The organism is Streptomyces sp. NPDC088810 (assembly GCF_044750305.1).
GTDB lineage: Bacteria > Actinomycetota > Actinomycetes > Streptomycetales > Streptomycetaceae > Streptomyces.
This window is the reverse complement of the sequence record NZ_JBIVJQ010000003.1, coordinates 55,091-248,666: the sequence shown is the minus strand read 5'-3', so window position 1 is coordinate 248,666 and position 193,576 is coordinate 55,091. Positions and strand designations below refer to the sequence as shown.

The window sequence follows — 193,576 nt, the reverse complement described above, 5'->3', positions numbered from 1 at the left end:
GACCCGTCGACCCGGGCCACCGGGAGTGTGCAGCCCGCCGGGGTGCCACGCCCCCAGGTACCGTCCCCGCTGCCGCCGGCCGGAAATCGGGGCGCGAGGGGGTCGGCCCTTCCCGGTGCCGCGGCGGTGGGTCGCGCACCGGCCCGGTGCCGGGCGTCCGCCCCACCGGGACCCGTGCCGTTGCGCGGTGGCGAGCAGGGGTGGAAGGCTGGAAAGCGGCACCAGCCCGGGGTACATCCGGGAACCAGGAGGTTCGCGGTGGGTGATCCCGCGCCCTGCGTGCCGACGGCCCGCCGTCCGCTGGGGCGGCACCCGGCCGTCCTCACCACCTGGAGGTAGTCGTGGACAGCGCCGACGGTTGGGGGGACGACGTCTACCAGCCCGATCCCGCGGAGATCCGGGAGGACTCGGGGGTGCTCGACGTCGAGGACACTCTGGATTTCGACGGCGTCGCCGACCCCCTCGACCGCGGCTGGTCCCCTCCCGAGCGACCGTGGGCGGTCGAACACACCGGTGTGACGGCGGCCGAACGCCAGGCGGGCGAGACCCTCGACCAGCGGCTCGCCGAGGAGCTGCCGGACCTCGCCGCACCCGACGGCGACGGCATCGGTGATTGCGCAGGAACCGACGGGGAACTCCTCGACAACGAGGTCGGCGACTCCCGCTCCGGCCGACTGGTGGCCCCCGACGAGGGCGCGCACGAGGACGAGGAGGCCGCCCTCGTCGCCACCGACGTCGGCATCGACGGCGCCGCCGCCTCCGCCGAGGAAGCAGCGATGCACATCGTCGACGAGGACACCCTCTCCGGCTGAGCCGGACCCTGCGGATCCGCCCGTCCCGACCGCCCCGTACAAGGAGCCGCCATGCAGCAGGACCAGCACCCCGACTACCACCCGGTCGTCTTCCGTGACCGCGCCGCCGGCTACGCCTTCCTGACCCGGTCCACCGCGCGGAGCGAGCAGACCATCGACTGGGACGACGGACAGACCTACCCGGTGATCGACGTGGAGATCTCCTCGGAGAGCCACCCCTTCTACACGGGCAAGGCCCGTACGGTCGACACCGAGGGCCGTATCGCCCGCTTCGAGCGCCGGTACGGCGCGGCGGACGCCGGCGAGGCGACCTGATCCAGGCGCCTTCCTCAGATCACGTTGAGAGCCGCGGCGCAGCCCACTCCCCCGAGCAGCATGAACATCGGCATGAGCACCTTCAGCTCGACCCAGCTGCCCGCCCGGAACCGCATCGCCTTCGGCGGCCCCAGCGGATACCAGCGCTTGCGGCCCACCGGGATCGGCCACAGGATCGGGCAACCGGACACGGTCAGCGCGTCCCCGATGTCGTGGACCAGCGCGCCCAGCACGATCGGCAGCCCAAGCCACAGGTACTCCTGCCCCGGCGCGGTGAACAGCCAGTCGGAGCCGTTGCCCGGCTTGTCCAGCACTCCCGCCAGGATCCACGCGCTGGTCGCCGCCAGCAGCCAGACCAGGACATCGCTGCTGGAACCGCGCGCCGCCCGCCACAGCAGACCCTCGATGGCGAGCACCATGTGCACGAACAGGATCGCCAGCACCGCCCACCGGCCCCCCGTGATCGCCGCCACGGAACAGCCGGCGCCGAGCAGGACCGCCCACAACCAGGTGTGCGTCAACGTACGGTGACCGCCGGAGCGGCGCGGATCGCCCTGCTTCCTGGTCGCCTTGTAGACGGCGTACGACAGCTTGTCCACGATCTCGCAGATCCAGCGGGAGACCGGCCCGAAGGCCCGGGAGATGGTGGCCGCCTTGTGATCGAGGTCCGGGGCGAGCGCGGCGCCGGCGCAGATCAGCGCGCCGGAGAGGAGGACCGGCCAGGGCATCGGATGCCCGGCCGCAGCGGCGGCGGCTCCGACGCCCAGCCAGGCCGCGGCCCCCGACAGTGAGTGTGCTGGTCCCATCATGGCCGCTTCCCGCCCCATTCCTCGTGTGCCGCTGTCCAGTTGACCCGGTGCGCTGACGCGGCGTCGGCGACACAGCGTAGCGGCCGTGATCTTCGCACCCGCAGCCGATTCCCCGCTCGGGCCGAAGGCCAGGCAAGATGGGGGCGTGACCCTCATCGATCAGCTGCCGCCGACCGCCGACCCCGACGCCCTGTACGAAGCCTTCGAGTCGTGGGCGCAGGAGCGCGGCCTCACCCTCTATCCCCACCAGGAGGAGGCGCTGATCGAGGTGGTTTCCGGGGCGAACGTGATCGTCTCGACGCCCACCGGCTCCGGCAAGAGCATGATCGCCGCGGGCGCGCACTTCGCCGCGCTGGCCCGGGACGAGGTCACCTTCTACACGGCACCGATCAAGGCCCTGGTGTCGGAGAAGTTCTTCGAGCTGTGCAAGCTCTTCGGCACCGAGAACGTCGGCATGCTCACCGGCGACGCCTCCGTGAACGCCGACGCGCCCGTGATCTGCTGCACCGCCGAGGTGCTGGCGTCGATCGCGCTGCGCGACGGCAAGCACGCGGACGTCGGCCAGGTCGTCATGGACGAGTTCCACTTCTACGCCGAGGGCGACCGCGGCTGGGCCTGGCAGATCCCGCTGCTGGAGCTCCCGCAGGCGCAGTTCATCTTGATGTCGGCCACTTTGGGCGATGTGTCCTTCTTCGAGAAGGACCTCACCCGCCGCACCGGCCGCCCCACTGCGGTGGTCCGCTCGGCGACCCGCCCGGTGCCCCTCTCCTACGAGTACGAGCTGACCCCGCTCACCGAGACGCTCACCGACCTGCTGGAGAGCAAGCAGGCTCCGGTCTACATCGTGCACTTCACGCAGGCGCAGGCCGTGGAACGGGCGCAGGCGCTGATGAGCATCAACATGTGCACGCGGGAGGAGAAGGACCAGATCGCCGAGTTGATCGGCAACTTCCGCTTCACCACCAAGTTCGGCCGGAACCTCTCCCGCTACGTGCGGCACGGCATCGGCGTGCACCACGCCGGCATGCTGCCCAAGTACCGGCGCCTGGTGGAGAAGCTCGCCCAGGCCGGTCTGCTGAAGGTCATCTGCGGCACGGACACGCTCGGGGTGGGCGTCAACGTGCCCATCCGCACGGTGCTGTTCACAGCGCTGACCAAGTACGACGGCAGCCGGGTGCGCACCCTGCGGGCCCGGGAGTTCCACCAGATCGCGGGCCGGGCCGGACGGGCCGGTTTCGACACCGCGGGTCTGGTGGTCGCGCAGGCGCCGGAGCACGTCATCGAGAACGAGAAGGCGCTGGCGAAGGCGGGCGACGACCCCAAGAAGCGGCGCAAGGTGGTGCGCAAGAAGGCGCCGGAGGGCTTTGTCGGCTGGACGGAGAACACCTTCCAGAAACTGATCGAGTCGGAGCCGGAGCCGCTGACCTCGCGATTCCGGGTGACGCACACGATGCTGCTGTCGGTGATCGCCCGCCCGGGCAACGCGTTCGAGGCGATGCGCCACCTCCTGGAGGACAACCACGAGCCGCGCAAGCAGCAGCTGCGGCACATCCGCCGGGCGATCGCGATCTACCGCTCCCTGCTGGACGGCGGGATCGTGGAGAAGCTCGACAAGCCGGACGCCGAGGGCCGCATCGTCCGGCTCACGGTCGACCTCCAGCAGGACTTCGCGCTGAACCAGCCGCTGTCCACGTTCGCCCTCGCCGCGTTCGAACTCCTCGATCCCGAGTCGCCGTCCTACGCCCTCGACATGGTCTCCGTCGTCGAGTCCACCCTGGACGACCCGCGGCAGATCCTCGTCGCCCAGCAGAACAAGGCCCGCGGCGAGGCCGTGGCCGCGATGAAGGCCGACGGCGTCGAGTACGAGGAGCGCATGGAGCGCCTCCAGGACATCACGTACCCGAAGCCGCTGGAAGAGCTCCTCTTCCACGCGTACAACACCTACCGCAAGAGCCACCCGTGGGTCGGCGACCACCCGCTGTCGCCGAAGTCGGTGATCCGGGACATGTACGAGCGGGCGATGTCCTTCACGGAGCTGGTGTCCTTCTACGAGCTGGCCCGCACCGAGGGGATCGTGCTGCGCTACCTCGCCAGCGCGTACAAGACCCTGGACCACACCATCCCGGACGACCTGAAGTCCGAGGACCTGCAGGACCTGATCGAGTGGCTGGGCGAGATGGTGCGCCAGGTGGACTCCAGCCTGCTGGACGAGTGGGAGCAGCTCGCCAACCCCGAGGAGATGACCGCCGAGGAGGCCCAGGAGAAGGCCGACGAGGTCAAGCCGGTCACCACCAACGCCCGCGCCTTCCGCGTCCTCGTCCGCAACGCCATGTTCCGCCGCGTGGAGCTGGCCGCCCTCGACCACGTCGAGGAACTCGGCGAGATGGACGCCGGATCCGGCTGGGACGCCGAGGCCTGGGGCGAGGCGATGGACAAGTACTGGGACGAGTACGAGGATCTCGGCACCGGCCCCGACGCCCGCGGCCCCAAGCTGCTGGTCATCAAGGAGGAGCCGGAGAACGGGCTCTGGCGCGTCCGCCAGATCTTCGACGACCCGAACGGCGACCACGACTGGGGCATCAGCGCGGAGATCGACCTCGCGGCCTCCGACGCCGAGGGCCGCGCCGTCGTCCGCGTCACCGATGTCGGCCAGCTGTGAGCAGCTCGGGGTCCGTGGCAAGCCGAGGAGAATGAGAATCCCACCGATGACGAATCCGGCCGAGAGACTGGTCGACCTGCTCGACCTGGAGCAGATCGAGGTCAACATCTTCCGTGGCCGCAGCCCGCAGGAGTCCCTGCAGCGGGTGTTCGGCGGCCAGGTGGCCGGCCAGGCGCTGGTCGCCGCCGGCCGCACCACGGACGGCGAACGCCCGGTGCACTCGCTGCACGCGTACTTCCTGCGCCCGGGCCGTCCGGGCGTGCCGATCGTGTACCAGGTGGAACGGGTCCGCGACGGGCGATCCTTCACGACGCGCCGGGTCACGGCCGTGCAGCAGGGCCGCACGATCTTCAATCTGACCGCCTCCTTTCACAAGCCTGAGGAAGGACCGTTCGAGCACCAGCTGCCGCCGGCCCGCGAGGTGCCGGATCCCGAGGCGCTGCCGACGGTCACCGAGGAGATCCGCAAACATCTGGGGGCGCTGCCGGAGCAGTTGGAGCGGATGGCGCGCCGCCAGCCGTTCGACATCCGGTACGTCGACCGCCTGCGCTGGAACGCAGAGGAGATCGAGGGTGCCGAGCCGCGCAGCGCCGTGTGGATGCGCGCGGTCGGACCGCTCGGTGACGATCCGCTGGTCCACACCTGCGCGCTGACCTACGCCAGCGACATGACCCTCCTGGACGCGGTACGCATCCCGGTGGAGCCCCTGTGGGGGCCGCGGAACTTCGACATGGCCTCGCTGGACCACGCCATGTGGTTCCACCGGCCGTTCCGCGCGGACGAGTGGTTCCTGTACGACCAGGAGTCACCGGTCGCGACCGGCGGACGTGGGCTGGCCCGCGGACGCATCTACGACCTGCAGGGACGACTGCTCGTCTCGGTCGTGCAGGAAGGCCTGTTCAGGGCCCTGTAACAGCCGGTGCCAGGTGCCGCCTCCGGCGCGGGTGTTCAGACCCGCGCCGGCCGTGCCGGGCGGGAGCTTCTCCGCCGCAACCAGGCCCGCAGACCACGGGACGACCGCGACGGAACGGCCTGCGCCGGCTCGTGGCCCCGGGGCGCGGGTTGCACCACCGGTCGTCCGGTGAATTCCGGGGGCCGCACGCACGACTCCGAAGTCCGCAGCGGCAACCGGGCGTCCCGCACGGTCGACTCCGCGGGCCGTGGCGCGGATTCCAGGGCCCTCGTCGTCCCTCCCGTCGGCCGGATGACCGTCCGCTCCTCCACGCGCCCGGTGACCGTCCGTGCCATCGGCGGGACAGGACGTGCGATGGTGCGGGGCGTCGGCGGTACGCGGCGGGCGGCCGGGCGCGGGGCGGGCGAGGCCTCGCGTGCCTCGTCGACCGAGCGCGCCAGTTCGCTGCGCAGCCAGCCGACCTCGTCCGCGTCCTGCGCCGTCGTGATCCGCTCGGCGAGGTGGGCGGAGGGGGATCCGGGGAGGCCGTGGCCCGGTGGGGCGGGCCGGAACCGGTTCAGGTAGGCGCGCTCGTACGGGTCCTTGACGACGTCGGCGACCTCGACGGGCGCGAGCAGGGCGGCCACGGCCCCGGCGCGGGCCCACGGGTCCTCGGCCTGTCGCAGCAGGAATCCGAGGTGACGTCCGCGCCAGTTGCGTGCCCGCAGATCCACTCCGGCCGCCAGCTGGCTGCGCAGCGTCTCGGGCGTACGCCCCTTGAGCAGGTGCGCGTTCTCCGGGCCCGCCGCGAACTGGCGCAGCTCTTCCGCCAAATAGAGCCAGACCACGGCTCGGTAGCGGTTGAGGTAGAACGTGACGGGCACGAGAAGTCCCAGGCGGGCGAGCCGGCTGAACCTGCCGGCTGGGATCTCCATGAGGGCGGCACCCTCCGCCGTACCCACGACCTGCACCCGCTGACGGAGGGATTCGGGGAAGTCGTCCTCGGCGCGGAGGCGATCGATCTCCGCGCGCTCCACGTGCCGGCCCCCTCCCCCGCCCTCGTCGGGCACGGTCCGGATGCGGCCGAGCTGCACGGCGAGGTCGAATTCGCTTCGCTTGAGCCCGAGTTCGCGAGCGGCGCGGCTCGGCGTGCAGGTGGTGGGGCGGGGTGGGCCGAAGGTGCGTGCCGACATGGTCGTACTCCCCCGTGGAGTCCGTGGCTCACGCCCGGTGCGTTCGCCGTGCACTCACCGTAGCCGGTCGGTCGCATCTCGTGGCGAGCCTGTGGATAACTCCACGGGGGCAGGAAAAGCCGCAGGTCAGGCGTCCGACGTGCGAGTCCGCTCGGGGTGCCTGGCATCGACGCCGAGGTGCTCGCCGACCCTGTTGACGAGCAGGGTCATCTCGTAGGCGATCTGGCCGATGTCGGCCTCCGCACCACTGAGCACGCACAGACAACTGCCGGTGCCGGCCGCGGTCACGAACAGCACGGCGTCGTCGTACTCGATCATCGTCTGGCGCACTCTGCCCGCGCCGAAGTGGCGTCCCGAGCCCTTGGCCAGGCTGTGCAGCCCGGAGGCCACGGCGGCCAGGTGCTCGGCGTCCTCGCGGCGTAGGCCGGTGCTCGCTGCGGTGACCAGTCCGTCGTTCGACAGGACCAGTGCGTGGCGTACATGGTCAACGCGCTCGGTCAGATCGTCCAGGAGCCAGTCGAGACCCTGGTTCTGCGCCATGTCCGTCTCCCCGTGTGACGTCTCCCCCTGGCTGGAGGAACTCCCCGCCAGCCTTCCCCACGACCGGCGTGCGGGCAAGCAGGATGGGCCCATGGCAGAGAAGATGACCGATGAGGAGTGGCGGGCGTTCGTCTCGGACGGCACCCGCACCGGCAAGCTGTCCACCGTCCGCGCCGACGGGAGCCCTCATGTGGCTCCGATCTGGTTCCTGCTGGACGGGGAGGAGCTGGTGTTCAACACCGGCAAGGACACCGTGAAGGGCCGAAATCTGGCCCGTGACGGCCGGGTCGCCCTGTGCGTGGACGACGACCGTCCGCCGTTCCACTTCGTGGTGCTGAACGGCCGCGCCCGGCTGTCGGAGGACTTGGCCGAGTTGCGTCACTGGGCCACCCGGATCGCCGCCCGGTACATGGGCGAGGACCGCGCCGAGGAGTACGGCGCCCGCAACGGCGTACCGGGTGAATTCCTCGTCCGCGTCAGGATCGACAACGTGGTGGCGGTGCGGGACCTGGCGGCCTGAGCGCCGGGCTCATCCGACCGAGTCCAGAAGCCGGGCGGTGTGCATCCGCCCGGCGTACTCGACCAGCCGGATCAGCACTTCCTTGCCTGAGTCGCGGTCCCGCGCGTCGCACAGCACCACCGGTGTGCCGTGGTCGAGGTCGAGCGCGCGGGAGACGTCGTGGGCGCCGTAACCGCGGGCTCCGGCGAAGCAGTTGACGGCCACCACGAACGGGATGCGCCGGTGCTCGAAGTAGTCGACGGCGGGGAAGCAGTCCTCCAGCCGCCGGGTGTCCGCGAGGACCACGGCGCCGAGCGCTCCCTGGGCCAGTTCGTCCCACAGGAACCAGAAGCGGTCCTGTCCCGGTGTGCCGAAGAGGTAGAGGGACAGGCCGGAGCGGATCGTGATGCGGCCGAAGTCCATGGCCACGGTGGTGGTGACCTTCTGGTCCACACCGTCGGTGTCGTCCACCAACTGTCCGGCTTCGCTCAGGAGTTCCTCGGTGCGCAGCGGCCGGATCTCGCTGACGGCTCCCACCAGGGTCGTCTTGCCGACCCCGAAGCCGCCGGCGACGAGTATCTTCAGCGCCAGGGCGGAGGTGTCGCCGGCGGTGTCGGAGTGCTCGGAGACCATGATCACTTCTCTCGGGAGGGCCGGCTGCGGCCGGCGTCCGCGTGCTCCGGTGGTGCAGGCAGCATGATGACAACGGGGGCAGGCGTCGGGGGGATTGGAGCGAAGTGCACCCGATGTGACCGGCTCGTGCCCGATCGGTGGCGCAACGTGCCCGCTTCGGACGGAGCGGGACACGGCCAGGCGTACAGATGCGGACGCAACGAGGGGTGCGGCGGTGTCCGAACGTGCATCTACAGCGCTCGCAATCCCGCGATGACCTCGCGCAGAATCCGTTCGTCGGGCAGGCTCGCCGGCGGCACGGGGCGGCTGATCGTCACGCAGCCCAGTTCCAGGAGGTCCCCGAGGAGCACCCTGACCACGCCGACCGGAAGGTCCGCGTCCGCGGCGAGTTCGGCGACGGACTGCGTCTCCGGGCGGCACAGGTCGATCAGGGTCCGGTGTTCGGGGCCGAGCGCGGTGCCGTCGTCGAGGGCCGGTGCGGTGGGGTCGAGGGTGACGAGCGCGATCAGATCGAAGCGCACGCCGCTGGGCCCCGGCTGGGTGCGGCCACCCGTCATGGCGTACGGGCGGACCAGCGGCCCGGCCTCGCCGTCGTACCACTGGCTGCCCGGCTCGCGGGGCCCGCCGGTCGGGTTCTCGGTCATCGGTGCGGCCTTCCGGTTCATCCGGCGGCGGGTGGCTGCGCCGCGAGGCGCGGCGGCGTGTAGAGGTGCTCACCGACGCGTTTGACCAGGCGGGCCATCTCGTAGGCGACCAGCCCGATGTCGGCCGTGACCGCGGTGAGCAGGGCGAGGCAGGAGCCGTCGCCGGCGGCGGCCACGAAGAGGAACGCGTCGTCCATCTCGACCATGGTCTGGCGCACCCCGCCCGCTCCGAAGTGCCGTCCCGCACCCTTGGCGAGGCTGTTGAAACCCGAGGCCACGGCGGCGAGATGTTCGGCGTCCTCCCGCGCGAGGTCGGTCGAGGCACCGACCGCCAGGCCGTCGTTGGACAGCACGACGGCGTGCCGTACCTCGCCCACGCGCATCACGAGATCGTCGAGCAGCCAGTCCAGTTCGCCGGACCGCTGGCCGGTGTGGGGGTCCTGGATCATGCAGGGTCTCCTTCGCTGTCACTGCCCGTTCCGGGTTGCGGGGTGGCGCCGCGGCCGGGCTGCCTGCCACCGCCGCGCGTCCAGCCGTCGCGGTATGCCGTCATGCGGTCCCGTACGAGTTCGGGGGTGCGCCGGTCGTCACGGGCGGGCTGCGGAGCCGGCTCTTCGCTGCGCTGGTGGCGCAGTTGGGGGACGAGGTTCGCCTGACGCACCCGGCGCGGGAGGTCGTCGGAGGACTCGGAGTCCTCCGGAGGGCGGTGCGGCCGCAGGGCGGTGACGCCGGGGGGCGGGGGTTCGTGCGCGGCGCCATGGAGGCCCGGGCCTTCCGGGCCGGGTACGGGCCGGGTGCTGTGGGCACCGGCCGCCGTGCTCGCGCTGTGGGGTCCGGATGGCTGGTCGGTGCTGTGGGGGCCGGGTGCGGTGGCCGCCAGGGCGGGCCGGTCCGGCTGTGCCACGACGGCTGCCTCCTGCGGAGGGATCGCCCCGGGCACGCGCGCGTAGACGCGTTCCTGGCCGGGGCGGGCCTGCCCGTCCTCGTGGGAGGTCCGTGCTCTCACGCCGCTGTGCAGCAGGGCGGTCGGCAGCAGGACCACGGCGGTGGTGCCGCCGTAGGGGGAGGTCCGCAGATGCACCTTGATGTCGTGCCGGGAGGCGAGCCTGCTGACCACGAAGAGTCCCAGACGGTCGCTGTCGAAGAGGTCGAGCGCCTCGGACTGCTCGATGCGCCGGTTGGCCTCGGCGAGGGTCTCGGCGCCCATGCCGAGTCCCCGGTCCTCGATCTCCAGTGCGTAGCCGTTGCCGACCGGTTCCCCGGTGACGCGCACGCGCGTGTGGGGTGGTGAGAACTGTGCGGCGTTCTCGACGAGTTCGGCGAGCAGATGGGTGAGGTCGGCGACCGCCGCACCGATGACGTGGGCCTCGGGGAACTGACGCACCTCCACGCGCGCGTAGTCCTCGACCTCCGAGACGGCGGCGCGTACGACGTTGGTCAGGGACACCGGCATGCGCCAGGCCCGGCCGGGCGCGGCACCGGAGAGGATGATCAGGCTCTCGGCATGGCGTCGCATCCGGGTGGTGAGGTGGTCCAGGCGGAACAGGTCGCTCAGTTCGTCGGGGTCGTCGGAGCGCCGTTCCATGCTGTCCAGGAGGCTGAGCTGGCGATGGACCAGGACCTGGCTGCGGCGGGCCAGGTTGACGAAGACTCCCGCGATTCCGCTGGCGAGTTCGGCGCGCTCCACGGCGGCGCGGAGCGCGGCGCGGTGCACGGTGGTCAGGGCTTCCGCGACCTGGCCCGTCTCGTCCTCGGCCGGTGGTCCGGCGGGCGCCTCGGCCTGAATGTCGATCTCTTCGCCCGCGCGCAGCTTCCGCATCGCCTCGGGGAGCTTGCGGCGGGCGATCTCCAGTGCGTCGTTGCGCAGGCTCACGAGTTCGACCACGAGTGCCCGCCCGATGCGGACGGAGATGACGAGGGAGGCGGCGACGGCGGCGAGTCCCAGGAGCACAGCGGCGCCCGCCGGGCTGAGCAGGCCGCGGGCGACCGGGTCGGCACGGCCGGCGACGGCACGACCCGTGGCCGTCGCGATGGTCCGCATGCCGTCCTGCACGCGCGCGTGGGCGGCGCTCCAGGCGGCCTGCGGTGCCGCGTCGTCCGGTTCGGCTCCCGGTCCGGCGGTGAGCAGCTTGTCCTCGGCGGCGCCGAGGGCGGTGTGCGCACGGCTGCGCGCCAAGTCCTGCCAGGCGGCGCGCTGGGCGGCGGGCAGATCGGAGACGGCGGTCTCGGTGAGCGCACGGCGGGTGGCGACGGCAGCGCCGAACAGCCGTAGCCGCTTCCCCTGCAGGGCGTTGGTGGTCCGCGCGCTGCCGAGCAGGGCATCCTCCTGGGCCAGTGCTTCGGCGGCCCGGGAGAATTCGAGCAGCACGCGCGCGTCGGAGGCGACATCGGCCTGTTGGACGCCGGTGAGGGCACCGTCCACGGCGAAGGCCGCGCCGATGGCCTTCGTGTACCGCGTGTACGTCTGGTCCCAGCCTGCCTTGTGGCCTCGTACGGCCGTCCGCAGCGTGCGCAGCTGCTCCGCGCCGGTGACGAAGGCGTCGAGGCGGCCGGAGACGCCGGCGGGCAGTTCCTGGCTGTCGGCGACGGTGCTGTGCCCGCCGAGCCGAAGCCTGGCCACGGCCCGGTCGGTGCGGGCCGCTAGATCTTCGAGGTCGCCGCCGTTCCCGGCGCGCGGGTCCGTGGCGTAGCGCACGGCCGCGGTGCGCTCGGCCTGCAGCGCGGTGACGGCGGCGGCCACCGGGGTGCGCAGGTCGGCGTCGACCCGCTGGGACTGGCGCAGCCGGGCGACGTCCTGGGCGGTGGTGACGGTGGCGTACGCCCAGAGGGCGAGGAGGGAGACGACGGGCACCATCAGAAGGCTGACCACCTTGGCGCGCACGGTCCGGGGACGCAGGTGCCGGCGGCCTCCCCGCGCGCGTGCCGTGGCGGGCGGAGTGCCGAGCGGGCGGTCGGCGCCCTCGTCGGCGGGCGGTCCGGCGTGCGCGCGGCGTCCGCGCGGGCGGTGTGCCGGGGCGGCGGCTTTCTCAGGGCTACGGGGTGGGCGCATGGCCTCCTCGCTCGGGACGTGGTCGGTGCGCTCGGGCCGGGTCCCGCTAGCGGGCGACGCTCTCGACGGCCCGCTGGGCGGAGGCGGAGGCCTCGCGCTCGTCGGCGGTGGGCGAGAGGGCGACGAAGGCCGAGGTGATGAACAGGTAGGACCCGAGGCCGACGGCGAGGGGGAAGATGAACTGCATCGCCGTGGCCCCGGGCAGGGCGTCGCCGGAGGGGTCCACACGCACGCTCACCGCGAACATCCCGGTGTAGTGCATGCTGCTGACGGCCGCTCCCATGACGAGGGAGGCGACGGTGACCGCGAGGGGTGACTTGATGTTGAGTCCGGCCCACAGGGCCGCGGTCGCCGCGACCACGGCGATCAGGACCGACAGTCCGACGAGGACGGGGTCGTACCTGACGTCGCCGTGCAGCCGGACCGCCGCCATGCCCAGGTAGTGCATGCTGGCGACGCCCAGCCCGGTGGTGAGTCCGCCGAGGAGGAGGGCGCGGTTGCGGTCGCGGCTGTAGCCGACGGCGAAGACGCCGGCGCAGACGACGACCATGGCGACGAGAAGGCTGAGGATGGTCAGCGGCACGTCGTAGCGGATGTCGCTGCCGCTGACGCGGAAGCCGAGCATGGCCACGAAGTGCATGGTCCAGATGCCCGTCCCGATGGCGGAGGCCGCGGTGACGAGCCAGTTGCGGCGCGAGCGGCCGGTGGTGGCGAGCGCGCGGACGGTGCAGCGCAGTCCGAGCGCGCCGCCTATACAGGCCATCACGTACGACAGCACGGGTGTCAGCCAGCCGAAGGCGGCGTGGTCCAGGTGTCCCATGGCCCCGGGACGCTAGCGGGGGCAGGGGCGCACAAAGGGGGCGCATTTCGAAAAGTGTCGGAATGTGGCGCACAGTTGCGACGGAACGATCGCCTCCCGCTCGAACATGCGCGCAGAGACATCCCTCCTGACGGTGAGGAATCATGCGGAACATGAGCGACGACCACACACATGTCCAGGAGTTCTTCACCGCCCGCGCCGCCGACTGGGACAGCCGGTTCCCGGACGACGGCCCCGCCTACGCGGCCGCCGTGGCCGACCTGCGCCTGCGGAAGGGGGATCGTGTGCTGGACGCCGGCTGTGGCACGGGACGCGCCCTGCCGCCCCTGCGAGCCGCCGTGGGCCCCTCGGGAGTGGTGCTGGGCGCCGACCTGACCCCGGCGATGCTCCGGGCCGCCGTGGGGGCGGGCAGAAACCGCCACGGGCGGCTGCTGCTCGCCGATGTCGCCGCGCTGCCGCTGCGTTCGGGTTGCCTGGACGCCGTGTTCGCGGCCGGCCTGATCGCCCACCTGCCGCATCCGGTGGACAACCTGCGGGAACTGGCCCGTGGCGTGCGGCCGGGCGGCACGCTCGCGCTCTTCCATCCCATCGGCCGCGCGGCACTGGCGGCGCGTCAGGGCCGCCGGATCACTCCCGACGACCTGCGGGCCGAGCCCAATCTCCGGCCGCTCCTGGCCCGCTCCGGCTGGCGCATGACGTCGTACGTCGACGAGGACGCCCGTTTCCTCGCGCTCGCGGTGCGCGAGGGCTGACGGCGCCAGGCGGGTCAGCCCGTGCCGGCGACGGCCGCCGCGAAGGCGTCGGGGTTGTCGAACATGACGTTGTGCCCGGCGCCGGGCACCGTCACCACGCGCACTCCGGCGGTTTCCAGGCGTTCCCGGCCCGCGAGTTCGCCGCTGTGCTCGCCCTGGAGGAAGACGCGGTCGACGGCCAGACCCTCCAGGAGCGTACGCATCACGGGGTCGGAACCCTTGCGCAGGCCGACGGCACTGCGGTGCAGGGCACGCGGGTCGGCCAGCCGCATGGTGGCCGCCCACAGCGGGCCGACCGCCTCGAGCACGCGCGCGTGCTCCCTTGCGACGAACTCGTCCTCCCCGTAGGCGGCGATGCCGCTGCTGGCGGCCGTCGACGGCGGAAAGGCGTCCAGGTTGGCCTCCGTCAGCACCAGCCGGGAGACGAGGTCGGGACGCCGGTGGGCGAGGACGATGGCGACGGCGCCGCCCATGCTGTGCGCGATCAGTTCCGCGCCGGTGGCGCCGGCCGCGTCCAGGGCGGCCCCGACCGCGTCGGCGTGGTCCTCCAGCGTGTACCCGAAGTCCGCGGGCCGGTCGCTCGTGCCGTGTCCGGGCAGGTCCACGAACAGGCTGCGTCGGCCCGTGAGTTCGGGCCGGGCCGCGATGTGCGCGTGGTACACGGCGGACATCGATCCCAGTCCGTGCAGGTACACCCGGGCGGGGCCCGCCCCGGGCACCTCGGTCCACCGGATGCGGCTACCCCTGCTGTCGAACGTGGCCTGCTGCACCGTGCCCCTCCCTGCGTTCAGCGACACCCCACGATACATCGACACCGATGTATGCCGCCAGAGCAGTATTGGCTGGGCGAGGTATCCCTGCGCCAGAATGCGTCCATGCTCGAACTCGCCATCCTCGGTTTCCTGTGCGAAGCCCCGCTGCACGGTTACGTCCTGCGCCGCCACATCGCGGCGCTCACCGGCCACGTGCGCCCCGTCGCCGAGAGCACGCTGTACCCGGCGATCAAGCGCATGGAGAAGGCCGGCCTGCTCGTGCGGGCCACCGAGCCCGGCGCCGTGGCCGCACCACGCCATGTGCTGCGGTTGACCGAGGAGGGCGGGCGCGAGCTGAGGCGCCGGCTCGCCGAGCCCGCCCAGCGCGAGATCACCGACGAGAACCACTGGTTCACGCTGCTCGCGTTCCTGCGGCACCTGGAGGACCCCGCCGCACAGGCGGCCGTACTGCGGCGCCGGCTGGCCTTCCTGGAGGAGCCGGCGAGCTTCTTCTACGACGGCGAGCGGCCGCTGCGCGCCGAGGAACTGGACGACCCGTTCCGGCGGGGTGTCCTCACCATCGCGCGCGCCACGAGCCGGGCCGAACTGGCCTGGCTGCGCGAGATGCTGGCGTCACTCGACGGGGTCGGCCGCTGAGGCGTCCCGGTGCCGTACCGGGCAGCCGCGCAGCCCGGGGACCAGGCGGGTGCCCAGGTCGGCCACGCGGTAGCCGTCCGGATAGCCCTTGACCTCCCAGTTCTGGCGCGCGAAGTGGGGGCTGCGGCGCGGCGGCAGCAGCCGGACCACCCGGCCGCGCGTCCGAACGGCGCGGCGCACCAGCGCGGAGGTGGCCGCACCCGGTCGCGGGTAGCGGAACGCGCGCAGCAGCGGCTCGTCGAGCAGGGCGAGCGTCGCCGTGCGCAGCAGGGGCGCCAGCGGGCGCGGATACCAGGACGCCATCAGGCCGAGGGTGGCGTCGGAGACCCGCCGGGCCTCCTCGTCCCAGCCGAAGTGGGCTTCTTCGTAGGCGTCGAGGAGGGCTTCGAACTCCTCGTAGGTGCGGGGGATGTCCGGAATGCCCATGTGTCGGCCGAGGGTGCGGTAGTACTCGGTGGTGGCGACGATCTCGTGCCGGGACAGCCGCCGCCAGCCGTAGGCGTCGATCCAGCGCCGGGGCATCACCACGAACGTGCTCAGCACGTACCGCATGTCGTCGTCGCTGATGTCGTAGCTGCGGTGCATCTGGTTGATGCGGCGGATCGCGGTGCGCCCCTCCTGCGCGGCGAAGCCGTGTTCCACGATGGTGTCGAGGAGCAGCACCGTGTCGTCGTACCGCTTCTGCGTCCGCTCGGTCAGCTCCGCCGTCCGCGCGAGCAGCCGGCCGATGCCGGGCACCGCGTAGGTGCGGTACAGGGCCAGTTCAAGGGCTCGTGTGTAGTCCCAGGGGAACTCGTACGCCACGCTGATCCGGTAGATCTCCGGCGCGTCCGCCACCGGGTCCAGCCGACGGATCTGCTCCAGCCGCTCAAACCGCTTCACCGCGTCGCCCCCCTTCTGCCGCCGAGTGTCCAACTCTACGTTGTGAGGCAGGAGATGGGCGATCATTCCGACGCCCGTCCGGGGAGAGGATGGTCCGCGTGTTCGACATGATCCGCAGGTACGCAGGCAGGTTCCGCACGTCCACGCCCGCGCGGCCGGAGAGCACCCGGGACAGGCGCGCGCACAACTTGTTCGAAGCGGCGGCCGTCTACGTGGCGGCCCGCGCGGAGGACGACCAGGACCGGATCGAGGAGGCGGCGGCCTGGGTGTCGCCGGAGGCGCTGTCCTTCGGGGTGAGCGAGCTGGCCTGCCGGGCGGTGGTCGCCCTGGCACGGGAGCGCGACACGTCCCCGGACGCCGTGGCCCGGGACCTCCTCGGGCTGCCCGCGGCCTGAGCGGAACAGCCCTCTCCAGTTGTGGCCCGTTTCGCCCCTGTCCAGGCGGAAACCTGCAGCTCCGCGTGGTGCGCGGAGTCGTGACAAGCAGCTTCCGCTCGCACTAGGGTGCGCGCCGATGGACGACCACTGGGGAGGCAGGGATGGCTGGGACGGACGATGAGGCCGTCGCCGCCGCGGACGATGCGCTGTACGTGCTGACGGCGGTGCTGCTGACGCCGGCGCAGTTTCCGAGCGTGCTGGGCGACGACTACCCGGAGGCGTGCGCGGCACTGGACCTCGCGCCGCGCGCCGACGGGTACGGCCTGGTGCTGGGCCAGGACGGGGAGGGCGCTCGCTGGACGGTCGTCATCGACGACGTCTCGCTGGTCGCCGTGGCGATCGCGTCCTGGGACTGCGGCATGGAGTACGAGCTGTCGCCGGACGAGCGCGCGGTCGTGACCGCCCTTCCGGGGTGGCCGCTGGCCGTCGCTGTCGCGGCACCCGGCGTGCCCGCTCCGCACGACCCTGCTCCCGAGGAGGCGGGCCGGCCGGCGCTCAGCCCGCCGGACACCGGCTCCTGGGGGCCCGCCCAGCGCCGTCTGGGTGCCGACGAGATCGCGCTGCAGTGGGCCGCCTGGCGCGAGCAGATCGACGACGCCGACTTCCCCGCGCCGGGTGAGCAGCCGAAGGCCGCGGAGTCCGCGCCGGAGGCCGAGGGTGGTTCGTCCGGCGGGCACGCCGGTGTCCGCCGGGTGCTCTCGGAGGCGCGTGCCTATGTCGACTCCCCGCCCCCGCTCGGCCGGGTGCGCTCGTCGTTCGCCCCGGGCGACGCCCGGACCCTGCGCGCCGACGGCCCCGGCTGGTCGATGGTCGCCCGCACCGACGACATCGCGTTCGTCCTGCTCGACGAGGAGCCTGGTGAGGTCCTGCCGGTGGGCCGCGGCCCGGAGCTGCCGGGACTGCTGGAGGCGCTCGACAAGATGGCCGTACGGCCCCTGTGAGCCGGGGCGGCCGGGCCAGGCCTCCCGGGCCGCTCCAGGAGTCGTGCCGCGGGTGGCGGCGCGGCCCCCGACGGCTGGGCCGGCCCGCGCGGGCGCCTCGGCGACCGGTCCCGCGCCGTGCGCCGGCGCGTCAGCGGCCGAGCTCCTTGCGGGTGACCCGGCGCAGCCTGCGCCGCTGCGAGGGGTCCAGGGCGAGGTACGCGGCCACCGGGACTCCCACGACGATCAGGAACGCCACCCACCAGGGCAGCCATATGAGCAGGATCAGCCCGACCGCCACGCCACCTGCGGCGATCTTCGCGTTCATCGACATGAGCGTCGCCTCCTTCGCGGCCACTGCCGCTCTCTGATCTGAGAACGGCCTCCCGCTCCCCGCGGTTCCACGCGCCGCCCCTGAGACATCCCTGAGACCCGCCCCTAGGAGCCTCTCCTCGGCCTGCCGGTCCGCGGCTCGACCCCAGCACTCGACAGCGGCAGCGGTCATCGTGCTGTACCCTCGGCGACTCCGATCGAGTAGTCAAATTTGAGGAGTGTGGCAGAGCTGTGCAGACGATCCCCTCGGCACCACCCTCCGACCTGTCCCAACTGGCCCAGTGCTGCGTGGTTTTCCTGCCGTCCGACCCCGCGCGGACGGGCCGGATCGGGTTCTGGCGACCGGACGGCGGGACTCCGCCCAGGCCCGCGGACGGCTCCCTGACCGATCTGGAGCTGGCGGTGCCCATGGCGGACGGCGGCGTCGAGCGCGTCCCGGTGCCCGTCCTCCTGCTGCCTGTCCGCAGTGCGCTCCCGGTGCTCACGCGCGCGCGTGCGCTGCCGCGAGAGCACCGGGCCGCGGCCTTCTGGCGGACCGCGTACCAACTCGCCCTGGGTTTCCTGGCCCGCGGTCTGCTCCTGCCGGGCCTGTCCCCCGGCGACCACGACACCTGGCGCGTGGGTCCGCTGTCGGCACGCGATGCGGAGCTGATCCGGGAACTCGCCGCCGCCATGCCTCCGGAGGCTCATGCCGTGCCGCTCCCGGGGGACGGGCCGCCGCGGCTGCCCGACCCGGAGCGGCTGCTGCGCGCCTTCCTCGACGCGGTCGCCGACGTGCTCCCGCGCTCCCCCGCCGCCCCGCTGGTGACCGGTGGCCCCGCGTACGCGGCCCCCGAGCCGCAGCATCTGCCCGCGCTGCGCGCGTGGGCCGACAACATCGCCGCCGGCCATGACGCGGGAGTGCGGCTGTCGCTGCGCGTTGAGGCGTCCGGGCTCGACGACGCCCTGTCCCAGGACGACGATCCGGTCCGCTTCCGAGCGGCACTCCAGGTGCACGGTGGCAGCGGATCGGACGACGTCATGGACGCCGCCGGTCTGTGGGCCGGTGCGGACACCGGGCGCGCGGCGTCCGCTCCCCGCGCGCGTGCGGACACCCTGCTGGCACTGCGCCGCGCCGCCCGGGCCTGGCCCCCGCTGGCCCCCCTGCTCTCCGCCGCGGTGCCCGACGCGGTGGACCTCGCCGACGAGGAGATCGCCGAGCTGCTGGGCGAGGGCGCGCGGGCGCTGGCCGCGGTGGGAGTCGAGGTGCACTGGCCGAAGCACCTGGCGCGCGGCCTCACCGCACACGCGGCCCTCGGCCCGCCGGACGACGGCACCGCCTCGCCCGGAGCGGCCTCAGCCCCGCCGTCGTTCCTCTCCGCGGACGCGGACGTCACGTTCCAATGGTGGTTCGACCTGGGCGGGCGGGAGTTGTCCCGGGAGGAGCTGGACCGGCTCGCGGAGGCCAAGCGTCCGCTGGTGCGGCTGCGCGACGGGTGGGTCCTGGTCGATCCGCGGGAGGCGGAGCGGGCCCGGACCGAGCCGGACCGTTCCCTCGCTCCCGTCGAAGCGTTGGCGGCGGCGCTGACGGGTACGGCGGAGGTCGACGGCCGGCGGGTCGACGTACGGCCCACGGGATGGCTGGCGGGACTGCGGGAGCGGCTCACGGCCACCGAGCCGGCCGCCGGCGTCGCACAGCCGCCGGGCCTGGCCGCGACTCTGCGGGACTACCAGCTGCGCGGCCTCGACTGGCTGGCCCGCACGACCTCCCTCGGCCTGGGCTGCTGCCTGGCCGACGACATGGGGCTCGGCAAGACGATCACGCTGATCGCGCTGCATCTGCACCGGCAGACGGACCCCCGGGCGGCCGGGCCCACGCTCGTCGTGTGCCCGGCCTCGCTGCTCGGCAACTGGCAGCGTGAGATCGAGCGGTTCGCCCCCGGCGTGCAGGTGCGCCGGTTCCACGGACCCGGGCGCGACCTGGGGGCTCCGGGGGACGGGGAGTTCGTCGTGACGACGTACGGGACGATGCGCCTGGACGCGGCGCGGCTCGCCGGGGTTCCCTGGGGAATGGTCGTGGCCGACGAGGCCCAGCACGTGAAGAACCCCTACTCCGCGACCGCGCGGGCCCTGCGCTCGATCGGCGCACGCGCGCGCGTGGCGCTCACGGGCACTCCGGTGGAGAACAACCTCACCGAACTGTGGGCGATCCTCGACTGGACGACACCCGGCCTGCTCGGCGGTCTCGGCAGCTTTCGCGCGCGGTACGCGCAGCCCGTCGAGGGTGGCGGCGACCCCGCCGCCGCACAGCGGCTCGCCCGGATCGCCGGACCGTTCCTGCTGCGGCGACGCAAGTCCGATCCGGGCATCGCCCCCGAGCTTCCGCCGAAGACCGAGACCGATCACCCGGTCGCGCTCACGTCTGAACAGGCGGGTTTGTACGAGGCATTGGTGCGCGAGACCCTGGCTCGTATCGCGACCGCCGACGACATGGCCCGCCGGGGCCTGATCGTGCGGCTGCTGACCGGCCTGAAGCAGATCTGCAACCACCCGGCGCAGTTCCTGAAGGAGGAGGATCCGCGGCTCGCGGGTCGCTCGGGGAAGCTGGAGCTGCTGGACGAACTGCTCGGCACCATCCTCGCGGAAGGCTCGGGCGTGCTGGTCTTCACCCAGTACGTGCGCATGGCCCGGCTGCTCGAACGGCACCTGGCGGCCCGCGGGGTGCCCTCGCTGCTGCTGCACGGCGGGACGCCGGTCGCCCTGCGGGAGGCTCTGGTCCGGCGCTTCCAGGCGGGCGAGGCGCCGGTGTTCCTGCTGTCGCTCAAGGCCGCCGGAACGGGACTGAACCTCACCCGGGCCGAGCATGTCGTGCACTACGACCGCTGGTGGAATCCGGCGGTGGAGGCACAGGCCACCGACCGCGCGTACCGCATCGGGCAGACCCGCCCGGTGCAGGTGCACCGGCTGATCGCCGAGGGGACACTGGAGGACCGTATCGCGGAGATGCTGGGCCGCAAGCGGGAGCTGGCCGAGGCCGTGCTCGGCACCGGTGAGGCGGCCCTGACGGAGCTGTCGGACGAGGAACTGGCCGCACTGGTGGAACTGCGCGGGGAGGCGCGATGAGCCGCTATGACGACGAGCACGGCCGTGACGTGGGGCGCACGTTCGCCGCGCTGCCGCCCGCGCGCGGGCATGGCTTCGCCCGGAGCTGGTGGGGGCGCGCCTGGCTGCAGGCCCTGGAGGACGCGGCGCTGGAAACGGCGGCGGTCAAGGCGGGACGCCGGCTCGCGCGCGCGGGCGGCGTGGGCGCGGTGACCGTGCGGCCGGGCCGGGTGACGGCCGTCGTACGCGACCCCGGAGGCGCGGCGCACCGGGCTGATGTCCTGCTGCCGGAGCTGTCCGCCGAGGAGTGGGCGCGGTTCCAGGATCTCGCCGTGGAGCAGGCCGGGCACATGGCCGCGCTGCTCGACCGGGAGCTTCCGCCCCATCTGATCGAGGACGCGGCGGTGGCGGGGATCGACCTCCTGCCGGGTCTCGGTGATCTGGAACCGGAATGCGACTGCGGCGCCTGGGACCATTGCGGGCACACGGCCGCGCTGTGCCACCAGGTGGCGCGGCTGCTGGACGAGGATCCGTTTCTGCTGCTGCTGGTGCGCGGGCGGGAGAAGGACGCCTTCCTGACCGAGCTGCACGTCCGCGGCACCGCGCAGCCGTCCGGGGCGTCACCGGCGACCGCGGGGGTGGACGCGGCCGAGGCATGGGCGGCTGCCGACGTCGTGCCGCCGCTGCCCGAACTGCCCGGACTCCCGCAGGGCATCGGCACACCGCCATCCCTCACCGCCGAGGCTGTCGCGGCGCCCGGGATCGACACCGCGGCACTGGAGCACCTGGCCGGCCGTACCGCGGCGGAGGCCTATCGGCTGCTGGTGGCCGCCCGAGGCGTCGGCCCTTGGGCCGGCACTGACCTGACGGCCGCCCAGGACGCCGTACGGCTGGCCTGCGGACCGGCACCCGCCGTCGTCACCGAGCGACTCGCCTCGGGGTCGGGGCGTGGCCGAGACGGGCTGGCGGCGGCCGCCGGTGCCTGGCGGCTGGGTGGTGCGGCGGCGCTGACCGTGCTCGACGAGGAGCGGGAGGTGGAGGGCGTGGCACTCACGCGCGCGCGTGCCGCCCTGGAAGGGGCCTGGGAGGCGGACGAGCGGCCGGAGTTCCACCGGAGCGGCAACCGGTGGACCGTGCAGGGTGAGGGCGTTCAGCTGCGGCTCGACCGCGAGGGCCACTGGTGGCCGTACCGCGACGAGGCAGGCCGCTGGATACCGGCGGGCGGGTCGGACCCCGACCCGGCGACGGCACTGGCCTCGGTACGGCCCGGGGCAGGTGAGCCGGGAGACTTCTGACATCCGGTCCTCACGAGGCCGGCACGATCCGATGAGCCGCGGTCGCCGGCCGTTCACCCCGGTGTGGGCGGGCGTTCCTCCGGGGGCCCGAGGGTGGCCGCAGCCAACGACCTTGTTCCCAGGAGGCCCGATGTCCCCGCATGCCGCCGGCCGGCGCCACGTCCACCGTTGTGTCGCCACCGGTCTGCCGCTGGCCCTGGCCGCCGTCCTCGTGGCCGCGGGGACGGCCACCGCGTCGACGTCGGGGGACGCCCGCGTCGTCCGCACGGCAACCCTCGGCGAGATCCCGCTCGGCGCGTTCAGCAACGCGCTGCTCCCCGGCAGTGTGGCCGACGACCACGGGGTGAAGCTGGGCGGCATCGGCAGCGACATCTACCCGGCGGGCCGCAAGGGCGAGTACTGGACGGTGACCGACCGCGGCCCCAACGGTCAGATCAAGGTCGACGGCAAGAAGCGGCGCACCTTCCCGGTGCCCGGATTCGACCCCGCGATCGTGAAGATCCGGGTCTCCGGCGACAGGGTCGCGGTCGTCGACGCGATCCCGCTGACCACCTCCTCCGGGAAGGCCGTCACCGGGTTGCCGGACCAGAAGGGCCGGGACGAGGCGCCGTACTCCTACGACGCGAGCACGCCGCTCTCCTGCGACCCGAACGGCCTGGACACCGAGGGCATCGTCCGGGCCGGGGACGGCAGCTTCTGGCTCGTGGACGAGTACGGGCCGTCTCTGGTGCACGTCTCCGCGCGCGGGAGGGTCCTCGCTCGCTATGTGCCCAAGGGGCTCGGTCCGACCGGCGCGGACTACCCGGTGGTGGAGGCGCTGCCGTCGATCCTGCTGCACCGGAAGACCAACCGGGGGTTCGAGGGGCTGGCGCAGCTTCCCGGTGGTGACCTGGTGATGGCTCTGCAGAGCCCGCTCTCGGTGCCGGACGGGGACGCGGGGGACGCCTCGCGCACCACGCGACTGCTGCGCTTCTCGCCGCGCGAGAGGGCCGTCACGGCCGAGTACGCCTACCGTTTCGACCCGGTCGGCGTGGTCGACCCGGGCGAGGACGACCCCTCCGAGCTGAAGATCTCGTCGGTGGTGGCGGTCGGCCGCGACCGGCTGCTCGTCGAGGAGCGCACGGACAAGGCGGCCCGGCTGCACCTGGTCAGGCTGCGGAAGACGTCCGACATCCTCGGCGGCCGGTGGGACGACGACGCGACGTCGCCCTCGCTGGAGCAGCTGGACGACCCGGCGACCGCGGGTGTGCCGGTGCTGTCCAAGCAGCTCGTGGTGGACCTGGGCAAGGTCGCCGGGGTGCCCGGGAAGATCGAGGGCATCGCGCGCGTGGATCGCGACACGCTCGCGCTCATCAACGACAACGACTTCGGGATGACCGACGGGGCGGGCGCGTTCGACGCCCAGGGCCGGCTGGTCGACAGCGGGGTCAGGACGACCGTGACGTACGTCCGGCTGCCCGGGAAGCGGTGACCCCGGCCTCGCGGCCGGGAGGGCCGGGCTGAGCCGCTGCCGCTCACCCCGGCCCTTCTCCGTTCACCCCGGCCCTTCTCCGGTCAGCCCCGTGCGCCCAGCAGGTGGTCCATCGCCAGCTGGTCGAGGCGTTCGAAGGCCATCCCGCGCGCGGCGGCCGCCTCCACGTCGAAGTCCTCGAAGGCCGCGCGGTCGGCGAGCAGGGCCTGCAGGCCGTCGGCCGCGGTCGGCCGGGCCAGCTCGTCCAGGCGCGACGCGCGCAGCGCCTCCTGTACCTCCGGGTCGGCGCGGAAGGCGGCCGCACGCTCCTTGAGGACGAGGTAGTTGCGCATGCAGCCCGCCGCCGACGCCCACACGCCGTCGAGGTCCTCCGTCCGCGGCGGCTTGAAGTCGAAGTGGCGCGGCCCGTCGTAGCCGGCGCTCTCCAGGAGGTCGACGAGCCAGAAGGCGGCCCGCAGGTCACCCGCGCCGAACCGCAGGTCCTGGTCGTACTTGATCCCGGACTGGCCGTTGAGGTCGATGTGGAAGAGCTTGCCCGCCCACAGGGCCTGCGCGATGCCGTGCGGGAAGTTCAGCCCGGCCATCTGCTCGTGGCCGACCTCCGGGTTGACGCCGTACAGCTCGGGCCGCTCCAGGCGCTCGATGAAGGCAAGCGCGTGACCGACGGTGGGCAGCAGGATGTCACCGCGGGGCTCGTTCGGCTTGGGCTCGATGGCGAACTTCAGCTCGTAGCCCTGGGAGGTGACGTACTCGCCGAGGAGGTCGAAGGCCTCCTTCATGCGGTCCAGGGCGGCGCGTACGTCCTTTGCGGCCCCGGACTCGGCGCCCTCGCGGCCGCCCCAGGCGACGTACGTCTTCGCGCCCAGTTCGGCCGCCAGGTCGATGTTGCGGATCGTCTTGCGCAGGGCGTAGCGGCGCACGTCGCGGTCGTTGGCGGTGAACGCGCCGTCCTTGAAGACGGGGTGCGTGAAGAGGTTCGTGGTGGCCATCGGCACGGTCATGCCGGTGGCGTCCAGGGCCTGCCGGAACCGCTTGATGTGCGACTCGCGCTCGGTGTCCGAGGAGCCGAAGGGGATCAGGTCGTCGTCGTGGAAGGTCACTCCGTAGGCGCCGAGCTCCGCCAGGCGCTGCACCGTCTCGACCGGGTCGAGGGCGCGGCGCGTGGCGTCACCGAACGGGTCCCTTCCCTGCCAGCCGACGGTCCACAGGCCGAAGGTGAACCTGTCCTCGGGGGTGGGCTGGTAGTTCATGCCGCGGCTCCTTGCTGCGTACGACTATTCGTCATGGCAGTTTACAAATTAGTATGCCAAGGCACCGCTGGGAAGAGACAAGATGTCTTCGACAGCAAGGTGTCTTCGACAGCCCACCGCACATTCCCGCGGAGCCGCGGAAGAGGGAGAGCCCGATGTCAGCAGTCGAGGGTCCGCTCGTCGTCGGGGTGGACACGTCCACCCAGTCCACGAAGGCACTGGTCGTCGACGCGGCCACCGGGCAGGTGGTGGCCGGCGGCCAGGCCCCGCACACCGTGACCTCCGGGGCGGGCCGGGAGAGCGATCCGCGTCAGTGGTGGGACGCGCTGTGCGCGGCGCTGCGCCAGTGCGGTGACGCGGCGCACGAGGCGGCGGCGGTGTCGATCGGCGGCCAGCAGCACGGCCTGGTCACCCTGGACGAGCACGGCGAGCCGGTACGCCCGGCACTGCTGTGGAACGACGTCCGCTCGGCACCGCAGGCCCGCCGCCTGGTGGAGGAGCTGGGCGGGCCGAAGGCCTGGGCGGAGCGCACCGGCAGCGTGCCCGGCGCGTCCTTCACGGCCACCAAGTGGGCGTGGCTCGCCGAGCACGAGCCGGAGGCGGTCCGCGCGACCCGGGCGGTACGCCTCCCCCACGACTACCTCACCGAGCGCCTGACCGGGCAGGGCACGACCGACCGCGGCGACGCCTCGGGAACCGGCTGGTGGGCGTCCGGGACGGAGGCGTACGACGAGGAGACACTGGCGCATATCGGTCTCCACCCGGCGTTGCTGCCCCGCGTCGTGCGCCCCGGCGAGGTGGCCGGCACCGTGCGGGACAGCCACGACCTGCCGTTCTCCAAGGGCACGCTGGTGGCCCCGGGCACCGGCGACAACGCGGCGGCGGCGCTGGGCCTCGGCCTCAGGCCCGGCACCCCGGTGCTGAGCCTCGGCACCTCCGGCACGGTCTACGCCGTCTCCCGGCGCCGCCCCACCGATCCCACCGGCACGGTGGCCGGCTTCGCCGACGCGCGCGGGGACTGGCTGCCGCTGGCCTGCACCCTGAACTGCACCCTCGCGGTGGACCGCGTCGCGGCCCTGCTGGGCCTGGACCGGGAAGCCGTGGAAGGCGGCGGCTCGGTGACGCTGCTGCCGTACCTGGACGGCGAGCGCACCCCGAATCTTCCGCACGCCTCCGGACTGCTGCACGGGCTGCGTCACGACACCACGGCGGGTCAGCTGCTCCAAGCCGCGTACGACGGCGCGGTGCACGCACTGCTCGGGGCGCTCGACCTGGTCCTCGACCAGGACGCGGACCGCAGCACCCCGCTGCTCCTGATCGGGGGCGGCGCCCGGGGTACGGCCTGGCAGCAGACCGTGCGCCGGCTCTCCGGGCGGCCCGTCCAGGTCCCGGAGGCCAGGGAACTGGTCGCCCTGGGCGCGGCGGCGCAGGCGGCCGGACTGCTGACCGGCGAGGATCCCGCGGCGGTGGCCCGCCGCTGGAACACGGCGGCGGGCCCGGTCCTGGAGGCCGTGGAACGGGACGGGTCGACGCTGGAACGGATCACCGGGGTACTCTCCGACGCGGCCCCGCTGCTGGCGCGGGAGACCCGCACCCAGTGACCGGGCCGCCCGCCCACCGCCGGGCGGCAGACACCGAGGATTGACGGAGGCATGACCGCACCGCTGCACGAGGCGCGCCCCCCGGGCGCCGGGCGCCCCCTGCCGGACACCCAGCAGGGCATGCGCCGGCGCAACCTCGCCCGGGTGATGCACGCCGTCAGCGCCGAGGGCTCGCTGTCCCGGGCGGCGGTCGCCTCCCGGATCGGGCTGACCCGGGCCGCGGTGTCGACGCTGGTGGACGAGCTGATCCGCTGGGGGCTGCTGGAGGAACTGGGCCCCGAGCGGCCGGGCCGGGTCGGCCGGCCCGGGTCCGCGCTGGCGGTGAGCGGCCGGGGCCCGGCCGGGATCGGGGCGGAGATCGGCGTCGACCATCTCGCGGTGTGCGCGGTCGACCTGCGCGGCCAGGTCCGCGCCCGGGCCGTACGGCACGGCGCCAACCGGGGCCGGGCCGCCGGGCCCGTGATCCAGGAGCTGACGGCGCTGATCCGCCGCGTCGTCACGGAGGCGGAACGGGCGGAACTCTGGCCCGCCGGGCTCGCGGTCGCCGTGCCCGGACTGGTGGCCCGGGACGCACGGACGGTCGTACGGGCCCCGAACCTCGACTGGCACGACACCGACCTCGGCCGTCTGCTCCCCGGCGACTGGCCGCTGACCGTCGACAACGAGGCCAACTTCGGCGCCTTGGCCGAGCTGTGGCTCGGGGCCGGCACCCCCGGTGACTTCCTGCACGTGTCGGCCGAGATCGGCATCGGTGCCGCGGTCGTCGTCGACGGCCGGCTGCTGCGCGGGACCCGGGGATTCGCCGGCGAGCTGGGCCATGTGCCCGTACGGCCGGACGGTCCTGCCTGCCCCTGTGGAAGCCGGGGCTGCCTGGAACAGTACGCGGGTGAGGAGGCGGTCCTGCGCGCGGCCGGGCTGGAGCCGCGCGAGGATCTGGTGGGCCTGCTCGCGGAGCGCGCGGAGGCGGGCGACGAGGCCGTGCAGGCGGCTCTGCGGGACGCCGGTACAGCGCTCGGCATCGCCCTGACCGGAGCGGTGAACCTGCTCGACCCGGAGACGGTGGTCCTGGGCGGCGCCCTGGCCGGCCTCTCCCCCTGGCTGCTGCCGTCCCTGGAGGCGGAGCTGACGGGCCGTACGGCGGGCCCGGCCTGCCCGGTGACCGTGTCCCCGCTGGGACCCCAGGGCCCGCTGCTGGGCGCCGCGCACTCGGTCGTCCGAGCGGTACTGGACGATCCGGCCGTGGTGGCGGAACGCGCCTGACGCGGCTCCCCGGCCCCGCGTGTCCCCAGCCTCGCCCGATCGGGTGATCGAGTTGTCCACAAGCCGCGACTTGTCCACGGAACCGTGGCACGGCCTTCTGCCCAACCGGCCCGAGCCGTACGGTGAATTCACGCGAGGCTCAGTCGACGGACCGTCATGAGTGGTCGGCAGCTCGCGAGATGAGGCAAACGCGCAGGCGGCAGGCGGCAGCGGACTGACACGTATCGGGGGACGCATGAACGGGGAGCCGGTCGGGCCACTGCGGCGCGACGCCATCGGATTGCGCGAGGTCCTGTTCCAGAGCATCACGGCGACGGCACCGGCCGCCGCGGTGGCCGTGTCGGTCCCGTCCGGCGCCGCCTTCGCGGGCGACTGCCTGCCGCCGGCGGTGCCGGCCCCGTCCCGGCCGGCGCGATGCACCAGCCCGACGACCGCTCCGCGGAAGGGAGCCGAGCCACGATGACCGAGCCCCGGATCCTCAGCGTGCGCCCGGAACCGGATCAGTACGCCTGGACGTTCGGCGGAGCAGCGCCGTTGGCCCGGATCGCGCCCGGTACGGTCCTCGACCTGTACACCGAGGACTGCTTCGCCGGCCGGGTCCGCTCCGAGAAGGACCTCGTGTCCGAGGTGTGCGAGTTCCCCTACCTCAATCCGCAGACGGGCCCCTTCCACATCGAGGGCGCCGAACCCGGAGACACCGTGGCCGTGCACTTCGTGTCGATCGAACCGGCCCGGGACTGGGCGGCGTCCACGACGGTCCCCCTGTTCGGCGCGCTCACCTCCACCCACACCACGGCCACGCTGCAGCCGCCGCTGCCGGAGCGGGTCTGGATCTGGCAACTGGACCGGGACCGTCGGACCGCGCTGTTCCAGGCGCGGGACAGTGACCTCCAGGTGGAGCTGCCCCTGGACCCGATGCACGGCACGGTGGGCGTGGCACCCGCCGGCCTGGAGGTGCGCTCGGCCCTGGTGCCGGACGCGCACGGCGGGAACATGGACACGCCCGAGATGCGGGCCGGCGTCACCTGCTACCTGGGGGTCAATGTCGAGGGCGCCCTGCTCAGCCTCGGCGACGGGCACGCCCGGCAGGGGGAGGGCGAGACCTGCGGGGTGGCCGTGGAGTGCGCGATGAACACGGTGGTGGTCGTGGACCTCCTCAAGGACGTCGCCACACCGTGGCCCCGGCTGGAGTCGGACACGCACATCATCTCGACCGGCTCGGCCCGCCCGTTGGAGGACGCGTTCCGGATATCCCAGCTCGACCTGGTGCAGTGGCTGGTGCGCGACTACGGGTTCGGTGAGCTGGACGCGTACCAATTCACAACGCAGGCGGTCGAATCGCCGTTGGCCAACGTGTGCGACACGAACTACACGTGCGTGGCCAAGCTCCGCAAGGAGTGGCTGCCCGCGCGGGAGACGTACCGCGGTGTGCACACGCGGCTGCGGGAAACCGCGCGGGCCCTGCGCGGCTGACGTCCTCGCCGTACCCCTGACCGACGAACGGCCCTCCGAAGGCACCCCGAAAGGCATCCCGCCATGGACATGGACCGAGCCGAACCGCGGCTCAGCCGGCGACGGCTGCTGAAGGGCGCGGCACTCGCCGCCGTCCCCTACGCGCTGCTCCCCGACCCGCGTGCCGGAGCACAGACCGGGTTCGTCGACTACCCGCCGGCCGAGTGGCAGCCGGCGAGCGGCGCCAACTACACGGTGGCCGACCGCCCCGGTGACTACGCGATCAACCGGGTGATCATCCACGTGACCCAGGAGACGTACACCGACACGCTGGCGATCTTCGGCAATCCGGAGAAACAGGTCTCCGCGCACTATGTGGTCCGCTCTGCGGACGGGCATGTCGCGCAGTGCGTGCACGAGGCCGACATCCCCTGGCACGCGGGCAACTGGACGTACAACACACGCAGCATCGGCATCGAGCACGAGGGCTGGGTGGACCAGCCCGGCTACTTCACCGACGCGCTGTACGAGGAGTCGGCGAAGCTCACGGCGGCGGTCTGCGCCACGTACGGCATCCCCCGCGACCGGGAGCACATCATCGGTCACTATCAGGTGCCCGGCACCGACCACGCCGACCCGGGACCGTACTGGGACTGGGTGCGCTACATCAGAATGGTCAACTTCGCCTAGCCGGGGCGGAGCCGCCGTCGCACCGGTTGTCCGGGCGAACACCCGGGGTGACGATGGTCCCAGCCGCCGAGGTACCGCCGTTCCACCGTCCGGGGAGGCCGAGTTGACCGATCCGTGGGTTGCCCTGGAGCCGGGGGCCGATCCCGCCGAGCGTGTCCGGGCGCTGCGCCGGGCGCACGAGACGTTCACCACGGCCGGGACGGTGCCGCGGCCGGTGCGGTCGGTGGTGGCGGAGTCGTGGCGGCGCAGTGCGCGGGCCGGTGTCGGGCCGGACGGCACCGCCAGGGTGGAGCTGACCGACGGCGACCTCGGCGCGTACCGCGCGGAGCATCCGCTGGCCCGGGTGATGCCCCTGTTCCGAGAGCTGATGGGCACGTTCGCGGCCGACGGCGAGCACCTGCTGGCGGTGTGCGACGCGCACGGCAGGCTGTTGTGGGTGGAGGGGCATGCGGCGACCCGGCGCCGCGCGGACCGGATGAACTTCGTGCCCGGGGCCCGCTGGTCGGAGAGCGCGGTCGGCACCAACGCGCCGGGTACCGCGGTCGCCGTGGGCCGGCCTGTGCAGGTGTTCGCCGCCGAGCACTTCATACGGCGGGTGCAGCCGTGGACATGTGCCGCCGCTCCGGTGCACGATCCACGCACCGGGCGGGTCCTGGGGGCCGTGGACATCACCGGCGGGGACGGGCTCGCCCATCCGCACAGCCTCGGCTTCGTGCAGGCGGTGGCGCGGGCCGCCGAGGCACAGCTCGCTCTGCTCGCCCCGCCGCCCGCCGCCGCGGAGGGGCCGCTGCTGAGCGCGCTGGGGCGGGACGAGGCCGAACTGGCCGTGGACCGGCGGCGGACGAGGCTCAGCCGCCGGCACAGCGAGATTCTCGTGCTGCTCTCCCGGCATCCCGAGGGCCTGAGCGGTGACGAGCTGCTGTGCGCGCTGTACGCGGACGAGTCGGTGACGCCGGTGACGTTGCGGGCCGAACTCGCCCGGATGCGCCGGGTGGTGGGTCCGGGGCTGCTCGCCTCGCGGCCGTACCGGCTGGCGGCCGCGGTCGAGTCGGACGCCACCGTGGTGGAGCGGTGGTTGGAGAAGGGTGCGCTCACCGCGGCGGTGGAGGCGTACACCGGACCGCTGCTGCCCGGCTCGCAGGCCCCGGCGATCGTCCGGCTGCGGGAGCGGCTCGCGGGCGTGCTGCGCACGGCGCTGATCGCGCACCGCGATCCCGATCTGCTGGCGGACTGGGCGCACGCGCCGTGGGGCGAGGACGATCTCGAGGTGTGGCGGGCGCTCGCGGCGGTGCGCCCGACGGCCCCGGTCCGCGCCCGGCTCGCCGCTCTGGAGGCGGAGCTTGCGGTACCGGTCGGCCGGGCACCGGCGCGGATCTGCGGTGCAACGTCCGTGCAACGTCCGCTTGCCTAGCCTCGCGCCGAGAGCTGCCCGACGGCGGGCAGCGCCGCACCAGGAGGCAGACCAGCATGACTCGTTACGCGGCGCCGGGCACCGAAGGGGCGATCGTCTCCTACCAGGCACGCTACGACCACTTCATCGGCGGCGCCTATGTGCCGCCGGCGCGCGGGCAGTACTTCGAGAATCCGTCGCCGGTCGACGGGCAGCCGTTCACGGAGGTCGCGCGTGGTACCGCGGAGGACGTCGAGCGGGCGCTGGACGCGGCGCACGAGGCGGCACCCGGGTGGGGCCGTACGCCGGTGGCGGAGCGCTCCGACATCCTGCTGAAGATCGCCGACCGGATGGAGGCGTACCTGGAGCCGCTGGCGGTGGCCGAGAGCTGGGAGAACGGCAAGCCGGTGCGGGAGACGCTGGCCGCCGACATCCCGCTCGCGATCGACCACTTCCGCTACTTCGCGGGGGCGATCCGGGCGCAGGAGGGTTCGCTGGGCGAGCTGGACGACGACACGGTGGCCTACCACTTCCACGAGCCGCTCGGGGTCGTCGCGCAGATCATCCCGTGGAACTTCCCGATCCTGATGGCCGCCTGGAAGCTGGCGCCGGCGCTGGCCGCGGGGAACGCGGTGGTCCTCAAGCCGGCCGAGCAGACCCCGGCCTCCATCCACTACTGGCTGAGCCTGATCGCGGATCTGCTGCCGCCGGGCGTGCTGAACATCGTCAACGGCTTCGGTGTGGAGGCGGGCAAGCCGCTGGCGTCGAGCCCGCGGGTGGCGAAGGTCGCGTTCACCGGCGAGACCACGACCGGGCGGCTGATCATGCAGTACGCCTCGGAGAACATCAAGCCGGTCACCCTGGAACTCGGCGGGAAGTCGCCGAACATCTTCTTCGACGACGTGTGGGCGCACGACGACGACTTCCGTGACAAGGCGCTCGAAGGCTTCACGATGTTCGCGCTCAACCAGGGCGAGGTCTGCACGTGTCCGTCCCGGGCGCTGATCCAGCGCGGCCGCTACGCGGAGTTCCTGGAGGCGGCCGTCGAACGCACCCGGCACATCACAGCGGGCCATCCGCTGGACACCGACACCATGATCGGCGCCCAGGCCTCCCACGACCAGCTGGAGAAGGTGCTCTCCTACCTGGACATCGGCCGCCAGGAGGGCGCGAGGATCCTCACCGGCGGTGAACGCGTCGAGTACGACGGCGAGTTGAAGGGCGGCTACTACGTCCAGCCGACCATCTTCGAGGGCGACAACCGCATGCGGATCTTCCAGGAGGAGATCTTCGGGCCGGTCGTCTCGGTGGCCTCCTTCGACGACTTCGACGACGCGATCAAGATCGCCAACGACACGCAGTACGGCCTGGGCGCGGGCGTGTGGACCCGGGACATCAACACCGCCTACCGGGCGGGCCGCGCGATCCAGGCGGGCCGGGTGTGGACCAACTGCTACCACGCCTACCCCGCGCACGCGGCGTTCGGCGGCTACAAGCAGTCCGGGATCGGCCGCGAGACCCACAAGATGATGCTGGAGCACTACCAGCAGACGAAGAACGTTCTAGTTTCATACAGTCCTCAGAAGCTCGGGTTCTTCTAGAACTCAAATCGGTTGCCTGGAGGCGCCATTGCTCTCCAGGCAACCTGCACGACAGTTACGGTGCATCACAGCGCCAGCACCTTGAGCAACTACACGACCGTCGAACGTACCTCCTCCGGACCATACACGGACCGCCGAGCAGCAGGGGCGAAGGATTCGAATGAGTACGCCGGGAAAGCCTGTGTCCGGGTTCAGGGTGTCGGGGTGGCCGGCAGGCGAGTGCGTTGATGAAACGACGTGTGAGGCTGGATTCACGGCCGGGCGGGACCGGGGCACGTTCGGCGGCAAGAGCTTTGACGAGGCGCCCCCGGCGCGATTCGGCGGATGTGGGGCGCAGGACCAGGTCGCGGTAGTCGGTCCAAGCGAGGTTGTTGCGTACTGCACCCCAGTGCTTTCGGTGCTGGCGCGGCCGGTAGATCAACCGGGAGAAGTCGCCCGGCCGGTAGCAGCACATGGCGGCGAACGACCAGCGGCGCCAGGACCAACCGCACACCCGCACCACGGGCGTGCGACGCGCCGGAACGGATCGGCGTGCGGGTCCGGCCAGCGGAAAGCGAATCGCCCGGTCGGCTGACTACATGTAGTGGGCGTAGCGAGTGGCGACAGCTTGGTCGGACGGGCAGAAGCGCAAAACGGATTTGACTTGGTTGGCCGTGCGCAGGGTGACGGGGAGCCGCCCATCCAGGCCGGTCTGGTTCCAGTTCATCTTGGTCACAGCAAGGAGTTCTGCAGCCAGTTCGCGCGGGTCCCGGGCAGGACCCACGGGCCTGATGCCAATCGGCCTCGGAATGTACATGCCTGGGTAGGTTCGATAAAACGGGGCAGGCCGCGCCCGGTACGGCACCAGGGCCCGGACCACGTGTCGCGGTCCGGGCCCTGCCCCGTGCGGTGCCGCCCTGCGGTGGCGGTGCGTCAGCTCTGTGCGGTGTTGTCGCCCGTCTGCCCGGCGCCCTCGGCAGTGCCTGCCTTCTCGCGCATCTTGCGCACCAGCTCCGCCTTCTGGTCGGCGGCACCCTGGCGGTCGAGGTTGCGGTGCGGACCGTTGTTCTGCCGTTCGGCGCGGGACAGCTTCTTGCGCTGGCCGCCGCCCATGCCCACGGGGTTGTTGATGTTCTTGCTCACGGGTTCTCCCGGAATGTTATGAAGTGATCTACGGATTCATCGGTGGGGGACGGACACAGCGACGTCGAAGGACGTCAGCAGGGGCCCATCACGCTCTCACTCGTAAATCGGCGCCTGGAAGAACATGAGCAAGACGTTACCTGGTCCCGTCGGCTCCGCATACCAAGTTTTCGCCGTCCCGGCGTCGGCCGGGCCTTCGGTGAGCGCCCAGGGGCAGCCGTTTCCTTCCAGAGCCAGCGGGGGCTCTGCAGCGCCATTCCTGTCACGCCCTTGCCACGCTGAAGCGGAGCGAAGAACGTGGCCCGGCTCGGGTTGCGGGCTCACGAATACGGCTGCTCGTCCTGTGCTTCCGCAGGCCCGTCGGCGACTTGCTCAATGAGCCGTCGCCGGTCCTTCGGCCCGGAGGCGTAGGCGTCCATGCCTGCGGCGGCCAAGGGATGAAGTGGATCTGTCTCGAGATCGCCGTGCAGGCGCAGCAGTACATGGTCGTCACCGACCAGGCAGTCGGTGTACGGAAGGGCGTGCGACAGAAGGCGGGCGAAATCATCGCAAGCCGCCCGGACGTCCACCTTGTCGAGGCCGAGCCAGACGTGCAGCGTGCCGTCCTGAACCGTCAGCTCGACGTCGATGCGGGTATCGGCCGCCTCGGCGGCTTCGCCGCCCCACTTCAGGGTCTCGTCAAGCGCGCCGAGGTGGATGGGGAGCGGGCGGAAGATCTCCTGACGCATGTCGTCGCGGACCGTGACGCCGGTGGCCGGGGCCTGATCGCGCCACCAGTCCTGCACGACGTCGCGAACGGAGGCGGCCTGCGGCCCGCTGCTCAGCGCTCGCCGTACGGCGTCCGCCGCGTTTCGCCGAACCACGCTCGCGACGTCTGATCCAGGTTCGGCAGCCATACGGCGTAGGAGCGATCCAGGCCCGAGTCGGGTGTCGTCGAGGACCTTCGGGTACAGCTCGAGCAGGGCGTCCGGTACGGCTGTGCCGTCCGGCCCGAGCAGCTGGCGGATGCGTTCTGCCCAGGCAAGAAACGCCTCGGTGTCGCCGGTGGTGAGGAGGTCGGTGCCGAGGTCACCGCGGGCGAGCATGCGGGCGCGCTGCCTTTCCGTCGGCTGGCCGAGGCCATCGAGTTGGGCGCGCAGGAGGAAGACGAGCAGGTCCCGTTCCGGGGCGGGGAGATCGTCGACGGCACCGTTGACGGGGGTGGCGAGGATGTCGAGGACGGCCTCGGCGGTCGCCCTCTTCGCCTCCGGTTTCCCGGGGGTTCCGGGCAGACGCTCGGTCCACCGGTGCACACGGCCTCGAGCGTCCCGCAGCCTGATCGTGGCGGTGAAGCTCTTCAGGTGGTCCGGCCCCGAGACGTCGTACGTGTAATCGTGGTCGATCCCGTATGTGGTGGCCATGGTGGCGAGGATGGTCACCGGGTCGTGCTGGTGTTCCAAGGCGGAGAGCCAGTCGTCGAGGACGGCGGGCCAGCGCCTGAGCAGCCGAGGCCCGTGGATGCGCCAGGCCGCGGCGACGACCGCCTGGGTGGCGTCCGACACCGCTGTGCGGCTCTGTCCGCTCTCACCGCGGCTCGTCAGCAGCCCTTCGGCGAGCTGGAGGGTCGCACCGAGCCGGGCGGTGTCGTCGTCAGAGGTGGTGAGGATGCGTGCCTCGTCCTCGTCGGGGGTGAGGCCGTGCGCGAGGGCCTGGCGGACGCGGACGTGGGCGGCGAGGTGGTTCACCACGTGCGAGCCGTGGTGGGCGAGGAGGTGGTTGTCGCGCTGGCGGGCGGCGGTCGCCGCCGCCTGGTTCTCGTGGACCCAGGAGGCATGGGTGAGGGCTTGGGCGAGGAGCCCGTCCGCGCGATGCCCAAGCTCGAACATCGCCGCCAGGTCGCTCACGGCATCCCGATGTCGGTTGCCCGGCTGCGCGTAGGGCAGCGGCGACGCGGTAGGCAGGTTCGCGGGTGTCGCCTTCCGCTCGGCGCCCGCCGCCGCAGCCACCTTTGGGTATGCGTCGAGCAGTGCTCGTGCCGCCGCCGCCCGCGCCGCCTTCTTGGACTGGCCGGTGCCTCCCGCCATGCGGCCGGTTCCGGTGCGGACAGTGGCACGGAAGACCTTGCGGTGGTCCGGGCCCTCCTCGTCGTAGTCGTAGGTCAGTCCTTCCTTATGGAAAGCCGTATGCGCCAGAGTGACGGGATCGGCTCCCGTCTCCGCGGACGGCCGGTCGAGGTCGGGCCACACGGAGGCGACCAGCCTCTGGGCGATGTCGTGCTCGCCATAAAGACTGAGCACGCCGAGGATCTGCCGGGCCACTCCTTCGAAGACGGACCTGGCGGGCTGCTGCGCCTCCCCCGCGCCCATGCGCACCAGCCCCTGTTGGGCAGCCCACGCGCCGAGCGCAAGGTCGGCGGCGGCACGACGCCGGGCGTGTTCGCTCGACTGTTCGCCCACCTTCCGAGGGGTCGCCCATCGCGCGTAGGCGTCGAGCAGAATCACGTCGAGCGCGGTGGCACCGAGCCGGTCGAGCAGACCGAGCACGTGCGGTGTGACCTGGTCGACGTGGTGACTCTCGTAGAGATGACTGCGGTGTTCGGCGGCCAGGCCGAGCCAGGCAGTGACTTCGAGGCCGGCGTCCCATCCGCGCACGGCCTTCCCCACGATCTCGCGTACCTCTTGCCCGTACGTGCCCACCAGCGACACGGGCGGCTCGCACAGCGCCGGGTACGTGACGTCGTGGACGTCAAGCCGCCGTTCGGCGCGGGAGTAGGGCCGGACCGGCTCGGGCGACGGACGCTGTCCGGCCGCGGGCGGGGCCGACCGCGCGGGCCGGGACGGGCGGGCAGCTTCGGGGGGTGTGGTCCGGCCCCGGCGAGTGGACACCGGGCGCTGGCGGGCAGGACGCGAGTCGGTGCGCCGAGGGCCCGCCTGCGCCCTCCGCCCGCCGGTCGGCGATGTGTCATACCTGCCGTCCAGGAGGTTCTGGAGTTCGTTGGTGAGCCAGGAGGGCAGTCCGGTCGGGGGGTGGCCGCCGTCGAAGAAGTCGCCAGCCAGGTCAACGCAGTACGCGTACCGCTCCCACTCGTGGTGGCGTGCGTGTTCCTGACCGAGCGTGCGCAGCGCCGACCGCATCCGCGCGTACGGCACCGTCTGGCCGGCCAACTGGTACGACGTCCGGTTCCGCGCGGCATCGATGGCGAGCGCGATGCGGTGCACGGGTGTCGGCGGCGCGGTCTCGCGCAGCGACACGATACCGACCCAGCGGTTCATGGCCCTCCCCCTGCCGGGTGACGCGGCCCTGCCCGGCCCCGGCACACGCTCCCGGGTAGCGTCGGTGCGCTGACCCGGTGCGTGCGTACGGGCGGCAGCCTGCCCCCGGTCCTGCTGTCCCCTCCTCCCGCCGCTCCTCACGACCCGGTGATCACGGCGGCACTGGCCGTCAGCGTAGGCCGCCGGCCGCGGGTTCGGGAAGGGCTACATCGCGGCAAGGGGTGAAGCCGGTGGCCCCACCACCTTCCGCTACTGGTGCCGTCCGCAGCTCCACCACCGGCGCCGCTGAGCGAATGGTGGTTGCGGCGGATTCACTGGCGTCGCGCCGGTTCAACGGTCGCCAAGGTCCGCAGCCAGGCGACAGTGACGCGCATGACCGAGCCAGCTGTCGCGGTACAGCCCCTCCTTTTCGATCACCTGAACGCCCCGGTATCTGCGGAATTTGACGTACCGCCCGAGACGCGGTGTTCTGCGTCCATGACCAGGAACACGAGTGGCAGCGGCGCTGCCTCCACCCCCGCCAGTGACTTCGAACTCGGCTGCGGTAAGGCTTACTTCCGGATGGGTAACGTCACGGAGCGAGTCCAACTGGTGCTTGCTACAACGCTCCTTGTTGCCGTCCTCGGGACACTGGCCATCAACGCATTGGTGGTGACACGAACCCCTCGCCTGTGACGGTTGCAAGGACATCCCCCACAAGGGTTTGGCGGTGGCAGCCCTCGCCACCGCCACAGGTAGCGGTCTTGCCATTTGGCTCACGTCCCGATGATGACCCTTCGGACAACCGGGCACCGAGCAGGGGAAGGGGGCTTGTGAAGCTTCCCCTTGATCGTGGACACCTGGAGACTGGGACATGAGCATCACGGGGAAACTTCGTGTCGGGGTTGGCCCGGGGATCCGTCCGGCCTGCCTCGTCCCTCATTCGCCACCCACCACCGTATCCCCGTCGAACCGCAGCGACGTGATCCGCGACTCGCCGACCCACTCCCGGAGGGTGTCCAGTGCAGCGGGCTCAAGTTTCGTGGTGAAGAGAATGGCCAGGTCCTCTCTGGCCCGTGAGCATGCCACGTAGAAGAGGTTGCGTGCCCTGATGAACGCCTCAAGTTCCTTGTCCATCAGTTCGTCGCGCCGGGAGAAGTTAGCCAGCATCTCGGGGATCTGGAAGCGGGAGTGTCCCTTGCTGACCACGGCGAGGACCCGGTTGAACTCCAGTCCCTTGACTCCATGTTGTGTGGCGAAGGGCGTGCCGCCGCCGAGGTGCTCGTTCAACGCCAGCAACTCCGCGTACGGCACCTGGCGCAGTTGTTGGTACTCCTTCAACCGCGCCGCCGCCCGGACTTCGGCCTTGTCGTCACTCACAGCCTGTGGGTCGGTGCCGGATGGTGAAACGGCCCTCCGGTGGCGCTCGCGCACCTTCCCCAGGCCGTCGAAGAGCTGCTGCTCAAGACAGAGGTCGAGGACGTCGCCGACCGTGCCCGTCTTGCGGGCCTCCCCCAGTTTCGTCAGGAACGCCATCCATTCCTGCTTGTCGGCCGACGAGTTGATGGGTGGGCGGCCACGGGGGTCGAGTGCGTCGAACATCGCGCCGTAGCGCTTGTTCCGGTGGTGGAGCAGGGCCGGTTCCAGCGTGTCCATGAAGAAGGCCATGGCGTGGTCCTCCTTCCTCACGTAGGAATCGTTGCGCCGAAAGGCCCCGTGGAGCTTCTGATATCCCAATTCGCCGGCGATCGTCTCGTGCGTGAGCATGAGGATCTTCGTGCTGGGCTCCTCCGCCCGCGCCTGGGCATCGTGACCGGATGCCCCGGTGTTCCATAACCGGTCGCGGACGTCGTCCAGTACCCATTTCCGGGCCGCGTGGGCCGCGTCCCAGCCGAGCTGACCCTTCCGGTGGTGGGTGAGCCTCGTCCCGGCCCATTCGTTGGTGTGGTAGACGGCGACGGTGCCCTCGCCAACTCCTGACGCCGTGGTCTGCGTCAGTTCGGGACGCATCGTGTTCAGGAGGTTCACGACGGCGCGCTGCGAGCGCCGATTCCGCCGTCTGAAGACCGGTGTCGGGCGGGCGTCCTCGAGTGCCCCGCACGCGTTGTCGTAGATCTGCTGCCAATGGTCCCCGAAGAAGCCGCAGAGGGGGCCGCGCGCGGTGGCCTCATCGCCCGGCGTGCCCAGCATGGCCTCCGCCAGACCGGCGGGGGTGTCCTGGTACTCGTCCACGAAGACGATCGGGAACCGGTCGGCAGCCAGGGCCCGGAACTTGGGAAGGGCGAAAAACGCCCTCGCGAGGACGGGCAGATCGTTGTGACCCAGCTGCACCCGACGGCTGTCATGGTCCACTTTCTGGAAGCCGGTGCTGTACTCGACGGTGTAGCCGTCCAGTGAGGTGTGGCCCTCCATCTTCGACAGCATGATGTCCAGCTCGACGATGTGGCGCAACAGGTGCTTGCGGAAAGGGGAGAGCAGCTGCCACAGGAAACCATGGATGGTTTCGGCGAACACGTACGGGCTGCGGTCGGTACGGCTGATGATCTCGTCGCGGGCCACATTGGTGTAGGTGACGCAGGCGATGCGCTGGTGGGGCCGCGGGAGGTAGCGGGGGCGGTCAGCTAGGATGCTCTGGAGCGCCTCGATCAGTGAGCTGGTCTTGCCCGCACCGGCACCGGCCTCCACCTTGAAGTGACGGCCCGCCTGGAGAGCCGTCAGGATCGTGTACGTGACGTCTTTCGCCTCGGTCGTCACTGGACGTCCACCTTCGTCGCCGTCCCGTCCTGTGCCATGAGCCACTCGAGGCCGCGCCTGATGTACTTCGGGACCTGCCAGTCGTGGTCTCCGAGGACGTGGTCTAGGGCGAAGTCGACCTTGCTGCGCCGCGTCTCCACGCTGCTACGGGCCTGTTGTTCCAGTTCCTCGGCGGGAGCGGCACCCGTGGGGATACCGAACAGGGCCCGGTTGGCCAGCGCGAAGGCGTCCTCGAAAGTGCGGCCGCACGGACCGCCGGGCTCCTCCGGCACCTGGTAGGCGAGGCACATGCTGCCGCCGGCGATCGGCGGGTCCGTCTCGGCCCGCTGCAGCAGCTCGGCCACCGTGATGTCGGCCATCTCGGGGGACCACGCCCTGATGGACTGGTTGGACGTGCGTCCGGATTCGGACACCAGGCATTTGCGGATCTTGGGCTCCCTGTCGTCGACGGGATCAAGGTCCGTGATGATCAGGGCTGGGATCCCGAGGACCTTCAACAGCGGATAGAACCTGTGGGCATGCGCCCCGCCGACCTCCATCAAGGTCACGTACTGGTGCTGGGACGTCTCTCCGGGCCGCCTCGCCGCCAGCTTCTCCTCCGCAGCCGGGACGAAGATACGCTCGCTGGCGCCCTCGACGAGGATGGCCTTGTCCGCGAAGTAGAGGTCGGCCCGGGTGAGGGTCAGGTACTTGCGGAGGAACCTCTCGTCGCCGGTCACCTGGGACAGGTCCTTGATGACGGTGCGGGCCGGCCCCGGCTCGCTTCCGCTCTCCACGGTGTCCTCCTCCTTCCGGAAGTATCGGATGTCGGAGAAGTGTGCCCGGTTGGCCACGTGTGCCGAGTGGGTGGTCACCACGAACTGAGCGTTCCACCGGGGGCTGCTGTCGATTGCGGTGCTGCTCTCCTCGACCGCTCCCCTTTGCCCGGGCATCGTCGCTCTCATCTGCGCGTCGATCCGGGGGAACAGATTGACGGAGTACGTGAGTCGCTGGATGAACGCCTCCTGCATCTGCGGATGCAGATGGGCCTCCGGTTCCTCCAGGAAGACGAGATGGATCCCCGACTCCGGAGAGGTCGCCGTGTGGTCGCGATAGCAGGTGAAGAGCCTGAGCAGAATCATCACCAAGTTCCGCGTACCGAGACCGTTGTACGACTCCGGGAACCGCACACCGGCCACTCCTGGATAGTGAATGCGCGCGAAGTTCCTGAGCAGCCTCTTGGAGTCCAGCCGGGCGGCCGTGACGAACTCCTGGTTGCCCAGACCCGGATAGCCGAATGCCTTCAACGTCGGCGCCACACGTTCGCGGACCTTCTGGAGGCTGCTGTCGAGACTGCCGGAGGTGTCCACGAGTGTCCTGTCGATGTTCGCGGCGAGCTCCTCCAGCCACGTCGCGTTCTGGCTCTTCTCCGCCGCGGTCAGCAGTTGCTCGAAGACCGCTCCGATTGGTGCGGCATGCCCGTCGCTCTCGTCGTCCAGCCCTCGCTGCGCCTCGACGAAGTCCACCCTCACCAGGGTGCGCACGTCCGCGAGGTCGACCGGTCGGACGTTCGCCTCATCGGTCGGGTCCACCGCCATCACCGACATCTCGAAGTGCTTCGGGATGCCTCTGCCCAGCTGCTCAAGCGTGGCCGTGGCATCCGGCCCCACCGGCACGCCGCCGAAGAACTCCTTCAGGGCACCGTCCCCCAACGCGAAGGCGAACCTGATCACCACCTCGGAGCAGTCGGGGTCGAGGTCCACCACGAAGGGGGCCAGGGGTCCGTACTGGCCGCAGTCCTTGTCGTAGGAGATGTGGAGGGTGAGGGTGACTGCCGGAACCGTGTCGCGCGCCTGCTCCGCCTCACCCGAGGCGAAGAGGCGATGGGCGGCGAGGAACTCCTCGTAGCAGTCGGCGGAGAAGTCCTCGATGCGCAGCGCGGCCTTCTTCCTCGCCACGAAGAATTCGAACAGTTTCGCCAGCGAGGTCTTTCCCGTGTTGTTGCGGCCGACGCACAGTGTCACCTTGTCCGTGAAGGAAAGCTCGGTTCTGCGGAGCAGCCGGAAGTTGCGGATGACCGCCTTGGTGAGCCGAGGCGGCACCGGGACTACGGTCCCGTGTGGTTCGGCGGAGCCGTCTCGCGGGCCTGGGATGACACGCGGATCACTGGTCTGGGTCATCGCGGCTCCTTGCTGCGCTCGTACACACCCTGGGACGTCCGGCGGGAACACACAGCAAAGGAAGTCGCAAGCCCCATGAGATGCCGTCACCCCTCAGGATCTGGGGCCGCATCTTGTCACCATAATTCTCTAAATGCACAGCGGTCGCATTTGATTCAGTTTCGGTCGCCTATCGATCTGAATTCACTCCCGAATGTTCGAGATACGGCACCCATGCGGCCACCACCTCATAGGCCGACGGACCGCGTGAGGGATGGCCATGTACGAGGCGCACAGCGTGACCGGTGCTCAGCGAAGGCGCTGCGCCAGGAGCGGTGAATGGGTCCGCATCAGGTCCGATGCCAGCCCATGTCCAGTCCCGTCGAGTCCTTGAGGACCTGGTTCAGCGCTTCGACCTGTCCGACGTCGTCGAAGAGGCTGCGGGGAAGGTGGTCGTGAGCGAGAGGGCCGACGCCGTGCAGGATGTCGTCGTACGCCGACGCCACGGCGGCACCTATCAGTAGGTCCGTCGCCTCATCGAGGCCCACGTGCTCCGCCGGCCACCGGTACTCACCCTGACTCACCTGGAACACCGGGAACAGCCACTGCATGTCCCGGTCGGGCTTGATGAACCTGGTCGCTCTCTCGCCCAGGAAATTGACGCCGTAGTGCGAGATCGAACAGACGTCTCTATCCCGCAGGGCAAGCAGACGTGAAGCGCACATGAGGGACACGGCAGGCGTACGCGCGGACAGGTGCATGGGGGCCGTGGCGGCTTCCCGGAGGGTCGAGAGGTCGGACAGACGGGAAGCCACGCTTCCCATCCGGAGCCCACTGCGCTTGGCCAGCATGTGCTGGAAGTGGACCGTCGCCTCGTGGCTCGGATACTGGAACTCCAGGTCCGTCTCCCAGCCCGTCATCGCCTTGGCTGCCGTCACGAACCGGTAGGGAGGATAGAGCTCTTTCCAGTCGACGGACGGGTCGTCGGAGTTCAAGCCCGGCACCACAGGGTTCAGTGCGAAGTCGATGAGGGCCAGGACGGTACTTCCGCCGAGGGTGCGCCCTGCGAGAGCACGTGCCAGGCGACACGGCATCCCATACTCGCCGTTCAGCACCTCGAGCAAGAACTCGCGCAGCGCCGGGTCAGCTTTCCGTATGAAGGCGCCCTCGAACTGGAAGAGTTCGTCGAGCACCGCCGCGCACTCGAAGAGGACTCGAGTGGTGAGCGGGCCCTCGGAGGTGTGCACGAGCTTCAGGGGCCCGTCGATGCCGACGCGTACGTCATCAGGACACTCGACCATCTCCATGCCCGCACCCTGGCGCCACATGTCTCCGAGGGAGTGCTCCATTGCCGCCCGCATGTCCCAGGTGGCGGTGTCGAACTCCGTCAGACCCTCCGGGTCCAAGAGGAGGTAGTAGGCGAAGTAGAGGTTGAGCCAATCCAATTCGCTGTATTTCAGTTCCCCTTGGGCGTGCTTGGGGTAGCGCTCAAAGGAGAAAAAGGGGAGTCCGCTGCTCCGGTCCTCGTGGAGATGCTCCACGTCTTGCCGGGGCAGGTGAGAGATCGTGTACGCGGCCAACTGGTCCCTCGTGCGCCGCAGCAGGCTCAGAAGAATGCCGACAGTGGATCCGTGATATCGCGCCCAGTGGCTGCTCTCGTGGACGTAGGTCTTGTGCCAGGAGCCGACCGCCGTCACAAGATCGCTGGTGCGCGTGCAGGTCTGATCCTGGAAGAGGATCTGGCTGCGCAGATTCAACTCGGCGCCGCTCGAGTTCCGTAGACGTGGAGAGTGGACGGTCACCGGTTCACCCCTTCCGAGCCGTCCGCACCTTGGTCGTCGTCTTCCGGTCGAGGAGGCGCGTCCTCCACGGGCCCCCGGTCACGCGCCCGCTCGACCAATGCCTTCAAGGCGTCATACAGGGTGTTCGTGGCCAGTCCGGCGGCGACGGAGATGGAGATCTCCGCCCAGTGGGTGTGGCGTAAGGAGTCGCGCCTGTTCTGCTGCAGGGGCGTGAGGGCGAGGGAGCACTTTCCGGCGAGGTGCTGATCCGCCTCTATTTCCCGTGCTAGCACCTTCAAGTTCGCGGCTTCGCCCCGGTATTCAAAGATCGGCATGGCGGGAGCCTACAACTGGCTTCCGGTTCACGGATCGAGACTCGGACACCGCCGTCTTCGCTGGAGGACCGCGGTAGCGCAACGTCGGGTGAGTTCGCCCCGGGTGGTCGTTTGAGGCCGGCGGCGACGTGGGGCCAGCGCCGGTATAGGCGCGGTCGGCGAGGACAGGGACGCCTTGTCGCTCACAGATCCGGATGATGTGGTGGCCCACGCCCACGCTCACTTTCAAGCAACATACGGGCTGTCGTGGGTCGCTTCGGTGACTGATGCCCGGCGCGGTCCGACGCGCCCGTCGCCATCAGGGCGGCACGCAGCCACAGGCCCCTGGCGTGGCCGGAGCCATGCGGCGACCCAGAGTTCCCGGGAGATCGTTTCCGTCTCCGCTGATGCCGGGGCGGACTGCGGACCAGGGTGATAGAGAGATGCCGGTACGACGATCCTCACGGTCTGTGTATGACGGCCCTGAACCCGGAAAGCGGCGACGATGTTCTTCAATGGCCCCGCGCACGTGCGCACCGATGCCACGCTCTTCCCGGCCAGTACCGGCGTCCCCGTCGAGCAGGATCTGCCGGTCCTGCCGCAAGACTTGGCGCGCGCGTTGTTCATCACGGGCAGGGCCCCGTACGACCAAACCAAGCACGGGAGGTCATCGGCGTACGAGTGGTGCCACAGGGTGGCGGTCTTGCCCGCCTATCTCAGCTGGAGCGATGATCCGGTCCGTCGCATCACACGTACCGACCTCGCCCGCGAACTCGACCCCTCCGAGAAGGGCATGCTGTCCTACACCCTGGGGCAGGCCATGTGCCAGATCTTCGCCGAGAGGCAGCTATCCGTCCGGTTCTTCATGCACGTCGCCCGCTACGCCTCCGCCTACAATCTCACCTTCGCCCCCGGCCGGAGCCGGGCGGACTTCTTCGGAGAGCGGACCGTCGGCGGTTATGTCGTCGCGGAAGCCAAGGGCCGCTCAGGCCCGCTGACGAAGGAGCTGCGCGAAGCCATGGAGGAACAGAAAAGGACAGTCAAGACCATCAAGGGCGAAATGCCGAAGATCGCATACGCGAGCGCGGTGCACTTCTCCTCCCCTCATAGCCCCATGCGTCTGACGGCGATCGACCCGGACACAGCCGACCCTCGCGCCGTAGACCTTCCCGTCGACCCGGACCTACATGTGCTGGCCTACTACACGCCGTTCCTGGACGCCTTCGCCCATCAGGAACCACTCATTCTGGGCGACTACGTCGTGGCTGGCTTCGCGACGCTCGGCGTGACGCTCGGGGTCTTGGCGCCGGTGCTGCAGCGTGTGGAACGAGCGGCTCGACGCAACGAAATCGCGGGCCTTCGCGACGACATCCTGGGCCTGCTTGCCCGCCACCGGCCTCGCCAGGAGCGCACGCTCTACGTCGACGGCACTCTTTTCGCGGCAGACTGGACGGTTCCTGAGGACCGGCGCCGCCCGGGCCGTAGGGACAGCGAGGTGCTCCCCGACTTCCTGCACGAGGCGTTCCGCAGCATGAACGAGGAGGACGACTGGCGAGTGGTGTCCGTGGAGGAGGGGGACCTCGACTGGCGGGATCTGTCCCCTGCCAGGGGCTACATGCCGGGAATCCTCCCCCAGGGTGATCTCCTCGAGGGCTGAGGCATGGACGGCCGCCAGGCACCCGTCGGCCGCTGCAGATTCACCTCCGCGGTGTGTGGATGTCGGGGCAGAAGTAAGCCGTCGCACTCGGAGGATCTGTGTAGCTGATGTCACGGTACAGACCCTCTGCCGGCACCACCGACAACCTCATCCCGAAACCGCCACAGGTGCCCACAGGGGCGGCGCGGCCCGCTCATGACGGCCATCGCCAACGGCCCCGACGGCATCCTGACCTCACCGGCGAGGTGCCGCCGGCGGATGAACGACGGCTCTGAAGGAGACTGCCCTTTCAGGGCTGGCCCGGCCTGTGCGAGCAGCGGTTCGGAGGCGGTGACGTCCACGGCGACCGGTCCCTGTCGCGGACGATCATCCCCAGTGCTCCTCCCGGTACCGCAGGAGACCCTCACCATGTAGCTGCTTGGTGGCGTTACCGACCCGAACCCAGAAGTCGGTGGCCGCGCTGCCGCCTTTGGCGGGCCTGGCGAAGACGGCCTTGCCGGCCGCGGCTACGCTGACCCGGCAGACGACACGGCCCGCAACCTCGGGAAAACTGATGCGCACGGTGGTCGCGGTCGGGGCCGACAGGTTGTCATCGAGAACCTGGCGTACGAACAGTTCGTAGCCATCGGGGTCGGCCTGCTTCGGCAGGGTGGACAGATCGTTCTCGATTCCTAGTACGGTCCCGTCGTCACCGACGCCGACGAACAGGTTGCCACCCTCCCCGTTGAGGAAGCCGCAGACCGTCTTGACGAGATTGTTCTGCAGGGACTTGTCGTACCCACCGGTGTGCACGTTCCAGCGGGCACTCGCCTTGAACTCGGTGCTCTGGGACTCACCGGCGGCGATCAGATCGGCCGCCGAGGTGGGCACGTACGCCGGACGGTCCGCGCTGAGCGCCTCGAACGCTTCCCGTACCACTTGGGCGATCAGCTGGCGGCGTCGTTCCAGGAAGGCCGAGTAGTCGAGCTGCTCCCAGCCGACCGGCAGCGCGTGCCACAGGGCCTGCCGCCTGACCACCTCCGGGTCCATCGCCTCGGTGATCCTCGGCCAGTAGACGTGAGGAGCGTCGGTGTTGCCCTTCTCGCTTACCGGCCACGACACATATGCCATGTTGGCGATGGCGTTGACTTGGCGTTTGTCTGTGATACCAAGACGCTCGAGGGTCTCGGAGCAGAACAGACGGTCCCGGGGAACCTTCCGGGCGGGCCTGGCCGCCGGATCCATCAGGTCGCGGATGTGCTGGTCGCCGCAGAGCAACTCGGCGTCCAGGATGTTCAACGCAGCCTGGTAGGCGAACACCACCGGGGAGTACGACGACGAGCTGTCAAGCCTGTTCGGCAGCGAGATGTCCCAGTAGTCACCGGTGAAGTGTGCGGAGATGATCCGGGCGAGTTCTGCGACGAACGCCTGGCCGTCACCCTGCGGCAGGCCACCGATCCGTCCCAGATCAAACTCCATCTGCGACTCGGGGGAGTTGGAATAACGACCGGTCGTGTGCACCATGAAGAACCAGCGCGCGATGACCGGACGGAGTTCTTCCGCCGACAGCCCGAAGTCGTGCAGTCCGATCAGCCACAGCGCGTAGCTGTACAGCAGGGCGGTGTCAGAGGTGATCATCTTGCGGCTACGGAAGCCGGCCGCGGTGATGCACTGGAAGAACTCGTGCCAGCTGGTCAGATCGAGGACCTGCGTGTGCGCCTGCGCCAGCCGTTCGAACTGTTCCTGACGCCGCTCGGCGGAGACCTTTCCGGTCTCAAAGTCCTTGCCTCGCAGCACGTTGTAGACGTGCTGGAGTCGGGCACGCCGGAAGGCCACGGCGACAGCGACGCGCAGGAGCTGGTCCGGGCTGGGGTCCAGGAACGGGTTGCGCGGGTTCGGTCCGGGAAGTCCCGCGACCACCGCGGCCCGGCAGAAGTCCTCCAGTTGACGTCGGCCCTTCTCCCAGTGCACCGACATCAAGGTGAGGATGAAGTCGGACTGGTTGAGCTTCACTCCCTGGAAGTTGATACGGACGAAGATCTCCGCGACCTGCTCCTCGTCGGCTGCGGCGTCCAACTCCACCACCTGGAAACGGAAGTCGTGCAGGCCCCGAACACGGTCAATCCGCTCTTCCAGCTCGTCCCTCGTCGTGGTCGGCAGGGGCTCGCCTGCGGCCTGTTCGAGCCGGTGGAAGAACTCCCGGACGGCGCCACGGTGGCCGCCCGGGGCCCAGAGCTTGGTGATGTCCGGGATGTAGGCGGTGTCTCGCTCGATTGCCGCGTCCGTGACCTCGAACGTCTGGTCCTGCGGGTGGAAGGCGATCCGCAGTGTGACCTCATCGAAGGACTTGTTGACGACCTTGCGCCCGGTGAGTACGGCGAACAATGCGGTGAGCCGCTGCTGCCCGTCCACGACCAGCCGTTGGGGCGCCCGGTCGCCCGTGCCCGTCCCGATCTGCCGGGTCCCCGCCTCGGCTCCGGTCTCCCAGAACATCAGGGTGCCGATCGGGTAGCCGCGGTACATCGAGTCGAAGAGATCGCGGGTCTTCGTCGCGGACCAGACGAACGGCCGCTGAATATCGGGAAGCCCGATCCTTCCACCCTCGATGTCCTCTATCAGGTGCCGAAGGGTATAACCCGTGTCGCGGTAGAGGGTGGGTGGCACGGTCCGGGCTCCTCACGTCAGCGGGTCAGTCAGGGCGGATGCTTCGGTTGCTTCAGCGACTGAGACAAACAGAGAAAGTGAACAACATCAGAGACTTACCACGTGAGTTGCCCTTGTTACAGCAAAGTTGAGGTGCCGATGGCCGACCGCAGTTCGTAGCGGCGGTGCAGGCGGCGGCAGCTGGCCAGCCAGGACACCGTCCGTTCGACGACCCAGCGGTGTCGGGCGAGCCGGGTGGAGAACTCGATGCCCTTGCGTGCGATGCGGTGACGGATGCGACGTTCGCGAAGCCATTTCCGCAGGTGGTCGTAGTCGTAACCCTTGTCGGCATGGAGCTTGGCAGGGCGCCGGCGGCGCGGCCCGCGGTGGGAGCGGACGGGTGGGACCCCGCGCACGAGTGGCTGCAGGCCGAGACTGTCATGCATGTTCGCGCCGGAGATGCCCAGCGACAGCGGCACGCCGTTCCGGTCGGTGGTGAGGTGGATTTTCGATCCGCTCTTGCCGCGGTCGGTCGGATTCGGTCGGGTTAAGGGCCCCCTTTTTTGCCGCCCGGACGCTGACCGAATCGATCGCGCACCGCGACCAGTCCAGCTCGCCCTGCGCACCGAGTGCGTCGAGGACGACCCGGTGGAGCCTGGCCCACACCCGGGCCTGGCTCCACCGGGCGAAGCGCCGGTAGACGGTGGGGCAGGGTGGCCCGAACACAGGCGGCAGCTGCCGCCAGGTGCAGCCCGGGGCGGCCACGAAGATGATCGCCGCCAGGTATTCGCCGTCACCAGCCCGACGCCGCCCTACGGACGTATGACCTCCGTCGGTGGGACCACCCGCCGGAACAACACCCACAACTCGCCCGGAACCAACCGCTCAACCAGATCCGCCATGCACTGCTCAATGAACGATCACGCCATCAGAAACGACGTCCTAAACGACATGAGTGAAGGCGCGGTACTCCCGAGCCACCAGCTCCACCTCTTGGGAATGCCTGTTGAGGTACTGCCCGATCGAGACGATCTCGCCATCAGCCGCAATGGTTGCGTACGCCTGTGCGTACCCGCGAGGATCCGTGTCCGAGGAGTAGACGCGAGCACCCTGATCTTGATGTATCCAGATGCGGTGCTCTTCGGCCACTGTCGCCTCGGACCCAACGGGTCCGATCTTCTCCAGGAGCACGTAGTGCAGCCCCAGGAGATCCAAGAGCTCTCGGTCACGCTCCCACACGGCTCCCGCGTACATGTTGCTCATCAGGAACAGCGGATCGCGGTACACGAGCCGTACCGCATCGGGCAACGACATGCCTCGGCCGTTCCAACACAGGGCGCCACGTACCGAGTGGCGTAGGCCGTGGCGGGGTACGGCTTCGCCCATGACCATGGGCAGGAGATTCTCCAGGCTGTCTGGCCACCCATGGGTGATTGTTTGCAGGAGGTCACAGGGGTTGTAGACGTGCAGTCCGACGTCTCCCTCATCAACCTTCGGGCCCACTTCGTCGAGCCAACCGGCCACCAGCGAATCCCACTCGTGGTTGCCGGCCAGGCTCTGCCGAGCCTCCTGCCGGAACGCCTTCCAACGGCTGGCTACCTGCGGGCTGGCGGTGCCCGTGTACAGGATCTGACTGTCTCCTCGTTCGTCCCCGGTAAGGAAGCGGAACAGGTCCTGCTCTTCGAAGGCGGCTGTGACGTCGTAGGCGCCAGTACCTCGGAAGCCTTGAATGGCCCAGTTGGGGTCGTCACGGAGGTTCTTCAACAGCCCTGGCCGTGCGGACTCCATGTTCATTCCGTGCAGCTTGCTGCGCGCAAGACGGTTGCAGATCTCGCAAAGGGCCAGGTACTCCGCCTGGTGCTCGTCAGCCAACGGCTCAGGCCCGTCGTAACCACCCAGGAGACCCACTGCGGCGAGTTCCTCGTTCACTCGGCCGATCGCCAGGTACAGGCCGAAAGGCGCAGGGATGTAGTGCTTCTCCGCTACGCGGTCCAGATCCGCCGCCAACAGGTCGAGCGCCCCCAGCTCGTCCGCGACCTTGCTGATGATCCTCCAGCCCTGCTCCCGCTGTTCCTCCGTGGCGAAGAAGAACAGGTTGTGGATGGGGGTGATGCGGGGTTCAAACGCCCGGGGCAGGAGCTCCACCCGCTCAGTCCCGATGAGGGTGCCGTTGTTGTTCAAGAGCAGTCGGTATCCGCGAAGATCATGACTCCAGTCACGCGCGGCATGACTGACGGCGATCAGGAGTTCCTCCCAGTCATCCGGCATGGCGACGATCACCGCACGAATGCGGTCCGGCGCGAGGTTCTTCTCCCGGCAGAGAAGCTCTGTGTACTTGTTGACCTCGTGCAGGGCTTGCCGCGCGCTGGACCGGGACCGCTTCAGCTCGATGACCACCCACATCTGATGGCGATCACGGGCCAGGATGTCGATGCTGCCCCTGGTGCCGTGTGCGTTGGGCAGCGGGTACTCCTCGAACTGAACCGGCCGGAGCCCCGGCTCGATCAGCTCTAGGTTCTGTACGAGCGCATTGCGGAGAACGTTTTCGAGAGGCGGTCGCATGGCCGAAGGCTAGACCGAAGCACTGACAAGGGCCCTGGGGTGGGGCACAGTTGGCAAGTTCCCTGCACCCTTCGGTCCCGTGCCGAGCACGACCGCATCTCGGGCTACTCGTTACTGGCATAGACGCCCCTGGACGGTCTCTACAGCCTGCGCCGTGTCGTACCGCAGGACTCGCACGCCAACACCACAGATCATGCACCAAGATCCGGACCAGGTGCGGACCAACTCGGCTCAGAAGCAGACGATTCCGCCCCTTGCCGCAGGTCAGAGGCGACGGCGAGCGTGTACTACCAGCGGACGAAGAACATTCTCTGCAGCTACTCCCCCAGGAAACTCGGCTTCTTCTAGGCCGGGCATCTCGGTCCGAACGAACGACAAGGCCGCCCGGGACGAGGACCAAGGACCGGGCGACCGCCGCGCAGAGGCGCCGGGGGTGTATGTCGAGGGGGCGATGCGCGCCCCGGCGGCGCCCACCCGTGGCCGCCGCCGGACGCGTCCTGACAGGTGCGGCGAACAGGTGCCGGGACGCACGTCAAAACGTTCATTCAAGCACGTGTGCGTCCAGGTCGCGCAACAATCCTCCGCCGTCGGCCACCAGAACGAGAGCGGGCGCACAACTCGGGAGATTCGGATTTTGCATATCATACGAGCTTTGTAGGGGCTCTTGCCTTCATCTCGCGCTCTGCAGCTAGCTATTGATGCGTCCGCTTCCCGGCCCGGGCTCCCGATGAGCCCGGTGCCGACCGACAGCTCATGGGCCAGTCCCCTGGGCCGTCGGTCAGGGAGACGGCGCGGAACCTGCACGTGAGGAGTGGTCATGAAGAAGGCATACGAGGCACCGACGCTCGTCCGGCTCGGCACCTTCCGGAAGGAGACGGGGCTCCTTCAGCGCTCCGGCAACGACCGGCTGATCCTGAGCAAGAACTGACGACCGACGGTCCTTGACCCGACGTCATGACTGAACTGCACGGCAGTGCGGGGACGGGCCCCGGCGACGCGCACTTCGCGGTCTTCACGGACCGTGCGGACGCGGCCGCCGCGGCCCGCTCCTTCGCCCACCCCGGAAGCCGGACCCTCACGCACGCGTCGGGCCGGCCCTGGCTGGTCGGCCACTGGCACGACGGCGAGGTCGTCACGGCGGGCGTCGGCGGAGCCTCCCTCGCCGTCATCGGCTGCTGCCCGATCGACGCCGACGAACTGCGGCGCCGGGCCGCACGGTTGCGTGATCTCGCGGAGCTCGACGGGCTGGCCCGCTCCCTTCCCGGCAGTTTCCACCTCGTCGGCGCCCTCGACGGACGGATCAGGGTGCAGGGCACCGCCTCCGGACTGCGGCTCGTCTTCCACGCGGAGATCGCCGGCGTGCGGGTGGCCGCGACCCGCGCCGACACGCTCGCCGCCGTCCTGGGTCTGGATCCCGACGTGGAGGAACTGGCCGTAAGGCTGCTGTGGCCCGCCCCGTACCCGCTGTTCGAGACGTCGATGTGGCGTGCGGTCACCGCCGTCCCTCCGCAGGACGCCGTGGTCGTCGCCGCGGACGGGCGGACCGTACGACACACCCGGTGGTGGACACCGCCGGAGCCGGACCGGCCGCTCGCCGCGGCGGCGCCCCTGATCCGAACGGCACTGGAGGAGGCCGTCGGCGCCCGCACCCGTCAGGGCGGCGTGGTGAGCTGTGACCTCTCCGGTGGTCTGGACTCCACCTCGGTCTGCTTCCTGGCCGACCGCTCTCCGGCCCGCGTGGTGGCCAGTACGTGGCCGGGGCGGGATCCGGCCGACACCGACCTGTCCTGGGCGCTGCGGGCGATGGCGTACTTGCCCGACGTCGAGCACGTGGTCTGGGACGCCGACGCCTCGCCTCTGGTCTACGAGGACCTGCTCGGAATCGACGATCTACTCGACGAACCGACCATCGGCGTCATGGACCGCTCCCGGGTCCTGCACCATCTGCCCGGTCTCGCCGCACGCGGCAGCCGGTTGCACCTGACCGGGATCGGCGGCGACCACGTGGCGTGGTGCTCCGAGGCGTACTACCACAGGCTGCTGCGCACCCGTCCGCTGTTCGCCCTGCGACAGCTGCGCGGATTCCGGGCGCTGTGGCAATGGCCGCTCGGCGGCACGCTCCGCGCTCTCGCCGACGTCCGGCCGTACGGGAAGTGGCTCGCCGACGCCGCCGGTGGCCTGCGTGGCCCGTTGCCCCCGTCCGTCGCGACGGGTCTCGGCTGGGGCATGGCCCCGCGTCTGTTCGACTGGGTGACCCCCGAGGCCGAGCGGATGGCCCGCCGGGCACTGCTGGATGCCGCGGCGACGGCCTCTCCGCTGCATCCGGACCGCGGGCTCCACACCGACCTGGAGCAGATCCGCTCGTGCAGCCGCGTCATCCGGCAGTGGGACCGGATGGCGGCCCGCGCCGGCCTGCCGATGGCCTCTCCCTTCCTCGACGACCGCGTCATCGAGGCGTGTCTCGCCGTAAGGCCGAGTGAGCGCGTCACGCCCTGGCGGTACAAGCCCGTCCTGGGTGCCGCGATGCGCGGGATCGTGCCCGAGCAGTGCCTGCGACGCAGCAACAAGGCCGCGGCCTCCATGGACGCCTCCAACGGACTGCGTGAACACCGCGCCGACCTGCTGACCCTGTGGGAGGACTCACGGCTGGCGGAACTGGGCCTGGTGGACGGCGCCGAGCTGCGCCGCCTCGCGCGGCGGCCGGCCTCCCCGGGGCTCTCCGACGCCATCCTCTACTCCACGATCGCCGCGGAGGTGTGGCTGCGCGGGCTTGCCCGCGGCCGCACCCGTGTCCCACAGCCCTGACCGGATCCCCTTTCGCATCACGTCAGAAAGGTGCTCACATGCCCCTGCGCTTCGGCGACAACGTCTCCGCGGCCGAGACCGACTACGGCACCGTGCTGCTGGACGAACAGGCTGGTGCGTACTGGGAGTTGAACCCAACGGCCACCTTGGTGGTACGGACGCTGCTGGACGGCGGCGAGGAGGCGGACGCGGCCGCCGCCCTGGTCCGGGAGTTCCACATCGACCAGGCCCAGGCCCTGCAGGACGTCGAGACGCTCGTGCGGGAGCTGCGCGACTCGGGGCTCGCCTCATGACGACACCCAGCGCGCTGGAGCGGCCCACCGGTGTGCCCCTGGCCCGACGCCTGACCGCCCGCCTCGTCCTGCTCCCGGCCATCGTCCTCGCCCTGCTGCCGCCCCGCCACATCCGCAGGGTGCTCGGCGTCCTGCGGCACGGTGCCGCGCCGGCGACCACCGCGCAGGCCCAGAGCGCGCGCGACGCCATGTGCGCCGCCAGCCTCCGCTGCGCCGGACCGAAGGGGTGCCTGCCGCGCTCCCTGGGAGCGGCACTGCTGTGCCGGCTCGGCGGAACCTGGCCGACCTGGTGCACCGGCGTACGGGTCACCCCGCCCTTCACCGCGCACGCCTGGATCGAGGCTGAAGGCGCTCCCGTCGGCGAGGGCGTCCCACAGGGCTACTTCGCCCGGCTGGTGGCCGTCGATCCGCTGCCAGGGCCTACCGACCGGTGACCGGCGCGACGGTCCCGCACGGCGGCCCGGCCGCGGTCGCCGGAGCCGACAGGTCCACCCTGGCGGCGGTGGCGACGATGTACCGGCTCACCGCCGGGCATCGGAGCGCCATCGCCGTCGCCAGCGTACTGACCCTCGTGGGGTCCGCCCTGGGACTGGCCCAGCCCCTCGTCGCCAAGCACGTCGTGGACGCGAGCGGCCGCGGACAGGTCGTCTGGCCGCTGCTGGTGCTCCTGGGTGCGCTGTTCGTCGTCGAGGCGGCGACGGGCGCAGCGGGGCGCTTCCTTCTGGAACGGATGGGCGAAGGCGTCGTACGGCAGCTCCGGCACGGGCTGGTGGGCCGGCTGCTCCGACTGGAGATGAGGGAATACGACCGCCACCGGGGCGGCGACCTCATCTCCCGGGTGACGGCCGACACCACCTTGCTGCGGGAGGTCGTCTCGCAGGCCCTGGTCGACCTCGTGACGGGAAGCCTGGTCGCCGCCGGGGCGATCGCCCTCATGGCGTGGCTGGACCTCCTGCTGCTGCTCCTGGTCGCCGTGACCGTGGCAGCGGCGGCCGTGGTGGTCGCCTCGCTGCTCACGGGCATCAGGAACGCGTCCGAGCACATGCAGGGCTCGGTCGGTGCGGTCGCCGCCGACATGGAACGCGCCCTGGGCGCCCTGCCGATGGTGCGTGTGCACCGCGCCGAGGAGCGCGAGGCGGCCGGCATCGGCGCGCGCGTGGACGCGGCCTACGGGGCGGGGGTGCGCACCGCGAAGCTCGCCTCCGTGATGAGTTCCGCCGTCGAACTCGCCGTCCAGGGCTCCTTCCTCATCGTCCTGGTCGTCGGCGGCCTGCGCGCAGGGGGTCGTGCCGGCTCCCTCGGTGATCTCGTCGCGTTCCTCCTGTACGCCTCGTACCTCGTCCTGCCGCTGTCCTCGGTCTTCCGCGCCGTCGGGCTCGTCCAACGCGGGATGGGCGCCTACCAGCGCATCGACGAGGCACTCCACCTTCCAGTGGAGCCCACTGCACCCCGGAACCCGAAGGACCTCCCGTCCACACCGCGGCCGGCCGGACCGTCCGGCACCCGCGGACAGCCCGTCCTCGCCCTCTGCGACGTCCACTTCGGCTACGACCCGGAGCGACCGGTCCTCCGCGGTGTCTCGTTCACTGTCCCGGAGCGCCGGCACGTGGCCCTGGTGGGCCGGTCCGGCGCCGGCAAGAGCACGGTGTTCGCCCTGATCGCGAGGTTCTACGAGCCGGACGCGGGCACCTTGCTCTTCGATGGGCGGCCCGCGACCGAACTCACTCGCGACGCCTGCCGCCGAGGCATCGCCGTGGTCGACCAGACCACCCATGTCGTCCACGGCACCCTGCGCGACAACATCACCTACGCCGTGCCCGACGCCACGGACGCGGAGATCCGGCGTGTCGTCGAACTGGCCCGGCTCGAAGAGGTCGTCGACCGGCTGCCCGGGGGCCTGGCCGCCGTCATCGGTGAACGCGGCAGCAACCTCTCCGGCGGCGAACGTCAACGCGTGGCCCTGGCCCGCGCCTTGCTGGCCCGCCCCTCGCTGCTCCTCCTGGACGAACCCACCTCCCACCTCGACGCGATCAACGAAGCGGCGCTCACCACCGTCATGAAGGACATCGCCCAGGAGTGCGCCCTGCTGGTCATCGCCCACCGGCTGTCCACTGTGCAGCACGCCGACCACGTCGTGGTGCTCCAGGACGGCCGCACGACCGCCGGCGGACGTCACGAGGAGTTGCTGGCCGGCAATGACCTCTACCGCGAGCTGGCCGCGAGCCAGATGCTCCGGACGGGCGGGGAGGCCAAGACCGGCAAGCGGGGGCGGGCGGACGGCTGAGGGATTTCCTGGCGTCGGTACCCGCCGACGAAGCCGGGCTCCTTCCCGGCAGCGATCACCGGCTACGACACCGCCACCGGTCGACGCCGAGGCGGGCCGCAGAAGAGGCAGCCGGGGTCAGAACACCGCGCGCACCTCTCCCACTTCCCGGCCCCCGCCCAGGACCGGGGCCCGGCCGACGCGCTCCACGACCGGGGCCGTCACGCCGAGGAGGCGCAGGGCGCGGGCGAGGACCGGGCCGAGGGCGCGGGCGCCGCCGTCGTCGACCTTGAGGGCGAGGGCACGGCCGTCGGGCAGTGCGACGGCCTGGACGGCTTCGGCGCCCACCTTCGACAGGAGGCCCGGCACCTCCCGCATGAGCCAGGTGTCGTGGCGGCGGGTACCCGCGACGTACGCGGGGTGGGCGCGCATGGCATCGGCGACGCGTCGTTCCGGGCTGCCGGGGGCGGCGCGTACGAAGCAGCGGAAGGCGCGGGCGAGTCCGGTGAGGCTGATCGCCATCAGCGGCGCCCCGCAGCCGTCCACCCCGACGGCGGCCACCGGCTCCCCGGCCGTCTCCTCGACCACCGTACGGATGACCTGCTGGAGCGGATGGTCCGGGTCCGGATAGGACTCCAGCGGCCAGTTCCGCAGGGCGGCGGCGGCGAGCATCGCCGCGTGTTTGCCGGAGCAGTTCATGGCCACGCGGTCACGCCGACCGCCCGCCGCCAGCCAGGCCTCCTGCTCCTGCTGGTCCAGCGGGAGGGAGGCCGGGCACCGCAGGTGCTCCGGGGTCAGCCCGTGCTCGTCGAGCATCTCCCGCACCAGGTCGCGGTGGAACGGCTCCCCGGAGTGGCTCCCGGCCGCCAGAGCGAGCCGCTCGCCGGCGAGGTCGAGCCCGGCCCGCAGGACGCCGGCCGCCTGCATCGGCTTGTTGGCGGAACGGGGGAACACCGGGGACGTCACCTCACCGATCGCCGACTCCACCGCCCCGTCCGCCCCCAGCATCACCAGGCTCCCCCGGTGCCGTCCTTCGACGAATCCGGAACGGACGACCTCGGCGAGAACGGGGTTGCCGGGAGCACCGGCGGCGGTTGCGGTGACGGACTGCGACATCGGCGGAGCACCTCCTGGGGATCGGCGCGGACCGCCACGCTACCGACGACGGGCCGGAACCCGCTCCCCTCGTAGTACCCAGAAACCGCCGTTGTTGAAGCGCATCGACGCTGCGACCTCCCTGATGCCGTGTCAATGCCGCAGGAAGTAGAAGGCTTCTTGATGTCAGGGCTCTTGTTCCACAGGAAACGCGCCGTTACCTTCCCCTGGTTAGTGAAGCGCTTCGACACTCATCCGAAAGGACAGAAGGGGTGTCCCTTCCGCACCGGACCGCTCGCGCGGCCAACCCCGTGATCCCGGGCTTCCACCCGGATCCCAGCATCTGCCGCGTGGGCGAGGACTATTACCTCGCGTGCTCCAGCTTCGAGTACTTCCCGGGCGTACCCCTCTTCCACAGCCGCGACCTGGTGCACTGGACGCAGATCGGCAACGCCCTGGACCGGCCGAGCCAGCTGAGCCTGCCCGCGGACACGCCGTCCTCCGCCGGGATCTACGCCCCTACCCTGCGCCACCACGACGGACGTTTCTGGCTGATCGTCACCGATGTGCACGAGGGCGGCGGCAACCTGGTCGTCACCGCCACCGACCCCGCCGGGCCGTGGTCGGATCCCGTCCGGCTGCCCGGCGTGCCCGGCATCGACCCCGACCTGGCCTGGGACGAGGACGGCACCTGCTGGTGCACGGTCGCCGGAGTGGCGCAGGTCCGCATCGACCCGTCCACCGGGGAGACGTACGGACCGCCGCACCAGGTCTGGTCCGGTACGCCCGGCGCCAAGGCCCCGGAGGCGCCGCACCTGTACCGGATCGGCGACTACTGGTACCTGCTCATCGCCGAGGGCGGCACCGAGCGCGGCCACGGCGTGTCGATCGCCCGCGGCCGCATGCCGAGCGGCCCGTTCGAGCCGTGTCCGGCCAACCCGGTCCTCACCCACCGCAGCACCGACCGTCCCGTGCAGAACACCGGTCACGCGGACCTGGTCCAGGCTCCCGACGGCTCCTGGTGGATGGTGCTGCTCGGGGTACGGCCGCGCGGCGGCACCCCAGGCTGGCACGTGCTCGGCCGGGAGACCTTCCTCGCCCCGGTGACCTGGGAGGACGGCTGGCCGGTCGTCGGCGAGCCGGCCCTGGACCTGCCCGCGCTCCCGTGGCCGCTCGTCCCCGGCCCGGCCGCGGAGCAGCGCGACGACTTCGACCTCGGCGAGCTGCGGCCGTACTGGATCTCGCTGCGGGACCGCCCCGCCGAGCACTGCACCACCAAGGAGCGCCCCGGGTGGCTGACGCTCCGGGCGCGGGGCGGTTCCCTGGACGAGCCCGACGTCATCTTCACCGGCCGGCGCCAGCAGCACCCGTCGTGCCGGGCGCGCACCCTGGTCGATCCCGCGGAGGGCCGCGGCGGTCTCGCCGTACGTCTCGACGAGCGGCACCACTACGCGATCGAGGCGTCGGGTACGGAGGTGCGGGTCATCGCGCGCGTCGGCGACCTGCGCACGGTCGTGGCCACGCGACCCGCGGCCGCCGGGCCGCTGGTCCTCGCCGTCACGGTCACGGATCCGCCGCTCCCGCACGAGCCGCGCACCGGACCCGACGTCGTCTCCCTCGGTGTCGAGGAGCCCGACGGCACGTTCACCGCGCTCGCCGAACTCGACGGCCGCTACCTGTCGACGGAGGTCGCCGGCGGCTTCACCGGCCGCGTCCTCGGCATGTACGCCGCGGCAGGCACCGTCCACTTCGACTGGTTCGACTACGCGCCCCTCCCCGACTGAGCCGGCCGGCACGGCCGGCAGAACCCGTCGCGGACTGCCGTGCCTCGTCGCTCCGCGGCCCCGGATCCGATCCTCCGCACGACCCACCGAAAGGGACGACACGTGAAGGACATAGCGCACCCGGCGCACCACCGCAGCCGCGGCCCCGGCCGTCTGCCGGCCCTTCTGCTGGCGCTGCTCGTCACGCTCGGGCTGTCCGCCGGCAGCGCGTTCGCCGCGCCCGACGGCCACGGGAAACCGTCGCGGTCGACGGTGAGGGTGCCGGCCGGCGCGACGGACGCCGTCGCGGCGATGCAGCCCAGCTGGAACCTGGGCAACACCCTGGACGCGATTCCCGACGAGACCTCCTGGGGCAACCCGCCGGTCACGAAGGCTCTGTTCGACACCATCCGCGCGCAGGGTTTCCGCAGCGTCCGCATCCCGGTGACGTGGACCGACCACCAGTCCGCCACCGCGCCGTACACCATCGACGCCACCTTCATGGCCCGCGTCAAGCAGGTGGTCGACTGGGCGCTCGCCGACGGCCTGTACGTCGTGCTCAACGTGCACCACGACTCCTGGCAGTGGATCGCGAACATGGCCGGCGACCACGACAAGGTGCTCGCCCGCTTCGACGCCATCTGGACCCAGGTCTCCGCCGCGTTCCGGGACGAGCCGCGCACGGTGCTCTTCGAGAGCGTCAACGAGCCGCAGTTCAACAACGCCACGGACGCCCAGAAGAGCCAGTTCCTCAACGAGCTGAACACGTCGTTCCACACGATCGTCCGCTCCTCGGGCGGCGGGAACGCCAACCGGCTGCTGGTGCTGCCCACGCTGGGCTGCACGCCCTCCCAGGACCTGATGGACAAGCTGTCCAGCACGATGAGCGCGCTGCACGACGGCAACCTGGTGGCCACCGTGCACTACTACGGCTGGTACCCGTTCAGCGTGAACATCGCCGGCGGCACCCGGTTCGACGCCGCCTCCCAGCAGGACATGACCGACGCCTTCGCCCGCATGCACGACACGTTCGCCGCCAAGGGCATCCCCGTCTACCTCGGCGAGTACGGCCTGCTCAGCTGGCCCGACCACACCCACCCCGACGCCGTCGAACGCGGTGAGGGGCTGAAGTACTTCGAGCAGCTCGGGTACCAGGCGCGCACCGCCGGGGTCACCACCGCCCTGTGGGACCCGTTCTCCCTGCTGAACCGCGCCACGCTCCAGTGGCGCGACCCCGCCCTGTTCGCCTGGATCAAGTCGAGCTGGACCGGCCGCTCGGGCACCGCCTCCTCCGACCAGGTCTTCGTCCGCAAGTCGGGCTCGATCACGGCCCAGACGCTCACGCTGAACCCGAACGGCACGACGTTCCGGGGCCTGTGGCAGGGCAGCACCCCGCTCGTCGCCGGCCGGGACTACACCCTCTCCGGCAACCAGCTCACCCTCACGGCCGGCGCGCTCACCCGGCTGACCGGAAACCGCGCCTACGGGGTCAACGCGACGATCCAGGCCCGCTTCTCGCGCGGGCTGCCCTGGCAGATCAACGTGATCACGTACGACACCCCGGTGCTGTCGGACGCCTCCGGTACGACGGGTTCCTTCGCCATCCCCACGCAGTTCCGGGGTGACGTGCTGGCGACCATGGAGGCCAAGTACGCCGACGGCAGCAACGCCGGGCAGGCCGACTGGACGCCGTACCAGGAGTTCAACAGGGCCTTCTCCCCCGACTACCCCGATGGCAAGATCATTCTCACCTCGGACTTCCTGGGCGCGCTGCGCGACAGCGCGCAGGTGACGCTCACCTTCCACTTCTGGAGCGGCGCCACGGTCACCTACCACGTGACCAAGTCCGGCAGCTCGGTGACCGGCACGACGTCCTGACCGCACGGCTCCGCCCCCTGGTTGCCCCGTCCGGGCAACCAGGGACCCCGTTCCCTGGTGAGAGCCGGCAACCTCCACCGGCAGCCGGTGCGGCGGCGGCCCGGGCGGAGGCGGCCGATGAGTGGAATCCGCCCGCCGCTCTGGTCCAGCCGCTGGGCGAGGTGTGGAACCACGTCGAGTCGACCTACCCCGACCTCTACGGCTTCCGCGACTACGGCTGGGACCAGGTCATGGCCAACAAGGGCAGCGTCAACTACTGCGTCCGCTGGCAGTCCGACGCGCCCGTGAGCGCCGCCCTGCGCGACCGGATCCACGCCGCGCTGAAGAAGCAGTTCGCCCAGTGGATGGCGGCGATGGTGGTGAACGGCAAGGGGCACAACGCCTGGCCGTACACCTCCGTGCCGGTCACCATCGTCGGCTGGACGGTCAGGGACCGCGCGACGCTCCAGTGGACGGACAACTCCGTCGACATCTACGCCGGGGTGCTCGACGGCGGCGGCGCCCCGCAGTGCGCCCCCGACTGCGGCCGTTTCTTCCACCAGGACGGCAGCTACGGCAGGTGCCCGGGCGGTGCGGCCCGGCACTACGACCAGTCGCTGTGGCTGACCAAGGGCTTCGTCATGAGGAAGCAGCACTGGCCGGTCGGGGTCCAGTCGTAGAAGTCGTCCAGACCGAACGCGGGCAGCGCCACCCGGATCACCGAGTCCGACACCTGGATGCTGCGGGACGTCTGGCGTCACCTGAAGAGCCGGTACGGGTACTGACCCGTTCCGCACCGCGCAGGCGGTCGTGCCCCCTGTGAATCAGCGGCACAGTGATTGACGGGGGCATGATCACACCCCTACGGTCCGACCGAGCAATCGAACTCTGTTCGATATACCGACCACCCGTCTCGCCCTGGAGCACCCATGACCCCCGGCCCCCACTTCTCCCGGCGCTCCTTCCTCGGCATGGCCGCCGCCACCCCCCTCGCCGCCACCGGTGTCCTGGGCGCCGGCGCCGGAACCGCCCACGCCGCCGGCACGGCGTACGCGATGGCCTACTTCACCGAGTCGCCGAACGGCACCGGCACCGACTACGGCCTCCACCTGGCCGTCAGCACGGACTCGCTCAACTGGATGCCGCTGAACCAGAACAACCCCGTCGTCACCCCCACCGAGGGCGCGCTCGGGCTGCGTGACCCGTTCGTCCTGCGCAAGCAGGACGGCACGTTCGTCGTACTCGCCACCGACCTCAAGGGCACGGACTGGAGCTACGTCAGCCAGTACGTGCACGTGTGGAACTCCACCGACCTGCGGACCTTCACCGGCTACCACCGCCTGAAGCTGCACGACATGAACACGCACGCCTGGGCGCCGGAAGCCTTCTGGGACGCGGGGCGGGGCCAGTACGCGCTCATCTACTCCGCCGTGAACTCCAGCGGCCACAACGTGATCATGGTGAACTACACCACCGACTTCGTCACCGCCTCCGCCCCGCAGGTCTTCTTCGATCCCGGCTACGACGTGATCGACGGGGACATGGCGGTGGGTGTGAACGGGGTCAACTACCTCTACTTCAAGAAGAACCAGACGCTGGTCGGCGCCCGCTCCACCAGCCTCGCCCCGGGCAGCTTCACCGAGTTCAGCACCGGTGTCGCGCACGGCGGCACGGAGGCACCGACCCTGGTCAAGGCGCAGAACGGCAGCGCCTGGTACCTGTGGGGAGACACCTACACGCCCAACGGCGTCTTCTACGCCTGGCAGACCAGCGATCTCGCCTCCGGCACATGGACCGCGCTCGACCAGAAGGCCTACACCCAGCCGGTCAACTCCAAGCACTGCGGGATCACACCCATCAGCACCACGGAGTACGACAACCTCGTGGCCCGGTGGGGCGTCCCCGGCTGGAACCGGCTCAAGTCGTACAACTACCCGGCCCGTTACGTCCGCCACTCCGACTACACCGGCCGCATCGACGCGTACCCGTTCGACCCGTACACCGACTCGCTGTGGCAGCTCGTTCCCGGCCTCGCCGACAGCAGCGGTGTGTCCTTCCGGTCGGTCAGCCACCCGACCCGCTACCTGCGGCACTACGACTACCGACTCCGCCTGGACGTCAACGACGGCACGTCGACGTTCGCGGCGGACGCCACCTTCCACCGTACGGCGGGCCTGGCGGACGCGAGCTGGTCGTCGTTCCGCTCGTACAACAACCCCACCCGCTACCTCCGCCACTCCGACTACGTCCTGCGGATCGACCCGGTCACGACGGCCACCGACCGGCAGGACGCGACGTTCCGCGTCGGCTACTGACCCGCTCCGGGCGCTGGAGAAGCCGATCTACGTCACCGGCGCGCACAGGTGCGCCGGGCGCGCGATGCTGGGGAGCGGACGTCCCCGAGGAGGCCAGGAGGCTCGGCCGGTGATCGCCGTCAACCCGATGGACAGTGCCTCGGTGCTGGCCGCCTTCGGCGCACTGGGTGTGCTGGCGGTGATCTTCGCCGAGTCGGGTCTGCTGGTCGTCGGCTTCTTCCTGCCCGGTGACACGCTGCTGTTCCCGGCCGGGGTGCTGTGTGCGGGCAGCGCCGGCCAGCCGCCGCGGCTGGCGCTGTGGCAGGTACTCGTGTGCGCGGCCGTCGGGGCGGTGGCGGGCGGGCAGGTGGGCTATCTGATCGGGCGGCACGGCGGCCGGGCCCTGCTCGCGCGCACCTCCAGCGGCCGGGTGAAGGCCGCGGCGACGCGGGCCGAGCGGCTGCTGGCGCGCTACGGCCACGGCAAAGCGCTGGTGATCGGCCGGTTCGTACCGCTGCTGCGCTCGGTGCTGCACCCGGTGGCCGGCGCCCTGGGCGTGCCGACCGGCACCTTCACCCTCTGGCAGACGGTGGGCGGGTTGCTGTGGTCGCAGACGCTGGTGCTCGCCGGATACACCCTGGGCGCCTCGGTGCCCCACATCGACGACTATCTGCTGCCGCTGGTCGCCCTGGTGGTCGTCGTGTCGCTGCTGCCCCTGCTCCCGGAGGCCCTCCGGGAGCGCCGCAAGCGCCGCGACTCCCCACGCTGAACCGGGTGGCCGCGCCACGGCAGCCCGGCCTCCGTGAGGCGCCGGACCCGCCGGCTCCTCACTCCTCGCCGGGGAAACCCAGGAACCCGGGGTCCACCGGGCCCAGCCGGCGGGCGAAATCGGCGGACACACCCACCACTTCCCGGAGCCGTACGGCCCGTCGGCTGGTGGCGGCGAGATCCTCGTGGGCCTCCTTGGACCACAGGAACGGGATGACGCTGATGCCCTGGGTCAGGTCCAGGGCGGCCGCCTCGGCGCGCCAGCCCGGCCAGCGCAGCCCGGCGTAGAACCGCTCGGCCCCGCCGGACAGCAGCCAGCCGATCCATGCCGAGTGGCCCATGTCCAGCGCCTCCCACTCCAGGGTGTCGGGCGCGAAGTAGGTCAGCTGCCCGGGAGCGCCCGGCCGGCCGCAGCCCGCGGGATCGCCGCCGTTGAGGCAGAAGACGCCGCCGAGCACGTCATGGCCGACGACCAGCCCGGCCGCCGGGTACCAGTGGGGGTCGAACCGGCCGGGAAACCCGTTGACCCGGCCGAGGCTGGGCAGCCCGCCGGCCGGGCAGCCCGCGCCGTACACCCGCAGCCAGCCGTCGTCCAGCACGAGCCCCCCGCAGTGCAGGGTGAGCGCGCCGAGCACCGACCTCGTGGTGACCTGCATCTGGAGCAGGCAGCGGCGGCCCTCGTCGGGGTCGGCGGGCAGCACCCGCAGGGGCACGGCGCTGCCGGCGAACGCATGCTGGAGCTCCGGCCAGGCCGGATCGTCCACCTGCACCAGCTCGTCGAACTCTCGCATCCGCCGATGATCGCAGCAGGGCCCGGCCCGCCCTGCACCGGCCCACCACGGTGCACGCACCCGGCGGACCCGGGCCGATCAGGCCGGCTCGGCGGTCCACGGCCAGGCGGCCTCGCGACCGGCCTCGATGAGACCGGCCATGCGGAACGCGGCGTCCGTGAGGCCGCCGAAGGTGTGCCGGTGGGGGCCCGTGGGACCGTGGGCGGGCCGGTACCCCGCCAGGTTCCACGTGTAGACAGGGATGTCGGCCGGCACCGGGTCGGCCGGGCCGCCGGGGTCGTAGGGGGCGGCCTGTTCGTCGGTGACGATCAGGACCCGGTCGTGTCCCCGGTAATGCGTCCGCACCGCCTTCGTGGTGTAGGTGCCGCCGAGACTGCGGAAGCGTTTCAGCACCTCGAGCACCGGCTCGCCCGGCTCGAACGGCACCGGTGCGCTGTTCCAGCCGAACTCCACCAGATCCGCCTGCTCGGCCCGCAGGGCCAGCGCGGTGCCGAACACGGCCGCCGCGTCCGCCCGGGTCAGCTTGGACCGCTCGGAGACGGTGTCCCAGAACATGGAGTCGGACCGGTCGACCAGGATCAGGGTCCGGCCGGGCAAGGAGGGTACGTTGGCCAGGGAGTGGCCCAGTGCCCGTTCCAGTGCGGCTGCCCAGCGCTGCGACGGCGCGTGCCGGTGGGCGGCCAGGTAGCGGAAGGGGAACTGCCGGGACCGGGCGACCTCGGAGGCGTCCGAGAGCCGTGCGGCGACCCGGGCCGCGACCTCGTCCGAGACCCCCGCCTCGTCGAAGTTCCGCAGGTTCCGCAGGAGTGCCATCGGCGCCATCGTGGGGATCACGGCTTCCCAGACGGCGGCGTCCATCGGTCCGTGGAGCCAGCCCGCCAGGGCCTCCCAGGTCATGCCCGCCGCGGCCAGCCGCTCGGGGCCGCCGGGACCGGTCACCACCGCCCGCCGCTCGTCCGCGGCCGACTCCATCAGCTCCCGGTGGGCGGTCAGCAGGCGGTCGGAGGCCGGCGGGACCGCCTGCTCCGGGTGGTGGCGGCGGTCCAGCGCGTACCGGAAGAGGGCGCCCTGCCAGGGCTTGTCCGGGTCCGGGGAGGCGTGCACCAGGTTAAGCACGTCGCCGAAGCGGAAGCCCTTGGACGCGGTGTCGTACTTCAGCAGGGACCGGGACGTGTACAGCCGGCGTACGCCGTCGGCGATGCCCCGCTTCACGGGCTGCGGCACCTTCCGCCCGTACGCCGAGATCCAGTGGGCGAGCAGCTCGCCGGGCTCGTCCGCGCGCTGGAGCACCGAGTCGATCACGGACCGGTTGGACGGGCCTTCGGTCGCGCCGGCCCGGAGCCGGGCTCGTACGTACGCGGCGGCGCCCACCAGGGACGCCGTGCGCATGTTGCCCTCGGCGCGCAGCCAGCGCAGCAGGCCGGCCGTCCACACCGGGTCCTGGACGGCGAGTTCACCGACGAGTCGGGCGTACCGGTCGTCCCGCTCCTCCGCGCTCTCGTAAAAGGTCTGCTGGGAGACGAAGTTGCCGACCGCGAGGAGGAACAGCTCTTCGCGGGGCTCCCGGACGAAGGCCGGGCCGCCCTCGTAGGTGCGGAAGTCCGGCGTGGCGGGCCGGTGAGGAAGCTGTGGCGGGTGCAGGGAGCGGGCGGCCGCCGAGACGTGCGGGGCCACGAGCATCTCGGGCCATACCTTGGAGACGCGTGGGGTGTGACGAGGCAGTGAATCCCCCCGGATTCAAAGGATCGGTCGGCCCCGGCCATACGGCCCGACGGGGCGAGGACGGCCGCGCCTGCCGAGATCAAAGGGGCGGCGGCGTCACTTGGTTGCCAGAAGGAAGTAGCCGCAGCCGAGCGCATCGGAGGCGCGGTCGCGAAGCCAACCTACAAGGGTCACCGGTCCGCACACCAGCGATTAACGAGCTGCCCGACGGCGAGTTCCGCACCGGCGGATCGGACGTGCTGCCGGCCGAGCCGGACGTCGCGGGCGTGCGCCGGCTCATGGTGGACGTCGTGCCGGGACGGGGCAGCGGTTTCTCGCCGGAAGCACCCGAGGGGGTCCGTTTTCTCACCCGATCTGGCGTCGTCGCCGCCCAGTCGGCCACCCGGCCGCCCGACTCTGGTGCACTGCCCCTAAGAACAGATCAGCTGACAAGGCATCAGGGGGCAGGGTGGCGAGACGTCGCAGGCGTTCGGCAGCGGGCAGAGCGGTTCTCACGGTGGCCACGGCGTTCGGTGTGCTGGCGGGTGCGTCCCTGGTGGGTGCGGCACCAGCCGGTGCCGCACCCACGGGCAGACGGCTCGCACCGGGCGTCACCTACCGGCACTTCGACGTCCCCGCGGCGGCGGGGACGGCCCGCGCCCACCTGGTCACGGTGGACCTGGCCGATCCGCACGTCCACGTCGACCTGCTGTACCCGGGCGCGGTGGCGGCCCGGGCGACGGTCTCCCGGCTCGCGGACTCGGCCGGGGCGGTCGCCGGGGTGAACGGGGACTTCTTCGACATCACCGAGACGCAGCACCCGGGCGTGGAGGCCACCGGAGCCCCCGTCGGACCGGCGGTGGCGGACGGAGAGGTGCTCAAGGCGGCGGTGCCGAAGGGCCAGCGGTTCGGGCCCGCGCTGCCCCCGGGCGGCAGCACCCGGGACGTGTTCGGGGTGGGCACCGACAGGCGGGCCCGGCTGGACCGGCTCTCCCTCACCGGCTCGGTCGACACGCCGGAGGGACAGCTTCCGCTCAAGGGCCTCAACCAGTACGCGCTCCCGGTGGGCTCCGTCGGCGCCTTCACCGCCCGCTGGGGCAGCGCCTCCCGGGTGCGGGCCGTGTGCGGCACCGACAGCCGGCGGTCGGCGCCGTGCAGCAGCGACACGTACGAGGTGAAGGTGCGCGGCGGCCGTGTGGTCTCCGCCTCCGACGCCCCGGGCACCGGCACGATCCCGGCGGGCACCACGGTCCTGGTGGGCCGTGACGCGGGCGCCCAGCAGCTGCGCAAGATGTCGGTCGGTGATCCGGTGGACGTCACGCACACCCTGGTGGCGTCCTCGTCCGGGGTGCCGTACACGTTCGCGATCGGCGGCTTCCCGGTGCTGCGCGACGGCACCCCGCTGTCCGGCCTGGACACCGCCACCTCGGCGGTGCGCACGGCCGTCGGCTTCAAGGACGGCGGCCGGCAGCTGCTGCTCCTGGCGCTGGACGGTGGCGCGGCCTACCGCACCGGCCTGACCGTTGCGGAGGAGGCGCGGACCATGCGGTCCCTGGGGGCCACCGACGCCTTCAACCTCGACGGCGGCGGCTCGGCCGAACTGGTCACCCGCGGCTCCGGCCAGTCCTCGGTGTCGGTGCGCAACCACCCGAGCGGCGGCTCCGAACGACCGGTGCCCAACGGCATCGGCGTCTTCTCGTCCTCGTGAAGCCGGGTGTTCAGGGCCGCAGGCTGCTCACCAGGTCGGCGGTCGCGGTGAGCCCGCTGTGGATGGTGGGCGCCATGCTCGTGCTGGCCAGGTAGAAGCCGAGCAGCAGGCAGACCAGGGCGTGGGAGATCTTCAGCGAGCAGTTGCGAATGAAGATCACGGCCAGGATCAGAAGCAGCAGCACCACAGAGATGGAAATGGCCATCGGGAACCCTCCTCCGCCACGCCCCATGTGCGGCGTTCGGCCGCAAGTGTGGCGTAGCGGAGGGTTCGTCCGGGCTGCTGACATGTCCTCCGATCGTGTGGTCTTAGCCGGAGGGGTGGGTGTCGAGGAAGGCCTCCAGGCCGGCGAGGTCGTCGGTGTTGAGGTAGTCCACACCGGCGGCGAGCAGCTCCGCCCACAGCGCGTCCCGGGCCGGGCCGGCGGTGTCGGGGGTGGCCCAGAACCGGACCTGCTGCCCGCGCGCGTGGGCGGCCCCGGTAATGCTCCGCAGCTTCTGCCGCTCGGCGTCCGGGAACGCCCCCGCGCCGGTCCAGGTGAAGTTCTGCGTCCAGTTGTCGCTGATCAGCGGGATGACGGAGGCCGGGGCGGAGCCGCCGAGGTCGGTCAGCCGGCCGTCGTAGAAGGCGCGGCGCTCGGTCTGTGCCTCCATCGGGGTACGGGCCGCCCGGTCGCCGGAGACGACCGCGGTGACCGGGCCGGGGTGGACGCGGCCGTGCGCGTACCGGGTGAACAGGTGCGGGTGGCGGCGCAGGTGGCGGTCGAGTTCGAGGTACGTCGAGGAGCCCTCGGTCTTGATGTCGACGAGGAGCTGCAGCGGACGGCGTGACCCGCGGTAGACGGAGCCGTGGTGGGCCCTGACGCGGGCAACGAGCGGTTCGAGGTAGAGGGATTCCAGGGTGCGGGAGGGGTCGAGGTCCGACGCCTCGTGGCCGACGAGGAGTTGGTCGCCGACGAGGAAGATGTCGGCTTCGACGCTGCCGAAGCGGTGGTCGAGGGCGTCGTACAGGGGCCGCGGGTGCGCGTAGTCGTTGTGGGCGTGGGCGTGCCACAGCGGGCGGGGCTTCCGGTCGCCGGCCAGTGCGCGGCTCACGGGCGGGGCGAGCGTGCCGGTGAGGGCGGCGCCGAGGGTGGTGAGGGCTCTGCGACGGGTGGTGAGGGCCATGCACTGCCTCCCTGGGGGTGAGGGGACCGGGGAGAGTATGCGCGCACCGGACGCCCAAGGGAGCGTGTCGTGCGGCGAGTTGGCGTGCTGTTCACTTCGCCCGTGAGAACGCGCGAAGAAGCCCGCCCCGGGCGGGGCGGGCTTCACCGTCGGTGGGTCAGGGTGCCTGGAGGTCGGCCAGCTCGGCCAGCGCCTCGCGGTGGGCGCCCGCCGTACCGTAGGCGATCGAGTCCGCCTTGGCCCGCTTCAGGTACAGATGGGCCGGGTGTTCCCAGGTCATGCCGATCCCGCCGTGCAGTTGCACCGCCTCCTCGGTCGCGCGTACGGCGACGGGGGCGGCGTAGGCCTGGGCGACGGCCACCGTGATGTCGGTGTCCTCGCCGGAGGCGAGCGCGTCGGCGGCGGCGCGGGCGGCGGCCCGGAGGTTGACGACCTCCAGCCACAGCTGGGCGAGCCGGTGCTTGAGCGCCTGGAAGCCGCCGACCGCCCGGTTGAACTGCTTGCGCTCCTTCAGGTACCGGACCGTCTCTGTCAACGCCCAGTCGGCGACTCCGAGTTGCTCGGAGGCGAGCAGTCCGGCGGCGGCGCGCAGGGCACGTCGTACGGCGGGCTCGGCGTCGCCGACGCGGCGGCCGGCCGCGCCGGTGAGGGTGACGGTGGCGAGCGGGCGGGTCAGGTCCAGGGAGACCTGCGGGGTGACGGTGACGGCGTCGGCGGTGACGGCGTCGGCGGTGACGGCGTACAGGCCGCCGTCGTCGGCCGGGACGAGCAGCACGTCGGCGACGGCCGCGTCCGCGATCCCCGTCAACTCGCCGTGCAGGGTGCCGTTCTCGACCCGTACGGCCGTGAGGCCGGCGCCCGGGGCCGTGGCGAGGCCGACTGCGAGCACGCCGATGGTGCGCCCGGAGGCAAGCTGCGCCGACAGCTCCCGGTCTCCGCAGGCCAGCACGGCCTCGGTGGCCACGACCGCGCTGGTCAGGTACGGCAGCGGAGCGACCGCCCGGCCCAACTCCTCCATCACGACGGCGACTTCACGGTGGTTCGCGCCCTGACCGCCCTGTTCCTCGGGCACCAGCAGGCCGGCCAGGCCCATGCCCTCGGCGAGGGACTTCCACAGGGCACGGTCGAACGGGGTGCCCGACTCGCTGCGGGCGATCACGTCGGCCGGTGCGCAGTGGTCCGTGAGCAGGTCGCGGACGGCGGCCCGCAGCGCCTCTTCCTCCTCGGAGTACAGCAGATCCGTCATCGGGCGAGGTCCTTCCAGGCGACGTCCTTGTCGGTGCGCGGCTCGGCGGGCAGGCCCAGGACGCGCTCGGCGACGATGTTCAGCAGGACCTCGCTGGTCCCGCCCTCGATGCTGTTGCCCTTGGAGCGCAGATAGCGGTAGCCGGCGTCCCGGCCGGTGAAGTCGACGAGCTCCGGGCGGCGCATGGTCCAGTCGTCGTACAACAGGCCTTCCTCACCGAGGAGTTCGACCTCCAGGCCGCTGATCTCCTGGTTGAGGCGGGCGAAGGCGAGCTTCATGCCGGCGCCCTCGGGGCCGGGCTGGCCGACGGTGAGCTGCTGGCGCAGGCGTTCGGCGGTGAGCCGGGACACCTCGGCCTCGACCCACAGCTTCAGCAGCCGCTGGTGCAGGTCGTGGGTGCGCAGGTCCGGGCGTTCGCGCCAGGTCCGCGCGACCGGTCCGATCATGCCGCCCTCGCGGGGCAGGGCCATGCCGCCGATGGCGACGCGTTCGTTGTTCAGCGTGGTCTGGGCGACCCGCCAGCCGTCGCCGACCTCGCCGAGGCGGCGGGAGTCGGGGATGCGGACGTCGGTGAGGAAGACCTCGTTGAACTCGGCCTCGCCGGTGATCTGGCGCAGCGGCCGGACCTCGACGCCCGGGTCGGTCATGTCGCAGACGAAGTAGGTGATGCCCTGGTGCTTGGGCACGTCCGGGTCGGTGCGGGCGATGAGGATGGCCCAGCGGGCGACATGGGCGCTGGAGGTCCACACCTTCTGCCCGTTGACCACCCAGCCGTCGCCCTCGCGTACCGCCCGGGTGCCGAGCGCGGCCAGGTCGGAGCCGGCGCCGGGCTCGCTGAACAGCTGGCACCAGACCTCCTCCCCGGTCCACAGGGGCCGCAGATAGCGCCGCTTCTGCTCCTCGGTGCCGTACTTGAGGATCGTCGGCGCGGCCATGCCGAGGCCGATGCCGATGCGCCGGGGGTCGTTGTCGGGGGCGCCGGCGGCCTCCAGTTCGGCGTCCACGACGCCCTGGAGGGAACGCGGGGCGCCGAGGCCGCCGAGGCCCTCGGGGTAGTGCACCCAGGCGAGGCCGGCGTCGAAGCGGGCCCTGAGGAAGTCCAGGCGGTCGGTGCTCGCGGGGGGATGCTGCGCGAGCAGCTCCCGGGTGCGGCGGCGCAGGTCTTCGGCGTCGGTCATGCGGCGGCTCCGTTCTCCAGTAGGACGGCGACCCGGCCGGTGGTCACTCCGTCGGCGACCCGCTGCACGGCACCGGCCGCGCCGGCGAGCGGGACGCGCTCGCTCACCAGCGGTTTGACGGCGCCCCGCGCGGCCAGCTCGGTGAGCTGTTCGTGGCAGTGCCGGACCAGCTTCGGGTTCTTGGTGTTGTACAGGCCCCAGTGCAGGCCGAGGATCGAGTAGTTCTTCACCAGGGCGTGGTTGAGGGCGGGGCTCGGGATGGTGCCGCTGGCGAAGCCGACGACGACGATCCGGCCCTCGAAGGCGACGAGCTTCGCGGACTGGGCGTAGGCCGCACCGCCGACGGGGTCGTAGATCACGTCGGCGCCCCGGCCTCCGGTGGCCTCCTTCACGGCGGCGACGACGTCCTCGGCGCGCCGGTCGACCACCACGTCACAGCCCAGCTCCCGGGCGACGGCGGCCTTGTCCGCGCCGCCCACGACCCCGATCACCGTGGCGCCGGCCGCCTTGCCGAGCTGTACGGCGGCGCTGCCCACGCCACCGGCGGCGGCGTGCACCAGAAGGGTCTCGCCGGCCTCCAGGCGGGCACGGCGGTGCAGGCCGAACCAGCCGGTCTGGTAGCCGATGTGCAGGGCGGCCGCCTCGGCGTCGTCCAGCGACTCGGGCGCGGGGAGCAGGGCGCGGGCGTCGGCGAGGGCGTACTCGGCGAAACCGCCGTGGGGCAGTGCCGGGTTGGCGATCACCCGGCGGCCGTCCTCGGTCTCGCCGCAGATCTCCACGCCCGGCGTGAAGGGCAGCGGCGGTCGTACCTGGTACTCGCCCCGGCACAGCAGCGCGTCCGGGAAGTTGATGTTGGCGGCGCGCACCCGCAGCAGCACCTGGCCGTCGGCGGGCGTGGGCCGCTCCACCTCCGCCAGGCGCATCACCTCGCTCGGCTCGCCGTTCTCGTGCACTTGCCATGCCTGCATGCGGGGCCTCCACGGGACTGCTTCGTCTGACCGGGCTCGACGGCATACTAAGCGGTCGCTTGCCGATCAGGGAACAGTAGCGTGGGTCACTTGCGGGCGGGCCGCGCCCGTACGTGCATCCGCTCCCCCTGCGGCCCGAACAGGCTCAGGAACTCCACCGGCCCCTCCCCCGTCGACCCGAACCAGTGCGGCACCCGGGTGTCGAACTCGGCCGCCTCGCCCGCGGACAGCACGACGTCGTGCTCACCGAGGACCAGGCGGAGCCGGCCCGCGAGGACGTAGAGCCACTCGTAACCCTCGTGGGTCCGCGGCTCGGGCTCCTGCCTGCGCTGGGGTTCGAGGACCTTGAAGGCCTGGAGGCCGCCGGGCTGGCGGGTCAGCGGCCAGTGGGTGCGCCCGCCGCGGACGATCGGCTTGGACCGCACCCGCGGGTCCCCGACCGGCGGCGCTCCGACCAGCTCGTCCAGCGGCACCTGGTGGGCCTGGGCGATCGGCAGCAGCAGTTCGAGGCTGGGCTTGCGCAGGCCGGACTCCAGCCGGGAGAGCGTGCTCACCGAGATCCCGGTGGCCTCGGACAGCGCGGCGAGGGTCACCTCCCGCTCCTTGCGGATGCGGCGCAGCCTCGGACCCACGTCGGCCAGTACGTCGTCGGTACTCATGGCCCCTATTGCAGGAACGGCAAATACGTTTGTCAATCCCGCAGCGCTGCGGCGACCGTCGCCTCATGACCGAGAACAGCGCAGCATATGAAGTAGTCGTCGTCGGCGGCGGAGCGGCCGGGCTGTCCGCCGCGCTGGTCCTGGGCCGTTGCCGGCGCCGCACGCTGGTCGTCGACGCGGGCGAGCCGCGCAACGCGCCGTCCGCGCACATGCACGGCTATCTGTCCCGGGACGGCATGTCCCCGGCCGAGTTCCTGGCCGTCGGACGCGAGGAGATCGCCCGGTACGGGGTGGAGCTGGTCCGGGACCGGGTGGTGGACGCGGCCGGGGAGGAGGGCGGGGACTTCACCGTCGTCCTGGCCGGCGGCCGGACCGTACGGGCCCGGCAGCTGGTGATCGCGACCGGACTGAAGGACGAGCTGCCGCCGCTCCCCGGCCTCGCCGAACGGTTCGGCCGGGACGTGGTCCACTGCCCCTACTGCCACGGCTGGGAGTTCCGCGACCTGCCCACCGGGGTCCTCGCCACCTCACCGCTGAGCGTCCACCAGGCGCTCATGGTCACCCAGTGGTCCAAGGACGTACGGCTCTTCCTGCACGAGCTGAGCGAGTCCGGCCTGACCGACGAGGACCTGCGCCGGCTGGCCGCCGCCGGCGTCACGGTCGTCCCCGGCGAGGTGGCACAGGTGGTGGTCACCGACGACCGCCTCACCGGCATCCGGCTCACGGACGGCACGCTCCACGACCGCGAGGTGCTGTACACCGCCCCGCGCGCCGTCCCGGGCAACGGCCTCCTGGCCCGGCTGGGCGCGCAGCTGCGCGAGACCCCGTTCGGCAGCTACCCGGTGATCGACGAACGGGGCCTGACGACCGTGCCCGGCCTGTGGGCGGCAGGCAACGCGAGCGGCTTCGCCGAGCAGGTGGTCAACGCGGCGAGCCGGGGCTACCGGGCAGGGGCGGCGATCAACGCAGAACTCCTGATGGCCGGCCTCGACGACAGCGCCCCGTAGGGCAACCGCGCACCCGGCGGAGCGATGAGGCACGATGACTGCATGCTGCTGACCCGGCTCGCCCAGGTGTCCCGGGAGGTCGCCGCGACGGCTGCCCGGTCCCGCAAGACCGCGCTGCTCGCGGAGCTGTTCCGGGACGCGGAGGCGGACGACGTGCCGATCGTCATCCCGTATCTGGCGGGACGCCTGCCGCAGGGGCGCCTCGGGGTCGGCTGGAAGGTGCTGAGCCGCCCGGTACCGCCGGCCGCCGCACCGTCCCTCACCGTGCGCGAGGTCGACGCCCGGCTGAGCGAGCTGGGCAAGGTGTCCGGGCCCGGTTCCCAGGCGGAGCGGGCCCGGCTCGTCGGCGAGCTGATGGGCGCGGCCACCGAAGAGGAGCAGCGCTTCCTGCTCGGCCTGCTCACCGGCGAGGTCCGGCAGGGCGCCCTGGACGCGGTCGCGGTGGAGGGCCTCGCCCAGGCGACCGGCGCGGACCCGGCGGACGTACGGCGGGCCGTGATGCTCGCGGGCTCGCTGCAGACGGTGGCACAGGCCCTGCTCGGCGAGGGGCCCGGATCACTGGAGCGGTTCCGGCTCACGGTCGGCCGGCCCGTGCTGCCGATGCTGGCGCACAGCGCCTCCTCGGTAGCCGAGGCGGTGGAGAAGCTGGGCGCCTGCGCGGTGGAGGAGAAGCTGGACGGCATCCGGGTCCAGGTGCACCGGGAGGGGGACACGGTTCGGATCCACACCCGCACCCTGGACGACATCACCGACCGGCTGCCCGAAGTGACGGCCGCCGCCCTTCAGTTGCGGGGCGAACGGTTCATCCTGGACGGGGAGGTGATCTCCTTCGACGCGGCGGGCCGGCCCCGGTCCTTCCAGGAGACGGCGGGCCGGGTCGGCTCGCGCACCGACGTGGTGAAGGCCGCCGAGCAGACCCCGGTCTCCCCCGTGTTCTTCGACGCCCTCGCGGTCGACGGCCGAGACCTGCTCGACCTGCCGTTCACCGAGCGGCACGCGGAACTGGCCCGGCTGGTGCCCGAGCCGATGCGGGTGCGGCGCACGGTGGTCTCGGGCCCGCAGGACATCCCGCAGGCGGAACGGTTCCTCGCCGACACCCTGGCCCGCGGCCACGAGGGCGTGGTGGCCAAGGCCCTCGACGCGCCGTACAGCGCGGGCCGACGCGGCGCGTCCTGGCTGAAGGTCAAGCCCGTGCACACGCTCGACCTGGTGGTGCTGGCCGCCGAGTGGGGCCACGGCCGCCGCACCGGCAAGCTGTCCAACCTGCACCTCGGCGCCCGCGCCCCGGACGGCGGTTTCGCGATGCTCGGCAAGACCTTCAAGGGCATGACCGACGCGATGCTCGCCTGGCAGACCGAGAGGCTCCAGGAGCTGGCGGTCGAGGACAACGGCTGGGTGGTCCGGGTCCGCCCCGAACTCGTCGTGGAGATCGCCTACGACGGCCTCCAGCGCTCCTCCCGCTACCCGGCCGGCGTCACCCTGCGCTTCGCCCGCGTGGTCCGCTACCGCGAGGACAAGCGTCCCGAGGACGCCGATACCGTGGAGGCCCTGCTGGCAGCCCACCCGGAGGTCACGCCGTGACGGTGCGAACGACGAAGCGCAGCGCGGGACTCCTGTTGTTCCGGCACATCGACCAGGAGCTGGAGGTATTGCTCGGCCATATGGGCGGCCCGCTGTGGGCGAAGAAGGAGGCGGGAGCCTGGACGGTGCCGAAGGGCGAGTACGACCCGGAGGAGCCGGCCTGGGAGGCGGCCCGGCGCGAGTTCCAGGAGGAGCTGGGGGTGGCGCCGCCCGACGGGGAGGCCGTACCGCTGGGCGAGGTCGTGCAGCGCAACGGCAAGATCGTCACGGCGTGGGCGGTGGCGGCGGACCTCGACCCGGAGTCGATCACCCCGGGGACCTTCACGATGGAGTGGCCGCCGCGGTCCGGCCGGAGGCAGGAGTTCCCGGAGCTGGACCGGGTGGCGTGGTTCGGTCTGGACCGGGCCCGTGAGGTGATCGTCACGGCGCAGGCCGCGTTTCTCGACCGGCTGGCGGAGCACTCGGGCTGAACAGAGCCTCACGCGTTGCGGTCGGCCGTGCCGCGCGCGAAGGTCGAGACAGGCCCGCTCCCAGGGAGGCCAGCCATGCCCATAGCAACGGTGAACCCGGCGAACGGCGAGACGCTCAAGACGTACGAGCCCATGGACGAGGACGAGCTGGAGCGCCGGCTCGAACTCGCCGAGGCCACCTTCCGCACGTACCGGACGACCTCGTTCGCCGACCGCGCCCGACTGCTGAACAAGGCCGCCGACCTGCTGGACGAGGACCAGCGGGAGATCGGCCGGGTCATGACCACCGAGATGGGCAAGCCGGTCAAGCAGGCCCGCGCGGAGGCCGCGAAGTGCGCCAAGGCGATGCGCTGGTACGCGGAACGCGCCGAGGGGCTGCTGGCCGACGAGGAGCCCCCCGAGCCGGACGTGCGCGACTCCGGCGCCTCCCGGGTCCGGGTCCGCTACCGGCCGCTCGGCCCGGTCCTCGCCGTGATGCCCTGGAACTTCCCGCTGTGGCAGGTGATCCGGTTCGCCGCGCCCGCGCTGATGGCGGGCAACGTGGGCCTGCTCAAGCACGCGTCCAACGTTCCGCAGACGGCCCTCTATCTGGAGGACCTGTTCCACCGGGCCGGCTTCCCGGAGGGCTGCTTCCAGACGTTGCTGATCGGTTCGGGCGCGGTGGACGAGATCCTGCGCGACGAGCGCGTGAAGGCGGCCACCCTGACCGGCAGCGAGCCCGCGGGCCGGGCGGTCGCGTCCACCGCCGGCCAGATGATCAAGAAGACGGTGCTGGAGCTGGGCGGCAGCGATCCCTACGTCGTCATGCCCTCCGCCGACGTGGACCGCGCGGCCGAGGTCGCGGTGACCGCGCGCGTGCAGAACAACGGGCAGTCCTGCATCGCCGCCAAGCGGTTCATCGTGCACACCGACGTCTACGAGGCCTTCGCCGAGAAGTTCGTCGCGGGCATGAAGGCGCTCAAGATCGGCGACCCGCTGGCGGAGGACACCGAGATCGGGCCGCTCGCCAGCGAGCAGGGCAGGACCGACCTGGAGGAGCTGGTGGACGACGCCCGGCGCAGCGGGGCCGGAGTGCTGTGCGGCGGGCAGCGGCCGGACGGCCCCGGCTGGTACTACCCGCCGACCGTCCTGTCCGGCATCACCCGGGAGATGCGCATCCACCGCGAGGAGGCGTTCGGACCGGTCGCCACGCTGTACCGGGCAGGCGACCTGGACGAGGCCGTGCTGATCGCCAACGACACGCTGTTCGGGCTGAGTTCGAACGTGTGGACGCGGGACGAGAACGAGGTGGAGCGGTTCGCGCGGGACCTGGAGGCCGGTGCCGTGTACGTCAACGGGATGACCGCCTCCCATCCGGCGTTCCCGTTCGGCGGGGTGAAGCGGTCCGGGTACGGGCGTGAGCTGTCCGGGCACGGAATCCGGGAGTTCTGCAACATCACCACGGTTTGGCAGGGTGCGTGAGCGCTGCGCGGCTACCATCCCGTTTTGTGAACCGCGAAGTGACCCTGCCTCTGATCGTCGACGACCGCGGTACCTTGCAGGTGGCCGCGGCCGACGTGAGTAAGTTGTTGCGGACCGTGGGTGCGCGGTGGCTGCATCTGGTCGAGGCCGGGGAGCAGGTGCTGGACGAGGACACGGTCGCCGCGCTGACCATCGAGCTGGCGAAACTGGCGGACCGCATCGACGTCGCCTGCATCGCGCACAGCAGCGGGGCGCCGTAACGGCCGTGCCCGTGTTTTCCCTCGTCCGGCGGCATGAATCGCCCTTCGAGCCTGACGCCGGGGTCCCCGGTTCGGAGTAATCCAGCGCGAGATCGTCGTCCTGCCGGGTGACGGTGGGTGGAGCACCCAAAAGGTGTGGACCACCTTCCGGACAGCGGAAAGCAGGGACGGTTCATGGCGACTTTGTGCAGACCCTCGGTGTCGGTCCCGGAGCACGTGATCACGATGGAGCAGACGCTGGAGCTGGCGCGCTCCCGCCACCCGGACCACCCCCAACTGCCACTGGCGCTGAGGCTCATCGAGAACACCGGCGTCAGGACGCGGCACATCGTGCAGCCCATCGAGGAGACCCTGAAGCACCCGGGCTTCGAGGAGCGCAACAAGCTCTACGAGGCCGAGGCCAAGGCGCGGGTCCCCGCGGTGATCCAGCGCGCGCTGGACGACGCGGAGCTGCTGACCAGCGACATCGACGTGATCATCTATGTGTCGTGTACGGGCTTCATGATGCCCTCGCTGACGGCCTGGCTGATCAACGAGATGGACTTCGACAGCACCACCCGCCAGCTCCCGATCGCCCAGCTGGGCTGTGCGGCCGGCGGGGCGGCGATCAACCGGGCCCACGACTTCTGCTCGGCCTATCCGCACGCCAACGCGCTGATCGTGGCCTGCGAATTCTGCTCCCTGTGCTACCAGCCCACCGACCTCGGGGTCGGCTCGCTGCTCTCCAACGGCCTGTTCGGCGACGGCATCGCCGCGGCGGTGGTGCGCGGGAGCGGCGGCACGGGTGTCCGGCTGGAACGCAACGGCTCGTACCTGATCCCGAAGACGGAGGACTGGATCGCCTACGACGTCCGGGCGACCGGCTTCCACTTCCTGCTCGACAAGCGGGTGCCGACGACGATGGAGCCGCTCGCCCCGGCGCTGAAGGACCTGGCGGGCAGCCACGGCTGGGACGCGTCCGACCTGGACTTCTACATCATCCACGCGGGCGGCCCCCGAATACTCGACGACCTCAGCACGTTCCTGCAGGTCGACCCGCACGCCTTCCGGTTCAGCCGCGCCACGCTCACCGAGTACGGCAACATCGCCAGCGCCGTCGTCCTGGACGCGCTGCGCCGGCTCTTCGACGACGGCGGCGCCGAGGAGCGCGCCCGTGGACTGCTCGCCGGCTTCGGCCCGGGTATCACCGCCGAGATGACGGTGGGCCGCTGGGTCAACGCCGACGGGGACACCCGATGATCGAGCAGGCCACGCTCCCCGAGACCCGGCCCCCGGTCCGGCACTGGCCGGCGCTCGACCTCACCGGAACGGATTTCGACCCGGTGCTGGCGGAGCTGATGGCCGAGGGCCCGGTCACCCGGGTCCAGCTGCCCAACGGCGAGGGCTGGGCCTGGCTGGTCACCCGGTACGACGACGTACGCAGCGTGACCAACGACCCCCGGTTCAGCCGGGCGGCGGTCAGGGACCGGCAGGTCACCCGGCTCGCGCCGCACTTCATCCCCGACCGGGACGCGGTCGGCTTCCTCGACCCGCCCGACCACACCCGGCTGCGCCGCTCGGTCGCCGCCGCCTTCACGGCGAAGGGCGTCGAGCGGGTCCGCGTCCGGGCCCGCGCCGTGCTGGCCGAGCTGGTCGACGACCTGCTCCAGGGCGGTCCGCCCGCGGATCTCACGGCGGCCGTCCTCGGCCCGTTCCCGATCGCGGTGATCTGCGAGCTGATGGGCGTCCCGGCAGGCGACCGGCACAGCATGCACACCTGGACCCAGCTGATCCTGTCCGCCGCCCACGGCAAGAACGTCAGCGAGACGGCCAAGCAGGAGATGAGCGCCTACTTCGCCGACCTGATCGCACTGCGCGGGAACAGCACCGGCGAGGACGTCACCTCGCTCCTCGGCGCCGCCGTGGGCCGGGGCGAGGTCACGCCGGAGGAGGCCGTCGGCCTCGCCGTCCTGCTCCAGATCGGCGGCGAGGCGGTCACCAACAACAGCGGGCAGATGTTCTACCTGCTGCTGACCCGCCCCGGCCTGCTGAAGCGGCTGCGCGCGGAGCCGGAGCTGCGCCCCCGGGCGATCGACGAACTCCTGCGCTGGATCCCGCACCGCAACGCGGTCGGCCTGTCCCGGATCGCCCTGCAGGACGTGGAGATCGGCGGCGTCCGCATCCGCGCCGGCGACCCGGTCTACGTCTCCTACCTGGCCGCCAACCGCGACCCGGCCGTCTTCACCGACCCGGACACCATCGACTTCTCCCGCAGCCCGAACCCGCACGTGGCGTTCGGCTTCGGCCCGCACTACTGCCCCGGCGGCATGCTGGCCCGACTCGAGGAGGAACTCCTGATGGACACCCTGCTGGACCGTATCCCGGGACTGAGACTGGCCGTACCACCGGACCAGGTCACCTTCCACAAGGGTGCGTTGATCCGCGGGCCCGAATCCCTCCCGGTGACCTGGTGAGCCGCTCATGACCGAGACCGAGGGACTGTACGTGCCACCGGGCCACGGCCGCGTCGTGGCGACCCCGGCCCAGCGGGTGACCTTCAAGGTCACCGGCACCCACTCGCGGATGGCCTCCACCTTCGAGGTGGAGGTCCCGCCCGGCTTCGACGTGGGCGCCCATGTGCACACGCGCAGCGAGGAGCTGTTCTACGTCCTCGAAGGCGAGCTGGACGTCCTCGCCTTCGAGCCGCGTGTCCGCACCCCCGACAACTGGCGGAAGTGGGAGTCACGTTCGGGCAGCCGGGTGGTCCGCGCGACACCGGGCACGGTCATCGTCGTACCACCGGGCTGCCCGCACGCCTTCGCGAATCCGACGGAGAGCCCGGCCAAGATGTTCTTCCAGGCCTCTCCCCCACCGGACCACGAGCGCTACTTCGAGGAGCTGCTGGAGATCCTGGCCGACGGCGGGCCGCCGGACCAGGAGGCGATCGAGGCGCTACGGGCCAAGTACGACATCGAGCAACTCACGCCTCTCAGACACCGGTGAGGCTCCCGCCTCCCGGAGCTACCGGATCGGCATCCCGGACAGGGTCCGGGCGATGACGAGCCGCTGGATCTCGCTGGTGCCCTCGAAGATCGTATAGATCGCCGCGTCCCGGTGCATCCGCTCGACGGGGTACTCACGGGTGTACCCGTTGCCGCCGAGGATCTGTATCGCCTGCGCGGTCACCTTCTTGGCGGTCTCGCTGGCGAACAGCTTGGACATGGAACCCTCGGCCGCGGTGAACGGCTTGCCGTTGACCGCCATCCAGGACGCCCGCCACACCAGCAGACGCGCGGCGTCGATCTGCGTCCGCATGTCGGCGAGCTGGAAGGCGACGCCCTGGTTGTCGATGATCGGCCGGCCGAACTGCTCCCGGGTCCTGGCGTAGTCCAGGGCGACCTCGTACGCGGCCCGGGCGGTGCCGACCGCCATGGCGCCGACGGCCGGGCGGGACGCCTCGAACGTGGCCATCGCCGCGTTCTTGACCCTCTCCCCGCCGGAGGCCTTCGCCCTCTCCCGGGCCCGGGCCAGCCGCTCGTCCAGCTTCTCCTTGCCGCCGAGCAGGCAGGAGCCGGGCACCCGGACGTTGTCGAGGATGACCTCGGCGGTGTGCGAGGCGCGGATGCCGTGCTTCTTGAACTTCTGGCCCTGGGACAGACCGGCCGTACCCGGCGGGACGATGAAGGAGGCGTGGCCCTTGGAGCCCAGCTCCGGGTCGACCACGGCGACGACGACGTGGACGTTGGCGATGCCGCCGTTGGTCGCCCAGGTCTTCGTGCCGTTGATCACCCACTCGTCCTTGGCCTCGTCGTACACCGCACGCGTGCGCATGGAGGCGACGTCGGAGCCGGCGTCCGGCTCGGAGGAGCAGAACGCGGCGACCTTGACATCGTTCTGGTCGCCGTACATCTGCGGAATCCAGGTGCCGATCTGCTCCTCGGTTCCGTTGGCGAGGACGCCCACGGCGGCGAGTCCGGTGCCCACAATGGACAGGGCGATGCCCGCGTCGCCCCAGAACAGCTCCTCCATGGCCATCGGGATGCCGAGACCGGTGGGGTCGAAGTACTGCTGCGCGTAGAAGTCGAGGGAGTAGATGCCGACCTTCGCGGCCTCCTGGATGACCGGCCAGGGCGTCTCCTCGCGCTCGTCCCACTCGGCCGCCGCGGGACGGATCACCTCCGCGGCGAAGCCATGGAGCCAGTCGCGTACTTCCCTCTGTTCCTCGTTCAGCTCCATGGTGAACTCGGCCATGTCCCCTCCAGCTGCGGCAGTGCGATGTTACTAGCGGTAACCCGAGTGTGTTACTGATCGGTAGGAAAAGTCAACCGGTGATGACACCTCAGCATCCCGTTCGATGTCAGGGCCACGGTCAGTGTTAGTTTGCGCAGGCGTCACCGAATCAGCACGGGTGGGGAGAGCACATGGACACCACGCAGCGGACCGAGCAGCAGCGGTCCGCCGACCGCCGACGGCGCGAGCTGCTGGAGGCCGCCGACCGGGTGGTGCTGCGCGACGGCCCGCAGGCGTCGATGAACGCGATCGCGGCGGAAGCGGGTATCACGAAGCCGATCCTCTACCGGCACTTCGGCGACAAGGGCGGACTTTACGCGGCGCTCGCCAAGCGGCACACCGACGCGCTGCTCGACTCCCTGCGGGCGGCCCTCGACGCACCCGCCGACCGGCGCGAGCGGGTCGAGTCGACGCTGGACACCTACCTCGCCGCGATCGAGGCGCGGCCCCAGGTGTACCGGTTCCTGATGCACCCGGCGGAAGGCAGCACCGGGGGCGACCAGGGTTTCGACGTCGGCAAGCACAGCGCTCCGCTGCTCCGGCGGATGGGCGAGGAGCTGGCCCAGGTCATCGAGGAGCGGGTCGACCTGGGCCCGGAGAGTCAGCAGCTGGCCCGGGTCTGGGGGCACGGGATCGTCGGGATGATGCATGCCGCGGGTGACTGGTGGCTGGGCGAACGACCCTGCTCCCGGGCCGAGTTGGTGCGGTCCCTCGCCGATCTGCTGTGGGGTCGCCTTGCGGCTGCGGGCGACAGGATGGGGGGTCCGGGGTTCTGACGGCCCCCGCACCCCTCAGGCCGGTGTGCCCGCCCGGTTCCAGGACGCTCTGGAGACCTTTCTCATCAATTGGCGCTTCCGCCACCCCGTGAGGTGGTCCGCATACACGCGGCCCTCCAGGTGGTCGCACTCGTGTTGCAGGCATCGGGCAAAGAAGCCGGTGCCGTGGACGGTGACCGGGTCTCCCGTCATCGTGAGGCCCTCGACCACCGCGTGGTCGTAGCGCTCGGTTCCCGCCTCCAGGCCCGGCAGGGACAGGCAGCCCTCCGGACCCCGGATCACCACACCGTCGGCCTCGACCAGCCGTGGGTTCACCACATGGCCGAGGTGGCGGACGTCCTCGTCGTCGGGACAGTCGTACACGAACACCCGCAAACCGACCCCGATCTGGTTGGCTGCCAGGCCCACCCCCTGCGCCGCGTACATCGTGGCGAACAGGTCCTCCACGAGGGCCGCGAGGCCGGGGCCGAAGTCGGTGACGTCCCGGCAGGGCTCGCGCAGCGCCGCGTCGCCGAGCAGGGTGAGGGGCCGGACGCGCCCGTGGGCGCCCGGAATGGAACCGTGTCGCATGGCGGCAAGGGTACGGTTCGTTCAGCTCATGCCCGCCGCTCAGGGCCTGGACCGGGATTCGGGTGTGGGAATGGATCTCGATAGGCTGAGGTTCACACCACGTTGCCGGATGGCCCCAGGCGCGGCGCGTACGCAAGGAGGATCGAGAACTGATGGCAGGCAACTCGGACCCGCTCTCGCCGCGGGCCAAGCTGGCCGTGACCGCGGGCAAGGCGGTCGCTGCGGCATCGCGCGCCGCAGGACGCGGCAGCGGGTCGGTGATCGGTGGCCGGGTCGCGCTGAAACTCGACCCCGATCTGCTCGGGCGGCTCGCCCAGAACCTGGACGTCGTCCTGGTGTCGGCCACCAACGGCAAGACCACGACCACCCGGCTCATCGCGGAGGCGCTGCGCGCCGCGGGCCCGGTCGTGTCGAACGCGCTCGGCGCCAACATGCCGGCCGGTATCACCTCGGCGCTGGCGGGCGGCTCGGACGCGAAGTTCGGCGTCATCGAGGTGGACGAGAAGTACCTGGCCGGAGTGGCCCGGGACACCGCCCCCAAGTGCATCGCCCTGCTGAACCTCTCCCGGGACCAGCTGGACCGGGCCGCCGAGACCCGGATGCTCGCCGAGAACTGGCGGGAGGGCCTGGCCGGCTCCAAGGCAGTCGTCGTCGCCAACTGCGACGACCCGCTGGTGGTGTGGGCCGCGTCCTCCTCCGCGAATGTGATCTGGGTCGCTGCCGGGCAGATGTGGAAGGACGACGCCTGGTCCTGCCCGTCGTGCGGTGGCGTGATGCAGCGCCCCGGCGACGACTGGTTCTGCGGTGAGTGCGGCTTCCGCCGGCCCACGCCGACCTGGGCGCTGTCCGGGGACCACGTGCTGGACCCGCACGGGTCCGCCTGGCCGATCCACCTGCAGCTGCCGGGCCGTGCCAACAAGGCGAACGCCGCCTCCTCCGCGGCCGTCGCCGCCGTCTTCGGGGTGCCGCCGCAGGTCGCCCTGGAGCGGATGTACCAGGTGCAGGCGGTGGCCGGCCGGTACGACGTCGTCCAGTTCCAGAACCGCGACCTCAGACTGCTGCTGGCCAAGAACCCGGCCGGCTGGCTGGAGACGTTCTCCCTGATCGACCCGCCGCCCGCGCCGGTGATCCTGTCCGTGAACGCCCGCGGCGCCGACGGCACCGACACCTCCTGGCTGTGGGACGTCGACTACACCCGGCTGACCGGCCACCCGATCTTCGTCATCGGCGACCGGAAGCTGGACCTCGCCGTCCGTCTGGAGGTGGCGAACCAGCACTTCCAGGTCTGCGACAACCTCGACCAGGCCGTGCAGATGTGCCCGCCGGGCCGGATCGAGGTCATCGCGAACTACACCGCGTTCCAGGACCTGCGCCGCCGCGTCGGCAACTGATCTTCGAAGGGCGATCACCTCATGAGCGACAACCAACTGCGGCTGGTGTGGATCTACCCGGACCTGCTGAGCACCTACGGCGACCAGGGCAACGCGCTCGTCGTGGAGCGCCGGGCCCGGCAGCGCGGCCTGGACGTGGCCCGGCTGGACGTGCGCAGCGACCAGCCGATCCCGACCTCCGGCGACATCTACCTGATCGGCGGCGGCGAGGACCGTCCGCAGCGGCTCGCGGCCGAGCGGCTGCGCCGCGACGGGCACCTGCACCGGGCGGTGGAGAACGGCGCGATCGTCTTCTCGGTCTGCGCCGGCTACCAGATCCTCGGCCACGAGTTCATCAACGACCTCGGCCAGCGCGAGCCGGGCCTCGGCCTGCTCGACGTGGTGTCGGTGCGCGGCGAGGGCGAGCGGTGCGTCGGCGACGTGCTGGGCGACATCGACCCGCAGCTCGGCCTGCCCCAGCTGACCGGCTTCGAGAACCACCAGGGCGTCACCCACCTCGGCCCCACCGCCCGCCCCTTCGCCCGCGTGCAGATCGGCAAGGGCAACGGCACCGGGGACGGCACGGAGGGCGCGTACAACGGGACGGTCTTCGGCACGTACATGCACGGGCCGGTGCTCGCCCGTAACCCGCTGATCGCCGACCTGCTGCTGAAGCTGGCGCTGGACGTCAACGCGCTGCCGCCGATCGACGACCGCTGGTACGAGGCGCTCCGCAACGAGCGCATCGCGGCTGCGCAGCAGCCCGCGTAGACAACAGCTGCGCAGCAGCCCGCGTAACCCGTTCTTCAGCGGGATTTCAACGTGGTCCGGCAGACTTCCGGCGGGCCCGCCTGACGGTCCGTCCGCTCACATGTGCGGGCGCGTCCAGCAGGCGGACGCCCGCTACGGAGCCACCCCCTCACGCCGGTAGGGTGGCCGGGAATCCGCCGGACAACGTGGTCCGGTTACCCGGCCCACGTTGAGAAGGTATTCGGGCTATGCGCATTGGTGTCCTCACGTCCGGCGGCGACTGCCCCGGCCTGAACGCCGTCATCCGGTCCGTCGTGCACCGTGCCGTCGCCGACCACGGCGACGAGGTCATCGGTTTCCGGGACGGCTGGAAAGGCCTCCTGGAGTGCGACTACCTGAAGCTCGACCTCGACGCCGTCGGCGGCATCCTGGCCCGCGGCGGCACCATCCTCGGCTCCTCCCGGGTCCGCCCCGAGCACCTGCGGGACGGAGTGGAGCGGGCCAGGGGCCATGTCGCGGAACTCGGCCTGGACGCGATCATCCCGATCGGCGGCGAGGGCACGCTGAAGGCGGCCCGGCTGCTGTCGGACAACGGGCTGCCCATCGTGGGCGTGCCCAAGACCATCGACAACGACATCGCCGTCACCGATGTCACGTTCGGCTTCGACACCGCGGTGACCGTGGCGACCGAGGCCCTGGACCGGCTGAAGACCACCGCCGAGTCGCACCAGCGGGTGCTGATCGTGGAGGTCATGGGCCGGCACACCGGCTGGATCGCGCTGCACTCCGGCATGGCGGCCGGCGCGCACGCCATCGTCGTACCCGAGCGGCCCTTCGACATCGAGGAGTTGACCCGGAAGGTCGGCGAGCGGTTCGAGGCGGGCAAGCGGTTCGCCATCGTGGTCGCCGCGGAGGGGGCCAAGCCGCGGCCCGGCTCCATGGAGTTCGACGAGGGCGGCAAGGACATCTACGGCCACGAGCGGTTCGCCGGCATCGCCCGGCAGCTGTCGGTCGAGCTGGAGCAGCGGCTCGGCAAGGAGGCCCGGCCGGTGATCCTCGGGCATGTCCAGCGGGGCGGCACGCCGACCGCGTACGACCGGGTGCTGGCGACCCGTTTCGGCTGGCACGCGGTGGAGGCCGTGCACCGGGGCGAGTTCGGCAGGATGACGGCGCTGCGCGGGACGGACATCGTGATGGTGTCGCTGGCGGAAGCGGTGGAGACGCTGAAGACGGTGCCCACCGAGCGGTACGACGAGGCGGAGTGCGTCCTCTGACCCAGTGGTTCAGGTGAGAACGAACCGGCCCCGGTCACAGCGGTGACCGGGGCCGGTTCTACTCTTGGTGCGGACACAGACAGCTGTGGACAGATACCGCACAACCCCCACGCACCAGGAGCCGCCGGATGGATCACAGCGGACACGGCATGATGATGGATCTGCCGCCGTTCACGCTGGGGCGGGGTCTTCAGTGGTCGGCGGACCCGTTCTTCCTCGTGGCCTGCCTCGCCGGTCTGGCGCTCTACGGCTGGGGTGTCGTGCGGCTGCGGCGGCGCGGGGACGCGTGGCCGGTGTCGCGTACGGTGTCGTACGTCGTCGGCGTGCTCACGATCGCGCTGGTGATGTGCACCAAGCTGAACGACTACGGCATGGTCATGTTCAGCGTGCACATGGTGCAGCACATGGTGATCAGCATGCTGTCGCCGATCCTGATCCTGCTCGGCGCCCCGGTCACGCTGGCACTGCGGGCGCTGCCGGCGGCCGGCAAGGGCCGCAAGGGTCCGCGCGAGCTGCTGCTGATGCTGCTGCACAGCCGGTACATGCAGATCATCACGCACCCGGCGTTCACCATCCCGCTGTTCATCGCGAGCCTGTACGGCCTGTACTTCACCCCGCTGTTCGACTTCCTGATGGGCTCGAAGACCGGGCACGTCGCGATGATGGTGCACTTCCTCGCCGTCGGTGTCGTGTTCTTCTGGCCGATCATCGGGGTCGACCCGGGCCCGAACCGGCCCGGTCACCTGATGCGGATGCTGGAGCTGTTCGCCGGCATGCCGTTCCACGCGTTCTTCGGCATCGCGCTGATGATGGCGTCGACGCCGATGGTGGAGACCTTCCGGAACCCGCCGGCCTCGCTCGGCATCGAGGCGCTGTCCGACCAGAGCGCGGCGGGCGGTATCGCCTGGGCGTTCAGCGAGATCCCGTCGGTGCTGGTGCTGATCGCGCTGCTGTTCCAGTGGTACCGCTCCGAGCAGCGGCAGGCCAAGCGCAAGGACCGGGCCGCCGACCGGGACGGCGACAAGGAGCTGGAGGCGTACAACGCCTATCTGGCCTCGCTGAACGCGCGCGAGGGCTGAGCAGCCGTATCGTCCGGGCAGGCGCCGTATCCCGGGATCCGGGGCACCATGGTGAGGGACGGACCATGAGGAGGGTGTCGCGATGCCCGGTTCCACGAACGGTTCCACCAGGACGATGGGGGCGCTCACGGTCGGCGGGCTGGTCCTCGTGACCGCCTACACGGTCGCGCTCGGCAGCAACGGCTGGCTGTGGTTCGGATGGGTGGTGCTGGGGCTGCTGACCCTCACCCTGGTCGTCACCCAGTCCTGAGCCGCGCGGCCCGGGCGGGGCTGGCTACAGTGCCCGCATGAACAGCAGGACGCCCTCGTTCGACGAGCTGGACCGCCAGATCATCACCGCGCTCATGGCGAACGCCCGGACCAGCTTCGCCGAGATAGGAGCGGCGATCGGGCTGTCCGCCACGGCGGTCAAACGGCGGGTGGACCGGCTGCGCGAGACCGGGGTGATCACCGGGTTCACGGCGACCGTCAAGCCGTCCGCGCTGGGCTGGCGTACGGAGGCGTACGTCGAGGTGTACTGCGAGGGCGCGGCCCCGCCCCGGCGGCTGGCGGAGGTCGTCCGCAACCATCCGGAGATCGCGGCGGCGATGACGGTGACCGGCGGCGCCGACGCGCTGCTGCACGTGCGCGCCCGGGACGTGGAGCACTTCGAGGAGGTGCTGGAGCGGATCCGCGCCGAACCGTTCATCCGGAAGACGATCAGTGTGATGGTGCTGTCCCACCTGCTCCCGGAAAGCCCGGAAGCGGGCGCCACCCACGCGGCCCCCGAATGACAGCAGGAGCGCGCAGACAACGTGCGTGAAGCTGCGAGAAGACGCAGCGATGCTGCACATCTACGCAGCTTTTCTCGCTTGTCGTCCGTCTCCCTCCTTCCTACCGTGGTGTCACCCCTCAGTGACACACAGGAAAGCGGAGGAAACCCTCTGTGTCCGACCGTCGTGTGCCGCGTTCCCGGCGCTTTCTCGTCTGTGAACCCAGACACTTCGCCGTCCAGTACGCGATCAACCCCTGGATGCATCCCGACCGGCCCGTCGACGTGGACCTGGCCCAGGAGCAGTGGCAGTCGCTGATCCGCGCCTACCGGTCCCACGGCCACACCGTCGACGCCGTCGAGCCGGTCCCCGGCCTGCCGGACATGGTGTTCGCCGCGAACGCGGCGTTCGTCGTCGGCGGCCGGGTCTTCGGCTCCCTGTTCCACGCTCCGGAGCGCCGCCCGGAGTCGGAGCACTACGACACCTGGTTCAAGGCCGCCGGCTACGACGTCTACCGGCCCGAGTCGGTGACCGAGGGCGAGGGCGACCTGGTGTGGACGGGCCGGTACGTGCTCGCCGGCACCGGGTTCCGCACCACCCGCGAGGCGCACCGGGAGGCGCAGGAGTTCCTCGGCCACCCGGTGATCGGCCTGACCCTGGTGGACCCGTACTTCTACCACCTGGACACCGCCCTGTTCGTCCTCGACGACGACAACATCTGCTACTACCCGGAGGCGTTCTCGCCGGGCAGCCGGGAGGTCCTCAAGCGGCTGTACCCGGAGGCGGTGCTCGCCACCCGCGAGGACGCGATGGCGTTCGGCCTGAACTCCGTCTCCGACGGCCGGCACGTCTTCATCGCGCCCCGCGCCGAGGCGCTCGCCGAACGCCTCACCGACCACGGCTATGTCCCCGTCCCCGTCGACCTGTCCGAGTTCCACAAGGCCGGCGGCGGCATCAAGTGCTGCACCCAGGAGATCCGCTGATGACCGCACCCGCGCGCACGCGTACGTCCGACGACCTGATCCGCGCGGAGGAGCCGGTTCTCGCGCACAACTACCACCCGCTGCCCGTGGTCGTGGCCCGTGCCGAGGGCACCTGGGTGCAGGACGTCGAGGGCAACCGCTACCTCGACATGCTGGCCGGCTACTCGGCCCTCAACTTCGGCCACCGGCACCCGGCGCTCATCGAGGCGGCCCACCGCCAGCTCGACCAGCTGACGCTGACCTCCCGCGCCTTCCACAACGACCGGCTAGCGGAGTTCGCCGAGCGGCTGACGCAGCTGACCGGCCTGGACATGGTGCTGCCGATGAACACCGGCGCGGAGGCGGTGGAGAGCGGCATCAAGGTGGCCCGCAAGTGGGCGTACGACGTGAAGGGCGTGCCTGCCGGGCAGGCGACGATCGTGGTCGCGGCGGAGAACTTCCACGGCCGGACGACGACCATCGTCAGCTTCTCCACGGACGAGACGGCCCGCGCCGGCTTCGGCCCGTTCACACCCGGCTTCAAGGTCGTCCCGTACAACGACCTGGCGGCGCTGGAGGAGGCGGTCGACGACACCACGGCGGCGGTGCTGATCGAGCCCATCCAGGGCGAGGCCGGTGTGATCATCCCGGACGACGGCTATCTCGCCGGGGTGCGTGAGCTGACCCGCCGCAGGGGCTGCCTGTTCATCGCCGACGAGATCCAGTCGGGCCTCGGCCGCACCGGCCGTACCCTCGCCGTCGAGCACGAGGACGTCGTCCCCGACGTGCTGCTGCTCGGCAAGGCGCTGGGCGGCGGCATCGTGCCGGTGTCGGCGGTGGTGGCCCGGCGTGAGGTGCTGGGCGTGCTGCACCCGGGTGAGCACGGCTCGACGTTCGGCGGCAACCCGCTCGCGGCGGCGGTCGGCACGGCCGTGGTCGGGCTGCTGGAGACCGGCGAGTTCCAGCGCCGGGCGGCCGAGCTGGGCGTGCTCCTGCGGGACGGGCTGACCGATCTGGTGGGCAAGGGCGTGACCGGGTTCCGCTCGCGCGGGCTGTGGGCCGGCGTGGACGTCGACCCGGCGCTCGGCACCGGCCGCGAGATCAGTGAGCGTCTGATGCGCGAGGGCGTCCTGGCCAAGGACACCCATGGCTCCACGATCCGGCTGGCGCCGCCGCTGACCATCACGGCGGAGGAGCTGCGGTCCGCCCTGGCCGCGCTGGAGAAGGTGCTGGGCTGAGGGACGGGCGGGCGGGGGCCGGTGGCGGCACCGGCCCCCGCCCGCCGTGCCGTCACTTGCTGCCGAGGAGCTGCTTCATCTCCTTGATCTCGGCGTTCTGCGCGGTGACGATGTCGTCCGCCAGGGCCTTGGCGGCGCCGGAGCGGCCCTTCTCCTGCTCGGTGGTGGCCATCGCGACGGCGCCCTGGTGGTGTTCGGCCATCAGGGTCAGGAACCGGGTGTCGAAGTCCTTCCCGGTGGCCTTTTTCAGGGCCGTCATGTCGGCCTCGCTCATCATCCCGGACATGCCCGACATCCCGGTGTGGCCGGAGTGGTCCATGCCGGCCATGGGGACGTCCTCGCCCCAGGACGTCAGCCAGCCGGTCATGGTGCGGATCTCCGGGTCCTGCGCCTTCTCGATGCGCGAGGCGAGGTCCTTCACCTGGGCCGAGGCGGCCCGGCCTGCGGCCAGCTGCGCCATCTCCAGGGCCTGCTGGTGGTGCGGGATCATGCCCTGCGCGAAGGCGACGTCCTGCGCGTTGTGCGCGGCGGCCGACGCGCTCGGGGTGGCGGGGGTGCCGTGGGCGCCGCTGGCGCTGCCGTCGTCGCTGCTGCCGCAGGCGGTGAGAACTACGGCGCCGGTCAGGACAACCGTGGCGAGCGCGGCGCGGCGGGTCAGGGAACGGCGGGTCAGGGAACGGGGGGTCATGCGGGAACTCCTGCTGTTCTGGAGGGATTTCGGGCACGCGTGAGCACGACCGCGGCACCTGCGCTTCGGCAGGGCGGGCGGCCGGCGCGGCCTCTAGATCCGCAGGAGTTGGAGTTCGGCCAGGTCGGGCGGGGCCCGGGCGCTGTCCGGTGCCGTGGCCGGGGCCGAGCGCGGGCAGGTGGCCGGCGCGGCGGCGGCCACCGGGTCGGGAGCCGGCGCGGACAGCTGCGGGCCGCCGTCCAGCGCGCCCGAGGCACAACCGGGGTCGGCGTGATGCAGCCGGTGATCACCGCAGTGACCGGCGCCGCCCGGGCAGTCGTCCGGCGCGGTGACGGCGACCGACCCGTGCGCGGCCCGGGCGTGTCCGGCGTGCGCCATGCCCCCGCCGGGCGCCAGGGCGTGCATCCCGAGCAGCCCGGCCAGCAGGGCCAGCACGAGCAGCGCGCGGCGCCGCCGCAGGTGCGGTCGCGGGGCGTGCGCTCGGGTGCCGGTCATCGGGGACATCGTACGGTGACCGGGAGGGACCACCACGCAGGGCGCACCGGGCCTGCATGACCGGGGCCGCGGGCGGTTACAGATGACTCACACCGGCCGAAGCGGAGTGAGGGGCGAGCCGTGTTCTACTACCTGCTCAAGTACGTGGTCCTGGGTCCACTGCTCAGAGTGGTCTTCCGGCCCCGGATCGAAGGCCTGGAACATGTGCCCGCGTCGGGGCCGGCGATCGTCGCCGGGAACCACCTGTCGTTCTCCGACCACTTCCTGATGCCGGCGATTCTGAAACGTCGTATCACCTTCCTCGCCAAGGCGGAGTACTTCACCGGCCCGGGAGTGAAGGGCCGGCTCACCGCGTTCTTCTTCCGCAGCGCCGGGCAGATCCCGGTGGACCGCTCCGGCAAGGAGGCGGGGCAGGCCGCGATCCGAGAGGGCCTCGGGGTGCTGCGCAAGGGTGAACTGCTCGGCATCTACCCGGAGGGCACGCGTTCGCACGACGGCAGGCTGTACAAGGGCAAGGTCGGGGTCGCCGTGATGGCCCTCAAGGCGGGGGTCCCGGTGGTGCCGTGCGCGATGATCGGCACGTTCGAGGCCCAGCCGCCCGGGAAGATCGTCCCGAGGATCCGCCCCGTCACCATCCGCTTCGGCGAGCCCCTGGACTTCTCCCGCTATGCCGGCATGGAGCACGAGAAGACCGTGCTGCGGGCCGTCACCGACGAGATCGTGTACGCGATTCTGGCGCTGTCCGGCCAGGAGTACGTCGACGAGTACGCGGCCGTCGTCAAGGAGCGGCAGGCTGCGGAGCAGAACCTGAGGCGCAGGTTCCCGCGGGCGCCGCTCAGTTGACCTCTGCCGTCGGCAGAAGGAGGGCAGCGGGGCGGGGCCGGATGCCTAGGCTCGCCGTATGAAGACGGCTGTGGTGATCGGGGCGAGCGGGCAGATCGGGCGTCCGGTGGTGGAGGCGCTGGCGCGGGACGGCTGGGCGGTGACGGCCGCCTCACGCGGCGGCGGCCGGGACGCGGCGTGGGACGAGGGGGTGCGGACGGTCCGGCTGGACCGCGCCGACGACACGGCCCTGGCCGCGGTGGTGGGCGACGGCTGCGACCTGCTGGTCGACGTGGTCGCCTACGACGCCGGGCACGCGCGGCAGGTGACGCGGCTCGCGGACCGGATCGGCTCGGCGGTGGTGCTCTCCAGTGTGTCGGTGTACGAGGACGGCGCGGGGCGGGGCTTCGACACGATGGGCGAGCCGGACGGCTTCCCGGACTATCCGGTGCCGATTCCCGAGACACAGCCGACGGTTGCTCCCGGTGAGGCCACCTACAGCACCCGCAAGGCCGCGCTGGAGCGGGAACTGCTGGATTCCGGCGCCGGCGTGCCGGTCACGGTGCTGCGGGCGGGCGCGGTGCACGGGCCGCACAGCCCGCTGCCGCGCGAACTGTACTTCGTCAAGCGCAATCTGGACGGGCGGCGGAACCGGGTGCTGGCGTACCGGGGCGAGAGCCGGTTCCATCCGGCGAGTGCCCGGAACATCGCCGAGCTGGTGCGGCTGGCGGCGGCCCGGCCGGACTCCCGGGTGCTCAACGCCTGTGACGCGGACGCGCCGACGGTCGCCGTGATCGGCGCGGCGATCGACGCCGTGATGGGGGTGGCCACCCGGACCTCGTACCTCGACGGGCCGCCGGCCGGTTCCGTCGGCCGGACGCCGTGGTCGGTGCCGCGGCCGGCGGTGCTCGACATGTCCGCCGCCGGGCGGGAGCTGGGCTACCGGCCGGTGGTGTCGTACGCCGAGAGCCTGCCGGAGACGGTGGAGTGGCTGACCGGTGCGCTGCGCGGGCGGGACTGGCGGGTGGCCTTCCCGCTGCTCGCCCGGGTCTACCCGGACCTGTTCGACTATGCGGCGGAGGACGCCTGGCGCACCGCATAGCGGGCGCATGACAGAGGGGCGGCCGGAGAAGTCCGGCCGCCCCTCGTCACCGTGCCGGTGCGGTTACGGCTTGGGCGTGGCGTGCGGGGCGCAGGTCACGTCCTTGCCGTCCAGCGTGCCGTCGAGCAGGTAGGCGTCGACGCGCTGGTTGATGCAGGGGTTGACCAGGCCGGTCACGCCGTGGGAGCCCGCGTCCTTCTCGGTGATCAGGCGGGAGCCCTTGAAGCGCTTGTGCAGTTCGACGGCGCCGTCGTACGGGGTGGCGGCGTCCCGCGTGGACTGCACGATCAGGACCTTCGGCAGGCCCTTGTGGGTCGTGACGTCGACCGGGGTGTGCTGCTTGGCCGACCAGGTGGCACACGGGAGGTTCATCCAGGCGTTGGCCCAGGTCAGGAACGGGTAGGCCTTGTTGAGCCGGGTGTTGTCCCGGTCCCACTTCTGCCAGCTGGTGGGCCACTTGGCGTCGGCGCACTCGACGGCCGTGTAGACGGCGTTGCCGTTCTCCGCGGCGATGTTGCCCGCGGTGTCCGACAGGTCCGGGGCGGCCGCGTCGACCAGCGCCTGGGTGTCACCGGCGAAGTACTTGCTGAACACGGTGGCGACCGGCACCCACGAGGAGTCGTAGTACGGCGCGCCCTGGAAGAAGGAGATCAGCTCGGCCGGGCCGACGACCCCGCCGATCGGGTGCTTCTTCGCGGCGGCCCGCAGTTCGAGCCACTTGGCCTGGACGGCGGCGCGGGTGGTGCCGAGGTGGAAGGCGGCGTCGTTGGCGGCGACCCAGTCCTGCCAGTCCTTCCAGCGGCCCTCGAAGGCGACGTCCTGGTCCAGGTTGGCCTGGTACCAGATCTTCTCCCGCGAGGGGTTGACCACGCTGTCCACGATCATGCGGCGCAGGTGGCCCGGGAAGAGGGTGCCGTAGACGGCACCGAGGTAGGTGCCGTAGGAGACGCCGAGGTAGTTGAGCTTCTTCTCGCCCAGCGCGGCGCGGATGACGTCCAGGTCACGGGCGGTGTTCGGCGTGGTCATGTGCGGCAGCATGGCGCCGCTGCGCTCGGCGCAGCCGTCCGCGTACTCGCGGGCCAGCTTGCGCTGCGCGTTCTTGTCGGCCTGGCTGTCCGGCACCGGGTCCATCTTGGGCGCCTTGACGAACTCCTGCGGGTCGACGCAGGAGATGGGCGTCGAGTGACCGACGCCGCGCGGGTCGAAGCCGACGAAGTCGTAGGCCTTGGCGACGTTCGCCCAGATGGCGTTCTTGGTGGTGACCCGGCGCGGGAAGCGCAGACCGGAGCCGCCGGGACCGCCCGGGTTGTAGACGAGCGCGCCCTGGCGCTCCTTCTTGGTGCCGGTGTTGCCGATGCGGTCCACGGCGAGCTTGATCTGCTTGCCGTGGGGGTGGGCGTAGTCGAGCGGCACGCTGACCCAGCCGCACTGGATGGGCTTCTCCAGCCCCCAGTCGGCCGGGCAGTCGTGCCACTTGATGCCCGCCTTGGCGGCGCGGGCGGCGGCTACCGCCGCGCCCTTGGCCTCCCGGTCCGGCGCGGTGCGCCCGACGGCGCCGGCGGTGGGCGCCGACACCACGCCGGCGATCAGAGTGGCGGTGACGAGTGCTCCGGCGGAACCGAGTGCCAACAGGCGGCTCTTCGGTCTGTTCTCCCTCAAGTGGGCCCCTCCCCGTACCTCGCTGTGAGTGGTCAGGCGGGGATCCTCTCGGCTGTGAGGCCGCCGAGAACAGGGTTTGCCGGGCTTCTTTACCAATCCGATAACCGGATGATCATGTTCGTGCCGCAGGCCGTTTTTCGGACTCGGCTCGGCCGAGCCTGGTCAGCGCCGCGTCCAGGAGCCGCCGCAGGCGCAAGGCGTCCGGCGCGATGGCACTGACCAGGACCGCCGGGCCGGCCAGCGGGATCAGGGCCGCGCACTCCCCCAGGACCTGCGCCTCGACCGCGGACTCCGCGAACTCGGGGCACACCACGACGAGTTGGCCCACCGCACGGCACCCGGCCAGCACCGCCGGCCCGTCCCAGCCGCCCGGGGCGCCGGGGCCGCAGGACAGCTCCTGGTCCAGTACGGTGCGGCCCGCCACCCGCACGGTGAGCCGGCTGGTGAGCCGGCCGGGCTGCTCCCCGGTCCGCCCCAGCACCTGCTCCTCACGCAGCACGAGCCGGGCACCGGCGCCGAGTTCGGCCCGCGTGGTGACGCGCAGGTCGCTGCCGTCGGCGGAAATCAACTGCTCGGGCAGCCAGTGCAGTTCGGCCCCGTCGGCCACGTCGAGCCGGACGTCGTAGCGCGCTTCGCCCTTGGCCTGGCCCGGCAGGGCGAGGGTGGCGGCGGCCGATCCGACGTGCAGCCGGGCGCCCTCCTCCACCCGGGCGGACAGCGTGAAGCGGTCGCCGCCGAGCGGTCCGCTCATCGCGCCGACGACCATGACCTTCGTCCCGGGTCCGGTCGACCGGGTGCGGCGCAGCGCCAGCGGGCCCTCGCCGTCCAGGACGGGCAGGGCCGTACCGCCGCGGCCGTCGGCGCGGGCGACGATCCGGGCGCTCGCCCGGACCCCGGTGACGGTCACGCCGTCCACGCGGCGAGCAGCTCGCGGACCCACGCGGCCACGTCCGCTACCCCCCTCTCGCCGCGCAGCGACTGGAAGACGACGGGGAGTTCGGCCCGCTGAGCCTTGGCGTCGGCGGCCATCCGGGCCAGGTCGGAGCCGACGTACGGGGCGAGGTCGGTCTTGTTGACGACCAGCAGGTCGGCGGTGGTGACGCCGGGGCCGCCCTTGCGCGGGATGTCGTCGCCGCCGGCCACGTCGATGACGAAGATCTGGGCGTCGACGAGACCCTTGGAGAAGGTGGCGGTGAGGTTGTCTCCGCCGGACTCCACGAGGATCAGGTCGAGCGGGCCGACCGCGTCCTCCAGGTCCTCCACGGCTTCGAGGTTGGCGGAGATGTCGTCGCGGATCGCCGTGTGCGGGCAGGCGCCCGTCTCGACGGCGGTGATCCGCTCGGGCGGCAGCACGGCCTCCCGGAGCAGGAACTCGGCGTCCTCACGGGTGTAGATGTCGTTGGTGACGACCGCGAGGGACAGCTCGTCGCGCAGTGCCCGGCAGAGCGCGGCGACGGTGGCGGTCTTGCCGGACCCGACGGGGCCGCCGAGCCCGATGCGCAGGGCACGGCGGGTTCCGTCGGGACGGCTGGCGTCCGCGCTGACGGCGGCGGGGCCGGAGTGGGCGTGGTCGAGGTGCATGTACGGCTCCTTGTGCGCGTGGCCCGGTGCGGGCGAGGACCACTGTTCTTCCGGGGAAGTGGGTTCGGCGGGTGGGCGGGGTCAGGACGCGAACAGCCGCACGGGCCAGGCGGCGTGCGCCTCGGCCATGACCTCCAGCAGCGGCGCCGAGGCCGCCGGCAAGGCGTCGGCGCCCTCGTCGGCCACCCTGTGCGCCGCCTCCACCGCGGCGTCCGCGACACGGTCCAGTTCGGGGGCCAGCCGGGCGAGAACCCCGGTCGCGTCGAACGGGTCGAGGCTCAGCAGCCGCACGGTGGCCGTCGCCGGTCCGCTGACGCTCTCGTACGCCGCGCAGTGCGCCGCGTCCTCGGGCCCGAGTCCGGCCGCGCGGGCGGCGAGGCCGAGCACCACCGGCTGATGGGCTCCCTTGGTGAACTGCCGGGCCACCGCGTCGAGTTCGGCAGACGGCCAGGTCGCCCGGGCGGCCCGCAGCAGCTGCCGGCCGAGGCGCCGCGCGGCGGCCCGCAGGGCCGGGGACGGGGTGCGGGCGTCGGCCGCAGCGTCCAGCTCGGCGGGGTCGGCGCCGAGCACGGCCGCCGCCGCGAGGGCCCCCGCGACGAGCCCGGCGGTGTGCAGCCGGCCCCGGCAGAAGTTTTCCAGGCTCGCGGCGTCGGTGATGCGGCCGGCCTTGACGGCGGCCTCCGCCCCGCCGGAGTGCGCGTGCCCTCCGGCGGGGAAGCGGCCGTCGGCCAGGACGAGGAGTGCTGCCCGTGACATCACGCCGCCATCAGAAGAGGAAGTAGCGCTGGGCCATGGGCAGTTCGGCGGCCGGCGCGGCCTCGACCAGTTCGCCGTCGATGTGCACGGCGAAGCTGTCGGGGTCGACGCGGACGTCCGGCAGGGCGTCGTTCTCCCGCATGTCCGCCTTGGTGACCGCGCGCGTGGACTCGATCGCCGCGAACCGCTTGCCGAGTTCCAGCCGCTCCGGCAGCCCGTCCTCGATCGCCAGGCCGGCCACGAAGTTGACGGAGTTGGCGGCCGGGGCCCGGCCGATCGCGCCGTACATCGGGCGGGGCAGGATCGGCTGCGGGGTGGGGATGGAGGCGTTGGCGTCGCCCATCTGCGCGTACGCGATCTGTCCGCCCTTGATGACGAGGAGCGGCTTGACCCCGAAGAACGCGGGCTCCCAGAGCACCAGGTCGGCGAGCTTGCCGGTCTCGACGGAGCCGATCTCTGCGGCGAGGCCCTGGGCGAGTGCCGGGTTGATCGTGTACTTGGCGACATAGCGCCGTACCCGGTGGTTGTCGGCGCGGCCGTCGCCGGGCAGCGCGCCCCGCCGGCGCTTCATGACGTGCGCGGTCTGCCAGGTCCGCAGGACGACCTCGCCCACCCGTCCCATGGCCTGGGAGTCGGAGGAGATGATCGAGATCGCGCCGAGGTCGTGGAGGATGTCCTCCGCGCCGATGGTGGACGGCCGGATCCGGGACTCGGCGAAGGCGAGGTCCTCGGGGACGGCGGGGTTGAGGTGGTGGCACACCATCAGCATGTCGAGGTGTTCCTCGGTCGTGTTGACGGTGAAGGGTCGGGTCGGGTTGGTGGAGCTGGGCAGCACGTTCGGCTGCGAGACGACCGTCATGATGTCGGGGGCGTGGCCGCCGCCGGCGCCCTCGGTGTGGTACGAGTGGATGCCCCGGCCCGCGATCGCGGCGAGGGTGTCGCCGACGAAGCCCGCTTCGTTCAGGGTGTCGGTGTGGATGGCGACCTGGATGCCGGTGCGGTCGGCGACCGTGAGCGCGGCGTCGATGACGGCCGGCGTGGAGCCCCAGTCCTCGTGCAGTTTCAGGCCGACGGCGCCGCCGCGGATCTGGGAGAGCATCGCCTCGTGGCTGACGGTGTTGCCCTTGCCGAGGAAGCCGACGTTGACCGGGTAGGCCTCCATCGCCTCCAGCATCCGGGCCAGGTGCCAGGGGCCGGGGGTGACGGTGGTGGCCTTGGAGCCCTCGGCCGGGCCGGTGCCGCCGCCGACCAGGGTGGTGATGCCGGAGGACAGCGCCTCGTCGGCGACCTGGGGGCAGATGAAGTGCACGTGCGCGTCGATGGCGCCGGCGGTGAGGATCCGCCCGTTGCCCGCGATGATCTCGGTCTCGGGGCCGATGACGAGGTCCGGGTGGACGCCGTCCATGGTGTCCGGGTTGCCCGCCTTGCCGAGGGCGGTGATCCGGCCGTCGCGGATGCCGACGTCGGCCTTGACGATGCCCCAGTGGTCGACGACGACGGCGCCGGTGATCACGGTGTCGGGGGTGCCCTCGGCGCGGGTCGCGCGGGACTGGCCCATGGACTCGCGGATGACCTTGCCGCCGCCGAAGACCGCCTCGTCGCCGGAGCCGCCGGGACCGCCGGAGCGGTCCTCCTCGATCTCGATCAGCAGGTCGGTGTCGGCGAGCCGGATCCGGTCGCCGGTGGTGGGGCCGAACAGGTCGGCGTAGGCGGCGCGGGAGATCTCAGGCATCGAGGGCACCTCCGGTCTGCCCGCGCAGTCCCGGCACGATCCGGGCGCCGGCCAGCGGGACGAGCTCGATCTCCACGGGGATCCCCGGCTCGAAGCGGACGGCCGTACCCGCGGCGACGTTCAGCCGCTTGCCGCGGGCGGCGGCGCGGTCGAACTCCAGGCCCGGGTTGGCCTCGGCGAAGTGGTAGTGGGAGCCGACCTGGACCGGCCGGTCGGCGGCGTTGAGGACGGTCAGCCGGGTGACCTCGCGGCGCGCGTTGCAGACGACGGGGTCGTCCGCGAACAGGATCTCTCCGGGAATCATCGCGGCCCCCTCAGATGATCGGCTCGTGGACGGTGACGAGCTTGGTGCCGTCCGGGAAGGTGGCCTCGACCTGGACGTCGTGGATCATCTCCGGGACACCGTCCATGACGTCGTCCCTGGTGAGGATCTTGCGGCCGGAGGACATCAGTTCGGCGACGGTGCGGCCGTCGCGCGCGCCCTCCAGGATGTGCGACGTGATGAGGGCGACCGCTTCCGGGTGGTTGAGCTTGAGCCCGCGGGCCCTGCGCTTCTCGGCCACGTCGGCCGCCACGTGGATCAGCAGCCTCTCTTGCTCGTGCGGGGTCAGTTGCACGTCCCACCTCACAGTCCTTGCTCCGGACCGTGCGGGGTCCGGTTGCCGCAGCCACCACGACGGGGACAGGTGTAACACACAGACAAATCCCCGGATCTTCGTCAATCCGGGCAGAGAAACCCCTGGTGGCGTGGATCGGCAGGCTAGAGCGCCGGAGTTTCAACGACGTTAACCAGACCTTGATCGGCCCATGACCGGTCGATGGGTTCCGCCGGAGACGGGGCGGCTCAGGACGCGCCGGGCCGGCGGTGCTCCGCCGCGATCCCGAAGCGCTGCTGGTCGCGGGGTACGGAACCGGCCTCGTGGACGCGGGACACCGAGCTGATGACCTGCTCCTCGGCCGGCTCGTCCAGCGCGTCGAGCCGTTCCAGGTCGGCGGCCGAGACCAACGCGACCAGCGGCTTGCCGTGCCGGGTCACGACGACGCGCTCACCGCCGTACACGACGCGGTTGATCAGGTCGGCGAGTTCAGCCCTGGCTTGCGTCACCGGAATCTCGTAGGCCATACCCCCATCATAACGTCACGTACGTCCTGTACATTTTTTACAGAAGTCGAGCCCTCCGGGGCTTCGTCATGAGGAGGGGTATGTCCATGCACCGACCGGCCGCCCGCCATGTGCTGCCCGAGTTCAGCGAGCGCACCGGGAACGCCGTCCGCACGCTCGATCCGTACGCGAAGCTCTTCGAGGACCGGATCGTCTTCCTCGGCACACCGGTGGACAACGCGGCGGCGAGCGATGTGACCGCGCAGCTGATGTACCTGGAACACGCGGCGCCCGACCGGGACATCACGCTGTACGTGAACTCGCCGGGCGGCTCCTTCGACGCCATGGCGGCGATCTACGACACGATGCAGTACGTCAGCTGTGACGTGGCGACCTACTGCCTGGGCCGGGCCGACGCCTCGGCCGCGGTGCTGCTCGCGGCCGGCGCCCCGGGCAAACGGTTCGCGCTGCCCGGCGCCCGTATGGTGATCGAGCAGCCCGGGCTGCCGGAGCCGGTGCGCGGCCAGCCCAGCGACCTGCTCATCCAGGCCGGGGAGTTGGTCCGCATCCGGGCGACGCTGGAGCGGATGCTCGTCCGGCACACGGGGCGCACGGCCGAGCAGGTCCACGAGGACCTCGATCGTGACCTGATCCTGGACGCCGCCGGGGCCGTCGCCTACGGCCTGGTGGACGGCATCGTGCCCGGCCGCCGGAACACGCCCGGCGCACCGGACGCGAGGTGAGCCGCCCGTGCTGCCGGACCTTCCGCCACTGCCCGCGCTGACCCGGGCCGAGGGCGAGTTGATCGACCGTTACCTGGAGGCCGTCGACCTGCTGGGCCGTATCAACCCGGCCCGGCCCGGGGACACCTACCGCGGGCTGCGTGCGGCCCAGGCCCTGGTGCGCAAGGCGGCAGAGCTGCGGGACGCGCTCGCGCTGATGCACCAGCGGGGCGAGACGGAGCTGCACGGGGACACGCTGGCACGGGCGTTGCGGGTACTGGACGGTGAGCGCCGGGCCGCTCGCGTCGCGCTCCCGCCGGACGGCGTCGGCTGAGGCGGACACCCGTCCGGCCCGGGGGATCCCGGGTGTCGACGCGCGCCGTTCGGACGGGAGATGAAACGCCCCGAACGACGTACCGCCGACCGGTGGACATGCTGATCGTTTTCCGGGCCTCCCGAGTTGCGCGGCGCGCGGATCCATGCGCCGCCGGGAGGCGCTTCGTCCCAGGTCGCGGGCTACGCCCGGGACTTGACGGAGGCTCGAACAGAGCAGTGTCCACCCGAACGGGTGAGTGGTGAGTAACGCCACAAATCCCCGATTCCATTGGGATTTTCAGACAGTAGTGAGTCAAGATCCCTGACTGACGACAAGCCCCCGCCACCGCGGCGGGGCGGTCCGGGCGGACGCCGAGTCCTGCCGCCGCCCGGATGACCGGTCGACAGGAGTGGATCGGCAGGAGTGGAGGACCCAAGCAAGACGGGTCGCCGGACCGGATGTGCGTCTGTTCCACACGGACGGGCGTCAGGCTCCGAGCAGCCCTTGGGGTGAAGCCGCGGCAACGCGGCCGGGCAACTTCGCCAGCCCGAATCCGACAGGTCATCCTTCACAGGCGGCTGACGAAGGGTTGCGCATGACTGCGCTCAATCGTGTCCCGTCGCTGATGGCCCGGGCCGGCACGGCCTCGGCCCTCACCCTCGCCGCCGTGGGCGGCTCGATCGCGGTGCCCGGTCTCGCGACCGACGCATCCGCCGCGACCATGGCGACGAAAGCACTCAAGGTCGCGGCCTCCAAGAAGGGCGCCCCCTACTCGTGGGGAGCGACCGGACCGCGCAGGTTCGACTGCTCGGGGCTGACGCTCTACTCCTACAAGAAGGCCGGCAAGAAGCTGCCGCGCACCGCCGCCCAGCAGTACAACAAGACGCACCACATCTCCGCCAGAAGCCGCAAGGCGGGCGACCTGGTCTTCTTCCACTCGGGTTCGTACGTCTACCACGTGGGCATCTACGCCGGCCACGGCAAGATCTGGCACGCCCCCAAGACCGGGGACGTGGTGAAGCTCCAGAAGATCTGGACGAAGAGCGTCTGGTACGGCCGGGTCAGCTGACCCGCCGTCAGGCCAGGAGCGGCTCCAGCAGCAGGGCCGCTCCCAGCGCCGTCAGCGCCACCCCGGTGCCCGCCTGAAGCCCACGGGCGGCCCGGGGCCGGCGGAGCCGGCTGCCGAGCCGCTCCACCAGCAGGGCGACCAGCTGGAACCAGGCCAGCGCCAGCGCGCAGACGATCAGCGCGAGCAGCAGGGTCCGGGGCAGGGCGGGGCTGCCCGCGGGCACGAACTGCGGCAGCAGGCTCAGGAAGGTCAGCGAGGCCTTCGGATTGAGCACGTTGGTGACGAACCCCTGCCGGAGCGGGTGGGCGGCTCCGGCCGCGGTCTCCTCGAGGGCCCGGGGGGACCGCCGCAGCGTCCACAGGGCGCGCACTCCGAGGTGCAGCACATAGGCGCCGCCGAGCAGCTGCAGCCCCCGGAACAGCGCGGGTACGGCGACCAGGACGGCCGCGACGCCGGCCACCGCCAGCGTGGTGTGCACCAGGAGCCCGCCGGCGATACCGAGCCCGCAGACCGCTCCGGCCCGGCGCGAGACGAGTGCGTTGCGTACGACCACGGCGAAGTCCGCGCCCGGCATGGCGACCAGGCCGGCGGCGATCCCGGTGAAGGCGATGAGCTGTCCGTCCATGCCGCCCAGCCTGCCCCGGCAGAGCCTTCAGCAGGTATTTGGAATCAAGTAGGCCGGCCTTAAGCACTGCTTTAGGCTGGGCCCATGTACGACCCGACCCGGCTCGCCGCGCTCGTGGCGGTCGCGGAGGCCGGCTCGATCACCCGGGCCGCCGACCGGCTCGGCTACACGCCGCCCGCCCTCTCCCAGCAGCTGGCCAAGCTGGAGCGGGAGGCGGGCACGGCGCTGCTGGTGCGCCACCACCGCGGGGCCCGGCTGACCGAGGCGGGCGAGGTGCTGGTGGCGCACGCCCGGCGGGTGCTCGACGAGCTGGAGCGGGCCCGGCACGAACTGGCGCGGCTGACCGGGCTCACCGGCGGTGCGCTGCGGCTCGGCACCTTCCCGACCGCCGGGGTGCATCTGCTGCCGCCGGCGCTGAGCGCGTTCCGCCGGGCGCATCCCGACGTACGCCTGTCGGTGGCGGACTACGACCCGCCGGCCGGGGTCACCGCGGTGGCGGCCGGCGAGGTGGACCTGGCGCTCACCCACACCTACCACCCGGCCGAGCCCGTCCCGGTGCCGGCGGCGGTGCGGCTGGAGCCGGTGCTGGTGGAGGAGTTGGTGCTGGTGACCGCGCCGGGGCACGCGCTCGGCAGTGCCTCGTCCCGGCTGCCGCTGGCGGAGCTGGCCGGACAGCCGCTGATCAGCATGGCGCCGCACCATCAGGCCCGGCAGCAGATCGAGGCCCTGCTCGCCGAGGCGGGTGCCACGCCGGCGCTGCTGGTGCCGACCCCCGGTTATGCCGTGGTGTGCGCGCTGGTCAGTGCCGGGCTGGGGGTGGCGGTCGTACCGGAGATGGTGGCGCGGACCGCGACCACGCCGGTCGGGGTGCGGCCGCTGGAGGGTGGCCGGCTGCGGCGGACGATCTCGGTGGCGTACCGCGCGGAGGAGACGAATCCGGCTGCGGACGCCTTTCGCGCGCTGCTGCGGGGGGTGTTCGGGCGGGCGGGGAGACGTACGGGCGGCTGAGCGCGCCGGCCCGAGGACCAGGGCCTGGCAGCACCGGCGTGGCCCGTCCGGGGGCTACGGCTCCTGCCGGCCCGCCGGGACCGGTGCGGCCGGGATGGTCCAGGGAAGTTCGATGGAGACCGTCTTGCCGCCCTCGCGGGTGGGGCGGATACGGAGTCTGCCGCCGCACTCGGCGGTGAGCCAGCGGATGATGACCATGCCGCGCCCGTTGTCCTGCTGGACGGCGGCGGGCAGTCTCTTCGGGAAGCGGGGGTGGCTGTCCGTGACGCCGATGCGCAGGTGTTCGTCATGGTGCAGCGCGATGTCGACCGTGAAGGTGGGTGACTGTCCGAAGGTGTGCTGTACGGCGTTCGTGGCGAGTTCGGAGACGATGAGCCGGACGGTGTCGGCCGTCTCGGTGTCCGACGGCAGGCCCCACTCCGCCAGGGTGCCCACGACGTAGGAGCGGGCGGCGGAGACCGAGGCGGGATCGCTCGGCAGAGTGACGGATGCTTCCAGGTGGTCTGCCATGGCGACGTCGTCCCTTTCCCACGGGACCGCGGTCCGACAGACGGCGGGGGGTTCGAGTACGGTCCCGGACTGGTGCTTGTTCGCCAGACTGCCACCAACGGGCCGGTCACGGGGTGCGATCCACCAAGATATGCATATATCTGTCGCCCGAAGCGGTGAACTCTGCGACGCGAGACCGTATGTGGGCGGCCCGGAAGGAGTAAGGAGAAGCCCATGCAGAACGGTCCGGCGGTGCGGCGCCGCAAACTGGGCGCCGAACTGCGCACGCTGCGTACCGGCGCCGGGCTCACGAGCGGTGACGCGGCCCGGCTGGTCGGCTGGCACCAGTCGAAGGTGAGCCGCATCGAGACCGGCGCCAGCGGTGTGAAACCGGCCGATCTCCGGTTACTGCTCGACGCCTACGGGGTGCGGGACAGACATCTGCGCGAGTTGCTGCTGATGCTGGCGGGGTCGGAGGACGCGGGCGGCCGGCACCGCTGGTGGCACGCCTACCGCGGGGTGCTGCCGCCGACGTACCGCGATTTCATCAGCCTGGAGTCGCAGGCCAGCGCCATGCGCACCCTGGAGACCACGGTCGTGCCCGGGCTGCTGCAGACCGCCGAGTACGCCCGCGCGGTGACCCGGGCGGCCGTGAAGGACCTGGACGAGGAGCGCCTGGACACGCTGGTGGAGGTGCGTCTGGCCAGGCAGCACGTGCTCCGTTCGGACCCGCCGCTGGTGCTGAGCGCCGTACTGGACGAGGCGGTGCTGCGCCGCGAGGTGGGCGGTCCGGAGGTGATGGCCCGGCAGCTGGAGCGGCTGATGGAGGCGGCCCGCCTGCCCCAGGTACGGCTGCAGGTCCTGCCGTTCGCCGCGGGAGCGCATGTCGGCCTCACCGGGCCTTTCGTTATCTTCTCATTTCCGAGCACTTCTGATCTGGATGTGGTTGTTCTCGACCAGTTGACGAGTAGCCTCTACCTGGAACGGAAAGAAGACCTCATGGCCTACTCCGAGGCCTTCAAAACCCTTCAGTTCCACGCCCTTTCCCCCGAGGAATCGTTGGACTACATCGCCGGGATAGGTGACGGCGCGTAAGGAGGCACCATGTCAGCACTGCCTCGGAACGTCCCTGCCAGTACCGACCTGCACGACGTGCGCTGGCTGCGCAGCAGCTACAGCACGGGAGCCAACAACTGCGTGGAGACGGCACGGCCGCGCTCCGGCCCCGCGGCCGGACTGCTCGCCGTGCGCGACTCGAAGCAGCCGGCCGGACCCGCCCTGCTCTTCTCCCACGCGAGCTGGACGGGCTTCCTGACCGCACTCTGATCAAAGTCGATCAGTATCTGACCATTTTCAGGCGACGCACGGCCGTGTCACGCCGACTCATGGTCGCGTTTCGCCGATGACTCGTACAGCGCGTTCGATCTCCGCCCCGGAGAGGTCCGCGCGGGCGGTCAGCCTCAGCCGCGAGATGCCGTCGGGCACGGAGGGAGGGCGGAAACAGCCCACGGCCAGGCCTGCCGTACGGCAGTCGGCCGCCCAGCGCACCGCCTGCTCCGGGGACGGAGCCCGCACGGAGACCACCGCGGCGTCCGGACGCACCGCCTCCAGACCCGCGGCGGTCAGCCGTGCGTGAAGCTCCGCGGCCACCTCCCGGGCCCGCGCCGCCCGACCGGGCTCGCGCTCCAGCAGCCGCAGCGCCGCCAGCGCGGCACCGGCCGCCGCCGGCGCCAGACCCGTGTCGAAGATGAACGTCCGGGCCGCGTTGACCAGGTGGTCGATCACCCGGGCCGGGCCCAGCACCACCCCGCCCTGACTGCCCAGCGACTTGGACAGGGTGGCCGTGACCACCACGTCCTCGGCGCCCGCCAGCCCGGCCGCGTACGGCGCGCCCCGGCCGCCGTCACCCAGTACGCCCAGTCCGTGCGCGTCGTCCACGACCAGTCCCGCGCCGTACTCGCGGCAGGCTTCGGCCAGCGCGGCCAGCGGGGCCTTGTCGCCGTCGACGGAGAACACCGTGTCGGACACGACGATCGCCGGGCCCTCGTGCGCCGCCAAGGTTTTGCGCACGGCCTCGGGATCTGCGTGGCCGACGACCTGCCGCTCGCCGCGGGCGAGCCGGCAGCCGTCGATGAGGGAGGCGTGGTTGCCCGCGTCGGACACGATCAGCGAGCCGTGCGGGCCGAGCGCGGTGACCGCGGCCAGGTTGGCGGCGTACCCGGAGGAGAACACCAGGGCCGCCTCGAAGCCGCAGAACTCCGCGAGCGCGCGCTCCAGCTCCGTGTGCAGCCCGGTGGTGCCGGTGACCAGCCGGGAGCCGGTGGAGCCGCCGCCCCAGGTCCGGGCGGCCGCGGCCGCGCCCTCGGTGACCTCCGGATGGCGGGCCAGGCCCAGGTAGTCGTTGCTCGCCAGATCCAGCAGCGGCGAGTCGGCGGGGCGCGGGCGCAGGGTGCGCACGAGTCCGGCGCGGCGGCGCGCCTCGGCCTGCTCGTCGATCCAGCCGAACGCCATGGGTCCTCCGGTCCTTTTGTAGGTAGCGGACAGACCCTAGCGGCACGACCAGCCGCCCAGTGTGTGGCAATACCCACACGGTGAACCGGCTCTGTTGTGCGAAGTCTCCTTGGCCCGGGGCGGTCCCGTAAGACAGGATCAGGGCTCATGGACCTGCTGAACACGCTGGTGGACAAGGGGCTTCGGCGCGAGCTGCCGACCCGCGAGGAAGCGCTCGCCGTGCTGGCCACCTCCGATGACGACCTGCTCGACGTGGTGGCCGCGGCCGGCAAGGTGCGCCGGCACTGGTTCGGGCGCCGGGTGAAACTCAACTATCTGGTCAACCTCAAGTCGGGCCTGTGCCCCGAGGACTGCTCGTACTGCTCCCAGCGGCTCGGCTCCAAGGCCGACATCCTGAAGTACACCTGGCTCAAGCCGGACGAGGCCTCCCAGGCCGCCGCCGCGGGTCTCGCGGGCGGTGCCAAGCGGGTCTGCCTGGTGGCCAGCGGGCGCGGTCCGACGGACCGGGACGTGGACCGGGTCTCGCAGACCATCAAGGCCATCAAGGAGCAGAACGAGGACGTCGAGGTGTGCGCCTGCCTCGGCCTGCTCTCCGACGGGCAGGCCGAACGGCTGCGCGAGGCCGGCGCGGACGCCTACAACCACAACCTCAACACGTCCGAGGGGACGTACGGGGACATCACGACCACCCACACGTACGCCGACCGGGTGGACACGGTGCAGAAGGCGCACGCGGCCGGTCTGTCCGCCTGTTCGGGTCTGATCGCGGGCATGGGCGAAACCGACGAGGACCTGGTCGACGTGGTGTTCTCGCTGCGCGAGCTGGACCCGGACTCGGTGCCGGTGAACTTCCTGATCCCCTTCGAGGGCACCCCGCTGGCCAAGGAGTGGAACCTCACCCCGCAGCGCTGCCTGCGGATCCTGGCGATGGTCCGGTTCGTCTGCCCGGACGTGGAGGTCCGCATCGCGGGCGGCCGCGAGGTCCACCTGCGCACGATGCAGCCGCTGGCGCTGCACCTGGCCAACTCCATCTTCCTCGGTGACTACCTGACCAGCGAGGGCCAGGCCGGCAAGGCCGACCTGGAGATGATCGCGGACGCCGGCTTCGAGGTGGAGGGCGCCGACGAGGTGACGCTGCCGGAGCACCGGGCGGCGGCCGTCGGGGGCGGCTGCGGGTCGCACGCCGAGGCGGGCTGCGGCTCGCACGAGGGCGCGGGCTGCGGGTCGCACGAGGGCGGCGGCGTCTGCGGTACGGCGGCGGCTGTCGCCACGGCCGCCGAGCCGCGCACCGATCTGGTCGCGGTCCGCCGCCGGGGCGCCGGAACGGACCTCGCGCCCAATGCCTGACCTGGGTGTGCCGGAGCTGCTGGAGCTGGACCGGCGGCATGTGTGGCATCCGTACGGTCCGATGCCCGGGCGCGTGGAACCGCTCGTCGTGGAGGCGGCGAGCGGGGTCCGACTGCGGCTGGCCGACGGCTCCGGCGAACTGGTCGACGGCATGTCGTCGTGGTGGTCGGCCATCCACGGCTACGGCCACCCGGTGCTCGACGAGGCCGTGCGCGCGCAGTTGGGGCGGATGAGCCACGTCATGTTCGGCGGGCTCACGCACGAGCCCGCCGTCCGGCTCGCGAAGCACCTTGTCGACTTGTCGCCCGACGGGCTGGAGCATGTGTTCCTGGCCGACTCGGGGTCGGTGTCGGTCGAGGTCGCCGTGAAGATGTGCCTGCAGTACTGGCGTTCGCTCGGCCGGCCGGAGAAGCAGCGGCTGCTGACCTGGCGGGGCGGCTACCACGGCGACACCTGGCAGCCGATGTCGGTGTGCGACCCCCAGGGCGGGATGCACGAGCTGTGGACCGGTGTGCTGCCGCGCCAGGTGTTCGCAGACGCGCCGCCCGCCGCGTACGAGGAGTCGTACGCGGAGCATCTGCGCGAGCTGATCGGGCGGCACGCGGACGAGCTGGCCGCGGTGATCGTGGAGCCGGTGGTGCAGGGTGCCGGCGGCATGCGCTTCCACTCCCCCGCGTATCTGCGGGTGCTGCGCGAGGCGTGCGACGCGCACGACGTGCTGCTGGTGTTCGACGAGATCGCCACCGGTTTCGGCCGTACCGGCGCGCTGTTCGCGGCGGAGCACGCGGCCGTCAGCCCGGACGTGATGTGCGTGGGCAAGGCGCTGACCGGCGGCTATCTGACGATGGCGGCCACGTTGTGCACCGCGCGGGTCGCCGACGGCATCTCGCGGGGCGAGGTGCCGGTGCTCGCGCACGGCCCCACGTTCATGGGCAACCCGCTGGCGGCGGCCGTGGCCTGCGCCTCCATCGAGCTGCTCCTCGGGCAGGACTGGCTCGCCGAGGTCAAGCGGATCGAGACGGGCCTGCGTGAGGGTCTGGCGCCGGCGCGCGACCTCGCCGGGGTGCGCGACGTCCGCGTCCTCGGGGCCATCGGGGTGGTCCAGCTCGACCACGCGGTGGACATGCAGGCCGCGACCGACGCCGCCGTACGGGAGGGCGTGTGGCTGCGCCCGTTCCGCGACCTGATCTACACGATGCCGCCGTACGTCACCTCGGACGAGGACGTGGCACGGATCGCGCGCGCGGTGTGCGCCGCGGCGCGGGAGGGATGACATGCCGGTACTGGTGATCACGGGGACGGGCACGGAGGTCGGCAAGACCGTCACCACGGCCGCCGTCGCCGCCGCGGCACTCGCGGCCGGGCGTTCGGTGGCCGTGCTGAAGGCCGCCCAGACGGGCGTACGGCCGGACGAGCGCGGGGACGCCGACGAGGTCGCGCGGCTCGCCGGTCCGGTCACGGCCGGCGAACTCGCGCGGTTCCCCGAGCCGCTGGCGCCGGGTACGGCGGCCCGGCGGGCCGGGATGGCGCCGGTGCACCCGCACGAGGTGGCCGAGCGGGCCGCCAAGCTGGCCACCGAGCACGATCTGGTGCTGGTCGAGGGGGCGGGCGGGCTGCTCGTCCGGTTCGACGCGGCCGGCGGGACGCTGGCCGACGTGGCCCGGCTGCTGAACGCACCGGTGCTGGTCGTCGCGCAGGCCGGGCTCGGCACGCTGAACGTCACGGAGCTGACGGCCCGCGAACTGCGGCGCCGTGAGCTGGAGTTCGCCGGGGTGGTGATCGGCAGCTGGCCCGACGCCCCCGATCTGGCCACCCGCTGCAACGTGGCCGACCTGCCGGAGGTCGCCGGCGCCCCGCTGCTGGGCGCGCTGCCCGCCGGGGCCGGGACGCTGCCGCCCGCGCAGTTCCGTACGGCGGCACCGGGCTGGCTCGCTCCCCGGCTGGACGGCACCTGGGACGCGGAGGCGTTCCACGTGCGACAGGCGCCGTAGCCGCGGACCGGCACCGGCGTCCGTGTGTCTCGTCCCGGGACTCGGGTGAGAGCGACGGGCGCCCGTGCCGGATGGGCCGGCAGTGGCCGCAGCCGGGAGCCGTTCGGCGGGGATGCGCGGGCGTGTCCCGGGGGACACTCTCCCTAGGACCTTGCTGTCCAGGGAGGTTGCCATGCGGCTGCTGTCCACCCGTTCCGGCCAGGTTGCGCGCAGTCCCGTCCACCATCCGCTGTTCGCCCGCTACTACGCCCGGATCAGCGTGGCCGCCGAGTCCCGGCTCGGGATGGCCGGGGTGCGGGAGCGGCTGCTCGCCGGGCTGTCCGGGCGGGTGATCGAGATCGGCGCGGGCAACGGGCTGAACTTCCGGCACTATCCCGGCACGGTCGCGGAGGTCGTCGCGATCGAACCGGAGCCGCGGCTCAGGCAGCTGGCGCTGGAGGCCGCGCTGCGCGCCGAGGTGCCGGTCGACGTGGTGCCGGGCGCCGCCGAGGCCCTGCCGGTCAAGAGCGAGGCGTTCGACGCGGCGGTGCTGTCGCTGGTGCTGTGCAGCGTGCGGGATGTCGAGCGGGCGCTCGGCGAGGTACGACGGGTGCTCCGGCCCGGCGGCGAGGTGCGGTTCTTCGAGCACGGGCGGGGCGGCGGCCGGGTGATGACGCTGACCCAGCAGACCCTGGACCGCACCCTGTGGCCGGTCCTGAACGGCGGCTGCCACCTGTCCCGGGAGCCGGTCGCCGCGCTGCGCGCCGCCGGGTTCCGCCTCGGCCCGCACCGGCGGGTGCTGCTGCCGGAGAAGGGGCCGGCGCTGCCGACGTCGTACTGCTCGCTCGGTGTCGCCTGGCGGCCGGACGAGCCGGACGCCCGCTGATCAGATGCTCCAGCTGCGCAGTTCCCGCGCGATGTCGTCGGCGCTCGCCGCGCCGCCGTTGACCAGCCGGGCGAGGTCCCGGACCTGTTCGGGGGTGGTGAGCAGCTGGAGCAGGGAGGCGGCGCGGGCCTGCGGGGTGTCGTAGACGGGCACGCCGAACATCTCGGCCCGGTGCCGGGCGACGGCGGCGACCAGGGCGCCCCAGTCGGTGACCTGAGGGTCCCCCGGGGTCCGCTGTTCGGCGGGCATGAGGAGCCGGGCCAGGTCGATGCTGAGCTCGTGCAACGGGTCAGCGGCCGCCTTCGCCGGCGTCGGTGCCGCGGGACTCGGCGAACTCCTCGGCGAACACGGACTGGTAGCTCTTCATGAAGACTGGTAGCTCTTCATGAAGTCGGCGGCGGCCTCCACGAAGGTGCGTCCCGCCTCACCGGTGTCCCGCGCTAGCGCCGGCAAGGGCGCGCGGAAGCGCTGCGCCGGGCCCGCCCGTCCCTTACGCTCGCCCGGGACGGGCGGTGGCGTACGCCCGCTCCGGACGGGCGCAGCCGTACGCTCGCCCGCGGAGGCGTTCCGGCGACGGGGAGGCGGTCGTGTCGACACCTGCTGCGCAGCACGCACCCGACCGCACACCGGACGGCGGGATCGCGGCCCGCGCCCGCGGGCTGACCAAGGCGTACGGCTCCGGTGAGACGGCCGTGCTCGCCCTGGACGCGGTGGACGTGGACATCGCGCGGGGCCGGTTCACCGCCGTGATGGGCCCCTCGGGGTCCGGGAAGTCCACGCTCATGCACTGCCTCGCGGGCCTCGACACCGTCTCGGCCGGGCAGATCTGGCTCGGCGGCACCGAGATCACGGGGCTGCGGGAGCGGGAGCTGACCCGGCTGCGGCGGGACCGCATCGGGTTCGTGTTCCAGTCGTTCAACCTCATCCCGACGCTGACCGCGGCCGAGAACATCACCCTGCCGATGGACATCGCCGGCCGGAAGCCCGACCCGCGGTGGCTGGACCAGGTCATCGACACGCTCGGGCTGCGGGACCGCCTGACGCACCGGCCGGCCCAGCTCTCCGGCGGCCAGCAGCAGCGGGTGGCCTGCGCTCGGGCGCTGGCCTCCCGGCCGGAGCTGATCTTCGCCGACGAGCCGACCGGCAACCTGGACTCGCGGGCCGGCCTGGAGGTGCTGGGCTTCCTGCGCGGTGCCGTGGACGACCTCGGGCAGACCGTCGTCATGGTGACGCACGACCCGGGTGCCGCCGCCCACTCCGACCTGGTGCTCTTCCTCGCCGACGGGCGGATCGTGGACGAGATGCCCGAGCCGACGGCGGAGGCCGTGCTGGAGCGGATGCGTCTCTTTCCCGGGGGAAATCCCCGGACCTCCGAGGTCGACGCGGTCCGGGGTCGGCCCGGCGACGGCCGCACCGCCGAGGAGGACTGACCCGGTGCTCAAGGCGACCCTGAGGAGCTTCCTCGCGCACAAGGGGCGGCTGGCGCTGTCCGCGCTGGCCGTGGTCCTGTCCGTGGCGTTCGTCGCGGGCAGCCTGATCTTCTCCGACACCGTCACCCGCACCTTCGACCGGCTGTTCGCCTCGACCGCCGCCGATGTGACGGTCCAGCCCCGGCAGGACCTGCGGTCGGCGCGGGCGAGCGGCGCGGTGCAGACCGTGCCGGCCGCCCTGCGGGACCGGGTGGCCGGGGTCGACGGGGTGGCGGCGGCCCGCGCGCTGGTGTCGGTGCAGAACGTGGTGGTGGTCGACCACCGCAACCGGTCCGTCGGCCCCACCACCGGCGCCCCCACCGTCGCCGCCGCCTGGTACCCCACCGCCCGCAGCCCGGTGCGGCTGACCTCCGGGCACGCGCCGCGTGGGGCCGGCGAGGCGCTGCTGGACGCGGACACGGCCGGCCGGCGGCACGTGCGGATCGGGGACGCGCTGACCGTGCAGGCGCAGCCGGGCACCTTCCGGGTCCGGGTCGTCGGCATCGCCACCTTCACCTCGACCAACCCGGGCGCGGCCCTGCTCTACCTCGACCCGGCGGTGGCCGGCCGGGAACTGCTCGGCTCGTCCGCGCGGGCGACCGGCATCGCGGTGGACGCGGCACCGGGCGTGTCCGACGCGGAGCTCGAGCGCCGGGTCGGCGCGGCGGTCGGCACCGGCACGTACGACGTGAAGACCGCCGGTGAGCAGGCCAAGTCCGCCGCGGCCGCGCTCGGCACCTTCCTCGACGTGGTCAAGTACGTGATGCTGGGCTTCGCCGGTGTCGCCCTGCTGGTCGGCGTGTTCCTGATCGTCAACACCTTCTCCATGCTGATCGCCCAGCGCACCCGGGAACTGGGCCTGCTGCGGGCCCTGGGCGCCGACCGGAGCCAGGTGCGGCGCTCGGTACTCACCGAGGCGCTGCTGCTGGGGCTGGTCGGCTCGACGTTCGGGCTGGGCGCCGGGATCGGGCTGGCGTACGGGCTGATCCGGCTGATGAGCGCGTTCGGGATGAACCTGCGGGCCACGGCGATGGTGATCGGCTGGGGCACGCCGGCCGCGGCCTATGCCGTCGGCCTCGGCGTGACCTTCGTGGCCGCGTACCTGCCCGCGCGGCGCGCGGCGGCCGTCTCCCCGATGGCGGCGCTCGCCGGCGACGGGGTCGCCGAAGCGGACGGTGCGGGCAAGCCGTTGAGGGGGCGGGCACTCGCCGGGGCGGTGGTCGGGGCGGCCGGCGCGGCGGCGCTGGCCGGGTGCGCGACGGCGACGCGGACCGCGCAAGCCGCCTCGCTGCTGGGTGTCGGTGTCGTACTGACGCTGATCGCGACCGTGGTGGCCGGCCCGCTGCTGGTGCGGCCGGTGATCCGGGTGCTGGGCGCGGCCTTTCCCGCGCGGTTCGGCCCGGTCGGCCTGATGGGCCGGCGCAACGCGTTGCGCAATCCGCGCCGGACCGGCGCCACGGCCGCCGCGCTGATGGTGGGCCTGGCCCTGGTCGGCGGGATGTCGGTGGCGAGCGCCTCGATGTCCGCGTCGTTCGACCGGCAGATCGACCGCACGCTGGGCGCCGACTTCGTCGTCCAGAACGGCAACTTCATGCCGTTCACCCGGCAGATCGCGGACCGGGCGGCCGCGACACCCGGGGTCGGGCTCGTCGTACGGCAGCGGATCACCCCGATCGCCGTACGACTGCCCGACGGCCGGCGGGTGACGACGTCCGCCGCCGGGTACGGCCCGCGACTCGACGACGTCGCACACCTCACGTACGCGCGGGGCGGCTCGGCGGCTGCCCTGGCCGACCGGCACCTCGCCCTGGACGCCGGCTACGCGAAGGACCACGGCGTGCGGGTCGGCAGTGTGCTGCCGGTCGAGTTCCCGGGCGGGCGCCGGGCGGAGCTGACCGTCGGGGCGCTGACCGACCAGGAGGCGGCCGACGGCTTCGGCAACCAGGGCGGCCTCTTCCTCGGCCTGGCGACACTGGAGAGGTACGTGCCGAACGGGCAGGACGCGGCGCTCTACGTCAACGCGGCCCCCGGCACCGACCCGGCACGCCTGCGCCCCCGCCTGGAGCGGGCGCTCCGGTCCTTCCCGCAGGTCCAGGTCCGCGACCAGGCCGACTACAAAGACCTGGTCCACGACCAGATCGCCGTGCTGCTGTATCTGGTGTACGCCCTGCTCGGGCTGGCGATCGTCATCGCCGTGCTCGGCGTGGTCAACACGCTGGCCCTGTCGGTGGTGGAGCGCACCCGGGAGATCGGACTGCTGCGGGCGATCGGCCTGGGGCGGCGGCAGGTGCGCCGGATGATCCGGCTGGAGTCGGTGATGATCGCGGTGTTCGGGGCGGTCCTGGGGCTGGGTCTGGGGCTCGTGTGGGGGGTGTGCATGCAGCGGGTGCTGGCCCTGCGCGGGCTGACGGCGCTCGCGATCCCCTGGGGCACGATCGTGGCGGTGGTCATCGGCTCGGCGGTGGTGGGCGTGGTGGCGGCCCTGCTGCCGGCGCTGCGGGCGTCCCGGATGAACGTGCTGGCGGCGATCGCCCACGAGTGAACGCGCCCAAGTGATCAGGCCGGCGCGGACATGATGGAATCGGACCGGATCCAAGTCGTCCGCCACCGGGGAGATGTGATGGCGCGTCCGTTCCGCTTCGGAGTCAACCTGCTCACGCCGGCACCCGCCGCCGAGTGGCGCGCCACATGCCGTCGCGCCGAGGAACTGGGCTACGACGTGATCCTGGTCCCGGATCATCTCGGCATGCCCGCGCCGTTCCCGGCGCTGGTCGCGGCGGCGGAGGCGACCGAACGGCCGCGGGTCGGCACGTTCGTGCTCAACTCCGGTTTCTGGAACCCTGCGCTGCTGGCCCGCGAGGTGGCGACCACGGACGCGCTGACCGGCGGCCGGCTCGAACTGGGATTGGGCACCGGCTATGTGCAGGCGGAGCACGAGGCGGCCGGGCTGCCGTACGGTGCGCCGCGCGAGCGGGTGGACCACCTGGAGCGCACGGTGACGGAGCTGGAGCGGCTGCTCGGCTCCGGGGACCACGTTCCCCGGCCCGCCCAGTCCCGGGTGCCGGTGCTGATCGGCGCCAACGGCGACCGGATGCTGCGTCTGACCGCCGCGCACGCGGACATCGCGGCCTTCACCGGAGCCCGGCCGGGGAAGGCCTCGGGCACGCTGGACCCGCTGGAGGCCGAGGAGCTGGACGAGCGGGTGGCCCGGTACCGCGCGCTGGCGGCCGACCGGGCGGAGCCCGCCGAGCTGAACCTGCTGATCCAGTCGGTGGCCGTCACCGACGACCCCGAAGCGGCCCTGAGACCGCTGCTGGAGCGACGGCCCGGGACGACCGTGGACCAGGCGCTGGCCCTGCCCATCGTGCTGGCCGGCCCGCTGGAGGACGTCGTGGCGAAGGTGCGGGCGCAGCGCGAGCGGTTCGGGTTCTCGTACCTGACCGTGCTGGAGCCGTTCATGGAGGCGTTCGCGCCGGTGATGGCACGGCTGCGGGAGGAGTCCGCATGACGGAATTCCGGGTGGCGCCCGGATGCCGGCGATCATGATGGCCGCATGACCGATCTGCGTGTACGCGCCGCCAAGCCCGAGGATCTCGATTCCGTCCTCGCCTTCTGGAAGACGGCCGCCGAGGGAACGAGCATCAGCGACGACCGCGCCGGTGTGGAGCGGTTGACCGACCGCGACCCGGAGGCGCTCGTGCTGGCCGAGCTGGACGGCGAGCTGGTGGGCACGGTGATCGCCGGCTTCGACGGCTGGCGGTGCCATCTGTACCGGCTCGCGGTGCACCCGGAGCGGCGGCGGCAGGGCATCGGCTCGGCGCTGCTGGCCGCCGCCGAGGAGCGGTTCGTACGGCTCGGCGGGCGGCGCGCGGACGCGATGGTGCTGGTGCGCAACGAGACCGCGCAGCACGCCTGGCGCGCCGCCGGATACCGGCCGGAGGAGCAGTGGCGGCGCTGGGTGAAGCCGCTCACGGACTGAGGCCGGCGGCCGGGACGGGTCCCCGGGAAGGCTTTCTTTGCCCATCCTTTACCCTTGAGGGAGCACTCGGCCCTCTATGAAAGGTTGTGAGCGTCCGCCCATGGGCGAGCCTCCCAGTACGCGACACCGCGCGTTCCGCCCCGCCCTGTCCGATCATGGGACGGGGGTGACCCGATGACCGAAGTGCTCCTCCTTCTGGTGGCGATCCTGCTGTCGCTGGCCTGCGGCGCCTTCGTGGCGGCCGAGTTCTCGCTGACCACGGTGGAACGCGGCGAGCTGGAGCGGGCCGCCGCGCGCGGCGAGCGGGGTGCCGCGGGCGCCCTGAAAGCCGTACGGAACCTGACCTTCCAGCTCTCCGGCGCCCAGCTCGGCATCACCGTGACCAACCTGGTGGTCGGCATGCTCGCCGAGCCGTCGATCGCCAAGCTGCTCGCCGGGCCGTTCACGGCGCTGGGCCTGTCCCGGACCACGGCGAGTTCCGTCGCGCTGGTGCTGGGCACGGCCCTGTCGACGGTGTTCCTCATGGTCGTCGGCGAGCTGGTGCCGAAGAACTGGGCGATCTCCTCGCCGCTGGCCATGGCCAAGCGGGTGGGCAGCGCCCAGCGCTGGTTCAGCGCGGTCTTCCGGCCCTTCATCACCCACCTGAACAACACCGCCAACCGTTTCGTCCGCCGGATCGGCATCGAGCCCGCCGAGGAGCTGGCCTCCGCGCGCGGGCCGCAGGAGCTGGCCGCGCTCGCCCGGCACTCCGCCAAGCAGGGCGCCCTGGAGCCGGACACCGCCGAACTGTTCGTCCGGACGCTGAACCTGGCCGACCTCACGGCCGAGAACGTGATGACCCCGCGCGTCCAGGTCATCGCCCTGGACACCCAGGCGACCTGCGAGGACGTGGCCAACGCGACCCGGGCGACCGGACTGAGCCGGTTCCCGGTCTACCGGGGCAGCCTGGACTCCGTCGTCGGCACCGCCCACATCAAGGACGTGCTGGCCGTCCCCGCGGACCAGCGGCGCCACCGCACGGTCGCGCAGATCATGCGCGAGCCGCTGCTGGTGCCCGAGTCCCTGACCGTCGACCGGCTGCTGGACCGGCTCGGCGGCCGGCGCACCATGGCCGTCGTCATCGACGAGTACGGCGGTACGGCCGGTGTGGCCACCCTGGAGGACATCGTGGAGGAGGTCGTCGGCGAGGTGCGGGACGAGCACGACCCGCACGAGACGCCCGACCTCGCCCCCGCCGGCGCGGACGAGCGGGGCCGGGCCCTGTACGCGGCGGACGGCGCCGCCCGCACCGACCAGCTCGCGCGCGTGGGACTGCGCGTGCCCGAGGGGCCCTACGAGACACTGGCCGGCCTGGTCGCCACCGAGCTGGGCCGGATACCCGCCGTGGGGGACAGCGTCGAGGTGGCCGGCTGGCGGCTCGACGTGGTCGACGCCTCGGGCCGCCGGGCCGCGCGGGTGCTGCTGCACGCGCCGCTGGACGACGAGCGCGCCCAGGGCGCCGGCGGAACCCACGGGACGCGGGAGGGGACGCGATGACCGCCGTACAGCTGCTGATCGGCCTGGCGACCCTCGTCGTCAACGCCTTCTTCGTGGGGGGCGAGTTCGCGCTGATCTCCGTGCGCCGCTCTCAGGTCGAGCCGCTGGCCCAGGAGGGCGACCGGCGCGCGCGGAGCGTGCTGTGGGGTCTGGAGCACGTCTCCGCGCTGCTGGCCGCCGCCCAGCTCGGCATCACGCTGTGCACGCTGGTGCTGGGTGTGGTCGCCGAGCCGGCGATCGCGCACCTGCTGGAACCCGCGTTCCACGCGCTGGGCGTGCCGGTGAGCGCCGGGCACGCCGTGTCCTTCGTGATCGCGCTGACCCTCGCGACCTATCTGCACATGCTGCTCGGCGAGATGGTCCCGAAGAACATCGCGCTCGCCGAACCGGTGCGCAGCGCGCTGCTGCTCGGCCCGCCGCTGGTCGCTGTCGCCCGGGCGCTGCGGCCGGTGATCTTCACGATCAACGCCTTCGCGAACGGGCTGCTGAAGCTGCTGAGGGTGGAGGCGAAGGACGAGGTCGCGGCGACCTTCACGGACACCGAGCTGGCCGAGATCGTCAAGGACGCCAGCGAGGCGGGTCTGATCGACAACCGGGCCCAGGAACGGCTGCACGACGCCCTGGAACTGGGCAGCCGGCCGGTGCGGGACGTGGTCGTACCGCTGCAGCGCGTCGTCTACGCGCGCGTGGGCGTCACCCCGGAGCAACTGGAGCGGCTGTCGGCCGAGTCGGGCTTCTCCCGGTTCCCGGTGGTCGACACCGGCCGCCGGATCGTGGGCTACCTGCACGTCAAGGACGCGCTGGACGCCACACCGCGGGACGTGGCGTTCCGGCTGCGGGACATGCGCCCCATCGCGCGCGTCCGCGAGGGCACCCCGCTGGACGACGTCCTCACCGCGATGCGCGGGAGCCGCACCCACCTGGCCGCCGTACTCGGCGACGACGGCCGGCTGGCGGGCCTGGTGACGATGGAGGACGTGCTGCGCCAGCTGTTCGGCCAGCCGGCCCAGAGCTGAGGGCGGGAGCGGCTGCCTGGTCACCGGGGCTGACCGACCGGCTGGTATTGGCCCCGGGATACCATCGCTGTCGCCATGCAGACGAATCCCACACCTCCCGCCTACACCAGCCTGGTCGCGGTCGGCGACTCCTTCACCGAGGGCATGTCGGACCTGCTGCCCGACGGCTCCTACCGCGGCTGGGCCGATGTGCTCGCCGCACGGATGGCCGCCCGTACGCCCGGCTTCCGGTACGCCAACCTCGCCGTGCGCGGGAAGCTGATCGGGCAGATCGTCGACGAGCAGGTGGAGGCGGCCGCGGCCATGAACGCCGACGTCGTCACCCTGGTCGGCGGCCTCAACGACACCCTGCGCCCCAAGTGCGACATGGGCCGGGTCCGGGGACTGCTCACCGAGGCCGTGGAACGGCTGGCGCCCTCCTGCAAGCAGCTGGTGCTGATGCACAGCCCCGGCCGGCAGGGCCCGGTGCTGGAGCGGTTCCGGCCGCGCATGGAGGAGCTGTTCGCCTGCGTGGACGAGCTGGCCGCCAAGCACGGCGCCGTCGTGGTCGACCTGTACGGGGCACCCGCGCTGGCCGACCCGCGGCTGTGGGACGTGGACCGGCTGCACCTGACGGCGGAGGGGCACCGCCGGGTCGCCGAGGCGGTGTGGCAGACGCTCGGGTACGACCCGGAGGACACCGCCTGGCACATACCGATGCCGGCGACGCTCCCACCGGGCTGGCTGGCGCGGCGGACCGCCGACGTACGGTTCGCCCGGCAGCACCTGCTCCCCTGGATAGGCCGCCGCCTGACCGGCCGCTCCTCGGGCGACGGCCGCCCGGCGAAGCGCCCGGACCTCCTGCCGTACGAGGACCTGGCGTAGCCCGGGCTCACTCCTCCCCGGAGCGGGGCTGGACGGCGTGACGGGGCTCTCGTAGCTTCCGCCGAAAGCCCCCATGGCGTTGGCCTGCACAAACCGCCAGTAGAATCTGGACACGTGACTTCTGCGCCCGCCAAGCCCCGCATCCCGAACGTCCTCGCCGGACGTTACGCCTCCGCCGAGCTCGCCACGCTCTGGTCCCCCGAGCAGAAGGTGAAGCTGGAGCGGCAGCTCTGGCTCGCCGTGCTGCGGGCCCAGAAGGACCTCGGCATCGAGGTGCCGGACGGGGCGATCGCCGACTACGAGCGTGTCCTCGACACCGTCGACCTCGCCTCGATCGCCGAGCGCGAGAAGGTCACCCGGCACGACGTGAAGGCGCGGATCGAGGAGTTCAACGACCTCGCCGGGCACGAGCACGTGCACAAGGGCATGACCTCCCGTGACCTCACGGAGAACGTCGAGCAGCTGCAGATCCGGCTCTCGCTGGAGCTGATGCGCGACCGTACGGTGGCCGTGCTGGCCCGCCTCGGCAAGCTCGCGGGCGAGTACGCCGAGCTGGTCATGGCCGGCCGCTCGCACAACGTGGCCGCGCAGGCCACCACGCTCGGCAAGCGTTTCGCGACCGCCGCCGACGAGCTGCTGGTGGCCTACGGCCGCGTCGAGGAGCTGCTCGGCCGCTACCCGCTGCGCGGCATCAAGGGCCCGGTCGGCACCGCGCAGGACATGCTGGACCTGCTGGGCGGGGACGCCGGCAAGCTCGCCGAGCTGGAGAACCGCATCGCGGGGCACCTCGGCTTCTCACAGGCCTTCACCTCCGTCGGTCAGGTCTACCCGCGCTCGCTGGACTACGAGGTCGTCACCGCGCTGGTGCAGCTGGCGGCGGCGCCCTCCTCGCTGGCCAAGACGATCCGGCTGATGGCCGGGCACGAGCTGGTCACCGAGGGCTTCAAGCCGGGCCAGGTCGGTTCCTCGGCGATGCCGCACAAGATGAACACCCGCTCCTGCGAGCGCGTCAACGGCCTGATGGTCATCCTGCGCGGCTACGCCTCGATGACGGGCGAGCTGGCGGGCGACCAGTGGAACGAGGGCGACGTGTCCTGCTCGGTGGTGCGCCGGGTGGCTCTGCCGGACGCCTTCTTCGCGCTGGACGGCCTGCTGGAGACCTTCCTGACGGTCCTCGACGAGTTCGGTGCCTTCCCGGCCGTCGTCGCCCGCGAGCTGGACCGCTACCTCCCCTTCCTCGCCACCACCAAGGTGCTCATGGGCGCCGTACGGGCCGGGGTCGGCCGCGAGGTCGCGCACGAGGCGATCAAGGAGAACGCCGTGGCGACCGCGCTCGCGATGCGGGAGCAGGGCGCCGAGCGCAACGACCTGCTCGACAAGCTCGCCGCCGACGAGCGGCTGCCGCTGGACCGTGCGCAGCTGGGCGCGCTGATGGCCGACAAGCTGTCCTTCACCGGTGCCGCCGCCGACCAGGTCGGAGTGGTCGTCGCCCGGATCGAGGAGATCGTCAAGCAGCACCCGGAGGCCGCCGGGTACACCCCCGGAGCGATCCTCTGAGCCGCGCACCGCGCTCTCCCCGCCTCACCCGGGCGGAATTGGAGGCCGCCCGCGACCGCCTCGTCCCGGACGTGGTCGCGGACGGCCTCCACGTGCTGTTCTGCGGCATCAACCCCGGCCTGACGACCGCCGCGACCGGTCACCACTTCGCCCGCCCCGGCAACCGGTTCTGGCCGGTGCTGCACCTGTCCGGCTTCACACCCCGGCTGCTGCGGCCGGCCGAGCAGCAGGAGCTGCTTGCCTACGGCCTCGGCATCACCAACGTGGTCGCCCGGCCCACCGCGCGGGCGGACGAACTGACCGCCGAGGAGTACGCCGAGGGCGGCCGGCTGCTGGCCGCCAAGGTGACACGCCTGAAGCCGAGGTGGCTGGCCGTGGTCGGCGTGACCGCCTACCGCGCCGCCTTCGCCGACCGCACCGCCCGGGTCGGCCCCCAGCAGCGCACGATCGGCGACACCCGCATCTGGGTCCTGCCCAACCCCAGCGGTCTGAACGCCCACTGGACCGCGACGACGATGGCGCAGGAGTACGCCCGGCTGCGGGAGGCCGCGGGCGTCGACGGTCACCTGCCCGGATGATGCCGTCACACCATCTCCAGCAGCCCTTTGGCCAGTACGGAGAAGCCACCGGCGAGGGCCAGGGCGAAGATCAGCCGGCGCACCCCGCGCTCCTGGACCCTCGGGGCCAGCGCCCGGCCGATGAGGGCACCCGCCGCCATGGCGGCCACGGCCACCGTCCAGGCCGGCCCGCTCAGCCGTGGCACACCGTTGACGGCCACCGAGAAGACGTTCACCGCGATGCCGTAGAACTGCGCGTTCGGCACGAACTCGTGGACCGACCAGCCGGCGTTCAAGGCGTACAGCGAGTACGGCGGCCCGCCGACACCGGCGGCGGAGTTCATGAATCCGCCCACCGCACCCGCGGTCACGGCGCCCTTCGTCCCGGTCAGGGCCGCTGTGCGCGCGCCTGCCATCACGAGGGCCACGGCGAGCGTCACCAGGGTCCCGATGCCGGCCAGCAGTACCGGTTCGGACAGCCGGGCGGCCGCCCATGAGCCCACGGGCACGGTGCACGCGGCGGCGATGACCAGGGGAACCATGGCGCCGATCCGTACCCGCCGCCAGCCCGCTGCGAGTCCGGCGATGCTGATGACTCCGGCCGCGCAGTTCGCGAGGACCACGCCCTGCGCCGGTCCGAGCGTCAGCACGAGCACGGGGACCGCGATGAGCGCGAAGCCCATGCCGGTGAGCCACTGCACCGAAGCAGCCACCACGACCGTGCCGCCCAGCAGTAGTTCGGCCGCTCCTGCGCCTGCCACAGCAGACTCCTACCGTCGCCCGATGATCACGGCCATCCTCGGCGGAGGAGGTCCCCGAACACAATGGCCCGGCGGGGAGGAGCCGATGTCAGGGCGGGTCCGTCTCCGTCACTATGCCGAGCAGTTGGAACGGCAGTTCCTTGTCCCACTGGGAGATGCCGAGGGCGAGCCAGCGGTCCGTCCGCGGGAGTTGCCACAGGTGGACGTCGGGGACGTGGCCGCTCAGGCCGGCCCAGGGCTCGGGGATGTCCTCGCCCGCCAGGGTCCGGTCGAGGACGCTGTACAGGCTGACGTGGTGCGGCGGGCCCCAGCGGTCGCCGAGCCGCTGGGCGAGGCCGTCGCGGTCGGCCTCGTACTGTGCCGCGGTCTCCTCCCGGGTACTGCCGTCGTCGTCCCAGAAGTCCTCGCTCGTCTGTAAAGCGGCTATGTGGTAGCCGGGCCCGCTCTCGCCGTGCTCCGTCCTGCCGTGCGCGGCGGGGAACTCCCGGGCGCACAGCAGGTCGATGAGGGTCAGGCACTGCGCGATGTCCATGCCGTCCAGTAAAGCGGGCACCACTGACAATTGGCGGCCTGTCAGGCTGCCCCTCCCCCGCGTCAGGCGTCCCTGCGGTGCAGGCTCCACGCGCCCGCCAGCAGGGCCGCCGCCGTCCACAGCGCGGTCACCGCGAGGCCGGTCCACGGGCCGAGGGTGCCGTCCCAGGTGCTGTGCAGCGCGACCTGGCCGGCCCGGTCGGGGAGGAAGTCGGCGACTCCGCCCGACAGGTCGCCCACGACGAAGGAGACGATCAGGAGGAACGGGATCAGCACGGAGAGGGTGGCCGCGCCGCTGCGCAGGACCGTGGCGAGGCCTGCGGCGAACAGGGCCATCAACGTCAGGTGCACACCGCAGCCGACCGCGCCGCGCACCCCCTCGGCCCAGCCGGGCGCCGAGGCGCCGAGGGCCGCCCGGCCCGCCAGGAGCGTGACGAACCCCGTGAGCAGCCCGACGGCCAGCGCCGGCAGGGCGATGGCCGTCGCCTTCGCGGCGAACCAGCGCCCCCGGTCGGGCACCGCCGCCAGCGTCAGCCGCAGCGCGCCGCCCCGGAACTCCGACGAGACGGCCGTCGTACCGAAGGCGATCGCGGCGACCTGGCCGAAGCTGATGCCGAAGAACACCGAGAACAGCGGGTCGGGGTCGTCGGCGTCGGCCGTGGCGAGCACCGAGAACGCGGCGGTGGACACGAGGATCGCGGCGAGGGCACCCAGCAGGGAGCGCAGGGTACGGATCTTGATCCACTCGGCGTGGAGCACGGGTGCGAAGGGCATGGTCAGGCCTCCTGGCGTGGTGCGGTGAACTCGGCCTCGGGCGCGGTCAGATCGAGGTAGGCCTCCTCCAGGGTGGCCTCACGGGCGGCGAGTTCCAGGACGGGGACGCCCGCCTCGGACATCAGCCGGCCCAGGTCGTCCACGCGCGCGTGCCGTACCGTCCAGGTCCCGTCCTCGTCCCGGGAGCCGTCGTGACCGTGCCGGGCGAGGAGGTCTCCGAGGGCGGCGGGATCGGTGGTGCGGATGCGGACGTGGGGCCGTACGCGCGCGTGGATGAAGTCCTGGACCGGTGTGTCGGCGAGCAGGCGGCCCCGGCCGAGGATCAGCAGCTGGTCGGCGAAGGCGGCGGTCTCGCCCATCAGATGGCTGGAGACCAGGACCGTACGGCCCTCGGCGGCGAGCCGGCGCAGCAGGGTGCGGATCCACACGATGCCTTCGGGGTCGAGGCCGTTGGCGGGTTCGTCGAGCAGGACGACCTCGGGGTCGCCGAGCAGGGCGGCGGCGATGCCGAGCCGCTGGCGCATGCCGAGGGAGTACGTCCGTACCCGGCGCCGGGCCACCGGGGCGAGGCCGGTCTCCTCCAGGACGGTGTCGACCCGGCGGGCCGGGATGCGGTTGCTCGCGGCGAGGGCGAGCAGGTGGTCGCGGGCGGTGCGGGAGCCGTGCGCGGCGCGGGCGTCGAGCAGGGCGCCCACCCGGCGCAGGGGGTCGCGGAGCCCGGCGTAGGCGTGACCGCCGACGGTGGCGGTGCCGGCGGTGGGCCGGTCGAGGCCGAGGACGAGGCGGAAGGTGGTGGACTTGCCGGCGCCGTTGGGGCCGAGGAAGCCGGTGACCCGGCCTGGGTGCACGCGGAAGGTGAGCCGGTCCACGGCCCGCCGGCCGCCGTACTCCTTGGTGAGGTCTCGTACGTCGATGCTGGTCATGGCAACAGCCTGGCCGGGCGGCGGAGTCGGGTCCTCCCCCGCCGGTGGGGAGCGTCTCCCCCGTGCGGGGGAGGCCCGTTGTCGGTGCCGCCTGCGACGATGAGGTCATGGCCCGCTTTCTGCGCCCGCTGCTGAGCGGGACGACGTACACGCGCCTGCTGCATCTGTGGGTGCCGATGCTGGTGGTCAGCGTCTGGCTCTTCGTCGACCCGTCGACCCCGTGGGTGCCCGGGCTGCTGCTCGTCCCGCTCGGCCTGGTGCCCGCGGTGCGGCGGGGCGAGGGCGTGCAGGCGCGGCTGCTGCTCACGCCCGGCGAGCCGGACCCGGGCATCTCCGAGGCGCCGGCGGCGACCTGGCGGGACCGGCTGCGTACGGTGCTGTGGCTGGAGCTGCGCATGGTGCTCGGCGGCGCGACCGTGTTCGCCTCCGTCTGGCTGCCCGTCAGCTGCTTCGAGCTGGCCCGGTGCGCGTGGGGTGCCGCGCCGGCCGGGATACCGCTGCTGGACCGGCTGCCGCCGCACCCCGCCTGGGCGCTGCTGGCGCCGCTGCCGCTGCTCGCCCTGTACGGGGTGGTCGTCGGGCTCGGCGCGCTGCTCACCGCCGCCGCGCGCCGGCTCCTGGGGCCGTCGGCGGCCGAGCGGCTGGCCGCGCTGGAGGAGCGCACCGAGCAGCTGCTGGAACGCACGAGGATCGCACGGGAGTTGCACGACTCGATCGGGCACGCCCTGACGGTGGCGGTGGTGCAGGCCGGTGCCGCGCGCGCGGCCGGTGATCCGGAGTTCACCGACCGGGCGCTGGCCGCCGTCGAGGAGACCGGCCGGGCCGCGCTGGAGGACCTGGAGCGGGTGCTGGGCGTGCTGCGGGAGGCCGAGCGGCCGGTGAGCGCGCGGCCCACACTGGCCGACGCCGGCCGGCTGCTGGAGTCGGCGCGGGCCTCCGGCGCCAAGGTCGACGCCGAGGTGACCGGCGCGGTCGAGGCCGTGCCGGGCCCGGTGTCCCGCGAGGGCTACCGGATCCTCCAGGAGGCGCTCACCAACGTGCTGCGGCACGCGGGGGCCGTCCCGGTCCGGGTCCGGGTCGCGGCCACCGACGCAACGCTCACCCTGGAGGTCCGCAACCCGCTGCCGGGGACGGTGACCGGCCCCGGCCGGGGCAGCGGCCTGCGCGGCATACGGGAGCGGGCCGCGCTGCTCGGCGGCACCGCGCAGACCGGCCCGGACGACGGCGACTGGCAGGTGCGCGCGGAGCTGCCAGCCTGCTGATCTACGCTGGCCGGATGCCGGTCACCGTACTCCTCGTCGACGACGAACCCCTGGTCCGCGCGGGTCTGCGGGCCGTGCTGGCGGCGCAGCCCGACATCGAGGTCGTGGGCGAGGCGGCCGACGGCGCGGCGGTCGTCCCGCTGGTGCGGCAACTGCGGCCGGACGTGGTCGCCATGGACGTACGGATGCCGCTGATGGACGGGATCGAGGCCACGCGCGCGGTGCTGCGCACGGTGCCGGAGCCGCCGAAGATCCTCGTGGTGACCACCTTCGAGGACGACGAGTACGTGTACGAGGCGCTGCGCGCGGGCGCCGACGGATTCCTGCTGAAGCGGGCCCGTCCGGCCGAGATCGTGCACGCGGTGCGGCTGGTCGCGGAGGGCGAGTCGCTGCTGTTCCCGGCGTCGGTACGGCGGCTCGCCGCCCGGTACGGCGACGGCGACCGGCCCGCGCGGGCCGTGCTGGAGCGGGCCCGGCTGACCGAGCGGGAGGCGGAGGTGCTGCGGCTCATGACCCGGGGGCTGTCGAACGCCGAGATCGCCGGCCTGCTGGTGGTGGGCGCGGAGACGGTGAAGTCGCATGTGAGCGCCGTCCTGGCCAAGCTCGGCGCGCGGGACCGCACCCAGGCGGTGATCGCGGCCTACGAGTCGGGGTTCGTGGAGCCGGGCTGAGCGAGGGGTCCGGCCGCGGGCGGAACCCGGCACTCGCCGGGGTGCGCCGGGCCGAGTACGATCCGGCCAACACGCCCGCGAGCTGGGAGGACGGACGGTGGGGCAGCTGACCGGCGGCGATCCCTCGCTGCTGCGAAGGATCAATTCCGCGGTGGTGCTGCACGCGCTGCGTGCCACGGACTGCGCGACACTCACCGAGATCACCCGCGTCACCGGACTGTCCCGGCCGACCGTCGAGGGTGTCGTGGAGGGGCTCATCGAGGGCGGGCTCGTGGTGGAGGCGGCGGCCGACGGCGGCGGCGCCCGCCGCCAGGGCCGGCCCGCCCGGCGGTTCCGGTTCCGGGCCGAGGCGGGGCACCTGCTGGGCCTGGAGGTCGGGCCGCACCGGGTCGCCGCGCTCCTGTCCGACCTGGACGGACGGGTGCTGGGCGCACAGGCCAAGGAGGTCGACGAGACGGCCCCGGCGGACGAGCGGCTGGACCGGCTGCGCGGCGCGGTCGCCGAACTGCTGCGCCGGGCCGGGGTGGCGCGCAGCTCGCTGCGGGCGGTGGGCGTGGGCACGCCGGGCATCGTGGAGGCGGACGGCACGGTTCGGCTGAGCACCGCCCTGCCGCAGTGGACGGGCCTGCGGCTCGGGGAGCGGCTGAGCCGTTCCTTCCGCTGTCCGGTGCTGGTGGAGAACGACGCCAACGCGGCGGCCGTCGCCGAGCACTGGAAGGGCGCGGCGACCGAGACGGACGACGTGGTGTTCGTCCTGGCCGGGCTGAGCCCCGGGGCCGGCTCACTGATCGGCGGGCGGCTGCACCGGGGCTACGGCGGGGCGGCCGGGGAGATCGGCGCGCTGCATCTGCTGGGCCGGGAGGCGACGCCGGAGGCGCTGCTGTCCACCACCGACGAGCCGCTGCACCCGCTGGACGAGCAGGCGGTCGCGGAGGTGTTCGCGCTGGCCCGGAAGGGCGACCAGCGGGCCCGGGCGGCCGTGGACCGGTTCATCCAGCGGCTCGTGCACGATGTCGCCGCGCTGGTGCTGGCGCTCGATCCGGAGCTGGTCGTGATCGGGGGGTGGGCGGCGGGTCTGGACGGTGTCCTGGAGCCGCTGCGGCGGGAACTGGCCCGCTATTGCCTGCGGCCGCCTCGGGTGGCGTTGTCCTTGCTGGGCGAGGCGGCCGTCGCCACGGGGGCGTTGCGCCTGGCTCTGGACCATGTGGAGGAGCAGTTGTTCGCCGTGGAGGGCACGGTGACGCGACGCTGAGCTGCGCTGAGAGGGGGCGCGGGTCGTCATGGTGCTGCTGCAGCGTTGTGCTGGTCGCGCCCGCGCGGCGGAGCCGCACATGCGATGCGGCCCCGCGCCCCTGGGGGGTCGGCCCTGTCCGGAGCCGTGAAGAGCCCGGTGTGCGGGCTGCCTCAAGGCTCAGGAAGCCCGCTGCTCCGGGTCGTGGTGTATCTCCACGCCCGCCGATTCGCCGAAGGTCAGCCGGCAGGTGTCGGCACGGTAGGTCGCCACCGACAGTGCGGCGGTGCGGCCCTGGACGAGGAAGCGGGTGGTGACGACGAGGACGGGTGAGCCGGGGAGGCGGTCGAGCTCCTTGGCGTCGTCCGCGCGTGCGGAGCCCAGCTCGACGGCGCGCTCCTCGCCCTCCAGCGGCAGGTGCTGCAGCTCGCGCAGTACCGCACGCGCGCGTGCCGCGCCGGACGGGGCGTCGATCGCGGTGAGGCCGGGCACCGAGGCCGCCGGGATGTAGAGCAGTTCGGTGGCGACCTGCTGGCCGTGCGACATACGGGTGCGGCGGACGGTGTGGACGGGCTCGTCCGCGCCGGTGTCCAGGGCGGCGGCGACGGCGGCGGGCGGCGTCGCCAGGTCGCTGTCGACGGGCTGCCAGGCGTCTCCGGCGGCGCCGGGCCAGGCGTGCTGCTCGGTGCCGACGGCCACGCCCACCCGCGGCGGCGCGACGGTCGTGCCGACCCCGCGGCGGCGCTGCAGCCGGCCCTCCAGCTCCAGCTGTTCGAGGGCCTGGCGGAGCGTGGCCCGGGCCACGCCGAAGCGGGCGGCGAGGTCACGTTCGTTCGGCAGGATCTCGCCGACCGAGAACTCGGAGTCGAGTGCCTCGGTGAGCACGGTCTTGAGATGCCAGTACTTCGGTTCCGGCACCGTTTCCAGCTGCGTGGTCCCCACCCTGTCCTCCGCAAGAGCCGTGGTCCGGCGGTTTTTAGCGCCCTTGTTTATTAAAGGTTGTTGCACTTCTCTGCGACGATAGGGCGGCCGTCACCCTTGGTCAAGACCAATCCCCGGTCCCGTGACATGGCGGAGCCCCCGTCGGACGACGGGGGCTCGCGGGCGGGCGGTGGGTTCAGCGGCCGGCGAGGTGCCGGAGCTTGTCCGGGTTGCGGACGACGTAGACGGCGGTGATCCGGCCGTCGGCGATGTCCACCTGGAACAGGCTGTCGGGCTTGTCGCCGGTCAGGATGAGCAGCGCGGGGCCGCCGTTGACCTCCACGGGGCGGAAGGACAGGTCCGCCGGGCCGGAGCGCGCGACGCCGACGAGGAAGCGGCCGACCTTGTCGGCGGTGTGCAGGACGCGCAGGGGCGCCTTGGCCTTGCCGCCGCTGTCGCCGACCAGGCGGACGTCCGGCGCGAGCAGGGACAGCAGGCCCTCCAGGTCGCCCTCGGCCGCGGCGGTGAGGAAACGCTCGGTCAGATCGCGGCGCCGGGCGGGGTCGACCTCGTACCGGGGGCGCCGTTCGGCCACGTGCCGGCGGGCCCGGCCGGCGAGCTGCCGTACCGCCGGTTCGGCCCGGTCGAGCAGCGTGGCGATCTCGGCGTAGGGGTAGCCGAAGGCCTCGCGGAGCACGAACACCGCGCGCTCCAGCGGGGAGAGCGACTCCAGGACGACCAGGACGGCCAGGGAGACCGTGTCGGCGAGCACGGCGCGGTCCGCGGAGTCCGGGGCGGTGTCGGCGAACTCGGTGAGGTACGGCTCGGGCAGCCACGGCCCGACGTACGCCTCGCCGCGGGACTGCACCTGGCGCAGCCGGTCGATGGCCAGCCGGGTGGTGATGCGCACCAGGTAGGCGCGCGGTTCGCGGACGTCGGTGCGGTCGGCCTGGTACCAGCGCAGCCATGCCTCCTGGACCACGTCCTCGGCGTCGGCGACCCGGCCGAGCATGCGGTAGGCGACTCCCATGAGCAGGGGCCGGTGCTCTTCGAAGACATCGGTGGCGAGGTCGGCGGTCACGGATCCATCCCAGCCGACACGCCTGTCGCTGTCCACCCGGAATGCCCGGCTCCGGGAGCGGTCCGGATCACAATGACGGCGGACCGCCGGCGGGCGGCGGCCGGTGACCGTGAGGTGGGCGATGCGGTACGCGGTGCTGGGCACGGGCGAGGTGGGCCGTACCCTGGCCGGCCGGCTGCTGGAACTGGGGCACGAGGTGACCCTCGGTTCCCGCACCCGGGACAATCCGGTGGCGGTGGAGTGGGCGACGGCCGCGGCCGGCCGCGCCCACGCGGGGACGTTCGCGGACGCGGCGGCGGCGGGCGAGGTGGTCGTCAACGCGGTGAGCGGCCGGGTGGCGCTGGACGCGCTGCGGGCGGCGGGTGCGGAGCACCTGGACGGCAAGGTGCTGGTGGACGTCTCCAATCCGCTGGCGTTCGAGGACGGGCAGCCGCGGCTCGACCCGGTGGAGTCGGACAGCGTGGCCGAGCGGATCCAGCGGGCGTTCCCGCACACGCGCGTGGTGAAGACGCTGAACACCGTCAACTGCCAGGTGATGGTGGATCCGGGGCGGGTGCCGGGCGAGCACCATGTGTTCGTGTGCGGGGCGGACGCCCGGGCCAAGGAGCGGGTGACGGGGCTGCTCGCGGAATTCGGCTGGCCGGCCGGGCGGGTGCTGGACCTGGGCGACATCCGGGCGGCGCGCGCGGTGGAGATGTACCTTCCGCTGTGGCTGACGCTGTTCCGCGGCTTCGGGCACGCCGACTTCAACATCGAGGTGCGCCGGGCGCGTTGAGGACCGTGCGGGTGTGCGGCACCCGAGGGCTACCGGCCGGTAGTAATTGCTGACAAGCTGTCTACGGCGTCCGTCAGCAGCCCAGACGAGGAGCACCCCATGTCCGCCACCGTCTCCTTCAAGGTCCCCGCCCCGCACGGCCCGGGCGATGTGACCGTGTCCTACGCGCGCGTGGGTCACGGCGAACCGCTCGTCCTGCTGCACGGCATCGGGCACCACCGGCAGGCCTGGGACCCGGTGGTGGACATCCTGGCCACCGAGCGCGAGGTGATCGCCGTCGACCTGCCGGGCTTCGGCGCGTCCCCGGGGCTGCCGGACGGCCTGGCCTACGACCTGCCCACCACGAACTCTGTGCTGGGCGCCCTGTTCGAGGCGCTGGCGCTGGACCGCCCGCACGTGGCCGGCAACTCGCTGGGCGGCCTGCTCGCGCTGGAGCTGGGCCGGGAGAACCTCGTACGGTCCGTCACCGCCCTCTCCCCCGCCGGCTTCTGGAGCGAGGCCGAGCGGCGGTACGCGTTCACGGTGCTGCTCGCGATGCGGGGCATCGCCCAGCGGCTGCCGCTGCCGTTGGTGGAGCGGCTGGCCCGCACGACGGCCGGCCGTACCGCGCTGACCAGCACCATCTACGCCCGCCCCGGGCGCCGTTCGCCGGAGGCGGTGGTCGCCGAGACGCTCGCGCTCGTCGGGGCCACCGGCTTCGAGGCGACCCTGCGGGCGGGCTCCGCCGTACGGTTCACCGACGAGCTGGCGGGCCTGCCGGTCACGGTGGCCTGGGGCACCCGGGACCGGATCCTCGTGCGCCGCCAGGGCGTCCGCGCCAAGCAGCTCATACCGCACGCCCGGCTGGTGCGGCTGCCCGGCTGCGGCCACTGCCCGATGAACGACGACCCGGCGCTGGTCGCGCGGGTCATCCTGGACGGCAGCCGCTGAGGACCGCCGACCGCCTCCCGGCCGGCCGGGGTTCACCTCCGGTTCGCGTGCGCGCCGCGGCATCCCCGTAAGTGTGGCTGTGCACACTGGCCGGATCCCGTCCCTGGAGGCGCAGCCATGTCCCACCGTCCGCTCCCCGGTCGCCGCAGCGTTCTGCGCGGCTCCCTCGCCGCGTCGGCGGCCCTGACCCTGCCCGTGGGCCTCGGCACGGCCCCGGCGTTCGCCCGCTCCGGACACCCCGCGGCGGGCTGGGGCGTGCAGACCGGTGACGTGACCGCCGACTCCGGCCTGGTGTGGATCCGCGCGGACCGGCCGGCCCGGATGATCGTGGAGGCCTCGGCCACCGAGTCGTTCCGCAACCCGCGCCGGTGGCACGGCCCGCTGCTGGGCGCCGGCACGGACTTCACCGGCACCACCCGGCTGCACGGCCTGCCCTCCGGCGAGCAGATCCACTACCGGGTGCTGCTCGCCGACCCGGACGACCCGCGCCGCACCGGCGAGCCCGTGACCGGCACCTTCCGTACCGTGTCCCGGCGCCGCCGGGACGGCGTGCGGTTCCTGTGGTCGGGCGACCTGGCCGGCCAGGGCTGGGGCATCAACCCGGACCTGGGCGGTTACCGCATCTACGACGCGATGGCGAAGCTGGACCCGGACTTCTTCCTGTGCAGCGGCGACACCATCTACGCCGACGGTCCGATCTCGGCCACCCAGGCGCTGCCCGGCGGCGGCACCTGGCGGAACGTCACCACCGAGGAGAAGGCGAAGGTCGCCGAGACCCTCGCCGAGTACCGGGGCAACTTCCGCTACAACCTGCTCGACGAGAACCTCAGGCGGTTCAACGCCCAGGTGCCCTCGGTCGTCCAGTGGGACGACCACGAGGTGCGCAACAACTGGTACCCGGGCGAGGTGATCGCCTCCGCCGACACCCGCTACACCGAGAAGAGCATCGACGTGCTCGCCGCGCGCGCCCGGAGGGCGTTCAGCGAGTACTTCCCCGTGTCCACGCTGCGGCCGGGGGCGAAGGAGGGCCGCGTCCACCGGGTGCTGCGCCAGGGCCCGCTGCTGGACGTGTTCGTGCTGGACATGCGCACGTACCGCAACGCCAACTCGCCGGACGACCAGACCGCCGACCCGCAGGGCATCCTCGGCCGGGAGCAGCTGGAGTGGCTCAAGCGGGAGCTGGCCCGGTCGCGCGCGGTGTGGAAGGTGATCGCCGCCGACATGCCGCTCGGTCTCGTCGTACCGGACCCGGTGGAGAACAAGCCGAACTTCGAGGCCGTGGCCCAGGGCGACCCGGGTGCCCCGCTCGGCCGTGAGCTGCAGATCGCCGAGCTGCTGCGGTTCGTCAAGCACCGGCGGATCACCGGCACGCTGTGGCTGACGGCGGACGTGCACCACACCTCCGCGCAGCACTACCACCCCTCCCGGGCCGCGTTCACCGACTTCGAGCCGTTCTGGGAGTTCGTCTCCGGGCCGCTGAACGCCGGCGCCTTCCCGGCCGGCGCGCTGGACGGCACCTTCGGACCGGAGCGGGTGTTCGTGAAGGCGCCGACCGCGTCGAACGTCTCGCCCGTGGGCGGCTACCAGTTCTTCGGCGAGGTCGACATCGACGGGGACAGCGGCGAGCTGACGGTACGGCTGCGGGAGCAGGACGGCACCGTACTGTTCACGCAGACGCTGCAGCCGGGCCGGGTCGGTCAGTAAGGGCCCTACGGGAAGAGGGCGGGCGGTCTGCCGTAGAAAATGCAACAAATGGGGCGGAGCATACTTTACCCATCGGTCACAATCAGTTCGTGATCACGCAACACCCTTCGTCCACAGTGGCTGCATGACTCCAGACATGCCTGATGTGACCCGGGCCAAGCACGGGCGGCCCGTGCACCACTGGCGGCGCGACGTCGTCGAACTCGCCGCGCTCTTCACGGCCGTGGCCGTCGCGGACGCGGTGGCGAACCTGATCGGGCACGGGCCCGACGGCCCGGCCCTGCTGGTGATCTCGGCGATCGTGCTCGCCGCGACGGCGGGGTTCCACGTGTGGTGGACACGCCGCCACGGACACGCGCCGCCGGTCAGCGATACCGGTGCCCGGCCGGCCGCCGAGCCGCGGCCGGCCGGGCCCTCCGAGCAGCCCGCCGCCTACGGGATCGGCGGCACGCTGTGGCGGATGCGGACGACCGTGCAGGACGAGCCGGGTTCGCTGGCCGCCCTGTGCACGGCGCTCGCCGGGCACCGGGTGGACATCCTGAGCCTGCAGACGCACCCGCTGGCCGACGGCACGGTGGACGACTTCCTGCTGCGGGCGCCGGGCGGCTTCCCGGCGGCCGAGATCACCCGGGCGGTCGCACTGGCCGGGGGCACGGCCACCTGGATCGAGCGGGCCGACGCCCACGACCTGGTCGACGTGCCCACCCGGGTGCTCGGCCTGGCCGCCCGCACCGCCCTGGACACCGCCGAACTTCCGCTGGCACTGCGCCAGTTGCTGGGCCGCTGCACGATCCGGTCGCTGCCCGGCAGGCCGGCCGGCGGCGGCCGCGGTCCGCAGCCGGTGCCGGTCGAGGGGGTCCTGGAGGACACCGTGATGCGGCTGCCGGCGCCCGAGGGCGGCGTGCTCACCGTGGAGCGGCCGTATCTGCCGTTCACCCCCACCGAGTTCGCCCGCGCGCGGGCGCTGGTGGAGCTGGACAGCCGGCTCGGGCCGCGCATCCCCGACGGTGAGGACGTGCTCACCCTCCCCGAGGGCAACGACATCACCGTGCGCCGGGTCGACACCGGGGACCTGGCCGCGGCCCGGGCGATGCACGACCGGTGCTCGCCGCACACCCTCGGCCTGCGCTACCACGGCCCGGTCGGCGACGTGGACCGCTATCTGAACCACCTGCTCAGCCCCCGCTACGGCCGCACCCTGGCCGCGCAGACCGCCTCCGGGCGGATCGTCGGCCTCGGGCATCTGCTGTGGGACGGCGACGAGACCGAGGTCGCGCTGCTGGTCGAGGACGAGTGGCAGCAGCGCGGCGTCGGCGGCGAGCTGCTCGGCCGGCTGGTGGCGATGGCGGCGGAGGCCGGCTGCGAGAGCGTGTACGCGGTGACCAAGGCGTCCAACACCGGCATGGTGGCCGCGATGCGCGGGCTCGGCCTGCCGCTGGACTACCAGGTCGAGGAGGGCACACTGGTGATCACGGCCCGGCTGGACCCCACACCGGTCGCCACCGCACCCGGTCCCCGGCCGCCGCACCTCGGATGAACCGCACGCCCGGGATCGAGGGATCACACGGCACGGCGGTGCCGAACCCTCCGCATCCCGCAGAGCCCGGCACCGCCCGCCTCAGCGCACCGCCTCCTGCAACGCCGTCACCCGCCGTGCGCGCGGAGCACCCAGCGCCTGGTCCAGGTCGGCCCACAGGTCGTCCACGTCCTCCAGGCCCACCGACAGCCGCAGCAGCCGGTCGCTCACCCCGGCCCCGCGCCGGTCCTCGGCGTCCACGATGCGGTGGCTGATGGACGCGGGGTGCTGGATGAGCGTGTCGACGCTGCCCAGGCTCACCGCGGGGGTGACGAGCCGGACCCGGGAGATGACCTCGTGCGGGTCGCCGTGCACCTCGAAGGCGATCATCGCGCCGCCGAGCCGTGGGTAGCGGACCCGGGCCACGCGCGGGTCGGCGGCGAGCCGGCGGGCCAGCTCGGCGGCGTTCGCGGAGGCGGCCCGCACCCGCACGGGGAGCGTGGACAGCCCGCGCAGCAGCAGGTAGCCGGCGAGCGGATGCAGGACTCCCCCGGTGGCGAACCGTATCTGCCGCAGCCGTCCCGCGAACTCCTCGTCGCAGGCGACCACCCCGGCCAGCACATCGCCGTGCCCGCCGAGGTACTTGGTGGCGCTGTGCAGCACGAGCCGGGCGCCCTGCTCGGCCGGGCGCTGGAGCACGGGCGTGGCGAAGGTGTTGTCGGCGAGCAGCGGCACGGAGCCGCAGGCGTGCGCGATGCCCCGCAGGTCGAGTTCGGCGAGGGTCGGGTTGGCCGGGGACTCGACCATCACCAGGCCGGTGTCCGGGCGCAGCGCCTCGGCGATGCCGGCCGGGTCGGTCCAGGTGACCTCGGTGCCGAGCAGCCCGGCGGTCAGCAGGTGGTCGCTGCATCCGTACAGCGGCCGTACCGCGACGACATGGCGCAGGCCCATGGCGGACCGGGCGAGCAGGACCGCGCTGAGCGCGGCCATGCCGCTGGCGAAGGCGACCGCGGACTCGGTGCCCTCCAGGCGGGCGAGGGCGGTCTCGAAGCGGGCGACGGTCGGGTTGCCTAGGCGGCCGTAGACCGGCGGTCCGACCGGGTCGGCGCCGTCGGCGGCGAAGGCGTCGATGCGGGCGGCCTCGGCGCGGCTGTCGTAGGAGGGGTAGGTGGTGGACAGGTCGATCGGCGGGGCGTGCAGGCCCTGGCGGGCGAGGTCGTCGCGGCCGGCGTGCACGGCTTCGGTGGCCAGGGCTCTCGGTGCGGTGCGTACGTCGTCGTAGGCACCGGTGCTCGCTGTGTCCATGGGCGGAAGGGTGAACAGCGAACGGTTCACCGGGACCGAACACCGTGCTACGTTCGGCCCATGGCCGAATCCGTCGTACTGGATCCGGTCGATCTGCATCTGCTGCGGCTGTTGCAGAACGACGCCCGGACCACCTATCGCGACCTCGCCGCGCAGGTGGGCGTGGCGCCGTCGACCTGTCTGGACCGGGTGACCCGGCTGCGCCGCTCGGGCGTGATCCTCGGCCACCGGCTGCGGCTCGATCCGGCCAAGCTCGGGCGCGGGCTCCAGGCGCTGCTGTCCGTGCAGGTACGGCCGCACCGGCGGGAGCTGGTGGGACCGTTCGTGGAGCGGATCCGGGCGCTGCCGGAAGCGCGGTCGGTGTTCCATCTGACCGGGCCGGACGACTACCTCGTGCATGTGGCGGTCGCGGACATGGCCGATCTCCAGCGGCTGGTGCTGGACGAGTTCACGGCGCGGCGCGAGGTGGCCCGGGTGGAGACCCGGCTGATCTTCCAGCAGTGGGAGTGCGGGCCGCTGCTGCCGCCCGGCCACGCCCAGAGCTGAATCCCGTTAATCCCGGGTGACGCGGAGATCCTCGTCGTACGAGGATGGGCCGCATGTCTGAGACCCAGAGCCCGCTTCCCCGCCAGGTCGCCGACGCCTACGTCGACGACCTCATCGCCCTCGACCCGGTCACCGGTACGTACCTCGGTGTGAAGGAGAGTTCGAGCAGGCTGCCCGACTACTCGCCGGCCGGTCAGGAGGCCCTGGCGGAGCTGGCGCGGGCCACCCTCGCGAAGCTGGACGAGGCCGAGCGGCGGCCCGGTGCGGACAGTGACGTGGAGCGGCGCTGCGCCCGGCTGCTGCGGGAGCGGCTGACCGCCGAACTCGCCGTCCACGACGCTCAGGAGCATCTGCGCCGCATCGGCAACCTGGACACGCCCGGCCACGCGGTCCGGGAGATCTTCACGGTCACCCCGGCCGAGACCGAGGAGGACTGGGCGGCGATCGCGCAGCGGCTGCGCGCGGTGCCGGGCGCCCTCGCGGGCTACCGGGCGTCGCTCGAACTCGGCCTGGAACGCAAGCTGTTCGCGGCGCCCCGGCCGACCGCGACCCACATCGACCAGCTCACCGAGTGGACGGACACGGACGGCACGGGCCGCGGCTGGTACGAGGACTTCGCCGCCGCCGGCCCCGACGCGCTGCGCGCGGAGCTGGACGAGGCGGCGCGGGCGGCGACCGGCGCCCTGGTGGAGCTGCGCGACTGGCTGCGGGACGTGTACGCGCCGGCGATCGAGGCCGCCCCGAACGTGGTCGGCCGGGAGCGGTACGCGCGCTGGGCCCGCTACTTCAACGGCACGGACCTGGACCTGGACGAGGCGTACGCGTACGGCTGGGCGGAGTTCCACCGCATCCTCGGCGAGATGCGCAAGGAGGCGGAAAAGATCCTGCCCGGTGCCGAGACGCCGTGGGTGGCGCTCGCGCACCTGGACGAGCACGGCCGGCACATCGAGGGCGTGGACGAGGTCCGGGAGTGGCTCCAGGGCCTGATGGACAAGGCGATCGAGGAGCTGGACGGCACGCACTTCGAACTCGCCGAGCGGGTGCGCAGGGTGGAGTCGTGCATCGCCCCGCCCGGCGGTGCGGCGGCCCCCTACTACACGCCGCCCTCGGAGGACTTCTCCCGGCCCGGCCGCACCTGGCTGCCCACGATGGGCCTGACCCGCTTCCCGGTCTACGACCTCGTCTCGACCTGGTACCACGAGGGCGTGCCCGGCCACCACCTCCAGCTGGCGCAGTGGGCGCACGTGGCGGAGAACCTCTCCCGCTACCAGGCGACGGTCGGCGGGGTCAGCGCCAACGCGGAGGGCTGGGCGCTGTACGCGGAACGGCTGATGGACGAGCTCGGCTACCTCACGGATCCCGAGGAGCGGCTCGGCTACCTGGACGCGCAGATGATGCGGGCGGCCCGGGTGATCGTGGACATCGGCATGCACCTGGAGCTGGAGATCCCGGCGGACTCCCCGTTCCACCCCGGTGAGCGGTGGACGCCGGAGCTGGCCGAGGCGTTCGTCGGTGCGCACAGCAGCCGGCCGGCGGACTACGTGGAGAGCGAGCTGACCCGGTACCTGACGATCCCGGGCCAGGCGATCGGCTACAAGCTCGGCGAGCGGGCGTGGCTGCTGGGCCGGGAGAAGGCGCGCGAGCGGCACGGCGACGCGTTCGACCTGAAGGCCTGGCACATGGCGGCGCTGTCGCAGGGTTCGCTGGGCCTGGACGACCTGGTGGACGAGCTGGCCCGGCTCTGACCGCCCGGCGTCTCCGCCGGAAGCCGTCCGGGGTGCCGTCGGAGCCGCTCAGGGCTGGTCGGCAGACGGCGTCGGCCGGCCGGGTTCCGCGCCCAGGGATCGCCGAGCGCGTCCCGCACAACCGATCCCGGCCCGCCGGCCCGCGCCGGTGACGAGTGCGGGCCGGCGGCGCGGGGCGTGCGAGCGGGTTTTCCCTCGGCCGTACGGCCGCCTCCCGGTGGCGGGTGCGGGGCGCGGGCGGCTAGCTGGTGCCGGGGGCCGATGCGGAAGGCGGGCCGGGCATGCAGGAGCAGGGGCCGGGGCGGCGGGCACTTCGGACACCGCGCGCCGCGGGGCTGGCCGGGGTGGTCTTCGCGCTGCTCCTGGCGGCGGCGATGGTGCTGGTCCGGCTGGGGCTTCCGGAAGGCGCCGACGCGGGCACGGCGCAGGGGTTCACGGACCCCGGGCGGCGCGGTGCGCTGCGCACGGCCCTCGCGCTGGTGCCGTTCGCGGGCATCTTCTTCCTGTGGTTCGTCGGCGCGGTCCGCACGCACGTCGGCGCGGTCGAGGACAAGTTCCTCGCCACCGTCTTCCTCGGCAGCGGGCTGGTCTTCACCGCGACGATGTTCGGTGCCGCCGCGGCGGCGGACGCCGTGCTCGTGGTGACCCACCCGGCCGGCCTGCCGCCGCTGCCGGCCGCCTGGGACTTCGGCCGCCACTTCGCGTACACGCTGATGACGGAGTACGCCATGCGGATGGCGGCCGTCTTCGTGTCGTCCATGTCGGTCCTCGGCCGCCGCCTCGGGGTGCTGCCTCGCTGGCTGACGACACTGGGCTTCCTCACCGCCCTGACGCTGCTGTTCGTCTCGTCGAACGTGCCCTGGGCGGAACTCGTCTTCCCCGCCTGGTCACTGCTGCTGAGCGGGCACATCCTCGTGGCGGGCCGGGGTGCCGGGCCCCGGCCGGACGAGGCGTAGGCCGCCGTCCGCTCACTCGATCGGCGTGCCCGGCGCGCGTGCGCCCCGCCCCGGCTCGCATGCTGGCGGGCGGGGGACGACCGCCGTCCGGACCCGTCCGCGCGGGCGACCGGACCTGGCCAGCGGAAGGGCGGAGCGTCGATGAGGCTCGTCGTCGATCTCAACAAGTGTCAGGGGTACGCGCAGTGCGTGTTCCTCGCGCCGGACGTCTTCGCCCTGCACGGCGAGGAGTCGCTGATCTACAACCCGCGCGCGGACGACGCTCAGCGGGAACGGGTGGCGCGGGCCGTCGCCGCCTGCCCGGTGCAGGCGATCACCGCCGGCGCAGCGGACCGCGCGGCCGAGGTCCGGGAGGCGTCCGATGGCCGCTGACCACGTGGAGTGGCTCAGGCGCGAGGGCCGGATCGTGATCGTCGGCGCGTCGCTGGCCGGACTGCGGGCCGCCGAGACGCTGCGCGCCGAGGGCTTCGCCGGTGAGCTGACCCTGATCGGGGACGAGCCGTACGAGCCGTACGACCGGCCGCCGCTGTCCAAGTCCGTGCTGCTGGGCATGGCGTCCCCGCACCACACCGAGCTGCCCCGCCGCTGGGAGATCGACGCCAAGTGGCGCCTCGGCGTCGCGGCGACCGGCCTGGACCTGACGGCCAAGCGGGTCCGGCTGGCCGACGGGGACGAGGTGGAGTACGACCGGCTGCTCATCGCCACCGGTGTGCGCGCCCGGCCCTGGCCGAAGCCGGAGGAGGCCCGGCTGGACGGCGTCTGCCTGCTGCGCACGCGGGAGGACGCGGCCGATCTGTACCGGCGGCTGAAGGCGGCGCCGCGCCGGGTGTTCGTCATCGGCGCCGGGTTCGCGGGTTCGGAGGTCGCCTCGGCGTGCCGGGAGATGGGCCTGCCGGTCACCGTGGCGGAGCGGGCGGGGGCGCCGCTGGTGGGGGCGCTCGGCGGGGTCGTCGGCGCGGTCGCGGCCGACCTGCAGACCGAGAACGGCGTGGACCTGCGCACCCATGTGACGGTGACCGCGCTGGAGGGCGACTCGGCCGGCCGGGTGCGGGCCGTCCACCTGTCGGACGAGAGCGTCGTCGAGGCGGACGTGGTCGTGGTCTCGCTCGGGTCGCTGCGGAACACCGAGTGGCTGACCGGGTCCGGACTGGGCGCCGGGCCCCGGGGCATCGCCTGTGACGCGGGCTGCCGGGCCTTCGACTTCCGGGGCATCGTCACGGACGACGTCTTCGTGGCGGGCGACGTGGCGCGCTCCCCGCACGCGCTGTTCGGCTACCAGTTCCTGTCGCTGGAGCACTGGGGCAACGCCGTCGCCCAGGCGGAGACCGCCGCGCACAACATGATCTGCCACGGCGTCGACCGGCGCCCGCACCTGTGGATGCCCGCCTTCTGGTCCTCGATGTTCGGTGTGAACATCAAGTCGGTCGGAGTGCCGCCCATGGGCGAGGAGCTCATGATCACGCAGGGTTCCCTGGCCGAGCGCCGGTTCGTCGGCGTCTACGGCTACAAGGGCCGGATCGTGGCCGCCGTGACCTTCGACAACACGCGGTGGCTGGAGTTCTACCAGGGGCAGATCGAGCGGGGCGCGCCGTTCCCGGTGGAGTTCCCGACGATGGACCGGCGTCCGGAGAACCGGCAACCGGTGCCGGCCGGCTTCCCGGACCCGTCCCTGCCGACCCACGGCCCCATGGTCACCCTCAGCGGTTACTCGCCGGCCGACCAGCAGCTGGTCTTCCATCCCGCCCGCCACTGACCCCGCCCACGGCCCGCACGCCCGAAGGACCCGCCATGCCGCACGCCTCGATGTTGCGCCAGATCACCGACTTCGCCAATCGCGCCGACCCTTATCCGGTGTACGCGGAACTCCGCCGGACACCGGTGCTGCACGAGGAGGAGGGCGGCCCGTACATCATCAGTTCGTACTACGACATCAAGGCGCTCCTCCACGATCCGCGGATCAGCTCCGACGCCACCAACCTGGCCGCCGCCGGGGACGACGAGCTGGGCCAGACGGAGGAGACGGGAGGACTGCCGCCGTCGTTCCTGCGCCTCGACCCGCCCGAGCACGACCGGCTGCGGCGCATCGCGAACAGCGCCTTCGGGCCGCCGCACCGGCCGCGGCGGATCGACGGCCTGCGGGGTGAGATGCAGAAGACCGTCACCGAGCTGATCGACGGTTTCGGGGACGCGCGGCGGATCGACCTGGTCGACCAGTTCGCCTACCCCTTCCCGGTCACGATGATCTGCCGGCTGCTCGGGGTGCCCCGGGAGGACGAGCCGCGGTTCCGTGCCTGGGTCGATCCGCTGGTCGCGAGCCTGGACCCCGAGGCCCGGCAGAACGCGGACGACGAGTCCCGCAAGACCGCGCAGGAAGCCCGGATGCAGCTCGGCATGTACCTGGCCGGACTGGTCGAGCAGCGCACCAAGGAACCGCGGGACGACCTGTTGTCCGACCTGGTCGACAGCCGGGGCCCGGACGGCTCCATGACCATGATGGAGGTGCTCAGCACCTCGGTGCTGCTGCTGATCGCCGGTCACGAGACGACGGTCAACCTGATCACCAACGGCATGCTCACGCTGCTGCGCCACCCGGAGGTCCTCCAGCGGCTGCGGGCGGACCCGGGCCTGTCGGTCAACATCGTCGAGGAGCTGCTCCGGTACGAACCGCCGGTGCAGCTGGTGCCGCAGCGGACCTGCATCGCCGACATCGAGGTGCGCGGGGTCACCATCCCCAAGGGCTCGCGGATCTGGCTGGTCCTCGCCGCGGGCAACCGGGACCCGGAGCGGTTCGAGGACCCCGAGCGGTTCGACCCGGACCGCGGGGACATCCAGCACCTCGGGTTCGGCAGCGGCATCCACAGCTGCTTCGGCGCGCCGCTGGCCCGCCTGGAGACCCAGCTGGCCCTGTCCGAGCTGGCCCGGCGGCTGGAGAGTCCCCGTCTGGTCGAGGACCCGCCGCCGTACCGGCGGAACGCCGTGCTGCGCGGTCCCCGGCATCTGGAGATCGCCTTCGACGGGCTGCGCTGAGCCCGTCGTGCGCGCGGCCGGCCGGTGGCCCAGGGCGGTTCGGCCCCGTTCGGCTCAGGCCGTGAGTTTCGCCGGCAGCACCACGCAGACCTCGTAGCCGCCGTCGCCCGTGGGGCCCGAGGTCAGGGTGCCGCCGAGGAGCTCGGCGCGCTGGCGCAGGCCGATCAGGCCGTGGTGCGCGCCGGGCAGCGGGAGGGGCGGCTGGGTCGGCGCGGTGTTGGTGACCCGGACGCGGACGGAGCCGTTGGCGTGCAGCAGGTCGATGCTCGCGGTGGCGCCGGGGGCGTGCTTGCGGGTGTTGGTCAGCGCTTCCTGGACGGTGCGGTAGATCGCGCGCTGGACGGTGGCCGGAAGCCCCTCGGGCAGGTCCATCCTCAGCCGGGTCTCGATGCCGCAGTTGTCGGCCAGCCGCCGGATGTCGGCGAGCGCCGGCTGCGGGGTCAGTTCCGTCGGGTGGCCGCCGGAGGCACGCAGGACGCCGACCATGTGGCGCAGTTCGTCCAGCGTCTGCACGCTCAGCCGCCGGATCGTCGCCGCCGCGTCCTTGGTGTCGGCGTCGCGCGCGCCGACCTGGAGCGCTCCGGCCCGCACGGCGATCAGGCTGACCTGGTGGGAGACGACGTCGTGCATCTCGCGCGCCAGCTGGGCGCGCTCCTTGGCCAGGACGGCCTGGGCCGTCAGCAGTTGCTGGTGGTCCCGGGCCTCGGAGATCTCGGTGAGTTTCAGCGAAAGGTCGCGCCGGGTCCGCACGAGCTGGCCGAGGAAGACGGCGGCGGCCGCGGTGGCGGCGCTGTAGCCGAACGCGATCAGCTTCCGGGTGTCGGTCAGATCCAGCTCCGGTGCCGGCAGGGACATCGTGTCGCTGGACGCGAAGGCGAGGGCGCACAGCAGCAGCAGCGTCCTGGGGCGGCTGAGCGAGGCGAGCGTGTACAGCGCGGCCAGGCAGGCGACGACCGCGTCGGACAGCAGGACGGCCGGGAGGGTGACGAGGTAGGTGAGCAGCGGTTGCCGCCGGCGCAGCACCAGGGCCACGGCGGCGCCCAGGCCGCAGGCCATCCGCAGCGGCTCGTCGATGTCCCAGTGAGCCGACACGTCGAGGAGGGCCATGGCCACCGCCGCGCCGTCCAGCAGCAGCGGGGGCGAGCGGCGGGTCATCCGGTCTCCTCCGTGAGGAGACCGGCCCGCTGGGCGAAGAGGGCGGCCTGGACCCTGCCGCTGACCTCCAGCTTGGTGAGGATCGCGCTCACGTGGTCCTTGACCGTGCCGGTGCTCAGGTGCATCCGGGCCGCGATGTCGGCGTTCGACAGACCCTCGGCGATGAGAACGAGAACCTCGCGCTCCCGGCCGGTCAGGCGTTCGAGGGCCTTGGGCGGCCGCTCCTGCGGTCCGGCGCTCAGATAGCCGTCCACCACCGTTCGGGTGACCTTGGGCGCGAGCACGGTGCCGCCGCGGGCCAGGCTCTGCACCGCCAGCGGCAGCGCCTCGGGGTCGGTGTCCTTGAGGAGGAATCCGGCGGCGCCCGAGCGCAGTGCCGTCTCCACGTACTCGTCCATGTCGAACGTGGTCAGCATGGCCACCACGGGCGGCTCCGGGAGCCGACGGATGTCACCGAGGACGGTGAGCCCGTCCACGTCCGGCATGCGGATGTCCAGCAGCACGACGTCGGGGTGCTGCTCGCGTACCGACCGCAGGGCCTGGGCGCCGGAGACCGCCCCGACGACCTCGATGCCGTCGGCGGCGGCGAGGATGCGCTGGAAACCCGTGCGGATCAGGGCTTCGTCGTCGACCACCAGTACCCGGATCACGTGCGCTCCAGCCTCGACGGCACCACTGTCCGATTCGTACCACGCCCGGGGCTGCTTCGCCGCCGGGCGCCGTGGTCACGTGAGCGCGAGCCGGCCCGGTCGGGTCATGGCCGGCCGGTGGGGCACAGGCGCCGGCGGGCGGCCGGCATGGGCAGCACCGCGACGGTCGAGGCGCCGTCGGCCGGCTGCCAGCGCCGCGGGACGGTCGGCGCGGCGAGCCGGACGCTCCACCGGCCGTCGCGCAGCGTCAGCGTGACCGCGGACGGCACGTCCAGGTGCCGGAACGCGCGGGCCGGCAGGGCCAGGGCGTGGACCAGCGCCGCCCTGACGACGGACTCCTCGGCGATCGCGAGGACGGGCCCGGTGCCGGCGGGCAGAGCCGCCAGCCAGTCGGCCGTCCGGCGGCAGAGCCGGCGGACGGACTCGCCGCCGTGCGGTGCCGCGTCGGGATCCGTCAGCCAGACGGAGAGGCCATGGGGATCCTCGGCCGCGATGTCGGCGGGCGAGCGGCCTTCCCATGCGCCGTGGTCCGGGCCGCGCAGGGCGTGCTCGGGCGTGGCGTCGATCCCGAGGGCCTCGGCGGTCCGCGCGCAGCGGGCGGAGGGGCCCCTGAGGGCCTGGGCGTACGGCGGCGGGGCCGCTGTCACACGCGCGCTCGGGGCGCCGTCCCCGAAGACCCGGTCATGGCCGCCGTCCGCGGCGGTTGCGCAGAGCATCGTCAGTCGCACCGTCACCGTCCGACCTCCTTCTCCGATCGGGAGAGCCGCTTCCGCCGGGGCGGAGAAGTCTCCCTCTGACACCACATTCCAGGAAGGGTGCCCCGCCAACCTCCAGCAGGTGGCCGGAGCACCCCCGCCGGTCGGCGGGACTTGTCCGCGGAGGACCGGGTGCGCTCGCGCGGTGCGGGGCGGGCCCCGGCGGTCTACGACAGGAGCACGAGGTCGCACTGGTACCAGGTACCGGGCTTACCGCCGAGGTCGGCCGGGTCGGCCGGTCCGATCGGGATGAACCCGGACTTGGTCAGCACCCTGTGGGACGCGGTGTTCTGGTGGGTGGTGGCCGCCCGCACGGTGCGCAGCCCGTACCGCCGTGCCGCCAGCCGGCACAGCTCCCGGACGGTCTCGGTGGCCACGCCGCGGCCGGCGACGTGCTCGGCGACCCGGTAGCCGAGCTCCGCGGTGCGGTTCTCGATGTTGACCAGGTTGAACCTGCCGAGCACCGCACCGTCCTCGGCGACGAGCACGTAGAAGGCACAGGTGCCGGCCTCCTGCTCGGCCAGCAGGGCCTTGTACCGGTCGGTGAACCGGTCGAAGTACTCGTCGCCGCGGTCGGGGACCGAGGCGGCGAAGTAGGCGCGGTTCGACAGCTCGAAGGCCAGGACCGCGGGGGCGTGGCTGGCGTGCAGCCGCTTCAGCTCGGGCACTGCCCGACTCTACCCGCACGGGGCCGCCGGACCACGTGTGTTCCTGCGACCGTGTGCCGCGCCGCCCGGGACGTCGCGTCAGCAGCCGCAGTCGCCGTCGACGGGGGCGGTCAGCGGGTCGGCGTCCCGGCGCGCCGGGCCCTGCCAGGTCTCGTAGGCGAAGCCCTCGCGCGCCCAGTACTCGAAGCCGCCGAGCATCTCCTTGACCCGGTAGCCGAGTTCGGCGAGGGCGAGCGCGGCGCGGGTGGCGCCGTTGCAGCCGGGCCCCCAGCAGTACGTCACCACCGGCACGTTCTTGTCGAGGAGCTGTTCGGCCTGCTCGGGGATGAGCGCGGTCGGCAGGTGGACCGCGCCGGGGAGGTGTCCCTGGTCCCAGGACTCGGTGGAGCGGGAGTCCACGACGACGAACCCGGGGTCGCCGCCGGCCGCGAGCGCGGCGGCCACGTCGGAGACGTCGGCGTGGAAGGCGAGGCTCGCGCGGAAGTAGGCGGCGGCCTCGGCGGGAGCGGCGGGGGCGACGCGCAGGACGGGGTTCGCGGAAGTGGTCTTGATCATGACGGAGAATCTACGATCCGCCGGTCCGCCCCTGAAGGGACGATCCCCGGGCTTTCCCTTGCCCGGCCGGGGATTCCCCTGCTATCCATCCGGGATGACCGTGTATTCCCCGGACGCCACCGACTGGCGCATCCTCGAAGTCCTCCAGCGCGACGGGCGGGCCAGCTACGCCGACCTGGCGCGGGCCGTGTCGATGTCGCCGAGCGCCGTCACCGAGCGGGTCCGGCGGCTGGAGGAGGCGGGAGTGATCCAGGGGTACGCGGCGGTGGTCGACCCCGAGCGGCTGGGCCTGCCGATCCTGGCGTTCGTACGGCTGCGCTACCCGAACGGCAACTACAAGCCCTTCCACGACCTGGTCGCGGCGACGCCCGAGATCCTGGAGGCGCACCACGTCACGGGCGACGACTGCTTCGTCATCAAGGTCACCGCGCGGTCGATGTCCCACCTGGAGGAGGTCTCGGGGAGGATCGGCGCGCTCGGTTCGGTGACCACCAGCGTGGTGTACTCCTCCCCACTGCCCCGCCGCCCGCTGGGCCGCTAGGCCGCTCGGCCTTTGCCGTCCTAGGCGACTCCCCGCTGCCGCAGCGCCGAGCCCGTTCTGCCCTTGACGACCTCCAGCTGGGCGTGGATCCGGCGCCGCAGGTCGGGGACGTGGCTGACGATGCCGACGCTGCGGTCGCGTTCGCGCAGGGAGTCCAGGACGTCCAGGACCTCGTCCAGGGTCTGGTCGTCGAGGCTGCCGAAGCCCTCGTCGATGAAGAGGGTGTCCAGGCGGATGCCGCCCGCCTCGTCGGTGACGACGTCGGCGAGGCCGAGGGCGAGCGCGAGGGAGGCGAAGAAGGTCTCGCCGCCGGAGAGGGTCGCGGTGTCCCGTTCCCGTCCGGTCCAGGCGTCGACCACGTGCAGCCCGAGCCCGCTTCTGCCGCGCCCGGTGCGGTCGTCGGAGTGGACGAGGGTGTAGCGGCCGGACGACATCCGCTGGAGGCGCACGGTCGCGGCGGCGGCGACCTGTTCCAGCCGGGCCGCCAGGACGTACGACTCCAGGCGCATCCGGCGTTCGTTGTCGGCGGAGGTGCCCGCGGTGAGGGCGGCGAGCCGGGCCACCCGGTCGTACTCCGCGCGCAGCGGGCCCAGCCGGCGTACGGCCTCGGCGGCGCGGGCGGAGAGGCGGTCCAGCTCGGTGCAGCAGCGGGCGGCGGCGTCGCGCGCTGAGGCGGCCTCGCGCAGCCGCCGTTCCGCGCCGGCCGCCGCGCGCTCGGCCGCGGCCGGGTCGGCGGGCGGCTGCCGGGCGGCGGTCGCGGTGCCGGGCTCGGCGAGGACCGCGCGGACGGCGGCCTCCTCCTGCTGCCAGGCGTCCAGCCGGTGCTGCAGCTCGCGGTGGGCGGCCGGGTCCAGCAGGGCCTCGGCGGCGGCCTGCGGGGTGTCGAAGCCGGCCCGGTAGGCGGCGTCGGCGAGCCGGGCGTCGGCGTCCTTCAGCCGCTGGGCGGCGTCCTCGGCGGCGCGCACCGCGTCGGCGGCGTCGGTCAGCCGGGCCGCCTGCCGCTCCAGCTGCGCGGCGCGCGCGGCCACACTGTCGGCCGTGCCCCGGGCCTGCGTCAACTCGGCTTCCAGCAGGGCCTGTTCGCGTTCCAGGGTGTCCCGCCGGGCGAGCCGGGAGGCGGCCCGGACGGCGGCCTGCTGGCGGTCGGCGAGCCGCTGCTCGCGTTCCTCCTCGGCGCGCCGCAGCTCCTCCTGGGCGACGTGCAGGGCGGAGGCCTCGCGGCGGGCGCGGGCGTACTCCTGCTCGAGGTCGCCGGCCTCGGCGGCGAGCCGGTCGGTGGGCGTGTCGCCGGCCTCGGCGGTGGCCGCGGCCAGGGCCTCGCGGACCTCGCCGAGGCGCCGTTCGTCCGCGGTGTGCTGGTCCTCGGCCCGCTGGTACGCGGCGAGGGCGCGGTCCTCGGTCTCGCGGTCGACGTGTCCGGCGACCTTGCGGGCGGGGGCGGGGTGTTCGGTGGCGCCGCAGACCGCGCAGGGTTCGCCGTCGGTGAGGTGGGCGGCCAGTTCGGCGGCGATGCCGTTCAGGCGCTGTTCCTTCAGGTCCAGCCAGTGGCTGCGGGCGTCGAGGGCGCGCTGCTCGGAGTCACGCGCGCGCTCCCGGGCCCCGGCGAGGTCGGCCGCCAGCCGGTCGCGGGTGCGGGCCGCGTCGAGCCGCCGCTGCATGGGGGCGCGCTGGACGGCGAGCTGTTCGGCGCGGGTGGCGGCCTCCTGGGCGGAGTCGACGCGGGTCTGGAGGGCCGCGCGGGTGGTGTCCCAGTCGGCGAGCCAGGCGTCGGCCTCGCGCAGCACGTCGTCGTCGGCGCGCTCCTGCCGGTCGAGTCCGGCGCGTTCCTCGGCGAGTTCGGCGAGCCGCCGTTCGGCGCGCCGGGCCGCGTCCAGGCCGCCCAGTTCCTCGGCGGCCCGGCGGGCGGCGGTGGCGAGCCCGCTCGCGCCGGCGCCGGCGTGGGAGTCGGGCAGCAGGGCGCGCGCCCGAGCTTCGGCCGCGGCGGCCCGGCGGTGTTCCGTCTCGGTGGCCTCCCGCAGCTCCAGCGCGGGCGCGACGGCCTCCGCCTTGCGGGCCCGCTCCATGCGCTCCTGGTTCTCGCGGTGGGCGCCGGCCCGCTCCTGGAGGCGCTCGGCGCGCTGCCGGGCCTCGGCGAACCTGCTTTGCAGCCGGGCGAGTTCGCGTGCCTCCTCCAGGGCGCGCCGGGCCGCGGCGTGGGCGGACTCGGCGGCGGAGAGCCGGCAGTGGGCGACGGCGAGGCGTTCCCGGGCGGTGCTGCGGGCGACGGCGGCGGCGCCGAGGACGGCCTCGGCCAGGCCCGGGTCGCCGGGGGCCAGCTCGGGCAGCTCCATGGCGTCGCCCGCCTCCTGCTGCATGCGGTGGGCGTCGGCGAGCAGCGCCGTGTCACCCTCGCGCACGCGTGCCTCGGTGGCGCGGCGGCGTTCGCCGAGGCGCTTCTCGACGTCGGTGAAGCGCCGGGTGTCGAAGAGGCGGCCGAGCAGCCTGCTGCGGGCCTCGGCGTCCGCGCGCAGGAAGCGGGCGAAGTCGCCCTGGGGCAGCAGGACGACCTGGCAGAACTGCTCGCGGCTCATGCCGAGCAGCTGCTCGATCTCGGTGCCGGTCTCCTGGTGGGAGCGGCTGAGGTCCTTCCAGGCGCCGGCCCGGGCGTCGTACTCGCGCAGCCAGGTCTGGGCCTTGTCGACCGTCATGCCCTTGCCGCGCAGCTTGGGGCGCTCCCACGGGGGCTGGCGGGTGATCTCCAGCCGGCGTCCGGCGACGGTGAGTTCGAGGCGGACCTCGGTGCGGGTGCCCGGCTGGGCGTGGTCGCTGCGCAGGTGCATGCCCTGGCTGCTCTGCCGGGCGCCGGGGACGGAGCCGTAGAGGGCGTAGCAGACGGCGTCCAGGACGGACGTCTTGCCGGCGCCGGTGGGGCCGTGCAGCAGGAACAGCCCGGCGGTCGACAGCGCGTCGAAGTCGACGCGCTGGGCGCCGCCGAAGGGCCCGAAGGCGGTGATGTCGAGCCGGTGCAGCCTCACCGGGCCACCTCCCGCACGGCGTGGTCGGCGCGGACGGCGTCGATCGCCTCGCGCAGGACGGCCGCCTCGTGCTCGTCGGGTCCGGTGCCGCGCACATGGGCGACGAAGTCCTGGGCGATCTGCTGGTCGCTGCGGCCCGCGAGGCGCCGGGCGTAGGACACCCGGGGGTCGTCCTGGGCCCGCTCGGGGGCGAAGACCAGGCTGAGGGTGTGCGGGAAGCGCTCGGTGAGCCGGGCCATGGGGTCGGCCGGGCGGACCGGGTCGGTGAGGGTGGCCTCGACCCAGGCGTCCTCGTGGCGGGTCAGCGCCGGGTCGGCGAGGAGGTCGTCCAGGGTGCCGCGGATGCGGGCGAGCGGGCGGGGCACCGGGCAGTCGATGCGTTCGGCGGTGACCGCGCCGTCCGCGTCCAGGTCGATCAGCCACATGCTCTTGCGGTGGCCGGCCTCGGAGAAGGAGTAGGCGAGCGGCGAGCCGGAGTAGCGCACGCGCTCGGTGATGGTCTGGCAGCCGTGCAGATGCCCGAGCGCCACGTAGTCGACGCCGTCGAAGACTCCGGCCGGTACGGCGGCGACCCCGCCGACGGTGATGTCCCGCTCGCTGTCGCTGGCCTGGCCGCCGGTGACGAAGGCGTGGGCGAGGACGACGGAACGCGTGCCCCGCGCGCGCGTGGCGAGGTCGGCGCGGACGCGGTCCATGGCGGCGCCGAGCACGGCCTCGTGGCCGGCCTTGTCGACACCGAACTCGTCCTTCACCAGGGCCGGTTCGAGGTACGGCAGGCCGTAGAAGGCGACCTCCCCGTGGGCGTCCTGGAGTACGACCGGGGTGCCGGCGGCGGAGGGTTCGGTGCGCAGGTGGATGCCGGCGCGGCCGATGAGTCCGGCGCCGACGCCGAGGCGGCGGGCCGAGTCGTGGTTGCCGGAGATCATCACCGTGGGCACGCCGAGGTCCGCGAGGCGGTGCAGGGCGTCGTCGAACAGCTCGACCGCGGCGAGCGGCGGCACCGCGCGGTCGTACACGTCGCCCGACACGACCACCGCGTCCACCTCGTGCTCACGCACGGTGCCGACGAGGTGACCGATGAACTCGGCCTGGGCCCCGAGCAGGTTCACCCGGTGGAAGGCCCGGCCGAGGTGCCAGTCGGACGTGTGCAGCAGTCTCATGAGCCCCGAGACTAACGGCCGGGTCCGACATCACGGGCGGTTGCTCATGTATCGCCGTCACGGCCCGCTCGACGCAGGGGCGTTATGCCTGATTCGCGGCAATCGTCAGGCGTCCCCGTAGGCTTCGCCGCCGAGTTCGAGGCCGGCCGTGCCCGCCGTCACATCGGCGAGCCAGGCGCGGAAGGCGTCCACCTCGGCGTCCGGCAGGCCGATCTCCAGGGTGACGGCCTCGCCGTAGCGGACGTCGCGCACCTCGCGTCCGGTGGCGCGCAGATCGTTCTGGACCTTGCCCGCGCGCTGGTGGTCGACGGTCACCGTGGCCAGCCGGAAGCGGCGCCGGGTGATCGTGCCGAGCGCCTCCAGGGCCTCGCCGACCGAGCCGCCGTAGGCGCGGATCAGTCCGCCGGCGCCGAGCTTGACGCCGCCGTAGTAGCGGGTGACGACGGCCACCACGTACCGCATGTCGCGGCGCAGCAGCATCTGCAGCATGGGCACGCCGGCGGTGCCGCCCGGTTCGCCGTCGTCGCTGGCCTTCTGCACGGAGGCGTCGGCGCCGATGACGTACGCCCAGCAGTTGTGGGTGGCGTCGGCGTGCTCCTTGCGCACGGCGGCGATGAACTCCTGGGCCTCCTGCTCGGTGGCGGCCGGGGCGAGGGCGCACAGGAAGCGGGAGCGGTTGATCTCGGTCTCGTGCACGCCCGCGCGGGCGACTGTGCGGTACTCGTCCTGCATCCCGCCAGCCTATGCGAGCGCCGGGACACCCTCGCTAGCTCGGCTTCTTCCCGCGCGGGACTGTGAACGAGGTGAGCAGGGCGCCGCCGGGGCCCAGGTCCGGCCAGCCGGTGCCGTGCCAGGCGAGCACGGCGAACGCGGAGGTCGGGAACTTCGTGCGCACCCGGTCCAGTGTGTCGTCGAGGCCGTCCGCGGCCAGCGTCAGCACCAGGTCCTCCAGGCCGGGGTTGTGCCCGACCAGCAGCAGCGTGCGCACCTGCGCCGGTGCCTCGTGCACCACCTCCAGCAGCTCACGGACGCCGGCCGCGTACAGCCGCCGGTCGTAGCGCACCGGCGGTGGTGTGGCCCACTCGGCGGAGGCCAGCTCCCAGGTACGGCGGGCGCGTACGGCGGTGGAGCACAGGGCGAGGTCGGGCAGCGAACCGGCGGCGAGGGCCCGCCCGGCGGCCGGCGCGTCCCGCAGACCACGCGGCGAGAGCGGCCTGCGGTGATCCTCGACCCCCTCGGGCCACGCGGACTTGGCATGCCGCAACACCACCAGCCGCCGCAGGGGCCCGCCACCGGCCGTCCGACGCACACCGGCCTCCCGCACACCGCCCCGCGTCCCGCTCACACCGGACCCCCGATGTCCCGCGCGAGATCGAGGGCAAGCAACCGGTCGGCATAGGCGAACGTCTCGAACCGGGCACCGTCCGCGACACCGGGCGCGGTCTCCACGTCCCGCAGGACGCCGAGTACCGCGGGCAGATCCAGGTCGTCCTCCCACGCGGCGCGCAGCCGTTCCCGCACCTCGCCGGGGACCGGCCGCGAGGGCCGCCGTGCCCAGCCGGCGACGGCCCGCCGCCACCGGGCGAGACTCCGCGCGGCGTCCTCCAGCACGTCCGGGTCCAGCCGCACGGGTTCGCTCCGCGGGACGGCGAGCAGGGCGAGCCGGAGGGCGGAGGGGTCGCGGAGCAGTGCCGGAAGCGGGGAGGCGCCACCGGGATCCGCCGTGCCGCGGGCATCCCCGCGGGCGAGGCGCCCGCCGATGCCGACGCCGGCAGCACCAGCACCAGGCCACTTCGCCCCGTCCGCGCGCCCGGCCTCCTCGTCAGCCCGCCCCTGGTCGTCGCCGGCCCGCCCGGCCTCACCACCGAACCTCTCCCCGTCACGACCCGCGGAGCCGGCGCCACCGCCGGAGCTCCCCGCGCCACCACCGGCCCAACCGATCTCCTCCACGTCCCGGCCGGACCTGTCAGCCCCGCCACCGGCCTGCCCGGCCACCCAGCCAGGACTCGCCGTCTCCCCGCCCGCCCGTGTGGCCCCCTCGCCGGAACTCGCCGCCCCGCCACCAGCCCGGCCGGCCTCCCCGTCGCTCCCCTCCATGCCGCCGCCGGCGCCCCACTCCACCGCCCCGACAGAAACCACCGGCCCCTCCCCGAGCGTGTTCTCGGACCCGCGTTGCGCCACATGGATGGCCTGGGACTCGCCGAGGCCGGAGGCGAGGTCGTGGGCGTCCTCGAAGGGGCGGATGGCCAGGCGGGTGGCGGCGGTGCGCAGTTCGGGGTGGTCACGGGGGGCCGTGAGGATCGTCCAGACCGGGGTGCCGCCCAGTTCCAGCGCCCGGACCAGCAGGTCGGCGGTGAGCAGCACCCGCAGGGCCGTCGGGTCGAGGCGCCAGGCGTGGGCCTCGATGCGGGTCAGGCCGCGGCGGGCGGGCGCGGCGGCGACGGGCTCACCGGTTCGGGCGTCGAGGATGCGCAGCACGGGGTGAGCGTAGGCGGGCGAGCGGCCGTATGCAGCGGCTTGCACCGATTCCGGACAGCGCGCCGGACTGCGGCGGGAATCCGCACCCGCCGAGGCACTGTTGCCCGGACACACAGTTCCCCGCAGCCCGAGGAGGCGGCCGATGTACGGCGACGAGGCGACGGTCCGCAGGATCCTGACCGAGCTGGGCGACACCTGGGCGGTGGTCGGCCTGTCCTCGAACCAGCACCGGGCCGCCTACGGGGTGGCACGGGTGCTGCAACGGTTCGGCAAGCGGATCGTGCCGGTGCACCCGAAGGCCGAGACGGTGCACGGCGAGCAGGGCTACGCCTGCCTCGCGGACGTCCCCTTCGACGTGGACGTGGTCGACGTCTTCGTCAACAGCGAGCTGGCCGGCCGGGTCGCGGACGAGGCCGTGGCGAAGGGCGCGCGGGCGGTGTGGTTCCAGCTCGGGGTCGTCGACGTGGCGGCCTACGAACGCACCCGTGCGGCAGGTCTGGAAATGGTCATGGACCGGTGCCCGGCGATCGAAATTCCCCGTCTGACCGTGTGACTACTCTCCTTCATCACAATTCTCCGCTGAATATTGACATTCCTCGGACCGGTCTGACCTGTACAAAGACTGTGACCAAGACGGACAAGATCCTGGGTCAAGTTTTGGGAAACAGTCTTTCGTCGGCAGGCACTGCCTTCCTAGCCTGTGGCCTCATTGCTCGTTAATCCTGCGTTCATGAACTGAGAGGCCACTTGACATGGCGAAAGTCGACGCCCTGCCACAGGCCAAGATGGAGTCCGGCGGACTGCGCCGAGATGTCGGACTGATCGGTCTGATGTGGGCCTCCGTCGGCTCCATCATCGGCTCCGGCTGGCTGTACGGCGCCGAGAAGGCCGTCGTCGTCGCCGGCCCCGCGGCGATCATCTCCTGGGTGATCGGCGCGGTGGCGATCGTGCTGCTGGCGCTCGTGCACGCCGAGCTCGGCGGCATGTTCCCGGTGGCGGGCGGCACCGCCCGCTACCCGCACTACGCGTTCGGCGGCCTGGCCGGTATGTCCTTCGGCTGGTTCGCCTGGCTCCAGGCGGCCACCGTGGCCCCGATCGAGGTCGAGGCCATGATCGGCTACGCCGGTCACTGGAAGTGGGCCCAGGGCCTTCAGCACGCCGACGGAACACTGACGACCAGCGGTTTCGTCACGGCCGTCGCCCTGATGGCGGTCTTCGTGGGCGTCAACTTCTTCGGCGTCCGCGCTCTGGCCCACACCAACAGCGCCGCGACCTGGTGGAAGATCGCCGTCCCGCTCGGGGCCATCTTCATCATCGCCGCGACCAACTTCCACGCGAGCAACTTCACCTCGGAGGGCTTCGCTCCCTTCGGCGCCCAGGGCATCCTCGGCGCCATCAGCTCCAGCGGCATCATCTTCGCGCTGCTCGGCTTCGAGCAGGCGATCCAGCTGGCGGGCGAGAGCCGGAACCCGAAGCGTGACCTGCCGCGGGCGACCCTCGGCTCGGTGGCGATCGGCGCCGTGATCTACATCCTGCTGCAGGTCGTGTTCATCGCCGCGCTGCCGCACACCTCCTTCGCGCACGGCTGGGCCAAGCTGGACTTCCCGGGCATCAGCGGTCCCTGGGCGGGCCTGGCGACCCTGGTGGGACTGGGCTGGCTGGGCTGGGTGCTCTACGTCGACGCGATCATCTCGCCCGGCGGCACCGGCCTGATCTACACCACCGCCACCTCGCGCGTCTCCTTCGGCCTGGCCAAGAACGGCTACGCGCCGAAGGCGTTCGCGAAGACCGACAAGCGCGGTGTGCCGTGGTTCGGCCTCATCATGTCGTTCGTCACCGGTGTGGTCTGTTTCCTGCCGTTCCCGAGCTGGCAGGAGCTGGTCGGCTTCATCACCTCGGCGAGCGTGCTGATGTACGCGGGCGCGCCGCTGGCCTACGGCGTCTTCGCCGACCGCCTGCCGCACCTCGAGCGCCCCTACCGGCTGCCCGGCGGAAAGATCATCTCGCCGCTGTCCTTCGTGGTGGCCAACCTGATCATCTACTGGGCCGGCTGGGACACCCTGTGGCGGCTGGGCTTCGCGATCCTGCTCGGCTACCTGCTGCTGGGCTCCTACGCCTGGTACGCCACGGCCACGGGGAAGCCGGACGCGCCCCGCATGGACTTCAAGGCCGCGCAGTGGCTGCCCGGCTACCTGCTGGGCCTGGGCCTGATCTCCTGGCTGGGCACCTTCGGCGGCCGGGGCACCATCCCGCTGTGGTGGGACATCCTGGTCGTGGCGGCCTTCTCGGTCGGCATCTACTACTGGGCCCGTGCCGTCGCCTCGAAGCCCGAGGCGATCGAGCGGAGCATCGACGAGGTCGTGGTGACGGAGGCGCCCGCGCACTGACCCGTCTCTTCCCCCCGGTGTCCCGTCGGCTCGGCTGACGGGACACCGTCATAATGCTCGCGTGACGTCTCCCTCCCCCCGCCTCGACTCCCCCGCGCCTGCCCGCTTCCCGGTCGTCGTCGTGGGCGCCGGACCGGCCGGCCTGACCGTCGGGAACATCCTGCGGGCCGCCGGTGTCGACTGCCTGGTCCTGGAGACCGAGAGCAGGGCGTTCATCGAACAGCGGCCACGCGCCGGCGTCATCGAGGAGTGGGCCGTACGCGCCCTGGAACGACGCGGCCTGGCCGGCAACCTGCTGGAGCGCGCCGAGCGGCACTCCGCGTGCGAGTTCCGCTTCGACGGGCACGGCTACCGCTTCGAGTACACGGAACTGGCGGGGCGTCACCACTGGATCTACCCGCAGCCCCTGCTCGTGACCGACCTGGTACGCGAGTACGCCGACGTGCGCGGCGGCGCGATCCGTTTCGGCGTGCGGGACGTACGCCTGCACGACCTGGACTCGGACCGGCCCGCCGTCTCCTACACCGACCCGGACAGCGGTGAACGGCTCGTGGTGCACTGCGACTTCGTCGCCGGCTGCGACGGGGCGCGCGGGGCGAGCCGGGCCGCGCTGCCGCCGCGGGCGCGGATCTCCCGGCACGACTACGGCATCGGCTGGCTGGCCCTGCTGGCCGAGGCACCGCCGTCCTCCGACCGCGTGCTGTTCGGCATGCACGCCGACGGGTTCGCCGGGCACATGCCCCGCAGTGCCGAGATGACCCGCTACTACCTCCAGTGCCCGCCCGGCGACGACCCGGACGCCTGGACGCACGAGCGCGTCTGGGACCAGCTCCAGCGGCGCCTGGCAGCGGCGGACCAGCCCCCGCTGACCGAGGGCCGGCTGCTGGAGAAGCGGGTGCTGGACATGCACACCTACGTCGTCGAGCCCATGGTGTTCGGCCGGCTCTTCCTGGCCGGCGACGCCGCGCACCTCGTCGCGCCGATCGCCGCGAAGGGCATGAACCTGGCGCTGAACGACGCGTTCCTGCTCGGCGACGCCCTGGCCGCGTATCTGACCAAGGACGACCCGGCGGGCCTGGACGGCTACTCGGACGCCTGTCTGCGCCGGGTGTGGGACTACCAGGAGTTCTCGGAGTGGCTCTCCGAGATCTACCACGGCGCCTCCCACGGCGACCCCTACCGCGCCGGCACCACGCTGGCCCGGCTGCGTCGGCTGTTCACCTCGCCCGCGGCGGCGGCCGCCTTCGCCGAGCAGTACCTGGGGGCGGCCGAGGCGTTCTGACCTCGTTGCGCACCGGTCAGCGCGCCGCCGGACCGCCCCGTTCGGCGAGGCGGTGGTCGGCCGTCCTCAGGGCCTCCTCGACCAGCCGCCGCAGATGCCCGTGCCGGAGCGAGTAGATCACCCGGCGGCCCTCCTTGCGGGTGTCCACCAGGCCGGCCAGCCGCAGCCGGGCCAGGTGCTGGCTGACGGCCGGGCGGGCGGCGCCGCACGCCTCGGTGAGCGTGCCGACGTCGGCCTCGCCTGCGGTCAGGGTGTGCAGCAGGGCGAGCCGGGTGCGGTCGCCCAGCAGGGCGAGCAGCTCGGCGGCGAGCGCGAACTGCTCCTCGCCCGGCTTGCGCTCGTGCGCATGGTGTGCAGGTGACAGGTGCATGCGTGCGCTCATACGCACATAATGGTCCGGTGGGCGCGGTGCGTCCACTCCCGTACCGGAAGGGGATCGACGTGAGCCACCGGCACCCTCATCATCACCACCCGGAGCGGCGCCACCGTTTCGCCCACCGCCTCGCCCATCTGCTCGCCCCGCACTCCCACGAGACCGCCGAGAAACTGGACCCGGCGCTGGAGTCCTCGGCGCGGGGCATGCGGGCGCTGTGGGTGTCGCTGGCCGTGCTGGGGACGACCGCGCTGGGGCAGGCGGCCGTGGTGGCCGTCTCCGGGTCGGTGGCGCTGCTCGGCGACACGGTGCACAACGCGGCCGACGCGCTGACCGCCGTCCCCCTCGGCATCGCGTTCGTGCTGGGCCGTCGGGCGGCGACCCGCCGGTTCACCTACGGATACGGCCGTGCCGAGGACCTCGCGGGTCTGGTGATCGTGCTGACCATCGCCGCCTCGGCGGCCTTCGCCGCGTGGGCGGCGGTCGGGCGGCTGTTCGATCCGCGTCCGGTCGCGCACGTGCCGGCGGTCGCGCTGGCCGCGCTCCTCGGCTTCGCCGGCAACGAGTGGGTGGCCCGGTACCGGATCCGGGTGGGCCGGGAGATCGGCTCGGCCGCGCTCGTCGCCGACGGGCTGCACGCCCGTACCGACGGCTTCACCTCGCTGGCCGTGCTGCTGGGCGCCGGCGGCTCGGCGCTGGGGTGGCAGTGGGCCGACCCGGTCGTGGGGCTGGCGATCACCGCCGCGATCGTGCTGGTGCTGCGGGACGCGGCGCGGGAGGTGTTCCGGCGGATGCTGGACGCCGTCGACCCGGCGCTGGTGGACCGGGCCGAGCGGGCGGTGCGCGGGGTGCCGGGGGTGCGCGGGGTGGGCGAGCTGCGGCTGCGCTGGATCGGGCACCGGCTGCGGGCCGAACTCGCGGTGGTGGTGGACGGCGAGGCGACGCTCCGGCAGGCGCACGCGATCGCCGTGGCCGCCGAACACGCCCTGCTGCACGCCGTACCGCGACTGACGGCCGCCCTGGTGCACGCCGATCCGGCGCCGGTGCCGGGAGAGGCGGACCCGCATCTGGCGCTCGCCCACCACACGGCGGTCTGAGCTCAGGCGGTGACGCCCAGCCCCTCCAGGACGACCGCGCCGGGCAGTTCGGCGAGGGCCTTGCCGGGCACCAGCAGCTTGCCGCGCCGGCGTCCGCTGCCGACCAGGACGTAGGGCAGGTCGACGACGGCGGAGTCCACCAGGACCGGCCAGCCGGTGGGCAGTCCGAGCGGGGTGATGCCGCCGTACTCCATGCCGGTCTCGCCGGTCGCCGTCTCCATCGAGGCGAACGAGGCCTTGCGGGCGCCCAGCTGACGGCGGACGGCCCCGTTGACGTCGACCCGGGTGGTGGACGGCACCACGCAGGCGGCCAGGGTGGTCTCGCCGGCCCGCTTGCCCGCGACCACCACGCAGTTCGCCGACCGCTCCAGCAGGTCCCGGCCGTAGTGCTCCACGAAGACGGCCGTGTCGGCCCACTGCGGCTCGGTGTCGACGTACAGGATCCGGTCGGCCGGGACCGCGCCCTGCCAGTGGCGTACGGCGTCGGCGACCGGGGCGGTCAGCTCGTCCAGGCAGTCCGGGGCGGGGGCGGCGGTGTCGAAGTCTCCGATGGGTGCGCGCATGGCCGCACGCTAGCAAGGGCCGCCCGCCCACCGTACCGGTGTCTCAGGGCACGGGCGGCACGGAGACGGCCATCACCATCTCCATCGGCTCCTCGCCCCGATTGCCGTAGCGGTGCGGGACGTTGGCCTCGAAGGACACGCTCGCGCCGGCCGGGACGCGGTACTCCTCGCCCTCCACGGTGAGCGTCAGCTCGCCGGCGGTGACGTGGACCAGTTCGATGGTGCCGCCGGGGTGCGGCTCGGAGGGGCTGCTCTCCCCCGGCATCAGCCGCCAGTCCCACATCTCCAGCGGTCCGGGCGCCTCGGTGCCGGCGAGCAGCCGGTTGTAGCTGCCGGCCTCGGTGTGCCAGAGCCGTACGGCGCGTTCGGCGGGGACCACGCGGACCTTGGGGCCCTGCTCGTAGTCGAGGAGGGTGGTGATGCTGACGCCGAGGGCGTCGCCGATCTTGACGACCGTGCCGATGCTGGGGTTGGTGCGGGCCTGTTCGATCTGGATGAGCATGCCGCGGCTGACACCGGCCCGGGCGGCGAGCACGTCCAGCGTGAAGCCGCGCACCGAGCGCCAGTGCCTGACGTTGCGCGCCAGGGACTGGGTCAGGAGTTCGAGGTCCGACACGTTGCGTCCAATATCCGGGAAGTTCAATATTTTTAATGGCGTAGTTCAATGAGCTGAACTACGGTGAGGTGCACCTGAGCGTTCACCGAACTGTACTGCGAGGCCGGCCGTGACAGCATTCTTCGCCCTGACCACCAGCCTGCTGTGGGGTCTGGCCGACTTCGGCGGCGGGCTGCTGACACGGCGCACCCCGGCGCTGACGGTCGTGGTCGTCTCGCAGGCGGTCGCAGCGGCCGTCCTGGGCGCGATCGTGCTCGCCACCGGCGGCTGGAGCGAGGCCGGGCCCCGGCTGTGGTTCGCGTTCGCGGCGGGCCTCGTCGGACCGGTGGCCCTCCTCTCCTTCTACAAGGCGCTCGCGCTCGGCCCCATGGGCGTGGTCTCGCCGCTCGCCACCCTGAGCGTCGCCGTCCCCGTCGGCGTCGGTCTCGTCCTCGGCGAGCGGCCCGGACTGCTCCAGGTCGCGGGCATCGCGGTCGCCGTCACCGGGGTCGTCCTCGCCGGCGGCCCGCAGCTGCGGGGCGCGGCCGTGCAGCGGCGCGCAGTGCTGCTCACGCTGGTCGCGGCACTCGGCTTCGGGACGGTGTTCGCGCTGATCGCGGAGGCCTCGACCGATGTGACCGGCCTGTTCCTCGCGCTGTTCGTGCAGCGGCTGACGAACGTCGCGGTGGGCGGGGCCGCGCTCGCCGTCTCCGTCCGGCGCGGCGCTGCCGCCCTGCCGGACGGCGGCTTCCCGTGGGCCTCGCTGCCCGCGCTGGCCTTCGTCGGACTGGCCGACGTGGCGGCCAACGGCACCTACGCGATCGCCGCCCGCAGCGGTCCGGTCACCGTCGCGGCCGTACTCGCCTCGCTGTATCCGGTGGTGACCGCGCTGGCCGCGCGCGGCTTCCTGCGCGAGCGGCTGCGGGCGATCCAGGCGGCGGGGGCCGGGCTGGCCCTGCTCGGCACGCTGCTGCTGGCGACCGGCTGAACCGGCCCGCGTCAGCCCTCGGGCTCCAGCGCGGCCAGCCGCGCCACCGCCTCCTCGTCCAGGTCCGCCAGCGCCCGCAACTGCCCCGGCGTCATGCCGTCCGGTATCGGTACCGGGGCGGGCGTCCGCAGCGGCGGCTGCCAGCCGTCCTCGGCCGTCCAGCGCCGTACGACCCTGGCGGGCGCCCCCGCCACCACCGCGTGGTCGGGCACCGTGCCCCGGACCACCGCGCCGGCCGCCACGACCACGTTCCGGCCGATCCGCGCGCCCGGCAGGATCACGGCGCCGGTGCCGATCCAGCAGCCCGGGCCGATCTCGACCGGCTCCATCCGCGGCCACTGCCGGCCGATGGGCTCGTGCGGGTCGTCGTAGGAGTGGTTGGTGGAGGTGACGTAGACGTACGGGCCGAAGTAGCAGTCGCTGCCGATGGTGACCGTCGTGTCCGCGATGACGTGGCTGCCGCGGCCGAGGACCACACCGTCGCCGATGCGCAGGATCGGGTCCGGGCCGAGGTCCAGGCCGGGCATCAGGCCGGCGGTGAGGGTGACCTGCTCGGCGATGATGCAGTGGGAGCCGAGCCGGATCCAGGGTTCGCCGAAGACCGTGCCGAGCGGGAAGGCCAGCCGGGTGGCTTCGCCGATCGCGCCGAACCGCAGGCCCGCCGGGTGGTCGGCCGTGACGGATCCGTTGCGCTGGACCCAGGACCAGGCAGCGTGTACGGCTCGCTGGGCCAGGCCCTGTCGCCACAATGAGAACGTGTTCTTGCGCTTCGGCACGGGGTCACGTTACTCACCGGTCGCCTCCGGCGCAGAGGGCGGGCTGCTGTGATCTTTGCCCCACCCGGTGTCGTACGGTGCCCTGTACGGCCGACACGAGGAGACGGTGATGACGCACAAGGCGCTGATCGTGGGTATCGGGGGCAAGGAGCCGCGGGTCGATCCGGAGGCGTTCGTGGCCCCTACGGCATCCGTGATCGGGGACGTCACGCTGCACGCGGGGGCCAGTGTCTGGTACGGGGCGGTCGTGCGCGGGGACGTCGAGAAGATCACCGTGGGGGCGCAGGCCAATGTGCAGGACAACGTCACCCTGCACGCCGACCCCGGGTTTCCGGTGACCGTCGGGGAGCGGGTGTCCATCGGGCACAACGCGGTGGTGCACGGGGCGACCGTGGAGGACGACTGCCTCATCGGGATGGGGGCGACCGTGCTGAACGGGGCGGTGATCGGAGCGGGGTCGCTGGTCGCGGCTCAGGCCCTGGTGCCGCAGGGGATGGTGGTGCCGCCCGGGTCCTTGGTGGCGGGGGTGCCGGCGAAGGTGAAGAGGCCCCTGTCCGAGGAGGAGCGGGGAGGGGTGACCCTCAACGGCACGCTCTATGCCGAGTTGGCGAAGGCGCATCGCGGGGTGCATGAGTAGGTTCGCCGGCGGGTGCGGGCCCGCGGGTTGATCGCGCAGTTCCCCGCGCCCCTTCCGGGGTGCTTCAGTCCCCCGCGCTCACAGGTTCCGCTTCTCGGTGGTCCGGCTGGGCCTTCTTCGCCTTGCGCTTGAGGATCAGCATCGAGGCCAGGCCGATCAGGACCGCCACCGCCAGGCCCACGTACGAGAAGCGCTTCAGCCAGTCCTCGGCGACGATGCCGACGTAGTAGATGACGGCCGTGGTGCCGCCGGCCCAGCAGATGCCGCCGAGGACGTTGGCGATCAGGAACTTCCAGTACGGCATGTGGAGGACGCCCGCGAGGGGGCCGGCGAAGATGCGCAGGAGGGCGACGAAGCGGCCGAAGAAGACCGCCCACATGCCCCACTTCTCGAAGGAGCGCTCGGCGGTGGCCACATGGCCCGCGCTGAAGTGGCGCGGGAACTTCCTGCCGAGCCAGGCCAGCAGCGGGCGTCCGCCCTTGCGGCCGATGGCATAGCCGATGGAGTCGCCGATCACCGCACCGGCGGTCGCGCAGATGCCGAGGACGACCGGGTTGACGCCCGAGTGCTGGGAGGACATCAGCGCCGCGGAGACCAGGATGATCTCGCCCGGCAGCGGGATGCCCAGGCTCTCCAGACCGATCACCAGGGCCACCACGGCGTAGACGGCAACCGCCGGCACCGAGTCGAGCAAATCCTGGACGTGCACCGCCGGTTCCTCCCCTGTCGCTGTCGTGCCCTGCGGCCTGCCGGGCCGCCGGGTGTAAAGCGCGTCCCAAGGGAAGGCTACCTGGTCGGCACCGAACGGCCGCCCGCGCTGTCACTCCTTGCGCGCCACCAAGCGGTATGCGTTGGCCAGGCCCAGGCGGTGGGACAGCGGTCGTACCGCGAACCGGTCGAGAAGGGTCGCGGTGAGGAGCGCGGGGATGCCGGCCAGAAGGAGGGCGGTACGAGCGGCCCGGCGCAGCGGGCCGGGGCGTGCCGGGAGCCAGGGTGCGTCCTCGGGCGGGGCGGTGTGGTCGAGCGCGAGCCAGACGGCGGCGAGCAGGTCGACCGGGTCGTGCGCCTCGGCGTGCTGTTCCGCGACCACCGTGAACCCGAGGTCGGCGAGCCGGCGGCGCAGGTTGGCGACCGGCATGAAGTGCAGGTGCTGCGGCTGGAGCCAGGGCAGCCACCAGCGGCCGAGGAGCCGGGCGTAGCGGCTCTCCGGGTCCGGTACCTCGATCAGGAGGTGGCCGCCGGGGCGTACGGCCTCGTGGGCGGCGCGGAGCTCGCGGTCGGGGTCGGCACTGTGCTCCAGGTAGTGGAACATGCTCACCACGTCGTAGCGGGCGGCGAGGTCGGGGGCCAGGTCGGGGAAGGAACCGCGGTAGGCGTGGTCCACGCGGCCCTCGCGTGCGGCGACTTCGACGCCGTCCGTGAAGTCGAGGCCGTCGAAGGCCGTGCCGGGCAGGACGGTGCGGGCGGTCGCACAGAAGTGGCCGTGGCCGGTGCCGACGTCCAGCCAGGTCTTCGGCGCGGGATCGTGCGGCAGCATCGCCTCGGCGCGGCCCCGGTACATCGCCGTACGCCCGCCGAAGGTGCCGCTCATCCGCTGCTCGCCGAGGCCGTCGTAGAAGTCCCGGTAGTAGAACTCCAACCCCTCGGCCGTCAGCTGAGGGTTCTGGAAGACATGGCCGCAGTCGGCACAGCGGTCCAGCGTGAAGCGGCCCGGCTTGTGCTGGAGCAGGTCGGTGGTACGCAGGCGGGGAGTGAGCCGCCCGGAGGAGCACCAGGGACAGGTGGCACGCCGGGGCGCGAGGAACCGGCCGACACCGGCGTCGAGGTCGGCCCGGTAGGCGGGACGCAGGGCGGCGATCCGGGCGGTCCTGCCGCCGGCGTCCGGCACGGGTGCACCGACCTCGCGGGCACGAGCGCCTCGAGCACCGGTCTCTTGGACGCCGGCCTCCTGGGCACCGGTTTCCTGGGCACCGGTTTCCTGGGCACCGGTTTCCTGGGCACCGGTTTCCTGGGCACCGGTCTCTCGGCCGTCAGCCTTTCGGGCGCGGGTCTCCCGGGCGTCGATGTCCAGGCCGCCGGTCTCTCGGCCGCCGGCCCTTCGGGCACCGATGTCTCGGCCGCCGATCCCTCGGGCATCGGTGTCTCTGGCGGCGGCCCTTCGGGCACCGGCCCCTCCGCCGTCAGCCTTTCGGGCGCGGGTCTCTCGGACGTCGGTGTCTCCGGGGTCGGCCCCTCGGCCGCCGGTCTCTCGGCCGTCAGCCTTTCGGGCGCGGGTCTCCCGGGCGCGGGTCTCTAGGGCGTCGATGTCCAGGCCGCCGGTCTCCCGGCCGCCGGCCCTTCGGGCACCGATGTCTCGGCCGCCGATCCCTCGGGCATCGGTGTCTCCGGTGTCGGCCCTTCGGGCACCGGTCTCTCGGGCGCCGGTCTCAGGGCCGCTGGTCTCGCGGGCATCGGCCCTTCGGGGGTCGGGCTCTGGGCCGTCGACCTCTCGCGCACCGATGTCTCGGCCGCCTCCCCTTCGGGCATCGGTGTCTCCGGTGTCGGCCCTTGGGGCGCCGGTCTCTCGGGCGCCGGTCTCAGGGCCGCTGGTCTCGCGGGCATCGGCCCTTCGGGGGTCGGGCTCTGGGCCGTCGGCCTCTCGCGCACCGATGTCTCGGCCGCCTCCCCTTCGGGCATCGGTGTCTGCGGTGTCGGCCCTTCGGGCACCGGCCCCTCGGGCGCCGGTCTCTCGGGCGCCGGTCTCTCGGGCATCGATGCCTCGGCCGTCGCCCTCTCCAGCACCGATGTCTCGGCCGCCGATCCCCCGGGCATCGGTGTCTGCGGTGTCGGCCCTTCGGGCGCCGGTCTCAGGGCCGCTGGTCTCGTGGGCATCGGCCGTTCGGGGGTCGGGCTCTGGGCCGTCGGGCTCTCGGGCTCCGATGGCTCGGGCATCGGGTCCTCGGGGGTCGGGCTCTTGGTCGTCGGTCCTTCGGGGGCCGGTGCCTTGGCGCTCGGGATCTCGTGCGTCGGTCATCGGGTCTCCGCTGCCAGTTGTTCGAGGTGGGCCGCCGCGGCCGGTGCGCCGCCTGCCGCGCGGAACGCGGCGCTGATCCGGGCGGCGGCGGCCCGGTGGGCGGAGTCGTGCAGGACGGTGTCGAAGGCCTCGCCCAGCCGGGCCGCGGTGACCCGGCCGAAGCGGACCCGGACGCCCGCGCCGGAGTCCACGACCTGCCCCGCCACCACCGGCTGGTCGTCCCGGATGGGCGCGACGACGAGCGGGACGCCGTGCCACAGGGCCTCGCAGACGGTGTTGTGGCCCGCGTGGCAGACGACGGCGTCCATCCGTTCCAGCAAGGGGAGTTGGGGAACGGACGGCAGGGTCACAACGTCCTTGTCGTCCGGTGCCACGGGCAGCGTGCCGGCCGGGTCGGCGATCACCGCCTGGATCCGGTCGGCGCGGTCCCGCAGCGCGGCCAGGCACGTGGCGAGGAAGCGGCCGCCGGCGTCGGCGTTGGCCGTGCCGAGGGTCACCAGGACCTTGGCCCGGCCGTGGTCCAGCCGTTCCCAGGGGAAGTCCGGTCCCGCCGGGCGGCCGGCGAGCGAGGGTCCGACGTAGTGGACGTGCGGGGCCAACGGCGCCTGGGGCCCGACGAGTTCCGGAGTGCTGAACACCAGCAGCAGATGGGGTGAGGAGCGCGGGTCGGCGGTGCCGGCGGGGTCGCCGATGCGGGCGCGCAGCTCGGCCAGGCGCTGCCGGAGCCAGTCGGCGACCTTGGGCAGCCCGTCGTAGGCGCCGCTGAACTCCGCGGACGTGGTCGCCGAGGTGGCCCAGGGCAGTCCGAGGCGCTCGGCCACCAGGGCGCCGGCGAACGCCTGCTGGTCGGCGACGACCACGTCGGGACGGAACCCGGCGACGGCCGCGCGGACCCCCGGTGCCATCGCGTCGGCGAGCGGCAGCAGATACCACTCCCACAGGAACCGCAACGCCTCCGCGCCCCGCAGGTCCGGCGGCCGTACGGCGCCCGGGGCGCCCGGCACCGGTCCCGCGCACCCGAACACCGCGGCGTCCGCGCCCGCGAGCCGCCGCACCAGCGCGGGGTCGGCACACGCCCAGGCCACCCGGTGGCCGCGCGCGCCGAGCCGGGCGGCGACACCGACGGCGGGGTTGATGTGCCCGGTCAGCGGCGGGACGACGAAGAGGAACCCGCTCACCGGACCCCCGCCCCCGCCGCGACCAGGCCGAGGATGTGCGCGCCGACCGTACCGGGCGCCTCGACCAGGACCGAGTGCTCGTGCCCGGGCAGCACGACCGCCCGGAAGTCCGTCAGCAGCCGCCGCTGCACCGGCACCAGCTCCGCCAGGTCCGAGTCGCCGCCGTACACCCCGAGGACCGGGCAGCGTACGGCGCTGATCTCGGCCTCGGTGAGCACCCGGCTGGCGGGGATGTCCCGGCCGAGGGTGGTCTCGCGGGCCAGCCGGGCCGCGCCCCTGGCGAGGCGGGCGGTGTTGTGGCCGCGGTGGGCGGTGATCCAGGCGATCGCGTCGGGCTCGTTGTACGCGAGTTCGGTCACCACCCGGCGCAGGATGCCGCCGAGTTTCGCGGCCCAGGCGGCCGTCGCCGGCTCGGACTCGATCAGGGTCAGGCTGGCCACGCGGCCGGGGTGGCGGGCCGCGTAGCCGAAGGCGATGGTGCCGCCGTAGGAGTTGCCGACGAGGTGCACGGGCCCGGTCACGGCCAGCCGGCCGAGGAGCGCCTCCAGGTCGTCGATGTTGTGGTCGAGGGTGTAGCCGTGCGGCGGGCGCTCGCTGCGGCCGTGGCCGCGCAGGTCGTACATGACGACGTCGAGTCCGGCCGCCGCGAACGCGGGTGCCACGGTGAAGTAGTAGCTGGCCAGGCTGTCGGTGAGCAGTCCGTGCACCAGGACGACGGTGGGGTGCGGGGTGCGGCCGTCCGTGGGGCCGGTCCGCTGGACGTGCAGCCGGATGCCGCCGGCGTCGACCATCGCCATGGCTCAGCCCGCCCGGGTGGCGTTCAGGCTCCCCACCACGTGGTCCACGAGCCGGCCGACGGTCAGCTCGATGATCTCGTCGAACTCCATGCCGGCCAGGAACTCGGCGAGGTTGACCCGCTGTCCGTACCGCTCCTCCAGCAGGCCGGCCAGGGTGACGAGGTCGATGCTCTCCAGTTCCAGGTCGCGGTTGAAGGTGGTGGACATGCCGATCACCACGTCGTCGTCGCCGTACTCCGCCAGGACCGTGCGGAGCATGCCGGTGACGTCGGCGAGCACGGTGTCGGCGGTGGGCTGCACGGGGGCCGGCTGGGTGGGGTTCATCGGGGGTACTCCTCGGCTGCTGAGTCGGCGGGTGCGTCAGCTGGTGCGTCGGGGGGTCCGGCGTGCGGCCGGCCGGGGGGTCCGTCGTCGGCTCCGGGTCCGGTCGTCCAGGCCACCACGTAGGCGCGCCGGGGCAGGGCGGGCGGGTTGGCCGCCGGGGCGCAGTGCACGGTGTAGGCGCGTTCCAGGCGGCCGGAGACGAGGAGCCGGCTGCCGTCCGGGGCGGCCTCCAGCACGGCGAAGTCCCGGGGGCGGCCGCCGAATCCGACGCCCTCGGCCTTGGCGACCGCCTCCTTGGCGGCCCAGAACCGGGTGAACCACACGGCCTGCGCATCGCCGCCGTCCGCGCACCGGGCCCGCAGGAGGCGCAGTTCGGCCGGGCCGAGCGCGGTGGTCAGGGTCTCCGGGTCGCGGTCGGCGACCTCTTCGATGTCGATGCCGGGGCCGGGCTGCGGGCGGTGCGGCCGTACGATCGCCACGGCGGCCTCGGCCCGGTGGGCGAGCGAGACGTCCAGCGGGGGCAGCTCGCGGCCGTGCACACCGGTGACGTACGGGCGGCCGAGTCCGTCGTTGCCGACCCGCAGCTCCGCCGGGAAGACCGGCCCCTCGCCCTGCTGCCAGAGCCAGTGCCGTACGGCGTCCTTGGCCGCGATCCGGCCGAGCAGCCACTGCCGGCGCCCGCGCGGCGGGCGCTCGGCGTACTCGGCACGCTCCGCGCCGCCCAGCGAGTTGCGCATGATCAGCTCGCGGGAGGCGAGGTCCGGCCACCGCTCGTGCACCAGCACCCAGCCGCCGGGGAGGGCCGTGGAGAGGGTGTGGCGTTCGGGGAAGCGTTCGACGGGCCGGGTCGTGGGGTCGTTGTCGAAGCGGCGGTCCTGCCAGCCGGCCAGCCGGGCCCAGACCCGGCCGCCGACGGTCAGCTCCGCGTCCGCCTCCAGCACGGTGTCCGTGAGCGAGGTGATCCGCAGCACGCAGTGGACCTCGGTGCCGGGCTGCGGGTGCGGTCCGTGGAACCGTGCCTGGCCCAGCTGCACCGGGAAGACGACGGTCCGCTCGGTGCGGGTCGCCATGATCCAGTAGCCGAGCAGCTGGCCCACGTTGTCGAGCAGGGCGCCGGGGGCCTCGGGCGTGGTGATCACTCCGCGGATGTGCCGCTCGCCGAGCGCGGTCAGCTCGGTCAGGCCCTGGAAACGCGGTCCGTGGAACATCCAGCGGTCGCGGTAGAGCTGGGCTGCGGTGTGGTCGGGGACGCGCTCGGGGCCGGCCGGGAGGGGGCCGGGTGGGGGCGCTGCGGGGTGGCGCGGGGCGAGTTCGACCACGGCGCGGGCGGTGGGGCCGAAGGTGACGGTGACCCGGTCGTCCGGGCGGTCGGGGTCCGGTGCGACGGTGACCGGGACGTCGACGGGGGGTACGGCGGTGAGCCAGCGGTCGAACCGGGCGCCGTGCACGGCGACGGCGCGCAGGCCGGGGGCCGCCGCCTCCGCCGCGTCCATCATGTGCCGCACGATCGTGGTCGCCGGCACGACCGGCCACCGGTCCTCCGGATCCGGCCAGCCGGGGCGCTGCGGGAAGAAGCAGTGGTCGAGGAGGTGGGGCATGGTCCGGGGGGAGATGTGGAGGGTTGTGGTGGTGGGGGGTGTGGTTGCCGCCGTGGGGGCGGTGGGCGTCGTAGGGCGTCTCGTGGCTGTGGGGGTGCTGGTCGTTGCCGGGCGTCTGGCGGGTGCGGGCGGCCGGCCTCCGGGCCGGTGGCTCGCGGCGATCAGTTCCGCCGCGGTGCCGGCGGTGTCGCGCAGGAGGGCGGTGAGTTCGGCGGCGACCGGGTGGTGGGCGGCGAGGGCGTCGAGGGCGGGGGCGCCGGAGGGTGCCGGGTGCGCGGACTGCCCTGTGTGCGGCGTCGGGCGCAGCTGGGCGCGCAGGGCCTCGCGGGTCGGGCCGTCCAGGGACACCAGGGCGCTGCCGAGGTCGAGGCGGACCGGCGGCCGGGTGACGGCCGGGCGGGCCGGCGGGGTCCGAGGCGGTGCGTACGGCGCCACGGCCGCCCCGGCCGTCCACAGCGCGGTGGCCACGCGCCGGAGCTGGGCCAGGCCGCTGTGGTGGGGCGAGTTGGCGGCGACGGCCAGGTGGTCGCGGTCGCCGAGGGTGTCGCCGATAAGGGAGGGCAGCCGGCCGGGGCCGGTCTGCACGAAGACGCGGTGGCCGGCGGCGTACAGGGCCTCGGTCAGCTCGCGGAAGCGGACGGGTTCCAGCAGGTGCCGTACGAACAGTTCGCGGACCGCCGGCTCGTCCCGCGGGAAGGGTGCCGCGGTCGTCCCCGACCACACCGGCACGGTCGGCGGGTGCAGCCGGAAGCGGTCGGCGGCCTCCTTGATGGGCGCCAGGTACGGTTCGAGCATCGGCGTGTGGAAGCCGGACCGGAACGGCAGCACCTGGCAGAGCACACCCTCGGCGCGCAGCGCCCGCGCGAACTCCGCCACCGCCGGGCCGGGGCCGCAGACCATGGACTGGCGGGGCGCGTTGTCGTGGGAGAGCACGATCCCGGAGTCCGCCCAGGTGCCGGCGAGCGCGGCCCGGACGTGGTCCGCGGAGGTGCCGACGGCGGCGAAGGCGAGGCCGGGGACGGTGACCGAGTCCGGGTCGAACCCGGCCATGAACGCGTCCACCTGGGCCGCCGAGTAGAGCCCGGCCGCGGCCATGGCCGTCCATTCGCCGACGCTGTGCCCGGCGACCGCGTCCGGTACGACGCCCATGCGGCGCAGGGCCTGGTCCAGCAGGCGGCCCACGCCGACGACACCGACGCCGTGCCGGCCGATGTCGCCGACCTGGACGTCCGGGCCGGCGCCGGCGACCGGGGGCAGACCGAAGTGGGCGGCGATGTCGTCGGTGCGGGGCGTGAAGTCGGCCTCCAGGCCGGGGAAGACGAACGCGACCTTGCCGCCGGCGCGGCCGAGCAGCGGTCCGGGGCGGAACCACACGTCGCCGCGGCCGTGCCAGGCACGGCCCTTGGCGACCGCACGCCGGGCCAGGGCCAGCCGTTTGGCGGTCGGATCCACCACCCCGAGCCGGACCGGCCCGGCGTCGCCGTGCGGCCGTGCGGGATCGAGCCCGGCGCCGAGCACGACCGCGTCTTCGGCACCGAGAAGCGCGACGAGACCGTCCGCATCACCGGCCGAGAGCAGGAGAACGCGCTCGGGCTCGGTGACACGGGCGGGGCGTCGCCGGGCCGCGGTGACGGGAGTCGGGTCGGCCCCGGGCACCGGCGCGTCGGCCTCCGCACCGGGAGCTGCACCCGTTCCGGTGACGGGCTTCGCGTCGGCCCCGGGCGCAGGCGTGGCACCCGCCCCGGCCCCACGCGCTGCTCCCCTCCCGCCGCCCCCGCCCCGCACGGCCCCGTGACGTCCGCCCCTCGCCTCCTCCAGCACCACGTGCGCGTTGATCCCCCCGAACCCGAACGCGTTCACCGCGGCCCGGCGGACGCGGTGGGGGCCGTCGGTCTCCCAGGGCCGGGCCCGCTCCAGGGTGTGGAAGCGGGTGGCGGCGAGGGCGGGGTGGGGGTCGTCGCAGTGGAGGGTGGGCAGGAGGGTGCGGTGGTGGAGGGCGAGCGCGGCCTTGACCAGGCCGGCCACTCCCGCCGCCGGCATGGTGTGGCCGATCATCGACTTCACCGAGCCGAGCACCGGCCGGCCGGCGTCCCCCATGCCCTCCGTGTCCGGTCCGAAGACCTCGGACAGCGTGGCGAGTTCGGCCGCGTCCCCGGCCGGCGTGGCGGTGCCGTGCGCCTCCAGCAGGCCGATCGAGTCCGGTGCGGCGGGGTCGAGTCCGGCGGCCCGCCAGGCCTGGCGCACGGCGCGGGTCTGCCCGCCCGGGTCGGGGGTGACGAGCCCCGCCGTACGGCCGTCGCCGGCGACGCCCGTGCCGCGGATCACGGCGTACACGCGGTCGCCGTCGCGTTCGGCGTCGGCGAGCCGTTTCAGTACGACGACGCCGGTGCCCTCGCCGATGAGGATGCCGTCGGCGTCGCGGTGGAAGGGGCGGATGCGTTCCGTCGGGGACAGGGCGCGCAGCTGGGAGAAGACGCTCCACAGGGTGATGTCGTGGCAGTGGTGCACTCCCCCGGCCAGCATCAGGTCGCAGCGGCCGGTGGTGAGCGCGGTGACCGCCTGGTCGACGGCGACCAGGGAGGAGGCGCAGGCCGCGTCCACGGTGTAGGCGGGGCCGCGCAGGTCGAGGCGGTTGGCGATGCGGGAGGCGGCGAGGTTGGGGACCAGGCCGATCGCGGCGTCGGGGCTGTCGGGGCCGAGCCGTTCGGTGAACGCCGCCCTGATCCGGTCGAGTTGGCCGGGCTCCAGGCCGGGTAGCAACTCGCTCAATGTACGCGCGAGTTGGTGGGCGGTGCGGACCCGCTGGTCCAGCCGGGCGAGGCCGGGGGTGAGATAGCCGCCGCGGCCGAGGACGACGCCGATCCGGTGCCGGTCGGGCAGCCGTTCGGTGCCGCCGGCGTCGGCGAGCGCGGCGGCGGCCACGTCGAGGGCGATCAGCTGGTCGGGTTCGGTGCCGGCGACCGACGCGGGCATGATGCCGTAGCGGGTGACCTCGACCTCGGGCGGGCCGGCCACGAATCCGCCGCGCCGGCAGTACACCTGGCCGGCGACGGCCGGTCCGTCGGCCGCGCCGGGCCGGTAGTAGTCGGCGTCCCAGCGGTCGGCGGGGACCTCGGTGATGGCGTCGGCGCCGTCCCGCAGGTTGCGCCAGTAGGCGTCCAGGTCGCGGGCGCCGGGCAGCAACACCGCCATCCCGACCACGGCGACGGCTGTTTGACGTCCGGTCATGTCACCAGCCCGACGCGGTGTAGACGACGGCACGGGCCGCCGGGTCGCCCCAGGCGAGTTCGCGGAGCAGGGCCGCGGTGCCCTCGTCCGGGTCGATCAGCGCGACCCCGCGCCGGGCGTAGGAGCGGCCGAGTTCCGCGCCGACCATGCCGGGGTGGCCGGCGGCCGGCGCCCAGGGTCCCCAGTGGACGGTCAGTGCCCGTCGGCCGGTGCGGGCGGCCCAGTCGGCGCCGAGCGTCTCCAGGGCGTCGTTCGCGGCGGCGTAGTCGGCCTGGCCCCGGTTGCCGAGGACGGCGGCGATGCTGCCGAACAGCACGGTGAACGCCGGTGCGGCGGGCAGCTCGTCCAGCGCGGCGAACAGCGCGCCGGCTCCGGCCGTCTTGGTGCCGTAGACCCGCTGGAAGGACTCGGGGGTCTTCTCGGCGATGAGCCGGTCCTCGATGACCCCGGCGGCGAAGACGGCACCGTCGAGCCGGCCGTGTTCGGCGTGGATCTCCTTGACGGCCTGCAGGACGGCGTCCCGTTCGCGGAAGTCCACCGAGCGGTAGCGGGCCGGGCTGCCGAGGGCGGTGAGTTCGGTGAGCGTGGTGGTGATCTCCCGCTGGGCGAGGATCAGTCCGGCGGTCCGGTTGATCTCGTCGGGTCTCGGGGCGCCGGGGCCGGCGGCGAGTGCGGCCCGCAGCTCCACGGGGGTGCGGGCGGCGGCGGTGTGCGGGGGTTCGGGTCCGGTGGGTGCGGGTGTGCGGCCGAGCAGCTCGATCCGGCACCGGCAGGCGGCGGCCAGGGTGGCCGCGAACCGCGCCGTGATGCCCCGGGCCCCGCCGACGAGCAGGACCACGGAGTCCCGGTCGAGCCCGAGCGCGGCGGCCTCGGCGGCACCGTCAGCGGCGGGTCCGGCGCCGGTGCTGCCGAGCGGGCCGAGCGGCGCGGCCACCAGGTCCAGACCCCGGCGGTGTCCCGGGGTGGTGCGCAGCACGACGGGGGCCGGGTCCGGAGCGCCCAGCTCGGCGAGCACCGCGTCGGCGACGGCCGCCGGGCCGGTGTCGCCCACCGCCAGCACCCGTGCCAGCAGGTCCGGGTACTCGCGGCCCACGCTGCGCATGAGGCCGTCCAGTCCCGCCGACCGCAGCGCTCCGGCGCCGTCGGCGGCGCGCACCGCCAGCAGCACGCGGGGCGCGCACGCCAGCGCCGCCCGGAGCACCGGGAAGGCGTCCGGCAGCACCGGTTGGTCCGGGCCGGGCAGTGCGCCCAGGTACAGGATGCCGTGGACCGGGCCGTCGGCCGCGCCGAGGAGGTGGTCGCCGTCGAGGAGCACGGTGTCGGCGCCGCACGCGGCGAGCCGCGCGGCGACCTCGGCCGCCGCGGCTCCGGTGCCGCCGAGGAGGACGAACCGCTTGCCGGACAGGTCGGTGGCGGGGTCCGGGTCGGGCAGCGGGACCGGCCGCAGCTCGCAGCGCCGGGGGGCGACGCCGACGGCCGCGTCCGACTCCGTTACCGGGGCCGGCACTTGATCGGCACCGGTAACCGATCCCGTCCGTGCGGTCAGCCACGCCGTGACGGCCGCCGCCGTGCGTGCCTTGGCCAGCTCCTCCAGTTCGGTGTCGTCCAGGAGTTCCGCGCCGCCCGCGATGCCCAGACGCCGGGCGAGTTCGCCGGCGATCTCGGCGCGCTTGATCGAGTCGATGCTGAGGTCGGCTTCCAGGTCCAGGTCGGGCTCGATCATGTCGACGGGGTAGCCGGTGCGTTCGCTGATGATCTCCCGTACGACCCGCTCGACGTCGTCCGGCTGAGCGGGCTCGGGGTCACCGGCCGGCCGCGCCGGGACGGGCGGTTGCCGCACGGTCTCCGCCGGCTCCGGGGCCGGCGCGGGCGGCACCGGCCGGGCGGGCACCGGTGCCGTGGCGCCGAAGTAGGTGAGCAGCACGTCCCGCTGGGCGGCGATCATCTCCCGGCTGGTGCGCAGGAAGTCGGAGATGAGCGCGTCCCGGTCGGCGGGGGCGCCGTTCGGCTGGTCGGTCGTCACAGTCGTCTCCACGACGCGTCGGGCCGGCGCGAGGGCACCGGGCAGGAGGGCTCCGCCGGCCGTACGGACGAGGTGTCCGTCGACCGTCCAGCCGGGCCGCTTCGGCGCCGGGGTGCGCAGCGCGTCGACGGCGTCCCGGCCCCGGAAGAGCCAGGCGGTGCGCACTGGCTGCCCGGCGACGGCGAGCCGGGCGAGGGCGTCGAGCCAGCCGGCCAGGCCGCTGTCGGCCCGGGGTTCGCAGGCGACCGTGCGGTGCGGGCGGTCGCCGAGGATCTGGCCGACGAGCCGGGTGAGGACCGTGCCCGGGCCCGCCTCGACGAAGATCCGCGCACCTGCCTCGTACATCGCCTCGATCTGCGCGGCGAAGGCCACCGGGGCGCCGATCTGGGCGGCGAGCCCGGCGCGCACGGCGTCGGGGTCCGGCGGGTACGGCGTGGCGGTGCGGTTGGCCCAGACGGGGAACTCGGGGGCGCGGACCGGCTTGTCCCCGAGCACCTTGGCGAACCGCTCCCCCGCGGCCGCCACCAGCGGGCTGTGGAAGGCGCAGGCCACCGGGATGCGGCGGGCGCCGAGCCCGCTGGCGCGCAGCGCCCGTACGGCGGTGTCGACGTCCGCCGTGGGTCCGGAGATCACGGTCTGCTCGGGCGAGTTGACGTTCGCGACGACGACCGACCCGGGTGCCCCGGCCGTGTGCAGGGCGCGGACGACGGTGTCGGCGGGGGCGCCCACGGCGGCCATGGTGCCGGGCTCGTCGCCGGCCGCCGCCAGGATCGCTCCGGCCCGCTCGGCGCTCAGCTCCAGCAGGGTCTCCGGGTCGAGGGCGCCGGCCGCGGCGAGGGCGGCCAGCTCGCCGTAGCTGTGCCCGGCGGCGAGGTCCGGGTGGACGCCGGCCGAGGTGAGGAAGGCGTGGGCGGCGAGGCCGGTGATGCCGAGGGCGGGCTGTGCCGTCCGGGTGTCGGTGAGCGCGGCCCGGTGGCGGTCACGGGCGGTGTCGTCGAAGGCGGCCGGCGGGAAGAGGCGGTCGGCGTGGGCGCGGCCGAGGTGCAGGTAGTGCCGCAGTTCGGGCAGGGCGATCAGCAGCTCGGCGAGCATGCCGGTGCGCTGGCTGCCCTGGCCGGGGAAGAGGAAGGCGACCTGGCCGGCGGCCGGGTCCGACAGGTGTGTCCCCGTGCCCGGCTCACCGGACAGCACGCGCCGCAGGTGCGCGACCAGTTCCCCGGTGTCGCGGGCCACGAACGCCGCCTGGACCGGCTCGTGGGAGGTGTCGGCGCGGCGGGCCGCGGCGAGGGCGAGGTCGCGCAGCCGCCAGGGGCTGCCGTCGGACTCGGCGGCCCGGAGGAGTTCCTCGGCGTCCCGGCGGGCCGCCGGCATGTCCCGGCCGCGGAAGAGGAACAGCTCGGCGGGCCAGGCGTCCAGGGCCTGCCGGGGCGGCGGTGCGTCCGCGTACGCGGCCAGTACGGCATGGAAGTTGGTGCCGCCGAAGCCGAACGCGCTGACCCCGGCGAGGCGTTCGGCGGCCGGTGCCGCCCAGGGCCGGGCGCGGGTGTGGAAGACGAACGGGCTGTCGTCCTCGTCCCAGGCCGGGTTGGGCCGCTCCAGGTGCAGGGTGGGCGGCTTGACGCCGGTGTACAGCGCCAGGGTGGCCTTGATCAGCCCGGCGAGTCCGGCGGCGCACTTGGTGTGCCCGATCTGCGACTTGACCGAGCCGAGCGCACAGCCGCCGGTCGCCGCACCTGCCTCGGCGAACACCTCGCCCAGCACGGTGAGTTCGGTGCGGTCGCCGACGACGGTCCCGGTGCCGTGCGCCTCCACCAGCCCGACCGCGGCGGGCGGGACACCGGCGTTGCGGTACGCCCGCTGGAGCGCGGCCCGCTGGCCTTCGGGGCGGGGCGCGGTCAGGCCGAGGGAGCGGCCGTCGCTGGCGGAGCCGAGGCCCTTGACCACGCCGTAGATCCGGTCGCCGTCGCGTTCGGCGTCCGCGAGCCGCTTGAGGACCACGCAGGCCACGCCCTCGCCGAGGGCGATGCCGTCGGCGGAGGCGTCGAACGCGCGGGACCGGCCGGTCGGCGAGAGCGCGTGGACGGAAGAGAACAGGACGTAGTCGTTGATGCCGTTGTGCAGGTCGGCGCCGCCGCACAGCACGAGGTCGCTGGTGCCGCAGACGAGTTCCTTGCAGGCGACGTCCAGCGCGGCGAGCGAGGAGGCGCAGGCGGCGTCGACGGTGTAGTTGGCGCCGCCGAGGTCGAGGCGGTTGGCGATCCGGCCGGAGATGACGTTGGCGAGCATGCCGGGGAAGGAGTCCTCGGTGAGCCGGGGCAGCTGGTCGTCCAGGGCGTCGGGGACCTTGCCGTAGTACGACGGCAGGACGGCGCGCAGGGTGACGGCGTTGGACAGGTCGCTGCCGGCCTCGGCGCCGAAGACGACGGAGGTGCGGGAGCGGTCGAACTCCCGCCCCTGGTCACCGTATCCGGCATCGTCCAGTGCTCTGCGGGCCGCCTCCAGGGACAGCAGCTGGACGGGTTCGATGCTGCCGAGGGAGGCGGGCGGGATGCCGTAGCGCAGCGGGTCGAAGGGGACGGGTGGCAGGAAGCCGCCCCATCGGGACGCCGTGTGGCCGGCGGTGTGGTGCACGGCGGGGTCCCAGCGGCCGGGCGGGACCTCGGTGACGGCGTCGCGTCCGGTGACGATGTTCGCCCAGAAGGCGGCGAGGTCGGGGGCCTGCGGGAACATGCACGCCATGCCGACGATCGCGATGTCGAGCGGTGGGGGCGGCGGGGGTTCGGGGGTGGCGCGGGCGCCGGGGAGCGTGGCTCGGGCCTGCGCGGCCGGTGTCACCCGGTCGTCCTGCGCGGCCTGTACGGCCCGTGCGGTCAGGAAGTCGGCCGCGCCGTCGGTCACCGCGTGGTGGAGGGCCGCCACGGTGGTGGGTGCCGAGCGCAGGACGGCGACCTGGCCCGCCATGAACAGCCCGTCGGTCAGCTGGCGTTCCTCGCCGGCGTCCTGCAACTCGCCGTCGTCGGCGCGGGTCAGGCCCTTGCTGGCGAGGCGCAGCCGGCCGACGTTGAGCCGCTCCAGCTGTTCCCACACCTCCCGGTCGGGCAGGCCTTCGGCCCGTAACGCGGCCTCCCGGTCGCGGTAGTCGCGGGTGAACGGGCTGGGCACGCAGCGGGTCGCGTGCCCGGGCGCGGTCTCCAGCAGGGCGGTCCCGGTGGCGGCGAGGACCTGGCGCTGGAACAGCGGCCGGACGGCCCCGTGGGTGACGGCCTCCTCGGTGAACAGGTAGGCGGTGCCCATGAGGACGCCGACGGCGGCGCCCCGGGCGGTGAGCGGGGCGGCCAGCGCGGCGACCATGGCCGCCGACCGCGCGTCGTGGACACCGCCCGCGAAGAACAGCTCCAGCCGTGCCGGCTGCTCCCCGGCCTCCGCCAGGAAGTCCGCCAGGACGGCGAGTTGGGCCTCCCAGAGCGGAAAGGACGCCCGGGGGCCGACGTGCCCGCCGCACTCGGACCCCTCGAACACGAACCTGCGCGCGCCCGCGTCGAGGAACTGGCGCAGCAGCCCCGGCGAGGGCACGTGCAGGAAGGTACGGATCCCGGCCCGCTCCAGCGCCTCGGCCTGGGCGGGCCGGCCGCCCGCGATGATCGCGTGCGTGGGCCGCAGCTCGCGTACGGCGTCCAGCTGGGCGGCGCGGATGTCCTCGGGCGCGAAACCGAGCACGCCCACGCCCCAGGGCCGGCCGTCGAGCACGGCCCGCGCCCCGGTGAGCAGGTCCCGGGTCCGGGCGCCGTCGGCCAGGGCCAGCGCGAGGAACGGCAGCGCTCCGTCCTCGGCCACGGCGGCGGCGAATCCGGCCTGGTCGCTGACCCGTGTCATGGGCCCCTGGGCGACCGGCAGCCGGGTGCCGAGCGCCCGGCTCATGGCCGACCCGGGCCGCAGGGCCGTACCCGCCGGTGGCGCCCCGGCCCCGATGACCTCGTGCATCGCCGCCGACAGTCCGCGCACGACCCCGCGCACATCGCGCCACCGCTCGGCGAACCGGACGGCGAGGCAGCCGTCCTGGCCCACCGGGAGCAGCCGGCCGTGCGGCTCGCGGGCGCCGAGCAGGGAGGCGACCGCTTGAGGGTCGTCGGCGGGCGGCTGCGGCGCGCCGGGGCCGCGGCGCCGCAGCACCCGGTGTCCGCCGAGCAGTACGGTCTCCGAGCCGTCCAGGGACCGCAGTACCGCCCGGACCGCCTCGGGCAGCTCCGACTCGGCGAGCAGGGCCAGTTGGCTGTCGAGGACGACACCGGCCGCGCCGCCGGCCACGGCGGCCGCGGCCGTGCGCGGGCCGATGCCCCCGCAGGCCCAGACCGACAGGCCGGTCAACTCCTCTTCCGCCAGCAGCTGTTGCAGGAGGACGAACGTGCTCAGCTCGCCGACCCGGCCGCCGCTCTCGCAGCCCCGGGCGATCAGCCCCAGGGCGCCCGCACGGACGGCGGCACGAGCCTGCCCGAGGTCGGTCACCTCCGCCAACACCCGGGTGTCGGTGGGTAGGTCGGCTGCCGTCCAGGGTGCGTCCGGGGTCAGGACCACGGTGTCGACGGCACCGCCGAGGTCCGTGGGGGTGAGGGCGCAGCGCCCGGTCACCCGTATGCCGAAGGGGCCCGGCGCGGCCCGTCTCAGCCGGGACAGCTGCTCGCGGGCTCTTCGGTCACCGGTACCCAGGTCCAGGACACCGAGCGCGCCGGCCGCGGTGGCGGCGGCGGCGAGGGCGGCGTCGGGTTCTCCGAACGGGGTGAGGCACAGGATCAGGTCGTGGGCACGCACAGGGGAGGTCATGATGCTCCGGCACGATCGGCGGGGACAGCACGGTGGGGGGTACGCGCGGCGAGACACTCTGGTGCGAGGGCAACGGAAACTAGCGAGGTCCTTACTCGCGGGTCAATAACGGCGCAGCCTTTGCGTGTACGGGGGCGCCGATCCGGCCAGCGCGCCGAATTCCCCGCAAGCGGCGCCAAATCCAGCCGATTCCCTGCACGGGCACGGGCGCGGGACCGGCCGGTCGCGTACGCGGCACCGGCACAAGCCCGGCAAACCGTCCGCCCACCCCGCCGCGCGCTCATCCCCGCGCCGCGCGACCCGACATCCGGTCGCCTTCTGTAGATTCCGAATGACGTCGGCCCGGTGGCTCGAACCGAACCGACGGGAAACGGACAAGGGGCGCGGGGGCGCCGTACGTGCGGGGGCACCCCGTGCCGGGCGCCCCCGTCCCCAGGTCAGCCGAGCACCGCCCGCACGGCCCCCGCCACGACACCGCCGTCCCCGGCGACCGGCTCCGTCAGCGTGTCGACGACCGGAGCCACGAGGTCCTCCGCCTTCTGTACGGCCCCGGCTCCGGCGGCCGGTCGCTCCGCCTCCGCGGCGCGGATGTGCGCGACCCGGGGCTCGTCCCGCTCCCCCGTCGGCCCCGGTCTGCCGCGCGAGGCGCCGCCGTCCTCCCGCTCACGCCCGGCAGAGCGCCCGGCCCCGCCCGTCGACGGCCCGGGCCGCCCGGCGCCGGACCGGCCATGCCCGGCGGGTGTGTCCGGTACCGCGTCGGAACGCGGCCGGCCGCCGGCCGCCGCCGGCTCCAGCACCCACCGCTGCCGGGCCGAACCGTCGCGTTCCGCCACCTCGACCCGGGTGCCGGAACGGCCGGATCCGGCTGCGAGGGCCAGACCGTGGTGCCAGCGCGGCAGGATCTCGCCGCGCACCGTGAAGTCGTACGACACCTCCCCGGCGGGCACGACGCAGCCGGCCAGCGTGACGCTCTTCGTACCGGGGTCGGCGGCGAGGCACAGGGTGGGGTCGGCGGCGCTGCGCAGCAGGCCGTCGTCCTGGTACGACCACTGCTGCGCGGGGGCTGCCGTGCACAGGGCGAGCCGGACACCGGCGCCCGCCTCGACCCGCTCGCCGCGCACCGCCAGGCAGCGCCCGGAGGCCAGGCCGCGCAGGGTGCCGTGGGCCGGCTCGGCGGGTTCGCCGACCGAGGCGGTGGCGGGCGAGGGGGCGGGCCGTGCGCCGGTGCCGCTCGGCCGCGGAGTGCCGCCGGCGGGGGCGCCCCAGGTGGCGGCCGGGCCGGGGACAGCGTTGTCATCGGACCAGCCGCGGACCACGAGGACGGTGGCGAGCAGGGCCAGGGAGGTGAGTCCGACGACGCCGAGGGCGAGGGCCTTGCGGTGGCGGTTCTCCGGTCCGGTGCGGTGCCGGCCGCCGGAGACCGGCGGGGCGGCCGGCGGCGCCTGCGGGGGCGGAGGCGGCCACTCCTCGGGGGCGCCGCGGCCGGGCCGCGAGTCGAGGTAGCGCCGGGCGCCCCAGCCGAGCACGGTCTCGGCGAGCAGCAGAGGCAGGGCTCCGTCGAAGTGGCCGAGCTGTTCGGCGGCGTGCCGGCAGTGGCGGCAGACCGTCAGATGCCGGCGCACGTCCGGCAGCAGGGTGCCGCCGCGGCGGATGGGGACGTCGAGGAGCCGGTTGTAGAAGCGGCATTCCTGGGTGGGTGCGAGTTCGCGGTGGGCGCGTACGCAACCGGCGCGGAATTGCTCGCGGGCCTGCTCCAGGGCGGTCGTGGCGTCGGCCGGGTCGATGCCCAGCAGACCAGCGGGTATGTTTATGGGTTCGGCTTCGACCTCGGTGTGCCAGAGAAGGCATTGCGCGGCGCCGGGAAGGGCCCGGAATGCGCGGGCGGCGAGCTGCCTGCTTTCCGGCGGGCCGGGCTTTGTGGCGCGCAGCCCGCGGCCGCCGGTGGTTTTGCGCAATTCCGACAGGGCGATGCAGGCGACGTCGTCCGCGGCCCAGGCGCGGACGATGTCCCGGACGGCGACGAGCAGATGGGGGCGCAGGGCGCCGCCGGTCACCCCGCTCGGCATGCGGCCGAGCACGTGGTGGAAGGCCGCGGTGGCCACCAGCTGGGCGGTGGGCCCGGCGGCGGCCAGGCAGACCACGGCGTAGTCGCGGGTGGCCCGCCAGTGCCGGGCGAGCAGCAGCGCGACGGCGTGATGACGGCCGTCGTCCGGGCCGCTCAGCCGGGCGAGGAGAGCGCGGTCGGGCTCCCCGGTCGTGCCGGGCAGGGGCGGGTGGGGCGGGCGTGGGGGGTAAGGGGACTGCACGGAACCATTTCCTTTCCAGCCGCAGGACCGCATGCGCAAGGGGGTCCTGTCGGAAAGCAGTGCCTGATTGGTGCATACCTAAAGGGCCGGCCTCGACGTCGACGTCTGCCTTTGCCCTCCCGTGGGGAGGCTCACCTTGACACACGCTGCTCACCGGAAACAAGAAGCGGGAATGCCCCCGGCGGCAAAGGCGGGGAATTACCCAATGGTTACCGCGGGTATCCTCTGGGGGCGGGCTGAACAGCGGTCAACTGCCGTCCCGCAAAAGCCGGATGGCAGACGAAATCTCCGCCTTCCGGCACGCTCACGCACGTCGGCCGGAGCAGCCCGCGGTACGGCGCTGCTCCGGCCTGCACGGTGACCGTGGTCCTGCGGCTCACTTCCCCTGGTCGGTCGGCCGGAGGGTCCACAGGACGCTCATCTCGCCGGTGACGGCGCCGTCCGCGCGCCGGATCTCGATCGACACGGGGAACTCGGGGCGCTGCCCCGCGTCCAGTTCGGCGACGACCTCGGCGGCCGGGCGGCCCAGCGTGGCGGTCGCGGTGACGGCCCCCATCGCCAGCTTCTTGTAGGCGATCTCGGCCCGCACGGCGAGCGGTACGGCGCGCGAGAGCTGGTCCCCGAAGGCGGCCAGCACGATGGCGCCGCTGGCCGACTCCCCGAGGGTGAACATCGCACCGGCGTGCGGGCCGCCCACGTGGTTGTGGTACGCGCCCTGGTCCGGCAGGGACACCACGGCCTTGTCGGGCGTGGTCTCCAGGAACTCGAGGTTCAGCGTCCGGGCCATGGGCACGGTGGCGGCGAGCATCTCGCCGATCGACATCTGGTCTGCGCTCATGCCCGTCATGTTACTCACGAGTAGCGAAGGCTGGCCAGTGAGGCCCACTAGGGTTACGGGCCATGTGGCCAGATCAGCAGCCGCCAGGGGGCGCGCAGAACCCGCAGCACGACCAGCACAACCCGTACCAGCAGCCGGGCTATCAGCAGCCGAACCCGTACCAGCAGCCCGGATACCAGCAGTACCCGCAGGCCGGCTCGTACGGGCAGCAGGGGCAGCCCGGCCCGCACGGACAGCAGCAGTGGGGGCAGCCCCCGACGGCGCCGGTGCCCGAGCCCCCGCAGGGCGGCGGCGGCCGTACCAAGCTGATCGCGATCATCGCGGCCACGGCCGTCGTGGTCACCGCCGCCGTGACCGGCTATCTGGTGCTGGGCGGCTCGAAGGACGACGAGGCGCACAACGGCAAGGGCGGACAGAGCACGAGCCCGTCGCCGACCGGCTCCTCGCCCGCCTCGCCCACCTCGACCGCGACGGACAACCCGCGCTCCGGCGAGTCGGAGAAGCCGACGGTCCCCGGCTGGAAGGTCGTGGTCAACCCCAAGTACGGCACCGCCTTCGAGGTACCGGCCGACTGGGAGGTGGAGCGGCCCGGCACCTTCTCCTTCTTCCAGGACGAGCAGAAGGGCGACGGCTCGGCGTACATCGGCTTCTCCGGCGCCACGTTCCTGAAGCCGGAGTACTGCACCTCCGACGACAACGGCTACAAGGCGTCGCACGCGCTCGCGGGCAGCGGCACGAAGGGCGAGAACGGTGCCAAGGACACCGCGAGCATCGCCCGCGGCGACTCGGCCACCTTCGCGTTCGGCGGGTACACCGACCAGTCGGAGGCCGCCAAGAAGTACCTGCGGATCGGCAAGGCCAAGCCCTTCACGACGACCTCGGGCGTCAAGGGCAGCGTCGCGACGTCGTACGTCGTCGGCGTGCCGAAGAAGAACAAGTGCGACACCGACGGCAAGGCCGTCACGTTCGCCTTCAAGAACTCCACGGGCAGCTTCGTCTCCTGGACGCTCTACGGCGCCAAGGGCGTCAAGGACGAACTGTCCGACGCGACGATCGACAAGATCCTCACCACGGTGCGCCTGCACGGCGACCCGATCGTGGACTGACCGGACCCGGCACCGGGCGGCGGGCAGGACCGGCCGGCCCGGCGGTGTCAGCCGATGCCGAACGCCCCGTCGGGGGGTTCGGGTGAGGGCACCGCTTCGGTGTCCTCGACCGGCCGGGCCGAGCCGATGAACCCGCGTACCGCCGGGCCGTGTTCGACCCGCGCCGGAAAGGCGTCCGCCGCGGCCCGGCGGGCGACCGCGGCGACGTCCAGCGGCCGGTGCGAGGCCACGACCACCGCGTTGCCGAACCGCCGCCCGCGCAGCACCGCCGGCTCGGCGATCAGCGCCGTCTCCTCGAACACGGCGGCCAGATTGGCCAGTTGGGAGCGGAGGAAGCCGAACGGCGCCGCGTCCGCGAGGTTCGCGACATAGACCCCGCCGGGCCGCAGCACCCGCTCGGCCTGGCGGACGTAGGGCAGCGTGGTCAGGTGCGCCGGCACCCGGGACCCGCCGAACACGTCGGCGACCAGCACATCGGCGTGGTCGTCCGGCGCCTCCTCCAGCCAGGCCCGGGCGTCGGCCGCGTGCAGTGCGACACCCGAGCCCTCCGGCAGCGGCAACTGCTCGGTGACCAGTTCCAGCAGCCCCCGGTCGGCCTCGACCACGTCCTGCCGGGACCCGGGCCGGGTGGCGGCCACATAGCGGGGCAGCGTCAGCGCACCCCCGCCGAGGTGCACCACGTCCAGCGGCGCGCCCTCCGCGCAGACGGCGTCCAGAACGAACCCCAGCCGCCGGGCGTACTCGAACTCCAGGTACGCCGGGTCGTCGAGATCGACGTACGACTGCGGCGCCCCGTCGACGGTGAGCAGCCAGGCCCGCTCCCGGTCGACATCGGGCATCAGCTTGGCGGTGCCGTGGTCGGTGGTGCGGGAAACGGGTATCTGCTCGGTCACCCGTTCATTGTGACGCGCGAGGGAAGGGTGCGGGGAACCGCGCGGCCGGCCAGGACGGCCCCGCGGTCCCCCACGCACCTCGTTCTCACTCCACCGTGGTCACCGTTCCCGCTCCCACCGTGCGCCCGCCCTCACGGACGGCGAACCCGAGCCCCGGCTCCAGCGGCACCTCCCGCCCCAGCTCGACGGTCATCTCCACCGTCTCCCCGGGCCGGGCGACCGCGACCTCGCCGAGGTCCACGTCCCCGACGACGTCCGCCGTCCGGATGTAGAACTGCGGCCGATAACCGGTGGAGACCGGCGTCGTACGACCCCCCTCACGCCCGGACAGCACGTACACCCGCGCGGTGAAGCGGCGGCTCGGCACCACACTCGCCGGCGCCGCAACCACGTGCCCGCGCCGTACGGCGTCCCGGGGCACGCCCCGCAGCAGCAGCGCCACGTTGTCCCCGGCCTGCGCCTCCTCCATCGGCTTGCCGAAGGTCTCGAGGCCGGTCACCACGGTCTGGACGTCCGCGCCGAGCACGTCGACCCGGTCGCCGACCCGGACCACTCCTCTCTCGACCGCACCGGTCACGACGGTCCCCCGCCCGGTGATGGTGAGCACGTTCTCGACGGGCAGCAGGAACGGCGCGTCGAGGTACCGCTCCGGCATCGGCACGTACGTGTCCACGGCGTCGAGCAGCGCCTCCACGGACGCCGTCCAGCGCGGGTCGCCCTCCAGGGCCCTCAGCCCGGACACCCGTACGACGGGTACGGCGTCGCCCGGGTAGCCCTGGGAGGAGAGCAGGTCGCGGACCTCCAGCTCGACCAGGTCGGTCAGCTCCTCGTCCCCGGCGTCGGCCTTGTTCAGCGCGACCACGATGTGGTCGACGCCCACCTGCCGGGCGAGCAGCACGTGTTCGGCGGTCTGCGGCATGATCCCGTCGAGCGCGGAGACGACGAGGATGGCCCCGTCGAGCTGGGCGGCGCCGGTGACCATGTTCTTGACGTAGTCGGCGTGGCCCGGCATGTCGACGTGGGCGTAGTGCCGGGTGTCGGTCTCGTACTCGACGTGGGCGATGTTGATGGTGATGCCGCGGGCGGCCTCCTCCGGGGCGCGGTCGATGCGGTCGAACGGCACGAAGGTGCCGGTGCCGCGCTCGGCGAGGACCTTGGTGATGGCGGCGGTCAGGGTCGTCTTGCCGTGGTCGACGTGACCCATGGTGCCGATGTTCAGGTGCGGCTTGGTGCGCACGTAGGCCGTTTTGGACATGGCTGTACCTCGAAGCCTCTCGGGCGTGACGAAGGATGCGGGACCCCGGGGACTCGCCGACCCTCCCCCTGCGGGGTCCGCCGGACGATCCGGAGAGGGTCAGCTTCGGGCGCCGTCGACAGCGGCCACGAGGATGAGGACGGCAGCCTTCGGCGCATCCGCGACGGCGGATGCTGCGAGGAGGAAGGCGTACCGGAACATGGGGTCGATCATTGCCGACGGTCCGTCCGGCGTCGAATGGTTTTCGGGGCGGGTGAGTGCGGGCTCACGGCGCTCACACGGGATCGTCGGTTAGGGTCACCGGATGCTCGATGCCAACCGCTCTGGCACCGCCACGGCCTCTCCCCGGGCCGCCGCCACCCTCCTGTCCCCCTACGCCCGCCTGTCCCTGCTGCTCGCGCTGCTCGCGGGCGCCGCCGTCTGTGTGCTGCTGTTCGAGCCGCAGCGGCTGCTGACGCACGGCTTGCCGCCGCAGCTCGGCGGGGCCGCGGCGGCGGTCGTGTTCGCGGCGGCGTACGGCCTGTGCACGGTGGCGTTCGTACCGCGCCCCTTGCTGAACCTGGCCGCGGGCGCGCTGTTCGGCTCCCAGCTGGGGCTGGCGACGGCGCTCGCGGGCACGGTGCTCGGTGCCGGGGTCGCGTTCGGTCTGGGCCGGATGCTCGGGCAGGACGCGCTGCGCCCGCTGCTGCGGGGCCGCTGGCTGAAGGCGGCCGACGGGCAGCTGAGCCGGCACGGGTTCCGCTCCATGCTGGCCGTCCGGCTCTTCCCGGGCGTGCCGTTCTGGGCGGCGAACTACTGCGCGTCCGTCTCCCGCATGGGCTGGCTGCCGTTCCTGCTGGCGACGGGGCTCGGCTCGATCCCGAACACGGCCGCCTACGCGGTCGCCGGCGCCCGCGCCTCGGCACCGACCTCCCCCGCCTTCCTGGTCGCCATGGCCTGCATCGCCGTACCGGCGCTGGCGGGCACCGTGGTGGCCTGGCGCAAACGCCACCAGCTGCGCGGCCGGTGAGCCGACGCGCCCGTCCGTCGAGGAGGACTTGCGAGGTGGTCCAGCGTCATCGCCGTGGCCGGCACGCTGCTCGGCGGGGCGTTCACCGCGCTGCTCCAGTCCCGGCGTGAGCGGACCGCCCGCGCCGAGCGGAGGGCAGAGGCGCTGCGGGTGGCGCTGGGCTAACTGGTGGCGGCCCTGGGCGACCACCGGCGTGCCCTGTGGCACCGCGAGGACCTGCGGCTGAACGGCGCGAGCGCGGAGGCCGTCGAGGCGGCGCGGGCCGCGTCGCACGCCACCCGCTCCGCCGTGACCGCCCCCTTGGTCGCGGTCTCGGTCCTCGGCCCCTCCCTCACCGAACCGGCCCGCAGGGCCGCCCTGGCCGCGTTCGACCTGCGCGACGCCCCCGACCACACCGCACTGGCCGACCGCCGCGAGGCCGCCATCACGGCGACCGGCGACCTGGTAGCCGCCGCCGGACGAGCCATGGCCCGGTGACCGTCCGACGGCCGCGGTGAACCACGGCGCAGCGAGGGCACCGCCGACCCGGTCGACCGACTCGGTACGAGGGGTGGCGTCGTCGGCGACGTCGCTGCAGGCGGCGCACCCGCCCGGTCAGACGCCTTCCAGGATCATCGCGTTGGCCAGTCCGCCCGCTTCGCACATGGTCTGGAGGGCGTAGCGGGCACCGTGTTCGCGCATGGCGTGGACCAGGGTCGTGGTCAGCCGGGTGCCGCTCGCGCCGAGCGGGTGGCCGAGGGCGATCGCGCCGCCGTGCACGTTGACCTTGGCGAGGTCGGCGCCGGTCTCCTGCTGCCAGGCGAGGACCACGCTGGAGAAGGCCTCGTTGACCTCGAACAGGTCGATGTCGCCCAGTTCCAGGCCGGCCCGGCGCAGCACCTTTTCCGTCGCCGGGATCACCCCGGTGAGCATCAGCAGCGGGTCGGAGCCGGTCACGGCGAAGCTGTGCAGGCGGGCCAGCGGGCGCAGGCCGAGCCGGGCCGCGGTGTCGCTGGAGGTGATGAGGACGGCGGAGGCGCCGTCGTTGACGGGGCTGGCGTTGCCCGCGGTGACGTTCCACTCGATCTGCGGGAAGCGCTCGGCGAAGCCGGGGTCGTGGTAGGCGGCCTTGAGGCCGGCGAGGATCTCCGGGGTGGTGTCCGGGCGGACGCACTCGTCGCGGGCGACGCCGTCGAGCGGCGCTACCTCGGCGTCGAAGAGCCCGCTGCGCCACGCGGCGGCGGCCTTGCGGTGCGAGGAGACGGCGAACTCGTCCATCCGCGCGCGCGTGAGGGACCACTTGGCGGCGATGAGTTCGGCGCTGATCCCCTGCGGGACCAGGCCCTCCGGGTAGCGCTCGGCGACGCCGGGCCCGAACGGGTCCTTGCCTTCGGGCACGTTGGACCACATCGGCACCCGGCTCATCGACTCCACCCCGCAGGCCACCACGAGGTCGTACGCGCCCGAGATCACGCCCTGCGCGGCGAAGTGCACCGCCTGCTGGGAGGAGCCGCACTGGCGGTCGACGGTGGTCGCCGGGACCGACTCGGGCAGGCCGGCGGCGAGGACGGCGTACCGGGTGGTGTTCATGGCCTGCTCGCCGACCTGGTCGACGGTGCCGCCGATCACGTCGTCGATCAGCGCCGGGTCGACGCCGGAGCGCTCGACCAGGGTGCGCAGGGTGTGCGCGAGGAGCTGTACGGGGTGGACGTGGGCGAGGGAGCCGTTCGGCTTGCCCTTGCCGATCGGGGTGCGTACGGCTTCGACGATGACTGCGTCTCGCATGGGACGGGCCTCCAGCGGTGATCGGAAGGGCTACCAGTGAGTAGGAAATCCGAACTCACCATAGCTCTGTGAGTTGGAAAATCAAACCCTCCTCTAGACTGAGTCGCATGGCCGCCACGAAGGACCCGCGCCCCTGCTCCATCGCCGACACCCTCGCGGTGGTCGGGGAGAAGTACTCGCTGCTCGTCCTGCGCGAGGTGTGCCTGGGCAACGGCCGCTTCGACCAGCTCGTGCGCAACACCGGCGCCCCGCGCGACATCCTGTCCGCCCGGCTGCGCCGGCTCGTGGAGGCCGGCATCCTCACCAAGCGCCCCTACAGCGAGCGCCCGCAGCGCTTCGAGTACCGGCCCACGCAGGCGGGCCTGGAGCTGGAGCCGGTCCTGATGACCCTCAAGGAGTGGGGCGACCGCCACCTCCGCAAGGGCGCCGACCTGCCGATGGCCGTCGAGCACGCCTGCGGCCACGAACTGGTGCCGGTGGTCACCTGCCAGGCCTGCGGCGACCCCGTGCGCCACGAGGACCTGACGGCCCGTCCCCAGGCCCCGGGCTGGAGCCTGACCGGACCGACGGCCGCGTAACCGGGGCCCCGCCCGCACCAACCCGACGGCCGCCCGCCGGCCGCCCGGCCCCTGGTGCCGCACTGCCGGCGGGGCCCGCTACGCTTCGTCCGTCACATGATCACCTCTTCTCCGAACAGCGCTTGGACGCCATACCTTCATGTCTTGGTTTGAATCCCTCGTCCTCGGACTCGTCCAGGGGCTGACCGAGTTCCTGCCCGTCTCCTCCAGTGCGCACCTGCGGCTGACCGCGGCGTTCTCGGGCTGGAAGGACCCGGGCGCGGCCTTCACGGCGATCACGCAGATCGGCACGGAGACCGCGGTGCTCATCTACTTCCGCAAGGACATCGGCCGGATCATCTCGTCGTGGTTCCGCTCGCTGTTCGACAGGACGATGCGGCACAACCACGACGCGCAGATGGGCTGGCTGGTGATCGTCGGCTCCATCCCGATCGGGGTGCTGGGCGTGACGCTGAAGGACCAGATCGAGGGGCCGTTCCGCGATCTGCGGGTCACCGCCACCATGCTCATCGTCGTCGGCCTGGTCATCGGCATCGCCGACCGGTTGGCGGCCCGCGACGAGACCGGCGGCCGGCACCGGGCGCCCAAGCAGCGCAAGACGCTGGAGAACCTCGGCGTCAAGGACGGCCTGGTCTTCGGCCTCTGCCAGGCCTGCGCCCTCATCCCGGGCGTCTCCCGCTCCGGCGCGACGATCAGCGGCGGCCTGTTCATGGGGTACAGGCGCGAGGCCGCGGCCCGCTACTCGTTCCTGCTCGCCATCCCGGCCGTCCTCGCCTCCGGCGCCTTCGAGGTGAAGGACTCGCTGGGCGAGGGCCATGTGGACTGGCCGCCGACCCTGTTCGCGACGGTGATCGCGTTCGCCTCGGGATACGCGGTCATCGCGTGGTTCATGAAGTGGATCTCCAACAAGAGCTTCATGCCGTTCGTCTGGTACCGCCTCGCCCTCGGCATCGTGATCATCGCCCTGGTCGGCGCGGGCGTGCTCAGCCCGCACGCGGCGGAGTCGGCGGGCTAGGGCCGCCCACCCTCCCGGTTTCGGACATCTTCCGCGCCCCGGCGGCCCGCCTATGACCTGGGCAACTTCCAAGGACCGCACGGCAGTTTGCCGCTACGGACGGATGACCGGGCGGCGCCGGTGACCAACCCCATACCGTCTGCGTAGCCATGCGGTAGCGCACCGTCAGTGCTTGCGCCTAGGCTGTTCCGCATGTCCCCCGAATCCCCGTCCCCTGGTTCCGTGCGGTCTGCCGCCGAGGTGAACGAGCAGATCCGGGCGCTGTGGCTGCGTGCGGGCGGCACCCTGTCGGCACAGGAGCGCGCGGAGTACGAACTGTTGGTGATCGAGTGGGCCGAGGCGATCCGCGCACGGGTCATCGAGGCGGCCTGACCCCGGCCGTCCCGCAAGCGTCCCGCCACATCCCCGCGGGCACCCCGCCGTACCGCTCACGCCCGCACGTGCGCGAGCACCTCGTCGGCCGCCGGATACGGCGGCTCCACCGGCAACAGCGCGCTCGCCCGCTCCCGTTCGCCCGCCCGCACCAGCGCGTGGATCTCCGTGGCCAGCGGGGTGACGTCCTCGATGCCGACGATCCACTCGTCGGCGTACCGCGCCGCCGCCTCCCCGGCGAGGCCGAGCTGCAGGGACCGGTGCGGCAGCGGGTTCAGGTGCAGGTCCCGCTCCGGGTCCCACTGGACGCGCGCCGGGCTGCGCGCCAACTCCCGCTTCCAGGCGGCCTGGTCCGGGTGCAGGGCGGGCACGTAGTGGGACAGGCAGGCGTGGCGCAGGGCCCACTCGAAGCCCTCGCGGCTGATGTCGACGGCGAGGACGGTCTCCTGCCCCTCCTTGGTGCCCCAGCCGCAGCGGTACATCATCCACAGGAAGGACGGCTTGATCCACGTCAAGCCGCGTTCACAGACCTTTGCTGGACGGAGCGGCGGCGTTCTGATCTCTCCGCGGACTCCCGCGTGGTTGTCCTGGCTGGCAGGATGGTCAACGTGGAGATCATTCCAGGACAAGGCGTGGCCCTCGTCAGAATCGGCGATCCGCGCTCACAGGTCGAGGAGCGCGTCGGGTCTCCGTATCACGGCCCGGGCGGACAGCGCGCCGTCTACTCCGCCTCCCCCACGCTGGTGATCACCTACGCGGCTGACGAGACGGTCGAACTCGTGGAGATCGGCTACAGCGGCGAAGGCGGCGATACCGAAGCGCACTACGAAGGGGTTCAGCTGACCTATCGCTTTCTGGATGACGTCGTCGCAGACCTCCACGCCCTGGGGCACTCGAGCACGCCCTCAGACATCGGCCACGACTTCCACGCCGGCTTCTCCGTGTGGTCCATGCACTCGTTGTGGGCGCGTGACCTCGAACTGGAGGCGGGCGAGGACGACGAACGTGCGGTCTCCGAAGGAGTCTCGGTGGCGCCGTATACCTACTTCACCGAAGGATAGGGCGAGGCAGGGAAGTGGCGGGTATGCCCGGGGAGCGAACGCACTCCGATGCCACCCCTCCGCGGCTCAGCCGGTGTGCCGGTCCGTGGAGAGTAGCCACTGCCAACGGTGACGTTCCGTAACGAGGGTGGCGGCCACGAGGAGAGACACGAGGATTGCCGCATAGATGGGCCATGCCAACCATGCGGCGATCGCGGCAGCAGCGAGCTGGAGCAGCACAAGCAGGATCGTGACCATACCCGAGACAGGGATGATCACCTGCGCCTTGTCTCCCGGAGTGGAGAAGACGGTCGGGAGGCCGATCAGCACCACCACCGCCAAGACGGCAAGCAGCCATGAATACCTGGACAGGACCCAGGGAGTGGCCACCCAGGCGACAAGTTCCGCAGCGAAGCGCAGGACGGATGCGATGCGGTCGTCCGGTCTCTCCAATTTCGCCCCCACAAGCCGTGTCGACCACCAGAAGAGGATCTTACGGCCACGGATGGAACTGTGAACGCGCCTTGGTGATCCCTGTCAATCCGCGTTCACAGTCCTTTCTGCAACCGCCGCACACAGGGCGTCCAGCGATGGGTAAGCGACCGTTTAAGTCCTGCGGCCTGGCATCGTCCTGGTTACCCTCCAGTCACCTTGACCTGCGGAGATGGACCGACGGTGCTTCCTTTGGCACGTGGATATGCGAGACGGTGATTGCTGGCTACAGTCGTCTAGTTACAACTGGTTGTGGGGACAACCAAAGCGCCTTGGGGAGGACCTGCAGCACATGAGTCGTCGCTCTACTGGTTTTGTCGGCGTCTGGGCTGAAATGCAACGGCAGCAGCAGCGTCAACTGGAGGCCGAAGCCAGACGGCGGAGACAGCAAGAACAGCAAGCGCGGGCGTACCAGCGGCGAGCTGCCCAGAGCCACCGCGAGTATCGACAGGCAGAGGCTCTACGACGCACGGAGGAGCTGGACGCGCAGGTTGC

176 protein-coding genes, 6 pseudogenes and 1 riboswitch (1 of these 183 only partly in view) are annotated in these 193,576 nt (G+C 72.6%); of the genes and pseudogenes, 98 read left to right on the top strand and 84 right to left on the bottom strand.

Going from position 1 to position 193,576, the window contains the following annotated elements; genetic code table 11:
• Positions 1–341 precede the first annotated feature (341 nt).
• Positions 342–812 carry a DUF5709 domain-containing protein gene (locus ACIP4Y_RS11975; protein ID WP_358644493.1) on the top strand — a complete coding sequence of 157 codons (471 nt, stop codon included), beginning with the start codon at positions 342–344 and terminating at the stop codon, positions 810–812.
• A gap of 51 nt (positions 813–863) precedes the next feature.
• Positions 864–1,127, top strand: coding sequence for a type B 50S ribosomal protein L31 (locus ACIP4Y_RS11970; RefSeq protein ID WP_358644491.1), 264 nt, complete (start codon positions 864–866; stop codon positions 1,125–1,127).
• Between the two features lie 14 nt (positions 1,128–1,141).
• Here the strand turns inward: ACIP4Y_RS11970 and ACIP4Y_RS11965 are convergent, their stop codons facing one another.
• Positions 1,142–1,936: a metal-dependent hydrolase gene (locus ACIP4Y_RS11965; protein ID WP_401391232.1), complete on the bottom strand. Its 795-nt coding sequence runs from the start codon at positions 1,934–1,936 to the stop codon at positions 1,142–1,144.
• 145 nt (positions 1,937–2,081) lie between these two features.
• Between ACIP4Y_RS11965 and ACIP4Y_RS11960 the strand changes: the two genes are divergently transcribed.
• Positions 2,082–4,595: a DEAD/DEAH box helicase gene (locus ACIP4Y_RS11960; RefSeq protein ID WP_401391229.1), complete on the top strand. Its 2,514-nt coding sequence runs from the start codon at positions 2,082–2,084 to the stop codon at positions 4,593–4,595.
• A 46-nt stretch (positions 4,596–4,641) separates the two neighbouring features.
• Positions 4,642–5,508, top strand: a complete 867-nt coding sequence (locus ACIP4Y_RS11955; RefSeq protein ID WP_358644485.1) for an acyl-CoA thioesterase II — start codon at positions 4,642–4,644, stop codon at positions 5,506–5,508.
• 35 nt (positions 5,509–5,543) lie between these two features.
• Here ACIP4Y_RS11955 and ACIP4Y_RS11950 read toward each other — a convergent pair whose 3' ends face one another.
• Together ACIP4Y_RS11950 and ACIP4Y_RS11945 are read right to left on the bottom strand one after the other, a co-directional pair.
• Entirely contained in the window at positions 5,544–6,680 is a 1,137-nt protein-coding gene (locus tag ACIP4Y_RS11950; RefSeq protein ID WP_401391225.1) for a DUF6397 family protein, read from the bottom strand.
• 126 nt (positions 6,681–6,806) lie between these two features.
• Positions 6,807–7,220, bottom strand: coding sequence for a roadblock/LC7 domain-containing protein (locus tag ACIP4Y_RS11945; protein ID WP_401391222.1), 414 nt, complete (start codon positions 7,218–7,220; stop codon positions 6,807–6,809).
• A gap of 91 nt (positions 7,221–7,311) precedes the next feature.
• Here ACIP4Y_RS11945 and ACIP4Y_RS11940 point away from each other — a divergent pair, with 91 nt between their 5' ends.
• Positions 7,312–7,740 (top strand): PPOX class F420-dependent oxidoreductase, encoded by a 429-nt coding sequence (locus tag ACIP4Y_RS11940; RefSeq protein ID WP_401391219.1) that lies wholly within the window; start codon positions 7,312–7,314, stop codon positions 7,738–7,740.
• A 9-nt stretch (positions 7,741–7,749) separates the two neighbouring features.
• Here ACIP4Y_RS11940 and ACIP4Y_RS11935 read toward each other — a convergent pair whose 3' ends face one another.
• From ACIP4Y_RS11935 to ACIP4Y_RS11915, 5 genes are all read right to left on the bottom strand, one after another.
• Positions 7,750–8,352, bottom strand: coding sequence for an ATP/GTP-binding protein (locus ACIP4Y_RS11935; RefSeq protein WP_358644477.1), 603 nt, complete (start codon positions 8,350–8,352; stop codon positions 7,750–7,752).
• Between the two features lie 230 nt (positions 8,353–8,582).
• Positions 8,583–8,996, bottom strand: coding sequence for a DUF742 domain-containing protein (locus ACIP4Y_RS11930; protein ID WP_358644475.1), 414 nt, complete (start codon positions 8,994–8,996; stop codon positions 8,583–8,585).
• A gap of 17 nt (positions 8,997–9,013) precedes the next feature.
• On the bottom strand, positions 9,014–9,445 hold the full coding sequence (locus tag ACIP4Y_RS11925; RefSeq protein ID WP_401391215.1) for a roadblock/LC7 domain-containing protein: 432 nt from the start codon (positions 9,443–9,445) through the stop codon (positions 9,014–9,016).
• Positions 9,442–12,045 (bottom strand): nitrate- and nitrite sensing domain-containing protein, encoded by a 2,604-nt coding sequence (locus tag ACIP4Y_RS11920; RefSeq protein WP_401391212.1) that lies wholly within the window; start codon positions 12,043–12,045, stop codon positions 9,442–9,444. The genes ACIP4Y_RS11925 and ACIP4Y_RS11920 overlap by 4 nt, the downstream gene beginning before the upstream one ends.
• A gap of 46 nt (positions 12,046–12,091) precedes the next feature.
• Positions 12,092–12,865 carry an MHYT domain-containing protein gene (locus ACIP4Y_RS11915; protein WP_401391209.1) on the bottom strand — a complete coding sequence of 258 codons (774 nt, stop codon included), beginning with the start codon at positions 12,863–12,865 and terminating at the stop codon, positions 12,092–12,094.
• A 152-nt stretch (positions 12,866–13,017) separates the two neighbouring features.
• Here ACIP4Y_RS11915 and ACIP4Y_RS11910 point away from each other — a divergent pair, with 152 nt between their 5' ends.
• On the top strand, positions 13,018–13,617 hold the full coding sequence (locus ACIP4Y_RS11910; RefSeq protein ID WP_401391206.1) for a class I SAM-dependent methyltransferase: 600 nt from the start codon (positions 13,018–13,020) through the stop codon (positions 13,615–13,617).
• 14 nt (positions 13,618–13,631) lie between these two features.
• On the opposite strand, the gene ACIP4Y_RS11905 is transcribed toward ACIP4Y_RS11910, so the two are convergent.
• Positions 13,632–14,387: an alpha/beta fold hydrolase gene (locus ACIP4Y_RS11905; protein ID WP_401391203.1), complete on the bottom strand. Its 756-nt coding sequence runs from the start codon at positions 14,385–14,387 to the stop codon at positions 13,632–13,634.
• Positions 14,388–14,492: 105 nt separating this feature from the next.
• On the opposite strand from ACIP4Y_RS11905, the gene ACIP4Y_RS11900 reads away from it, so the two are divergent.
• Positions 14,493–15,026: a PadR family transcriptional regulator gene (locus ACIP4Y_RS11900; protein WP_358644463.1), complete on the top strand. Its 534-nt coding sequence runs from the start codon at positions 14,493–14,495 to the stop codon at positions 15,024–15,026.
• Here ACIP4Y_RS11900 and ACIP4Y_RS11895 read toward each other — a convergent pair.
• Entirely contained in the window at positions 15,003–15,908 is a 906-nt protein-coding gene (locus tag ACIP4Y_RS11895) for an oxygenase MpaB family protein (RefSeq protein ID WP_401391200.1), read from the bottom strand. The two genes, ACIP4Y_RS11900 and ACIP4Y_RS11895, sit on opposite strands and share 24 nt — an antisense overlap.
• A 98-nt stretch (positions 15,909–16,006) precedes the next feature.
• On the opposite strand from ACIP4Y_RS11895, the gene ACIP4Y_RS11890 reads away from it, so the two are divergent.
• Together ACIP4Y_RS11890 and ACIP4Y_RS11885 are read left to right on the top strand one after the other, a co-directional pair.
• The gene (locus ACIP4Y_RS11890; RefSeq protein WP_401391197.1) at positions 16,007–16,303 is read left to right on the top strand and encodes a hypothetical protein; all 297 of its coding nucleotides are present in this window, start codon (positions 16,007–16,009) and stop codon (positions 16,301–16,303) included.
• 143 nt (positions 16,304–16,446) lie between these two features.
• Positions 16,447–17,286 carry a hypothetical protein gene (locus ACIP4Y_RS11885; protein ID WP_401391194.1) on the top strand — a complete coding sequence of 280 codons (840 nt, stop codon included), beginning with the start codon at positions 16,447–16,449 and terminating at the stop codon, positions 17,284–17,286.
• A 130-nt stretch (positions 17,287–17,416) separates the two neighbouring features.
• On the opposite strand, the gene ACIP4Y_RS11880 is transcribed toward ACIP4Y_RS11885, so the two are convergent.
• Positions 17,417–17,599 carry a hypothetical protein gene (locus ACIP4Y_RS11880; protein ID WP_030340126.1) on the bottom strand — a complete coding sequence of 61 codons (183 nt, stop codon included), beginning with the start codon at positions 17,597–17,599 and terminating at the stop codon, positions 17,417–17,419.
• A 230-nt stretch (positions 17,600–17,829) separates the two neighbouring features.
• On the opposite strand from ACIP4Y_RS11880, the gene ACIP4Y_RS11875 reads away from it, so the two are divergent.
• The 3 genes from ACIP4Y_RS11875 (at position 17,830) to ACIP4Y_RS11865 (ending at position 23,445) form a co-directional block, all read left to right on the top strand.
• A complete protein-coding gene (locus tag ACIP4Y_RS11875; protein ID WP_401391191.1) occupies positions 17,830–20,700 on the top strand; it encodes a DEAD/DEAH box helicase in 2,871 nt (956 codons plus the stop codon).
• Entirely contained in the window at positions 20,697–21,974 is a 1,278-nt protein-coding gene (locus tag ACIP4Y_RS11870) for an SWF or SNF family helicase (RefSeq protein WP_401391188.1), read from the top strand. Before ACIP4Y_RS11875 ends, ACIP4Y_RS11870 begins: the two co-directional genes overlap by 4 nt.
• A 130-nt stretch (positions 21,975–22,104) precedes the next feature.
• Complete coding sequence (locus ACIP4Y_RS11865; protein WP_401391185.1) at positions 22,105–23,445, top strand: esterase-like activity of phytase family protein; 1,341 nt, start codon at positions 22,105–22,107, stop codon at positions 23,443–23,445.
• Between the two features lie 83 nt (positions 23,446–23,528).
• On the opposite strand, the gene xylA is transcribed toward ACIP4Y_RS11865, so the two are convergent.
• Positions 23,529–24,695, bottom strand: coding sequence for a xylose isomerase (gene xylA, locus ACIP4Y_RS11860; protein WP_401391182.1), 1,167 nt, complete (start codon positions 24,693–24,695; stop codon positions 23,529–23,531).
• Positions 24,696–24,850: 155 nt separating this feature from the next.
• Here xylA and xylB point away from each other — a divergent pair, with 155 nt between their 5' ends.
• From xylB to ACIP4Y_RS11830, 6 genes are all read left to right on the top strand, one after another.
• On the top strand, positions 24,851–26,296 hold the full coding sequence (xylB, locus tag ACIP4Y_RS11855; RefSeq protein ID WP_401391179.1) for a xylulokinase: 1,446 nt from the start codon (positions 24,851–24,853) through the stop codon (positions 26,294–26,296).
• 51 nt (positions 26,297–26,347) lie between these two features.
• On the top strand, positions 26,348–27,556 hold the full coding sequence (locus ACIP4Y_RS11850; RefSeq protein WP_401391176.1) for an ROK family protein: 1,209 nt from the start codon (positions 26,348–26,350) through the stop codon (positions 27,554–27,556).
• A gap of 459 nt (positions 27,557–28,015) precedes the next feature.
• Entirely contained in the window at positions 28,016–29,029 is a 1,014-nt protein-coding gene (locus ACIP4Y_RS11845) for an acetamidase/formamidase family protein (RefSeq protein WP_401391173.1), read from the top strand.
• 69 nt (positions 29,030–29,098) lie between these two features.
• Positions 29,099–29,698 carry an N-acetylmuramoyl-L-alanine amidase gene (locus ACIP4Y_RS11840; RefSeq protein ID WP_401392492.1) on the top strand — a complete coding sequence of 200 codons (600 nt, stop codon included), beginning with the start codon at positions 29,099–29,101 and terminating at the stop codon, positions 29,696–29,698.
• 103 nt (positions 29,699–29,801) lie between these two features.
• Positions 29,802–31,109 carry a GAF domain-containing protein gene (locus tag ACIP4Y_RS11835; RefSeq protein WP_401391171.1) on the top strand — a complete coding sequence of 436 codons (1,308 nt, stop codon included), beginning with the start codon at positions 29,802–29,804 and terminating at the stop codon, positions 31,107–31,109.
• Positions 31,110–31,165: 56 nt separating this feature from the next.
• Positions 31,166–32,689: an aldehyde dehydrogenase family protein gene (locus tag ACIP4Y_RS11830; RefSeq protein ID WP_401391168.1), complete on the top strand. Its 1,524-nt coding sequence runs from the start codon at positions 31,166–31,168 to the stop codon at positions 32,687–32,689.
• A gap of 912 nt (positions 32,690–33,601) precedes the next feature.
• On the opposite strand, the gene ACIP4Y_RS11825 is transcribed toward ACIP4Y_RS11830, so the two are convergent.
• The 7 genes and pseudogenes from ACIP4Y_RS11825 to ACIP4Y_RS11795 all read right to left on the bottom strand — a co-directional run.
• Complete coding sequence (locus tag ACIP4Y_RS11825) at positions 33,602–33,811, bottom strand: DUF6243 family protein (protein WP_093896585.1); 210 nt, start codon at positions 33,809–33,811, stop codon at positions 33,602–33,604.
• 320 nt (positions 33,812–34,131) lie between these two features.
• A complete protein-coding gene (locus ACIP4Y_RS11820; protein WP_401391164.1) occupies positions 34,132–37,062 on the bottom strand; it encodes a putative dsRNA-binding protein in 2,931 nt (976 codons plus the stop codon).
• Positions 37,063–37,980: 918 nt separating this feature from the next.
• Positions 37,981–39,795 (bottom strand): UvrD-helicase domain-containing protein, encoded by a 1,815-nt coding sequence (locus ACIP4Y_RS11815; RefSeq protein WP_401391161.1) that lies wholly within the window; start codon positions 39,793–39,795, stop codon positions 37,981–37,983.
• The gene (locus ACIP4Y_RS11810) at positions 39,792–41,876 is read right to left on the bottom strand and encodes an ATP-dependent nuclease (protein ID WP_401391158.1); all 2,085 of its coding nucleotides are present in this window, start codon (positions 41,874–41,876) and stop codon (positions 39,792–39,794) included. Before ACIP4Y_RS11810 ends, ACIP4Y_RS11815 begins: the two co-directional genes overlap by 4 nt.
• A 407-nt stretch (positions 41,877–42,283) precedes the next feature.
• Positions 42,284–43,735 (bottom strand): hypothetical protein, encoded by a 1,452-nt coding sequence (locus ACIP4Y_RS11805; RefSeq protein WP_401391155.1) that lies wholly within the window; start codon positions 43,733–43,735, stop codon positions 42,284–42,286.
• Positions 43,732–44,049: a hypothetical protein gene (locus ACIP4Y_RS11800; RefSeq protein WP_401391152.1), complete on the bottom strand. Its 318-nt coding sequence runs from the start codon at positions 44,047–44,049 to the stop codon at positions 43,732–43,734. The genes ACIP4Y_RS11805 and ACIP4Y_RS11800 overlap by 4 nt, the downstream gene beginning before the upstream one ends.
• Before the next feature lie 98 nt (positions 44,050–44,147).
• Positions 44,148–44,254, bottom strand: a pseudogene (locus ACIP4Y_RS11795) (IS5/IS1182 family transposase); the annotation flags it as partial.
• A 279-nt stretch (positions 44,255–44,533) separates the two neighbouring features.
• On the opposite strand from ACIP4Y_RS11795, the gene ACIP4Y_RS11790 reads away from it, so the two are divergent.
• Positions 44,534–45,685 carry a hypothetical protein gene (locus tag ACIP4Y_RS11790; RefSeq protein WP_401391149.1) on the top strand — a complete coding sequence of 384 codons (1,152 nt, stop codon included), beginning with the start codon at positions 44,534–44,536 and terminating at the stop codon, positions 45,683–45,685.
• 366 nt (positions 45,686–46,051) lie between these two features.
• On the opposite strand, the gene ACIP4Y_RS11785 is transcribed toward ACIP4Y_RS11790, so the two are convergent.
• From ACIP4Y_RS11785 to ACIP4Y_RS11770, 4 genes and pseudogenes are all read right to left on the bottom strand, one after another.
• Positions 46,052–48,328, bottom strand: coding sequence for a DUF262 domain-containing protein (locus ACIP4Y_RS11785; protein WP_401391146.1), 2,277 nt, complete (start codon positions 48,326–48,328; stop codon positions 46,052–46,054).
• 116 nt (positions 48,329–48,444) lie between these two features.
• Entirely contained in the window at positions 48,445–48,933 is a 489-nt protein-coding gene (locus ACIP4Y_RS11780; protein ID WP_401391144.1) for an IS5 family transposase, read from the bottom strand.
• A gap of 82 nt (positions 48,934–49,015) precedes the next feature.
• Positions 49,016–49,072: pseudogene (locus tag ACIP4Y_RS11775) on the bottom strand (hypothetical protein); the annotation flags it as partial.
• 177 nt (positions 49,073–49,249) lie between these two features.
• Entirely contained in the window at positions 49,250–50,869 is a 1,620-nt protein-coding gene (locus tag ACIP4Y_RS11770; protein ID WP_401391141.1) for an endonuclease NucS domain-containing protein, read from the bottom strand.
• 817 nt (positions 50,870–51,686) lie between these two features.
• Here ACIP4Y_RS11770 and ACIP4Y_RS11765 point away from each other — a divergent pair.
• The 5 genes from ACIP4Y_RS11765 (at position 51,687) to ACIP4Y_RS11745 (ending at position 56,251) form a co-directional block, all read left to right on the top strand.
• Positions 51,687–51,797, top strand: coding sequence for a keywimysin-related RiPP (locus ACIP4Y_RS11765; protein ID WP_107047813.1), 111 nt, complete (start codon positions 51,687–51,689; stop codon positions 51,795–51,797).
• A gap of 26 nt (positions 51,798–51,823) precedes the next feature.
• Entirely contained in the window at positions 51,824–53,674 is a 1,851-nt protein-coding gene (locus tag ACIP4Y_RS11760) for a lasso peptide isopeptide bond-forming cyclase (protein WP_401391136.1), read from the top strand.
• A 38-nt stretch (positions 53,675–53,712) separates the two neighbouring features.
• Complete coding sequence (locus ACIP4Y_RS11755) at positions 53,713–53,967, top strand: lasso peptide biosynthesis PqqD family chaperone (protein WP_401391134.1); 255 nt, start codon at positions 53,713–53,715, stop codon at positions 53,965–53,967.
• The gene (locus tag ACIP4Y_RS11750) at positions 53,964–54,401 is read left to right on the top strand and encodes a lasso peptide biosynthesis B2 protein (RefSeq protein ID WP_401391131.1); all 438 of its coding nucleotides are present in this window, start codon (positions 53,964–53,966) and stop codon (positions 54,399–54,401) included. The genes ACIP4Y_RS11755 and ACIP4Y_RS11750 overlap by 4 nt, the downstream gene beginning before the upstream one ends.
• A 77-nt stretch (positions 54,402–54,478) precedes the next feature.
• On the top strand, positions 54,479–56,251 hold the full coding sequence (locus ACIP4Y_RS11745; RefSeq protein ID WP_401392489.1) for an ABC transporter ATP-binding protein: 1,773 nt from the start codon (positions 54,479–54,481) through the stop codon (positions 56,249–56,251).
• 117 nt (positions 56,252–56,368) lie between these two features.
• Here ACIP4Y_RS11745 and ACIP4Y_RS11740 read toward each other — a convergent pair whose 3' ends face one another.
• Positions 56,369–57,346: an asparaginase gene (locus ACIP4Y_RS11740; RefSeq protein WP_401391128.1), complete on the bottom strand. Its 978-nt coding sequence runs from the start codon at positions 57,344–57,346 to the stop codon at positions 56,369–56,371.
• Between the two features lie 251 nt (positions 57,347–57,597).
• Between ACIP4Y_RS11740 and ACIP4Y_RS11735 the strand changes: the two genes are divergently transcribed.
• From ACIP4Y_RS11735 to ACIP4Y_RS11715, 5 genes and pseudogenes are all read left to right on the top strand, one after another.
• Positions 57,598–59,109, top strand: coding sequence for a glycoside hydrolase family 43 protein (locus ACIP4Y_RS11735; protein ID WP_401391126.1), 1,512 nt, complete (start codon positions 57,598–57,600; stop codon positions 59,107–59,109).
• 102 nt (positions 59,110–59,211) lie between these two features.
• The gene (locus tag ACIP4Y_RS11730) at positions 59,212–60,966 is read left to right on the top strand and encodes a cellulase family glycosylhydrolase (protein ID WP_401391123.1); all 1,755 of its coding nucleotides are present in this window, start codon (positions 59,212–59,214) and stop codon (positions 60,964–60,966) included.
• Positions 60,963–61,574: pseudogene (locus ACIP4Y_RS11725) on the top strand (hypothetical protein); the annotation flags it as partial. The gene ACIP4Y_RS11730 and the pseudogene ACIP4Y_RS11725, both read left to right, overlap by 4 nt.
• 300 nt (positions 61,575–61,874) lie before the next feature.
• Complete coding sequence (locus tag ACIP4Y_RS11720) at positions 61,875–63,260, top strand: glycoside hydrolase family 43 protein (protein WP_401391121.1); 1,386 nt, start codon at positions 61,875–61,877, stop codon at positions 63,258–63,260.
• A gap of 109 nt (positions 63,261–63,369) precedes the next feature.
• On the top strand, positions 63,370–64,008 hold the full coding sequence (locus ACIP4Y_RS11715) for a DedA family protein (RefSeq protein WP_401391119.1): 639 nt from the start codon (positions 63,370–63,372) through the stop codon (positions 64,006–64,008).
• Between the two features lie 58 nt (positions 64,009–64,066).
• Here the strand turns inward: ACIP4Y_RS11715 and ACIP4Y_RS11710 are convergent, their stop codons facing one another.
• Positions 64,067–64,798: a DUF2625 family protein gene (locus ACIP4Y_RS11710; RefSeq protein WP_401391116.1), complete on the bottom strand. Its 732-nt coding sequence runs from the start codon at positions 64,796–64,798 to the stop codon at positions 64,067–64,069.
• A 78-nt stretch (positions 64,799–64,876) separates the two neighbouring features.
• Positions 64,877–66,478 carry a TROVE domain-containing protein gene (locus ACIP4Y_RS11705; RefSeq protein WP_401391113.1) on the bottom strand — a complete coding sequence of 534 codons (1,602 nt, stop codon included), beginning with the start codon at positions 66,476–66,478 and terminating at the stop codon, positions 64,877–64,879.
• Between the two features lie 245 nt (positions 66,479–66,723).
• On the opposite strand from ACIP4Y_RS11705, the pseudogene ACIP4Y_RS11700 reads away from it, so the two are divergent.
• Positions 66,724–66,891, top strand: a pseudogene (locus tag ACIP4Y_RS11700) (DUF779 domain-containing protein); the annotation flags it as partial.
• Positions 66,892–67,016: 125 nt separating this feature from the next.
• The gene (locus tag ACIP4Y_RS11695) at positions 67,017–68,207 is read left to right on the top strand and encodes a phosphodiester glycosidase family protein (protein ID WP_401391110.1); all 1,191 of its coding nucleotides are present in this window, start codon (positions 67,017–67,019) and stop codon (positions 68,205–68,207) included.
• 10 nt (positions 68,208–68,217) lie between these two features.
• On the opposite strand, the gene ACIP4Y_RS11690 is transcribed toward ACIP4Y_RS11695, so the two are convergent.
• From ACIP4Y_RS11690 to ACIP4Y_RS11665, 6 genes are all read right to left on the bottom strand, one after another.
• Positions 68,218–68,412 (bottom strand): hypothetical protein, encoded by a 195-nt coding sequence (locus ACIP4Y_RS11690; protein ID WP_358644418.1) that lies wholly within the window; start codon positions 68,410–68,412, stop codon positions 68,218–68,220.
• 103 nt (positions 68,413–68,515) lie between these two features.
• The gene (locus tag ACIP4Y_RS11685) at positions 68,516–69,373 is read right to left on the bottom strand and encodes a phosphatidylinositol-specific phospholipase C/glycerophosphodiester phosphodiesterase family protein (RefSeq protein ID WP_401391106.1); all 858 of its coding nucleotides are present in this window, start codon (positions 69,371–69,373) and stop codon (positions 68,516–68,518) included.
• A gap of 157 nt (positions 69,374–69,530) precedes the next feature.
• A complete protein-coding gene (locus tag ACIP4Y_RS11680) occupies positions 69,531–70,619 on the bottom strand; it encodes an acyl-CoA dehydrogenase family protein (RefSeq protein WP_401391103.1) in 1,089 nt (362 codons plus the stop codon).
• Entirely contained in the window at positions 70,616–71,797 is a 1,182-nt protein-coding gene (locus ACIP4Y_RS11675; protein ID WP_401391100.1) for an acyl-CoA dehydrogenase family protein, read from the bottom strand. Before ACIP4Y_RS11675 ends, ACIP4Y_RS11680 begins: the two co-directional genes overlap by 4 nt.
• The gene (locus ACIP4Y_RS11670) at positions 71,794–72,765 is read right to left on the bottom strand and encodes an NADPH:quinone oxidoreductase family protein (protein WP_401391097.1); all 972 of its coding nucleotides are present in this window, start codon (positions 72,763–72,765) and stop codon (positions 71,794–71,796) included. Before ACIP4Y_RS11670 ends, ACIP4Y_RS11675 begins: the two co-directional genes overlap by 4 nt.
• 86 nt (positions 72,766–72,851) lie before the next feature.
• Positions 72,852–73,424 carry an XRE family transcriptional regulator gene (locus ACIP4Y_RS11665; RefSeq protein ID WP_358644410.1) on the bottom strand — a complete coding sequence of 191 codons (573 nt, stop codon included), beginning with the start codon at positions 73,422–73,424 and terminating at the stop codon, positions 72,852–72,854.
• A 65-nt stretch (positions 73,425–73,489) separates the two neighbouring features.
• Here ACIP4Y_RS11665 and ACIP4Y_RS11660 point away from each other — a divergent pair, with 65 nt between their 5' ends.
• From ACIP4Y_RS11660 to ACIP4Y_RS11625, 8 genes are all read left to right on the top strand, one after another.
• Positions 73,490–74,431, top strand: a complete 942-nt coding sequence (locus ACIP4Y_RS11660; RefSeq protein WP_401391095.1) for an NAD(P)/FAD-dependent oxidoreductase — start codon at positions 73,490–73,492, stop codon at positions 74,429–74,431.
• A gap of 42 nt (positions 74,432–74,473) precedes the next feature.
• Positions 74,474–76,012: an ATP-dependent DNA ligase gene (locus tag ACIP4Y_RS11655; RefSeq protein WP_401391093.1), complete on the top strand. Its 1,539-nt coding sequence runs from the start codon at positions 74,474–74,476 to the stop codon at positions 76,010–76,012.
• On the top strand, positions 76,009–76,482 hold the full coding sequence (locus tag ACIP4Y_RS11650) for an NUDIX domain-containing protein (RefSeq protein WP_401391090.1): 474 nt from the start codon (positions 76,009–76,011) through the stop codon (positions 76,480–76,482). Before ACIP4Y_RS11655 ends, ACIP4Y_RS11650 begins: the two co-directional genes overlap by 4 nt.
• 75 nt (positions 76,483–76,557) lie before the next feature.
• On the top strand, positions 76,558–77,943 hold the full coding sequence (locus tag ACIP4Y_RS11645) for an NADP-dependent succinic semialdehyde dehydrogenase (RefSeq protein ID WP_358644403.1): 1,386 nt from the start codon (positions 76,558–76,560) through the stop codon (positions 77,941–77,943).
• A 26-nt stretch (positions 77,944–77,969) separates the two neighbouring features.
• Positions 77,970–78,203 carry a DUF6213 family protein gene (locus tag ACIP4Y_RS11640; protein WP_030340034.1) on the top strand — a complete coding sequence of 78 codons (234 nt, stop codon included), beginning with the start codon at positions 77,970–77,972 and terminating at the stop codon, positions 78,201–78,203.
• A 174-nt stretch (positions 78,204–78,377) separates the two neighbouring features.
• Positions 78,378–79,442: a type III polyketide synthase gene (locus tag ACIP4Y_RS11635; RefSeq protein WP_401391085.1), complete on the top strand. Its 1,065-nt coding sequence runs from the start codon at positions 78,378–78,380 to the stop codon at positions 79,440–79,442.
• Positions 79,439–80,656 carry a cytochrome P450 gene (locus ACIP4Y_RS11630; protein WP_401391082.1) on the top strand — a complete coding sequence of 406 codons (1,218 nt, stop codon included), beginning with the start codon at positions 79,439–79,441 and terminating at the stop codon, positions 80,654–80,656. The genes ACIP4Y_RS11635 and ACIP4Y_RS11630 overlap by 4 nt, the downstream gene beginning before the upstream one ends.
• Positions 80,657–80,663: 7 nt before the next feature.
• Positions 80,664–81,185 carry a cupin domain-containing protein gene (locus ACIP4Y_RS11625; protein WP_401391079.1) on the top strand — a complete coding sequence of 174 codons (522 nt, stop codon included), beginning with the start codon at positions 80,664–80,666 and terminating at the stop codon, positions 81,183–81,185.
• An 18-nt stretch (positions 81,186–81,203) separates the two neighbouring features.
• Here ACIP4Y_RS11625 and ACIP4Y_RS11620 read toward each other — a convergent pair whose 3' ends face one another.
• The gene (locus ACIP4Y_RS11620; RefSeq protein WP_401391076.1) at positions 81,204–82,433 is read right to left on the bottom strand and encodes an acyl-CoA dehydrogenase family protein; all 1,230 of its coding nucleotides are present in this window, start codon (positions 82,431–82,433) and stop codon (positions 81,204–81,206) included.
• A 170-nt stretch (positions 82,434–82,603) separates the two neighbouring features.
• Between ACIP4Y_RS11620 and ACIP4Y_RS11615 the strand changes: the two genes are divergently transcribed.
• On the top strand, positions 82,604–83,248 hold the full coding sequence (locus ACIP4Y_RS11615) for a TetR family transcriptional regulator (RefSeq protein WP_401391073.1): 645 nt from the start codon (positions 82,604–82,606) through the stop codon (positions 83,246–83,248).
• A gap of 15 nt (positions 83,249–83,263) precedes the next feature.
• Here ACIP4Y_RS11615 and def read toward each other — a convergent pair whose 3' ends face one another.
• Positions 83,264–83,818 (bottom strand): peptide deformylase, encoded by a 555-nt coding sequence (gene def, locus ACIP4Y_RS11610; protein ID WP_358644394.1) that lies wholly within the window; start codon positions 83,816–83,818, stop codon positions 83,264–83,266.
• A gap of 152 nt (positions 83,819–83,970) precedes the next feature.
• On the opposite strand from def, the gene ACIP4Y_RS11605 reads away from it, so the two are divergent.
• From ACIP4Y_RS11605 to rocD, 8 genes are all read left to right on the top strand, one after another.
• Positions 83,971–85,209, top strand: coding sequence for a MurT ligase domain-containing protein (locus ACIP4Y_RS11605; RefSeq protein WP_358644392.1), 1,239 nt, complete (start codon positions 83,971–83,973; stop codon positions 85,207–85,209).
• Positions 85,210–85,230: 21 nt separating this feature from the next.
• A complete protein-coding gene (locus ACIP4Y_RS11600) occupies positions 85,231–85,959 on the top strand; it encodes a type 1 glutamine amidotransferase (RefSeq protein WP_208030933.1) in 729 nt (242 codons plus the stop codon).
• Positions 85,960–86,186: 227 nt separating this feature from the next.
• On the top strand, positions 86,187–87,212 hold the full coding sequence (locus ACIP4Y_RS11595) for a 6-phosphofructokinase (protein WP_358644390.1): 1,026 nt from the start codon (positions 86,187–86,189) through the stop codon (positions 87,210–87,212).
• A gap of 128 nt (positions 87,213–87,340) precedes the next feature.
• A complete protein-coding gene (locus ACIP4Y_RS11590; protein WP_401391068.1) occupies positions 87,341–88,291 on the top strand; it encodes a cytochrome c oxidase assembly protein in 951 nt (316 codons plus the stop codon).
• Between the two features lie 82 nt (positions 88,292–88,373).
• Positions 88,374–88,541 carry a hypothetical protein gene (locus tag ACIP4Y_RS11585; protein ID WP_358644387.1) on the top strand — a complete coding sequence of 56 codons (168 nt, stop codon included), beginning with the start codon at positions 88,374–88,376 and terminating at the stop codon, positions 88,539–88,541.
• 37 nt (positions 88,542–88,578) lie between these two features.
• Positions 88,579–89,064, top strand: a complete 486-nt coding sequence (locus tag ACIP4Y_RS11580; protein ID WP_208030937.1) for an Lrp/AsnC family transcriptional regulator — start codon at positions 88,579–88,581, stop codon at positions 89,062–89,064.
• Between the two features lie 152 nt (positions 89,065–89,216).
• Positions 89,217–90,026 carry a dimethylargininase gene (gene ddaH, locus ACIP4Y_RS11575; protein ID WP_401391063.1) on the top strand — a complete coding sequence of 270 codons (810 nt, stop codon included), beginning with the start codon at positions 89,217–89,219 and terminating at the stop codon, positions 90,024–90,026.
• Positions 90,026–91,243 carry an ornithine--oxo-acid transaminase gene (gene rocD / locus ACIP4Y_RS11570; RefSeq protein ID WP_401391061.1) on the top strand — a complete coding sequence of 406 codons (1,218 nt, stop codon included), beginning with the start codon at positions 90,026–90,028 and terminating at the stop codon, positions 91,241–91,243. The genes ddaH and rocD overlap by 1 nt, the downstream gene beginning before the upstream one ends.
• A 52-nt stretch (positions 91,244–91,295) precedes the next feature.
• Here the strand turns inward: rocD and ACIP4Y_RS11565 are convergent, their stop codons facing one another.
• The gene (locus tag ACIP4Y_RS11565; RefSeq protein WP_401391058.1) at positions 91,296–91,931 is read right to left on the bottom strand and encodes a DUF305 domain-containing protein; all 636 of its coding nucleotides are present in this window, start codon (positions 91,929–91,931) and stop codon (positions 91,296–91,298) included.
• Positions 91,932–92,024: 93 nt separating this feature from the next.
• Positions 92,025–92,426, bottom strand: a complete 402-nt coding sequence (locus ACIP4Y_RS11560; RefSeq protein ID WP_401391057.1) for a DUF6153 family protein — start codon at positions 92,424–92,426, stop codon at positions 92,025–92,027.
• Positions 92,427–92,546: 120 nt separating this feature from the next.
• On the opposite strand from ACIP4Y_RS11560, the gene ACIP4Y_RS11555 reads away from it, so the two are divergent.
• Positions 92,547–93,269: a lysophospholipid acyltransferase family protein gene (locus ACIP4Y_RS11555; RefSeq protein ID WP_358643778.1), complete on the top strand. Its 723-nt coding sequence runs from the start codon at positions 92,547–92,549 to the stop codon at positions 93,267–93,269.
• Positions 93,270–93,339: 70 nt separating this feature from the next.
• Entirely contained in the window at positions 93,340–94,350 is a 1,011-nt protein-coding gene (locus ACIP4Y_RS11550) for an NAD-dependent epimerase/dehydratase family protein (protein WP_401392486.1), read from the top strand.
• 63 nt (positions 94,351–94,413) lie between these two features.
• Here the strand turns inward: ACIP4Y_RS11550 and ACIP4Y_RS11545 are convergent, their stop codons facing one another.
• The 8 genes from ACIP4Y_RS11545 to ACIP4Y_RS11510 all read right to left on the bottom strand — a co-directional run bounded on the left by ACIP4Y_RS11545 (position 94,414) and on the right by ACIP4Y_RS11510 (position 101,201).
• The gene (locus tag ACIP4Y_RS11545) at positions 94,414–96,009 is read right to left on the bottom strand and encodes an alpha/beta hydrolase (protein WP_401391054.1); all 1,596 of its coding nucleotides are present in this window, start codon (positions 96,007–96,009) and stop codon (positions 94,414–94,416) included.
• A gap of 112 nt (positions 96,010–96,121) precedes the next feature.
• Entirely contained in the window at positions 96,122–96,925 is an 804-nt protein-coding gene (locus tag ACIP4Y_RS11540) for an urease accessory protein UreD (protein ID WP_401391052.1), read from the bottom strand.
• On the bottom strand, positions 96,913–97,590 hold the full coding sequence (gene ureG / locus ACIP4Y_RS11535; RefSeq protein ID WP_401391049.1) for an urease accessory protein UreG: 678 nt from the start codon (positions 97,588–97,590) through the stop codon (positions 96,913–96,915). Before ureG ends, ACIP4Y_RS11540 begins: the two co-directional genes overlap by 13 nt.
• Positions 97,591–97,671: 81 nt before the next feature.
• Entirely contained in the window at positions 97,672–98,346 is a 675-nt protein-coding gene (locus ACIP4Y_RS11530) for an urease accessory protein UreF (RefSeq protein ID WP_401391046.1), read from the bottom strand.
• Between the two features lie 10 nt (positions 98,347–98,356).
• The gene (locus ACIP4Y_RS11525; protein WP_401391043.1) at positions 98,357–100,078 is read right to left on the bottom strand and encodes an urease subunit alpha; all 1,722 of its coding nucleotides are present in this window, start codon (positions 100,076–100,078) and stop codon (positions 98,357–98,359) included.
• Positions 100,071–100,382, bottom strand: a complete 312-nt coding sequence (locus ACIP4Y_RS11520; RefSeq protein ID WP_401391040.1) for an urease subunit beta — start codon at positions 100,380–100,382, stop codon at positions 100,071–100,073. The genes ACIP4Y_RS11525 and ACIP4Y_RS11520 overlap by 8 nt, the downstream gene beginning before the upstream one ends.
• Positions 100,383–100,392: 10 nt before the next feature.
• Positions 100,393–100,695, bottom strand: a complete 303-nt coding sequence (locus ACIP4Y_RS11515; protein ID WP_208030953.1) for an urease subunit gamma — start codon at positions 100,693–100,695, stop codon at positions 100,393–100,395.
• A 227-nt stretch (positions 100,696–100,922) separates the two neighbouring features.
• Entirely contained in the window at positions 100,923–101,201 is a 279-nt protein-coding gene (locus ACIP4Y_RS11510) for a type II toxin-antitoxin system Phd/YefM family antitoxin (protein ID WP_401391036.1), read from the bottom strand.
• Between the two features lie 86 nt (positions 101,202–101,287).
• Here ACIP4Y_RS11510 and ACIP4Y_RS11505 point away from each other — a divergent pair, with 86 nt between their 5' ends.
• From ACIP4Y_RS11505 to ACIP4Y_RS11495, 3 genes are all read left to right on the top strand, one after another.
• A complete protein-coding gene (locus ACIP4Y_RS11505) occupies positions 101,288–101,923 on the top strand; it encodes an ATP-dependent Clp protease proteolytic subunit (RefSeq protein WP_358643930.1) in 636 nt (211 codons plus the stop codon).
• A gap of 7 nt (positions 101,924–101,930) precedes the next feature.
• Positions 101,931–102,236, top strand: a complete 306-nt coding sequence (locus ACIP4Y_RS11500) for a hypothetical protein (RefSeq protein WP_014671287.1) — start codon at positions 101,931–101,933, stop codon at positions 102,234–102,236.
• Positions 102,237–102,577: 341 nt separating this feature from the next.
• A riboswitch (cyclic di-AMP (ydaO/yuaA leader) is annotated at positions 102,578–102,810 on the top strand.
• Between the two features lie 3 nt (positions 102,811–102,813).
• Positions 102,814–103,287 (top strand): C40 family peptidase, encoded by a 474-nt coding sequence (locus ACIP4Y_RS11495; RefSeq protein ID WP_401391032.1) that lies wholly within the window; start codon positions 102,814–102,816, stop codon positions 103,285–103,287.
• 7 nt (positions 103,288–103,294) lie between these two features.
• On the opposite strand, the gene ACIP4Y_RS11490 is transcribed toward ACIP4Y_RS11495, so the two are convergent.
• Positions 103,295–103,912 (bottom strand): LysE family translocator, encoded by a 618-nt coding sequence (locus tag ACIP4Y_RS11490; protein ID WP_358643796.1) that lies wholly within the window; start codon positions 103,910–103,912, stop codon positions 103,295–103,297.
• An 84-nt stretch (positions 103,913–103,996) separates the two neighbouring features.
• Between ACIP4Y_RS11490 and ACIP4Y_RS11485 the strand changes: the two genes are divergently transcribed.
• The gene (locus tag ACIP4Y_RS11485; protein WP_401391028.1) at positions 103,997–104,920 is read left to right on the top strand and encodes a LysR family transcriptional regulator; all 924 of its coding nucleotides are present in this window, start codon (positions 103,997–103,999) and stop codon (positions 104,918–104,920) included.
• A gap of 54 nt (positions 104,921–104,974) precedes the next feature.
• Here ACIP4Y_RS11485 and ACIP4Y_RS11480 read toward each other — a convergent pair whose 3' ends face one another.
• Positions 104,975–105,430 (bottom strand): ATP-binding protein, encoded by a 456-nt coding sequence (locus tag ACIP4Y_RS11480; protein WP_401391025.1) that lies wholly within the window; start codon positions 105,428–105,430, stop codon positions 104,975–104,977.
• A 213-nt stretch (positions 105,431–105,643) separates the two neighbouring features.
• Between ACIP4Y_RS11480 and ACIP4Y_RS11475 the strand changes: the two genes are divergently transcribed.
• Both ACIP4Y_RS11475 and ACIP4Y_RS11470 read left to right on the top strand, forming a co-directional pair.
• Positions 105,644–106,504 (top strand): helix-turn-helix domain-containing protein, encoded by an 861-nt coding sequence (locus tag ACIP4Y_RS11475; RefSeq protein ID WP_401391023.1) that lies wholly within the window; start codon positions 105,644–105,646, stop codon positions 106,502–106,504.
• Positions 106,505–106,513: 9 nt separating this feature from the next.
• Complete coding sequence (locus tag ACIP4Y_RS11470) at positions 106,514–106,735, top strand: DUF397 domain-containing protein (protein ID WP_401391020.1); 222 nt, start codon at positions 106,514–106,516, stop codon at positions 106,733–106,735.
• A gap of 57 nt (positions 106,736–106,792) precedes the next feature.
• Here ACIP4Y_RS11470 and ACIP4Y_RS11465 read toward each other — a convergent pair whose 3' ends face one another.
• A complete protein-coding gene (locus tag ACIP4Y_RS11465) occupies positions 106,793–107,920 on the bottom strand; it encodes an 8-amino-7-oxononanoate synthase (RefSeq protein WP_401391017.1) in 1,128 nt (375 codons plus the stop codon).
• Positions 107,921–108,067: 147 nt separating this feature from the next.
• Between ACIP4Y_RS11465 and bioB the strand changes: the two genes are divergently transcribed.
• The 4 genes from bioB (at position 108,068) to ACIP4Y_RS11445 (ending at position 112,123) form a co-directional block, all read left to right on the top strand.
• Complete coding sequence (gene bioB / locus ACIP4Y_RS11460) at positions 108,068–109,267, top strand: biotin synthase BioB (protein WP_401391014.1); 1,200 nt, start codon at positions 108,068–108,070, stop codon at positions 109,265–109,267.
• Positions 109,260–110,540: an adenosylmethionine--8-amino-7-oxononanoate transaminase gene (locus tag ACIP4Y_RS11455; protein ID WP_358643810.1), complete on the top strand. Its 1,281-nt coding sequence runs from the start codon at positions 109,260–109,262 to the stop codon at positions 110,538–110,540. The genes bioB and ACIP4Y_RS11455 overlap by 8 nt, the downstream gene beginning before the upstream one ends.
• Position 110,541: 1 nt before the next feature.
• On the top strand, positions 110,542–111,258 hold the full coding sequence (gene bioD / locus ACIP4Y_RS11450; RefSeq protein WP_401391011.1) for a dethiobiotin synthase: 717 nt from the start codon (positions 110,542–110,544) through the stop codon (positions 111,256–111,258).
• A gap of 172 nt (positions 111,259–111,430) precedes the next feature.
• Entirely contained in the window at positions 111,431–112,123 is a 693-nt protein-coding gene (locus tag ACIP4Y_RS11445) for a class I SAM-dependent methyltransferase (RefSeq protein ID WP_401391008.1), read from the top strand.
• On the opposite strand, the gene ACIP4Y_RS11440 is transcribed toward ACIP4Y_RS11445, so the two are convergent.
• Positions 112,124–112,408, bottom strand: a complete 285-nt coding sequence (locus ACIP4Y_RS11440) for a fic family toxin-antitoxin system, toxin component (RefSeq protein WP_401391005.1) — start codon at positions 112,406–112,408, stop codon at positions 112,124–112,126.
• Positions 112,409–112,710: 302 nt separating this feature from the next.
• On the opposite strand from ACIP4Y_RS11440, the gene ACIP4Y_RS11435 reads away from it, so the two are divergent.
• The 9 genes from ACIP4Y_RS11435 (at position 112,711) to mug (ending at position 123,122) form a co-directional block, all read left to right on the top strand.
• The gene (locus ACIP4Y_RS11435; RefSeq protein ID WP_401391002.1) at positions 112,711–113,553 is read left to right on the top strand and encodes an ABC transporter ATP-binding protein; all 843 of its coding nucleotides are present in this window, start codon (positions 112,711–112,713) and stop codon (positions 113,551–113,553) included.
• A gap of 4 nt (positions 113,554–113,557) precedes the next feature.
• Positions 113,558–116,134, top strand: coding sequence for an ABC transporter permease (locus tag ACIP4Y_RS11430; RefSeq protein ID WP_401390998.1), 2,577 nt, complete (start codon positions 113,558–113,560; stop codon positions 116,132–116,134).
• A gap of 78 nt (positions 116,135–116,212) precedes the next feature.
• Positions 116,213–117,100: an LLM class F420-dependent oxidoreductase gene (locus ACIP4Y_RS11425; protein ID WP_401390995.1), complete on the top strand. Its 888-nt coding sequence runs from the start codon at positions 116,213–116,215 to the stop codon at positions 117,098–117,100.
• A 45-nt stretch (positions 117,101–117,145) separates the two neighbouring features.
• Positions 117,146–117,571, top strand: a complete 426-nt coding sequence (locus tag ACIP4Y_RS11420) for a GNAT family N-acetyltransferase (protein WP_401390992.1) — start codon at positions 117,146–117,148, stop codon at positions 117,569–117,571.
• A gap of 174 nt (positions 117,572–117,745) precedes the next feature.
• On the top strand, positions 117,746–119,107 hold the full coding sequence (locus tag ACIP4Y_RS11415) for a hemolysin family protein (RefSeq protein WP_401390990.1): 1,362 nt from the start codon (positions 117,746–117,748) through the stop codon (positions 119,105–119,107).
• Positions 119,104–120,123, top strand: a complete 1,020-nt coding sequence (locus ACIP4Y_RS11410; RefSeq protein WP_401390987.1) for a hemolysin family protein — start codon at positions 119,104–119,106, stop codon at positions 120,121–120,123. The genes ACIP4Y_RS11415 and ACIP4Y_RS11410 overlap by 4 nt, the downstream gene beginning before the upstream one ends.
• A gap of 75 nt (positions 120,124–120,198) precedes the next feature.
• On the top strand, positions 120,199–120,987 hold the full coding sequence (locus ACIP4Y_RS11405) for an SGNH/GDSL hydrolase family protein (protein ID WP_401390984.1): 789 nt from the start codon (positions 120,199–120,201) through the stop codon (positions 120,985–120,987).
• A 114-nt stretch (positions 120,988–121,101) separates the two neighbouring features.
• Positions 121,102–122,544 (top strand): adenylosuccinate lyase, encoded by a 1,443-nt coding sequence (gene purB, locus ACIP4Y_RS11400; protein WP_401390981.1) that lies wholly within the window; start codon positions 121,102–121,104, stop codon positions 122,542–122,544.
• Positions 122,545–122,582: 38 nt separating this feature from the next.
• On the top strand, positions 122,583–123,122 hold the full coding sequence (gene mug / locus ACIP4Y_RS11395) for a G/U mismatch-specific DNA glycosylase (protein ID WP_401390978.1): 540 nt from the start codon (positions 122,583–122,585) through the stop codon (positions 123,120–123,122).
• 5 nt (positions 123,123–123,127) lie between these two features.
• Here mug and ACIP4Y_RS11390 read toward each other — a convergent pair whose 3' ends face one another.
• The 4 genes from ACIP4Y_RS11390 to ACIP4Y_RS11375 all read right to left on the bottom strand — a co-directional run bounded on the left by ACIP4Y_RS11390 (position 123,128) and on the right by ACIP4Y_RS11375 (position 126,090).
• On the bottom strand, positions 123,128–123,862 hold the full coding sequence (locus ACIP4Y_RS11390) for a TSUP family transporter (protein ID WP_401390975.1): 735 nt from the start codon (positions 123,860–123,862) through the stop codon (positions 123,128–123,130).
• A gap of 88 nt (positions 123,863–123,950) precedes the next feature.
• Positions 123,951–124,394 carry a hypothetical protein gene (locus ACIP4Y_RS11385; RefSeq protein ID WP_401390972.1) on the bottom strand — a complete coding sequence of 148 codons (444 nt, stop codon included), beginning with the start codon at positions 124,392–124,394 and terminating at the stop codon, positions 123,951–123,953.
• Positions 124,395–124,456: 62 nt separating this feature from the next.
• Positions 124,457–125,167 (bottom strand): ABC transporter permease, encoded by a 711-nt coding sequence (locus tag ACIP4Y_RS11380; RefSeq protein ID WP_401390969.1) that lies wholly within the window; start codon positions 125,165–125,167, stop codon positions 124,457–124,459.
• Between the two features lie 2 nt (positions 125,168–125,169).
• A complete protein-coding gene (locus ACIP4Y_RS11375) occupies positions 125,170–126,090 on the bottom strand; it encodes an ATP-binding cassette domain-containing protein (protein WP_401390966.1) in 921 nt (306 codons plus the stop codon).
• Positions 126,091–126,197: 107 nt separating this feature from the next.
• On the opposite strand from ACIP4Y_RS11375, the gene ACIP4Y_RS11370 reads away from it, so the two are divergent.
• The 3 genes from ACIP4Y_RS11370 to ACIP4Y_RS11360 all read left to right on the top strand — a co-directional run bounded on the left by ACIP4Y_RS11370 (position 126,198) and on the right by ACIP4Y_RS11360 (position 129,275).
• Complete coding sequence (locus ACIP4Y_RS11370) at positions 126,198–127,352, top strand: sensor histidine kinase (protein WP_401390963.1); 1,155 nt, start codon at positions 126,198–126,200, stop codon at positions 127,350–127,352.
• 14 nt (positions 127,353–127,366) lie between these two features.
• The gene (locus ACIP4Y_RS11365; RefSeq protein WP_401390960.1) at positions 127,367–128,023 is read left to right on the top strand and encodes a response regulator; all 657 of its coding nucleotides are present in this window, start codon (positions 127,367–127,369) and stop codon (positions 128,021–128,023) included.
• Positions 128,024–128,120: 97 nt separating this feature from the next.
• Entirely contained in the window at positions 128,121–129,275 is a 1,155-nt protein-coding gene (locus ACIP4Y_RS11360) for an ROK family transcriptional regulator (protein ID WP_401390957.1), read from the top strand.
• A 159-nt stretch (positions 129,276–129,434) separates the two neighbouring features.
• On the opposite strand, the gene ACIP4Y_RS11355 is transcribed toward ACIP4Y_RS11360, so the two are convergent.
• Entirely contained in the window at positions 129,435–130,196 is a 762-nt protein-coding gene (locus ACIP4Y_RS11355; RefSeq protein WP_358643848.1) for a GntR family transcriptional regulator, read from the bottom strand.
• Positions 130,197–130,371: 175 nt separating this feature from the next.
• Positions 130,372–131,256: an RNA polymerase sigma-70 factor gene (locus ACIP4Y_RS11350; protein ID WP_358643850.1), complete on the bottom strand. Its 885-nt coding sequence runs from the start codon at positions 131,254–131,256 to the stop codon at positions 130,372–130,374.
• Between the two features lie 121 nt (positions 131,257–131,377).
• On the opposite strand from ACIP4Y_RS11350, the gene ACIP4Y_RS11345 reads away from it, so the two are divergent.
• The 4 genes from ACIP4Y_RS11345 to ACIP4Y_RS11330 all read left to right on the top strand — a co-directional run bounded on the left by ACIP4Y_RS11345 (position 131,378) and on the right by ACIP4Y_RS11330 (position 136,202).
• A complete protein-coding gene (locus ACIP4Y_RS11345) occupies positions 131,378–132,031 on the top strand; it encodes an NADPH-dependent F420 reductase (RefSeq protein ID WP_401390953.1) in 654 nt (217 codons plus the stop codon).
• Positions 132,032–132,130: 99 nt separating this feature from the next.
• On the top strand, positions 132,131–132,961 hold the full coding sequence (locus ACIP4Y_RS11340) for an alpha/beta fold hydrolase (RefSeq protein WP_401390950.1): 831 nt from the start codon (positions 132,131–132,133) through the stop codon (positions 132,959–132,961).
• A 117-nt stretch (positions 132,962–133,078) separates the two neighbouring features.
• Complete coding sequence (locus ACIP4Y_RS11335; protein WP_401390947.1) at positions 133,079–134,665, top strand: alkaline phosphatase D family protein; 1,587 nt, start codon at positions 133,079–133,081, stop codon at positions 134,663–134,665.
• A gap of 136 nt (positions 134,666–134,801) precedes the next feature.
• Complete coding sequence (locus tag ACIP4Y_RS11330) at positions 134,802–136,202, top strand: GNAT family N-acetyltransferase (protein ID WP_401390944.1); 1,401 nt, start codon at positions 134,802–134,804, stop codon at positions 136,200–136,202.
• 81 nt (positions 136,203–136,283) lie between these two features.
• On the opposite strand, the gene ACIP4Y_RS11325 is transcribed toward ACIP4Y_RS11330, so the two are convergent.
• Positions 136,284–137,486 carry a trans-sulfuration enzyme family protein gene (locus ACIP4Y_RS11325; RefSeq protein WP_401390941.1) on the bottom strand — a complete coding sequence of 401 codons (1,203 nt, stop codon included), beginning with the start codon at positions 137,484–137,486 and terminating at the stop codon, positions 136,284–136,286.
• 60 nt (positions 137,487–137,546) lie between these two features.
• Here ACIP4Y_RS11325 and ACIP4Y_RS11320 point away from each other — a divergent pair, with 60 nt between their 5' ends.
• The 6 genes from ACIP4Y_RS11320 to ACIP4Y_RS11295 all read left to right on the top strand — a co-directional run bounded on the left by ACIP4Y_RS11320 (position 137,547) and on the right by ACIP4Y_RS11295 (position 143,760).
• Positions 137,547–138,032 (top strand): Lrp/AsnC family transcriptional regulator, encoded by a 486-nt coding sequence (locus ACIP4Y_RS11320; RefSeq protein WP_030339892.1) that lies wholly within the window; start codon positions 137,547–137,549, stop codon positions 138,030–138,032.
• Positions 138,033–138,085: 53 nt separating this feature from the next.
• Positions 138,086–139,777, top strand: a complete 1,692-nt coding sequence (locus tag ACIP4Y_RS11315; protein WP_401390937.1) for a DUF885 domain-containing protein — start codon at positions 138,086–138,088, stop codon at positions 139,775–139,777.
• 281 nt (positions 139,778–140,058) lie between these two features.
• A complete protein-coding gene (locus tag ACIP4Y_RS11310) occupies positions 140,059–140,733 on the top strand; it encodes a hypothetical protein (RefSeq protein ID WP_401390934.1) in 675 nt (224 codons plus the stop codon).
• A 141-nt stretch (positions 140,734–140,874) separates the two neighbouring features.
• The gene (locus ACIP4Y_RS11305; RefSeq protein ID WP_401390931.1) at positions 140,875–141,105 is read left to right on the top strand and encodes a ferredoxin; all 231 of its coding nucleotides are present in this window, start codon (positions 140,875–140,877) and stop codon (positions 141,103–141,105) included.
• A complete protein-coding gene (locus tag ACIP4Y_RS11300) occupies positions 141,095–142,486 on the top strand; it encodes an NAD(P)/FAD-dependent oxidoreductase (RefSeq protein WP_401390928.1) in 1,392 nt (463 codons plus the stop codon). Before ACIP4Y_RS11305 ends, ACIP4Y_RS11300 begins: the two co-directional genes overlap by 11 nt.
• Before the next feature lie 35 nt (positions 142,487–142,521).
• Positions 142,522–143,760: a cytochrome P450 gene (locus tag ACIP4Y_RS11295; RefSeq protein WP_358643868.1), complete on the top strand. Its 1,239-nt coding sequence runs from the start codon at positions 142,522–142,524 to the stop codon at positions 143,758–143,760.
• Between the two features lie 54 nt (positions 143,761–143,814).
• On the opposite strand, the gene ACIP4Y_RS11290 is transcribed toward ACIP4Y_RS11295, so the two are convergent.
• The 5 genes from ACIP4Y_RS11290 to ACIP4Y_RS11270 form a co-directional block, all read right to left on the bottom strand.
• The gene (locus ACIP4Y_RS11290; RefSeq protein WP_401390925.1) at positions 143,815–144,915 is read right to left on the bottom strand and encodes a sensor histidine kinase; all 1,101 of its coding nucleotides are present in this window, start codon (positions 144,913–144,915) and stop codon (positions 143,815–143,817) included.
• A complete protein-coding gene (locus ACIP4Y_RS11285; RefSeq protein ID WP_401390922.1) occupies positions 144,912–145,565 on the bottom strand; it encodes a response regulator in 654 nt (217 codons plus the stop codon). Before ACIP4Y_RS11285 ends, ACIP4Y_RS11290 begins: the two co-directional genes overlap by 4 nt.
• Before the next feature lie 104 nt (positions 145,566–145,669).
• Positions 145,670–146,299 carry a histidine phosphatase family protein gene (locus ACIP4Y_RS11280; RefSeq protein ID WP_401390919.1) on the bottom strand — a complete coding sequence of 210 codons (630 nt, stop codon included), beginning with the start codon at positions 146,297–146,299 and terminating at the stop codon, positions 145,670–145,672.
• A 188-nt stretch (positions 146,300–146,487) separates the two neighbouring features.
• Positions 146,488–146,988: a GNAT family N-acetyltransferase gene (locus tag ACIP4Y_RS11275; protein ID WP_358643876.1), complete on the bottom strand. Its 501-nt coding sequence runs from the start codon at positions 146,986–146,988 to the stop codon at positions 146,488–146,490.
• A 78-nt stretch (positions 146,989–147,066) separates the two neighbouring features.
• Positions 147,067–147,543 carry a rhodanese-like domain-containing protein gene (locus ACIP4Y_RS11270; RefSeq protein WP_401390916.1) on the bottom strand — a complete coding sequence of 159 codons (477 nt, stop codon included), beginning with the start codon at positions 147,541–147,543 and terminating at the stop codon, positions 147,067–147,069.
• A gap of 94 nt (positions 147,544–147,637) precedes the next feature.
• Here ACIP4Y_RS11270 and ACIP4Y_RS11265 point away from each other — a divergent pair, with 94 nt between their 5' ends.
• On the top strand, positions 147,638–148,084 hold the full coding sequence (locus tag ACIP4Y_RS11265; RefSeq protein WP_358643880.1) for an Lrp/AsnC family transcriptional regulator: 447 nt from the start codon (positions 147,638–147,640) through the stop codon (positions 148,082–148,084).
• 20 nt (positions 148,085–148,104) lie between these two features.
• Here the strand turns inward: ACIP4Y_RS11265 and ACIP4Y_RS11260 are convergent, their stop codons facing one another.
• From ACIP4Y_RS11260 to ACIP4Y_RS11235, 6 genes and pseudogenes are all read right to left on the bottom strand, one after another.
• Entirely contained in the window at positions 148,105–151,098 is a 2,994-nt protein-coding gene (locus tag ACIP4Y_RS11260; protein ID WP_401390913.1) for an AAA family ATPase, read from the bottom strand.
• Entirely contained in the window at positions 151,095–152,258 is a 1,164-nt protein-coding gene (locus tag ACIP4Y_RS11255) for an exonuclease SbcCD subunit D (RefSeq protein ID WP_401390912.1), read from the bottom strand. Before ACIP4Y_RS11255 ends, ACIP4Y_RS11260 begins: the two co-directional genes overlap by 4 nt.
• A gap of 105 nt (positions 152,259–152,363) precedes the next feature.
• Entirely contained in the window at positions 152,364–152,990 is a 627-nt protein-coding gene (locus ACIP4Y_RS11250; protein WP_401390909.1) for a YigZ family protein, read from the bottom strand.
• A gap of 34 nt (positions 152,991–153,024) precedes the next feature.
• Positions 153,025–153,567: a SixA phosphatase family protein gene (locus ACIP4Y_RS11245; RefSeq protein ID WP_401390906.1), complete on the bottom strand. Its 543-nt coding sequence runs from the start codon at positions 153,565–153,567 to the stop codon at positions 153,025–153,027.
• Positions 153,568–153,599: 32 nt separating this feature from the next.
• A pseudogene (locus ACIP4Y_RS11240) lies at positions 153,600–153,953 on the bottom strand (hypothetical protein); the annotation flags it as partial.
• 417 nt (positions 153,954–154,370) lie between these two features.
• Positions 154,371–154,736, bottom strand: a pseudogene (locus ACIP4Y_RS11235) (hypothetical protein); the annotation flags it as partial.
• A gap of 142 nt (positions 154,737–154,878) precedes the next feature.
• Between ACIP4Y_RS11235 and ACIP4Y_RS11230 the strand changes: the two are divergent.
• The 3 genes from ACIP4Y_RS11230 to ACIP4Y_RS11220 all read left to right on the top strand — a co-directional run bounded on the left by ACIP4Y_RS11230 (position 154,879) and on the right by ACIP4Y_RS11220 (position 158,405).
• Positions 154,879–155,289: a CoA-binding protein gene (locus tag ACIP4Y_RS11230; protein ID WP_401390903.1), complete on the top strand. Its 411-nt coding sequence runs from the start codon at positions 154,879–154,881 to the stop codon at positions 155,287–155,289.
• A gap of 199 nt (positions 155,290–155,488) precedes the next feature.
• A complete protein-coding gene (locus tag ACIP4Y_RS11225) occupies positions 155,489–157,123 on the top strand; it encodes an APC family permease (protein ID WP_401390901.1) in 1,635 nt (544 codons plus the stop codon).
• Positions 157,124–157,184: 61 nt separating this feature from the next.
• Complete coding sequence (locus tag ACIP4Y_RS11220) at positions 157,185–158,405, top strand: 4-hydroxybenzoate 3-monooxygenase (RefSeq protein WP_401390898.1); 1,221 nt, start codon at positions 157,185–157,187, stop codon at positions 158,403–158,405.
• A gap of 16 nt (positions 158,406–158,421) precedes the next feature.
• Here ACIP4Y_RS11220 and ACIP4Y_RS11215 read toward each other — a convergent pair whose 3' ends face one another.
• Complete coding sequence (locus ACIP4Y_RS11215; protein WP_401390895.1) at positions 158,422–158,787, bottom strand: ArsR/SmtB family transcription factor; 366 nt, start codon at positions 158,785–158,787, stop codon at positions 158,422–158,424.
• A gap of 59 nt (positions 158,788–158,846) precedes the next feature.
• On the opposite strand from ACIP4Y_RS11215, the gene ACIP4Y_RS11210 reads away from it, so the two are divergent.
• Positions 158,847–159,875, top strand: a complete 1,029-nt coding sequence (locus ACIP4Y_RS11210; protein ID WP_401390891.1) for a cation diffusion facilitator family transporter — start codon at positions 158,847–158,849, stop codon at positions 159,873–159,875.
• A gap of 2 nt (positions 159,876–159,877) precedes the next feature.
• Here the strand turns inward: ACIP4Y_RS11210 and ACIP4Y_RS11205 are convergent, their stop codons facing one another.
• Positions 159,878–160,438, bottom strand: a complete 561-nt coding sequence (locus ACIP4Y_RS11205; RefSeq protein ID WP_358643902.1) for a YbaK/EbsC family protein — start codon at positions 160,436–160,438, stop codon at positions 159,878–159,880.
• A 43-nt stretch (positions 160,439–160,481) separates the two neighbouring features.
• Positions 160,482–161,054 carry an XRE family transcriptional regulator gene (locus tag ACIP4Y_RS11200; RefSeq protein WP_358643904.1) on the bottom strand — a complete coding sequence of 191 codons (573 nt, stop codon included), beginning with the start codon at positions 161,052–161,054 and terminating at the stop codon, positions 160,482–160,484.
• Between the two features lie 109 nt (positions 161,055–161,163).
• Here ACIP4Y_RS11200 and ACIP4Y_RS11195 point away from each other — a divergent pair, with 109 nt between their 5' ends.
• The gene (locus ACIP4Y_RS11195) at positions 161,164–162,021 is read left to right on the top strand and encodes an EamA family transporter (RefSeq protein ID WP_401390886.1); all 858 of its coding nucleotides are present in this window, start codon (positions 161,164–161,166) and stop codon (positions 162,019–162,021) included.
• Positions 162,022–162,032: 11 nt separating this feature from the next.
• On the opposite strand, the gene ACIP4Y_RS11190 is transcribed toward ACIP4Y_RS11195, so the two are convergent.
• Positions 162,033–162,797: an acyltransferase gene (locus ACIP4Y_RS11190; protein ID WP_401390884.1), complete on the bottom strand. Its 765-nt coding sequence runs from the start codon at positions 162,795–162,797 to the stop codon at positions 162,033–162,035.
• Between the two features lie 109 nt (positions 162,798–162,906).
• On the opposite strand from ACIP4Y_RS11190, the gene ACIP4Y_RS11185 reads away from it, so the two are divergent.
• Complete coding sequence (locus ACIP4Y_RS11185) at positions 162,907–163,434, top strand: gamma carbonic anhydrase family protein (protein WP_358643910.1); 528 nt, start codon at positions 162,907–162,909, stop codon at positions 163,432–163,434.
• 64 nt (positions 163,435–163,498) lie between these two features.
• On the opposite strand, the gene ACIP4Y_RS11180 is transcribed toward ACIP4Y_RS11185, so the two are convergent.
• Entirely contained in the window at positions 163,499–164,143 is a 645-nt protein-coding gene (locus ACIP4Y_RS11180; protein ID WP_401390880.1) for a DedA family protein, read from the bottom strand.
• A 111-nt stretch (positions 164,144–164,254) separates the two neighbouring features.
• Positions 164,255–165,322: a class I SAM-dependent methyltransferase gene (locus tag ACIP4Y_RS11175; protein ID WP_401390877.1), complete on the bottom strand. Its 1,068-nt coding sequence runs from the start codon at positions 165,320–165,322 to the stop codon at positions 164,255–164,257.
• Positions 165,323–165,367: 45 nt separating this feature from the next.
• Here ACIP4Y_RS11175 and ACIP4Y_RS11170 point away from each other — a divergent pair, with 45 nt between their 5' ends.
• The gene (locus ACIP4Y_RS11170) at positions 165,368–165,730 is read left to right on the top strand and encodes a hypothetical protein (protein ID WP_401390874.1); all 363 of its coding nucleotides are present in this window, start codon (positions 165,368–165,370) and stop codon (positions 165,728–165,730) included.
• A gap of 713 nt (positions 165,731–166,443) precedes the next feature.
• On the opposite strand, the gene ACIP4Y_RS11165 is transcribed toward ACIP4Y_RS11170, so the two are convergent.
• From ACIP4Y_RS11165 to ACIP4Y_RS11135, 7 genes are all read right to left on the bottom strand, one after another.
• Positions 166,444–167,625 (bottom strand): glycosyltransferase, encoded by a 1,182-nt coding sequence (locus ACIP4Y_RS11165; RefSeq protein WP_401390871.1) that lies wholly within the window; start codon positions 167,623–167,625, stop codon positions 166,444–166,446.
• The gene (locus ACIP4Y_RS11160; RefSeq protein ID WP_401390868.1) at positions 167,622–168,422 is read right to left on the bottom strand and encodes an alpha/beta fold hydrolase; all 801 of its coding nucleotides are present in this window, start codon (positions 168,420–168,422) and stop codon (positions 167,622–167,624) included. Before ACIP4Y_RS11160 ends, ACIP4Y_RS11165 begins: the two co-directional genes overlap by 4 nt.
• 3 nt (positions 168,423–168,425) lie before the next feature.
• Entirely contained in the window at positions 168,426–168,746 is a 321-nt protein-coding gene (locus tag ACIP4Y_RS11155; RefSeq protein ID WP_401390865.1) for an acyl carrier protein, read from the bottom strand.
• The gene (locus ACIP4Y_RS11150; RefSeq protein ID WP_401390862.1) at positions 168,743–173,572 is read right to left on the bottom strand and encodes a beta-ketoacyl synthase N-terminal-like domain-containing protein; all 4,830 of its coding nucleotides are present in this window, start codon (positions 173,570–173,572) and stop codon (positions 168,743–168,745) included. The genes ACIP4Y_RS11155 and ACIP4Y_RS11150 overlap by 4 nt, the downstream gene beginning before the upstream one ends.
• A 1-nt stretch (position 173,573) precedes the next feature.
• Entirely contained in the window at positions 173,574–180,413 is a 6,840-nt protein-coding gene (locus ACIP4Y_RS11145; protein ID WP_401390859.1) for an SDR family oxidoreductase, read from the bottom strand.
• Positions 180,414–180,850: 437 nt separating this feature from the next.
• Entirely contained in the window at positions 180,851–182,719 is a 1,869-nt protein-coding gene (locus ACIP4Y_RS11140; protein WP_401390856.1) for an RICIN domain-containing protein, read from the bottom strand.
• Between the two features lie 376 nt (positions 182,720–183,095).
• The gene (locus ACIP4Y_RS11135) at positions 183,096–183,566 is read right to left on the bottom strand and encodes a DUF4442 domain-containing protein (protein ID WP_401392482.1); all 471 of its coding nucleotides are present in this window, start codon (positions 183,564–183,566) and stop codon (positions 183,096–183,098) included.
• Positions 183,567–183,619: 53 nt separating this feature from the next.
• Here ACIP4Y_RS11135 and ACIP4Y_RS11130 point away from each other — a divergent pair, with 53 nt between their 5' ends.
• On the top strand, positions 183,620–184,663 hold the full coding sequence (locus tag ACIP4Y_RS11130) for a hypothetical protein (protein ID WP_401390853.1): 1,044 nt from the start codon (positions 183,620–183,622) through the stop codon (positions 184,661–184,663).
• A gap of 47 nt (positions 184,664–184,710) precedes the next feature.
• Here the strand turns inward: ACIP4Y_RS11130 and ACIP4Y_RS11125 are convergent, their stop codons facing one another.
• Both ACIP4Y_RS11125 and tuf read right to left on the bottom strand, forming a co-directional pair.
• Positions 184,711–185,556, bottom strand: a complete 846-nt coding sequence (locus ACIP4Y_RS11125) for a fused MFS/spermidine synthase (protein ID WP_358647371.1) — start codon at positions 185,554–185,556, stop codon at positions 184,711–184,713.
• An 85-nt stretch (positions 185,557–185,641) separates the two neighbouring features.
• Positions 185,642–186,811, bottom strand: coding sequence for an elongation factor Tu (gene tuf / locus ACIP4Y_RS11120; protein ID WP_401390850.1), 1,170 nt, complete (start codon positions 186,809–186,811; stop codon positions 185,642–185,644).
• A 304-nt stretch (positions 186,812–187,115) separates the two neighbouring features.
• Here tuf and ACIP4Y_RS11115 point away from each other — a divergent pair, with 304 nt between their 5' ends.
• Complete coding sequence (locus tag ACIP4Y_RS11115; RefSeq protein WP_401390847.1) at positions 187,116–187,820, top strand: TVP38/TMEM64 family protein; 705 nt, start codon at positions 187,116–187,118, stop codon at positions 187,818–187,820.
• A gap of 168 nt (positions 187,821–187,988) precedes the next feature.
• On the top strand, positions 187,989–188,297 hold the full coding sequence (locus ACIP4Y_RS11110; protein ID WP_401390844.1) for a hypothetical protein: 309 nt from the start codon (positions 187,989–187,991) through the stop codon (positions 188,295–188,297).
• Between the two features lie 117 nt (positions 188,298–188,414).
• Here the strand turns inward: ACIP4Y_RS11110 and ACIP4Y_RS11105 are convergent, their stop codons facing one another.
• Positions 188,415–189,584: a thiolase family protein gene (locus tag ACIP4Y_RS11105; RefSeq protein WP_401390841.1), complete on the bottom strand. Its 1,170-nt coding sequence runs from the start codon at positions 189,582–189,584 to the stop codon at positions 188,415–188,417.
• Between the two features lie 107 nt (positions 189,585–189,691).
• On the opposite strand from ACIP4Y_RS11105, the gene ACIP4Y_RS11100 reads away from it, so the two are divergent.
• The 3 genes from ACIP4Y_RS11100 (at position 189,692) to ACIP4Y_RS11090 (ending at position 191,549) form a co-directional block, all read left to right on the top strand.
• Positions 189,692–190,162: a helix-turn-helix domain-containing protein gene (locus ACIP4Y_RS11100; RefSeq protein WP_358647381.1), complete on the top strand. Its 471-nt coding sequence runs from the start codon at positions 189,692–189,694 to the stop codon at positions 190,160–190,162.
• A 139-nt stretch (positions 190,163–190,301) separates the two neighbouring features.
• On the top strand, positions 190,302–191,177 hold the full coding sequence (locus ACIP4Y_RS11095; protein WP_358647383.1) for an undecaprenyl-diphosphate phosphatase: 876 nt from the start codon (positions 190,302–190,304) through the stop codon (positions 191,175–191,177).
• A 192-nt stretch (positions 191,178–191,369) separates the two neighbouring features.
• Positions 191,370–191,549, top strand: a complete 180-nt coding sequence (locus ACIP4Y_RS11090) for a hypothetical protein (protein WP_401390837.1) — start codon at positions 191,370–191,372, stop codon at positions 191,547–191,549.
• A 56-nt stretch (positions 191,550–191,605) separates the two neighbouring features.
• Here the strand turns inward: ACIP4Y_RS11090 and ACIP4Y_RS11085 are convergent, their stop codons facing one another.
• Entirely contained in the window at positions 191,606–192,109 is a 504-nt protein-coding gene (locus ACIP4Y_RS11085; RefSeq protein WP_401392479.1) for a DUF4291 domain-containing protein, read from the bottom strand.
• Positions 192,110–192,148: 39 nt separating this feature from the next.
• Here ACIP4Y_RS11085 and ACIP4Y_RS11080 point away from each other — a divergent pair, with 39 nt between their 5' ends.
• A complete protein-coding gene (locus ACIP4Y_RS11080; RefSeq protein WP_401390834.1) occupies positions 192,149–192,610 on the top strand; it encodes a hypothetical protein in 462 nt (153 codons plus the stop codon).
• Between the two features lie 66 nt (positions 192,611–192,676).
• Here the strand turns inward: ACIP4Y_RS11080 and ACIP4Y_RS11075 are convergent, their stop codons facing one another.
• A complete protein-coding gene (locus tag ACIP4Y_RS11075; RefSeq protein WP_401390831.1) occupies positions 192,677–192,925 on the bottom strand; it encodes a hypothetical protein in 249 nt (82 codons plus the stop codon).
• Between the two features lie 448 nt (positions 192,926–193,373).
• Here ACIP4Y_RS11075 and ACIP4Y_RS11070 point away from each other — a divergent pair, with 448 nt between their 5' ends.
• On the top strand, positions 193,374–193,576 hold the start of the coding sequence (locus ACIP4Y_RS11070) for a restriction endonuclease (RefSeq protein ID WP_401390828.1). Its footprint extends 1,858 nt past the window's final position; the window shows 203 of its 2,061 coding nt (coding positions 1–203); it begins with the start codon at positions 193,374–193,376; its stop codon lies beyond the right edge, outside the window.

What these genes read in the sequence shown, in the direction of transcription:
- ACIP4Y_RS11255 (WP_401390912.1), bottom strand. Translation starts at nt 152,258, where the DNA reads ATGAGACTGCTGCACACGTCCGACTGGCACCTCGGCCGGGCCTTCCAC.
- ACIP4Y_RS11660 (WP_401391095.1), top strand. Translation starts at nt 73,490, where the DNA reads ATGACCGAGAACAGCGCAGCATATGAAGTAGTCGTCGTCGGCGGCGGA.
- ACIP4Y_RS11520 (WP_401391040.1), bottom strand. Translation starts at nt 100,382, where the DNA reads ATGATTCCCGGAGAGATCCTGTTCGCGGACGACCCCGTCGTCTGCAAC.
- ACIP4Y_RS11760 (WP_401391136.1), top strand. Translation starts at nt 51,824, where the DNA reads ATGACTGAACTGCACGGCAGTGCGGGGACGGGCCCCGGCGACGCGCAC.
- ACIP4Y_RS11340 (WP_401390950.1), top strand. Translation starts at nt 132,131, where the DNA reads ATGTCCGCCACCGTCTCCTTCAAGGTCCCCGCCCCGCACGGCCCGGGC.
- ACIP4Y_RS11630 (WP_401391082.1), top strand. Translation starts at nt 79,439, where the DNA reads ATGATCGAGCAGGCCACGCTCCCCGAGACCCGGCCCCCGGTCCGGCAC.
- ACIP4Y_RS11820 (WP_401391164.1), bottom strand. Translation starts at nt 37,062, where the DNA reads ATGAACCGCTGGGTCGGTATCGTGTCGCTGCGCGAGACCGCGCCGCCG.
- ACIP4Y_RS11475 (WP_401391023.1), top strand. Translation starts at nt 105,644, where the DNA reads ATGCAGAACGGTCCGGCGGTGCGGCGCCGCAAACTGGGCGCCGAACTG.
- ACIP4Y_RS11455 (WP_358643810.1), top strand. Translation starts at nt 109,260, where the DNA reads ATGCCTGACCTGGGTGTGCCGGAGCTGCTGGAGCTGGACCGGCGGCAT.
- ACIP4Y_RS11885 (WP_401391194.1), top strand. Translation starts at nt 16,447, where the DNA reads ATGGCTGGGACGGACGATGAGGCCGTCGCCGCCGCGGACGATGCGCTG.
- ACIP4Y_RS11525 (WP_401391043.1), bottom strand. Translation starts at nt 100,078, where the DNA reads ATGCCTGAGATCTCCCGCGCCGCCTACGCCGACCTGTTCGGCCCCACC.
- ACIP4Y_RS11685 (WP_401391106.1), bottom strand. Translation starts at nt 69,373, where the DNA reads ATGGCCCTCACCACCCGTCGCAGAGCCCTCACCACCCTCGGCGCCGCC.
- ACIP4Y_RS11740 (WP_401391128.1), bottom strand. Translation starts at nt 57,346, where the DNA reads ATGTCGCAGTCCGTCACCGCAACCGCCGCCGGTGCTCCCGGCAACCCC.
- ACIP4Y_RS11950 (WP_401391225.1), bottom strand. Translation starts at nt 6,680, where the DNA reads ATGTCGGCACGCACCTTCGGCCCACCCCGCCCCACCACCTGCACGCCG.
- ACIP4Y_RS11600 (WP_208030933.1), top strand. Translation starts at nt 85,231, where the DNA reads ATGAGCGACAACCAACTGCGGCTGGTGTGGATCTACCCGGACCTGCTG.
- ACIP4Y_RS11595 (WP_358644390.1), top strand. Translation starts at nt 86,187, where the DNA reads ATGCGCATTGGTGTCCTCACGTCCGGCGGCGACTGCCCCGGCCTGAAC.
- ACIP4Y_RS11370 (WP_401390963.1), top strand. Translation starts at nt 126,198, where the DNA reads ATGGCCCGCTTTCTGCGCCCGCTGCTGAGCGGGACGACGTACACGCGC.
- tuf (WP_401390850.1), bottom strand. Translation starts at nt 186,811, where the DNA reads ATGTCCAAAACGGCCTACGTGCGCACCAAGCCGCACCTGAACATCGGC.
- ACIP4Y_RS11095 (WP_358647383.1), top strand. Translation starts at nt 190,302, where the DNA reads ATGTCTTGGTTTGAATCCCTCGTCCTCGGACTCGTCCAGGGGCTGACC.
- bioB (WP_401391014.1), top strand. Translation starts at nt 108,068, where the DNA reads ATGGACCTGCTGAACACGCTGGTGGACAAGGGGCTTCGGCGCGAGCTG.
- ACIP4Y_RS11840 (WP_401392492.1), top strand. Translation starts at nt 29,099, where the DNA reads ATGGACCGAGCCGAACCGCGGCTCAGCCGGCGACGGCTGCTGAAGGGC.
- ACIP4Y_RS11900 (WP_358644463.1), top strand. Translation starts at nt 14,493, where the DNA reads ATGCTCGAACTCGCCATCCTCGGTTTCCTGTGCGAAGCCCCGCTGCAC.
- ACIP4Y_RS11770 (WP_401391141.1), bottom strand. Translation starts at nt 50,869, where the DNA reads ATGCGACCGCCTCTCGAAAACGTTCTCCGCAATGCGCTCGTACAGAAC.
- ACIP4Y_RS11410 (WP_401390987.1), top strand. Translation starts at nt 119,104, where the DNA reads ATGACCGCCGTACAGCTGCTGATCGGCCTGGCGACCCTCGTCGTCAAC.
- ACIP4Y_RS11970 (WP_358644491.1), top strand. Translation starts at nt 864, where the DNA reads ATGCAGCAGGACCAGCACCCCGACTACCACCCGGTCGTCTTCCGTGAC.
- ACIP4Y_RS11130 (WP_401390853.1), top strand. Translation starts at nt 183,620, where the DNA reads ATGTGGCCAGATCAGCAGCCGCCAGGGGGCGCGCAGAACCCGCAGCAC.
- ACIP4Y_RS11955 (WP_358644485.1), top strand. Translation starts at nt 4,642, where the DNA reads ATGACGAATCCGGCCGAGAGACTGGTCGACCTGCTCGACCTGGAGCAG.
- ACIP4Y_RS11105 (WP_401390841.1), bottom strand. Translation starts at nt 189,584, where the DNA reads ATGCGAGACGCAGTCATCGTCGAAGCCGTACGCACCCCGATCGGCAAG.
- ACIP4Y_RS11310 (WP_401390934.1), top strand. Translation starts at nt 140,059, where the DNA reads ATGCAGGAGCAGGGGCCGGGGCGGCGGGCACTTCGGACACCGCGCGCC.
- ACIP4Y_RS11585 (WP_358644387.1), top strand. Translation starts at nt 88,374, where the DNA reads ATGCCCGGTTCCACGAACGGTTCCACCAGGACGATGGGGGCGCTCACG.
- ACIP4Y_RS11325 (WP_401390941.1), bottom strand. Translation starts at nt 137,486, where the DNA reads ATGGACACAGCGAGCACCGGTGCCTACGACGACGTACGCACCGCACCG.
- ACIP4Y_RS11295 (WP_358643868.1), top strand. Translation starts at nt 142,522, where the DNA reads ATGCCGCACGCCTCGATGTTGCGCCAGATCACCGACTTCGCCAATCGC.
- ACIP4Y_RS11530 (WP_401391046.1), bottom strand. Translation starts at nt 98,346, where the DNA reads ATGTCACGGGCAGCACTCCTCGTCCTGGCCGACGGCCGCTTCCCCGCC.
- ACIP4Y_RS11485 (WP_401391028.1), top strand. Translation starts at nt 103,997, where the DNA reads ATGTACGACCCGACCCGGCTCGCCGCGCTCGTGGCGGTCGCGGAGGCC.
- ACIP4Y_RS11230 (WP_401390903.1), top strand. Translation starts at nt 154,879, where the DNA reads ATGTACGGCGACGAGGCGACGGTCCGCAGGATCCTGACCGAGCTGGGC.
- ACIP4Y_RS11850 (WP_401391176.1), top strand. Translation starts at nt 26,348, where the DNA reads ATGACCGCACCGCTGCACGAGGCGCGCCCCCCGGGCGCCGGGCGCCCC.
- ACIP4Y_RS11225 (WP_401390901.1), top strand. Translation starts at nt 155,489, where the DNA reads ATGGCGAAAGTCGACGCCCTGCCACAGGCCAAGATGGAGTCCGGCGGA.
- xylA (WP_401391182.1), bottom strand. Translation starts at nt 24,695, where the DNA reads ATGAACTACCAGCCCACCCCCGAGGACAGGTTCACCTTCGGCCTGTGG.
- ACIP4Y_RS11655 (WP_401391093.1), top strand. Translation starts at nt 74,474, where the DNA reads ATGCTGCTGACCCGGCTCGCCCAGGTGTCCCGGGAGGTCGCCGCGACG.
- ACIP4Y_RS11790 (WP_401391149.1), top strand. Translation starts at nt 44,534, where the DNA reads ATGTTCTTCAATGGCCCCGCGCACGTGCGCACCGATGCCACGCTCTTC.
- ACIP4Y_RS11145 (WP_401390859.1), bottom strand. Translation starts at nt 180,413, where the DNA reads ATGACCTCCCCTGTGCGTGCCCACGACCTGATCCTGTGCCTCACCCCG.
- ACIP4Y_RS11625 (WP_401391079.1), top strand. Translation starts at nt 80,664, where the DNA reads ATGACCGAGACCGAGGGACTGTACGTGCCACCGGGCCACGGCCGCGTC.
- ACIP4Y_RS11470 (WP_401391020.1), top strand. Translation starts at nt 106,514, where the DNA reads ATGTCAGCACTGCCTCGGAACGTCCCTGCCAGTACCGACCTGCACGAC.
- ACIP4Y_RS11300 (WP_401390928.1), top strand. Translation starts at nt 141,095, where the DNA reads ATGGCCGCTGACCACGTGGAGTGGCTCAGGCGCGAGGGCCGGATCGTG.
- ACIP4Y_RS11665 (WP_358644410.1), bottom strand. Translation starts at nt 73,424, where the DNA reads ATGAGTACCGACGACGTACTGGCCGACGTGGGTCCGAGGCTGCGCCGC.
- ACIP4Y_RS11155 (WP_401390865.1), bottom strand. Translation starts at nt 168,746, where the DNA reads ATGAACCCCACCCAGCCGGCCCCCGTGCAGCCCACCGCCGACACCGTG.
- ureG (WP_401391049.1), bottom strand. Translation starts at nt 97,590, where the DNA reads ATGCACCTCGACCACGCCCACTCCGGCCCCGCCGCCGTCAGCGCGGAC.
- ACIP4Y_RS11305 (WP_401390931.1), top strand. Translation starts at nt 140,875, where the DNA reads ATGAGGCTCGTCGTCGATCTCAACAAGTGTCAGGGGTACGCGCAGTGC.
- ACIP4Y_RS11345 (WP_401390953.1), top strand. Translation starts at nt 131,378, where the DNA reads ATGCGGTACGCGGTGCTGGGCACGGGCGAGGTGGGCCGTACCCTGGCC.
- ACIP4Y_RS11565 (WP_401391058.1), bottom strand. Translation starts at nt 91,931, where the DNA reads ATGACCCCCCGTTCCCTGACCCGCCGTTCCCTGACCCGCCGCGCCGCG.
- ACIP4Y_RS11090 (WP_401390837.1), top strand. Translation starts at nt 191,370, where the DNA reads ATGTCCCCCGAATCCCCGTCCCCTGGTTCCGTGCGGTCTGCCGCCGAG.
- ACIP4Y_RS11320 (WP_030339892.1), top strand. Translation starts at nt 137,547, where the DNA reads ATGGCCGAATCCGTCGTACTGGATCCGGTCGATCTGCATCTGCTGCGG.
- ACIP4Y_RS11420 (WP_401390992.1), top strand. Translation starts at nt 117,146, where the DNA reads ATGACCGATCTGCGTGTACGCGCCGCCAAGCCCGAGGATCTCGATTCC.
- ACIP4Y_RS11750 (WP_401391131.1), top strand. Translation starts at nt 53,964, where the DNA reads ATGACGACACCCAGCGCGCTGGAGCGGCCCACCGGTGTGCCCCTGGCC.
- xylB (WP_401391179.1), top strand. Translation starts at nt 24,851, where the DNA reads ATGTCAGCAGTCGAGGGTCCGCTCGTCGTCGGGGTGGACACGTCCACC.
- ACIP4Y_RS11800 (WP_401391152.1), bottom strand. Translation starts at nt 44,049, where the DNA reads ATGCCGATCTTTGAATACCGGGGCGAAGCCGCGAACTTGAAGGTGCTA.
- ACIP4Y_RS11705 (WP_401391113.1), bottom strand. Translation starts at nt 66,478, where the DNA reads ATGCTCGTGGCCCCGCACGTCTCGGCGGCCGCCCGCTCCCTGCACCCG.
- ACIP4Y_RS11375 (WP_401390966.1), bottom strand. Translation starts at nt 126,090, where the DNA reads ATGACCAGCATCGACGTACGAGACCTCACCAAGGAGTACGGCGGCCGG.
- ACIP4Y_RS11615 (WP_401391073.1), top strand. Translation starts at nt 82,604, where the DNA reads ATGGACACCACGCAGCGGACCGAGCAGCAGCGGTCCGCCGACCGCCGA.
- ACIP4Y_RS11755 (WP_401391134.1), top strand. Translation starts at nt 53,713, where the DNA reads ATGCCCCTGCGCTTCGGCGACAACGTCTCCGCGGCCGAGACCGACTAC.
- ACIP4Y_RS11910 (WP_401391206.1), top strand. Translation starts at nt 13,018, where the DNA reads ATGAGCGACGACCACACACATGTCCAGGAGTTCTTCACCGCCCGCGCC.
- ACIP4Y_RS11865 (WP_401391185.1), top strand. Translation starts at nt 22,105, where the DNA reads ATGTCCCCGCATGCCGCCGGCCGGCGCCACGTCCACCGTTGTGTCGCC.
- ACIP4Y_RS11080 (WP_401390834.1), top strand. Translation starts at nt 192,149, where the DNA reads ATGGTCAACGTGGAGATCATTCCAGGACAAGGCGTGGCCCTCGTCAGA.
- ACIP4Y_RS11335 (WP_401390947.1), top strand. Translation starts at nt 133,079, where the DNA reads ATGTCCCACCGTCCGCTCCCCGGTCGCCGCAGCGTTCTGCGCGGCTCC.
- ACIP4Y_RS11510 (WP_401391036.1), bottom strand. Translation starts at nt 101,201, where the DNA reads ATGGCCTACGAGATTCCGGTGACGCAAGCCAGGGCTGAACTCGCCGAC.
- ACIP4Y_RS11635 (WP_401391085.1), top strand. Translation starts at nt 78,378, where the DNA reads ATGGCGACTTTGTGCAGACCCTCGGTGTCGGTCCCGGAGCACGTGATC.
- ACIP4Y_RS11265 (WP_358643880.1), top strand. Translation starts at nt 147,638, where the DNA reads ATGACCGTGTATTCCCCGGACGCCACCGACTGGCGCATCCTCGAAGTC.
- ACIP4Y_RS11765 (WP_107047813.1), top strand. Translation starts at nt 51,687, where the DNA reads ATGAAGAAGGCATACGAGGCACCGACGCTCGTCCGGCTCGGCACCTTC.
- ACIP4Y_RS11490 (WP_358643796.1), bottom strand. Translation starts at nt 103,912, where the DNA reads ATGGACGGACAGCTCATCGCCTTCACCGGGATCGCCGCCGGCCTGGTC.
- ACIP4Y_RS11930 (WP_358644475.1), bottom strand. Translation starts at nt 8,996, where the DNA reads ATGACCGAGAACCCGACCGGCGGGCCCCGCGAGCCGGGCAGCCAGTGG.
- ACIP4Y_RS11270 (WP_401390916.1), bottom strand. Translation starts at nt 147,543, where the DNA reads ATGATCAAGACCACTTCCGCGAACCCCGTCCTGCGCGTCGCCCCCGCC.
- ACIP4Y_RS11670 (WP_401391097.1), bottom strand. Translation starts at nt 72,765, where the DNA reads ATGCAGGCATGGCAAGTGCACGAGAACGGCGAGCCGAGCGAGGTGATG.
- ACIP4Y_RS11675 (WP_401391100.1), bottom strand. Translation starts at nt 71,797, where the DNA reads ATGACCGACGCCGAAGACCTGCGCCGCCGCACCCGGGAGCTGCTCGCG.
- ACIP4Y_RS11845 (WP_401391173.1), top strand. Translation starts at nt 28,016, where the DNA reads ATGACCGAGCCCCGGATCCTCAGCGTGCGCCCGGAACCGGATCAGTAC.
- def (WP_358644394.1), bottom strand. Translation starts at nt 83,818, where the DNA reads ATGCGACACGGTTCCATTCCGGGCGCCCACGGGCGCGTCCGGCCCCTC.
- ACIP4Y_RS11495 (WP_401391032.1), top strand. Translation starts at nt 102,814, where the DNA reads ATGACTGCGCTCAATCGTGTCCCGTCGCTGATGGCCCGGGCCGGCACG.
- ACIP4Y_RS11580 (WP_208030937.1), top strand. Translation starts at nt 88,579, where the DNA reads ATGAACAGCAGGACGCCCTCGTTCGACGAGCTGGACCGCCAGATCATC.
- ACIP4Y_RS11445 (WP_401391008.1), top strand. Translation starts at nt 111,431, where the DNA reads ATGCGGCTGCTGTCCACCCGTTCCGGCCAGGTTGCGCGCAGTCCCGTC.
- ACIP4Y_RS11365 (WP_401390960.1), top strand. Translation starts at nt 127,367, where the DNA reads ATGCCGGTCACCGTACTCCTCGTCGACGACGAACCCCTGGTCCGCGCG.
- ACIP4Y_RS11290 (WP_401390925.1), bottom strand. Translation starts at nt 144,915, where the DNA reads ATGACCCGCCGCTCGCCCCCGCTGCTGCTGGACGGCGCGGCGGTGGCC.
- ACIP4Y_RS11830 (WP_401391168.1), top strand. Translation starts at nt 31,166, where the DNA reads ATGACTCGTTACGCGGCGCCGGGCACCGAAGGGGCGATCGTCTCCTAC.
- ACIP4Y_RS11425 (WP_401390995.1), top strand. Translation starts at nt 116,213, where the DNA reads ATGGCGCGTCCGTTCCGCTTCGGAGTCAACCTGCTCACGCCGGCACCC.
- ACIP4Y_RS11480 (WP_401391025.1), bottom strand. Translation starts at nt 105,430, where the DNA reads ATGGCAGACCACCTGGAAGCATCCGTCACTCTGCCGAGCGATCCCGCC.
- ACIP4Y_RS11645 (WP_358644403.1), top strand. Translation starts at nt 76,558, where the DNA reads ATGCCCATAGCAACGGTGAACCCGGCGAACGGCGAGACGCTCAAGACG.
- ACIP4Y_RS11135 (WP_401392482.1), bottom strand. Translation starts at nt 183,566, where the DNA reads ATGACGGGCATGAGCGCAGACCAGATGTCGATCGGCGAGATGCTCGCC.
- ACIP4Y_RS11315 (WP_401390937.1), top strand. Translation starts at nt 138,086, where the DNA reads ATGTCTGAGACCCAGAGCCCGCTTCCCCGCCAGGTCGCCGACGCCTAC.
- ACIP4Y_RS11330 (WP_401390944.1), top strand. Translation starts at nt 134,802, where the DNA reads ATGCCTGATGTGACCCGGGCCAAGCACGGGCGGCCCGTGCACCACTGG.
- ACIP4Y_RS11380 (WP_401390969.1), bottom strand. Translation starts at nt 125,167, where the DNA reads ATGCCCTTCGCACCCGTGCTCCACGCCGAGTGGATCAAGATCCGTACC.
- ACIP4Y_RS11680 (WP_401391103.1), bottom strand. Translation starts at nt 70,619, where the DNA reads ATGACGGATCTGCTGTACTCCGAGGAGGAAGAGGCGCTGCGGGCCGCC.
- ACIP4Y_RS11745 (WP_401392489.1), top strand. Translation starts at nt 54,479, where the DNA reads ATGTACCGGCTCACCGCCGGGCATCGGAGCGCCATCGCCGTCGCCAGC.
- ACIP4Y_RS11915 (WP_401391209.1), bottom strand. Translation starts at nt 12,865, where the DNA reads ATGGGACACCTGGACCACGCCGCCTTCGGCTGGCTGACACCCGTGCTG.
- ACIP4Y_RS11465 (WP_401391017.1), bottom strand. Translation starts at nt 107,920, where the DNA reads ATGGCGTTCGGCTGGATCGACGAGCAGGCCGAGGCGCGCCGCCGCGCC.
- ACIP4Y_RS11385 (WP_401390972.1), bottom strand. Translation starts at nt 124,394, where the DNA reads ATGGACATCGCGCAGTGCCTGACCCTCATCGACCTGCTGTGCGCCCGG.
- ACIP4Y_RS11590 (WP_401391068.1), top strand. Translation starts at nt 87,341, where the DNA reads ATGGATCACAGCGGACACGGCATGATGATGGATCTGCCGCCGTTCACG.
- rocD (WP_401391061.1), top strand. Translation starts at nt 90,026, where the DNA reads ATGACCGCACCCGCGCGCACGCGTACGTCCGACGACCTGATCCGCGCG.
- ACIP4Y_RS11720 (WP_401391121.1), top strand. Translation starts at nt 61,875, where the DNA reads ATGACCCCCGGCCCCCACTTCTCCCGGCGCTCCTTCCTCGGCATGGCC.
- ACIP4Y_RS11945 (WP_401391222.1), bottom strand. Translation starts at nt 7,220, where the DNA reads ATGGCGCAGAACCAGGGTCTCGACTGGCTCCTGGACGATCTGACCGAG.
- ACIP4Y_RS11405 (WP_401390984.1), top strand. Translation starts at nt 120,199, where the DNA reads ATGCAGACGAATCCCACACCTCCCGCCTACACCAGCCTGGTCGCGGTC.
- bioD (WP_401391011.1), top strand. Translation starts at nt 110,542, where the DNA reads ATGCCGGTACTGGTGATCACGGGGACGGGCACGGAGGTCGGCAAGACC.
- ACIP4Y_RS11920 (WP_401391212.1), bottom strand. Translation starts at nt 12,045, where the DNA reads ATGCGCCCACCCCGTAGCCCTGAGAAAGCCGCCGCCCCGGCACACCGC.
- ACIP4Y_RS11250 (WP_401390909.1), bottom strand. Translation starts at nt 152,990, where the DNA reads ATGCAGGACGAGTACCGCACAGTCGCCCGCGCGGGCGTGCACGAGACC.
- ACIP4Y_RS11925 (WP_401391215.1), bottom strand. Translation starts at nt 9,445, where the DNA reads ATGATCCAGGACCCCCACACCGGCCAGCGGTCCGGCGAACTGGACTGG.
- ACIP4Y_RS11935 (WP_358644477.1), bottom strand. Translation starts at nt 8,352, where the DNA reads ATGGTCTCCGAGCACTCCGACACCGCCGGCGACACCTCCGCCCTGGCG.
- ACIP4Y_RS11215 (WP_401390895.1), bottom strand. Translation starts at nt 158,787, where the DNA reads ATGAGCGCACGCATGCACCTGTCACCTGCACACCATGCGCACGAGCGC.
- ACIP4Y_RS11150 (WP_401390862.1), bottom strand. Translation starts at nt 173,572, where the DNA reads ATGACCGGACGTCAAACAGCCGTCGCCGTGGTCGGGATGGCGGTGTTG.
- ACIP4Y_RS11880 (WP_030340126.1), bottom strand. Translation starts at nt 17,599, where the DNA reads ATGTCGATGAACGCGAAGATCGCCGCAGGTGGCGTGGCGGTCGGGCTG.
- ACIP4Y_RS11415 (WP_401390990.1), top strand. Translation starts at nt 117,746, where the DNA reads ATGACCGAAGTGCTCCTCCTTCTGGTGGCGATCCTGCTGTCGCTGGCC.
- ACIP4Y_RS11620 (WP_401391076.1), bottom strand. Translation starts at nt 82,433, where the DNA reads ATGGCCGAGTTCACCATGGAGCTGAACGAGGAACAGAGGGAAGTACGC.
- ACIP4Y_RS11205 (WP_358643902.1), bottom strand. Translation starts at nt 160,438, where the DNA reads ATGCGCGCACCCATCGGAGACTTCGACACCGCCGCCCCCGCCCCGGAC.
- ACIP4Y_RS11100 (WP_358647381.1), top strand. Translation starts at nt 189,692, where the DNA reads ATGGCCGCCACGAAGGACCCGCGCCCCTGCTCCATCGCCGACACCCTC.
- ACIP4Y_RS11160 (WP_401390868.1), bottom strand. Translation starts at nt 168,422, where the DNA reads ATGGCGATGGTCGACGCCGGCGGCATCCGGCTGCACGTCCAGCGGACC.
- ACIP4Y_RS11940 (WP_401391219.1), top strand. Translation starts at nt 7,312, where the DNA reads ATGGCAGAGAAGATGACCGATGAGGAGTGGCGGGCGTTCGTCTCGGAC.
- ACIP4Y_RS11710 (WP_401391116.1), bottom strand. Translation starts at nt 64,798, where the DNA reads ATGCGAGAGTTCGACGAGCTGGTGCAGGTGGACGATCCGGCCTGGCCG.
- ACIP4Y_RS11965 (WP_401391232.1), bottom strand. Translation starts at nt 1,936, where the DNA reads ATGATGGGACCAGCACACTCACTGTCGGGGGCCGCGGCCTGGCTGGGC.
- ACIP4Y_RS11690 (WP_358644418.1), bottom strand. Translation starts at nt 68,412, where the DNA reads ATGGCCATTTCCATCTCTGTGGTGCTGCTGCTTCTGATCCTGGCCGTG.
- ACIP4Y_RS11505 (WP_358643930.1), top strand. Translation starts at nt 101,288, where the DNA reads ATGCACCGACCGGCCGCCCGCCATGTGCTGCCCGAGTTCAGCGAGCGC.
- ACIP4Y_RS11560 (WP_401391057.1), bottom strand. Translation starts at nt 92,426, where the DNA reads ATGACCGGCACCCGAGCGCACGCCCCGCGACCGCACCTGCGGCGGCGC.
- ACIP4Y_RS11115 (WP_401390847.1), top strand. Translation starts at nt 187,116, where the DNA reads ATGCTCGATGCCAACCGCTCTGGCACCGCCACGGCCTCTCCCCGGGCC.
- ACIP4Y_RS11185 (WP_358643910.1), top strand. Translation starts at nt 162,907, where the DNA reads ATGACGCACAAGGCGCTGATCGTGGGTATCGGGGGCAAGGAGCCGCGG.
- ACIP4Y_RS11870 (WP_401391188.1), top strand. Translation starts at nt 20,697, where the DNA reads ATGAGCCGCTATGACGACGAGCACGGCCGTGACGTGGGGCGCACGTTC.
- ACIP4Y_RS11605 (WP_358644392.1), top strand. Translation starts at nt 83,971, where the DNA reads ATGGCAGGCAACTCGGACCCGCTCTCGCCGCGGGCCAAGCTGGCCGTG.